Here is a 179,667-nt window from a genome sequence, read left to right as displayed (position 1 = left end):
ATAGTGCGGAATATGCAGTAAGTATAATTCACTTGTATTCCACCTGTATTATAAGGAGATCGGGAGTCTGATCTTACAATTAAACCTTTAGTGTTTAACGTGTAAGTTATTTCTAGATCATCTTCGGAGTATTTAATGGTATTAGCTTCGTAAATAAATCGGCCAAATTCTATCCGATTTTTATATTTGTTCTCGATCTTAGAGAAGCGATTTTGGGAATCATAATAAAACGTTGATACATACTCATCGTAGGAACCCTTATTTGTTTCATCTAATAAATGTGTAAAAGATTGTATTTTACAAGATTTATCTTGTGGTGGTTGCTCATCTATTGAGTCACTTTTAGAACAGCTAGTAAACACACTAACAGCCAATAATATCAAAAATATCTTTTTCATAAAATCTAATATGTCTAAACCGTCATGCCCAGAACGGTAAATGCTAATTAAGCGATGGGCATATATTTTCGCTTAAAATAAATTCATTTGTGAGTTAAGTTTTACGGGAATCCGTACAAGAAAGGTCAATTCATTTAGGATGCTGATTTAATACCGATTCATCCCCTATCGATTGGTTAATAATAAAAAAGCGTGGGACGTAACCTAGAGCTGATTGCTGAGAGAGGTACCTAGGAGAACCCTGCACAAACAAACAGATAGGCACGTCCCACGCTTATATATAGCGTAGAACGTCACCTTATCCGCTCTTGTTGTGCAATTGAAAATTTCCTAGGTTTTCTCTTTCACAAGAACTTTAAGCTAACGCTTTATTTCTTCAATATTTTAATACAGTGCAAAGATAAATAATTATTGATTATCAATCTCAAAATATCCTTCATCTTTTAAACTAAGGTATTTGTCATGCGTTACTATCAGATGGTCGCAGATTTCAATGTCCAAGAACTTACCTGCTTCGATTGCTTTCTTTGTAATTGCTCTATCAGCGGAACTTGGCTGTAATTGCTCCGATGGATGATTGTGTGCCAATATTATTTTAGATGCTGATGCTTTCAGCGCAATGGAAAAGATAACTTTCATGTCCACTGGAACGAAATCCTTTCCTCCTCTTGCTAGATCTATAATTCCCAGTACTTTGTTCGCATTGTTAAGTAAGACAACCTTAAACTCTTCTAAAAAGCCCATAACCGATCTGTCCCAGACTTCCATCAATATTTTATAGGCTTGCTGGGAATTGGTTACTAATGGACACTCTGAAATTTTAAATTCGGGAACGAACTCGACCCGAATTTCTGAAACATTTAGTAGATTTTTCATGGTTTGATTGTGTTTTTAATAAATGATTTCCAAGTAGATTGACGTCGGGGGATGATCATTTACACCTGTAGTGCGTAAAATACATATATTAAATTCAACGGCTGTGCATTAACTTCGGACAATTTGCCAGACAGTGCCTTATTCTATTAGAGAGGGGGCGTTTATAAAAGACAGGTATATAGGTGTTTGCGACTTTGGTAAAAAACAGATTACTATAATTCTTTGATATATAGAGGAATAAGGTAGATGTATTTTTTAGACTAGAAATGCCCTCTAATAGATTAAGCAATATTTTTCGGATGGGATCTGATTATTATATTGCCCGCTTTCAAGACACCTGCAAAGCAAAAAACAGGCTCAAAAATTTCATCCTCCGTATGGATTAGAAATTTTTGAAATCCTGTTTTTATTTTTTTAAAACTGATGGGACAGTAACCACTATTTTATAGGGGTAAGAAATCCACTATCCCAAAAACTCAGATCACTTTACATTTATATTTAATATAGAACGAAAGTGATCTAAAATTAAATAAGGTGTTTCTCAACATAGTAACCTTGTACGTTATTCTTTTTAGTTCGCTTACTTAATGAGACATATTTTTTTAGGCCATGTATTGTTGGGGGTACCTTATCAATTTTATGTTTTTTGAGCAGATCAGAAAACTGTTTCGTTAACTTTTCACCTGATGCAAAGGTATTAATAGAAATAACCTTTTTTAACTCGTGAATAAAAGACAAACCAACTCCCTGTTGTGTTTCTTTAGTCTTCTGAATCAGTCTATTTACCTTAGCTTTAGAATGACACTCTGTTAATAGAACTTGTGCCCCCACTAGCTCGTAGGCTTCTATTAACTCTGGAAAGACTGATTGATACTTAGCCTTTATGTGTGATAGCTTTTTATTAGGGATATCAGTCTGCACCTCGAATTCAGCTTCAATTAACTGGTCTATAATTTCGTCCATGATTTCTGTATACGAACGGGTCTCCCCAAATATGTACAAAGAGTCACTTCCACGGCTATGAGATTCTGTAATAGAATTAACTATGTTAAATCGTTTAATTTCTGAATTTAATAATGCACTTTCTTCATATTGTTTTGCAATAATATATGGGGATGAATAATAAGAAATTACCCTATTGTCGTAATAAAAATTATCGACCATATAATAATTAACAGTTCCATTATGCATCATAAAGCACCGGAAGTTGAGAACCTTTTGTAGTTCATCTAAGATTTTTTTAGAGTCGATGTCAGTAACCGTTTCTAATATTTTAAATATGGTATCATATACGCCCTTAAGGATTAACAAATAAGTTTTTATCTCATCTTTGGTCATGTAAGGAACCTCTTCCTTTGTCGTGGAGATAATATGAGTTTTTTTACCAAAATTGGAATTCCTGAACCTCCCTATAATCTGAATCACATCAGTATGTGGGTCAAGTAACGAGTTTAATGATACATTTACATCAGATACGATATAGATACTTACATCTTCTTCTAAATCAATATCAACGGCTGAGAAAAAACGACCAGTTAGAAAGTTGAATTTTGAAAATTTAGATTCATCAATCGACGTTCCAACATGCGCATATTTGTTAGTTTTTAATGTAACAGCACTGGTTTCCGAGCAGAATATTGAACAAGAACTGTGGTTCTTCATAAACTTAATTATTGTCGTGATCGCATCCACACTTGTAAGAAAGATAAAGTGTCTTTTTTCTGAATCGTCGTTCTTCAATAAATTGATTAATGTCTGAATTGAATTATTGGAATCATATCTTGTTATCGTATGGCTAATATCATAATCGGGAATAACATTGTAAATTTGAAATTTATGAAGCTCAAATCTTGGATCACTTGGAATGATGGGCGTTGCTGAAACGAATGCCTTATTTTCAAATTTGAAAAAGTCCTCCATCGGTAAAATAATCTTAGGTCTAAATTTGATGTCCTTATTTACTTTTTCACATTCATCAAAAAGGAAAAAGAATTCTTTATAAACATCTATCTTTAAGATCTTACATGCTTGCATCACTTTGTGGAAAGATTCGGGCGTAACAACAATCTTCTTAAACTCGATAGTTTCATTTTTTAGATATTTGATAACGTCGGTACGTCCCACATTATATTTTACGCCAAGCATTTTTGGAAATTTCTTTTGTTTGCCAACTATGACCGGTGAATTAGGTTCCACTATTATGGAATTCCTTCTGCATTGTAGTTCAAGAGTAGTAGCACCTATTCCTGTTATATTCTTAAAGAGTATAGAATTGGACGGAATGAACGGATCCATCTTATTTGCTATAAATATCTCTTCAAGATTTTTATGCTCTTTCAGAGCGTTTACTTCAATTGTTTTCATCTTGGTGAAATTTTGTCTCCCCCAAGCAGGAGGAGACTGGTTATTACTTTTAGTTACTGCGATCAATAAATTAAAAGGGTAGATCAGCGTCATTCTCCGAATAGTCTTCCATATCCGAAAAGTCATCATATACTTCTTCTTCATAGTCGGAACCAAACAGCTCATCTTCCATGTCTTTTTCTATTAATTCTTTGATCTCGAGACAAGTTTTTGTGGGAATGATGTCTGCAAAATTGTTTAACTCATCAATTTCAAAGGTTGCCATGAGGATTTGGGCCAGACTAAAATTTATTCTAGAATAACCATTCAATTTCTCAAGACCATTGATGTAAGGCATAGTTAGTGTCTTTGTATCAGCAGAGTTGTTCCCTGCTATTTCAAATACTATTTCTGTGAAATATCCACTAACATCGATTCGTAAGAATTTGATACTCTGACATTCTTTTAATCCTGCGAAACCATCTTCAAGCTTCTGCATCCTATTCTTGTCAAATACCGAGATTGCAGTTTCAAAACCTTTGTTTGTTACAGCTAAATTTGCTTGATCTGAGATGCAAGCATGAGCTGTGTTAATGTTAAAAATCATTGTCTTTTTTTTGTTTTAAACTCAGCTTCATTGCTGAATTGTTGAAACAAATTTGCAAACAACGCAAAAGGGGGCAATCTTTTCGTTTTTTAAAGATCACCCCCCATTGAAAATAAGGTTGAAAAAATATTGACGGAATTTACATTTTCAGCAAATCTTTGATAAAGTCCTCCTTTTCTGAATAATTGCCGGATGGTTGTATCAGTTTGGGTGAATCAAGTGGAATCATACTAAGAAAGCGCATAGCGGAAAAGATATATAGATGCTTTTGTTTCAGCATTGGTGCAAGCTTAGGTTCAGCTTCATCGATTAAAATATCCAAGAATTTCATAAGAGATTTTGCAACAAGACTGCTAAAGATTCTTCGTGCGGATTTATTCTTGCTTATTTTAAAACTGCACATCTGTTCATACAATTTTATAAAATATTCCAATGTGAATTCGAATTCTAGGCCTTCATTAATTGCCACACTCAGAATAGAATTGGAAGTGATGAAATTTGTACTAGATCGCCCCCTTATTCTATCGTCAAATTTTGAATATCTATCATCAATTAGCCTATCCAATATTTGTTTTGCACTCACTGGATCAACAAGAATATTATCCTGTGAGATTAAGTTGCCTTTTTCGTCCCTATGTTTGATGGATATTTCACTCCGATTGATATTTTCTCGGATTCGCAACAGTTTTACAAGTTCTTCAACATCTGCAATCTCCCAGTTGATCAATTCTTGATGGTTCATTCCATCACTCTCTTTATTATCCAGTAGCTTATAATGAAGTTCCCACTCATAATCAAGATAGGTATTAATGAGACACAGGCTTTCACAAATGAGGGCAAAAACCATCTCTTTATGATATTGATCAAGATTTTCGTAATCTTCATTTAAAAGCATGGAAGATAGGTCATAGATCATAGAATAATCGTCATGCCAGAACTTTTTTCCATTTTCGGCGATATGTCCCAAAGGATATACTTTGAACGCAAAATGTTGGTTATCTGTCCAGTCTTTGATGTTATAATCATTTTGGTAACACTGTTTTAAACGAAATGGGTTAAGTTTAATGTCTATGTTGAATGGCATTTCTTCTATCATGCCCCAAAAATATAAAAGCCCGTGGATTTACCATCGGGCTAATATGAAATAATGTTACCTTATTCTATTAGAAAGGGAATAGCAAACCAGTAGATCACCTAATAATTATATATAATATAGAAGCAAAGTGATCTAGATGAGAACTCATTTTTTTGATTTGTACAGTGAAGTTGAATCTTATATACTGGGTATATCCTTATCAGTAATATCAACAAAATCCAAAAGGTCTTTTAAATAGTTTTCTGTTTCTTCAATTGATGCATGACGGTTAGCTTTCATTATTTCTGCTAAACTCCAGCCCGATAGGAACTTTTTTACATTGCTAAAATGCTTGAAACTATACATTGTATACCCCTTTTTATCTAATCCCAGTTTTTTAAGTATTGAAATAAATCTTTTATAAGGCCTATTTGGATGGTATGGTTCGTTTCCATATAAGCAGTCATCATTACAAAAAAAATGACAATCTTCATTTATATTCTCAAATGGAGCTATAAGTTTTTTAAAGGTCGGAGTTATGTTTGAATATCCATCTTTTTTATTTTTACTTATATGAGCGGGAATGAAAATAATATTTCTTTCATAATCGTAATGCTTTCTTTTTAGTTGCATAAGTTCTCTAGGTCGAATACATGTGTAATAAATTGATTTTACAAAAAGGGAGAGCATCTTATCTTTGTCGACTTCGAGCATAATCCTTTTAAAATCTTCCTCATTAAAGACTTTATGCTTTTCTGTTTTCGCAACATATCTGCTCTTTATTTTAGATACTGGATTGGTATCGATATATCCTTCCGAAATGCAATATTCAAAAAAACCATAATAGATTCCTTTACAATTATTAAAGGTCTTAGGCATCCATTTTTTTCCAAGGAGAATCATTAGTTTATTTACATGGCTGAACTGAATAGTATTCACCTTAGTCGTACCATAATGTTCATTCAGAAAATTGAGTTTACTTGAGTAACTTTGAACACTTTTTACTCGGCCCCCTTTATCTTTTTGGAATTGAATAAATGACTTAATCGCATTAGATATTAGTGGAATTTCTATTTCGACAGCTTCAACGCTATTAAACTTCCCTCCTATCAAAAGCTGTTCATAATGGATGCGAAGTTTAGAAAATTCTTTGATTTTGTTTTGATAGTCTTTGATACGGTTTAGCCCATCTGATTTACGGTATCGTTTTCCTTCAAAATGGAATTCGATAAACCATCTTTCTTGCGCTTGCAATGTTTTTGTACTCCTAACCTTACCTTGTAAGATTACTGGAGTTGTGTAATGTTTCGTCACAGTTTTGGCACAGTTTTGCAAAACGTGACTTAATGCGATATTCTTGGGAAGCAGTTAATCCTCCTTCATTAAGTCAAACAGACATCTGTAATCCCCTTATTATAAAGGAGGTGTCAGAGTGGTCGAATCCCTCCCTTTCCGCAAAACAAACCGTTTTTAACGCTGTTAAAAACGGTTTTTCTGTTTTAAGTGTTATACCCGCTCCAAAATTAAACCGAAAGCTTTCATTTTTGCGATACTTTCCTCAGGTCTTTCTCTGTCAATTGGCGCCAAACTCTCACGGAAATATTAGGGGAATGTGCAGCAATAATGAAGTTCTTCGGGCTGAGTTAATGGGTCGAACTTCTGTCTGTCAAGTTCGTTGTCTACTTGCGTTTCATAAAAAGTAATCGTCAATAAATTTCTTTTGTCTTGTGTCATTGTTCAGCAGTATATTTTTATCTTTTATAATTCGGTTCTTCAAGTAGAATTGGTTTCGGGTTAAGGAGTACCCATTTCGTTGCAAGTTGGCATAAATAATTAAGTTCGTCTGTTTCTGCATCTCCATTTTTACGGATGTCTTGTACAAGTGAAGTTAGTTTTTCAAGTTCATCAACTGACAAAGCGTTATTTGAAGCTAAATGCACAAGAAATGCGTCCAACATTTTTTTGAAATAAAGATTCCAGTTCCCGCCACCGTTTCTGTATATTTCATCTCTTACTTTACCTGCAATTCGCACAACTTCCCCTTGCACTGTTTTTGCAGATCCTTTTGATGGAATTAAAAGTTCCCACAATTCTTCAAATTGTTTTTGCCAAGTAGTTCCACTTAAAACAATTGGCGATACACCATCGTGCATAACGCGTTTTTTGACTGGTAAAACATTATAGATTTCGTAAAGTTTGTTTAGCGCTTCGTCAGTTTCTTGCAGATAATCTTTGTTGAAATTTTCACGATGAAACTCAAAATTTTCTCCGATACGGGTAATGTTATCTTGCATTTTTTGAGTTATCGCGGTGTTTTTCAGTAGGATATTCGATATTTCTACTAAATTTACGATTTCGATATTATTGGCATGGTTCAGCGCTCTTTCAAGAGGTGTCTGTCTATTTCCATTTAGAACATTTGTATTAGCTCCGTATTCAATCAATTTTTTTACGGAAGTAACATTAAAACTGCTTCCTGCTGCAAAATGCAAAGGTGTGTCTCCATACTTATCAACAGCATTGATATTTGCTCCAAGTTCTAAAAGTACCGTAATCTTACCACTTCGAGCCATTGTGTGTCGATGCAGTGCCGTACGTTCGTAATCATCTACAGCCTCAATGTCTGCTCCGTTCTCTACCAGCCAACGNNCAACGAACTAGCTCGTCAGGAACATTGAAGAAACTAAGAGCAGTTGCTTTTCCATAACCGCCTCGTGCATCTAACTCACAGGTATCATATACCTTTTTGAGATTGTCTATATTATTTTCGTTAATTAATTCGTCAAAATTTTTCGGAAGTGTTTTTTTCTTTTTAGCCATTTTGTTTGTTTATGCTTATATGAAGATATCTTAAATTTGGCAATTTTGAAAAATACACTAACCGCTCATCGTCAATTTCTCCTAATATTATTGCTTCAATATTTTTATTTCCGTTTAACGAAGAAAGGTTTGTATACGTCAATTTGAACTTTTTCAAAGGCGTTGACATTTCCAAAATCTTTGTGTCAGTAGGAATTGTAGATAAGTCAAAAATTCCATTCACAGCTCCTTTGAAAACGCCAAGATGTGCATAGTTGGCAACTGGGCCTTTCTGTTCTAATAAATAATTATTCCAATTCATTTGTTTTAGCGGTTATTCAAAGTTGCAGGTAACTCGAAGATTGGCGCAACTTTGTTGTTTTTAATTATTTATTGTTGTTTGGTACGTCTTAAAATTAAGATATTTTATATTTCAATGGTAAACCATTTACAATTCACTCGGTTTCGTTTATGATTCGGTAAAAACGTATTTTGCACCTCAGCCCACCTGATGCAGCCCCCCTATTGGCGGTAGTTTTTTATCTTTTATAATTCTGTTTGTCAAATAAATTGGTGTTGGGTTAACACCGGATACAATGCAGATCGCGACTATCGCAAAACAATCCATATCGAGCTATCTACGAATAAAACGCACGCGATCCGTACGCTTTATTCGTAGATAGCTACCAGCGTTTTCTCTTACTCCACCGTCCCAGTAAACGGCTTGTTGCAAAGCTTACCACTGTACCGAGCGCTGCAGTGAGCACTGTTTGCAGTACATCGCCTATTTTGTTAAAGACTTTTTTCATTTTGTTTGCATTCTTTCTCCAGCACTCACCAACAACCAAATCGATTAAAATGAAGGGCAAGGAATAAAAATTATACTTCGCGGTTTAGCACATGAGGAATACCGATCTGCTCGCCATGCCGCTGATAGCGGATCTTTTCCAGCTTGTACTGACCGATCGGGATGCAGCTGATCCGCTGGATATTATTGCGCGTTGTAAGGATTGTTCTTGAGTGGATAGAACTCCCCATTCACCTCCTGATACATCGAGATGCCCACGATGATGTACACGACCTTTGCGGCATCCACCACTAATGGCGCCTGGAGGGTTTGCTCGGCATGTACACCGATGAGCGGAATATACCCCGATTTGATTACGACCGGACGTGGCGGAACCTCTTCGGCACTTAGCTCTGCGGCAGCCAGGGTGAAAAGCATATGCGTAGCCCCCGGCAGCAACATGACATCATTCTGCGGATTGAATTCTGGAATGATCAGTGTCGCTTCACCGGCGGCACGATCATAGGCCGTATCCAGTTTTTCGCCCAACAGCATTTTTAGGCTGCTAGCCTGGTTGAACTCAAAGCCTTTGAGCATGGCGCTATTTTCCTCCAGAAAGATGCGCTCACCACGGGCATTCAACGAATCCGACTTTTGGATCCTGTGGATCAGCGAGGTCAGCCTGTTGCGCATGGTGTTGTCTGCAAATGTGCGCAGCAGATTGTTCAGCTGGATCCGCAACAGTTTGGCCGTGCCTGCAGCAGTACCAAATTCGGCCATGTTCTCCCGAGTACGCTGAAAATTGGGATCCGTCTGGATCCGTGCTTTGTCCACACCACCTTTCATACGGACTTCGTAACCGCGACTGCGGTGTTTGCTAAAGGAAAGGTCCCCGACCTTGCCTCTAAACTTGATTAAACTTTCTTGTTTTGCCATGATATTGAGTTTTTAATGACAACACAAAGATGTCGAGGACCAAACTGATCCCTGTCCAAAATGACCGCATATGGCCAACATGGCTTAAATAGACAGCATAAGGCTCGGAATGGCATAATTGGCACTATCTGTCTGTCGTGAAGCAGCATTTAAGTACGGTTAGTGTACTGGGAGTGTACTGAAAAGGTACCAATACCCTACCAAAAAGGTACTGGAGAGCTACTAAAAAGCTACCAAAGAGTTACAGCAATCAGTAGCGTAGCAGTATATAAAATATGGATGAACCGTATCCACGTGGCAGGGTCGCGTTCCCGGATATCGGAAGAATCTGTATGCCGTTAATGGCGGTTTACCACCCTATGTAATAGATCAGATAACATACTTCAAGCTATTATAATACAATTATTTAAAATAAAACAATTGCACAAACGTTAAATGTAAACATTTGTCTACCATTTCAATGTCTTAATAACTTTATGCCGATTATTTAATCATTGTTTCACAATAAAAATAATTTTATACGTTATCTTTAATAGTATAATAAAGAATCGCATTTATCACATAAAATTTATAATAGAAAAAATGGGAAAATTTGTAGTGAAAACAAGAAAAGATGGTGAGTTTCAGTTTAATTTAAAATCAGGAAATGGACAGGTAATTCTGAGTAGTGAGGGCTATAAAACCAAGGCGAGTTGCTTAAACGGCGTTGAATCGGTAAAAAGAAATGCTCAGGACGATGATAAATTTGACAGAAAGACTTCGACAAATGGTAAACATTACTTCAATCTGAAAGCGACCAATGGTCAAGTTATTGGAACAAGTGAAATGTACGAAAGTGCAAGTGGAATGGAAAACGGAATTGAATCCGTAAAATCAAATGCACCCGATGCTACCATCGAAGATCTTGATTAAGGTGTACAACTTGGTTTGCATAAGCAAATAATAAAAAGCCCGAAATTTACGCTCGGGCTTTTTGGTTATACATATTGATCTCATTCCTCTATTTCTAAATAGTTGATACTGGAATAATGTTTTTTCATCAAGCCATTTTTATCGAATTCCTCAACACATGATTGCCTCCTATTTAGGTATTACCAAAGAAACACTAAGCCGCATTCGGGCACGTTCAGTCAGAAGATAATCTGTCTCATTGATTTATTAATGGTATCACTCGTGTTCCAATGAGTTCAATGGACCTGAATATATCTTCTTTACTCAGCCCGGGATTATCCTCCTCCTGTCTTACCTGCCTGTGCTTCACACATATCACGTGTGGGTGTCGACTATCCTCTCTCCTTACCTATTTTACCCATTATCTAATTTTAGCGTATATTTTTTATTAAATTGGCCTTAGAAAACTGATGAGCACGGACCAAGAAACATATCAAAGCTTTAGGATACCCGTTCCGGAGGAATTTGAAACGGTGTTTTCCCATTTTTACTTTGCAGCGAATACATCAAAAAACAATATCACAAAAACACTGCTACCATCATTTCAGACAATGATGGTGTTTAATTTCGGGACACCGGCCTTATTTATCTCCAAAGAAAAGGCAAAAATCAATATTGGTAACTGCATTGTACTCGGCCCAGTTAAACAAGCCTTTTCTTACACTTTACTCCCCGGGACACAGCTATTGATCGCCAATTTCAAAGCTGATGCTTTTTATCGTTTTTTTGGTAGGCCACACCTTTCCGGGGATCAGACCATGGATCCTGACGAGCTCTTGTTGGACAATTGTTTTCACTATTTATGGCAGCAGCTAAATGAAATCGACGATGTGGCAGAGAAAGTAAAGTTTATCTTAAATTTTTGTAAGCCTTACTTGAGGTCGCAGGATGATGTTGCTGCTCTACTTTTCCATTTTCAATCCGGACCACTAAATCCTGTTAAATCTGTTGCCGAGCAAACCGGACACAGTGAAAGAAATATTCAGCTCATCCATAAAAGACATTTTGGATTCAGCGCTAAAGAATTAAGTCGATATGAGCGTTTTATCAAGGCGATTGGACTCATCCAACAACTAGCCGCTTCAACAGGAAAGGTAAACTGGTTTGAAATAATCGAGGAATGTGGCTATTATGATCAAAGCCAATTGATTCACGACTTCAAACATTTTATCAATACTTCACCTAAAAAATTTTTGAATTTTCAGCGTGATGTCTGCAGGGCATCTGATGGTTAGACCTTTTTTCGTTTTCTTACAATTTTCCCGATTGCATTCCTGATAGATTTGTTCCATTCAATCAATTAAAAATAAAAAAAATGAAACATCTCATCATCTATGCACACCCAATTGACGGCAGTTTAAATAATCACTTTAAGCAAATCGTAAAAGATACCTTGCTACGAAATGGACAGGAAGTCATCGTAAGAGATCTCTATCAATTAAATTTTAATCCGGTATTGTCCCGTGATGATATCAACGGCCAACGCCGGGGGATCATTGATGAGGACGTAAAAAGAGAGCAGGACTATATTATCTGGGCCGATGCCATTACTTTTATATACCCCATCTGGTGGACAGGTATGCCTGCCATTATGAAAGGATATATAGACCGTGTATTCAGTTATGGATTTGCCTACAGATATGATGCCGGTGTTCAAAAAGGCCTGCTGACCGGAAAATCGGCATACATCATCAACTCTCACGGTAAATCAACTATGGAATACCAAAAAACCGGAATGGACAAAGCCTTACAATTGACCTCTGATAACGGTATATATGGTTATTGTGGCCTTAAAATCAAGCGACACTTCTTCTTTGATCAGGCTGACCGTGCAGACGATCATACTGTCGAAGCATGGGGATCACAGCTCAGACAGGTCTATTTAGAAAATGAATTAGCTGTTTAAAATAAAAAACTACTGTGCTGCCTAGCAATCGACAAAAAATCCGGGAAATGAAACTGTTTCCCGGATTTTTTGTCGATGGTTTCGATTTAAGCAGAGTCTTCAGGAAAAGAAGCTAATTTTCCCAATCCTTAAGCTTGCATTGCTATACGTCCTTTCGCTTTTCTGAATTCCGTCAGGCTCATTACGTGTGTCTTTTTAAAGAATTTATTCAGATGGCTCTCATCTGAAAAACCAAATTCGGACACAATTTCATTGATCCGCATATCACTAAAAAGAAGCCTATGCTCGATCAATCTCATTTTATAATTCAATATATAATGCTGGATAGTTTCACCACATTGCTTTTTAAAGTAGCTACCAAGATAACTTTCAGAGAAGCCAAATTTATGAGCGATTGAAGATACTTTTAACAATGCCGGATCATGGATATTTCCCTGAATATAATTAATAATGTCTAACACCCGCTTATCTGTATTGGATGCCACATGGGCTACTCTCATCTTTGAAATGTTCCTCGCAGCAATGACAATCAATGCATTCACATAATGTAGGGTCAGCTCCTCTTGAAAGAGGTCTGGATGATTGATGCCATGGAGAAGCGAGGAAACAATCGAATCAACCAGAATAACATCGGGTTTATTCTGTAAAATGCACCCGGACAAATAGGAAGCCCCATATAATAAACATTCCATCGAATTTATGCTATTCCACTTGTAGTCTTTTACATACCGTTCGCTGAACTTAACGAGCAAAAGTTCGGTATGTTCGATTACTTCCAAATTATGCTGATCATTTGGTGTAAGGAGTATGAGACTACCTTTGCTGTATGAAGCGGTATTGTTGTTAATCTTAAGAAATCCTTCTCCACAAATGACATATATGATTTGAAAAAAGGAAAACTGATTATCTTTTAAAGGACAGTTTACCACCTGATGGTATTCCACTTTGACCAATTGATCTATGTTCTCTCTTCCCATAACGCAAAAATACCTATTTATCATTAAAAAGTACTGATTTTTCACAATATTTCTGTTCAAATTTGCTACATCAAAACTTTAGATAGCAATGAAAAAATCAATCTACATCCTCGCACTCGGTGCATTTGGCATAATTACAACTGAATTTGGAATAGTTGGAATCCTTCCGACAATCAGCCGTGAGTTCGGCGTATCATTAGATACTGCCGGATGGCTACTCAGCGCATTTGCGATAACGGTGGCGGTTTCGTCACCTTTTATCACTTCCTTCACAACCAAAATAAATCGAAAACTTCTTTTATGTCTGGTTATGAGCATATTTGTCCTCTCAAACTTAATTTCCGCATTTTCTTCAAATTTCACTATGCTGATGGTGGCCCGCATCCTACCAGCAATATTACACCCGCTATTTTGGAATATCGCTATCGCTATTGCTTTTAAAAATAGTGGAGCAAAGGGTGTTTCTACGGTCATGTTGGGTCTCAGCTTAGCAACTGTCCTTGGAATCCCATTAACAACCTATGCGGTAGATCTATTTAATAATTGGCAGGCTTCATTTTTCCTAAGCAGCGCCATCAGTCTAATTGCTTTTATAGGTCTGTTGGTTTTTATACCTTCTATTCCCGCGGACAATACAAAATCCACTCAAAATCAGATCGCGGTAATGAAAAGTCCTCTTTTGTGGCTCAACCTGATTTCAACCATTTGTACACTAGCGGCGATGTTCTCCAGTTATACGTATCTTACCGCCTATCTTGAACAAATTACTAAGATGGATGGTGCACAGATCAGCGTTATGTTACTGCTCTTCGGTGGCATGGGAACGCTAGGAAATTGGCTGATGGGCCTGGCCTTAAACAGAAACGTGCTATTAACAACAAGATTCTTTTTGGCTTCTTTAATCGCAGTACAGGTGCTCGCTTACTACTTAGGCGGAATATTTGCACCAATGGTTATTATAGTCTCCATCTGGGGAATGATTCATACGGGTGGATTTCTGGTTTCAAATATTCGGACAACTCAGTCGATTCCCCATCACGCCCTTGAATTTGTGAATAGCTTACTTACTTCATCCTTCAATATCGGAATTTCCCTGGGTGCTTTTCTCGGAGGAATAATAAGCGCGTACTACGGTGTACATTATGTTTTATGGGTAAGTGTCTTGCTATTAGCAGTAACATTTGCAATGAGTTTTGTCACCTTCCCAAAAACGCAAACGGAGGATGAGGAAAGTATAGCGACAAAGCTTGCTCCATCGGTCTGTAAACAAGCTTAAGCAATCAGCTCGCATAATAGCTTAAAAAAGTATCTCTTTTGTTAAAAAGGGATACTTTTATTTGGGTGCATTGGCGTTTTTGGTCTTATTCACTAGCTTCTTGATGTATCACTTCAATTTTCGGTAAAAACACAGAGCAGTGATGAGTAAGACATAAAAACAACGGATTCGTAATGTTTAAGCCGGGAATTACTTAAAATTGCTATTTTTATTCCAATGGAAGCATCGTTGATACAACAGTTTAAAGACAAGGTAAACTCCTACTACCCAGTTACAGAGATTTCATTTCGGGAGCTCTTAGCATTGGTAACTATCAAAAATCTAAAAAAAAATGAGATACTTGTACAACAGGGCTCCACCGCACGTGAGTTCTGCTTTTTATATAGCGGTTATTTAAGGGCATATATTGGTGATGAAAATGGACGAATATACAATAAGAATATTGCTGTTGGAGGTGATTTTATCGCCTCAACGGTTTCCTGCATCTTAAATCAGCCATCAAAATTTACTCTTCAGGCGATAACAGATTGTTCATTGCTACAACTCCCCTACAAGAAATTCAGAGCGCTCCTTTTCAAAACGGAGGACCTAAAATCTTTTTACATTCATTACCTCGAAAAAAATTGGGTCATAGAAAAAGAAGAAAGAGAAATTTCCATTGTTATGGAAGACGCGCTGGTTAGGTACGAAAGATTATTGAAAAGCAGTCAACATATTGAAAAATACGTACCCTTGCAGGACATTGCCTCACATCTAGGCATTACCCCCACCCAGTTAAGCAGAATTCGTAAACAACTGAAATAATATCTTTTCTCAACATATGTAAAAAACTATGTCGTTTTCCCTCCCTAACTTCGCGATATACAAAAGGTTAAACAACATTTCATAAAACTACAGTTGGAGACATATGATACAAAAAAGTCAGCAATCAGATTTTAATACAATCTACGAAATTATTAATGACGCATCTTTGGCTTATAAAGGTAAAATACCACACGACCGTTGGAAAGAGCCTTATATGGATGAAAGTGAACTGCGGGAGCAAATCGCGGATGGAGTTGAATTCTGGTGCTATCACCAAAATGCGGCGATAATTGGTGTCATGGGAATACAGCACAGATCAGATGTGACCTTAATTCGCCACGCATATGTAAGGACAATCGCCAGAAATAAAGGAATTGGAGGAAAATTGCTAAAACACCTGTCAAGTCTTACCGCTAAACCAATCTTGATCGGAACCTGGGCTGACGCCACCTGGGCAATTGGATTTTATGTAAAAAATGGATTTCGACAAGTAACGCACTTAGAAAAGGAATTTCTATTACGAAAATACTGGAATATTCCGCCGCGACAGATCGAAACCTCGGTAGTTCTTGTCAGTTCGGGTTTTGATGTTAGGAAACAAGATATACCGCGTTAAGGCACTATTCTAAAAATCGGATACAGTAGATGTGATTTTTCATAATAGTTCGAATGCTTATATACCCAATCCAATTGGGCTTTTCCGTCAGCTGCAAATTTTGGACTGCTTGCTTTTTCTTTATCAAACGCAGATTTTAAATCCTTATTTTCTTTCAAAAGTTTGGCTGCCGTATCTTCAAAAACATAGGCAGAGTAATATTCTTTTTGTCCAAGGATCGCATCAAAGAAATTCCAGTTGAAATAGGAATCCATCGCTTCGGGTTCCAGTGTCTCCATAAGATATTTTACGCCATCCTGATCCAGCGGAACCAAAAAGTCTCCGGCCCTGAACCTCACGTCCTTCCTTTCCCTGAACACATCGGTATCATAATGGAGATAATGCCCTTCGTAAGGTACTGAAGTTGTTTTAAAATCTTTGATCCTATACTGTTCTACAGTAATGATGGTATCTCGTCGTATGGGATTCATTTTAATCTGATTGAGCTTCAATAAGTCAATAACTTTCCATTCGGATTGGGGGATGACATAATACTTCGGAATTATAACTTCCTTTGTTGGAAAATAAGTGTTGTACAATTTGACTTGCTTTGAAAATTTTGAATTTCGGTCATACCACAATCTATTTTCTGAGGAAACATCGCTGGGCTTATATTTCGCTTCAAAACCTTTAAAATCAATATTTTCATATTTCGTAGAATCAAGTTTCCAAGCTATAGGATAATTGTTCCCTATGCCGTACTGCTTTAGATTATCTGCTCTTTTCTGTCGAATAACCTCATGGTTCTTGTCCATAAAATTGAGTGTATAGAGCATATAATCATACGTTGCTTTTACCCGTTCGCGATACGGCTTCAACATATGTGTTTCGACTACTGTACCGATGACATTGAAAAGACTGGTATAACCAGTTGCATACCTCGGCGAATCCATAAAAACTGGAAAGCCACCATCGGGGATATCATGGTGAATATTGACATAAGGAACAGAAATAAATCCCCCATTCTCTAAATCTATGAGAAGTTTTTTTTGCATATGACCACTAAAATAGTCACCCAATGCCCTTCCCAATCGCTCTTTATTCGTTGAAATATAAGTAAACGTATATTGATAGTCTGCGCCATTGCTGACATGGTTGTCAATAAAAACATCTGGCATTATCCATTGAAAAATCTGCTGAAAACTCCGCGAATTTTTAGTATCTGTTTTGATAAAATCCCTATTGAGATCATAATTTCTTGCGTTTCCACGAAAGCCATACTCTTCGGGTCCATTTTGATTCGCTCTGGAAAACCCGTTGCGATTTAGCATTCCGCTGACGTTATAGCTCGCTATCGCAGCTATAATAACATGCTTAGGTGTTTTTATCCTGCCCGTTGCCAGATCTCTCATAAGCATCATGGTTGCATCAATTCCGTCGGGCTCCCCGGGGTGAATACCATTGTTAATAAACAGTACCGATTTATTTTCTCTTGCCTCTTCCAAGCTTTGTTGCGATGGATTGAATACAACAACATCGATCGGGGCCCGATTATCATCTTCGCCCTTTGTCTCATAACTGATTGCGGGAAATTGATTCGCCAATCCCTGATAGAATTTGCGCATTTCCTCAAACGTAGTCGACTGATTACCACTACCTTTCTCGTACGGTGAAAGGTTTTGAGAATAGCCCACACTTGAAATCAATAAAAAAAATAGAATTGGAAGTTTTTTCATAAGATCAATTTAATGTCCTAAATTAAAAAAAAACTTACTAAAGTCAGTTTCTTTCAAACCTGCCTGTACCAAAACTATAGATGACGCGCTCCCGAATGGGGAAATCCATATTGCTACCCTCGAAAATTGTATTGGAGCTTTCGAGGGTAGATGACAACAGGGCTCATTTTACCAAGAACTGTTCACTTATAGGGTTTTAACAAGAGAAAGATCTATGCCTAAACCCTTGAGCGAAGCAAATGTTAGCTTGTCCATCATTGCCCCGTCGAAGCGAATTGTTTGGAGCGTTTTATAATACCTGTTTGTTAAGGTAAAAGTAGATCGAAATGAGACATTTCTAAATGTCGCTCCCTGAAAAGAAGCACCTGTCAGCGCGACACGATCAAACATTACATCAATAAAGGTCTGTCCATCGAGGTTGATCCCGCTCATGTCACAGGATTTAAATGTTGTACCTTTAAAGGAACAGTTTTCAAACACTGCTTTTCTAAGATCAATAGATGCGATCTTAACATTGATCAATGAAGCCTCCGTAAAATTTGATTTGGTAAGCTCCGACGCATAGAACTCCGTATCTGTAAGAATAGTCTTATCAAAGCTGGCGTTTGTGAGATTGTTTGCAGAAAACTTGCAGTCTCTCAGATCGGTTTCCTTGAAATTGGCTCCGGAAAGATCACTTCCTTTAAAGGTACTACCGTTGAGATCGGCGTTCGAAAAATCGGTATTCCGTAAATCACTTCCCAGGAATTTGCGTTTTGGAGCATGAACACCGACAAAATCAGTTCCTGCTAAAGCACTGCCGCTGAAATCAGTCAGTAGCGATCGTTCCGGCTCGGTCGTTGGCTCCATGTAGCGAGGCATTCCTGCTAAGGTACCGTCACCGTTGTAATCCGTAAGTTTAGGAAGATCCCCGCCCCTCTCTCCTTGAGCGCTGTCAGAAAAATAGTCTAATCCCACAGCAAAAATATCGGCTAGCTGATTGATTGTCATAAAATCAGGGATGGATTCTCCACGCTCCCATTTTCCGACGGCCTGTGGACTAATAAATAAAAGTCCTGCAAGTTGAGCCTGAGACATGTTTTGTGCTTTTCGGGCATTGGCAATTCTACTACCCAATATCTTTACGTCCATAATTGTAATTAAGTTTATGTTTGACTCTGCAAAGATACGCGGAGCCATGGTCGAATAGATAAAATAACGACTACTTCTAGTTGTTATTACACTACTTATAGTTGCAATTATCAACCCATAGTTGCCAAGCAGCATATACTGCATTGGTTAAGGAAAAATCGCGACTACTTTTTGACCTTCTTATCGGCAAAAGCAAATTCTTGCCATAACTTTTCTATTGCAATAGTTGACAACCTTTCCTTGCCTGATGCGATGACGATACGATAGCGAAATGTAACTGAATTGCCTTTTTCAAGTCTTAAATTCAATACTTCATTTCCCTTGCTAAAAACTTTTTGCCCAAGCGGATTTGCAGCAAATAAACCGTATCCCCGCGCGTGCCAATAGGTTGGATAGCCGACATTATCTGGATTGTCCATAATGACAACGCTAATGGTATCATTTCCTTTTTGCCCATAAAGCATACACCATTTTCCACGGGTACCCCAAGCATCATCATCCGTCTTATTTTCACTCGTCAGATAATGACCTGTAACATTGCTTGCAAGATTACTTTTTACTTTAGTTACGGAACCGTGTATATCAGTAAACTTCCGTTCTTCCTTGGACGGTAATTCCAGCTCGTGCGCCACACGAAGACCAAGTAAGCCATCTTTAACATCGACAAAAGAAACAGAGTCCATAGCAGTAAGCGTTGTCGTCCGGTCGATAATTCGAAGGTTCGTAGTTGCCGTAAAAGTGAAAGCCGTATGTTCTTTCAATAAGACGTGTCTTTTCATGTCGCGCCAGTCTGCCGTGTATTTTAGTATACCCGCCGCACCACTTTGGGTTTCGGAGATGGATGTCGTTTTGATCCATCCATAGTTCGGTTTCTTGGCTTCAGGTATAGCAGACGAATTGTTCCAAAAATCAAGACCATTCACACTTTCATAGTTCATCCACAAGCCAATATGATGTGGATGATCTGTTGGTTCATTCGGTCGTGGGTCTAACGGGAAGCCTCTGGTAATGATATCTCCCTTCGCCGAAAAAATTGGGTACAATGTAGGTTTTTCCAAATTATCTGGGTAGATAAAAGCTGTAAAAGGTCGATCATTCGCCGTGATAATAACTTCTTTACGTGCTTTATCTTCTCGAACGGCTATAAATTGTTTTTCCTGAGCGGATACCATTGGCATCATGACAATCAGAAGAAGTGAAAATAGGAATATTTTTTTCATTTGTTGGATTGATCTAAATTTAACTTGACTAATATTTGAATGCCTTACCGCCTGCTATCACTTCTTGTTGTTTATTGTCGAAAGTGACTTTTTCTCCTGTCCTATAGGCTGCATTTGCCATAATAACTGCAATCGAATGGTTGTAACCGACTTCAATTGGCGCATTGGGTTCTTTACGACTGCGCACGCATTCCATCCAATTACGTATATGCGCCAAGGTGACAACATCCCCACCAGTATTAGCGGCTGTACTCACCCGAATATTATTCAAACTAATATCTGGCAATAAATTCGCTTTCATACCCATTGCACTGGCATACTCTTCGGTCAGGCCACCTGTGGCCGATATTTTATTGCTATCTAAGTTGAGTGTTCCACCATTGCTATAATAAATTTCCTTTACCTCCTCCCCTTTCAATACGCCAGAATTTGTCTGCCTGGATTTAAACAATACCTGAAATCCTTGAGTCAAATCTTCTAACGGACCGTAGTCAAATACGGCAGTAAACGTATCCGCATTTTCCCTACCATCTTTCCAAAGATAGTTCCCTCCATTCACGGCAACACTCCGTGGGTGCGGAAGACCTGTAAACCAATGCACTGTATCAATCTGGTGGCATAACCATTGTCCAGGAATACCAGATGAATAGGGCCAGAATAATCGGTACTCAAGATAATGTCTGGCATTGAAAGGTACATCGGGTCGATTGAGCAAAAAGCGTTTCCAGTCGGTGTCTTCTTCTTTTAGTTTGGCAACTAGATCAGGTCTACGCCATCGCCCTGGCTGGTTTACGTTCCACGTAAGTTCCACCATGACGATATCTCCGAATTTCCCACTTTTGATAAAATCATTTGCGGCAAAGTAATTCACGCCACTCCGACGCTGCGAACCAATCTGCACAATCTTTTTGCTATCTTTAACTGCTTTTAATACCGCACGCGCGTCTTCCATTGTCTCGGCGAGTGGTTTCTCCACATAGGCATCCTTACCTGCATTTACAGCCTCTATCGCGTGTAGTGCATGCTGAAAATCTGATGTTGAAACAAAGACTGCATCGATATCTTTGATATCGTACAGGGACTCATTATTCAAGCATGGCTTAATTGAATGTCCTAATTTTTGTTTCCAGAATTCCACACCTTCCTCGCGACGCAACTTCCAAATATCGCTTACAGCGATAATATCGAAATTCAAATCTTTATAAGCCGCAAGAAATGAGGGCGCATGTGCCCCTTTATGCCGATCTGAAAATCCAACCACCCCGATATTGATTCGATCATTAGCTCCCATAATCCGTCGATAACTTGAAACACTAAATGCGTGTGTTCCTGTATACATACTAGCCCCAAGCAGCCCTGCTTTTTTTATAAAATCTCTACGTGAATTACTCATTTTTTTTTAGTTTAGTTATCTACTAAAAGAAAATTTCTGGCATTTTGTTTTATTTTGGATACATCTTATAGATTCATCAAACACTTCACTACCAACGCTCCTCGGCAATAATTAAGTCAAACGAACTTTCATCATGCACTGGATATTAATTTAAAAATTTATTTGCGTTCCAGCTTAAAATTATTATATCTTTGCAATCATCAGATGATATGACTATATGAAAACTGAACACATCGTACGAAGATCTTTAGCTGAGGAGGTTGCTTCTGCAATTGAAGAAAAAATCAAATTGGGTAATTTCCCTATAGATTCCAAACTCCCTGCTGAGCCGGAACTCATGAAGCAGTTTGCTGTAGGAAGATCAACAATTCGCGAGGCCATTAAGTATTTAAGTCAGTCTGGTTATCTGCATGTTCAACAGGGTTTGGGAACATTTGTCAAAAGAGTGACTGGACATCATGCGCTTGACGCGGAAATTGAAAAGGGTAATTTCAACGATATTTTTGAGGTCAGACAGGTTTTGGAACTGAAAATTATTGAAAAGGCTGCAGTGAATCGAACGACAAAAGGTCTGAGAGATATGGCTATTGCCCTTAAAAATAGAGCCAAATATGCCAACAGTGGGAATTTTACCCTTTGTGTAGAAGCAGACATCGCTTTTCATAGCGCTATTGCTGAATCTTGTGGAAATAGTATCTTAAAAGCATTATACAATACCTTATCGGTTCACGTTAATAAATTTTTCACGGAAATTTATAAGGACACCAGTCCTTTTCTGATCTCACAAAAACGACATGAGGATCTGATGGAAGCAATTAAAAATAAAAATATCCAACAGGCTGTTGCACTAGCAAATCAAATTATCCAACATAAATAATTTTCTAACGTCTTGTAGTGTACAATCCAGACAATCAAACATATAAATCACATCAAAAACATCAGATGACCTGATGTATTAATTTATGAAAACAGAATCTTTAAAAGCTGATGGTTCTTGGAACAGTTCCCAGACAGTCTACCCTATCTTATTTGCAATTAGCATTTCTCATTTGTTGAATGATCTCATTCAGTCGGTTATTCCAGCTGTTTATCCCTTATTAAAATCTAATTATGCCCTTAGTTTTACTCAAATCGGTATTATTACCTTAGTATTTCAGCTGACAGCCTCTATCCTGCAACCTTTTGTTGGACTTTATACCGACAAGAATCCCACGCCGAGGTCTTTGGCAATTGGCATGTTGTTTTCGCTCGCCGGTTTACTTTGTATTGCCTTCGCCTCTAGTTTTATTTATATCCTACTTTCAGTGAGCCTGATCGGGATGGGCTCCTCAATTTTTCACCCCGAGGCTTCCCGTGTTGCCCATTTGGCCTCTGGCGGCAAAAAAGGATTGGCGCAATCAATTTTTCAGGTAGGTGGAAATGCAGGTGGCGCGATAGGCCCACTCCTTGCCGCGCTGATCGTTATCCCATTTGGTCAACAATATATCGGTGTTTTTGGTGTATTGGCGATTTTAGCTATCTTAATCCTTACCTATGTTGGAAATTGGTATCAATTGCACCTTAAGCCAAAATCCACCGTCGCAACACTTAGCACCACACAAGCAAAATCAAACTTTTCAAAATCTAAAATTATCTTTGCCTTAGTTATTTTGTTGATTCTCATATTTTCAAAATATTTCTATATGGCATCCATGACCAGCTACTTTACGTTTTACCTAATCGATAAGTTTGGCATTAGCGTACAAGAATCACAAATTTATCTCTTTGTTTTCCTTGCATCAGTAGCGGTAGGAACAATACTTGGTGGCCCATTGGGTGATCGCTACGGACGCAAGCTTATTATTTGGATTTCCATACTTGGCGCAGCGCCTTTTACATTGCTTTTGCCACATGCGGGCTTAATGTTGACTGTGGTATTGTCCATTCTGATCGGATTGATTATATCCTCTGCTTTCTCAGCAATATTGGTTTACGCCACGGAATTGATTCCAGGAAAAGTAGGTTTAATTGCAGGTTTATTTTTTGGTCTTGCCTTTGGAATGGGCGGGATCGGTTCTGCGATTTTGGGATGGCTGGCCGATAAGACCTCCATTGAACATGTGTTCAACATCTGTGCTTATCTACCCTTAATCGGTATTGTGACCGGGTTATTACCCAACATTGAACGTCATAAAAAGGTATAATAAAAATATCTCTCCGAAAATTTTCGGAGAGATGTTTGTTTAGCGTTTTAGTATCCAGGATTCTGGATGAGTTTGGTATTCCGATTCATCTCGTCACGATGTATGGACGTAAAATACATCTTGTCATCCCAATTTCTATTCTCGACTCCGGGATCAATGTTACTTACAACGTATTTGTAGCTGTAGTTACTAGGATCGTATTTATATATGGTTACTTTTTTGCCATCTTTCAATGTCCCTGTGATATTAATTATATTTGCTTTCCGTCCTATCGTTTCGGCGGCGATCATCCAACGTCTTGCATCAAAAAAACGATGTTCTTCATAAGCCAATTCTATTCTACGTTCATTTCTATAGCGGTTTTTGAGTGCCATACCCGTCTCGGTGATTGCTGGCATTCCAACTCGAAACCGAATTTTATTTAACCAAGTTTTTGCTTCTGCTTCCTCACCCAGTTCAATACAGGCTTCCACATAGTTTAATACCGCTTCGGTATAGCGTAACATGGGCCAAGGAACACGCTGTCTCGTATTTTGATCTTCTTGTGCAGGATCAGGATCTACAAATTTACGCATATAATACCCCGTCCTTGAACCATTCCAATCTTCAACAGCACTTTTTCTGGTATCCAATCCGAAATGTGTGGTCTTTTGGCCTCCAGCATTGATAATTTCATATTGACCAGTCTGGATCTGATTGCTAGGATCTCTTTTGGTCACATCTGCTGCCCTAGGCTTCCAGTCTGCACCATCATATAAAATTGTGGCTTTCAGTCTCGGGTCACGATTTTGATAGGGAGCCGAAGCCATGGCAGCGTTTGACCAGTCAAACTTTTGCCCGTCATTCGTCTCATAATCATCTACTAGCAATTGTATTGGGGTATTACCCGCCCAGTTATGATATCCGTTGGGTCCGTTGTCACGTCCTACCCAGCCACCGCGTTCGTCTTTTTCGTCAACAAAATAACGACCTAAGATCATATCCTTCGCTGCTCCTGCATCTGCCATTTTACTTCCACCACCTAGGGACAAAGCCATATAATTTGCGGTTCCTTCTTCTGCAGGCACCGCAGCTGTCAAATCAAGTTTATAGGCAAATTCAGCGCGGTTCAATACAGCTTTTGCTGCTTCCTTTGCCTTAGTCCATCGCTCAGTTTGACTACCACTGGTATACATTATGTATTCTGGTTTTGCGTAAGCTTTCAGGAGCGGAGATTTGGCACCTGCCTTATTGGCGTCGTGGAGATCACTCGCGGCATATAATAGCACGCGCGATTTTAATGCCAATGCAGCTGTTTCACTCGCGCGTCCTTTAGCAGCCTTTGAATCTTTTAAAAGCAGGCTTGCGCTGTCAAGATCATTGACGATTGCATTGACACAATCAGCATAGCTATTTCTCGGCACCATATAATCTTTATCATTCAAGGTATAGATCTTATTATCTATCGGTACAGCACCATAAAAACGCAAAAGCTGTTGATAATAATATCCACGCAAAAAATAAGCCTCACCTAATAATTTATTCGCTTTTGCCTGATCAAACTTGGCCTCCTTCAAATTAGCGATCGCAATATTGGTTGCTCGAATACGCACATACATACGCCCATATTCGTAGGTATCCATGATACGCCCCTGGTCTGCTGGATTGGATCGCGACTCAGTTACGGTATTAATACCACGATTGGGATGCGTGAACAATGCCTCATCTGTCATGGATGCCATTTCTTCTTCATAGAAACCACCAACGCCAAAGCCATTGTATATTTCGACTACGAAAGCTTCAGACAGTCCTGCGTCGGACCATACCAATTCATTGGGAACCTCACTGAGTGGTTTTGTATTAACAAAATCATCATTACAGGACTGGAAACCAGCCGATAATACAAGCAAGAGCAGGGATATATTTGCAATTTTTTTCATTTTCTTATCTGATTTATATTTCTGAGAATAAGTTTTCATAGGCTTTTCATTATTTTGAGAACCTGTATACTCACCGGTACTCCCTTGTAGCCCTTTGTTTATTTTCATAATTCTTTAGCAATTAAAAGGATAACAATACACCCGCATTAATTAATCTCGCCTGCGGATAATATTGTCCTAATGCATTTACTGCTTCTGGGTCATACATCTTGATCTTGCTCCAAGTGATTAAATTCATGCCATTTGCATACACCCGCAACGAGCCGATGCCAATTTTATCGCAGATTGTCGACGGAAGATTGTAACCTAATTCCACATTTTTTAGCCGTAGATAATCGGTGCTTCGCATCCAATAGGTATTATTGTACGAGTAATATTGGTTACTGCGATCCGTTAGTCGGGGGTATTCACTGCTTGGATTGGTTATACTCCATCGTTTATCGTAGAATTCTTCCAAAAAATTACCGATAGAACCCGATTCGTCGGTACCAACACGAATCTCTCCACCTGTGGCGCCTTGGAATAAAACGGACAAATCAAAATCCTTATAGTTCAAACTAAAATTGAATCCACCCTGAAATGTTGGATCACTATTTTTATCTCTTCTTACTTTATCATCTGGCGTAATTTTTCCATCACCATCATAGTCTTGGTATTTCATATCACCTGGACGTAACGTCTTTGTGATAGCACTGTAATCAAGTTTATTGGCGGCGATATCCTCCATATCTCGAAATACACCATCATAGATGTAGTAGATATCTGTTTTGATTGGTTTGCCAGTGCTTTGTTGCCATGCTGGAGCACCAGGTGCCTCATCCCAGAAAATAATTTTATTCTTCGCATAGCCACCATTAACGCTTACGTTGTATCCAAGCTCGCCCGCCTTGCCTTTATACCCCAGATTAAATTCCCAACCTTTATTATCTACTTTACCGATGTTCTCAGCTGGTAGTGTCATACCAGTACTTTGTGGAACAGAAGCATTTTTCCGCCATAGAATAGAGTTTCTACGATTTTTGAAGATATCAAACTCAAAATTCAACTTACCCTGTAGAAATTGGAAGTCGAAACCTAAGTTATAGTTATTGGCGACCTCCCAGGTGACCATTTCGTTTGGCACCCTACTTTCAAACAGTGTTTTGGCCAACTTGTCGTCCACAATATAGGTTCCAAATGAATAGGTTGAAAAGTATTGGTATTCTTGTAATTTATCTTCCCAATAAATATTATCGTTACCCATTTGACCATAGGATGCACGGATTTTGAAGTAGTTGATTACGGGAATATTTTCTTTCCAGAAGTTCTCTTCAGATACAACCCAACCGGCCATTGCTCCCGGGAAAAAGCCAAAACGTTCACTCTCTGGGAACATATAAGAGCCGTCATAACGCCAAAGAAACTCTGCAATATATTTACTTTTGTAATTATAGCCAAAACGACCAAAATAATTCAACCTTGCCCGCTTCCAGGCTGCTCCATCATTATTTTTTTCTTGTTCTCCCCCCGCGAACAGGTAATCGATACTGTTTGACAGAAAATAACGTCGATAGGCACTAAACTTGTCGTTGTCAATGGTTTCTCGGTTTACACCAGCGATGGCATTCACTTGATGATCTCCAAATTTTCGGTCAAAACTTAAAATACCTCCTAACAAAATGTTGAGTTGATCTTCGTTGCTTTGATTGAGATTTGGGTCTGCTGGACCACGCCGACCAGCTTGCAACAGGGGTGTTTTGCCATCAGCTTCATAACCTCCCGGCCAAGAATACAACGTCCAAGGTGTCACCCAAGTTTTTTGGTTTTTCACATATTTGTCTACAGAAGCATTTAATGTTAATTTCAGGCCTTCAATCCATGGATTCGTAATATCTACTTGTCCATTTGTTTGGAAATAATAACGTTTATCCCGGTCATATCCAGTAGAATTTGTCGTAATAACCACTGGATTTTCGCCATTCTCAATATCTGGTCCTGGTTTTCCATTAGGCCAAATGGCGGGCTGCGTCGGATTTCCACGCATCAGCATCCGAAAGATCGTACCTGCACTTTTGGTTGGGAAATTGCGGTTTTCCTGCCTTCCCAATACACCAAATTGTGTTTTAATATACTGACTTATATTCGCATCCAGATTAATTCTTAGATCATACTGCTTGTAACCGGTTGCAGAATTTTTGTAATAAGCATCTTGATTTTGGTACCCTAATGACAAAAGGTATTTTACGTCTTCAGTACCCCCATTAATTTGAAGATTATGACGTTGTTGAGGTGACCAATCTTTCAATGTGGACTTGTACCAGTCAGTATTGGGGTGCCCCCAAGGATCAGAACCATCTTTAAACTTTTGGATATCCTCAGGTTTAAAAGGTGCTCCTAAGACAGTACCATCCTTCTTGGTATAAGATCCCTTCCCGTTTAGGTCTGTCAATGCTGCTGACCATTCATCCACCGGAAGATTGTAAATTTCAAGTTCGTTGCGAATTTCAGCAAACTTTGTCGCATCGGTCAATTTGGGAATTACTGTCGGTTGGGAATATCCTTGATTAAAGGTATAAGAAAACTGTGGCTTGCCTGTCTTTCCACGGCGTGTTGTTACAAGAATAACGCCATTTGCAGCTCTTGCTCCGTAGATTGCGGCCGAAGCATCTTTTAAGACAGAGATGTTCTCAATATCCCGAGGATTAAGTCGCTCAATTCCGCCTTCACGAGCTGGAACACCATCAATAACGACGAGTGGGCTGCTATTTCCCAACGTATTTGTACCCCGGATCTTGATTGTCGATCCGTCATATCCAGGCTCCGCACTACCATTGGTAGCGATTACACCGGGGATTCTTCCAGTCATCGCATTGGAGACATTCAATGCTGGGGACTGCGCAAGATCACTTCCTTTAACTGTAGCCACCGCACCCGTTACGGTTTCTTTCCGCTGTTTCCCGTAACCTACCACAACGACTTCGTCAAGACTGGATTGAGAGTTTAAGATCGTCACATCTATAGCTTTTCGCCCTTTGACTGCTTCATCCACCGTCTGTTTACCGACCATCCTAAAATTGACTGTCCCGTTAGCAGGAACCTTATCCAATTTGTAACGGCCTTCATTGTCTGTTTTGGTGACTAAATTAGTCCCATTGATCGATACAGTAACGCCCGAAATCGGCATTCCCGCCTCATCTCGTACGACACCAGTAACACTTAATTCTTGTTGAAAGAGATTTCCGTAATTCGCGAAGGTCGCGGCATCTACAGACTGAGGACTCAGTGCTACCAAAGAGCACAGCGATCCAGTCCAAAATGCTCTCTTCCATTGATTTGAGAAATAATGGCAATTAATCATAAAAACTGTTTAATGGTTTAAATTGTATGTTTATTAGTTATTATTTGCTTCTGCAAGATACTAGGTTTAGGATCTTATCAAAGGCGGTTTATAATTGAATTTTTGATTATATGAAATTACAAAAATAAACAAATAATGCAAGTGTTATTTTCACACTATTTACACATATATACATAAAGCATTTATTACAAGAAAGTTACAACTAAAAAAACAATCAGTATCACTATTTTGCATACATACACGCTACATTACTGTATTCACATTAATCTAATACATATTGTAAATAGTCACATTTTAAGATCTTAATAAAATATCGTTTTAATACATACATCCTTTCCTTAAGATACAACTGTTATATTTTAGAAAGATTAGATCGTACATATTAATTCCAATGGTATATAATTATATGGGTACATGCACTTTTGTAACAAACAGCTTTATTTCTTAATTTTAATAGCGANNAATATAAAATATAGTGTCAAAAAAAAACATATAATGAATATTTACATCAGACAGGAAAGCGTAGATGATTATCAGGCAGTTTTTGACCTGATTGAGCAAGCATTTAAATATGAGGAACACAGTAATCATCAAGAACAATTTCTTGTTGAAAAATTACGTCAGTCACCCGAATTTATTCCTGAGCTTTCCTTAATAGCAGAAGTTAACAATAAGCCAATTGGCTACATTTTACTTACAAAAATCAAAATTCACAATGAAGAAAAAAAAGAGGACTATCCTTCACTTGCTTTGGCACCAATAGCTGTATTACCTGAGTTTCAAGGAAAGGGAGTTGGAGGTAGATTAATTGAGGAAGCGCATAAAATTGCTGCGCAACTTGACTTTGGATCAATAATTTTATTGGGCCATGCCAGTTACTATCCAAGGTTTGGCTATGTTACAATGGCTGAATATGGTATTAGCATGCCATTTGACGTCCCAGATGAAAACTGTATGTTGATTGAACTCCGCGAAAAAGCATTAGCTGGTCTGCAAGGAACAGTAGTCTATCCGGAAGAATTCGGAATATTTTAAAAAAATGGTAGACTGCTGCTATTTGGGTACAGCCCCCATTTTTTATTAATATTTAATGGGATAATCTTGCATAAATTCAAATTGATACCCATCTCTTTTTAGTGCATCTATCAATGTAGATAACTCTTGTTGTCCCTTTTTTGTCTGGAACATATCATCATGCATTAAAAATACCACATTATTGGGCACCATCGAACTTTTGTTGTTCATAAAGTTATGAATATGGGATAATGTCGCAGCCTGACTTTGCATAGGATTGCCCGTAACACTGTTCAAACGCCATTCTACATCCCAACCATAAATACGGTAACCATTTTTATGAAGCATATCAGCTGTAGTAGAACCATTTTTCAAATCTATTTTCCGAATATCATCATACATCCAGATATTTCTTCCCGGAAGCCTAACTATTTTATGCTTAAGATTAAGATCCTTTTCATTTTTCTCAAAATCAGCAAAAGCCTTTTCGGCATTATTATAGAATCGCGAATACTGATTATTGGCATGGGTATAGCTGTGGTTATAACAGGCAATCAAGGGATTATTTTCATATTTTTGAAGATCCCGCTTTCTACCTTTACTCATATTGGCATGTTTACCAATTAAAAACACACTAACTTTTATATTTTTCTCTCTTGCCAAGGAATCAATTGCGGCACTTCCAATCAAAGGCCCATCATCAAATGTCAGATAGATATGCTTGGGATGTGTATCAAAAGCTCTTCGCAAAGAATCCTTTAGGTTACGTTTTTGTTGCTTGACAGGGATAGGGTGTAAGCTATCAATTGTAAAATGAATTTGATTTCTTTGAAGAGAATCCCATTTATTTAAAAGAACAGGGACATTTTGCTTTTGAATCAACTTTTCATTTAATGTATCCCTGATGCCTTCTTTATCACTACCCAATACCTTATTTGAGAAATCTTTACATGACATGCAACTTAAGATCACACAACCCGTGAACAATGCAATCAACAACCTTCTACACTTCATATCTATCCTAATAACTTAAGCGATTTTTTAACATTCAAAAATACTATAAAAACCAACGCTAAAAGTATAATTTTTCATAAATCCCTATTTTCCGGGATAATCAGCTACATATATGACGAGTTAGATGTCAAGCGGAGTTAATAACGCTACCATCACATAGATAATGATTCGAAAATTTAAAAAAAGTAATACCTTATTTCTTTTTAAAGATCAAAGCACGATTATATTCAAAATTCATCCGAGCAATGTTAAGCACAGATATTCCTTGTGGACATTCAACCTCGCAGGCTTCTGTATTGGAACAATGCCCAAAAGATTCGATATCCATTTGCTTGACCATGTTGAGTACACGTTGGTTTCTTTCTTCCTTTCCCTGTGGTAACAGAGCCATATGCGTAATTTTGGCCGAAGTAAATAACGCTGCGCTCCCATTTTTGCACGTTGCAACACACGCACCACAACCAATACATGCAGCAGAATCAAAGGCTTCCTCAGCTAGCTCATGCGAAATAGGAATAGCAGACGCGTCGGGCGCCTGACCAGTATTGATAGATACGAAACCTCCCAAAGAGATGATTCGGTCAAAAGCAGCCCGATCTACTTTAAGATCTTTTTTCACTGGAAATGCGGATGAACGAAAGGGTTCAATCACTATAGTATCATTATCGCTGAAGGAACGCAGGTGCAATTGACAGGTTGTCGTATGTTTCAGCGGGCCATGTGCTATACCATTAATCATTACACCACATTGGCCGCAAATCCCTTCCCTACAATCATGATCAAACTCGACAGGTTCTTCCCCATTGACAATAAGCTTTTCATTCAAGGTATCTAACATTTCAAGAAAAGACATGTGCGGGTTAAGCCCTTGCAGATCATAGGCGACTAGTTTTCCTGTTGATTGATTATCTTTTTGTCTCCAAATTTTAAGATGTAGATCCATAATTATTCATTTTATTTGTAGCTTCTTACTGTAGGTTGTATTTCTTCAAAAGTCAATTGTTCTTTGATTAATTCTGGTTGCTCCCCATTTTCTTTCCATGCCCAGGCAGAAATAAATTGAAATTCAGCATCATTTCTCAAGGCTTCTCCGTCTGCTGTTTGGTATTCCTCTCTAAAATGGGCGCCACAGGATTCTTTACGCGTCAATGCGTCATAGCACATCAATTCACCTATTTCAAAATAATCTGCAACACGTCCAGCTTTCTCCAATTCCGTATTTAATGAATTTGGTTGCCCGCTAACCATCACATTATTATAAAATTCCTGTTTAAGTTTTCTGATTTCGCTTATGGCATAGTTAAGCCCTTGTTCATTCCTTGCTAGACCGCAATAATCATAAAGCAACTTGCCTAATGTTTTGTGAAAATGATCAACGGTCTTTTTGCCCTTGATTTGCAATAATTCGTCAATCTGTTTTCTAACTGCTGATTCTGCCTTTTCAAATTCTGGGTGATCCGTAGAAATTTTTCCAGTGTGAATTTCATTCGATAAATAATTGGCAATGGTATAAGGCGCTATAAAATAGCCATCCACCGAAGCCTGAAGTAGCGAATTTGCCCCTAAGCGATTCGCACCATGGTCGGCAAAATTAGCTTCACCAAGCGCAAAGAGACCCGGCAAAGTTGTCATTAGTTCATAATCTACCCAAAGCCCTCCCATTGAAAAATGGGCCGAAGGCGAAATCATCATCGGTTCGGAATATGCATCATAGCCCGTAATCTTATGATACATATCGAAGAGATTACCGTATTTCTCCTCAATCTTTTGCTTTCCTTGCTCCTTGATTGCTTTAGCAAAGTCAAGGTAAACCGCATTTTTTAAGGGGCCTATACCAAACCCGGCATCAATCCGTTCCTTGGCCGCCCTTGATGATATATCTCGCGGAGCAAGATTGCCAAATGCTGGATATCGCCGTTCCAAATAGTAATCCCGATCTTCTTCAGGAATATCATTGGGCGCTCTTTGTTCCTCTTGTTTTAACGGAACCCAAATGCGTCCATCGTTACGCAAAGATTCTGACATCAAAGTCAGCTTGGATTGATAATCGCCCGATTGCGGCAGTGATGTTGGGTGAACCTGGATCCAGCTCGGAGATGCCATCAATGCTCCTTTTTTATGTGCTCTCCAAATCGCAGATCCATTACAGCCCATCGCCAGTGTAGATAAATAATAGATTTTACCATATCCACCTGTAGCGAGTATAACCGCATGGGCAGCATGTCGTTCGATTACTCCGGTGTCTAAATTCCGAACAATAATACCGCGCGCTTTTCCATCAATGACAACAACATCCAGCATTTCATGACGGGAAAACAACTGAACAGTCTTTTTGCCAACCTGACGCATTAATGCTTGATAGGCTCCCAATAGCAGTTGCTGTCCTGTCTGGCCCCTAGCGTAGAATGTCCGACTCACTTGAACCCCTCCAAATGAGCGGTTGTTTAGATATCCTCCATATTCACGTCCAAAAGGAACACCCTGCGCGACTGCTTGATCTATGAGATTCAAGGAGCATTCAGCCATCCGATAAACATTAGCTTCGCGAGCACGAAAATCCCCACCCTTTAAGGTATCCACAAACATGCGATATACACTATCACCATCATTCTTGTAATTTTTTGCTGCATTGACTCCTCCTTGGGCTGCCACAGAATGGGCTCTTCGGGGACTGTCCTGAAAGCAGAACGATTTTACCTGATAACCCATTTCGCCAAGCGATGCCGCGATTGAACTTCCCGCTAGCCCCGTTCCGACAACAATGATATCCAATTTTTTCCGATTGGCTGGGTTCACAAGCTTGGCCGTTTTTTTATAACGTTCCCATTTTTGCTCCAAAGGTCCTGCTGGTATTTTTGCGTTTAAAATCATGTCTTCGCCTTTAGTTAACAGTAAAAAATATATAAATTGGCATCAATGCAAAACCAATGCTGATAATAACCGAATAAGTAATACCAATTACCTTAAACCAACGTACAAATTTTGGATGGTACAGTCCAAGTGTCCGTACTGCACTATGAATGCCGTGGATAAGATGATAACATAAAGCCAGCATTGACAAAACATAGATTAACACATACCACCACTGTCGGAATACGGCAATAACCAATACATAGAGGTCCTTGTTTCCTTTGACATCTAGCGGCGGTGCGCCAAACTTATAGACATACCAGAAGTTCTGTAAATGGATCACTAAAAAAATCAGGATAAGCGTACCCAAAATTCCCATATTTCGCGAATACCACTTACTTGCGCGTCCACGATGATCCGATTGATAGTCCCCGCCTGCTTTCTTATTCTTTATCGTGATAACTAAGCCATCTATGGCGTGCAGTATAATGCTCAGATAAAGTACATAAGAGACTATTTTAATCAGGATATTTCCTGATAAGAAATGGGAATAAGCATTAAATTGCGAATGTGCCTGCTCCTCAGGTAAAAATAACTGTAAGTTTCCCAGAAAATGGATAAGCAAAAAGAAAGCGAGAAATAACCCTGTTAAACACATGAGCATCTTCTTTGATAAGGTCGATAGCATAAGCTTTTTTCTTTAATAATAACCAATGACTTTCATCCATAATCCGCCTACACCCATATAGATAATAAGTAGGACGATCCCGATTTCTAAACCACGCAACCACCAGGACTTGAGATCAACATAACCGCTACCAAAAAATACCGGTGCCGGCCCATGACCGTAATGTGTTAATACGCCGTATATGGACCCGAGGAACCCAAGCATCATGGCCAATAACATGGGCGGAATACCTAATGATACCCCAACGCCCAATAATGCTGCATACATTGCAGCAACGTGGGCTGTAGCACTCGCAAAGATGTAATGGCTAAAGAAGTACACCAAAATAATTACCGGGAAAGCAATTTGCCAGCTCAGCCCTCCAATCTGTACCTTGATCAAATCACTGAACCAGCCTATAAATCCGAGTTCATTCAGTGAACTGGCCATCATCACCAAAACGGCAAACCAAACAATTGTATCCCAGGCGCCCTTCTCAGCTTTTACATCTTCCCATGTCAACACCGAAGTGAGCAAGAGCAAGGTAAGCCCAATAAATGCAGTCGTAGTCGCATCAATAGACAATGTACCCCCAAAAATCCAAAGTGCCAAAAGAATAAAAAAGGCCAATAACATCAACCATTCATTTCTGGATATTGGTCCCATCTCCTTTAATTTTTCTGCGGCCATTTTCGGTGCATCCCCTGTCTTCTTTAGCTCAGGTGGATAAAGTTTGTATAATACCAGTGGAACAACAAAAAACGCAACAATCCCCGGAATAAAACCAGCCACTGCCCAAGACATCCAAGTAATATCAATTCCAAGATTGGCGGCAAACTTTTGACACATTGGGTTACTCGCTGTTCCAGTTAAAAACATGGAGGATGCAATCAAATTCATGTAGTAGCTATTCAATGTCAGATAGGAACCCAATTTTCGATGTGTCTCAGGCCTGTCGGGAACAGAATCAAAACTGATGGCCATTGACTTCATAATCGGATAAATAATACCACCGCCTCTGGCGGTATTACTGGGAATTGCAGGTGCTAAACATACATCCGCTAAGCCTAAGCCATACGCTAGCCCTAATGAACTTTTTCCAAATACACGTATAAAAAGAAATGCGATGCGATTACCTAAGCCTGTTTTGATAAAACCTCTTGCAATGAAAAAGGAGATTCCAATCAGCCAGATAACTTTGTCTCCAAAACCAGTTAGTGCTTTGGTAATCGATTTACCGGCATCTCCCGGAGCGAGAACCTGTGTCAGTGCGGTGAACGCGATCGCCATCATACACATGGTTCCCATTGGTGCAGCCTTAAGAATGATACCGAGAATGGTAGCGGCAAATATGGCAAACAAATGCCACGCTTCGGGACTGACACCCTGAGGTACAGGAATAAACCACAAAATGAGCGCAATAATAAAGGTGATGGCAACATTTTTGATGCTAATTTCTTTCATAATAAATGGCGTTTAAAAGATTAAAATCTACTTTGTACTTGAACGATAAATAAATTTTTATTGTATTCATTGGTATTCTGAGTTTGTTTCTTATAACGGTCGAGCTGAAGACCGAGCTGTATACGGGCACCATAATTCTTTAAAAACTCCAGACCAAACATAGGCGTAAAAGTTTGCCTTGCATTTGCATTTAACTTATAATTTGGATCGATATACTCGTAACGACAAGAAAGCTCAAATGCACTGAGGTTGTAATAATTAACTTCATACCTCAAATTTGGAAGGAAATAGATGCCCCGAATGAGGTAATCACTTAGTTTTGATGTCCGCGCACTCTCATCCAATGCATAGTACAAGTTATGATTTATGGCCTGTTTTGCTTCCAGCTGCATATCCAGGTTCCAACGTTTTCCAAAGTCTATGTTTCCACTTAAGTCTACGCCCAGTGCATGTACTTGCTTTTTCACGACCTCACCTATCCCACCATTTAATCCTAGATTGACTCCATATTTCTTTGAAAGCCCAAATACTAAGCGCGTTGAATATTGTTTTCCGTTGTCATTATCCACGACTTGGTTTTTACCATTTCCATTAACCACCGAAAAGGAATAACTGAATGGCATATCTCCTAAATTAACTTCCCCCGTTGCAGCCATTCCTATCTGGAAACTCGCCCAGCCCAACTTACCAAATTCAAGGTATTGATTTGACCAGTCCAACGATTTAATAATATCTATTGGGTAGGTTTCCTCAATGCCAAACCAAGGTCGGAACTGACCAACTGTAATGGCTAATTTAGGGCTAAAAGTATATTTTAAATAAGCATTCTCAAGCACCTTTGTTTTTGGGTCACTTTTAAAATCAGCCAGGTTGGCAAGCACAGCCACTTCGGTCCGTTTGCTGATCTGCGCACGCATCTGCACCCGCATATACTTCACCATAAAGTTATTGTCTGTTCCTTAGCCATCACTGTGATGGAGCCCGTTGACATCCACGTCTTTCGTTGTACTGATGAGGTACCTTGCTTGAAAAAGTCCTTTTATCTGTAATTTAGGGTAGGTTACATCTCCTTTGGTCTGCTGTACCGAATCTCTTTTAACTGACTCAACTGGACCAGGCTCCTGCCCCTTGACAGTTGGGCATAGCAATATGTATAAAACAGAAATTAGAACGTAAAGTTTCCTCATATCTAAAATTATTATCTATCCGCTAGTAGCCTAGCGCGCTTTTCAATGTCAATAATGTTATCATTTATTCTTTCCCTACTAACATATAGACAGATGAATGGTTTTAATTTTTTTTATAAAATTTATAACTCAAGGAAAATATTAACCAAATACACATGAAGTTGAGTAAATTCCTTGTTTTTATGTATTTTCACGGCTGGATGTAAAATGAACGCTAACGCTAAACTGCAGTTATTATAACCTTTAAGATCTTCATAAACTGTTACATCCTGTAGGATACATTATAGATAAATTTTAGAACCAATCAATCGTATGAAAGAACAATTAATCAGAAAATGCTGTCTCTGCCTAGTACTAATTATCTATGGATTTTACATCCCCGTTTCCAAAGCTGCGAAACGAGAGAAACCGGCCATGTTCTGGACATGGCTTGACTATAATCCGGCTACAAATTTTGACTCCATCTGCCGTGAGATGAATTATTTGGGTATAGATGGGGTTATGTTAAATGCGGCAAGTCCTGATGAATATCGTGTTGCGATTCCTATAGCAAAAAAATATGGCATACAGGTAATTGCTTGGTTGTGGACCATGAACCTGGAACATGATCGGGATAAAGTTCTCAGGGAACACCCAGACTGGTTTAGTGTCAATAGAAATGGAAAAAGTTTGGCTGATACCACAGCATATGTTGGGTATTACAAATTCCTATCACCTGTCGTGCCAGAAGTGAAAGATTACCTTAAACAAAAGATCCAATCCTATTGCGAAGTTGATGGGCTCGCCGGAATCTCGATAGACTATAATCGTTATGTTGATGTTGTATTACCGACTACATTGTGGCCAAAGTATAATATCGTCCAAGACCGTGAATACCCTGCATGGGATTATGGATACCATCCAATTGCAATAGCAAAATTCAAAAAACAATACGGTTATGACCCTAGAGCACAAAAAGATCCTTCAAAAGATTTAAAATGGAGACAGTTTCGTTGTGACCAGATCACTGAAATAGCTAATATGATTGCAGATGTTGTACACGCTCATGGAAAGACAATGGCTGCGTCTCCTTTTCCCACGCCTAAAATGGCTTCGAGAATGGTTCGTCAAGACTGGGGTAAATGGAACTTAGATCTTGTATTTCCAATGGTCTATAGCAGCTTTTACACAGAAGACCCGAGCTTTATAAAAGACTGTACCTTGGAAAATGTTAGAGATAAAGCAAGCCATACCACCCTTTATTGTGGTTTAATGGCTAAAAACAATGATGAAATGTTTGTTGATATGGATGAAGCATTGAACAATGGTGCTCAGGGTATTTCAATTTTCACTATACATACCCTCCGGGATCCAAAATTCAAAGAGCGCTTCAGAGCTTATACAGCAGCTGCAAAATCAAAAAAAGAAAAAAACAATGGAACTTTACCTCAAATCTCAGGCAATAAGGTAGAAAATGATCCTTTTAAAAAGGCTGGAATTATGAAATTAATCGCACAAAAAATTCAGGACATGGTAAAGGCTGAAAATCCGGCAGCAAGCCCTGTAGCATTGTCAAAATATAAGCAAATTGACAGTTATGATGTGACCAAAAAATATCTCGTAAAGGATACAGTCAGCCAAAAGAATTTCTATGTTACTTTCTTCTTCTATGGCGACATTCTTTCAGGCTGGAATGTTGATCCTGCACCTGCAAATAGCTAGAATAGATATACTTTGCTATCTTTGGTATTTTATAAAAAATTGAACACATGAATAAAACTTTTGGCTTGATAACAGCGCTGTTTATCCTGAGCTATACAGGTGCGGCAGGCCCGTGCCTTGCGCAACGGACGGCGACTGAATCAACAGTACGGGATACGACAGCCTTAGATCAAGCAACTTTAAATACCATTCTCGAAAAGAGCCGTCAATGTTATAAACAAGGAAAAGTAGCAGATTACATACCCGAACTGGGCAAAGCAAATGCGCAATCCATTGCACTTTCTGTTGTCAATAGCAATGGTACTGTCGTCAGCGCCGGGGATATCCAGCAGAAATTCACCATCCAGAGTATATCGAAGATCATTGCACTGATGATTGCGGTCCAGGAAAATGGAGAAGCAACTATTTTTGAGAAAATGGGGTATTTTGGCACAGATAAGCCTTTCAATCATTTTGGCAATCTGGAGACGATGGGAAAACCGCTTAATCCAATGATGAATGCGGGTGCCATACTGACCACAGCACTTATTAAAGGAAAAGGTGAAGAACCATTTGTTAAAATCCTTAAGATGATCCGTTTCATCACAAACAATGAACATATTGATTATAGCCGTGCAGTGTACAACTCAGAAAGGGAAACAGGGCATCGCAATCGAGGCATGTTCTATATCATGCGAAACAATGGCTTAATTGATGGCGAAGGAGAAGAAAAACTCAATAACTATTTTAAACAATGTTCGATCGAAATCACGGTCGAAGATCTAGCCAAAATAGGTTATTTTTTTGCCCACCATTGCGTCCGTTATGATGGGAACAAACAATATCAGGACCGCAATCTATCGCAGCTGATTCAGTCACAGATGTTAATCGCCGGTATGTACGAATTCAGTGGTGAATATGCACGTACGGTTGGTTTGCCCAGTAAATCCGGTGTCGGTGGCGGAATCACGGTCAGTGTCCCCGGTAAAATGGGGATAGGTGCCTTTAGTCCCGCTTTAGACCAGCATGGCAATTCGCTTGTGGGTTACCGCATGATCCTTGATCTGGTAAAAGCCAGACAACTCAGTATTTTTAATTAACAGATTAACTCCTGTTAATTAACCCTTTATAAAACCGAATTCCTATTTCACTTGTTTATTCCTTGGCCGACATAGCTATATGAAGGCTAAGGAATTATTAAATACCAAAAATTAAACCAATGGTCAGAACAGAAACAATAATCGCTGTAGAAAGCGTTCCAGCAAGTTCATCATTTTATCAGAAACTACTGGGCTGCAACAGCGCGCATGGTGGCGAGACTTTTGAGATACTAACAGTCGATAATCATGTGATTTTATGCCTTCACAAATGGGGTGAACACGCGCACCCTACACTACTCCAACCCAAAAATGCCGGAAATGGTCTCATCTTATTCTTTCGGGTAGGCAATCTCCAGGAGGTATTTGAAAATGCCACAAAACTCGATGCTACTTTCGAAAAGGAAATTCATTACAATGAAAACTCCCTAAAAAATCAGTTTATTCTTCGGGATCCGGACAACTATTACCTGATGATATCTGAATAAGAGGATTCGTCCGTGAATAATTCCCATGGACCAGGGTACTAAATGTTGCTTTGATTAGTTTTCTTAAACCAGTTTAAGTTTATTATTCAATCTTTCCTCCAACTTTGTAGTATAAAAATATAACACAATGACAGCACGATTAAATATTGCAAAAGTAGACGCAACAGCGTACAAAGCAATGATGGGTTTAGAAACCTATCTTGCTGAGACTTTTTTAACTCCTATCCAAAAAGAGCTCATTAAGATAAGGGCATCCCAAATTAATGGATGTGCTTTTTGCCTGGATATGCATACAAAGGACGCGTTAAAGTATGGTGAAACTCCACAAAGGATATTTTTACTGAACGCTTGGCGCGAAACCGAATTGTTTAATGTCGAAGAACAGGTCTTATTGGAGATGACAGAGGAAATTACATTAATTCACCAACAGGGCTTAACGGAGCAAACCTATCAGAAAGCAAAGAATCTCTTTGATGAAAAACAAATTGCACAGATCATCATCGCTATTATTACGATCAATGCTTGGAACAGAATCGGAATAAGCACACATTTAGAATTATTGAAATAGCGAACAAGACGCCCTATCCTGGAATTGAATGAACCTATTTATGAATATGAACAAAGATTTTGATCGAGGACTAAAAAACTTGAAAGATATCTAAAATAGCTTAAGAAAATCTTGATACAAAAAAAAGTATTTAAAGCACAGTTGAATCTGCTCTAAATACTTTTTATTTTTCTTGAAAACAAACCGAATTAACGACGGCTCATTAGGATACGTAAAATATACCAAAACAATAGCATAATAGAAGAAAATAGCTGTAAAGCCGCTCCTACATACTGCTCATTGCCGTATTCATATTTTAGCTTCTGCGTTTGGTACAAAATGCTACCCGAAGCGATCAAAACCATGATTACCGAAAACCAAAGTCCCAATTGAAATCCAAATATTGCTCCAGCGACAATTGCGCCCAATGCTAAGAAACCGCCAATAACCAGGATATTTTTCAGAAAAGAAAAATCCTTATTTGACATAAAGGCAACGGCTGTCAGTGCTGTAAACAGGGCAACAGTCATGATGCTTGCCTGATATAGCATACTTGCCCCATCTGTCATCGCCGCAGCGATGTAAATCATTGGTAAGAAAATAATTGCCTCCAACACGATGTAGAATGCCAGTCCCATATACTGCGTCTGTCGGCTTTGGGCTAAGGTCCATCTCGAAGAAAGTGACGCTCCTAACCAGAAGCAACCAAGAAGAAATAACCAGATAAATTTTCCACTGACCATCCAGACGATAAAATCATAAGGCACTAATTTTATCAACAGGCTTTCTAAAACAATAAATGCCAAAATCGAAAGGGCAACATGAAGATATGTTTTCTTATAGAAAACTCCCCTTTCAGCCTCATCATTAATAAGTAAATATTCTTGTGATTCCATAAAACAGATAATAAGATATATTAATATAAATTAAAAATAAGCATTAATTCTATTTTAGCAAGAAATAATTTCAGTGGTGAGGGCAAAAAAGAACCCCGCCTAGCGGGGTCCATTCAAACAAACAACTTATTTCCAGCCTCCTCCCAAATCTTTGTAGATATTGACAACAGCATTCAGCTGTTGCTTCTTAGTTTCTATTAATTCAAGTTTTGAATCCAATACATCGCGTTGTGTCATTAACACTTCCATATAATCGGCACGTGCCGACTTGAATAAATCACCTGATACGACCACTGAATTATTAAGCACCTCAACTTCTTTGGTTTTAAAATCATAGCTCTTTCCAAGATTTTCGATATTAGAGAGCTGTGTGGATACTTCGAGATAGGCATTTAGGATCGTCTTCTCGTAATTATAGACGGCCTGTATTTGTTTGGAGTTTGCCGTACTGAACTCTGCTTTTAGTCCATTTTTGTTCAACAGAGGCGCTGCCAGCTCACCTATTATATTATACAGCATAGATTCTGGCATTTTAAATAGATAAGACGGCTTAAAAGCTTGCAAACCAAGAGCAGCAGATATCTCTAAAGACGGGTAAAACTCTTTTCTTGCAATCTGTACATCCAATTTGGCGGCTGCCAGTTCATATTCCGCCTCACGAATATCAGGCCTATTACTCAATAGTTGACTAGGGATACCTGTTTGTACTTTCGAAGGTATCATATCCACAAAAATGCTTTTATCGCGTTTTATCTCCTGTGGGAAACGTCCTAAAAGAAAATTGATACGGTTTTCCGTTTCTTTAATCTGTTGTCGCGTTTCGAATTCCATGCCCTTCGTTTTCAATACCTCCGCCTGAAATTTCTGAACAGCAAGTTCCGTCACACGTGCCGCTTGCTTCTGTAGTTTGATTACTTCTAGCGCATTGTCCTGCAACTCGATACTTTGTTTAATGATCGTCAATTGGTTATCTAATGCTAATAGTTCATAATAAGAGCGGGCAACCTCTGCAATAAGACTGCTCAGGACAAAGTTTTTGCCTTCGACTGTAGCGAGATAACGGTTTAATGCCGCCTGTTCGGAATCTTTAAGTTTTTTCCAGACGTCAATTTCCCAGCTTGCATAAGCCCCTATCGTTAAATCACCTAGTGGATCAGGCATCTCCTTACCTGGCGCAATCTCTGTGCTGGCGTCACCTGCTCCTTGGCTGGTATAACGGCCGACTTTTTCCACACCACCACCGGCGCGTAAACTTACACTTGGTTTCAACGCGCCTTTTCGCAATAAGATATCGTTTTTGGCGATTGCCAATTCCTGCAAGGTCACATTTAACTCCTGGTTATTTTTTAATGCGGTGTCTATTAACGCAACTAAATTGGGATCACTAAAAAAATCACGCCACTTCACGCTCGCCGAACTCGTTGTATCTTGTGTTACAGCTTCGGCAAATTGCTGTGGCACCTGCTTATTTTCTTGAATCTGCGTTGCTTTAGGAACTTTGCAGCCGGTCACTGCCGTTGACAACAGAAGTCCTATTATCCAGTGTTTATTTATTTGACTAGCCATTGTTATCGATTTCTTCAGTTAATGGATTCTCATCTTCGTGTTTGATGAGCTTGCGTTTGGAAGCAATTGTTCCAAAAATAAAGTACAGCCCCGGTATGACAAGGATACCAAATACAGTTCCAAATAACATACCTCCTGCTGCTGCTGTACCAATAGTCCGGTTGCCGATCGCTCCCGGTCCGGAGGCCATTACTAATGGAATCAAACCTGCAATAAATGCAAAAGATGTCATTAAGATGGGCCTAAACCGTACTTTAGCACCTTCCAGTGCCGCTTCGATAATACTTAACCCTTGTGCATGTCGTTGTGTGGCAAACTCAACGATTAAAACCGCATTCTTACCCAGTAATCCAATTAGCATCACCAAAGCTACCTGAGCGTAAATATTATTTTCCAACTCAAGGACTTTCAACAAGAAAAATGCACCAAAAATACCGATTGGCAAAGAAAGTAACACTGCAAACGGCATGATAAAACTCTCATACTGTGCCGATAAAATAAGATAGACAAAGCCTAGACAGATCAAAAATATATAGATGGCCTGATTACCACGCCCGACTTGGTCTTTGGAGATACCCGCCCAATCTATACCGTAGCCATGCGGCAAGGTTTTGGCCGCAACTTCATTAATCACCTGAATGGCCTCACCACTACTATACCCAGGGGCGGCGGAGCCGGAAATTTCAGAAGCCATGTACATATTATGCCGAGTGATCTCTGATAGTCCGTAGACCTTTTCCATATGCATAAACGCTGAAAAAGGTACCATCTCATCCTTGTCATTTTTCACGTACAGCTTCAGGATATCCTCCGGAAGAGCTCTATACTGTGGTAATGCTTGTACCATGACCTTATATTGCCGGTCATACTTAATAAAATTGGTCTCATAGTTACTCCCGACCAATGTAGAGAGTGTATTCAAGGCATTATCAATCGTGACACCTTTTAACTGGGCCATATCATTGTCGATATGGAGCATATACTGAGGGAAACTCGCGCTATAAAAGGTGAAAACAGAGGATAGCTCAGACCGTTTATTCAATTCACGAACAAAATCCTTACTCACAGTTTCCATTTTCTTGTAGTCACCTGAGCCCGCTTTGTCCAAAAGTCGCAATTCAAATCCCCCAGCAGCACCATAGCCTGGCACCGCAGGTGGCTGGAAAAATTCGATGGAAGCACCGGGAATATTTTTCGCGGCGTTTTCCAGCTGTTCAATAATTTCCTGCGACGATTCTTTACGCTCCTCCCAACTTTTTAAATTGATCAGACACGTTCCTGTATTGGCCCCTGTTCCTTCAGTCAATATTTCATAACCCGCCAACGAAGAGACCGATTGTACACCATCGATATCCTCCGCTTCCTTCTGCAGGGTTTGAGCAGCCAAATTTGTCCGCTCTAAAGTTGATCCCGGCGGTGTTTGGATAATGGCGTAAATCATCCCCTGATCTTCATTTGGAATAAAACCTGCCGGTACAGAATTATTCAAAAAATAAGCGCCGATACAGAATCCGATCAACACCACAAACGTAAGGAGACGTTTGTCAACAATACCTTTTAGTAGGAAAACATATTTGTTTGACATTTTGTCAAACAAGCGATTGAAGGCATCCAAAAACTTGTCTACAATAGATTTTTTGCGCGGCTTTCCGTGGTTATTCTTTAGCATGATAGCACACAATGCAGGTGTCAATGTCAATGCCACCAGCCCCGATAAAATGATTGACGTCGCCATCGTAATGGAAAACTGGCGGTAAAATATCCCGACAGGTCCGGACATAAAGGCTACAGGTATAAATACCGCTGCCATCAGAAACGTTATCGCGATGATGGCTCCGCTGATTTCATGCATCGCTTTCTTTGTCGCCTTATACGCAGAGATATGCAGCTCTTCCATCTTGGCGTGCACTGCCTCGATGACAACAATGGCATCATCAACCACAACACCAATAGCCAATACAAGAGCAAACAAGGTAATCAGGTTGATCGTGATACCAAAAAATTGCATAAAAAGAAACGATCCTACTAAGGAAACCGGCACCGCAATGGTCGGAATCAATGTCGAGCGCCAATCTCCCAAAAATAGGAAGACAACGATCGCTACCAAAATAAAGGCTTCAACTAAGGTATGGATAACCTTTTCCATGGAGGCGTCCAAAAATTTAGAGACGTCATAACTGATCTCATAATCCAGTCCTTTGGGAAATGAGCTTTTCAGTTCTTTCATTTTATCTTTAACATCCTGGATAACTTGAGAAGCATTACTACCATAGGATTGTTTCAGTACGATTGCAGCAGACGGTTTCCCATTTAAGGTCGAATAGATATCATACATTGCCGAACCGAATTTGATGTCCGCAACGTCCCTCAGACGTAACATTTCACCGTTGGCATTTGTACGCAGCACGATATTGCCATAGCCCTCTGTCGTGGTAAAACGTCCGGGATATTTCAGCACATATTCAAAGGACTGTGAAGTAATACCGGATGACTCTCCGGCCTTACCCGGAGATGCCTCCAAACTTTGTTCTGAAAGGGCTTTCATTACCTCCTCCGCTGAAATTTTATACGCTGTCATGCGATCTGGTTTCAACCAGATCCGCATGGCCAATTCCCGTGTTCCAAGAATATTTGCCACACCAACGCCATCGACACGCCGCAGCTCCGAAACGATGTTCATATCCGCGTAGTTGTACATAAAATTTCCATCAAGGTCTTTGTCCTTACTGTAAAGGTTGATATACATCAACATATTAGATTCTTCCCTTGTAATCTTAACTCCCTCCCGTACGACAATAGGCGGAAGCTTGTTGACGACCGAAGCCACACGGTTCTGCACATTCAAGGAAGCTTGGTTTGGATCCGTGCCCAGATTGAACACCACCTGGATACTAGCTTCCCCGTCGTTACCGGCGTCTGAAGCCATATATTTCATTCCGGGGACACCATTTATGGCGCGTTCAAGTGGAATAATCACTGATTTTATCATCAATTCACCATTTGCACCTGGGTATTCTGCTGTAATATTTACTTTAGGTGGTGATATGGATGGAAACTGAGTTACTGGAAGTTGTACCATGGAAAGAACCCCAAGAAACACAATGATCAGTGATATGACAATCGAAAGTACAGGTCTATTTATAAAACGACTAAACATAATTATTTAAGAGTATGGGGATTTATTCTGTTTTTAACTTCAAATTAGAAATGGCTTCTTTTGGCTGCACAAAACTATAGCTAATTTTTTCATCCTCTTTCACTTTTTGTATACCATCCAAAAGGAATCTATCGTCTTTTTGAAGTCCACTGGCAACCACATAAAGATCTGGAAGGGAATTACCTATGGTAATGTAACGGGCTTTTAATTTGCCATTTTTATCCACCACATAAACATATTTACGGTCCTGCAATTCATAGGTTGCTTTTTGTGGAATAATCAATGCCTGCTTTAATGGAAAATTCATGACAACTTTACCGCTCTCACCATGCTTTAGCAATCGATTGGGATTTGGAAACCTGGCTCTAAACGCAATATTACCTGTTTCACTGTCAAACTCACTTTCTATGGTCTCTACCACACCATGTTCTGGAAATAATTCATTATTGGCTAACAATAATCCTACATGGGTATCTCCCCGTTTATTGATATTAGTTTGATAATTAAGATACTCGGGCTCAGAAACATTGAAATATACGAGCATCTGGCTATTGTCAGAAAGACTCGTTAATAATTCTCCTTCGTCTACCAGACTTCCCAATTTTAGGGGAATTCGGTCTATTGTACCATCAAATGGCGCTCTTATCTCTGTAAAGGAAAGGTGCAGTTTCGCAATAGCGGAAGCTGCTTTGGCCTGTTCCAATTTAGCTTTCGCCATGGCAAGTTCATTCGGGGACACTACATTTTTATCCGCTAAGCTCTTCGTGTTCTGTACTTCGATCTCAGCTACATTAACCTCGGCCATTGACTTTCTAAATTCTGCTTCATACATTTTGGGCATAATACGAAACAGCAATTGCCCTTTGTGTACAAATTGTCCTTCGTCCACAAAAATTTGCTCCAGATATCCTTTCTCCTGCGCACGTAATTCGATATTACGGAATGACTTAATCTGAGATACAAAATCTTTATGGATGGTTGTATCCATTTGTACCGGAGAGGTCACATTGAATTTTTCTTTCTCTTCTTTCTCTTCCTTTTTGGAAGTACACCCAATTTGGCATAATACCATAGCCAAATTAACGAGCATAAGTACTCTTTTCATTTGTAAACGTCTAATTAAAAATAAGTTTGATTGTTTGTTTGATATTCGAATTGAAATAACTTAATCCTTAACTTGTTACAGGACACAAAAACGGTAAATCATTGATAGACAAATGAAAACCCGGTTGATACAGAAATTAAAAAGAATAAGGCTAAGCTATTTTGGGGAATTGGCTACTAAATTCTCCAGTTTTGTTGAAGAATATATCTTTGTGGGTGTAAATAAGCGATAAAATTGCAAAAGGGAATCTTCTTTGCAAATCGGAATACAAAAATGAAAAGTACGACCGCACAGAACAATAAAGCTACAAAATCTGCAGCTGCATGTAGATCCTTGGTTAATTGAAAATTCTCGCTGTTAAATTCTTCAAAGACGGGATTTTCATCGTGAACATTTCCCGCAATGAGGGGGTCGATATGAGAGGTGAGCGAAGCAATCTTTTCCTTTAGATTAGCTTCATTATGCTGGTACATGAAACTGACCACAGGACGATCTGATTCATTGAGCACAGCATGGCTATTACCGCTCCTAATTAATAGGAAGACTATAAAACATAGAATTGTAATAACCGCTTTCATTTGTGGGCAAATATACTGGCGTAGAAATAATTTTAATAAGCTTTAACACAATTTAACAAAATGATTACATTCTGTCGATAGTAATCAAAATAATGAAAGCTGTTTTCCTGTTTTATCATCTTTTGGTGCTTTAGCTCGGCCGAGTACCGTTCGTCCATTATATCTCCAGGAATTCCTACGTTCATCCTCTATTACTTGTTGAATATCAAACTGTGGCATAAAATTATGCTCAGCATCCAAGATAATCTGATGAAGTTTATTTACGGACTTCAACTTATCGCTATTGCCCAGCTTTGATTTTTCAATACCTTTTCGTAGGATCTGAATACTTTGATCATAGATATCCAGAGGAACGGGAAAAGGATGTCCGTCCTTTCCACCATGTGCAAAAGAAAAGCGTGCCGGATCTTTAAATCGTGCAGGAGCACCATGGATCACCTCGCTGACAAGTGCCAACGATTGTAATGTACGGGGTCCCATTCCTTTTAACAGTAGAAGCTCCTCAAAATTCTGCGGTTGATTTTCCCGTGCGACATACAACATCGCCCCTAGCCTTTTCAGATCAACGTCTGTAGATCGGACATCATGATGGGAAGGCATCACTAACCTTTTAAAGTCCAATAATGCTTGAGAAGAATCTTCGTTTACAATAGTCATGATGCCAGCTCTGTTCGGAGCCGCACCAGAAGCCGTCAAATTTAAAATAATTCCCTGAGGACAACCGTTGATACCAGCATGGGGTTCTTCAATGAAAGAACGGACTTTGTCCGAATGCCAATGATAGCGACGAGCAGTTCCATCGTAATCGTGCATACCCTGTTGTACGACAGCCCAATGACCGTTTTTAGCCACAATAAAATTATGAAGATATAACTGATAACCATCTTGTATCGCTGTATTATCTACTTTTGCTACCAACTTGCTTGTTCGAACCAACCTATTACCATCCAAACCAGTTTTATCCGCAAGGTAAAGTAGTTCCTGAGGTGTACCTTTAGAAAATTTCCCCTTGCCACCACATATATAGAGACCGAATGCATCCGCACAGGGGTTAATAGCGCGTTTTAGCGCTCCCATAACAGATGTTGTAATACCCGATGAATGCCAGTCCATACCGAGCACGGCGCCAAAGCTTTGAAACCAAAATGGATCTGCCAAGCGCCTGAGCACCTCATCTTGCCCATAGTCCATCAGGATCACCTCAACAATGGATTTGCCCAATAAACTCATCCGCTCATAAAGCCAAGCCGGTACCTTTCCATAGTGCAATGGCAAATCCGCTATTCCCGAATGCTCCATAAATAAAACTAAATTTATTAGCACAAATGTAATTCTTTTTATTGACCAAACAAGATTTTCTGAAATTTTAAGTAGACGAGCTGATACGAGAGACCTGTGTTATACACTTTATTTATAAAATTGGAAATATACCTAAAGAAGCTCACAACGCACAGAATGAATAATAAAAAAGGCTGGATAATTAGCGAATTAATCCAGCCTTTTTTATTTCAATATTGAGTGTGCTCCCACACAGGGCAGTTACTCAATGTTATCCTTCGTTGGCGATTTACTTTCCAGTTAATGCCGATAGCAATCCCGCGCGGAAGGATGGATCTTTTTCGGAAAATTCAATACCATGCTTATACGTATCTATATTAAAAAACAACTCCGCTGGTTCTGCTTTTTTATTCTCTAAAAAGAGTTTAAAACTATACGCAGTTTTCTTTGATAAATCAACATTCATTTTATTGGATGAGAAGACATTGGGCAATACTACGTCTTTTGTAAAGCCATCGCTGGTTGGCATTTGAAACAATTCACCCAAGGCTTTGACTAGATTATTGGATTGCGTACCTAGGCTAGTAATTTTAATTTTCCCTTTAGTAAATCCGACGTCGTCACTTGGCTGACCATCAATAATACCCGCAGGTATAAAATCAATAATTTCAAATTTCGCGCCGACAGTATCCTGATTGTAAAGTGATTTCGTTGTATAAATACGGCTCGAATCTGTTTTTACTTCATCCGTAATACGCAAAAAGAAATTCTTTTTTTCGGGTCCAGGAGTGCCATTTGTCAATTTTTCGATGCGCACCCGTTCGATTGTATTTGTCGTCGCAGTATCACTTCCATCAGTTTTCTTCTGATTGGAATTTCCACAAGCAGCCAACATCAGCGTAGCTGTGGCAAGAATGGCTATAGATTGAATTTTGTACATGGTGATTTGTTTATTATCAGTAATCATTCAAATATTGTTCTTATAATATTACTATTATTACTGATAACAAACAACCATTGGCAATGTTTTTATTTTATTTCAATAAAGCTTCGTATAAAATTTCAACAGGATGAAAGGATTTTCTTCCAGCACCATCCTTGATCTGATGCCGGCACGAAGTACCTGCTGCAGCGATTAAAGTTGCTGTATCCGTTTCGCGTACAGCTGGCAATAAAACCAGTTCAGCCACTTTCATTGAAACATCATAGTGCTCGGCCTCATACCCAAAGGAACCCGCCATCCCACAGCAACCTGAGGGAATAACTTCAACAGCGTAATTTGACGGAAAGGACAATACCTGCTGGGTCACACCCACCAAATGAAAAGCCTTTTGGTAGCAATGTCCATGCAGCTTGATTTTTCTGTCAACGGCAGTAAACTGTTCCTGACAAATACGGCCAGCCTCAATTTCCGCTAATAGAAACTCGTCAATCATAAGCGCATTTTTAGCAATCCGATGGGCATCAGCACGGAGATTTTCATCGACCAGACTTAAGTATTCATCCCTAAAAGTAATGATCCCAGATGGCTCAATACCTAACAACGGCATATCGTCCGTGATCAGATCTTTTAGAAAATTGATGTTTTGGTTGGCAATTTTCTTGGCTTCTTTGACAAATCCTTTGGAAAGAAAAGTCCGGCCACTTTGCACATGTTTTGGAATAATCACCTCATAGCCCAACGCCGTTAGTAGTTTATAAGCTGTAATACCGATCTCAGCATCATTATATTCCGTAAACTCATCAGAGAATAGGTAGACCCGGCGCTTTTGTGGTACTATCTTTTGTCTCTTGACCCATTGGCTCAATGTTGTTCCATTAACCGTGGGAAGCGACCGCTTCGGCGCAAAACCGACCGTTTTCTTAACCAAACCGGACAGGAAATCGTTCTTCACAACAAAATTGTAAAGTGGAGCGACCAGCGAACCCAGTTTTTGAGAGTCGGTAAAGTTGGCAATCAATTTAGTCCTAAAACCAGCGCCGTGTTCATCGTAATAATGTTGTAAAAATTCTGCTTTCATTTTGGCAACATCCACACTTGAAGGGCATTCTGTTTTACAACCTTTGCAGCTCAAACATAAATCCATGACTTCCTTAATCTCCTCATGATCAAAGCGATTTCTCTTTGTGGAATTGGTCAAAAACTGCCGTAGCATATTTGCTCTTGCACGTGTTGTATCCTTCTCATCTCGAGNNGAAGGACACATGGTACCGCCAGTAATTTCTGTTTTTCGACAATCGCCCGATCCCGAGCATTTTTCCGCTAAACGCAAGATAGATTCATCTTTCGAAAAATCGAAATATGTTTTTATAGTCGTTCTATTCTTGTCGTTATCGTAGCGCAGATGGGCATCCATTGGCGGTGTGTTGACAATTTTATTGGCATTAAAAATCCCCAGTGGATCAAAAATGACCTTGACTTCTTCCAAAAGCTTATAGACCTTTTCGCCAAGTACCTTACCAATAAACTCGCCTCGTAAACGCCCATCACCGTGCTCTCCGCTTAATGATCCATTATACTTTAAAACCAGGTCACTTGTTTTTTCCAGTATGGAGCGGAAAGTGCGTTTACCTTCTTCTGTTTTCAGATTGACAAAAGGTTCAATATGCAGTTCACCGGCTCCAGCATGCGCGTAATAAGAGGCATGTACGCCTTCTTCGATCAATAGCTTCTGAATATCGCTGACATATTCCGGCAGGTCTTCCGGAGAAACCGCACAGTCTTCGATTAAGTTTACAGGCTGACTATCACCCGGGAGATTACGGATAAGGCCAAGTCCCGCTTTTCTAACATCCCAGACTAAATTCGTTTGTTCGGTTCCAGTTATAAATGGATAAGCATAGCCTAATCCTCTTTCGATCAGTTCAGCCTTTAAAGCCATGGCTTTAGCTTCGGTCGCGGCTAAAGTATCACCTCTGAACTCGACGATTAATAATGCCTGCGGATCTCCTTCTATAAAAAAACGATTATATTGATAAGTAGGGTGACCAACCGTAAAATCCATAATATATTTATCCACCAGCTCCGAAGCCTCCGGCTTATGGTTCAATGCGATCACATTACCACGCATACATTCGACCATATCGGAAAAATGAACACATAATAGGCCCAATTCTTTCGGTGGTAAATCCATCAAGCGTAGCTTTGCCTCAGTGACAATCGCCAAAGTACCCTCCGAACCCGCCAAAAGATTACACATATTAAAAGGTTGATGTCGATCACTCAGAATGTCCAGCGCATAACCTGTGTTTCGTCTGGTAATCGAACGCTTGGGATAACCCGCATCAATATCTGCCAGATTTTGAGGATCTGTTAACAAGTCATTCATTTGGCGATAGATATCCCCCTCACGATCTGTCTGTAAAAGTTTTTTGAAATAACTTTTCTCGTCAAGCGAAGTAAAGCTTACTTCGGATTTATCATCTAGAAGTACATTTGCCGCAATGACGTTGTTCCGCGTATCACCCCAAACAATCGAATGAAGACCAGAAGAATTATTGCCGATCATCCCCCCGATCATGGCCCGGCTAGCGGTAGAGGTTTCGGGACCAAACATCAAGCCAAAAGGTTTAAGGTAGCTGTTTAAATCATCACGAATGACACCTGGTTCCACACGAACCCATTTCTCCTGTACATTCAATTCGAGGATACGGTTAAAATGACGGGATATATCCATGATAATACCATTTCCAACAACTTGTCCCGCCAACGATGTACCGGCGGCACGCGGAACTAATGTTGTTTGGTTTGCACGGGCAAAATCAATCAGGTTCTTTATATCATTTATATCAGATGGAATAGCCACGGCCAACGGCTTCTCCTGGTACACCGAGGCATCCGTCGAATAGGCAAGCAACATGGTTTGATGTAATGCTTCATCTGTATAGTACAACTCACCTTTCAGTTGAGCTGCCAATAAGGCTAATTGATTCTGATCTTTCACTGAATTTGCTTTTTAATATAGAAAACAAATTTAATTAAATTTCCCTTCGGAAAAAGCAACAATTGCAAGAAATATACAATTCTTTTCAAGAAAACGCATAAAAACGCAAACACAAAATGCAACAAACCCGAATTTTATTTCGTGTCTTCATCATTTGCTTGTATTTTTGCAATAGCAACACGATTTAATGAATTAACGTCTTCTTTGTTATATGCGTAATCTCATCCTTCGATACACATTACATTCAGATTTTATTATATATACGATTCGGGTAATGCTGGGATTTTTACTCGGCTATATGCTATTTGTATCCTTTCCGGAATATTCTGTGTCCTGGACTCTTATTTCAATTATCTTGGTCATATCTCCTCAAGAAAATGAGTCAAAAAAAATTGCTATTGATCGCGCAAAATCAAATTTTATTGGATCAGCTATTGGACTTAGTTTATACTTCGTCCCGATCCCGCAGCTTTATGCGATGATTATCGGCATGCTTGCTTCGCTCTGCATTTGCAAGATACTGAATATTATGGCTGTGGCGCGCACTTCTATGGTCGCGCTAATTATAGTTTATTTACATGAGCAAGAAAGTCGTTCCTATTTTGCGGCCCTGGACCGTTTTGGCTGTGTTTGCGTAGGGTGTTTGATTGGATTGGGCGTCATCTTATCTACCCGAAATATTATTATTGAATTAAGAAATCGGTATAATTGTTGATTATCATAGGCCAAAACACTTTCACAACTTATTAATACCCAATAAATTAAATCTAATCCCAAGTATAACCACCCATCTTAATCGAATAATATTCATTAATAAAACGTAGTACACAGAATAATATTCATAATCAATACATATATTTTGAATATTATACTTTTTTATTTACCTTTGCAGTCGAAATGACAAAAGTAGAATATAATTTAGATCAGGTGGATTACAAAATCCTCCGTTTGATGCAGGATAACGGGCGTATCAACAATGCTGATATTGCTAGAGAGTTAGGTATGGCTCCTTCAGCAATACTGGAACGCGTTAAAAAGCTTGAACAAAAAGATGTAATCTTAAAATATAGCGCCAAAATCAACCCAGCTGCTGTTGATCAAAAACTTTTATCATTTATTTTCATCAAAGCAAATGATATTATCGGCGAACAACGTGTGGGTCTTGCTCTCGCTGAAATCCCCGAAGTGCAGGAAGTACACGACATTGCCGGAGATGATGGTTATCTTATCAAGGTGAGAACACCTGATTCGACAGGTTTAGTGGATTTAATGCGTAATACATTAAGTAAGGTAGAAGGAATAATTTCCACACGTACCACAATCGTACTTCAGACGGTAAAAGAAGATCAACAGGTTGTTATACCTGAATAATAGAAAGGAGGTTTAATTATGTTGCAAGGACACAAAAAAGCTGCAAGCCCACTGATGGTTGTAGTTGCTTATTTTATAATTTACGTAGTATGGGGGTCAACCTTCTTTTTTATAGAAAAAGCGTTGCATAGTTTTCCACCGTTTATATTGGGATCGTTTCGATTTGTTACCGCAAGTGCGATCCTGATGAGCTATTGTGCAATAAAAGGTTATAAATTATTTAATAAACGTTCCATATTAGAAGCTGCCTTTGTCGGATTTCTCCTTTTGTTTGTCGATATGGCCGGTGTCATCTGGGCGGAGCAATATGTATCCGGTGGAGTGGCTGCAATAATCGCAGCAGCAGCAGCAATCTGGTTTATTTTGCTCGACAAACCCAAATGGAAGGAGAATTTTAGCAGCATTACAACGGTAGCCGGGGTTATGCTTGGATTCGTTGGAGTCGTTATGCTATTTGCCGAACAGATTATGGCATCCAACGACAATGTTAATGGAAATTTGAAGATCATTGCTTTATGTATTTTGGTATTGGGCTCCATTGCATGGACAGTAGGTTCTTTAGCATCTAAATATTTCAAAAAATCAGAAGCACAAGAAAAAGAAGACTTACATGTTATGGTCAAAACAGCTTGGCAGATGGTCACCGCAGGTTTTCTTTTTAATATCACGGCACTTTTCACGGGCGAGTACGCATCATTTGAATTAAGCAGCGTCGCTCCTGTCGACTGGTTCAATTTAGGCTATTTGATCACATTTGGTTCTATCCTCGCATTTAGCTCCTACATTTGGCTTTTACAGGTGCGCCCAGCGATGGAAGTAAGTACTTATGCCTATGTGAATCCGATCATTGCGTTAATATTAAGTCATTTTTTCACTTCACATGCCGTGACGCCCTTGCAGATTGTAGGTTTGGCAGTTATTTTGTTTTCTGTTTTACTGATGAATTGGAAAGCTTACCGCACCAAACTATCAGCAAAAAATAAAAACAAAAAGGTCCTACAAGGAAACACATTGGATACATTGACGAAAAATAATGACCGTCAAACTCCCATAGATGATCTTCCTGAGGCAGAATTGGTTCACTAGGTTGTTATTTTTCTAATTATATGATAAAGCTTAACGTAGATTTATGTTAAGCTTTTATTGTTTTTATGTTTTTGGCAAAATTAGCGCGTAAGGAATAAGATTTCTTCGTATTTAATTGGCTAACTTTGCCCCAATATTTGGTTAAACTAACTATAATGAATATATCAAAGCAAATTGCCTTTATCGGTAGTCTTGGAGTCGCTTCGCTTTTGATGGTCACTGGTTGCTCAAAGCAACTCCACCCTACACAGAAGGATTTTCAGCAATATCATATTAATAAGGATGTACAAGCAGACCCTACTGTCGTTTCCATCTATGAGCCGTTCAAGCAAAAGATGGAAGCTGAAATGAACCGCGTTATCGGACACGCCGACAAGGCCCTCACAAAAGAGAAAACTCCTGAAACATTAATGGGAAACTTCTTTTGTGAAGCCTTATTATGGATGAGTGAGCATTATGCCCATAATCCTGCAGACCTGGCCTTTGCGACCAAAGGAGGAATCCGTAACGATCTCAAGGCTGGAAATATCACTATTGGCCATATCTTTGAAGTAATGCCATTTGAAAATACATTAACGATTCTTGAACTAAAAGGCGGTCAAATACGTCAGCTTGCTGATTATATCGCAGCCACCCATGGCCAACCCATTGCAGGTATGACCTTGACGATAACAGACAATAAAGCGCAGGACGTCAAAATTAAAGGACAGCCCATCGATGACAATAAATTATACAAACTGGTCACCTATGATTACCTTGCCAATGGTGGTGATAACCTCGTGTTATTAACGCAATCGGTCTCCAGAACCAACTACACCCAACGGATGCGCGAAGGTTTGATAGGATATGTAAGTGAATTAACAAAAGCAGGTAAACAAGTAAATGCGAAATTAGATGGAAGAATTAAAATCAATTAATCGGAGAACGTTTATCAAGCAAGCCGGTGGAATTGCTGCAGCACTTGCTTTGGGTTCATTACCTTTTCAGGCGGCGGCAGAACGTAAAAAGATCAAATTGACCATTTTACATACGAACGACGTGCATAGCCGAATTGAACCCTTTCCAATGGACGGTGGTAAGTACCAGGGACTGGGAGGCGTGGCTCGCCGCAGCACATTGATCAATAAAATCCGTAAGGAAGAAAAGAACCTCCTGTTGCTGGATGCCGGCGATATGTTTCAGGGAACACCATATTTTAATCTTTTTGGAGGTAAATTGGAATTGGACCTCATGACGAAATTAGGATATGATGCCGGGACTTTTGGTAATCACGAGTTTGACAATGGTCTGGACGGGCTCGTAAAATATCTGGATCACGCCAAATTCCCTTTTCTGACCGCTAACTACGATTTTAAAGGCACTGTGCTCGAAGGAAGGACACAAGATTATACCATTTTCCATAAAGGCGGTATTAAAATAGGTGTATTTGGGCTAGGTGTTGATATCGAAGGTCTGGTAGATCCCAATAATTATAAGGGTATGAGTTATCTGGATCCAATCGAAATCGCGAACAAAATTGTTAAAATCCTAAAGGAAAAACATAAGTGCGATCTTATAATCTGTCTTTCACACCTTGGATATCAATATGAGAATGATAAGGTTTCAGATCTGGTACTTGCCTCCAAAACATCAGATATTGATTTGATCATCGGTGGTCACACACATACTTTTTTAAATGAACCGACCTTGGTCACAAATTTAAAAGGAGCGCAGACAGTGATCAACCAAGTGGGCTTTGCAGGTATTAACCTCGGCCGAATTGATTTCATTATGGAACCCGGTTCAGGTAAAAAACAGCTGATAGCAAGTACATATCAGGTTAACCCGTCAATCGAAGAGTCACTATTGGCATAAACGTTATCAATTTATAATAGATGCCAAATTGACCAATATCAATTTGGCATTTTTTTATCAAAATGAGTTATAGCTTTTATAAGGCCGAGCTGCCCCTTCTATCGGAATGACAACAAAACGCTTATAAAAATAAACACCGTCTAAAAGCAAATTATTTGCATGAAAAAAATTATATCCATATACCTAGATTCTTTTAAAGGCCTTTCGCAGGCAGCCTGGCTTTTGGCCATTGTTATGTTGATCAATAGAATGGGTAGTATGGTCATCCCCTTCCTGGGACTTTATATGACACAGGTACTTCATTTCGATATTAAGCAAGTCGGAATTGTCCTGATGAGCTACGGTATAGGCTCTGTATGCGGCTCTTATATCGGCGGATGGCTAACAGATCGGATCGGCAGCTTTAAGGTGCAATTCGGGAGCTTGGTATTGGCTTCCCCCTTATTTCTATTAATCCCCTATTTTAAAGAAGTTCAATCCCTGTCCATCATGATCTTTACGCTAAGTCTGATTTTTGACGCATTTAGACCAGCGAATTCTGTTTCAGTGGCCAGCTATGCGAAGCCTGAAAATATAACCCGTGCCTTTTCACTAAACAGACTGGCTATCAACCTGGGCTTTTCAATTGGCCCTGCCGTTGCCGGTTTTCTCGCTACAATTTCGTTTAACTGGATTTTCTATGGAAACTCCTTTGCCGTGCTATGTGCAGCAGTAATTTTCTTTATCTTTTTTAACAAAAGACAAAAAAGAACGGATGTTAAAGCAAAAAAAGACGCTTTGGTGCACAGCGAGGTAGCAAACCAAAGCCGCAACCCCTATACGGATGTTCCCTTTGTGTTATTCAATATCTTCTGCTGTATTTTTTCATTTTGCTTTTTCCAGTTAATTACAACCTTGCCGATATTCTACCGCGAAGTACATCGCTTGGATGACCATCAGATCGGATTCCTATTGGGCTGGAGCGGTTTTGTGATTGTTTTACTGGAGATGTTTGTTGTTCATGTCGCCGAAAAGAGGTTTTCACTGATCAGCACCTTGGTGTTTGGTACATTTCTATGTGCCAGTTCATATGCCATGCTGAATTATATGGGCGGACTTGGCTGGTTATATTTCACCTTCTTTATTTTTGGCCTCGGTGAGATGCTGACATTACCATTTATGGCTACTGTATCCGTTAACCGCTCTACCCCAAAAACACAAGGCGCATATATGGGTTTCAATTCCCTGGCATTCTCCGCAGCAAATATTTTTTCGCCACTGCTTGGGACTTCCATTGTTGACTCCTTTGGTTTCACCACACTTTGGTGGGCAACAGCACTAACATTATCCTTCACGGGACTTGGTTTTTACCTTGTGCTGAAGTGGATGCGATAAACAACAAGGGGGCATTNNAATGCCCCCTTGTTGTTTATCAATAAGATCCGGAGATTTTCCTACCAGATCTTAATACGTTTGTCCATAGGAACAAACATCTTGTCGCCATTTTTCGTTTCCCAGGCATCATGGAACGCATCTAAATTGATAATCGGTGCGAAAGCACGATACTGCGCGGGAGAATGCGGATCTGTTTTTACCTGATTCACAACAAACTCATCCGTTGTTTTCGTTCTCCAAATAGTTGCCCAAGAAAGGAAAAAACGTTGGTTTTGTGTAAATCCATCAATCAAACCAGGATTTCCTTTATCTTTTAAATAAAGCTGCAAAGCATCAAAGGCAACAGAAGAACCACCCAAATCACCAATATTTTCACCTAAAGTGAAACGGCCATTTACAAAAACTCCAGGAACTGGTTCATAAGCTTCAAATTGTTTCACTAGGGCGTCTGCTGCAGCTTCAAATTTAGCCTTATCGCCATCGGTCCACCAGTTATTCAAGTTTCCATTTCCGTCGTACTTGGCTCCTTGGTCGTCGAAGCCATGCGATAGCTCATGCCCTATAACGGCACCAATACCACCAAAATTTACAGCTGCATCCGCTTTGTAATCGTAGAATGGAGGTTGAAGGATAGCCGAAGGAAATACGATTTCATTAAACAAGGGGCTGTAATAGGCATTGACAGTCTGCGGCGTCATTCCCCATTCGGATTTATCGACCGGTTTGCCTTGCTTTGCTAAGTTTTCATAAAAAGACCACTTGCTGGATGATAAGACATTATCGTAAAGCGAAGTGCTAACATCAAGTTTGCTATAATCTTTCCATTTATCCGGATAACCGATCTTCACTTTAAACTTCGACAGTTTTTCAAGCGCCTTCACTTTTGTGTCTGCGGACATCCATGTTAAACCATTGATATGTTGTCCAAATGCTTTTACAAGATAACTGACTAACTCTTCCGCATCAGCTTTCGCTTGCGGTGGAAAATTTTCCTTCACATAGAGCTTTCCTAAGAGTTCTCCTGCAATGGAATTCACAAACTCGACTCCCCGTTTATCCAATGCACGTTGCTCTTTCTGCCCTTTCAGCTTACGGCCCCAAAAATCAAAAGATAAATCATTTAATTCCTGTGTGGTATAAGACGCTGCTGTATTTAACACATGAAATGTCAAAATATCCTTAATAACAGGAAGGTTTTCTGGATTGAAGATCTTATCTAAATTTTCATAATATTTTAGCTCTGGAACAATAACAGTATCCACTTTAAATCCAACATCGCTTAGATATTTAGCAATATCGACGTTTTTTACCATCTTTTTCAGATCGGCAACCGCTACAGGATTGTAACGACCATTAGCATCACGTGACTGCTCAACAGTTTTTAGATTAGCAGCCAGCTCTTTTTCAAAAGCGACAATTTTAGGCCCTTTAAGATCTCTCGTGCGTTGACCTGACTTGGCATAAAGTGCCGAAATATAATTTGAATAGTCTTTTAATGTTTCCTCATTTTTTTGATCCTTTACCTGGTAATAAGAACGGCCTAAACCTAGACTTCCACCACCCAAATAAACGGTATTGACAGTAGAATTTTTGAGGTGAGCATAGACATATCCGCCAAAAAATGGATTACCTCCTATGGGTGCAACCTCTACCAGATATTTATAAAGGTCATCAAAATTCCTTATTGCATTGATTTTAGTCAAATATGGCTGAACAGGTGCCAAACCAAGTTTATCGCGTGTCTTCATGTCTACAAAAGATCTGTACAGATCCCCGATCTTCTGGTTATCTGTGCCTTTTGCAAACTGCCCGGACAATGATTCCTGCAACACTTTCAGCGTGGCAACATCTGTATTCTCACGTAATTCATCAAAAGATCCCCAGCGCGCTTTATCGGATGGTATCTTAACGGTCTTCATCCACTGACCATTTACAAAATTGTAGAAATCATCCTGCGGACGAACGGTTTTATCCATGTAGTCTACATTGATCGCATTATTTTGGGCATAACCGGTCAAAGAACCGCATGCCAGCAAAGCTGCTAACAGTATATTTCTCTTCATATGATATTTTAGTTTGTTATCTATCCACACAAACTTAAGAAAAGTTTTGCTATTGTCCTTAACACAGAACATAGTTTTGCGGACAACTAAAATAATATATATTACATTATGTCTGCGTCTTGTTTCTCGTCGATTTACGGAGAAGAAGAAGGAAGATAATCAGAAACAGCGCCACACCGCCCAGCCAAATCCATGGATTGGCATACCATAAGGTGCCGTTTGCCTCTCTGAGCTTTTGATTTTCCTCAATTGGTACGTTCGCATATAGCGACACAAAGAAAGAGAGCAGACAAAATAGTACAGACATTCTTTTCATACGACCTACTTTACTTTATATAGATAGAATGCTCCGTCGACCTATTTTGTTTGCTTAGGATAAAATTTGTGTTCAGTCCTTCTGCCTGATTTCTCCCAGGTGAACGACGTCTTTTAAATCAAAAGGGGTCTCTTGGTAGACAAAATAGTTAAGCCAATTATTGAATAATAGGTTCGCATGACTCGTCCATCGTACCAAAGGTTGATTGTCAGGATTGTCATCACGATAATAGTTCGCTGGCATACGTATGGTCTGGCCTTTTTCTAAATCTCTTTTATATTCTTCATCCAATGTAAAAGGTGCGTACTCGGAATGACCGGTCAGATAAAACTCACGCCCGCCACGGGAAGATGCGATTGCAATGCCAGCTTCGGGAGATTCAGAAAGAATTTCTACACCGTTTTTAGTAAGCAAATCTTCTTTCTCAATAGTGGTATGCCGGCTATGCGGAATAAAAAACTCATCGTCAAATCCACGGAATAATGGATGTCTTTTGTCGAGCGCCGTATGTTTGAATACACCAAAAAGCTTTTCTTCCAAAGGTTTTTTCTCAACCTCATAGAAATGGTATAACGCAGCCTGTGAAGCCCAACAGATATATAAGCTCGACGTTACGTGTGTTCTTGCCCAGTCAAAGATTGTCTGGATCTCATCCCAATAGGTAACCTCCTCAAATCGAACCATTTCCACAGGCGCTCCCGTGATGATCATACCGTCGTAAAAGTTTTCTTTCACTTCACTTAGGCTTTTATAAAACATCTCTAGGTGTTCCTCAGGGGTGTTTTTAGACACATGGGTTTCCAATCGAAGAAACTCCATCTCAACCTGTAAAGGATTATTGGAAAGTAAACGAATAAAATCGGTCTCCGTTGTGATCTTAAGCGGCATCAGATTAAGGACCAAAACACGTAATGGTCTAATATCCTGCTCATTTGCTCTCAGGTCACTCATAACAAAGATATTCTCCTTTTTTAAAAGTTCTATCGCAGGAAGGTTATTAGGAAGTTTGACTGGCATATATAATTTCTCCTTATACAATTAGCATGCAAAATTAGCAAGAAAATGGCAGAATAATAAATGAATCCGCAAATTTAAGTTTGCACCGAATGAGCAGATTCAATTACCTTCCAACTTATTCTTCACTTAATTGTTTTAAGGCCTTTCTAAACTTCACTGATCCGAAGTTCATCCCGCCAACATGCTTGTTGACCAATTTGCCCGCTTTATCCAGGATAATGGTGGTCGGTATGCTTGTCGTACTCCATTCTTTTGGCAATGCTGAATTCAGTTGATAGACCGGAAGACTATACTTCCGCTTTTTTAGAAACTTCGCTGAAGATTTCAGATTACCGTCAACATCCACGGACAAAAAAACGATTTTGCTATTCCCCCGAAAATCCTTATACAGCTTGTCCAGAGAAGGCATTTCAGCCAGACAGGGTGAGCACCATGTCGCCCAAAGATTGATCAGAACAACCTTGTCTTTGAGCTGATTTAACGAAACAACATTTCCCTTGCTGTCTTTAAAGCTAACCTCCGCATTCTTGTTTAACAGGACTGTTTTTTCCTTTTGTTCTCCGGGATGCGCATAACTGGACGCTGTGTGGACAAATGGTATAGAAAGCAATAAGCTAGCGGCAATCAATCTGAATGTATTTTTTATTTTCATCTTGTTTTCTCCAATAAAAGGACATTAACTTAAACGTCTGATCTGGCAAATGATTGTACCTTTCGTACAAAACAAATTAATATCAGCGTTCTCCAACGCAACGCTGGCTCCGGTTGATCCGCCAATTTTATCGTTCCGCGGATACCAAACGGTTTAAAAACCGTCTGATTAAAAGAATTAAATCTTGAGACTATACAATATAATCAACTAACAAACATTTAATCCGAATAAAATATAGATCCGAGTTTTCCTGATCCGAACGGCTGCTTTTGTGCAGTTCAACAACTGAAAGAAATAATATGTCTAAAAGTTATTACAAACAAATTTACGGATATGGTTATTATATAGTATATAATAAGTAAATCAATATGAGCAAGGAAAAATCAATTCAGGAAATCGAAATCGATGGAAGAGTGTATCAGTATAGCTCCCTAAGGGATCTACCAGAAGGTAATATTGAGCATCTCCCATTCAGTATCCGAATTCTTCTGGAAAATGTATTACGTAATCATGATGGATTTAGTATAACGGATGAACATGTCAGCACATTGATCGGCTGGTCTCCACAACCCGTTGATAAAGATATTCCATTTAAGCCGGCACGCATTCTGATGCAGGATTTTACGGGCGTTCCTGCTGTTGTGGACATGGCTTCCTTAAGGGCTGAATTTATTCGACATGGCAAGGATGGACAGAAGATCAATCCGGCAATTCCAGTTGATCTGGTGATTGACCATTCCGTGCAGGTGGATTATTTTGGAACAGAATACTCCTACGACAAAAATGTCGAATTGGAATATGAGCGCAACCGGGAGCGTTATGAGCTTTTAAAATGGGCGCAAAAAGGTTTAAAAAATTTCACTGTCGTACCGCCGGGAATGGGAATCTGCCATCAGGTAAACTTAGAATATCTTGCCAAGGGAGTTATCGCCCGTGATAATTGGCTTTTTCCGGACACCTTGGTGGGTACCGATTCACATACGCCAATGGTGAATGGTATCGGTGTTCTGGGCTGGGGTGTGGGTGGCATTGAAGCTGAAGCCGCCATGCTGGGACAACCCATCTTCTTCACCTGTCCGGAAGTAATCGGACTCAAACTTACAGGCAAAATTCCGGATATCTGTACCGCAACTGATATGGTTCTTTCGATTACAAAAATCTTACGCGATAAGGGAGTTGTCGGAAAATTTGTCGAGGTCTTTGGAGAAGGATTGGATACACTATCAGTGACAGACCGCGCCACCATATCCAACATGTCGCCCGAATTTGGCTGTACAGTCACCTATTTCCCCATAGATGACCGTACGCTGGAATATATGCACAGTACCAATCGAACTGAACAGGAAATTAAAATTGTCGAAGAATATTGTAAGCGCAATTTGCTCTGGCGCACGGGAAAGGAACAGATCTCCTACTCTTCGGTAGTGGAATTTGACCTAAACACACTAGAACCAACGGTCTCAGGCCCCAAGCGCCCACAAGACAAAATTTTGGTCAAGGATCTAAACCATAAGTTTTCACAGCTGTTAGATAGCGAACACCATAGGCAATATATTCCCATGCCACAGCGTTCGGAATCAGCCTGGCTGGCAGATGGTGGGTCGGGGACCGAATTTACTTTTGGAAAAGTTCCGGTTGAACATGCTTCTCCCCATGAAGTTATTTCAGAGTCCATACATGCCGTACGCATCAAACACAATCACAAGGAATATATTGTCAGCGACGGCAGTATTGCTATTGCCGCCATAACCAGTTGCACCAATACCTCTAATCCGACTGTGATGATTGGTGCGGGTCTATTGGCCAGAAATGCGATCGAACGCGGTTTGCGCACAAAATCCTGGGTGAAGACCTCATTAGCCCCGGGTTCAAAAGTAGTAACCCAATATCTGGAAAGATCAGGCCTGAATGCAGATCTTGATGCGCTAAGATTTCACACCGTAGGTTATGGTTGCACTTCCTGTATTGGAAACTCCGGACCACTCCCACCCCAAATTGCTGAAGCAGTGGAGAAAGGGGAATTGATTGTTGCCTCGGTACTGTCAGGAAATAGAAACTTTGAAGCACGTGTACATCCGCAGGTAAAAATGAACTTTTTGATGTCTCCAATGTTGGTTGTTGCCTATGCCCTTGTAGGTCGAGTGGATATCAATCTAATGGAAGAACCATTGGACTATGATCCAAATGGCCAACCGGTTTATTTAAAAGATATCTGGCCAAGCCGCGAAGAAATCACCAAAACAGTTAACGAATGCGTCAAACAATCTGATTTTCAGGAAGTATATGACGTTATTTTTGACGGATCTACGGACTGGCAAGATCTGGCAGTCAACCTTGACCAGAATTATCAATGGGACAATAACTCAACCTACATCAAAGAATCCCCTTTTTTTGAAAACTTACAGGCAGTTCCACAGCCCATCGAGGACATCCAAAATGCCCGAGTATTGCTTTATTTAGGGGACTCTGTTACAACCGACCATATATCGCCGGCAGGTTCTTTTAAAGAAGATACCGCAGCCGGAAAATACCTAAAAGCCCATCAGGTGAATAGAGAAGATTTCAACTCTTATGGTTCTAGACGTGGTAATCATGAAGTGATGATGCGTGGAACCTTTGCCAACGTGCGCATTAAGAACAAAATTACCGATCAGGAAGGTGGTTTCAGCCGGTATTTCCCAACAAATGAAGTAAAAACAGTCTATGATACAGCAATGGAATATCGAAAAACCAATACGCCGCTGATCGTTTTGGCCGGAAAAGAATACGGTTCAGGATCTTCCCGGGATTGGGCAGCCAAAGGCACATTTCTCCTTGGTGTACGGGCGGTGATTGCCGAAAGCTTTGAACGTATACATCGAAGCAATCTGGTGGGTATGGGAGTAGCACCGCTTGTCTTTATCAATGGAGAGAATGCCGAAAAGCTGGGACTTGACGGTACTGAAACCTATACCATCACCGGCCTGGCGAATGAGCTAACACCGCATAAACTTTTAGATGTAAAAGCTGTTCACGAAAATGGAAAAACAATCACGTTTCAGGTCAGAGCAAGACTGGATTCGGCTATCGAAATCGAATACTTTAAAAATGACGGTATTTTACAGTATGTATTAAGGCAATATTTAAAAAACAATTAATTTGGTGCCTTATTGACCAACACCGAATTTGCAAATAAAACGGGGCACGATATATCGCGCCCCTTTCACAACCTATATAAAAACCTACCAGAGTTCTATTTAGACAACTATTTCTCGCCAACACAAAAGGACGCTTGGCGACTTGCCAAAGTTACATCCCATAATAAGGGATTTTTCTCCCTGAAGTCAGCCATTTTTGGCCTCGGGGCAATGTAAGGGATTAAATCGGTTATACTTCCATTATCAATGATAAAAATGTATTTTCGTCTGCGGTCAATCCCGATATTTACGTAGACAAACAAATCATGGAAGAACTGGTAGAGCAGACTATTTCGAATGTAAACTTCAACAAAGAATTACAGCAAATTACAGAATTTTATAAATGCACATTTGAGTATTGCGATTTCCAAAACGCCGCAATGGTTGATCTGATGTTTACAAATTGTGAATTTAAATCCTGTAATTTATCCAATATAAAATTAAAAGGAACACAATTGGATCATGTCATTTTTCAGGACTGCAAGATGTTAGGTATACAGTTCAACGAATGTAGTTCATTCTCTTTTCATATCGAAATGAAGAATACCACACTGGATTATGCTTCTTTTTTTGAACGTAATATGAAGAAATTCAAATTTGAACAGTGTTCATTGCAACATGTTGATTTTGAAAAAGCCAACCTCCAACAGGCCATCTTTAAAGATTGTAACTTCCTGAACGCGCGGTTTGAGCAATGCAATCTGGAAGGCTGTGACTTTCGGACTTCGGTTCATATCCAAATGGATCCCGAAGCCAATCGGATGAAAAAAAGTAAATTCGAACCGGAGCAACTACCGGGCCTGTTAGCTAAATATCAATTGCTGATCGACTGAGCGGAATTTTTAGCATTGCGTACGGCAAATGTTCTTAATCAACAATCGGCTAAATAACGGATTTCAGGGATAAAAGAGCTTATCTTAAATCATCATATTTGCCTATTAATTTTAGGTAGATGAACCTATCATGCGCTTACAATGGCAATTATACTTTGTGCATACAAGCTCATGACCGTTTCCTCACCGCTAAAAGCAAATTATTCTGATGAAAAAAACATTCTTATCATTCGCAGTTTTGATGGCTGCCAGCACAGTATCTCTCGCACAGATCAATAAAGCGTTTAAAATCGATTATGCCATTGTGGTTACAAACGCTAACAGCGGTACCGAGCAGGAAGCTCCGGTCTCCTTGTATGAGGCTTATGTCAGTAATGACAAGATAAAAGTGGTCTCCTCAGCGGATGGACAGGAATCTATTTTTCTGGCTAAAAAGAATGAAGATAAGTCAACCATACTCTATCCTTCCTTATCGAAATACACGGTACATGAAGATGAAGCAACTTCCTTCTCGATCAAATTGGTTCCGGGCCAAACTAAAAATATTGCCGGTTACCCTTGCAAGTTGGCACAGATCGAACTTCCCAATATGGAAGATATCGAGGGCAATAGCACCTTATCCATCTGGTATAGTGAGAAACTGCCTGTTATCTATTGGGAGGGTTTTGATATTTTCAAAAAGATTCCCGGTGGCGTTTTACAGGTAACCACACCGCTGGGCGTAGATATTGTGGCACAAAGTGTAGCGAACAGCCAACTGAATGACAGCGATTTTATCGTTCCAGAAGATTATGATCAGGTAGATTCCATCTATGGCGATGAACAGGAGGAAGAAAACAATCAGATGGCGGAAAACCTATACTTATTTGAGGATAGTACTTCCGGTCTTATGGGGTTACAGGATGATGCACAACAAATCGTCGTGCCAGCACAGTATCATTACATTACACCATTTGTCGGTGAGGTAAGCGTTGTCCAGTTTAAAAATGAGAAATATGGTGCAATCAATCTTACGGGGAAAACCGTGATCCCTTTTCAATACGATTATTTAAGCTATGACGATCATTCGGAGCAATTTCTTTTTGGAACAAATGAAAAATATGGCATATTGGACAAAACAGGTAAGGTTCTTATCCCGGCCAATTATGATATGATTTCATTTATCAATGGTGGTTACGCCGTTTTTCAGCAAAATGAAAAATACGGAATCCTAAATCAGGTCGGAAAAATCGTTGTACCGGCAAGCTATAGCTTCATCTCCGAGAATAATGGTACACACTTCATTTCTGTCGAAAATGACAAATACAGCCTGGTTGACATAAAAACAAATAAGATCCTAACGCCAGCCTATGATTTTATTTCAATAACCGAAGAGCCGAATCTTTTCCTTTCGAGTAAAGATGGTAAGTACGGTTATTTGAATGGTCAGGGGAAAATTGCCATTCCTTTTATCTACAGCGGCGCAACTTCCTTCAGCGATGGTTTAGCATCGGTCACAAAAGAAGGATCAGATGATGTGATCTTAATCAATACAAAAGGCGAACAGGTCGAATTGGACGCTGCAGCGGAAGCCGTCGCAGAAGAAATCTAATTCGCATACATTTTTGCTAAAAATAAGGGCTAGTATTCAGTTACTAGCCCTTATTTTTATGAATTATTTTTTTGGTAATTATGTCGTGCTTGCAATCTTCTTTTTGCCAAAAATTTTCTTACCAACCGTGAAAAGTAGCACTGCAATAATGCCGCCTCCAAGTCCATACAAAAGTTCTTTGACTATCCCCGGAAAATCAGGCAAGGCATGATGAAGGAAATCGATATAATGGGTAAAAATACCTCCCGAAACCAAAATTAAGGCGATTGTGCCCACGACCGCCAACAATTTGATAATAAAGGGAAGGGCTAGCACCAGTAATTTGCCTAAGCTGGCCAATGGTCCTTTTTCGTTCGCGCTTTTGATCAACTTATATCCCGCATCATCCATTCGAACAATTAATGCAACGATACCATACACACCCACGGTAGCAAGAAGAGCAACTACACAAACGGTAATAATCTGCAAAGTCAGACTTTTATCCAAAACTGTTCCCAAGGCGATGATAACAATCTCCACAGAAAGGATAAAATCTGTTGTGACTGCCGCCTTGATCTTGGATTTTTCAGCTTCCATATCATTCTCTTCGATAACTTCTTCGGTCTTTGTTTCGCCTTCATGATGCTTCCGATGAAATAAGTATTCGATAATCTTTTCAACCCCTTCAAAGGCCAGATAGAATCCGCCCAAAATCAAAATGTATTTGATAGCGATCGGAAAAAAGACATTCAATACCAAAGCTATGGGTACGATAATCAGTTTATTAATGAGTGAACCTTTGGTAATCGCCCATAGGACAGGTAATTCCCTAGATGCCAAAAAACCTGTTGCTTTTTCCGCATTCACGGCCAAATCATCACCCAAAATTCCTGCTGTTTTCTTGGTTGCGATCTTACTAGCAACGGCAACATCATCCATTAAAGCTGCGATATCATCTAAGATTGCAAATATTCCTGAAGCCATATTCTATTTAAAATTTAAACGTAAAAATATAAATTTAATTCAATTCGCAACTAAGTAATTTAACGGGATTGCCATAATCGTCTATAAACAGATCTATTTTAATTGTGTATTTTAGATACAAATTATACCAAATATGAAAAAATCACTTTCAGCGACGGAGCAAACAGCATTATTAAATGTGCTTAAGGCCAGATTTGAGACTAATATGAAAAGGCACCGAGAGCTGGTTTGGGAACCGATACAGCGAAAAATCGAAGAAAACCCGGCCAAGGCCTGGAGTTTACAGCGAATGGAGCAGAGTGCAGGCGAACCCGATGTGATCGGTCTTGATCCAGTCAGCGGAGCCTATTTGTTTGTCGATTGCGCTGCTGAAAGCCCAAAAGGAAGAAGGGCTTTATGCTTTGATCAAGCCGCGCTCGATTCCCGAAAAGAAAATAAACCTGCAGACAGCGCAGTTGAAACAGCCAAACAAATGGGTGTCGAACTACTGACGGAAGAACAATATCGACAGCTGCAAACTTTGGGAGAATTTGATCTGAAAACATCAAGCTGGATACAGACCCCTGCCAACATCCGCCAACTCGGAGGTGCTCTATTTTGTGACCGGCGCTATAATCATGTTTTCACCTACCACAATGGCGCAATCTCCTATTATGCTGCACGTGGATTTAGAGCTATACTACACCTTTAAATAACACGAATGAACAACCCGTTTAACATAATTTAAGCTAAAAATGAAAAAATCAATAATCGTATGGCTTAGTCTTTTCTGTATCGTTTTGTCCAAGTCAGTATCCGCACAAAGCCCTTTTCCGACCTTTCTCCAAGGCACTTGGAAAGTAGTGAATAAAGACAGTTACGAACACTGGGACCGGGTCAGCGACAGTGAATTAAAGGGCATGTCCTATGCGATAAAAAATGGTCAGAAAATAATCAGTGAGTACCTGAAAATTAGAAAACTGGGCAATAAAGTCATCTATTCGGCCCTAGTGATCGGTCAAAACAATGGAAAAGAAATAGATTTCGAATCAAGCTATCAGGACAGCACGTATTCGTTTAGCAATGTCGCCCACGATTTCCCCAAACACATACGCTATACCAGACTTGAAGGCGATCGTCTGCACATCTCAGTTGAGGGAAAATCCGGACAAGGGCACGCTTTTGATGTACATAAAGTAATACATGAGTCACATTGACTTAAAGCTTCGGGAACAATAATTTTTTATTTCAGTGATTCCTCATGACAGACAGTTGTCAGTTGGCAGATCTATTTTTGGAGAAAAGATAAAACGCATGAAAAATAGATCTATTCCTTCTTTTAATATTATTGGAATTGCGATACGCACAAGCAATCAGGACAGTCAGGCTGCCAAAGATATTCCGGAACTATGGGCTCGATTTTTTGAAAATAATATCATGAACCGGATTCCAAACAAAGTCTCCAATGCACTCTATTGTGTTTATACGGAGTATGAAAAGGATCATACACTACCCTACACCACTTTGCTGGGCTGCAAGGTTGCCCACCTCGATGATGTCCCGGATGACATGGACGGTATACGCATTGAGGAAAATGTCTACCACCATGTCGAAGTTGAGGGAAATCTGGAAGCGGGCATTGTTTATGACGCATGGCTTAACATTTGGGAAGCGGATCTTCCGCGCGCATTTTCAGCCGATTTTGAAGTTTACGGAGAAAAAGCGCAAAACCCGGAGCAGGCTAAAGTTGATATTTTCATCGCTCTCCAATAAGCATAGATACGCTAATAATATCCGTCAGGGGAATAACAGCTAAGTCTGCTATACCCCTGGCAACATATACCGGCTCGGCTAGCTAATGTAACAATAGGTATGTCGGATTAGACTTGCTTTTATTTTAGCCAAAATATCTTTTACCTTTGTGCCGATTTAAAACAAAATAATATGCCGGGCACCATGACACATCGAAAGAAAATTGTTCGATATAGCTACCTTAAATTAATTGCAAGCTCAGTTTTTGTCAGCTTCATCTGCTGTCTGTTGGCTTATAGTCTCAAACACATCACGGGATATATCCAGGAAAAAATAGCCGAAAGCGTTTTGGAATGGGATCCGAAATTATTTATCATATTACCAAGCCTTGGCATCACCGCGATATACTTCCTCCGGAAATATGCTTTTCGCAACAGAAAAAACAAAGGGATCAAAGAGATTTACACGACACTCGAGACACGGAAAGATCATTTACCTTTTTTTAAAATACCATCCCATTATATTAATGGCTTTTTGACTGTTATTTTTGGGGGTTCAACCGGGATTGAAGTCTCTACTGTGGTAGCAACAGCTACTGTCGGCAATCAAGCCTATAAACACCTTCACCCTGCTTGGGCCTACAAGACAGAATTGATCTGCGCGGGCGTTATCGCTGGAGTAACCTTATTGTTTGGCAGCGCATTGGGAGGCCTATTATTCGCCTTTGAAGTTATCGCTAGAAAATATAACAAAACATTGGTGATAAGCGGTATCAGTTCGATGCTTGTCGCTTCGTTGTTCGTTCATTATACAGATGCAGCCCCATTGTTTAACTACACAGCAAAGCAATGGCAATGGCAAGCGGTCCCTTTTATTGTCATTCTAGGATTAACAGCCGGTTTGTTGGCGCTTTATTTTACTAAAATTGTGATCTATGCAAAGTCGTTCTTTGCTGGAATAAAGAATAACTTTATTCGAGTCAATTTGGGAGCCATCTCCGTGGGTGCTCTAATTTTTTTCTTACCTGCCCTCTATGGTGACAGTTATCATGGTCTTGGGGAAATCCTGGAAAACAGTTTACATGGATCGGTGAATTTGCTATACTTTCTTCCATTGCTTTTATTAGTGCTGTTAAAACCATTGGCAGCAGCGCTAACCTTGGGGGCAGGCGGCGATGGTGGCGTTTTCGCTCCAAGTATCGTTACAGGAGCACTCCTTGGAGTATTTTTTGCTCAATTTTGCAATCATTATCTCGGTACACATCTTATTGTCATCAACTTCGCCTTATTCGGTGCAGCAGCTATGCTTTCGGCAGCTATCCATGCTCCGTTTACAGCGATTTTTATTGTTGCAAGTATCGTTCCTTCAGGCTATATACTGTTTGCTCCCTTGTTGATGGCCAGCCTTGTCGCTAAACTGCTTGCCAAAAAGATCTACCCTTATAATGTATATACGTATAAAGAGGTTGCCCATAGTTAATAGCTCAATTGCTTATCTAAGGCGCATCAAAACAGGGCGATTCATAAGCTCAATTTAACAGACCAAAATGTATTGGTAAATGCACGGGGTCTCAACATGTAAACAAACCATAAAAAGCAGTTCCATTCATTAATGAAACTGCTTTTTAGTAAATCCATGTCAGTCTTCACGGCTACCATCATCCGCCATACGAACAATCTTAGGCGAGAACTTCGCTACAATATCGACCAATTCCTCTTGGGATGCCATGACAGTATGGATGTCTTTGTATGCCATCGGCGATTCATCCATTCCCGCTCCCAATAAGGTAATCCCCTGATCAGTCAGCATATTTTTCAGGTCAACGGACGAAAGCGTTTTGATCGCCTGCGTACGACTCATCAAACGCCCCGCGCCATGGGAGGCCGATTGGATCGCCGCCATCTCACCCTTTCCGCGAACCAAAAACCCCGGAGTCGCCATGGAACCGGGAATAATCCCCATGACTCCTTTGGCCGCAGGAGTAGCGCCTTTTCGATGTACTACAACCTCTTGGTCATTCCAGCGTTCTTTCCAAGCAAAATTATGATGGTTTTCAATTTTCGCCAGCAGCTCGGCGCCCAAAGCAGTTTTTATCTTTTCATGGATAACTTCGTGACAGGCAGAAGCGTAATCACCCGCCAAATTCATTGCCAACCAATACTCCTGTCCTTCCATTGTATCTAAGTCCAGATAAGCAAGATGCTGCGCTTGATAAGGCAGCTTACATAAAGACTTAGCCAATTTGGTATAGTGAGCAGCCACGGTGGCCCCCAATCCTCGTGATCCGGAATGTGTCAGCAAGCCTAGGTAAACTCCTTTCTCAATATCCAGTACTTCATCCTTTTCATTGAATTCCACCATTCCAAATTCCACAAAGTGGTTACCGCCTCCTGAAGAACCTAACTGCGTCCATGCTTTATCTTTTAACGATGCAAGCAGATTATTCTCCGAAAACAAGGTGTTTTCCAACACTGCATGCTCCACGCGTTCGTGCTTCAGATACCCATTACCGGCGCCAAATCGCGTATGTTTCAGGATAATTTCCTTTAATGTATCGGTATGAGTTTCTAAAAGGGATGCCGGCAAATCAAATATGGACAAAGCCATTCGACAACCAATATCAACACCTACGCCATACGGGATTACCGCATTATTGGTGGCCAGCACACCGCCGATCGGCAGGCCATAACCTTGATGGGCGTCCGGCATTAATGCACCGGCAATGGTAACAGGAAGCTTCATCGCCACTTTCATCTGCTCTTTGGCTCCCGCTTCTATTTCAGACTCTCCATAGATAGTGTATTCCATAGGATTCTCATTTAGGGCAATCAGGGAGGCATCTACTGCATCCTGGCCTAATATGGCATGTGCCAATATATCGAACACTGTATCTTCCACATATGCAGATGGATTTTCCAGCACAGCCTTAAATTTGTCCAACATTTCTGTTTTTGTCAAACCATGTCGCTTGCTGTTGATCTTCAACGCAGCACCCAACGTATGATTTTCTTTATATCCCAATGCAATCAGGTCATTGCCGTTGATTCTTTTATTTTCCATTTTTTATTTTTTTGTTATTGAGGGGAATCAATCGGATTCCAAACAGGTGGCAATAACCTCTTTACAATTGCCACCTGCACCTCTTTTTTCCAATTTTATTTCCTTTCTATGCTCGTTATTTGACAAACAATTGCTTTAACTGATCGACAATCTGTCCATTTCCTGAAACAGATATGCTATTGATCTTTTCGGCTATTTTTTCTACATATTCCATTTCTTTCAATTTAAACAACATGTTGTTCTCCTCCATAAGTTTCGCCGTGTTGAGCAAACTTCTTGTGGAAGCGGTTTCTTCACGCCGCATAATAATATTTGCCTGTGCCCGTTTTTCCGCGATCAGCACTTGATTCATAATATCACGGACATCTCCGGGAAGAATAATGTCTTTAACACCGCAAGTTAATAAGTGTAACCCCAATCCGGCGATATAATGAGTGGTATTTTCCAGAATATAGCTGCTGATCTCGGTCTTCTTCTCCATCAGTTCGTCCAAAGTCATTTGCCCGATATAGGTACGCAGATTTAACTGCATTACCGCATACAATTGCTTCTCGTATTCTTTATGATCCAACAACGCTTTGACGATATCCACGATTTGATATTGCAAAGTGAAATTGACCCGTATCTGTGCTTTGTCCCGCGATAGAATCTCTTGTCCGACCACATCCAAGGTCAATACACGCATATCCGCTTTGGAAACTGCGATTGTTTTCGCATTCTTCCACCAACAATATGTTCCCGGATTCAAAATTTCTGCGAACACGCCATCAACAAAAAGTAAGCCCTTCTCATTTGGTTCCACTTTATATTGACGGATATAGCAAGCCAATGTTTGCTTTTCAAACAATTGACGGTTGACAGAAGCCGGTATTTCGATTTCCGAAATATCCTCCAATTGAAATTTACGCAACTGCAGACCTTTCCAGAATACATGTCTACCCGCCGCCAATGTCTTCTCAAAATTATTGTTTAAGAAAACCAGCGCAATGGCGGTATCCTCCACTTCGACAATGTCAACCAGTTCACGAAAACCCTCCAGTAGCAAGAGCACATCAATGTTGTGGTTGGACGGAAATGAATGTGCCCTATTGTATAGCTCCAGTTTTTCGCCGAAACCCAACCAGTATTTACCGGTTTCCAATACACGGATGACTTGGTTATTCTTAACCACCAATCCAATTTCATTGACATTTACTTGTACTCTTTTCATACTATCTGTTGTTTTATACTATTATCTAATGAAAAAACCTGCTATTATTTGTCCATCGATGCAAGGCGGAATCAAAAAGAGCCCATACAGATCTTTACATTTAGAAACTTCAAGACAGCTAGCACCGCTAGCTACTATCTGACTCTTCCTGTATTGGCTCTGTATGAGATGTTCCCGATCACAGGCCCTTCATCAACTGTCCCGAAGAGAAACAATGCACTCTCCCGGACCAGACAAACTATAGCAAGCTTTAATTAACTGACCTTTTTAAAGAAGGTTAACTTTCAAATCCAGAACCTAAATTCTGTGCAATACCCTTATGCTATTCCATCCGAAAATAGAAGTGGGATTCGAACCCACACGATACAAACAAATGCCATGCTCTACCCTTGAGCTACCCCTTTCGAGGGAAGGATTCGAACCTTCATCCCTGACAACCTTCTCTCATGCTTGTCATCTTATCAGTATATTGAATCCCCGCTGGGAACAACACTATCCTGCTATACAGAAACAAGAAACCGGGATGCAAATCAAAGCCTGAGAGTATTTTCGTACTTCCCTAACAGAGAAGCACATATCTTAAAAGCATTTTGCTATTATTTTCATCAAAGAACGTTTATCATCGCTGACATGACAAAGATCGCAGGACTAAAGCGCAAGCGATCTGCGCAGTAATATTAATTCTACAAAAAACAATAAACAAAAACACAACACACTGATAATAAGTTGTAAAAAATTTAAAAAGAGACTACACACAAGAAAAAATATGTTGTAATGCGCAATTAGAATGCGTAGACAAGAAGAAACCAAAGCGTAATTGGAGCATGACGGTCTTCAATGACGATAAATATCACTGAAATCCATGATAACAACTTCTGATATATACACTAATTTTACATCTGCATAAACAATATCAATTCATCCTAAAATGAGTGTAAAAATATTTTCAGTTATATTGGCTATATCGCTTGTCAACACAGGCTGTCTGAGTTCGGACAAGACAAATAATCCGGCGAGGGAAATCCGTAAAAACGAAACCAAGGTACTGCTACCTGACAGCACAAAAAACAATGATCAGGTCGCGTCAAAAGCAGTTGCAGATCCGGCCAAAGAATGGCTGGAAACCATTTTTCACTGCGAAGGCAGAAAACCCGGGAAGTATTGCTATTATTTAGACAAGGAAGAGACTATCTGTACGGCACGTTTTATGGAATTCCTACACGATACCAATGAAATCTATGGTCCTTCTAACCTGACAGATGCTGAATTACCCATAGCAGAAGCACGATACAAAACCAAATGGGAAAAGATTTATCCCCTTTATACACAAGAAACGTGGTTATTTGGCCGAGGCAATGATGATGCCTTAAGGATCAATAGCGTCCTTATCAAAAAGTTAGGCACAAATAAATACAGTGTATTTATAGATTATAGTGATGATATTAAGACGCAAAACGAAGTACAACTGGTTGTCGAAAAGAATAACTATAAAATTGATTATTGCAAGACAACCTTTGTACAATAATAGCATTATAAAACAGTTGATTTGACTTAAAAAGCCACTTTCTATTTTTGACGATAAAAAGTGGCTACAGTACTATAAAATGGGGTTGTTTAAGCGGGTTGAATGGGTGTCGAATTATGCCATTTTACGATATTGCCCTTATGCAATAGTCCGTCTACCCCGGAGATTCTTGATACTGCTTCAGCGGAGCAGCTTGCATCCACCAGTAGGAAACTTGCCTCATCACCTACATTGGGCCATGTCCTATCGCCTTTATCATCTAAAGGTAATTTCCCATTTGTAGCATAACGCAGACAACGGGATAGGTCAAATTCTGTTTCAAAGCCATATAACTGTGCAGCAAGATTCGCTTTTTGCAGCATATTTCCACTGCCGAAAGTACCCCAATGATCCTGTACATTATCATTTCCCGTAAGCACCTCCACTCCTGCCTTGCGTAATTGCGGTAATGGCATGAGCATATTCCGAAAAGGAACCGAACTGGCGATGCCGATTTTGGCTGCAGCCAAACGTTCGGCGGTATATTGCAGATCCTTCGGTGACATATAGCCTAATGCAAAAGCATGACTGATAAATGTACGCCCCTGTAACTCTGGATTCTCAAGCGCTTTGTCTATTAAATAATGAATGGTTTTAGCACCTGACTCTCCACCCTCATGCAAGTGAATATCAATGCCTTTTTTGTTATCCAAGGCTAACTGAACAGTAAAGTCCATCGGTTTCTCGATACTTCCGTCTATACTATAAGGATCTAAACCGCCTATAAAATCAACCTTGTCCCAAGCGGCAATTTCACGCATCAGTCCAGTTGAATCGGTGTAATACAATCCATGTTGCGGGAAGGCAACTAATTCTGCACCAAAAGACGCTTTCACATGTTCCAGCGCCCTTAGCAGATGTTCCAATGATTTAGTCCCAGAGGTTGGGTCAACATTAAAATGTGTCCTCGCAAAATGAGTTCCATAACCCTGCAACAGCATAATTAATTTCTCCGCTCTTTCCACTGACGTTTTGAGTAGTTCAGGTATGATTTCCTGCTCACGGGCGATCATATCTTTCACCGTCCTGTTTTTAGGAAATACAGCCTTCCAGGGAAGACCATATAGTGTTTTATCCAAATGGATGTGCATATCCTTAAAGCTTGGTAAAGCCAGCTTTCCCTTGGCATTGAATGGACCGGTTCCATCGCCGGTTTGATCCGGCCTAATTTCCTTTATTTTTCCATCGGCTATCGTTATGGAAAAAAGCGCTGTATCCGTTCCAATAACTTGTCCCTCTCTATAAAGGAAACCTGTTTCCAACCGTACATTTTCCAGAGTATATTGCTCGTTGCGCTGAAATAGTTCGTTCATGACATTATCTTTTTTTCAAAGCTAGACTATTTGCAACTTTCTGCTTTGTAGATATTATCACATCATTTGTAAATATTATGGCTGTGACTTAAACTGACTAGGCGTCATATCCGTATGGCTTTTAAAAAACTTGCTAAAACTAGCATTGTCATAAAAACCCAAGTCAAAAACAATATCCTTAACGGATTTATTCGATATTTTAAGCAATCTCTTGGCCTCCAGCAATATCCGCTCCTGAATCAAAGACGAAGCCGATATCTGAAAAATTCTGTTGGTCAGCACATTCAGATAATTGGCAGAAATATTCAATTTATCCGCATAAAAAGCCACAGATCGTTCAGTCTTATACCAACTATCAATCAATTGTACAAATTTCGCAATGATCGGGTTAGCCTGATACTGGTCATAATCGTTAAAATTGTCCGCGACAAATTTGCTGATCAGTAATGCTATTACTTTGACTCTAGCATAAATCAGTTCCCAAAGAATTTCTTTTTCTTTCAAGTCAGCTGATATGGCTCGAAACTCCTGCTCCAATGCCTGATAACTTGGTCTGGATAACGCGATCACCAAATGCCGTAGATAATACGACACGGGAAAGCGTAAAGCAGGTAAAAGACTTTCAAACCATGACCTACTGATCATCAATTGCAATCCTTGTGTAGGGTCTGTCATTGACCACTGGTGTACTTGTCCGGGAAATACCAGATGCAATTGGTGCTCGCCTAAACTAAAAGTTTCAAAGTCAACAGTATGCGTACCTGTCCCTTTTTCGAATAGCAGTAAAATAAAAAAATCGTGCTTGTGAGGCTCTTCAATCTCCCGACTTCCAGTCAATTCATGAAAAAGTAAATCTCGATCGGACATTATTCCATCGTAGAATTTCTGCAGATTTAATATCGGGAAATGGTCAGTGGGATGATGCATAAACAGTTTCAAAGATAAATCATAAATCCTGGAAAACAAAAAAGGGACATTTCATTGTAGCGCTTGAATGAATTTTCTCCTAATTAATGTGTTTAATGCAAAAATATAGTTACTTTGATTTCGGCTTACAGAAAATCAAGGTTATACCAAGCTAAGAAAGACAGCTTAACACAAAATTCAACATATTGATTTTCAAATATTTTTAAAAATTTTTATTTTATATGCAGATCGAAATTGATCATAATTTTTATGAAATCGTCAGTTGGAACAGAGATTATATCCAGATCCAAGGAACAAAATCTCCCTATCGTATCTATGCTCCGCCCTATTACGATATTGCCTCTTTGAAACAATATATCAAGCTCAATCCGCCAGTAAATCAGGAAGAAGATCAGTCATATTCTTATCTTGAAACTCCTTATTACCTGTTCAGAACTCCTTACCTTGTTAAGATTTTTTCGACGGTATCCCCTGCTACCATTGAACTTAAATCAAGTAGCATCTGCATTTATCAACGAAAGAATGTAGACTCATTAAAGTTACTCAAAGAATGGAGTATGGATCTTTTATACAATGAATTGATCAAAATAGTATCCTATTGGGAAGAGCAACTGGATAACTATAGGATCACGGCTATCCGCCTAAGCAAGCGGTTAAGTGCGGATTATAAAATCGAAGGCAATGAGATCAGTTTTTCTTCCCGATTGATTGATCTTGATAAGGGACACTTGAATCTGATTGTTTTAGCGGCATTTTGTAAATTTTCCAAAAAAAACAAGAAAGAATCCGAAGCTATTTATAACTTGTACATTCCTAATTGGAGGGAGCTTAATGTATACTAAAACATGGCAGAAACCGCAATACAATTAACAGTCGCAGTAGACGGCAATTTTGACTCACTGATTGATGATCCTGTTCAGTTTTCGAAACTATTAAGTCCTGAACAATGGCATCGGATCGACGATCATGTCGTTAGTCAGCTTGAAGATAAAGATGGGGCTCCGACCCTGATCGATTTTAGCGTCAGTAACATTATATTTGATCCAACTGTCTCAAAAGGCTCATTTCGTGTTCATTTCAAAATTTCCCGACAATTCTGTTGTAGTGACATTGCTTCCTGTCAGACGGATTACATCGATTTCAGATTCACAAAAGAAGGTAAAACAATCAATATAACAGGATCTTATATTTTATGGATAATCCAATAAGAAACTTATCTCACCATCTTTATAAAATCAGCTGAATTCATTCTTATTCTATCAAAATGATAATCCCTGAGCGCTATAAAATTAACACAACCTCTTTTCACTTTTATTGGACAAAGGGTATTGGTGCTAGCTTATTGGCTAAATTGCCGACCGCTCCAGACTTGACTCATGCAGCGCAATTTATACCGCTGCTCTACCAGTATGATCAGGCCTGTGATCAGTTGGTAGAGCATTTACATCTGAAAATTGGTTTCGCCAAGGGACAACAATTGATCCGGGATTATCTTGGTGGTAAAGCGGTTGAAGCTCCTTACTATGGGCTGATTTCGGAATTTATGGATACACTAATCTTGGAGCCCGAGTGGCTCGATTGGCAAAAAATACAACAGGGAATCGAACTTAGTCAACGTTCTGGACTAACCGGACTTATTGTATTACGGGATTACTGTCTCATGGGCGGCTACGAATCGAGTGCGATCAATAAACCCCTAATTTTTACGGGAGCACTGAAAAAAGGTGCAGTAAAACGTTTAACGGAAACCGTCACATTTTGGGTTGATATTACAGCTCATGATGCATTGAAAAAAGGCGGTATCGGTATGGAGGCCATTCTATTGACCAGATGCATCCATTCATTTGCCCGATCGAATATATTGAAACATGGTGATTGGAATTCTGATAAATGGGGCATTCCTTTAAACACCTGGGATATGCTAGCAACAAATCTAGGTTTTTCATTAGTTTATTTAATTGGTCTCAAACAAATGAAATTCAATTTGTTAAAAACTGAAATTGACGGCATATTTCATCTTTGGAGATATGTGGGAACTTTATTGGGCATTCCATTGGCTCTCCTTCCGAATTCGGAGGAGGAGGCCATAAAATCGCTGTACTATTGGACAATGACCCAAAAAGAAGGCGATAAGGATAGCGTCGCACTCGCTCAGGCTCTAATGGAAGAACCGATAAACGCAGCATATCCAAGAAACAAGTTTGGCAGAAAACTCATGCGGGAAGTTCATCTGTATTATAACAACTATCTTTTAGGAGCATATTCCTGTGCGCTATTGGGGCTGGAAAAAACGACTATCGGCAAAATTGCCTACTTCAACATCCTCAAAAACAAAAAGGTAAACAGCCAAATTCAAAACGATAAAATAAGGCAGCAACAGATACGAAAAGGCCGAAAAGTTCATGAGGGAGTCAAACAGATCTATTTGACGTACAACTAACCTACATTTCGTTCGTAGGGTACTCTCGTGGCAATTGATCTGCCTAATGTGAGCTCATCGACATATTCCAGCTCACCTCCAAATGCAATACCACGTGCGATTGTCGTAATCTTAATATCAAATTCACGCAACTTCCGGTACAGATAAAAGATCGTTGTATCCCCCTCCATCGTTGCTGACAACGCCAGAATAACCTCCTCTACACCACCACGTTGAATACGATTGAGTAAAGATTCAATTTTAAGATCGGCCGGACCGATACCATCCATGGGCGAAATCAGTCCGCCCAGCACATGATAAACGCCCTGATAAGAATTTGTATTTTCAATGGCCATGACATCACGTGTATCCTCCACGACACAAATTAAGCTTTTGTCCCGCTTGAAAGAACTGCATATTTCACAGGTCGTATGGTCCGAAATATTAAAGCACTCCTGGCAATACTGAATATCTTCCTTCAATCGGTCAATAGAGGCAGTAAAACGGGCCACTTCAGGATCGGATTGCTTCAATAAATGCAAGACAAGCCTTAGCGCTGTCTTTTGTCCCACACCCGGTAATTTACCAAATTCCGCAACCGCGTTCTCAAGAAGTTTAGAAGAAAAATTCATAATGCAAATGTAAGAATAATCGCAAAAAGTAGCTAGTATTAAAAAAATAGCTATATTGTATTCCTTTTTGAAAAAAAAATGGGTTTTAGAAATTAAATGTATAACGTTATATATGGACATTACAAAAGAAGATAAAATTATCCGCGCTTTTGAGAACAAAACATGGCAGGAAATTAAGGTTAAAGATTCATGGCAGATTTTTAAAGTTATGTCAGAATTTGTGGATGGATTTGAAAAGTTGGCTAAAATTGGCCCCTGTGTATCCATATTTGGTTCGGCACGTACTCCACGGGAACACAAATATTACCAAATGGCTGTGGATATCGCCGCACTGTTAACTGAACGTGGCTATGGTATCATATCTGGAGGTGGCCCCGGAGTTATGGAAGCAGCAAATAAAGGTGCCTATGAATCCGGCGGAAAATCCGTAGGCTTGAATATTGAATTGCCATTTGAACAATTCCACAACAAATATATAGATCGGGATAAATTGCTTGAGTTCAAATACTTTTTTGTGCGAAAGGTAATGTTCATGAAATATTCACAAGGTTATATCGTTATGCCTGGCGGATTCGGAACAATGGACGAGCTCTTTGAAGCAATTACCTTAATCCAAACAGGCAAAATTGCTCGCTTCCCCATTGTATTAGTCGGGACAGAGTATTGGAAGGGCTTAATGGATTGGATACAAAACACAATGCTGTCTAATAAGTATATCAGTGAAGAAGATCTGAAGCTTTACCGTATCGTCGATACCGCTGAAGAGGCAGCAGACCATATTTTCCGTTTCTATGATAAATATTTGTTGAAACCAAACTTCTAATAATTAGCATACGGCATCCATGCAAAAAGGAGTGTCCCCGAAATTGGGTGCTCCTTTTTTTGTATAGTAAAAATCTCTGTTTGTTCAAATCAGACATTAATCTAGATCCTTGCAACTATACCCACACGCTTTATCTGCTACTTCGCGGCAAATTCAGACCATAGCCGGATCTCGGCGAGACTCCAACTGGAAGAAGACTCAAAGTAAAATCCGATAATTCTATATATCTGATTTTAAAATTAAAATCAGATATACCTGGCTTTAGTAATAGCATTTTGATAAATAAATAGTACAACAGGGAAAGATTTTTGAGAGTCCTTTGGACGAAGATTTAGCGCTAAGGTTTTCAAAACGAATAGTAAACATTTTCTCACCTATCGTTGTAAATACGCTCTAAAAAAAGGGCCTAAGCCCTTTTTAATATATAAAGATATGGATAAGATATACCGTAGCTACTTTTAGAAAACGCCCCATCTTTGTTGACTAATTCCGCTATTACAGTATGCATGATCTAAAATAAGGTAAATTAACCCTATAGAGAAAAAAACCAGGGGGGGACAAAAGGGGGACAAATCATAACAATCTGACATACAAACTATTATTACTATTCAATAAAAATATTATTTTTTAATAGATATTATAGGCTCAGCCTTAACTACGAGCTATCTTTCTACCAAAGCTATAATAGATCAGAGCTCCATCCAAAAAGAAGACCTGAGGTTGGGAGCCCCAGGTCTTAACTAACCAATTATTAACCTAAATTATGAAAAGTCTTTTTATTATTCTACACGAGGAATATTTCAACTATTAGACCAAAAAAAAGCATCTGCTCCTATTTCACATTTTTTTAACAAATAACTGAGATTAATATGACGGAGCCGATCGCTAGAAGCCAGTCTCGTAAATTATTACTACTCTTTACGTTAATAAAAGAGTCTGTCAGAAGTAATTTTGTCATAGTTGCTTTCAGGCTGCTCTGCAGCAATGAGCCCTCTGAAATCATTCATAAAATGCACCTTATTTGGATGTTTTTCGGCCATCTGTCGCACGAGTTCTAACATATAATAATTGCTTGGATATGCTTTAACTTGTGTTCTGATATCGTCAAAACTTGTATATTGACTATATTGATCAATATATCCCATGCCATAAAATCGACCATTTTCAATGACAATACAACTCTTTTCTTCCACACTTCTACCCTTATCTATAAATACATAAGAGGATCTTTGTTTTGACCACTCATCAATACAACGTTCGACCCTAGTATTATGCAGTTCACGATCAGGCAACTCAGCCCAACCTGTGGATTTAATTGCCAAACTGGCAGTGCCAAAATGACAAAACTGGGCGTTAATTTCAGCTTCTTTCATAAAGGATTGCAACAACTGAATAGCATCATATTCCCGCTGAAATAACTGAATACAATCCTGGACGCGGTTCATTTTACCAATTGCCAAATGGAGGTAACCATTTTGGTCCTCATAACAAAATAAGGCAAATTTTGGCTCGTAACGTTTGAGCGCCCGATTGTATTTAGGCCAAAGCCGTTTAATTTCGGCGCATTCCAACAGCAGGGACATCAGCTCGGTTCCACAGCATTCGCAACTAACATGATATATCTCTTTTAAAAAGTTTTGCCGTTGTGCTTGAATATTATTGCCTGTAAAATGCGACGATACCCTTTTCTTGATATTGACTGCTTTTCCAACATAGATTACTTTTCCATTTCTATCGTGAAAATAGTACACTCCAGGAGTGTCCGGGAGCTGCTCAAATTCTTTAAGATTTAAATGCGGCGGAAAGCGCTGTTCAATAGCCTTATGTTTGATCATTTCCTGAAATACCTGCGTTGTATCCAGTGCACGAAGGTACGCAAAAAGGATGGCTGTCGCATCCGCGTCACCGCCTGCACGATGCCGATTTTCAATGGGTATATCCAGATAATCACACAAACGGCCCAAACTATAAGATAATAACCCGGGCTTGATCTTACGGGCATAACGCACCGTACACAATTTAATTGAAGACCATTCTATTCCGACTTCTTGAAGTTGAAAACGAATAAAGGAATAATCAAAATTGACATTGTGTGCAACGAAAACCCGATCTTTCAATAAAGCGTGAATGTCTGAGGCAACATCCTCAAACATTGGCGCATCTTTTACCATGTCATTATCAATACCAGTCAGCGCAAAAATAGAATTTGGAATTTCCATACCTGGATTTACTAAAGTCTCCCAACGATGCAGCACCCGATTGCCGTCATGTATAACAATTGCAATTTCGGTGATGCGACTGGATTTCGCATTCCCGCCCGTGGTCTCAATATCCACAATGGCAAACTCTTGTTTTTTGCTTCGATTCATAATCATTCCTAGTACAAATATACTAACATTTTTAGTATATTTGTACTTTTTGTAATTTTATCCATAAAAGGAAGTAATGTGGAGTCAAAGAGGCCCTGTTTAACCTAGTCCCTTGTTCCGTCAATTTTTAGCAATATTCGACAGGATCAACAGTACAGGAAAGCTATTGACTAGATTTTGTCTATTTTGTATCTACTTTTATATAACACATCAAATTATCATCAATGGAAGTAATACATAAAACCAACGAAAAACATGGCAGTTTTGAAGTAATGGATCAAGAAAAGTCAGTCGCACAAATGACGTATACCTGGGCTGGCCCGACAAAGTTTATCATTGACCATACTGAAGTTAGTGAAAACTATACAGGTAAAGGTTTAGGTAGGCAAATGTTAATGGCTGCAGTTGCTTTTGCCCGAAAAGAACATCTCAAAATTCTTCCCCTATGTCCTTATGCAAAATCTGTCTTTGACAAAGAGGCGGAATTAGCCGATGTGCTTTTTTAGCCCAAAGAGAAAACATAAAAAGCAGGTTAATCTATCATTGAAAGAGCTAACCTGCTTTTATTATTTAGACAAGCTCCATTTCACTGAGACCTATCCGTGGATACAATAGACTAAAACCTCTCTAAAAACTTAAAAATAAGATCTGCTGCGAATTTAGCAGTGCGGGAATCGATATCAAAATAAGGGTTTAACTCAGCAATGTCCATCGACCTCAAATTAGGCAGTTCGATGATAGTACTGTACAAATCGAAAAATAATTCATCAGGAACTATACCATTAAAGGCTAGTGCACTTACACCCGGTGCATAAGGCGCTGCAAATGCATCCAGATCAATGGTCAGGTATACATAGTTCACCTGACTGGCAAAGTCGCGTATCTGTCTGCGAAGCACAGCAAGTCTGTCCGCGACTAAATCCTTCCGTTCAATAATCTGCGTATGCTTGGATTTTGCATAAGCAATAAGACCTTTCGTATTGCTGATTTCCTGTATACCAATGGCCAAATAGTGAAATGATTGACCTAGGTTGCTGAGGTCTTTTTCGATCTGAAAAAATCCAGTTCCTGAATTTCCCTGTCCTGCAGAAATTTCGCGCATATCCAGATGTGCATCGATGTTAATAATCCCGATCTGGTATTTCCTATCGCTCAAAAAACGCTTGACCCCAAGATAATGACCATAGGTTACCTCATGTCCCCCGCCCAAAACAATGGGAAATCCCCCGCCTTTAAGAATGGACGACACCGCATTTCCAAGAGCAGATTGCGAAGACTCCAAATCATTATCTACTAACAGAATATCACCAGCATCCTTAAGTTTAAGTTCAGATGAAAAATGAGCTGGTAAATTTGCAAGTACATTCCTTATTGCGCCTGGTCCATCCTTTGCACCTACCCGTCCCTGATTCCTACCAACACCTTCATCACTACAAAATCCCAAAAAAACCAACGATTGACTCAAATTGGTGTCAGCGGACAAGTCTATACAGTCCATCAACTGATGCCAACGCATCCAGTCTCTTTCTTCGCCATCAACCCGCCCCTTCCATACGGTCTTGTCTCCACGGGCATATAAGTCTTTGTGATTAAGTAAGGGATTCATCAGTCTTCATTAAACAATTCATCGATAATATCATCGTCTACCAGTTGCGCACGGGTAACCAACAGCGTGCTATTGCTCGCCATTGCATTATCCAAGGCTTGATTAGCCTCCTTATTACGAGCCCATGCACGCCTTGCAATACCATTATTTACATCAAAATACAACATTTTCTCCAATTTAACGTCAGCAGCAGCCGAACCGTCAAGCAGCATCCCAAACCCACCGTTAATGACTTCACCCCATCCAACACCGCCGCCATTATGGATAGATACCCAAGTTGCACCTCGAAAACTATCACCTATTACATTATGGATAGCCATATCAGCTGTAAACTGGCTACCGTCGTAGATATTGCTTGTCTCCCGATAAGGCGAATCCGTCCCGCTGACGTCGTGATGGTCGCGCCCCAAAACGACTGGGCCCGCCAAGTGTCCTTTTCGGACAGCTTCGTTAAATGCTTTGGCAATCGCGATGCGTCCGTTGGAATCCGCATACAGAATACGTGCCTGTGACCCGACAACCAAATTATTCTTACCCGCCTCCTTGATCCATTGGATATTATCCAACATTTGTTGCTGGATCTCCTTTGGAGCAATGGCCTGAAGGGAGGTCAATACATCCATCGCAAGCTGATCTGTCTTTTCCAGATCATTGGCCTCACCGGAGACACAGACCCAACGGAATGGTCCAAAACCATAATCAAAGCACATTGGTCCCAAAATATCCTGAACATAAGAAGGATAGCGAAATCCGTCCTCCTCTCTGTTCAGTATTGCCGCTCCGGCGCGTCTACTTTCCAACAAGAATGCATTTCCATAGTCAAAGAAATATGTCCCTTTAGCTACATGTTTATTAATCGCATCTACATGACGAACTAAGGTTGCTTGCACATAATATTTAAATGTATCCGGATCAGCGGCCATCAACGCATTGGATTCGGCAAAGGATAATCCCATCGGATAATATCCGCCGGACCAAGGATTATGGAGCGAAGTCTGATCCGATCCAACTGTTACATAAATATTCTCGCGGTCAAATACTTCCCATACCTCAACGATATTACCAATATAGGCAAATGATACAGCCTGCTTTTGAAGCATTGCTGTCCGAACCTGTTCCACCAATTGGGCAATATCTTCAATCAAGACATCTACCCAACCTTGCTCGTATCGTTTTTTAGCAGCTGCAGGATTAACCTCGGCACATACAGTTATACAGCCCGCAATATTACCTGCTTTAGGTTGCGCGCCACTCATTCCACCCAAGCCCGAGGTTAAAAATACCTTTCCTTGAATTGATTCGCCGGGAGGTAGCTGCCGACGGAAGGCATTCATTACAGTAATAGTGGTCCCGTGAACGATTCCCTGTGGACCAATATACATGTACGAACCAGCTGTCATCTGCCCATACTGCGTGACACCCAGTGCATTATAACGCTCCCAGTCATCCGGCTTGGAGTAATTGGGTATCATCATCCCATTACTAACAACGACACGCGGGGCATGTTCTGACGATGGGAACAGTCCCATGGGATGCCCACTGTACATGTGTAGGGTCTGCTCATCAGTCATTTGGGACAGATAATGCATTGTAAGCCGATATTGTGCCCAGTTCTGAAAAACAGCGCCATTGCCGCCATAGGTAATCAGTTCATGGGGATGTTGAGCAACTGCAGGGTCCAAATTGTTCTGGATCATCAGCATAATGGCCGCCGCCTGTTTACTTTTTGCAGGATACGCATCTATTGGCCGCGCATGCATCGCATAGTCAGGTCTAAAACGATACATATAGATCCTGCCGTACTCCTTTAATTCTGCCAAAAACTCTGGCGCCAGTTCAGCATGCCATGATTTCGGAAAGTAACGAAGGGCATTCCTCAAGGCCAATTTTTCTTCCTTTTTCGAAAGAATGTCCTTGCGTCGCGGTGCATGGCTTACTGTAGCGTCACGTTCTATTTTAGGTGGTAGCTGGGAGGGAATACCCTCTGCAACTACACGACTAAATATATTCTCTATCATCGTTCCTTTGAAAATACTTCTTTGCCATTTTTCCATACAGCCGAAGGCTGCATGCTTCCTTGGTAATAAGTGATATCTTGATAATTATCGGTCTGGAATAAAACAAAATCCGCACGCATTCCCTTACTCAACTTGCCTCGATCTCGCAGATTCAAGGCCTGTGCGGCGCGAAAAGTCAATGCTGCTAAAACTTCCGCATTGCTTAGTTTTTCCATCGTAGCCAATATGCAGGCGCTGGTCAGCAATTGGCCCATTGGTGCAGAGCCCGGGTTCCAGTCGCTCGCAATGGCCAGGCATGCGCCAGCATCCAGCAGTTTTCGTGCTGGAGTGAAAGCACAACCAATGCCAATTGATGCGGCAGGCAATGCTACAGCAACAGTATCAGACTGCGCTAAAAGCTCGATTTCAACCGCTGTGGACGCCTCCATATGATCGGCCGATCGCGCCCCTAATTCCACGGCGATCTGGCTTCCTGAAGTACTGAACTGATCCGCGTGAATCGTCAGATCAAAGCCCATTTCTTTGGCCCGTTGCAAATATGGTCTGATCGTTTCCGCATCGAATGCTGTCTTTTCAATAAAAGCATCCACTCGATTGGACAATTGCTGTGCTTTCAACTCCGGGAAAAGCGCTGTTTCCATCAAATCAAGGTAATCTTTTGCGGCCCCTTTATAGTCCCTTGGCAGCATATGGGCTGCCAGGCAGGTTGGAACCAAGTCCGCCGCAGTAAGTTCATTTGCTTTCTTTATCGCACGTAGAATTTTAAGTTCTTCTTTAACCTCAAGACCATAACCGCTTTTAACTTCGATTGTTGTAACCCCTTGCGCCAATAAAAACAACGCACGATCGACAGTAAGCTGTTTCAGATCCTCCTCCGTGCAAGCCCTTGTATGGGTGACAGTGCTCCAAATTCCACCACCAGCTTCCGCAATTTCAAGATAAGAAGAACCGCCATTTCGAAGTGCGAAATCATTTGCCCGCTGCCCCGCATAACAGATATGGGTATGGCAGTCAACAAAACCAGGTAGTGCAACCTGATCACCTTCAAGACGAACAAGAACTGCTTTATCTTGCCATTTTTGGTATAGAAAATCAAAGTCACCAACCTCTTGAACAAACTCACCCCCGATCAAAATTCCTGCTTGTTCGATAACCTGCAGTTTCGCATCCCTTACGGCACCCTTCAACGGAATATTGTCCATTGTCAACAATTGACTGAACGGGCCTATCAGTTTTAAATCCTTTTCCATTTTCATGTGAGGCTAAAATGTATCAAAACGTTCTACCAGTTCCATTGTTATGGCTTTCTGCGGATTGCTTCGACGACGTAAGCTAATCAGCTCGCCAGATTTGACCAACTCCAATGCATTACTCAGCAAAGTTTCCATAGGCTGATCGGATTCAATATGTGGAATAAATTGTCGTACGCGTTCATGAACCGCCTCTAATGCCGGAGTGGACTGCAGCGGGTGATGATAATCCTTCGCCTGCGCTGCGCACAATAGTTCAATGCTCAGGATTTTATCCACGTTGTCTATGACTTGAAGCAGCTTTCTACCGGAGATAGAGCCCATGCTCACATGATCTTCCTGCCCCAGCGATGTCGGTATACTGTCTGCACTAGCGGGAAAACACAGGCCCTTATTTTCACTTGCAATAGCGGCTGTACTGTACTGAAGAATCATAAAACCAGAATTGAGTCCTGTCGATTTCATTAACAATTTAGGAACCCCATTGGTTTGCCCCTCTAAGGATAAATAAACCCGACGGTCTGATATATTGCCTATTTCAGAAACCGCCAGCGTGGCATAATCCAGAGGTAAGGCAATGGACTGCCCATGGAAACTACCGCCACTTATTGTCAATTCATCGTTTATAATAACGGGGTTATCCGTTACCGAATTGATTTCTAATTCGATCGTCTCCTTAAGATGAAGCCAGGCATTACGTGAAGCACCATGCACCTGTGGGATACAACGTAAAGAATATGGATCCTGAACGCGCGAACAATCTTTATGACTTTCTAAAATAGCAGACCCATAAAGTAAAGAATGGATATTTGAAGCAACATAACGGTTACCTGCATGTGGCCGCAGTTCATGTAGTTCGGAAAAAAAAGGTTTAATGGAGCCATTCAGCCCCTCAATCATCAATGCTGCGATAATATCCGCATTTTGAAGCACCCGGTTAAATTCACTGACAGCTTTTACACCATGAGCGGCCATAAATTGTGTTCCATTAATCAATGCTAGCCCTTCTTTAGCTCCCAAATGAACCGGCTTGAGGCCATGCTTCGCCAAAATTGTCTCCGTTGCATAAATCTCACCATTGACGCTGACTTTCCCTAGACCGATCAATGGCAAAAAAAGATGGGACAAAGGTGCCAGATCACCCGAGGCACCAACTGAACCCTGCTTGGGAACAACAGGAACGACATCCTGTTCAATATGCCAGATAATACGTTCTATGGTACTGTACTGAACCCCCGAAAAGCCCTTCGCCAATGCGTGCACTTTTAATATAAGCATCACTTTAGCCAGATCATTAGCGATAGGTTCACCCATTCCCACAGCATGACTCTTCAGAATATTTTCTTGCAATAGCTGTGTTTGATCCGCGTCGATTAAAGTCGTACAGAGCGGGCCAAAACCGGTATTGATACCATACACAACCTGCCCACGTTCGACAATCTGCCTCACGTAGGCCGCACTCCTATCGATATTTGCTTTTACTTGTGCCGAGATTTCCCCCTTAATATCCCCTTTTGCTATTGCTAAGGCAATGGAGCAAGTCAAATGCCCACTGCCGTATAAGAATTTTTCCATCGTTATAAAGCTTTTATCAAATTTAGCCGCTATATTTAATAATTAGAAATACCATTTTTATCATCAATTGATAACCATGAATTATCAGATAGAACTCAGACACCTTCTTTACTTCAAAGTGTTAGCCGAAGAGCTGCATTTCAGAAAAGCTGCTGAAAGGCTATTTATCGCCCAGCCAGGACTGAGCCGGCAGATCAAGCAGTTGGAGGAAAACTACCGTGTAACGCTATTGGAACGGAACAAACGACATGTATCACTGACCGAGGCAGGCAATTATCTCTTTGATGAGGTGAAAGAATTGTTTAGGCATTTGGATCAGATTGAAGCCCAGCTCCAGAGCTTGGCCAATGGCAGAATCAGCACACTAAAACTGGGGTTTATCGGCTCGGCAGTACAGACAATATTACCACAATTACTAATCGACCTCAAACAAAAACAACCGGATATTGAGCTGTCGCTACATGAACTTGCCAATGAAACACAATTGGATCTGATTCAAAAGAAGGAACTTGATTTTGGCTTCGTCCGTCTTTCCGATACGCCCATAGGACTACATAGCCTTCCTATTTATACGGAACATTTCAGCTTGGTATTGCCAAAAAACCATCCATTATTAATGCAGAAAAAACCAAATCTGTACGAATTAAAGAATGAATCCTTTATCTTATTTTCGAAAAATTACAGTCATTCTTATTACGATCTGGTCATGAGTATTTTCCAAGATCATCAGTTTACGCCGAAAGTTACGTTACGTACCGTAAACGCGTTAACAATATTCAATATGGTGGCTCAGGGACTGGGTGTCGCCATTGTTCCCGCCTCTTTAAAGAATGGTTATCAGGTTGATGTCTGTTTCCTAGAACTGGACAGCTTGCCCCAACGAACGACCCTTTCCTTGGTTTGGAATACCGAAAATCGTAATCCTGGGATACCATTCGTTTTGGATATTATCACTTCCCAAAGCCTGAAAGCCCTTATTGCTGAAGACTAGCCTTTTTTATCGTAGAAATATTTGATATATTTACTCGACTATATATTTAAAAAAACAAATTATGATTTTAGAAGTAGCCGTATTACAAATTATCGAGGGACAACAGTCTAATTTCGAACGTGATTATAAAACTGCCTGCCAGTATATAAGCGCAAGCAAAGGGTATATCACACATTCGCTCCGCAAATGCATTGAAAAGGATAACCAATATATTCTATTGGTCGAATGGGAAACATTAGAAGACCACACTGTTGGCTTCAGAGAGTCTGACTTATTTAAAGAATGGGAAAAACTATTACATCACTATTATGATCCGTTCCCTACCGTAGAACATTATGAAGTGTTAAAATAGCTTTTTTTATCCACCTTTTCCAATAATATCTACTACCTTTGTAGAAATTTTAAATTCAACTTTTAACCACTGTGAAGCCTAAGGCTTTACGGTAATACACAGAATAAGATGTATACAAAAGAAAAAGCAAAAGTAAATAGTTTCACGGTAGACCACACCAAATTGAAACAAGGGATATATGCGAAGGCTTCCAATACCAATAACAGCGCCATTGAAAGCTACACGACATACGATATCCGCATGATCAGACCGAATTCTCCAGAGCGCATGTTATCTCCGGAAGTGATGCACACGTTGGAGCATTGTTTTGCTACGGAAATTAGGACAATCTTGGGTGACGAAGTGATCTATGTTGGACCAATGGGCTGTTGCACGGGATTTTATGTAGTCTTAGCAGGCACAGAGAGAAGCCCTCAAGCTGTTGCCGAATTGATGAAAGAAGTGCTCGAAACGATTTTGACCGAGGGTTATGAGGTACCTTTTCAAAATCCGATCAGTTGCGGAAACTACACGTTTATGGATTTCGATTCCTCAAAACAAGCCTGTGTCAATTTCTTACATTTGATCAATGCTGGAGAACTCGCTTTCGAATACCCTTATATTGAAGAAAACTAAATGATCCTTAACAAAGAGATTGAAACAATCATCCTGGTAGCAAATAAAAATGAATTATCTTTTACTACCGACAATAAATCGACCATCATCTATGAAATAGGTGTTGGGAAAGTGAACGCACTTTTATCTATAGCAACACTATATGAGGAGATCAGGGCGCTGGGCATCACCCCAGTTCTACTCAATGTAGGCACGGTAGGATGTATACGATACCCAATCGGTCATGTATTGTACCCAAATTACTATGCGCAAGGTGACGCTTATACCGATGGATTCTTTTTGGAGAACACGCTTTTCCTAAAGGGGCAAGGTTCAATCGAATCTGTTTCCCAGGCGGAATTTAATTATGAAGACGCCCTATTGACATCAGATCGTTTTATCAATGTAAATACAGCATTCTATCAAGATATCAAGCACCTGAATCCTTTAGCTTTTGATATGGAAGGTTACGCGCTTGCAAATTTTTGCTTTCTCAAAAATCTGTCTTTTCATAGTGTCAAAATTGTTTCTGACAACTGCGATGGCACTGTAAAAGATTGGGAGAGCATCCTTGGTGAAATTTCCGGCCGATTGGGAAAAATATTGGATGAATTTGTGAATAACCGACTCCACAAAGAAACAATAAGCATATCAAGTATTTCTTAAGATTGAATACAGCATAAAAAGACCTAAAGCAAAAACTCTAGGTCTTTTTTTAATTCCCTTCTACTAAAGTATCGAAATAACAGGAACCCCACCCTACCTAGACTTTTTATTCAGGTCAATAAAAATCAAGAATCACGATCATTTAAATTAATCTAAACTATTTCCAGCTGAGAGTTGTTTAATTAGATAGATTATGCACCCATCGTTATATTCAGTATAATTCTTCTACACTGCAATTAAATCGATCTAATATTTATATGAAGAACAAAAAAAAAATAATAATTTCAAATAGGCTGCCGATACAAATAGAACGAAAAAAAGATAAACTTATCATCAAACCAAGTGCAGGCGGTTTAGCCACCGGCTTAAACTCAGCCTTTGATTCCACGGAGATTCTTTGGGTAGGATGGCCAGGAATAGTTCCTAAGGATGATAGTGAAAGAGAGAAAATTACGGAGTTACTCAAGCCGATGAATCTGCTACCAGTCTTCCTGTCAAAAGAAGAAATCCGCAATTTCTATGAAGGTTATTCCAATGAAGTTCTCTGGCCAATCTGTCATTACCAGCCCAGTTATATCCATTTTGACCGGGAATACTGGTCTACCTACGTGACAGTCAATAAAAAATTTTGTGAGGCCGCATTGGCAGTACAGCAATCCACAGATTTCATCTGGGTGCAGGATTACCAGCTCATGTTGCTCCCACAAATGTTACGGCAAGAAAGCAATGAACTCAATATCGGTTACTTTCACCATATCCCATTCCCTTCAGAGGAACTTTTCATGAATATTCCACAACGAAAGGAGCTTATTGAAGGTCTGCTTGGGGCTGATCTTATTGGCTTTCATACATTCGCAGATAGTCAAAACTTTCTTAACGCATGTAAAAAAATACTAAATGTACCCTGTGGTCATAATCAACTTAAATACAAAGATAGACATATATTTATCGAATCATTTCCAATGGGGATTGACTATGACAAGTTTGTTCATACCAGTTCGCTCCCTGAAGTAACTACGATCGCTACTCAATTTCGTAGTCATTTCCCAGATCAAAAAATAATTATATCAGTAGATCGACTGGATTACAGCAAGGGAATTTTGGAAAGACTTAGGGCCTTTCTCACTTTCTTGGAAAAATATCCGGAATGGCATTCAAAAGTAGTGTTATATATGCTTATTGTGCCCTCTAGAGATAAAGTATCTCAGTATAAGAAACTAAAAGATGAAATTAACAGAAAAGTAAGCGAGATCAATTCGATCTATGGCAATCTAAGTTGGACGCCTGTTCTCTACTTTTATAAATCTCTACCATTTGAAGAGTTAATAGGTCTATACGTCGCGTCCGATATCTGTATGATTACTTCAACGCGCGATGGTATGAATCTCGTCAGTAAGGAATACATCGCCAGCAAGACTCACACCGATGGCGTATTGATTCTAAGCGAATTTGCAGGTGCCTCAAAGGAACTTGTTGACGCACTCATTGTCAACCCGTATAATAGAGCTGAGACTGCAGACAGTATTTACCATGCACTTAAAATGGCACCTGAAGAGATTAACGAGCGTACCGAAGCAAATCGTCAAATTATACAGAAGTTTAACGTGCAGCACTGGGTTCGCTTGTTTATAAATCGTTTGGCCGAGACTAAGGCAATACAACGTGACGAATGGGCAAGAAGAATTTCTGATAAGGTATTTAACAGTATCGCCGAACGTTATCGAAAAAGCCACAATAGGCTATTTTTTTTAGATTATGACGGCACACTTGTCAAATTTCAAAATCATGCACAAAAGGCTAGCCCAACGGTTCTTTTGTACAATCTCCTGGATAGCATTATCGCAGATCCGCTTAACACTTTGGTTATCATTAGCGGTCGGGCGCAGGAAAGCCTCTCAACCTGGTTTGACGGACGTTCCTACTATTTGGTTGCCGAGCATGGGATCTGGTCCAATTTCCCAAACTTCAATTGGGCTTATAAAAAGGGATTGGCCTTACATTGGATGCCCGAAGTAAAAAAAATAATGGAAAAGCTTGCTGATCAAACTCCGGGCGCCTACATAGAAGCCAAACCCTACTCCCTGGCTTGGCACTATCGTAAAGTGGAGCTCGGACTGGGAGAGCTCAAAGCAGCCGAATTGAAAGAAATCTTAAATCCAATGTTAAATGACTATGGACTGCAACTTCTTGATGGCAATGCTGTTATTGAAGTTAAAAACACCGAAGTCAACAAAGGAAAATCTGCGTTAGAAATTGCGGGCCATATTAAAGCCGATTTTCTATTAGCCATTGGAGATGACATTACGGATGAAGATCTCTTTAAATATCTGCCACCTTCCACAATCAGTATCAAAGTGGGGAGTAATAAATCAGCTGCAAAATACTATTTGGATCAGCAGGAAGATGTTCTTCAATTTTTAAATCAACTTATTCTAAAATAATGAAGGAAAATACAATATCAAACAGACATATTTATGAAGCCGGTATAATCGGTAACTGTTCTTACATTGCCCATGTAGGCATTGATACCAACATTTCTTGGCTATGTTGGCCATCCTTTGAAGATAGTTTTGTATTTGGCGGCCTAATCGATAAAACTCAGGGTGGATGTTTCGTCGTAAAACCGGAAGAAGAGATTGTTGAGACCAAGCAATATTATATTAAAAACTCCAATATACTTTGTACCGAAGTTCACACTGAATCTTTTGCTTACCGTATTACAGATTTTGCTCCACGATTTGAACAATTTGGCCGGTATTTTAAACCATTGATGTTGATCCGGAAAATAGAACCGCTCCGAGGTGCACCCAGTGTTAATATCCAATGTCAGCCAACGGGAAATTATGGTCGTAGCACTTTAAAGGCTACGCGAGGAAGCAACCATATTCTGTATAGCAGTGCTGAAAATGGTGAACGCATCCGATTGACTACCGATGTGCCAATCTCGCATTTTTTTCAAGATGATAGCTGGACAATTATTAGCGATAACAAATATCTTATACTGACTTATGAAGCCGCATTCGAATCTGCAATCGCTAGCACCTGTGAAGATTTCCTACAAAAAACACTAAGCTACTGGCAACGTTGGATAAAAAGGTGTAGTATCCCAAATATCTATCAAAAAGAAGTCATTCGTTCGGCGTTGGTACTCAAATTACATCAATATGAAGATACCGGGGCTATTATTGCCGCATCAACAACGAGTCTTCCCGAATTTCCTGGTTCCGGACGAAATTGGGATTACCGCTATTGCTGGGTACGCGACAGCTATTATGTATTGACAGCATTGACACATATTGGTCAATTCGAAGAAATGGAGAGCTTTGCTAATTATATTGCCGGCATCACACACCACAATCCTGGAAGACTACAGCCGCTATACGGGATACTTGGAAACGCTGAGCTCACCGAACACATTCTTCCCGATTTAAAAGGATATCAGGATAGCGGTCCAGTTCGCATTGGAAATCAAGCATTTGAACACATCCAAAATGATGTATATGGTCAGGCGATGATTGCTTTGCTCCCATTGTTCACAGACCAGCGTTTCAAAATCCACGAGAACAAAAATGTATTGGGTTGGGTAAATTTTATACTCGAAAAAATTGAGGCAACAATAGATGAGAAAGATGCTGGTATTTGGGAGTTCAGAAATTTTGCCAATCACCATTGTTATTCAAATCTCTTTCAATGGGTCGGTTGCAAAGCCGCTTTACTTATTGCACGCCAAAACGGTTATCAAGATATGGAGCAACGAGCAACCGTTTTACTTGAAAAGGCAGCTGCATATATTGAAGCCTGTTATGACAACGAAAGAAAAGTATATCAAAATGCATTGGAAAGCCAAAATTTAGATGCTAGCACCTTACAATTGATCGTGATGGATTATTTGGACCCCAAATCAGACCGCGCCCGGCAGCACTTGGAAATGTTGGAAAAAGAATTAAAAGGTGAAAATGGGCTTTTTTATCGCTATAAACATCAAGATGACTTCGGAAAACCCAAGGCAACCTTTTTAGTTTGTGCATTCTGGTATGTTGAAGCCTTGGCTTGTGTAGGAAGAATTGAAGAGGCAAAAGAAATACTGGAGAGATTACTTACCTATAGTAACCATCTAGGTTTATTTAGTGAAGATGTCACTGAAGATAACGGAAGCCAATGGGGTAATTTTCCTCAGGCCTATAGCCATGTAGGATTAATGAATGCCGTTTATCGACTTGCTATAAAACTAGATAAACCAATATTCTCCCTATAACATAAAAAATGCTGTCAATAAAATATTGGCAGCATTCCTCCTCATATGTAAGTTTAAAATTTAATTTAACTTCTACATTTTATCTAACCAGTCTTCCACTTCTTCCTTCGTCTTTCCAGTTTTTTGTTGCAATTTACCCAACAACTCGTCTTCCTTCCCCTCAGCATATAACAAATCATCATCAGTTAAGTCAGCATATTGTTGCTTGACTTTACCTTTTAATTCGTTCCAACGTCCTTTCCATGTTAAATTAGCCATAATATTCCTTTTTTTAGTTAAAAATGAATTGATGTATTATATTAAAGTTTCTTTATACTCATCAAAATGATCACAAATTTCTTCCATCCCGATATTCTTACCCATTAAATCAATAAAGCGATTTTTATAGAGGGAAAAAATATATAGGCCCGTAGCAATATTCCCAATGACGAATATGCCTTCGAGCTCGTTGCTCCTAACGATTTTATCTTTTAGGTGACACTCCTTTAGCAACGGAATAGTATAAGAAGACCATCTTCCCATCCGATCTTTAAGGATCAATCCTATGTCTTTTGTTCTCATTGTGTTATAAATCCTTTCCAATTATAAAACAGTAGCTAAAGAATAAATGTTTCGAAAATTTAACGTCTAAGACCAGAATAAGTGTTTAATCTTCAAGCCAGGTATTTATACGTTGTAAAGTGAGAAATTGACTGATAAATTATATTAATTCTATAACAGATGTTTAATTCAACAGTTTGATTTATTATTCAATCGTGCGTTAATAAAGTAATAGATTGCCCGAATCAATATCAATTGCTGGCATATTTCACAAAAAGACAACCATTCTAATTTTGTAAGTGTTCTCTCTAAAAGGAATTATGAGAACAACAATTCAACTTCGTAGCGGGATTCCTATGACATTCGAGGATGCGCTTATTCTTTTAAACGAAATAGATCCAACTAATCCGGGCACAGATGACGGTGCACCTATACGGAGAGCTCCAAGAGTTCCTGACTTAGAAGAAGTGACACCCAACAAATATTATCCTGAAAGTGCAGAAGGCCCCGATCCAACTGAGGAAGAACAACGGGATAGAGATAATATCCCCAATAACGATCCAGGCAACGATAAAAATCCAGAGCGTCCAGATCATGAAGAAGAGGACATTTATAACCCTGCTTCAGACCAGGAGGAGGATGTGGAGGAGAAAGGCTTATAATCATTCGTAAAAAATATACTAAAAAACGATATGACTAAAAATCATGGCAAACAAATCAAAGATGATGCAAAATATGAAGCTTTGCGTCAGGAAGGCTACAGTAAAGAAAAATCAGCCCGTATAGCCAATACACCGAATTCAGGAAAAAAAGGCGGAAAAAGCTCAGATTTAGATGAAAGAAGTAAAACTGAATTACTTGCAGAAGCGAAAAAAATTGGAATAAAAGGTCGCCATAAAATGACTAAAGAGAGATTAATCAAAGCGATTCGGTCCTAATACTTAAAACTCCCTTTATTGTAGGGAGTTTTAAGTAAATATTTCTGGTTTGGAGTATATAGTCAATACACTAACGCTTTAAGGTGTTGAATCCTGTTGCGTTGTGTCGGCTAAGGTTGTATCTTTTTGCATACTCATCTTTTGTTGCTCACTTAAATTATACCTTGTCTCATCTGCATCACTCGGAGCTATATTATCTGATTGTCCGCTTCCTTCTTTACTATTCGAAGAATTTTTACACGAAAATAATGTTGTGCTGCACAGTAACCCAATACTGACTATAGCTATCATTTTTTTTATCTCTTTCATATTTAACTTATTTTATGTTCCAATCTCTACTAAGGAACTTATTTCGCGAAACTTTAGTTCAATAAAAGTGAAAATCTGTTTTAGGTTGCCTTCAAAGCTATACAGTCAATATCGTGTATAAGAAATCATCAATACCGTAATTTAAACATTTCTTTAGGGAATAAATACCCGATCGAAGCAACAAATATAGAGGGTATATCGATGCCATTAAATTTGTTTTTTTTTGATCAACCACCACTGCATGTCGTATTTCAGCTACAATGTATAAAATATCGGCAGCACGTATTTTCCACATTTAGCTGTTTGAACAGCGGTTATTAGGCCAATTTCAGCAAAAATTAGCACTCTAATTGTACTTACTTATTCAGAAATCAATCAATTTAATAAACGAGATATATCATGAACAATTCCAATTTAAACTTACTAGTTGAAGAAAAAAGAAGCTTATTGAAACATTTCGCAGGAAAATTTACCACCGATCCCGACGAAAAGGAGGATTTGATTCAAGAGACACTTATTCGTGCATTGAAGTCGATCGATGATTTTATTAAGCATCCAAAATTAATGTCTTGGTTGTATGTGATTATGAAGAATGTCTATATTAATCAATACCGCAAGGCCAAACGGACCAGCGATATTCATGAAACTTACATCGATCTAGAATCCTACAATACAATAGAAGCAAATAAGAGCGAAAATAAATTCGTATCAGACGATATTGAAAAGGCGATGTGTAGCCTTTCAGAGGAAAATTATCAAATCTTTCGGTTATTCCTAGAAGGTTACAAGTACCATGAAATTGCCTCCTATTTTGGAATGCCTGAAGGAACGGTAAAAACGAGAATACATATGACGCGCAAGAAGTTACAAAAGCAATTAAAAGTATATCGAATTCTATAAACCAAATCTTCTTTCGAATGTTTACCCAAGACAGTTTTCGCAATAATTTAATACACACTAAAAAACAGATATATGAATACTAAAAGTATAAAACTCAATCAACACTATTTGCCAGTGTTGCTGATTATTTGTGGTGGACCCATTCAAAAAGGGAACAACAAAATAATTGTTCAGTCAAACACGGACAACGCAATAAACAAAAAACAGACTAAAAGCAATGTTGAAGAGGAAAAGAAACCTCCTTACTTAAGTAAAACAAAATAACATGCGCTTTTTAAAGAAAAGGAGACCACTTTATTTGAATAAGCGGTCTCTTTTTGTGTGAGCGTGTTATGAAAGGACAACGGTTATGCCGATATACGCACCCAAACTTTATAATCACGTATACTGTTCGGTTTGAAATAGGATGAGTCACTTGCGTCATTTGTAGAAAGAGTAGAAATACGTATCCTGCGATTTGACTAAACGGAACAGCTCTCGAACAAGTTCTACGATTAAAATCGAAGAACTTAAAAACTAAATAAATGGACACAATAAATGATAGCACACTAATTAATGATTTAATACAAATCAACAATGACCGTACTGCTGGATATAAAAAAGCGCTTGAAATCGCAAAACGCCTTCATATTAACACATTAAATAATATTTTTTCCGAATACATGCATCAATCCGAACGATTTATTCAGGAGCTTAAACCCTACTTGCAACCACAAACTAGGCCAGCAAGCGATGGTACAATGATTAGTGGTAAACTCTTTCGATTATGGATGGATTTTAAATCCGCCGTTTCAGGAAACGATGAGAAAAGTCTGCTTGCAAGCTGTGAACAAGGTGAAGACGCTTTTACAAAAACTTATAAAGACGTCGTAGATAATCAAGATTGGGAAATCACACACGACCTTCTCCTACTGATCGAAAAACAGCTCTCCATACAACTCGAAGCGCACGAATACATCAAAACATTACGAGATAATATTAAATAAATCCAAGCTCCCCCTCTACTTGAGCTAAAGCTCTTATTTATAAGTAAAAAAGAGAATTTCAATCACACAACAAAATAAGTCCCGGGAATGTTATGCAATATAAATTACTTATATGAAGATTAAGAATAGAAGAGGATACACAAGACGGAAGATTAAGCAAAATTTTAAATATTTTGATAGCTCGGACAAAGAGGTTACAGAGCCAAAGATATTAGATAGAATAAATGAGTTGGTCATTCCACCAAATTGGAAAGATGTTTGGATTGCAAAAAATGCGCAAAGTGATTTACAAGCGTATGGATTTGACCAGAAAGGACGCAAACAATATATCTATCATTCAAAATTTGTCGTCCGAAGACAAAATGAGAAATTTAGGCATATTCTTTACATGGGACAATATCTTCAAGATCTTCGGAAAATAGCATCCCATCATTTGAAACATCGAGATTGGGACATGGAAAAATTATGTGCAGTCGCCTTTAAAATAATGGACAGCACTCTTATAAGAATTGGAAACAAACGCTATACGCTAGAAAACAAATCTTATGGACTCAGTACTCTTGAAAAACGGCATGTCAGCATAACAAATAATATGATTACATTCGCCTATAAGGGTAAAAAGGGAGTCTTTCAGGAAAAAACTTGGCAAGATAAACAACAGGCAAAATTACTACTAGAACTGCTACAGATGAAGGGAAAAAGTATTTTCCAACTTAACAAAACTATATGTGATGGTGTATTTTGTGGACGTACATTCAACAATTATCTACGCAATCATTGTCCAGGCAAAATCAGCTGCAAGGATATCCGAATTTGGGGAGCAAGCAGGGAAGCATTTCACCTATTAGCTCAAGCAAAACAAGGAGACGATTTAAACACACGAAAAAAACAATTAAATGAAGTTATAAAAGTAGTTGCTAAACAATTGGGCAATACCAAAACTGTTTCACAAAATTATTATATCCATCCTGTGATACAGAAGATATATTTAGAAGGAAAATTTCCGTTTATCAAGGAAAGTTTGACACTTAACAAGTTAGAATATAAATTATTCCGTTTTTTATTAAAATATAGCTAGGCACTATCGTCCGAAATTAAACCATTTGGATAAGGGGTGTGTTTTATTTTTTAGCCAATAGGCCACCATTTCCATAGCCGTTACCGAAAATGTAATACCATTTCCGCCAAAGCCACAAACAAAATAGGTGTTTTTAAACTGTTTATGTTTACCAATATAAGGCAGGCCGTCCTTCGTCACTCCAAAGGTTCCAGCCCACTTGAAGTCCGTAACAAAAGGACTATCGAAAATCTTATGAAAAGACTTTTCTAATTTATCCGATTTTTTAGCAATCATGGCATCGCGCTTTTGCGGATCGTGAAATTCTTCATCCTCCCCTCCGATCAAAAATCGACAATCATCAGTTGTTCGCATATAAAGATAAGGATCAGAAGTATTCCAGATCAATAGGTCTTTATACTGTTGATAAAGAGAATTATTTGGTTCGGAGACAATAGCGAAGGTACTTAACAAGTCTACACACTTCTCCGGAATCAACTCCACAGACTCATAACCAATACAATATATGATTTTCTTTGCATGGATCATGGCACCACTAGATACTGTTATTTTATGGCTCCGCTCACTACTTTTCACAGCAGTAAGTGCCGTTTTATCAAATACCTCCAAACCCTTTTTGACATTATAAGCCAATAGCTCATGAGCAAAGCAAAAAGCATCAATACTTGCGCCCTGCTCAGAGCAGATACCTCCATAAGCCCCCTCTATATTATATTTTTTTTTAATTTCATCCTCAGACAGCCATTTGACTTTAAAACCGGCAGCACCTCGTGTACAAAATTCTTTCTTCAGCCAAGAAACGTCTTTTTTGCGAGAAGCATAATATAATGAATTCTTTGTGCGAAAACCGGCTTTAGAACCGATTTTTTTTGACAGTAACCCGATCTTGTCTATAGCATTACAACAAGCTTTATAGCTAGCTATTGCACCTTCTTCGCCAATTAATTCCTTTAAGCGATAAAGTGGTATATCTATTTCATATTGTAACATTGAAGTTGTTGCCGCGGAGCTTCCATTAACGATCTCTCGCTTGTCGATTAGTATACATCTTTTGCCCATTGATATACATTCATGGGCAATCAATGCACCAGATATTCCGCCACCGACAATTAAAATATCGCAAGATTTGTCCTGGCGCAAAGAGGGATAAGTTGTCAAAAGTCCATTCTTTATTAACCAAAAAGGTTCGTTTGATTTTAGATCCATACTATATGACAAGCTCATGTCCATATAACCAATTCACGAGAGAAAGGTTTGGATTAACACCCAGTTTCTTCGAAAAAATACAATACAATTTTCGGCTACCCCAAACTATTTTACCTTAAAAATGGTTACCTCATATAGACAATGAGGTAACATCTGTCTAATATATACAGTTAAAAAAATAGAACGCTATGCGAGCCATTTGGACAGGAGCAATCGGATTTGGTTTGGTTAACATCCCGATAAAATTATACAGTGCCACAGAAAGCAGTACCCTTGATCTTGATATGCTGGATCGTAAAGATCTAGCCAATATTAAATTCAAACGCGTTAATGAGCAAACAGGTAAAGAAGTGAAATGGGACAACATCGTCAAGGGATATTTTATGAAAGATCATTATGTGGTTTTGGAAGATGCTGATTTTGAAGATGCCAGTCCAGAAAAGTCAAAACTAGTCAATCTACATGCCTTTGTTAAACTTGCTGATATTGACAGCATTTATTTTGACACCCCCTATTATCTGGAACCCCAAAAAGGTGGTGAGAAAGCTTACCAGCTGTTGCTTAAAGCGCTTGATAAAACAAAAACAGCTGGACTTGGGGCTTTCGTCATGCGCAATGTAGAACACCTTGCAATCATAAAACCTTATCAAAATGTTTTGGTGTTAAACAAAATTCGTTATCAACAAGAAATTAGAGATCTCGATGAATTGAAGTTGCCTACAGAGGTTAAAATTCAAAAGGCAGAAATGGATATGGCTACGCAACTAATTAAACAGCATAGTCGGGAATTTGACCTTAGCAGTTATAAAAATGAATATAGTGAGGATCTATTAAAAATCATCAAACAAAAAGACAAAGGTAAGCGCCCAACCATAAGAAAGATAAAAGTAGAAAACACAAAAGCGGATGATTTGCTTGCCAAACTCAGAGCAAGTCTGGGTTAATAGATAAACGCTGTCGGTCGCGTCGAATTTGATATAACAGGAATTCGGAATGGTACCATTAACGGTTTAGTTTGCTTTCTCAGGTTGTCTGCCGTTCGTCGGCTCATCTTCTCTCAAACTAAACTAGATTGAATAATGTTCTTTCTCAAAAAGGCATGAAAAATATTATTCCTGAACAAAAAGAGGGAAAGCAACTTGATTGCTTCGAAACTGTCGATTTTGAGAGTACTGCGCTGGCAGACTCCGCCTTCGACACTGTTTGCTACGATCTTTCGCGAGTCAATCATTGGTATGAACTTGCAGAGATTCCGGCCACTACATTCCAACTTACTGATCACAGCGGTGTTCCAATTGATCGACCTTTAGCGATACATGACTACATTAGACTCAATATTCCCGGTCCCGGACTGCCCAGTAGCGAAGGGTATGATTGGGTAAATGTCGTTAATGTTATTCACGATGTAAGTCCTGATTATAAACTCTATGCATTGACCCTAAAACCTTGCCCAGATCCACAACATCCCGAAAACAAAGATACCGCTCATTTTTTTGAAGGGGTCTCTTCCTCAACCTTTTTAGTGGAACAAAGACGCAATAGTATCTTAATTCAGTATGCTGGACGGAATGAAATTATCAATGTAGAAAATCATAGTTTAGCAGATAATATTAGGAACCTAATCATTGGACTGACTGCAAAAATTGGCGCCTCTTATCCGCAATGGAAATTGCTCGTCAAAGGCCTTGCAGACCGAATACGCGATAAATAAATTACGATCGAACAGTGTAATGAATTGTAAGAGTTAGTAGCCCCAATAGACAAACCAGTTGTGTTAATATTTTTCGTATATTTATGAATAAATCATAAGGAGTTTTTGGGTTACTATGAACACTGATTTTCAATCTAACAATCAAAATACGATCAAACTTCAGCATTTTGGTAGTCTTGTAGTTTTGGATGAACAATATACCATTGTAGCTCTAAGTGAATTTGCAGCAGTTAAAGCCAATCTATCTACCGCTGCACTATTACGCAGCAACTTTTTCGAAAGCTTTGCCAAAGCCTTTGGTGATGTTATTCAAAAGATAGCGAATGTCTTGAATGAGTTACGCGAAAATGGGCAATCACGTCATATCTTGCCCATAAAAGTGTTCCAAGAACGTGTTTATTTCAAATTTAGGTTATATCAAGGTTATTTTTATATCGAATGGGAGCTACAGCATAAAAAATATATCTCCGCAAAAAAAATAAACGAATTCAACTTTTTGCTCGATACGATCCAACCTAATAATTGGGATCGGGTCTGTTTAGCAATCAATAGATTATTAAAGTATGATCGCGTTTTTGTTCTCCAGGTCCAGGAAACCGGATATAGCGAAGTAATTGCTGAACACACCTCCAATGGTAAACCTTATTTTAGAGGAAAGGAATTTTCAAGAGATTTCATGCCCAAAGAGGCATTGGAATATTATAGTAGCTATTCGTATCGTTATATTCCAAATATCAAGAAAGATGATCAGTGTTTTGTTTATGTAAAAGATAGCATCGATACACTTTCGAGCTTATTACGCCCTCTTCCCCACCTTCATCACCTTTTTATGGAAAAGACCAATGTTCGGAGCATATTGTTTTTTCGTATTTGTATAGATGACCAGTTTTGGGGCCTCGTTGTCGCTCAACATGAACAAGAGAAAGAAGTGGATTTGCAACAACGGAAACTTTGTACTTTTGCCATTCAGGCGGCAACCAATAAATACGAAAGCCAAATTAAACAGAACCTACTCGAAAGAACAGAACTCCTGAATACTGCCGAAGAAGAACTTAAAAAAAGTCTTTCTGAAAATAAAATGGTGAATTGTGCGCTCGTGCAGCACATAGAAACTCTTACCCAATTGGTCAATGCAGATGGCTTATCGATCTTTAACCAAGGCGATGTATTCAATCACGGGCATACACCAAATAAATCCCTGTTTTATGAAATCATTCAATTTCTACAACTACATACTGATAAAGAATTATTTAAGGATTACAACTTTAGATTAAATCACCAACAACATTTCAATGAAAAATTAAATTTTGCAGGACTAATGTATCTCAAAGTTGGCCTAGAAAATGACTATTACCTTGTATGGTTTAGAAAAGCAAGCCAAAGTCGTGTGATGCAAATCGGACAGAATCAAAACGAGCTTCGGACAGCTGATGACTTAAGATTCTGGGAGGACGTTCGTTATGACGTAGCCAAACCATGGAATGACGCTGAAGTCAATTTTGTCTTGCGTCTGAATCATATTATCAAAGAATCTATATTTAAAAAGCTCAAAGAAAGACAATTACTCAACGAAGAGCTATTAAGCCTGAACAATGAATTGGAAATGTTTACTTATACCTTATCCCATGATTTGAAAAACCCCTTATCAATTTTGAAAATGGGCATTCAATTTTTGCAACAACACTCCAATGATATAGACCTTTCAAAAACCAATAAATGGTATCAAAATTTTAGTAGAAGTGTTTCGAATATCGAAGATATCATCAATAATATGGTTCAATTAAGCCAACATCGTGCAAGTATTCTGGACAAGGACCCCCTTCCAATGGCATACACATTACAGCGGATCTTTCAGGAAAGTAAAACGTTGTATGGTACACCTAACTGCCAGTCTTATTTTGGGCAATTGCTACCAATCTGGGGTGAAAAGAGTGCTGTTTATCAAATCTTCACTAACCTTATTGTCAACGCCATTAAATATTCTGTTCAATCCGAAAAGCCCATTATCGAGATTGAAAGTACTAATCAAGACGGCATGACTTATTACTGCATAAAAGACAACGGCATAGGAATCCCGGGGAATCACCTACCACATATCTATGAAATGTTTACCCGGGCTGACAATGTAGGTGAAATTCCGGGAACGGGGATTGGATTGTCTCTTGTCAAACGTGTCATGGAACGTCTTGGAGGCAGTATAGAAATCGAATCAAAGCCTGGTGTTGGAACAACCGTACACCTATATTTCCCTATAGTAGGATCTTTCCCAGATCATATGCTTCCTGATTAAGCCAAACAAACATTTAATACATAAACTGTAAAATCTAGGGCAAATTTTTCTTCGTTAATTTTCTATAAATAACAAGCGCTATAACAAAAATAAAGATAAAAATAAAAAGCCAAATCCCGGGTTCTGTATACCATTCATTTGAATTCCCTGTATTTAACGCTTCCATCTGCTTCGATGCTTGCAGTATGATAATTAAGACAGTTAATATATTCATGACAATTTATCGATTGGTTCAATATATATAACCCTCCTCATCCAGAACTAGTTTGAATCGGATTAGTTTAAACGAATTTACTTTTTGATTGTTCTTTAAATAAAGTACGAAGTGTTCACCTATGTTATTCAAAAATTACAACAATGGAAAAGATATTTCAACATTCAATAGTAAAACAAGGTTTAATTATTGCTTATTATTTTAGTAATAGATGGTATCGCAAATGTCTGTTTAATGAGAGCAGTGTCCCGGCCTCAAATAATACTGATTCTGTTAAGCGTTCAGAAACAGATATTAAAGAGCCTCATAAACATAAAAGATCCAGTAATAAGTGGCCGGAACATAAAGAAAAATCCGACTGGGATGAGGATGTAAAGAATCCAGCTATTCCCAAGAAAACAGATTGACCATTAATGTCAATCTGTCTGAATTTGTAGTTGACGATTTTTATCAAAACGGATATCACGAATAAATACCATTCTCTGATCTCCAGTTTTCGTTGTCCGACCGTGATAAACGCAACGCAGTTTTCCATTGCGGTCCTTAAATATGCTGTTGTGTCCCGTACCCGAAATGATTCCACCACTATCGGTGTTTTTTTGTATGATCGGATTGGTGCTAGATTTGCTGTAATTTCCCAAAGGGGATGCAGAAGTCGCATAACCAACGGCATAGTTTGCCCCTCCAAAATAATTAGCGGAATACATCATATAATATTGCCCTTTTGCTTTTAATAAAAACGACCCCTCCGTCCATCTTCTATTGATTTCGCCCGAAAATACCGAACGGCTTTCCCATTCAGACTGTGCATCATTCATAGATTCAGGTGGCCGTATTAGTAATACTGGTTGCCCAATGATTTGTTGCATACTGCTGTCCAATTCGACACCGTAGACCCAACTTTCTTCAACATCTTTATACCCCCATTTGGATTTGGCCCAATAAGCAATTTCAGAAGCAATTGGATGTTCATAACAACAACGGGAATAAAACAAATAATTTTTGTTGTCGGTATCCCGAAAAACATTGGCATCAATAATGGGATAACCAGGGTCAAACAGCGGCTTGCCCGTTAGGTCTATAAAGGGGCCCAATGGATTATCGGCAACAGCAATACCTATGCGATAGTTCTCCAATTCATTATCGGGATTTTCCTTCCAATGTGCGCTGTAATACATATAAAATTTATCATTGACTGCGTATACTTCCGGCGCCCAAAAGTCTTTTGTGCCCCATGCTTTAGGCTGCTTTCCATCATACACCTTTCCTGATTCTTTCCAATGTACGAGATCTTTAGAGCTATATGCTATAAATCCATTTTCTGTACCTCCTGTTCCATACAGGTAATAGTGATCACTGGCTTTATCGTAGAGGATGAAAGGATCGCCAAAAGCGACACCAATGGAACCTGCAGGTTGATCCAAAGTATCTATTAATCTAAATTTAGCACTATCAAATTTGGGAATTACAATACCGTTACTTTTAGTAGAGGAAAAATCTACGGGTACTATAGCCGTACGTCGCGGAGCTACTTGCTGATCGGAAAAATGTTTATGGCAGACATAATACCACTGTTTTCCTTTCTGAAATAAATCGCCATGTCCAGTACCGGCAAATCCGCTATTATTTTGGCTCAATAACGGGCTTGTTCCCATTTTTTCCCAGGGGCCATACACATTGTCGGAAACCGCTACACCTACAGCATAATCCTTATTTCTAAAATCATTGGCAGAATAAAACATATAATAATGACTCCCATGACGCAAAACAGTGGGTCCTTCGCTAACCGGCCATCCTGAACCAGTAGTATTCTCCCAAGGAAGTCCAGCATGTAGACATTCTCTTAATGTCCCTTCCTTAATCCCAGAATAGTCCTTTTTTAATTCAGCGACAAAGATGCGATTCCCTTCCTTGAGCCTGACGTGAAACAAATACTTTTTACCATCCTTATCCCTAAATACATAAGGATCAATCTCCTTTCCTCCTTCTATAAGTGTTCTGGGAATATCCTGTTTAAAAGGACCGATAGGGGAATCACTGACAGCGATCGCAATTTTTTCATCGGCAGTATATGCCATGTAAAATTTCTCCTGCTCAAACCATACTTGCGGAGCCCAAAAACCCTTGCTTCCAAATACATCTTCTTTGACCAATGCAAATCCTGCTTTAGCACCTATCGGTCCCTGCCAGTGCTTCAGATCCTGAGACTTGTACACTTTAAAACCCAATTGCTGATCACCATCACCATTAGTACCATACAAATAGTAATAACCATCGTGATAGAATATCGTTGGATCAGCTTGAAAAATTCCATTTTCGGATACCGACAGCCATTCGTTGGAATCATTTAAAGGTGTGACAATACTAGCCCTGTGCATTGCGTAGCCCAGTGGCAGGATGCCGTAAAAAATAAAAAGGAATGTATAAAATTTCATCTTTTTCACTGAATACAATTTAAGTTCACACTAAAATTGAAGAAATAATTTCAATAGTACATGTGATATTGTATCAATGAAAGATCAATTTGTATCTTTTTTCTTATTTTCACTCTTTGTTGTTTTTTTATTGTGTGTGATATCTTCACCTTTAATTTCATTTTCTGTTGATTCTCTGCTATCGAGATTATTTTTGTTTAAGACCGTATTTCCTTTCACATTCTTGGTCGATTTATTCCTGCTTTGCATATTCATCGTCTTTAATTTTAATGAAACCATCTTTTCTATAGAACCCTTATCACCGACCTTTTGTTGAATTCATATTAACTAAACTATTTATTTTTTACATCTGTTCTATTAATGAATAGCGAACAATTTTACATTAAACACGATGAAAAAAGCTATATCCAAAATTCCCGCACCACAACTGTCAAATAATGAAGCTAAATCATTATATACAAAGCTGGGAAAAGCAGTTGTTGACCATATTAATGTCAAGATTGCAAAAGAAGCAATGGATGAAGAAAATGCCATTAAGGAGATTGAAAAGGAAAGTAAGGGTAAACTTCAGGCAGAAAAAATAACACAAGCAGATTATGATAATATCCTAAAATATTCAGCGGACTGCAATGCTATAGCAAAGGCAGCCAATTGAGCGAAATAAGTATTTAGAAAGGAGTAAACAATAATGGATAAACAGAAATTCCAAAACTGCATCAGCGCCTGTTGGCAGTGTGTTACAGCCTGTCAGTCATGTGCCCTCGCTTGTACCAACGAGAATGATATTGAGATGATGGCTAAATGTATTGCTTTAAATATAGAATGTGCGATATTAGGCTCAGCCACAGCTCAGTTGCTTGCAATAGATAGTTTTTATGCAAAAGAACTTGTTAAGATTTGTGCAGAAATTTGTTCTAACTGTGCAGAGGAATGTTTCAAATATAAATACAAACATTGCCAGTCCTGCGCGAAGGCTTGTGAACATTGCGCTATTGCCTGCAATGCAATATTTGTTTAAAAAGGTCGCGATAGCGTATCTAGTGGAAAAGAAAAAGATAGAATACTAATTTAATATTCCATTCTCGAAGGCAAACTTGACTAAATGTGCGGTATTTTTCACGCCAGCTTTATCTATTAGATTTTGACGGTGTCCCTCTACCGTACGTTTGCTCAAAAAAATCTTATCTGCAATTTCGATATTAGTATATCCCTCAGCTATAAGCTCCAAGACTTCAAGTTCACGTTCAGAAATCTCAAAGTCAGTTCGCGTTCCTATCATATGCTGCGCATATCGTTGACCAGAACGTATCTGGTCTAGTAGTAACATAGAGATTTCCTCGCTTATATATCTGCCTCCATTGGCGATATGATTAATTGCAAAAAGTAATTCGTTATAACCAACATTTTTTAATAAATACCCTTTAAGACCATATTCAAAGGACTCAATAACATAATTAATTTGATTCAGCATCGAGAGTATAACCACTTTTATATTCTTGTCACGTTGATATAAAACCTGTAAAAGTGCTATTCCATCCATTCCCGCCATATTAATATCTGTCAATACAATATCGGGCTTCGAATCCGGATTTGATTCCAGATAATCGAGCGCTTCTCTCCCATTGGACGCTTCCCCAACAACTTCAAAATTATCATGGGATTCCAAAAGCAATTTAATACCATTTCGTACCACCATATGGTCCTCTACCAACAGGATTTTTGTCATATCGTCTTTTTAAATAATTAATTTAAGCACCATACCCGACTCCAGAGTATCGTTAATAATTGTAGCGCTATAAAGCTCTACCACTTTTCTTAATCGCATGGGGTCATCTTTGCAATTCGTTTTTTGCAATACATTATCGTCTTTAAGATAAGGTAGTACTTTGATAAAGACAGCGAAATCAATGAGTTGCACGGATATGGAAACTGCCTGAATGGTTATCTCATCGTTTAAGTATTCAAAGAGTGCGATAAGTAATTTAAACAGGTGCACTTGAATATGATGATGAAGCTCTTTTAAATCCGGGTCAAGTATAATGTCGATATTGAAACCCAGTTTCTGTTTATACGAAGCCACAACATCATCAATGGCATGAAAAATTCCCAAATCATTTAATATCGGATTATAAAGGACTATCGCTTTATTGCGTAATTCTATGATCAAAGAAGTCAATGAATCACTTAAGCAACGTAATTCTTCAGAATTGCCATATCTATTGGTAAAATTCTGTAATGAAATACGCATCCCATATAATTCCTGTGCAAGATCATCTCTAAAATATCGCCCAATACGCGCTATGTCTTCCTGCTGATTCCGGATTATGGATTTGTAAAAGTCTTCCTGACTTCCACCCCAAATTTGTTTAAGAGGTTGTCCTCCGTCATTTTCCTGTGATTGATCTATATATAAGTTTTTGTCATCGTTCCCCATGGTATGGTGCTTTAATACTATGACTAATAACCATTATCACGCTTGAACAGTTTTTAATAATTGACAACTGCGTAAAACGTAGCTGTACAGTTTATAGTACTACGTATAAATACGTAGTCCTTCGGGATAAAGAATGGATTTGACTAAGGAAAATACTTGTTGTTAAAGTAAAAAACACCTTAATATTTTTTTTAACAACGCGCTTAATAGCGTCAATTAAAATATGTAAAAAACTGAAAAATAAATAGTTACAAAGGAAACAAAATTACGTAAACAGAATTTAAATTTAAAAAAGCTGTATTTTATCTATTTTTTCTAGCACCCTAATTGTAGTAGCCTAGGCACTAATAGACACTTAAAATTGGTAATATGGGAAATACAACAATCGATCAACTGTTTAAGGAAAAAAGACCTACATTAAAATATTTGGCTGCGCAATTTACGAGCGATCCAGATGAGAGAGAAGATTTAGTGCAGGAAACTATGGTTAGATCTCTATCTTCCATAGAAAAGTTTTTAAAACATCCAAAGCTCATGTCCTGGTTATATATTATAATGAAGAATACATATATTAATCAATATACTCGGAATAAACGGTTGGAAAACTATCGCAATGAATACATAAGCACCGGTTATGCGAATGAAATCACAACTAATCGCGGCGAGAATAATTTTGTAGCATCGGATATACAGCACGCCCTTAATAATTTACCAAAAGATTATTACAACGCTTTTGCACTATTTTTGGAAGGTTTTAAATACTATGAAATTGCGGAGCACTTGCAGATTCCCGAAGGAACTGTAAAAACACGCATCCATATGGCGCGCAAGTCTTTGCAAAAGCAACTGAAAACATATTCTAAAAGTATTTATTAATAACAGCAATCCTTTATACAAAGCAGGCGCGCGTAAAGTGCCTGCTTTTGGTTTATCTTTTTTACGTTTAATTCGTAAAGGCTACGTGTGCTATCCCGTATATTTAGTATATTAGGTTATTTCTAATAAAATCTAGTTTATTAACGTTACGATATGAGACACAAGTTAAAATTATTTTCACTGGTTGTTACTAGTGGTTTATTATTGATGATATCCTGCCAATCTGTTTCCGATGACAACCAAAACCGGATACGGGTCAGCGGTGAAGGAAAAATAAGAATCATGCCTGACCAGGTCACCCTAACAATAAATACGGCATTCACCAAACCTCGGATGGTAGATGCTGTACGGGAAACACAAAATACTGTCGATAGTGTTATTGCCATTCTTGGAAAATATGGCAATAAAAAGGAGGACATAAAGACAAGTAGTGTCTCTGCAAACAAAGATTATCAATTTATCGGAAATACGAATAAATTTGTCGGTTATCAGGCGCAACAGACCATCGATTTTGTTTTACACGACCTATCCAAATTCACGGAATTGACGGGTAAGTTACTCGAAACTAAAATCAGTGGAATTGGTTCAATCTCATTTGACCATTCAAAAGCCGATAGTATTCTTCGGGAAGCCGACCTCATCGCGTATGACGATGCACTAAAATCAGCTCAAAAGTTGGCTTCACGAGCTGATGTAAAGATTGGAAAACTGCTATTTTTATCAAATGATGGTAGTGCGTCGAATGAATCTACTGGGTATAGAACAGGAATGGCTTTGGAAACATTTAATAAAGCTTATGGTGGCGAAGGTTTTAAGATAGCTCCGGAGGTACTTGAATTTAAAAGGACGATATATACCGAATTTGAAATAAAATAGCATACCTGTACCCGCCGCAAAATACGATCGGACAAAGGGCATGTCTTTTGAAATCAGTGAGCAATGATTGCGTAAAAAGCTCTACTTCCGAATAATTCGAAAGTAGAGCTTTTAGTTCAATTGCAACTAAGGAATAATGGTCAATATAGCATTTGCACTACGTGCATTAATGGCGGGATCGTACATACATCCTATCGTGGTGATTCCCGAATTAAATATGCCCGGATTGTTGGCTTTAACCTCATACTCATAGATTGATTTCCCCTTTAAGAGGCGATCCATAAAGTAATTTGTTGAAGCATCTTTCGAACTAAAGTAATACCCCTTACGCCATTGGTATCCAGAAGGGCTATACACAGGCTCAACACCAGCTGGGCGACTATCTTTCAGATGAACATATTGAATGGGGTCATCATTGATTACTGTAATTCTAACTTTGATCCGTTCGCCCAATTTGGCCTCCTTGGATTCTACCCACTCGCCTTTTCGCTCTACCAGAAATACTTTCTGAACTGAAAGCGCATTTGTACTGGATTTCACCTGATCAAGATCAGCAAAATACTGATGGACAATACTTCCAGAAATAACTCTATCATTGTTGTTTTGTATTTGAATAGTCTTATCGGTTTGCAGTTCTACTTGATCAAATTGCTTACTGACTTCTCCCAGAACATTGTTACTTAGGTCAGCCTCTGCCCTATTGATCAAAACACGTACGGTGTTTCCGGTAACAAAATCCTTCGGATTGTCCGCTAATAACAGCGTATATACGGCATCAACTGTCATCCAGGTGCTATACCAATGAGTGACCTGTTTGTTATAATAGATCCATTGAGTGACTTGATTCAGTTTCGCCGGGTTATTTAGTTTGTAAGCTTCGACGAGATAAGATTGTAAACTAATCTTATTGTATTGATTCAAATTACTTTTCCAGTACATTCCCTTTTGTGCATCGACAATCGCCTCTTGATCAAGTCTATTTTTGATTTCCATACTTTGTTTACCTTGGCCAAAAATCTGGTTAACAATCCATGCTTTAGCCGCCAGTCCCGCATTTCGACCGGCACTGCTTAAAGAGGAATTAAGCAGTTTGCGCTGCACGGATCGGAGCGAATCTTGCGGTAAAGGATTGAACTCCGTCCAATACCGTCGCGCAAATAAATAGTCTATTCCAACATCGACACTGGCCTTGGACGAAAATATGATCGGATCGCGATCAAGGTATTGTGTAAGCTTTAAAGCAAGGTCACGCATATCACTGTTGATTAGGGTTTTGTCCAAATAGAGTACCTTCCCGATAATTTCCAGCATACGGATGCTAATTTCAGTATTTGCTTGCCCCCCGTCAAACCAGGCAAACGAACCATCTTTGGATTGATTATTTTTTATCTTCTGTTCAACGGTACTGATTTCCGATTGTATATCAGTGTTAAAAAATGCTCCAATTGCTGTTAACCGATCCTTATCTCCCTGCATATCCCGTAGCCAGGGCATTTCTTCCATTTTGAATTCATCTAAACTGCTATTCTCTTCTAATCGCCCTTTTTTTGAGCCGGCATCCAATTTTTTGAAATACTCTGTCACTGCAGGATAATGTAGCTTTATGTATTGCGCCATCTTGAGACCAAACCACTTGCTACTCAATTGTTCATTACATTCGTAGGGATAGTTTTTCAAATAGTCCAGTGCAGAGAATATTTCCAGTATAGGATTGCTTTGCACTTGTACCCTTCCCATGAGGTTATCCTTTGTATTTCCTTTTAATGTATATGTTTTGGATTCTCCTGCCTTTAGAATAATTTTTTCCGAATCAGCAATCAGAATTTTATTTGGTAATACCGGAATTTCAATAATTTCACCGTCAGAAAATTCATTACCAGCCGCAAGGATGCGAATCTGTATTGTTGGATATTCAGCGGGGATTTTCAAAGCCCATTCCACGGTTGTATTATTGGATGCAGCCACACTAAAGTTTTTTAGCACGGAATCAACCCGGAAAGCTGCCGAAACGACCTGATTATTTCGTGGATCAATAAGCTCTATTTTGGTATTTCCCTGAATGCGCTCCTTAGTTAAATTTTGAATTTGTGCCTTGATCGTTACCCAGTCATTGGTTCTAAAATAGCGTGGAATATTCGGGCGCACCATCAGCTGTTTTTGTGTTTGCGTAAAATAGGTACCTCCAGCTGATGCCAGTTCCTGAGTATGCGCAAAAAGTAACAATTTCCATTTTGTCAATGCTTCGGGACTGTCAAATTCGAAGCTGATATTGCCCGCTTCATCGGTATATAAATTGGGATAGAAGAAAGCGGTTTCCTGAAGATTGGTCCGGGTCTTAATCTGCTTGAATTGATTGTCTGCAGCGGCATCAAGACCACTGCCATCCATTTCAATAAATTCGGCAAGCTCCTCATTTACTGTATTCCCTACGGCTGCCGGTTCATAGAGCACCGCTGAGGCGTCTAAAGGTCGTGACTGCTTTGTTGCACGGGCAGCACCGCGGATGCGTATTGTGCCAACTTCAGCCCGCAGCGCGGGGTCCCGCAACTCGTCGTACATGCTCACTGTTGACATGTAGGCTTGGTTATCTATCACTTTATATAAGGATTCGTCCCGCTCCAGAACGCTTCCCCTATAGCCCCCGCGGTTTGATAACAAACCATAGTCATAAATCTGATCCCGTTGATTATCGGCATTAGGCCCGTAGTAATAAGAGTTAAACATGTCTCTCGAACTGATCTGCTGTCTAAAAGCATTGTTGATGTAGTAATAATTGGTCCTTGGATAATAAGGATAACGCAACTGAAAAGAACCGAAAGCATTACTGGCAAATGCGTCCAAGGATGCGTCATACATCGTTGCCAACATTTCTGTAGCTATTGTTTTATCCTCCTGTTTTACGATAAAGCTCCATTTTTCTTTTTGACCGGGCATTATTTTATCCCGAAATGTCTTGGTTTGGATCGTTAACTCCTTATTCTGTTGAAAAATAGGAATCATAATTGGTGATAGTATCAATTGATTATTGACCACAAAAAGTGCATTCAGCTGTAATTGACTGGTGACATCTTTTTCATCCAATACAAATTGATAGTCAATACGACCATTTTTCCAATTCAGGACTTTTGTATCTAATTTTTGCGAATTTCTCTCGCGCATTAACAACAGTTTCTTTGCATTTTTCACATCAGTCTGCAGCATGATGGTGACCCGATCACCGATCTTATATTTGTCTTTATCCAACCGGTAAGTGAAAAACTCTTGCTCATTTAATTTCTTATCTTTCGACCGGTATAAATTCGTATAGCCGACCGCGCGTACGGTATCCCCATCCCGTATACTAATGGCTTCGATCTCGTATCTTCCCCAGTTGAATTTTAATGAGTCCAGTATGATCTTACTCGTATCGGCGTTATCAAGATCATAACTGACTATCTTGGTCTTTTTCTCTTCTTTTTGGAGCGAGACCGGATCAAAATAAAGGGGGAAATACTTACTATAAAGCTCTTTCGAAAGCAGGTGATATTCTACCCTTGCAAAACTTTCCCGGTATTCCGCTGTCAAAGGAATGCGGGCATCTTCTAACTTATAAATCGTGACCTTTCCGTCGAATTTCATCGGAAAACCATTTTGATTTTGTTTTAAGATCGTAATATCGCGCCATTTCTTTTCTTCCATAAGAGCAGGAACCTGAATCTGCAGCTGCCATGGACGGGACGAATAAACATAACTGCCAGAAGCCGCTTGCATCTCCCCTGTCTGATTAACCACCTCAGCCTGGTATGTCAATACATAGTCTTTCAGTCCAGCAAACTGGCGATCCATCAAGGGTACCCGAATGGTAAAATTCCCTTTTTCATCAACGGTTGTTGTCGAATCGCTATAAATAATATTCTTCCCTTCCTTCGGATGATAGAATGATACTTTATACTTGACTGTGGCACCGACTAGTGATACGCCAGCCAAACTCTCTGCTTTGCCAACAAATACCGCAGTATCTTTTGCTGTATAAGTCGATTTATTCGGCTCAAAAATTACTTCAAATGTCGGTCGCTTATATTCTTCGACCCGGAAATAGTGTTGATCAAGCTGTTTTGAGTCGTAAAATACCAAGAGATTATAGCTTCCATTCAATGCCTTTGACGGCAGCTGGAAACTCGCGTTGGCAGACCCAAACAGATTCGTTGTCAAGTTGATCGAGTCAATCTTCTGACGATTGGCGTCCTGCAGATAAACTTTCACATTTTGCTTTTCTAAGACCTTGCCCTGCTGTACATGATCATCGTAAAGAATTGTCTTAAAATAAACAATTTGCCCCGGTCGGTAGATTGCTCTATCCAACAAGCTGAGTGCACGCATATTCCGCTTATTATTGCTTACGGCTGATTGGCCTAGGTTGTTTTGGTAATAGACTTGATTTTCGTTATCCAAAGGAATTAATGTTTTTTCCCCAGGTAGCAACAATGCATGATTGCGTAGGTAACCTTCATTTTTGGGTGAGTAGGTCGACTTAAAGCTGAATTCTCCAACAGCATTGGTCTTCAATTGCGCGATCAATTTAGGAAGAGCATTGTTTACAAGCTGGTATAAGGTTGCGCTTTGATTGGCATAGGGTGCTCCGGTCTTTCTGTTCAATAACAAACCCGAATATATAAACTCATCGGTAGATTTTACAGCTATATTTCCCGGTACAAATACATCTGAAATGATAAGCTGGGATACAGCGACATCCTGCTCCTGCCCATTATCCTGAAAAAACTTATTATTCCCGACCAAAATGGTATAAGTACCCGCTTTCAGTGGATTAATTTTATAAATTGTATTGTGCGTCGTATAATCACCAAACGCTTTCAATGGCACTTGTTCCTCATAGACCAGCGCCGCATCTAGGGTCGTCCGATAACTTAGGGAATCATATTTTACCGTATAGTTCTTTGAACGCTTCGGCATCAGGCTTGTATTATACACCCGGATATAAAGGCTGTCTATATTTGTGTGGTAGATTTGGACCGGCACGTATTCGTCAGTCGGTGCCGTTTTCTTGTAATTTAAGGTAATGGAAGCCTTCTTGATTTCCTTCATTAAATTAACTGCATTCGAAATCCATGGCGATTTTGGGTACTCTTTTAAGGCTTTTTCAAGATAGGTAACTGCCGTAGGCTTCTTTCCGATATCATTGAAAGCCGTCGCTATCTGATACAATAAAAAAGCGTTATAGTCACTTTTATTGCTTGCTATATTTTTCAGGTACTCGTCCACTCTTTCTTCGATATGATTCCATTTCCAATCATTGGACATAATATAGCTACGCGCATCCAGATAATTATTTTCGGTACTGATCGTTAGCAATCTCTCTTTAAGTTTATCCTTATTAGCTGTGTTGACATCCTTTAATGTATTCAAAAAATCCAGGTACTGGTAGCTTAGAAAATGGTACAGTGTAGGGTTCAGACTGACGTTCCGGGTTTCGGCAAACAGACCTTTCCAGCGTGTTATGGGGTCGGCACTTAATCCGTTTGCGTCCGAAATTGACAGGCGAAAAATAGAATCAATCATCTGTATTTTTCCTTTTGCGTCTTTTGCCACAAATTTGTTCTGGCTTTTACTTGCATACTGGTTGATATTGGAAAACAGATAGCTTGCATAGAAATTTTGAAGGACCGATTTTTCTACCTTTTCAGCTGTCCGGATATTGTTTTCAAAATGATTCTGAATACGCAGAAAGGAAGAATCCTCAGATTGGTTTACTTCCAACACTTTTGCTTCCGCCAAAAATGCTCGCATCCATTCAGCAGGGTCTTTGGAGCGTCGGGCTTCAGCTTTGATATCGGCTAATAAGGGTAGGGTCTGCTCATAGTTTTTTATGGAAATAAGCCTTTCGACTTCGTTCCACTTTGCCAACTGCTTGTCTGAACCAAGCTGCTGCGAAAATCCCAAGACCGGGATACATATCAACAATAACCAAATGTATTTTTTCATAAAATATGACGCTAAATATTTATTAAATATCCTGTTTTTTTTCGAAAGGATGCGATAAATTAGCATATTCCATAACTGTTTAAAAAAATACTTCACCCGCGAGGACACGCATACTGAGGCATATTTTATTTCTTTTATTTTTTTAGGTTGGTACTGTACAGTTTGATTGCTAGGTATCACTAAATACTTAATCAATATTTTTTTATATATTTAATAAATAATTCATATCCAGTTAATATCAGTTTCGTTCCTTTATAATAGGATAATTAATGGAGTCAACACTTTAATGTATCAGTTATGAAAACGATCAACTATTTTTTCCAAAGGATTATATTTCGAATCTTTTTAGGTCGGTTCAGTTCATTCTATTCACCACTAAGATTCCATAAAAATTAATTCATATTCAGGTCAGTCGATATTACTGGCATCTATATTTCAATAAATGCAGTTAACCAAAGATGCCTTTGGCAAAGATTTTATATGGGGCGTGTCTACCGCTGCCTATCAAATCGAAGGGGCACATGATCATCAGGGCAAAGGTCCCTCCATCTGGGATATCTTTGTAAAAAAGAAAAACCGTATATTTCAGAATCAGCATGGCGATCAGGCCTGTGATTTCTACAATCGCTACATACAGGACCTTGCTTTAATGCAGGAAATGCATATTCCAAACTATCGATTTTCCCTATCCTGGAGCCGCATCTTGCCGGATGGCATCGGACGGTCCAATCCATCAGGCATGGACTTCTATGATCGGCTGATCGATCTTTCATTGGAATTGGGTATCAAGCCTTGGGTTACTTTATATCACTGGGATCTCCCGCATGCCCTTGAAAAAAAAGGAGGTTGGGTAAACCGTGATGTCAAGGAATGGTTCGGTGAATTTGTTGGCACCTGTGTTACACGTTATGGAGATCGCGTCAAAAACTGGATGGTACTCAATGAGCCCACCGTATTTACGGCTGCTGGTTACTTCTTTGGTGTACACGCTCCGGAAAGAAAAGGCTTGGGCAATTTTCTTGCTGCTGCCCATCATGCCGCATTAGCGCAGGCTCATGGTGCCAGGATCATAAAATCATTACAACCGGACAGCCAGGTGGGAACTACCTTTTCCTGCTCCCACGTCGAGCCATTTACTTCTAGAGAAAAAGACATTATTGCTGCCAAAAAAGCCGATGTCTTACTCAATAGACTGTTCATCGAGCCACTGCTGGGCATGGGCTATCCCACAAAGGAAATCAAAATACTCAATCGAATTGAAAAATACATGAAAGAGGGCGATGAGAAAGAATTACAATTTGACATGGACTTTATAGGTATTCAAAATTATACCCGTGAGATGATCCGTTATGCGATGTTTGTCCCCTATCTGCAGGCTAAGATCGTGACGGCCAAAGAGCGTAAAGTTGAAATGACCGAAATGAACTGGGAAGTATATCCTAGCTCCATTTATCATATGCTGAAGAAATTCAGCAACTACCCCAATATACCGCCCCTCATTGTCACCGAAAATGGTGCCGCATTCCAAGATAGAGTTGAGCACGGAAAGGTACATGATCCCAAAAGAATGAATTATCTACAAAAAGCCATACAACATGTCTATCAGGCAAAGAAAGAAGGTGTAAATGTACGCGGCTACTTTGTCTGGACCTTTTTAGACAATTTTGAATGGGCCGAAGGATATCGCCCACGATTCGGATTGGTCTATGTCGATTTTCAAAACCAACAACGTATCATAAAATCATCAGGGCATTGGTATGCTAATTTCTTAAAATAAACATTACTTATTTTTTTGGCTAACATTCCATATATTAATAAGTTTCAATAGCAAAGGTATCAATAAGATGGCCAGCAGAATACTAATTGCGCTGACGATTATATTTCGTCCATTATCGCCCAAGAAATAAATAGAAAGGCCACCTAACGAACATGGAATTCCAAAAACCAAAATCTTACCCCATACTAGCGTCCGTTCTTCACGGTAAATATGCGAGGAAGCAATAGCCGCTATTAATTCGATGTCATTAGTCTTGAAATAGGCTAAAATTTGCGCTATTTCGGATGCCGTTAATTCCCGTGGCCGCAAAATTTCTTCTTTTACACCGATCAACAACCCGTTCTTGTCCTGTTGAATGATCTCAATATCTGCTGTTTTAAAAGACTTTTTATACCTCATGGGGTTGAGTGCATAGTCTTTGTAATCATTACTTCCGGGACAGAGACAGGAAAAGTTGTCCGCATTCAGTGAAAAAATAATATCGCGACGATCATCCCGGATAGTGTTTACAGAACTTATCACACCCAAGATACAGGTTAATGCAAGAAACTGTAAGACGAACATCCAGAAGGACAGCTGTAATAACCATGATAAAAGCAATGCTAAAAAAATCAAGCCAATGAAAAACCATTTTAAGTAGCGCAATATCAATACCTTACGATTCAGAAAATAGGTTAGCACCATACAAATCAACGGAGCTATACTCGATTTCCAATCCAAAAAAATTGAAAAGATTCCCAACAGGGAAATAAGGCCGAACATAATCGCCGTGGCATAATTCCCCTTTTTACCTAAATTTTTCCGTTCAATTTGGATACTATTTTTCAAATTTCGGTGCCTTAACAAAAAAGCGTGCTTTCTTGTCGCTATATATATTATTAATTGGATAAATATAAATATCTTTATCCAATTAATAAATATTGAATAGTAAAGATAGCTTGTCTAAATTCGACTTATGAAGACTTTCCTGTTTAAATCCCACAACATTAAGAAAGGCTTAATCTTCGGATTTGCCTATCTGATCATTGTTTTTATTATTTTCAGTATCATCTATGGTGGATTTAATGGTATTGCCGATGCGGTCAATAACTTCGGGTCCGCCAAAGGACTTGGCTTCTTGGTTGCCGCCATTGTGATAGGACCATTTGTTGTGCTCCTGCAGCTAATCAACCCAAAAATAGAAGTACTTATTGACCACCAACAGCTGGTTATCAAACAGCAGAAAAAAAAAGATCTGAATATCCTTTTAAAGAATATTTATGAAATGAAAATAAATCATTCTTTGGTAAACCAGCTTCAGATTTATGGCCAGCAGGCACAGCTACTTGCAACGATCCACCCGCAACACGATACGCAGGTCATTTACAAGATCGCCGCTGAAATCGCACAACATGAAATCTTCTTACAGCAAAAGGGACAGAAGAAGATTTTTGGCAATTCGGTTGAAACCATATCCTACACAAGGGAATAGCTCCAACTGGCATAGAGTCGATTTCATTTGACACCTATAAGCGCCAGATATTTTAAACAAAAATGCAAGTAGGTCAAAGTATTTTTTTATCGGTTGACTTACTTTAGTTCGAGCAGCTCCTTACCAAACTTTTTCTCAATAAACGGATTCAACTGTGGGATGCCAAATTTAGGGTTGTCCAGCCAAAATTTATTGGCATACCTGCTTTTTAATTCCAGCCAAACACCTGAAGTCAGCTCTTTCTTTACCGCCTTGAATTCCTCTTTGGTGACGAATTTCCGTTCTTGTGTGTAAAATTCACTCAAAAAGTCAAAAGGAACAAAGTCAGATTTACGCCCTCTTTTAATAGCCCCTACGTTCATCATCACCTTACTGACCAATTTACTTGGCTCGGGCTCATCAAGATTGGTCTCTGTATAATTTTCCATCGTCACGCCCGTGTATTGCTGCCCTTTGAGTTTAAAAAAACTAACTTCTTTTTGGCTATTGGGTGGAATGATATCAAAATAAACTTGGACATCGCCACGTGTTGTCCTTTGTATATATCCTGTATTCAGATTACCCGTTCTGATTAATTTCCGTTCTTTGTCCTGAACCAGCACAAATTTTGGCGGAAGATCATTAGCAACAGACTGTGCTTTCATCCGCATCACATGTGGATTCCAGCTCCAAAAATTGCCCATTACTTCTTTAAAATTCTTGGTCGCGATGGAGTCTTCCAAAATTCGATAATCTAAAACCCGATGATAGACCTTTCCTTTTTTTTCTTTCAATGGAATATAATACTCAATAATACCATCGTAAAAATAACGTGTCCGTTTGTTGAAAAAAGTCGTATTTCTAAAATAGCCTTTCAAAACCAGATAATCATATCTGCTTTTGTCTTCGATAGCGATCTCCTCTATTTTTATGCTTCGTGGGACCAATTTAACTAACTTCTCGTTGTGAAACGAAGCAATTGATGTCTGGTAATTATTATAGGATATATGCTGCAATATGAGCATTGAGCTTACATTTTGCTTGAGCGAATCCAAGACAAATTCCCCCGCTGTATTTGCGACGCCCAATAATGTACCATCTTCTGCGTAAATATTCACTAAGGGTACGGGTTCACCACTCAGACTATCAATGATGCGAATTTGAGCAAATAGTACGTTGCAACTAAAAAAAAAGCTTAACAGAAATAATATTTTTGGCATATGTCAAATGATTACCCTAAAATATAAAATAGTCATTACAATAAAATGCCAAAAATCGTTAAAATGTAATCTTGTACAGATCCTTTCGATCAAATCCACACGGTCCGATCTCACCGCATTTTTGAAATACGTTTTTTTATTCCGTACAATAAATTTCTTTTTATATTTAGCCGTTAATCTAGTATAAGATGCACAAAAGTATTTCAATAAGGGAATTCGGAGAAAACGTATTTTTAGACTATTTGCTCAATTATTGATGGCGCGATAGCTAGCTAGAGGACATGATCGCAATAAACAAAGTGTTAACGAAGTTTATTCACAAAGATGAAGTTACAAACAACAGGCTAAAAGCATAAAATTGTGCCGATGAAACTCAAAAGAGCTCACTACCTGATTTTAATGTGCATAACAATAGTCTTAGGATTGTTATCGCGAAAAGTAGCGTTTATCCCCCTTTTTGTTGGCGATAGTCTGTACGCCTTTATGGTCTACTGGTTATGCAGGTTTATTTTTTTTCACCGATCGTTCAACTTTTGTTTTGTAAGTACCCTTGTATTTTGTTTCACAATCGAGTTTTTACAACTGGTTCAACATCCATTATTGATCAGTGTCCGCAGCCATCAACCCCTGCGGTTATTATTTGGCCAGGGTTTTCTCTGGTCTGATCTGATCGCATATATTGCCGGTGCTTTTGTTGCTTTTCTATTGGATCGGTCTATTCATTCATACCCGAAAAATTAAATTGTATTCAAATACTCATTTAACGATAGCTCCGTTTCAACCTGCAATTTCTTCCGTAATCTATACCGATGGATTTCCACACCCCTAACGGTAATATTCTGTAATTGCGCAATCTGTTTAGAGGTAAAATGAAGTTTCAAATACGCACATACTTTTAAGTCATTACGGGATAATCCTGGGTGTCTTTCCTTTAACTTGTTTAAAAAACCATCATTGATCTCGTCAAAATGACTGGCAAACTGATTCCAATTGGCACTGTTCTTTTCAATGTCTTTCAATAATGTGTTGATCCGTTTTAGATTTGAAGTTTCATCTTCCCCGGTGTCGAGCTTGGCCAGCTCATCTCTTACTTTAATTAATGCCCCTGAATTTTCAAGCAGCTGCATACTTGTACTTGCCAATTCTTTTGTCTTGGCCATGACTTCATGAGCCAGTTTTTCATTGTTCAGCTTCACAATTTCTTTCTCATTTTTCTCAATTTCCAACTGATGGATATAACGCAATTGGGCCAATTGCTGCTCATGTTTCAGCTGCTGTTTGCGCCGCTCTATTTTCCGCAAACGAACCAATCCCAACACCCCCAGCATTGCCAATAGGAAATAGGCGATTTTTGCCCATAGCGTCTTATACCAGGGTGGCAAGACAATAAAACTGTATTCCTCCACACTGGATTCTTGGTTGAGATTGTTCCGTACTTTCACCAAGAACGTATATTCGCCATTCTGCAAATTGGTGTATGACTTTTCTGACTGCTGGGTCCAGGAAGACCAATTCTCGTCATATCCCGACAGTTTATAACTGAACTCAAGATGTTGATGTATACCATAACTTGGTGAGGAGAAGCTAAATCGGAAAGAATTGAAAACAGCGGGCAACTGTAGGACACTATCCTTTGCAGACGCTTGTTCCCGTTTTGAAACATTTGAAAAAAAACCGCCAAAAATAAGGCTATCGCCCTTCCCTGTTGCCACGATTCGCGATAGTATAGCGACAGGTTTTACACTTTGTTTCAGGTATTTATCATAATTGATATGAAGCGCTCCTTTTTCTGCTCCTACATAAATATTATTTCGATCAAAACTATAGATATGCTCAAAGCCAGAGGTATTCATGCCTTCTATTTCTGGAAAACTAATCAGATGATAAGTTTCCTGTTTTGGATCAAATTGCCCCAAACCGACCGTTTTCTTTGTGCAAAACCAGACATTGCCATCTTGGTCATCCCTTAGATAGCGTATAGTCAGGTCTTTAAAGACAGTAAGTTGCTTACTTGGCACAAATCGCTTCTTAGTATAGTCATAATTGTAAAGCCCTTTTTCAGTCGCAAAGACAACTTGATTTTTTATTTTAAACACATAATTCTGATAGTCTGCTGGAAGACCATTCTTTTGTGTGTAGAGTTGAGCCTGATATGACTTTTTATCCGGGGAAAGTGTTAGGCGATAGATCCCCCTGTAGGGATGAGAAGCCCATATTGTTCCATGTTCATCCTGTTCAAGAAACCGAAAAGAATCCGACGGCCCATTAAGCGAGCCTCTGGAAGAGAAAATGCCATTATGAAAATGCAGTAGTTCCAATCCCTGATAGGTTCCGACCAAGGTCTCTTCAATCGGATACACCATATTTAGCGGAAGAAATTTCCACGTTCCTATCCCCCGGCTTAATGGTCTGATTGAATGCCCTAGGATCTGAAATAACCCTTTATTGTGTCCAAGCATCAATTGGCCATTGAGCTGTTCAAGCCGCCATGCTTCTCCGCCATCGCTCCCCTGAAGAAGGGAAAATACGGATGGTGAACGGCTCTGATCTATTAGACCGTTTTTTATACCCGCATAATATACACCATTGGAGGATGAGAGATAGAGTGTATGATTAAAGATCAAGGCTGAATATCCGGTCACATCATTCTCCATATTGGGTCTGAGATACCGAATGGCACTTCCATAGCTTATAACAGAAATCACATTATCCGTACCGATCCATATATTCTTTTGTCGATCCACGAAAACGGCAGTGACATTCTTATTTTGCAGACCTTCGCGAACACCGATCCGCTGTATTGTATTTCCAGCTAAGTTGCGTATGTGACAACCTTCTTTTGCATTGCCGACAACAAAGGTTGAATCATCGATTGTCGCTAAGGACGGCGTGTAACTACCATCGCCATCTTGTGCATTCAATCGTGTCAATTTCATGTTTGATAAGGAATATGTTTCGTTATTTAAGGTTGACAACAACATACGATCTTTGCCAAAAGGCATCAATGAAGCGATTTTAACATCCTTAAAAGGCAAGTCTTTTAGATAGGGATTCCATTTATTATCACGAAACTCTAGCAAGCCATTTTTCTTATCCTGAGCATAGAGCCTTCCCCCTGATTGCCCCATATAATACCATTCCACAGCCGCTGGGTGTACTTGTATCTTTTGCCCCTTTAATTCAAATATCACATTGGTACCCCGAAAAAAGACCGATTGTCCTACGCCAACGGTATTCCAGATGTCTGCAAAGTTCCTATATTTTTCGGGAACCAAATCCTGCAATGACCGATAGACTAAGCCCGATTGCGGTGAGCGCTCAAAATACCCAAAGTCACCTTGCCCACCAACATAAATTCGATCGTCGGCATCAATCCAAACCGAACGGATATTGGTGTGATTGGGCAGGGCAAATGTTTTCCAATATCGTCCGTCAAAGGTCAGCAACCCTTCGCTATTACCAAAGTACATGATGCCATGACTGTCCTGTTTGATATCCCAAGTGCGACTTCCACCCTGGTATACGGATTTACTATAATTGTAGACCAAAGGCAAGCCAAGCAAATCCTGTGCAAGCGCATTCGAAAAAGCAGAAAATAGCATAAAAAACAGGATGGCAAAACACTTCATAATAATTCCCTTCAATTGGCTGACGTAAACTTGACGTACCTCAAATATATTGAATTCTAGCCGAAAAACCCAATATGAAGTAGTGTTGTAGTACCTTTAAAATTCGTCAATCACATCTGTAAGGCTAATTTTGATTCTTGATAATTATAAACAATTCCTAAATTTCAATTCATTACACATGAAAAATAATATCAGTATTATTGCCAGTACTGTGCTGTTCTCTTGCCTAACGAATATGGTCAGTGCACAGAGCAGAACAATCAGTGGGCGGATTATAAATGAGCAGGGCAATCCTCTCATCGCCAGCATTATTGTACAGGGAAACTCTAAAATAGGCACAAGTAGCAATGAAAACGGGGACTTTACACTCACCATTCCCTCCAACTTAAATTATGTGATCATCTCATCACTGGGATATGAAACGAAAACAGTACCCTTAAACGGAACTACCTTAACTATTCAACTCAAACAAAAAGGAGATTTCAATCTCGATGAAGTCGTTGTCGTGGGTTATGGTACCCAACGCAAGGGCGACCTAACTGCCCCTATTGGCACAGTAAATGTGGAAGAAATGGTCAAACGTACCGTTTCCAATCCAATGGATGCGCTACAAGGTACTGTTGCAGGTGTGCAAATCGTAAGTTCGGGAGCACCGGGCGCATCACCCTCCGTTCGTGTTCGTGGGGTGGGTTCCTTTAATAATGAAAGTCCGCTGTATGTTGTGGACGGAATGTTCATGGATAATATTGATTTCCTGAATCCAAATGATATCGCTGACATCTCCGTTTTAAAGGACGCTTCTGGTGCCGCAATTTATGGGGTACGTGCCGCAAATGGTGTCATTCTGGTAACCACAAAAAAAGGAAGCCTAAATATGAAATCAAAAATTACATATAATGGTTTTGCTGGTTTCCAAACACCTACGAATGTCCTTAAAATGGCCAATGCACAGCAGTATGCAGCCTATGCGACAGCCATTGGTAATGAAGCATTTGTAAAAAGTTCGGTAGAAAAGTATGGTGGAACCAAAAGCAATCCGGCCATGGACACCGACTGGTTCAACGAGCTCTTACGCTCCAAAGCCCTGATCACCAACCATAACCTCGACATCATGGGTGGATCAGATAAAATCTCCTATTCCATGGGACTTAATTATGTCAAACAGGATGGAATTATGGATGCCAGCAATATGAACCAGAAATACAATATCCGCATGCAGGCGGATGCCAAAGTAACAGACTGGTTAAAGGCGGGTTTTAGTGCGCATTTCAATAACTTCAAAACCTACTCACCGAATAATGCTGCTTTTAGACAAGCTTATTTCGCCACTCCGCTCTATCCGGTCTATGATCCTTCCCTGGAACTTGCCAAGCCAGAGAAATTTGGCTCCAGTACAGCGATCGGCATGCAATCCGGCTTTTGGTACAACAATCCCATTGCAACGGCCTTTTACAATACAAACCAAACAAAGGGCTTCCAAATCCTGCCTACCATCTATCTGGAAGCAACATTGTGGAAGGATAAGATCACTTTTCGTTCGCAGCTCAGCCAACGGTATCAGTCCACACACAATATAAATTATAATCCGGTCTATTATATTGACAATGATCAGCGCAATGACCGCTCCTTTTTACGGTCAGCACAGGCTCGTAATACCAATTATATTTTGGATAACCTCCTAACGTATAAAGATCAGGCAGGTAAGCATCACTGGTCCCTGCTATTAGGCCAGTCTTCACGTGAGGAACGCTGGCGCGAAACCTGGGTCCAAGCCAATGATGTACCTGCATCCGAGGAGTTTTGGTATGTCGGCGTAGATGCCCAAGGTACTGGTTCAGCCACTGGTTATGGCGAAAAAGGATCTCGGAATGCAGGAATATCGTACTTTACCAGAGGTACTTATGACTATGACAACAAGTATTTACTGACTGCAACATTCCGCGCGGACGGAAGTTCAAAATACCAAACGAAATGGGGTTATTTTCCATCAGTTGGTCTGGGCTGGGTATTGACACGCGAAAAGTTTATGGAAAACCAAAAGCTCTTCAATCAGTTAAAGCTCCGTGGAAGTTGGGGTAAATTGGGGAACGATGGTATCCAGCCCAATGCAGGTTATGCAACGATCTATTCCGGCAACAACTACTCGGGTATATTTGGCAGCGAAGGAGCAACAAATGGCATCCGAGTTCCTGGATACCGCGTCGGCCGCTTTTTTACCCAAGTCCGCTGGGAAGTTGTTGAAGAATGGGATGGCGGTCTGGATTTTGCTATGTTGAACAACCGTTTGACAGGGTCGGTAGATTATTACCACCGCACGACAAATGATCTTGCCTTTAGCCGGCCCATCCCCTTTTCCTGGGATCGTGTCTATGGCAACTGGGGCAGTGTGACAAACAGTGGCTGGGAGATTGGTTTGCAATGGAAAGACAAGGTCGGTGACTTCGGGTATGCAATAGGTGGAAACCTGACCACACTAAAAAATCGGGTAAAGAATCTTGGCGGACTGGAAAATATCATGAATGGTTATCCGGAATGGTCAGCGGAATTCCCGGCACGTATAGAGCTTAATCAGCCTATCAACTTCTATTATGGCTATGAAGTCGCAGGGGTCTACCAAAACCAGGCTCAGATTGATACGGATCCTATCGCAAAAAAATACAACCAACAAAATCCAAATACACCGATTTTACCCGGATATCTTCAGTACAAGGATCAGAACAACAATGGTGAACTTGATGAAAAAGACCGCGTCAACCTGGGCAATTACCTTCCGACCATTACCTATGGATTTAACTTAGCATTTGATTATAAAAAATTTGATTTAAGTGTTGCTTTTCAGGGTGTAGCCGGCAACAAAATCCATAATCTTAATCGCGCGATGCGCCGAAAATATAATCAGATGAACGCAGATGCCGCATTCATCGAAAACCTATGGACCGGAGAAGGAAGTAGTAATACACATCCCTCCGCAAAAGGTTCCGTTGCATCCTGGAATCTTCAAGCCAGTTCCTTTTTTGTTGAAAGTGGAGCCTATCTACGGATACAGAACATACAATTGGGCTATAACTTTGATCTGAACAAAATACCGGTACGTGTATTTGCAACAGCCGACCGGCCTTTTATTTTCACCAAATACAATGGATTTACGCCAGAAATATCCGGAATGGGATTCGATGCCAATGTGTATCCGATCGCCTCTACGTATAGTCTAGGTGTCAAAGTATCGTTCTAACTATTAACCCTTTAAAATTTAAACTGCATGAAAACTTTTAAATATATCCTGATTGCAAGCTGTTTAGGCATTTCTTTCGGCCTATCGAGCTGTAGTAAATTTCTGGACAAGCCCTTAGAAAACCAGCAACGTTCTGAGGAGATTGATTACAGCAATACGGCTTTAATGTATAGTCCTGTTTCCGGTGTATATCGTTCGGCTTCAGATGATAATCTGGTGCACTGGATTGACCTTTCCATTCGTTGTATGCGCGATGACGATTACCAACAGGCTGCACCGAATCCGAATGACAACCCCGAATTAATGGGTATCAAAAATTTCCAAAATGACGTCACAATTCAATCGTATTGGGGATTAAATCAATCTTGGATCAGTTATTACAGCCTTGTTATTGCAGCAAACAATGCATTGATCGAACTGGATAACTTCGCCGCAAAAATCCCCGCATCTAATTCAGCTGACATCAAACTCAATAAACAATACAAGGCCGAAGTCAGATTTCTAAGGGCATACGCCCATCTCATGGCATCACGTCTGTTTGGAAATGTACCTATTTTAATTGACAGCGATAATATCGGTCGCCTGGCCACAATCAATAAAAGTACAGCCGCAGAGGTTCGCCAATTTATCCTTGATGAAATGAATGCCTGTTCGGAGGATCTTGAAGATGCGCGTCCCAATCAGTCCAAGCACGTTGGTGCGGTAACACGATATTCCGCGCTTCTTTTAAAAGCGAAAGCCGCAGCAGATTTGGCGGGAAATGATAACGGAAGTACCTATTGGAACGAGGTCCTCGATGCCACAAACAAAATTATCGCGAGTGGCAAATTTTCCTTATACCCCAACTACTATGAGCTTTTTAAAATTCCTGGAAAACTGTCAAACGAATCTATCTTTGAACTGCAATACTCCGATTTTGGATTAGGAACCGGGGATATTGTTCGTCCCGGTGTTGATTGGGGAACGTTTTTCAAATGGCAAGGTCCTTCAGGTGATCAAAAAGGGAGTCCTATTTCTGGTGCCGGCTGGGTGCCACCTTCACAGAATATCGTTGATTTCTTAACCAATAGAGGCGAAACTGAACGTCTAAAAACGACAATTTTATATTGTGGCATCAACGGCAACCCGGCAACTACGGCGACAACACCAAGCGGCGATGTTGTCTATGGGAATCCATTCGGTGTCAAATATTTCAACGGCAAAGCATATCTTCCAAAATCACAGATGACGGCAGGTCGAATGGAATATGGGGCGAACAATAATGTGCGTATATTACGTTATGCAGATGTACTTTTATTAAATGCAGAGGCCAAAGTCAGAAAGGGACAAAATGGTGATGAGCCTTTTCGTCTGATCCGTGAACGTGCCAAACTAACAGCAATTACCAATGTCACATTAAATCAGATTTTGGATGAACGCCGAGCCGAATTTGCCTGTGAATGGTGGGGCGAGCGTTTCAATGACCTGGTCCGTACAGGAAGGGCAAAAGAAGTATTCGGTACAAAATTCACTCCTGGTGTAAGTGAGTTCCTCCCTATACCACAAACTCAAATAGATGCAAATCCTAACTTTCGATAAATGATGACAGCAGGAAGACTACTCACTTTTCTATTACTCAACCTTCTCTTCCTTCCCATCGGATGGGGACAGCAAGGGAAACCCGTTAAAACAACAATTACTAAGGTCGGCCATGGCTTTACGATCATGCGCAACGGGCGGCCTTACTTCATCAAAGGGGCGGGCGGAACAAGCAATATGGAACAATTAAAAGCGTATGGAGGTAACTCCATACGCACATGGAGCCCTTACCAAGCAGATGAAATCCTGAATAAAGCACAACAACTGGGACTTACGGTAACTCTGGGTCTCGACGTGAAAACAGAACGGCATGGTTTCGATTACAATGATCCAGTCGCTGTTGCAAAACAAAAAGAATACCTGCGCACAGTGATTCTGAAATACAAAGATCATCCGGCCCTATTGGCTTGGGGAATCGGCAATGAACTCAACTTGCATTACAGTAATCCCAAGGTCTGGGATGCTGTCAATGGCATTGCCAAAATGATCCATGAATTAGACCCCAATCACCTGGTCACCACAATGCTGGCCGGTGTAAATCAAAAGGAAATTGATTATATCAAAACCAAATGTCCAGCATTGGACCTCATTGCCGTGCAAGTGTACGGCGGACTTGCCTCCGTACCTGAACAATTGAGAAAAACAGGCTGGAACAAACCCTATATCGTGACAGAATGGGGCCCTACGGGTCATTGGGAAGGCCTACAAACACCTTGGGGTGCATCGATTGAAGAAACCAGCCACGAGAAAGCAGCCGTTTACAAAAGCCGATACGAAGCCTCCATCGGTCAGGACAAAAACTGTCTGGGCTCTTATGTCTTTCTGTGGGGACAGAAGCAGGAACGTACACCGACCTGGTATGGACTGTTCACCGAAGCTGGCGAAGAAAATGAGGTTGTCGATGTGATGCATTACCTCTGGTCGGGCAAATGGCCAGACAATCGGGCGCCACAGCTGGACTCCTTTTTATTGGATAACAGGCAGGCAAAAGATTTTATCTATCTTGAATCGGGTAAAACCTATCCCATGGAAGTCTTTGTACAGGATCCCGATGGGGATAAATTAAGGATATGCTGGGAACTTCTCCATGAGAGCACCGACCTTAAAGAAGGTGGTGACCGTGAAGAACGGCCACAGGCGCTAGATGGATTTATCAAAAATAGTACGGACGACAAGGGTACATTAACTGCTCCTTCCAAAGAAGGTGCCTATCGGCTATTTGTATATGCAAGCGATGGAAATAACAATGTTGCGACGGCAAATATCCCCTTTTATGTCAGATCAACTCTAAATAAGACCAGCGGCAGAGCCTATCACTTTTCGCCGGTACCGGTATGGTCCGATGAATTTAATTACTCGGGCTTACCGGATAAAAGCAAATGGTCCTACGATATCGGTTCTCTCTATGACGGCTGGGGAAACAATGAATTACAATATTATATGGAAGCTTCACGATCAAATTCCCTGGTGCAGGATGGTGTCCTGAAAATTACAGCGAAAAAAGAAAATAAAGGCGGTAAATCCTATACCTCCGCACGGCTGACCAGCAAAAACAAGGGGGATTTCACTTACGGTAGATTTGAGGCCCGGGCAAAACTGCCACTAGGTCGCGGTTCCTGGCCAGCGATCTGGATGCTTCCTACCGATCGAAAATATGGAGACTGGCCTAATTCTGGGGAAATAGATATCCTTGAACACGTCGGATACGATCAGGATATCGTTCATATTTCTACCCATACCAAATCGTATAATCATGGTATAAATACACAAAAAACCAGCAAAAAAAAGGTTTCTGGCATTTCTTATGAGTTTCACACCTATCGTATAGACTGGACGCCAAGCTACATCAAAGGTTTTGTTGATGAGTGGGAGATTTTCAATGTTGAAAATGAAAACAAGGGTTTTAACGAATGGCCCTTTGACCAAAAATTCCATTGGTTAATCAATTTGGCTGTTGGTGGCAACTGGGGAGGCAAAGAAGGTGTCGACGATACGATATTCCCGGCAACATTTGAAATTGACTACGTTCGTGTCTATGATTTATTAAAGTAAAATTTCATTTCGTCGTTTTCGTATAAAACCAAACTGCTTGTCAAATCACCTTGACGGGCAGTTTGGTGTGACTAGCGCTCTACCTGAATCGCTGATAGGTAAGGTAATTAATCTGTCCATTATTTTTTTGTTTAAAAACAGCAAAAAGTAAGAACCTATTTATACTTTTGAATGCACAAATGGCCATAGCCTTTTCTGTTCTCTGGTTTCTAATACAAGGATCAGGAAAGACTTCCGTAGCCGTTGGTAAATTAGAAGAATACCTGAGTTAAAACACTTATTATGTACAACTTTAAAAACGACTATTCAGAGGGAGCACACCCCCGTATTTTGGATAAACTTATTGAAACTAATCTGGTACAACAACTTGGATATGGCGAAGACGAATATGCACAGGAGGCAAAAGCAATTTTAAGAGAAAGATTGAATAATCCAGCTGCAGCCATCCATTTTGTGTCAGGAGGTACCCAAACGAATTTACTGGTTATATCATTCCTACTGCGTGTGCATGAGGCTGTGATAAGTGCAAAAACAGGACATATTGCGGCAAATGAAACGGGTGCCATCGAAGCCACAGGGCATAAAGTGATTACGACTGAAACAGTAGATGGAAAATTAAGGTCCGAGGATATCGCTGAAGTTTTAGCTGCATATGCACTCGCTCCGCATGTGGTCAAGCCACGCATCGTCTATATTTCTAATTCAACAGAAATTGGCACATTTTATACCAATGATGAAATCAAAGCGCTGTATCAATTTTGCCAATCCCATGAGCTGTTACTTTATATGGATGGCGCTCGATTAGGGCATGCACTTACGGCGGAAAATAACGACCTGACACTTACGGCAATCAGTCAGTATACCGATGTATTCTATATTGGCGGCACTAAAAATGGTGCGCTTTTAGGTGAAGCCATTATCTTTAATAAACCCAAATTGGCTACGGATTTTGATTATGCGATCAAGCAAAAAGGTGCCATGTTGGCCAAAGGGCGAATTCTTTCCATTCAGTTTTTAGAACTCTTTAAAGATGATCTGTATTTCGATCTGGCACGAAAAGCAAACGTAATAGCCATGCGTATCGCAGCAGCAGTCCGGGGCAAAGGCTATACCTTCCTAACCGAATCCACTACAAATCAACTGTTCCCAATTCTACCCAAAAAAGTTATTGAACGCTTGAGCATCAATTATCAATTCTATATTTGGAAAAATATCGATGCAGATTACGCTGCCATTCGACTCATCACCTCCTGGGCGACCGATGAGGAAAATGTCACGGCCTTTATCAAGGATTTACAGGAGGCATAAAAACACAGGACTAAAATTCGTATTGGGATACGACTTAGTACACACAAAACAGCGCGTAAGGATAGCTTCCTTACGCGCTGTAATTTGTTATTATAACGATTAATCTTTAGGTTCCAAAGCTCTCCACACGCCTGCAGCAACCGCCGCACCGACAAGAGGTGCAACTATAAATAACCACAATTGAGATAACGCGTTACCTCCTGCAAGAATCGCAGGACCGAATGAACGAGCAGGGTTAACCGAAGTACCTGTGACCGGTATGGCTACCAGATGTATTAATAGCAATGTAAATCCAATTGCTAAACCCGCCATTGTTCCGTTTCCAACTTTTGATGTTGTGGCCAAAATGACAAAAAGAAAGAGGAAAGTTAAAACAGCCTCAATAAGAAAAGCCGAAGCTGTACCATATTCATTTTGATAACCTTTTCCCCATCCATTGGATCCGTAAGCCCATTCTCCAGCTGTAAAACCCGCTAATTGACCACTTAGAATTTGCTGTAATACAAATGCACCCAAAAGTGCACCGATAAATTGTGCAATGATATACACAATTGCGTCCTTAGCAGACATTCTTCCAGCCAACAATACCCCCACTGTCACAGCTGGATTAATATGACAGCCCGAAATCCCTCCAATGGCATAGGCAAAAACTACAACGGATAGACCAAATGCCACAGCAATGCCCAAGAGGCCTAGCCCCGAAAGTCCCCCCATGGTATTGGCTCCGGCAATAGCTGCTGCACCACAACCAAATAGTACCAAACCAAATGTTCCAATTAGTTCGGCAACAAACTTTGAAGATGTTTTAATTTCCATATGAATATGTTTATAACTCAGTTAACTCTAATTTAATCATTTTCTATATAAAAGAAGAAAAAAGAATAAATTATTGTAGAACAATATCTACATCCACAGGCAAGCCTACCTTTATTGTATTTTTAGTTATATTGATTAATGGCTTATTTAATATTCGACTGTTGCCAATTCAACTTCCCGAATAAGCCCCTTGAGGATATCACTGGTCGAGCTGTCCTGATACCGATGGATGGATTGTCCGATCCATATACCAACGAAATCAGTGTTTCCCTTCGCCTTTGCTGCCTTTCTCAACGCATCGGTTAATTTATTTTGATAAGGGTATGGTAAAATAAAATCAGTTCCATCCACAGTTTTAATGAAAGTGTTCGTAATTGCCCTAGTAAACCTTCCCGAAAAACTCCGGGTCAATACGATATCTGATTCTTTCACCTGACTTAAATGTTGTTTCTCAAAATCTAGGAGTGCACTTTCCTTAGATTTAAGCAATAGACTACCAACTTGAAAACCTGTAGCACCCAATTGTTTCGCAGCAAGCAAAGTCCGGGCATTATATATCCCACCTGCATAAATCAATGGTTTATCAATATGATCATGGACATGCGACAATAAGGAAAGTCCACCAATCTGAGGGATGACAGTAGCATGGAAACTTCCACGGTGTCCTCCAGCTTCCAGCCCCTGTACACAAATAATATCAATACCTGATGCCTCCAACAGCAGCGCTTCCGCAAGGGATGTGCAGGTACCAATTAAGACAGTTTCATTTTCTTTTAACAAAGCTATGCTCTGGTTGTCTAAATTACCAAAAGTAAAACTGACGATTTTGCACTTGCTGGCAATAATGGCTGCGATTTGATCCTTATAATCCGTCAAATGAATCTCATCGAACCTCGGTAATACGACCTCCAACCCGTGCTGATGAGCCAATGTCGCTATAAATGAACTAACCTTACTATACTGAGATCTTAGATTTTCTGATACCTCAGGTATGCTATTCACAAAGATATTGACTGCAAAAGGCTGTGTTGTTAATCTTCTGGTAGCCTCAATAGCATCCATACATTTTTCGTATGATAAATCTCCCAATGCCAATGTACCCAGCGCGCCGGTTTCAGATGCTCCAGCAACCATCTGCGGTGTAGTAACCCCAAACATGGGTGCCTGTACAATCGGATATTTTATGTCTAATAGCTGTGTAATTTGAGTTGACCAAGTCATGATGAAATGATTTTATGTTCAAAAGTTAAATCGAATAATTTTATTGTACTTTCAAACTAATTTACCGCTTTTATCATGGATTCTGCAAGAATTACCCCCTTTATTCACCTAAATTTAAACCAGGTAAAAAATTAATACTGTATATTTACATAGGATATACAATTTTATGAAAATAGCTTTCTTTTCAACCAAACCTTACGATAAAGTCTTTTTCGAACGGGAAAATGAAACTTACGGTTTCCAATTCAATTTTTATGAAACCCATCTTGGCCCCCATATTGTCAATGCAATTGAAGACGAAGATGTTGTTTGCGTTTTTGTCAATGACAAATTGAACCGGCAGGTGATCGAAATCCTTGCTCACAAAGGTATAAAGTTGATTGCTTTACGATGTGCAGGTTTCAATAATGTCGATTTGGAGGCAGCAAAAGAATTTGGTATCCAGGTCTGCCGTGTCCCCGCTTATTCTCCTGAAGCCGTTGCCGAACATACAATGGCCATGCTACTAACGCTCAACCGAAAAACCCACAAAGCCTATAATCGTGTCCGTGAGCAAAATTTTGCCTTAAACGGTTTATTAGGTTTCAATATCCATCAAAAGAAAATTGGAGTTATTGGAACAGGTAAAATTGGAAAAGCATTTATCCGGATTGCATTGGGATTCGGTGCAAAGGTCATCGCTTATGATTTGTATCCCGATCAGGATCTGATTATAGCGGGTGTTCAATACACAAGTCTTGATCAGTTATTTAAGGACTCCGATATCATCTCATTACATTGTCCACTTACGCCAGACAATCATTACCTCATCAATAAGGAATCACTGGCGAAAATGAAGGACGGGGTAACTATTATCAATACAAGCCGAGGCAATCTTATTCACACGAGCGATGCCATTAGTGCATTGAAAACGCGTAAGATAGGATTATTAGGTATTGATGTTTATGAGCAGGAAGAGAAACTGTTTTTCAAAGATCTCTCCACTGCTATTATCGAAGATGATACCATTCAGTTATTGATGAGTTTTCCAAATGTCTTGGTAACAGCACATCAGGCATTTTTCACAACGGAAGCACTTACCCAAATTTCTCAACGCACATTAAAAAGTATTGCTGACATCTTGGCCACCGGAACGACAGACAATGAGGTTATATTATAGCACTGATATCCCAAAAGATCATTAACTTTTAAGATGAACAATACAGATAACAATAAAGTTTTGAAAGGCTTTTTATTGGCTGTTAGTGCAGCTATACTTTGGGGTGTCTCCGGAACTTTTGGTCAATTTCTTTTTCAACAGCGGGCCGTCAACGTTGAATGGCTGATTACCGTTAGAATGTTGGCAACGGGCTCCCTTCTTTTAATTTTTGTAGGGGCAGGCAACCACAGTGAGCTATGGGCTATCTGGCGCAAGCGCAAAGATGCTATTGATCTGCTCTTATTTAGTATTGTTGGTGTACTCGCCGTTCAATATTCATATTTTGCGGCGATCAACTATTCCAATGCTGCTACTGCAACGGTCATCCAATATACCGGCCCAGTAATGATCGCCATTTATATCGCATTAAAAGAGCGAAAATTTCCAAACGGCAAAACATGCCTGGCAATTATACTGGCCGTGTTAGGTACATTTCTATTGGTCACCCATGGTAAAATGGATACGCTTTCGATATCTGGAATCGCCCTATTCTTTGGATTGGTATCTGCGGTAACACTTGCCTTCTATACCTTACAACCTGTTCATCTCCTAAATAGGTATAAGTCAACCATTGTTATCGGCTGGGGCATGCTTATCGGCGGAGCTGCATTTTGTTTTGTCAGAGCTCCCTGGGACGTAGCCGGTGTCTGGGATATGCAGACCTATGCCTATACATCATTTATCGTTATTTTTGGAACGCTAATCCCCTTTTATGCCTATCTCACAGCAGTGAAATTAATCGGTGGACAAAAGACCAGTCTCCTTGCTTCCGCTGAACCCCTATCTGCGGCATTGCTGGCGGTATTATGGCTTAACACCCCATTTGCCTTTACAGACTGGATGGGTACCGCATGTATAATACTCACAATTGTTTTACTCGGAACCGTAAAGGATACAAAAAAACAATCCAGGCAGGTTATATAAACAATGAATTCCGAAAGCCTATAAATGGATATATAATCCTGATCAGCGTGAAAACAGTCTGGTACAAAAAAGGTGTTAATGTGCCAATTATGCTGTCACCGTACCCGAATATCAAGGGGAGTCCATCGATAATCGATTAATGAATTAGAACTCTGCACTTTTTGGTACCTTTACATATACACAGATCAGATTAAAATCAAGTTATGAAAGTCAACTTATCACGGAGTACTCTTATTTTCTACAGCATCTTAGCTCCCTTCATTATGTATGGATCCTTCTATAATCTTATGGGGGTTATAGCCGGTACAAGTACAATTATTTCATTTGGTGCCTTTGCACTTTTTGGTTTTGTCCTGTTGCCGCTGCTACTTTTCTCTACCTATCGGCAAAATCGTTGTACCATACACAACGATTACATAAGCATTGGAAAAAAAGACTATGCTTTTAGCAGCTACAAGGTAGCTATTATTGATAAACAATTACCATTTGCGCAAAGGCCAATTTTTTCCACATTCAGAAAAAATTATTCAGACTTAACGATTCTGGAAAAATCAACGGGACAAGTTGTTTTCACCCAAGACCTTGATCTTTCAGCTCGGGTCATCGAAAAAATGAAGGAAGCCTTACCGCCGAGTTAACTCTTTTTATAGTGCAGCCACCAGTCATCCAGCTGCTCAATAATCGGTAATAGGGTCTTGCCTACTTCGCTCAGCTTATACTCGACTCGCGGTGGCGATTCTGCATAAATCTGTCGGCACAGGATACCATCACGCTCCAGTTCGCGCAATTGGACGGTTAATGTGGTCTGTGCCATATCATCCATCTCCCTTCGCAATTCCCCGAACCGTTTAGGGCATTCTTTTGCAATGGCTTTGATAAGTAAAACCTTCCATTTTCCGCCAATGATCTTAAAAATACCATTGACATCACAGCAACTTCCAAAAAATTCACTTTTTTTTTCATCCATAATCACCTCATACTGACCATTAGTTCATAAAACCATACTAAGTACATCATTTATAACTACTTGACTATAAAAAATATCCAAACTACTTTTGACTATAAAATTATCAAAAACTTTGGCTATATGCGCTTCCGAATTAAAGATTTGCTTCACATTTGTATTCTATCCATTGGCATCTTTTTGTTTGTCATCGATTTATTCATTATCAATGTTTCCCTACCGACCATACAAAAGGCCCTGGATCTGAGCAATAGTGCAATCCAGTGGATCATTATCTTATATATTATTGGCTACGCCAGCCTACTGATCAATGCGGGCAGTGCCGGAGACTATTTTGGTAAAAAGAAATTATACGTCATAGGTATGGCCGGTTTTACTTTTGCGTCGGTTTTGTGTGGGCTGTCAACCAATATCTACCTTCTGTTACTCGGCAGATTACTGCAGGGGATTAGTTCAGGCATGATGGTACCACAGGGTATCGCCCTAATCACTGTGCTCTTTGAAGACGCCTCTAAGCGCGCTATGGCCCTGGGAGTATATGGTAGCATCGCAGGTATTGCCTCCGTGATCGGACAACTGCTCGGGGGGTTACTTCCTGATCAGTCCTGGATCCATGAAAGCTGGCGCCTTATTTTCTTAATTAATATTCCAATAGGTATCCTCGCCTGTATCGCCGCTTATTGCTATGTCCCCCGGGACCGGCCAAACCCTACAGCCACGATTTCGTTTATACCGATGCTGAGTTTATTTATACTCTTGATGGGCCTAATATCTCCCTTGGTCATGGGCCCTGAGTTGCATTGGCCGATCTGGTCTATGCTATTGCTGGCAACTGCGCTTATCTTTACACTGTTATTCCTAAAAAAGCAGAAGAAACTATACAAAACGGGACAACAGTCGCTTTTTAACTTCGTTCTCTTCCACAACAGGGCTTTCAATTTGGGACTGATTGCGGCATTAGCCTATTACATGGTCCAGGATGCTTATTTCATTATTAACTCCAATTATCTACAGCATGACAAAAGCTATACAGCAACAATGACAGGCATCGCTTTCGTCTATCAGGGTATAGGTTATGTTGTTGCCAGCCTGATGGTCAGCAGGTTTATTCAACGCCATGGCAAAGCCGTTGTACTCACCGGATTAGGAATAATGGTCATGGGCCTATTTCTTCATTTACTTGTCCTCAATAAAGTAAATGTCGCAAGCGATCAGCTTCATCTGCTCTTTTTCTTTTATGGGCTTGGCTGTGGTAGCGTACTACCATCCCTGATGACGTTAGCCTTAAAAGATGTCAGCAAGGAATTGATAGGCGTGGGATCCGCGATCTATCTTACCGTACAGCAACTGTCCATCTGTCTCGGTATTGCTTTTGTTGTTGGCCTGTTCCTACATGAAAATCGGAATCCATTTTTCCGGCTGAACAACATTACTGCAGCGTACGGCTCTGCTACTACAGCATCCATCTTATTATTGCTATTGGTGGCCTGTTGTATTGTCTGCTTACCGGCAATTGGAAAAAAGAAAGGTAACTGTGTTACCGCTCAGCAAAAACATGACTGTGAAGTATAATAATGCCAATAACATATTAGAGTAAAAACGAGAAGACTACAGTAGTCTTCTCAAATCCCCGTCTTGGACATAAGGCTGTTGATCCGCCATCAGCAAAAATTTGGTATATATATTTTCAAAATCTTCAGGGAGATAGGTTAATTCCAATGCATTAAGGCGATCCTTTAACGCAGCGCGCCCGCTTCTGGCGGATAGTATCAGCGCAGGAAGCGTCCCTCCGATAATCTGAGGGTCAATAATTTCGTAATTTCGCCGGTCTTTCAACACGCCATCCTGATGGATACCCGAAGAATGAGCAAAGGCGTTTTTGCCAACAATGGCTTTGTTGGCCTGGATGGGATTGGACATGGCTTTGGCCACCATAGCACTGAGTTCAACAATATATTTTGGATCAACTCCACTTTTTAACCCCAGCCTTTCTTTAATAAGGAGTGTCAATATGATTTCTTCCATAGCGGCATTTCCCGCACGTTCCCCCACGCCGTTAATCGTCCCCTCCACTTGTTCTGCACCAGCCATTAATCCCGCAATACTATTAGCTGTGGCCATACCCAAGTCATTGTGACAATGGACAGATAAGATGGCTTTTTCTTTATATTTCCTGTTCTTGTTGACATAGGATATCTTTTCGAAATACTCAAAAGGGGTACAAAATCCATTCGTATCCGGTAGGTTGACAACTTTTGCGCCTGCCTCAACGACTGTATCTGTCATCTGTACCAAAAAATCGTCTTTCGCTCTCCCCGCATCCTCTGCAAAAAATTGCACCTCATCACATAGGCCAGACGCATAAGCGACCATATCAAATGCCTGCTGTAAAATAGCCTCCCGACTGCTATTGAATTTATGTTTGATATGGATATCGGATGAACCGATACCAAGCTGGATACGTGCGATCTTAGCTCCCCGCAGGGCTTCAGACGCGGCATCAATATCTTTCTTCTGCGCCCGGGCCAAAGCACAGACTGTTGCATTTTTCACGATTCGACATATTTCTGTCACCGCCTTAAAATCACCCGGTGAACTGATCGGAAATCCAGCTTCGATCACATCTACCCCCATCGCATCCAGCTTCTCGGCTATTTCCAGTTTACTTCTTAACGACAGTTGGCAACCCGGCCCCTGTTCACCATCACGTAATGTGGTGTCAAAAATCTTTACTTGCTTCATCAATATACAATTTATGTTGTCTGTAAGGGTGCTTTCGTGAACCACTCATTCCTCTCGGCAGCTGCAAATTCTACCTTTAGGCTGATTTCAGGCTCATGATCATTTCATTTAGACTTGTTTCTACGACCCAAATCTAATGGAAGGATAAGATTTTCTATATTTGAAAATAAAACAAATAGTATTGAATAATGCCAAAATCAGCAATATCAGTTTTTCCCTGTGCCACGACCTTCCTAGACGGAACAATTGAGTTGCGTGAGTATGGTCAATTTAATACTGAAATGCATTTCCACGAACAAGTACAGCTCCTAAGCCCAACAAATGGAACGCTGTTTGTTTATACAGAAGGAAATAGCGTATGTGTGCCAAATAATTTTTATGTGCTTATTCCAGCACAAGTCCCCCATAAACTAGTTTCCCGATCTCCCCGTATGGTATTAAAAACTATTTTTCTGGATATGGGGCATTTTAATGATAGATTGACGATATATCCCCCACAGGAATTATTGGATCATTTTTTACGTTTCGGTGAACAGCATTGGAACCTAAATATAAATGATTCAATGACACGAACAAGCATCGAGGCATTTAAATCTATGCTTCCATTATTATTGGCCAAACCTTTTCAATTACAAATTAGTGCAGCGCAAAGTGATATAATGATGGCTATCTGTACATTTATCCTGGAGAATCTCACAAATAAATTATCCATTACTCAACTTGCCCAAAAGTTTAACATTTCGGAACGATCGCTGTTTAGACAGTTTAAAGAAGAACTGCAAATGACCATATTTCAATTTATAAAACAACATCGGTTACTGAAAGCACTCCATCTCTTGGAAAACAAAGACCTACAGATCGCCCAAATTGTCTACGAGGTTGGCTATGACAGTGTCTCCAATTTCTCAAACTTATTTAAAGAGTATTTTGGGATCTCGCCACAACAGTACCGCAACAAGCTCCTGATATAAATTGTGCTAAACAAACTTAATCTTTTCGTTCGTACTTTTTGAACAACGCATAGTCATAAGGTATGTGCATACTTAAGGCCTTCGCTCCCCATATATCTCCACCTTCAGGAAGATAAAAATCATAGGCATTGTCCAGGAAATTTGCTCCATCAGGAGCCTCTTGCCAATCTTTCTTTTCCCGGTTATAAAGTAATATCATGCAGCTGACACAGCGTTGGTTTCCCTCCCTAAGGGGGTTTTCATAACATTGGCCAATTTTGATATTCAACTTTTGCCGCATGATCACATCTGTCAATTGTCTATTTGTAAGGTAAATTAAAGCCAATTGCGCCTCTTCATCTGTAGGAGATTTCTTTGCGGGTATTAATTTATCAAATTGAGCGTTTTTAATCTTCGCCATTTCTGCGGCTTTGAATTCTGGAGAAAGTAGATTGGTGTCTACAGGCCGGAAGTCCTCTGCATCAGCTACCCTGGTGACACCGGGTTCCAAAGAGACTTTTCGGTCTGCGGTATCAGCGTCCAAAGCCGCTGCTCCCCCATCATTTTTATCAAACACTTGAGCAAGATCCGACAGATGATGTCCGATATGATTAAAGCCAATAACATAACGTAGAAAGACAAAACCTAAAGCAAGTAGAGATAAGCCTATTAGTAAACCCTTTTTACTTCTCCCACGTTTGCTTCTGTCTTTTTCTACTTCCAAAAAAGAAGACGGTTCAGGCTCTCCCCTGTCTGAAACTTCGCTATTGGACACTTCGTCGTAATCAACTAAAAACAGGTCTTTGCCATCGAAAAGATCTATATCGCCTTCGTCAAACAGTTGAACAATATCACGGGCCGTTTTAAATTTTACGTTTGCACGGTTGGCGATCAGGTCAATGGCACCGTCGCGATTATCCTGTTTGATCAAATCGATGATGATTTCTTTTTCGATTTCAATTTTATTAACGAGAATGTTGTTGTTCATCTAATTTTATGTTCTTTTCAGTTGATTCCAGTTATTGTACCTGCTGTACGGTTTCCAAAAATGAGATTAATAAATGAAAGGTCAATGAAAATTTCGTCCTTTATAAAATACATGCGTTACCTGCTCATCCTCTTCTGCCAGATTTTTTAATAAACCTGACATATCAAAGCAACGTTCGGCAATGATATGGATTACTTCTCCTTCGACCTGTACTTTTCCCGCAACCATAAACAATTTCGCCCGAAGGATCTCTTTTCGGTATTTCTCAAATACCTTACTCCAGATGACCACATTTGCAAAACCAGTATCATCCTCAATGGTAACAAATAACACGCCTTTGGAAGTCCCCGGACGCTGTCGCACCGTAACCAATCCACATACTTTAACAGGCATATTATTTTTTACCAAGCCTAATTTTTCGGTTGGGACAACGTGGAGAAGGTCCAATTTGTCACGCAGGAAACTCACTGGATGTGCTTTGATAGACAGCCCTGTCCTTGCATAATCCGCCACCACATGTTGGCTGGGACCTAACAAAGGCAGCTCAATTTGCCCTTCAGCATTTGATGATGCTTTCCCCTCAAATATTCCAATGGGGCGATCCCCTAAAGCTGTAATTTCCCATAGTGCCCGTCTACGGTCAATGCCCAGCGAACGAAAAGCATCCGCCTCGGCTAAACGCTCCAATCCCGGCAGGAATAATCCGGCTTCCATCACCGCTGTGACCGTCGAATACTCATTTATACGCCCTTTGATCAATAACAAAGCCTCTTCTTCCGAAAACCCTTTAATCTGGCGTAGTCCTAAACGTAATGCATGCTGTTTGCCCACCTCACCCTCCAGGGTATTATCCCAAAAGGAGTGGTTGATATCTATGGGTAGCACTTTCACACCATGCCGTTCGGCATCAATAACGATCTGGGCAGGCTGATAGAATCCCATGGGTTGGCTATTGAGCAGAGAAGCTGCAAAAATATCGGGATAATGGTATTTAATCCAAGAAGATACATACACCAGGAGCGCAAAAGAGGCCGCATGGCTTTCCGGAAAGCCATAGCTTCCGAATCCTTCCAACTGCCGAAAGACCCGCACGGCAAACTCTTCTGTATAACCTTTCTTCACCATACCGTCGATCATCTTCTGCCTGAAGACCGACACCTGCCCTTTTGCCTTAAAGGTCGCCATACTACGGCGCAGTTCGTCTGCTTCAGTGGGGGTGAATCCGGCCGCAACAATTGCAATCTCCATGGCCTGTTCCTGAAAAAGTGGGACACCCAAGGTTTTTTTCAGAATCGCCTTAATTTCTTCTTTAGGATAGTCCACGTCCTCTTCTTTGTTACGCCGGCGCAGGTAAGGATGCACCATATTCCCCTGTATCGGTCCCGGACGTACGATGGCCACCTCGATAACCAGATCATAAAACTTCTTTGGCTTTAGCCGCGGCAGCATGGACATCTGTGCCCGGCTCTCAATCTGAAATACCCCCAGCGTATCGGCATGACAGATCATATCATATACTTCCGGGTCATGTTGAGCACCAATTCCTGCCAAAGTCAGATCCAGTCCATAATGTCTTTGGGCAAGATCAAAAGCCTTCCGGATACAGGTCAGCATCCCTAATGCCAATACATCCACTTTCAGGAATCCCAGCGCTTCCAGATCATCTTTGTTCCACTCCAGGTTGGTCCGGTTATCCATGCGTGCATTCACCAATGGACAGAGTTCATGTAGATTACCCTGTGTAATGACAAAACCTCCAGTATGTTGCCCCAGTTGCCTTGGAAACCCGATATACTGGTGCGTCAGTTCGAGCACTTTGCGTAAGTGCGGATCGTCCGGATTAAAACCCTGTTCCATTAAACGTCCCAGGTCAATATCCTCATCCCAATGGCTGCTCACGACACCAGCCAAACGGCCGACGGTATCCATGGATAACCCCATTGCTTTCCCCACATCCCGTACAGCTCCCTTGGCACGGACCTGTGTTACTGTAGCCACAATAGCTGCACGGTTGCGGCCATATTTCTTGTAAATGTACTGGATCACCTCTTCCCGGCGTTCATGTTCAAAATCAACATCTATATCGGGTGGTTCATCCCGGGCATCGGACATAAACCGAGCAAAGAGCAGCCTGAATTCGATGGGGTTGACCGAAGTAATGCCAAGACAATAACAGATGGTAGAATTGGCGGCCGAACCACGACCTTGGCATAAAATGCCCCTTTCCTTGGCAAAACGTACGTAATCGTAAACGGTCAAAAAATAAGATGCATAGTTTTTCCGTCCAATAAAATCAAGTTCCATCTGGATGGTATCACGGATCGTATCGGGAATCTGGTCACCAAATCTATCTTTTGCTCCCTTCAATGTCAAATAAACTAATTCTTCCTGCGCAGTACGCCCATCGGACGACAGTTCATCCGGATAGACATATTTTAAATCATCCAGGGAGAAGTTGCATGCTGCCGCTATTTCCATTGTTTTTGCGATGGCCACTGGATATGGCCTAAACAGACGTTCCATCTCCGCTATAGGTTTCAGATAACGTTCGGCGTTTGGATACAATTTAAATCCAGCCGTCTGGATCGTACATTTCTCCCGAATACAGGTTAAAACATCCTGTAACTCACGCCGTTCAGGTATATGATAATATACATCACCCAAAGCAACAAGAGGAACGCTTAGGCTTTCTCCTAATTGTTGTAGGCGAAACAAAAGCTTTGCATCGTCACCACGATAGAGCCGTTTGACTCCTAAATACAGTGCTGTATCCAAGCGCTGTTTATATTCCGCTACAAATGCAGTAAACTCCGCTTCAAGCTCAAATTTAACCGTTAATCTATTGGGGGGACAAATGATAAATTTGATTCCTTCCTTATACTGATAAACATCGGATCTATAGAGCGTGCATTTTCCCTTCTCGGCACGCAGATTACCTACAGTCAACAGAGAAGACAGCCGTCCATAAGATTCTTTATCAGTTGGATAAGCCAATAAACTTGGTCCATCCTGAAGGTCCAAACGACAAGCTGGAATAAGGGTAATACCCTGTTTTTTGGCGGCAGTATGCGCGCGAACAATACCGGCAAAACTATTCCGGTCTGTCACTGCAATTTTCCGATACCCCAATGCTGCCGCACGTTCCATCAATTCCTCCGGGTGGGATGCTCCTTCCAGAAAGCTAAAATTGCTCGTCACCTGTAATTCACAATATCCCATTATTACGCAAAAAAACCATGTAAAAACCATTGATTCGGCGACCTATCATCGTAATGCCCCGAACGGTAGAGCCAAAATCGTCGGCCCTTCTCATCCTCTACGGCATAATAATCCCGATGCTCGCCTGTATCGATCCACCACTCACGCTCAATTCGCTCCGGGCCATCCGCCTTCTTTACCGTATATACTTGCCCTTTGTACCGAAATAACAATGGCGGATAATCCGGAATAGGTGCGGTGACTATAATAGGTTCGGGGATACTAAGTAAGCGGGTGGGACGAGGTCTGTCCACCTGCCAATCAACAGCGGATGCTTCCTGCACTGAACTGGCTATTTTCATGGACCGTTCAGGCCAATAATGTGCGGCAGGCAAATAGCGTGAAATTTCGCAGCCAGGATCCCTACTTTTCAAACGGTCCAATAATTCGGTCACCATGGGATTATCCAGTCCAATACGATTGCCCCATAAATTCTCCTGAGCAGGGTCTGCCGCTTCAACTTTCGGAATCTCCAAAACAAACAATTCTATACCCAATGCGGGTTCTATCTGTGCGATTTTCAGGGCAAATAACTGAAATAGGTGATGCTCATGTGCTGTCGCGCGATTGGTCCCGATACTGATCTGCTCTATTTTTCCATCCACACGATGGCATTGTAATATCGCTTCCCGTACGCCTTTACCTTCCCCTGCCAGGCGTTTGCAGATATTATTTAAAAGCTGTTGCAGGGCAAGTTCAATTCCATTGGCTGTCCGAATGGGCTCCAGACAGGGCAAACGTTCTTCGTAAGGAACAATAGGTTTTATGGGCGCAATAAATTCATCCTCAAGCCCAGTAGCCTGATCCAGACGGCGTAATAAATCTGTACCAAAACGTCTGCGTAGCGCAGTTCGCGGCATGGTCGCAAAGCTTCCGATTGTTTTTAATCCAAGACTTTGTAGCCGTTGCAGCACAGCTACTTCCAGCCGAAGTGCCTCTGCGGGTAAAGCCCATAAAGCATCAAACTGCATTTGTGGCTCAACAATAGGATTTTCCTTTCCAAAATGGGCAATTGCCCAAGCCGCACCGATCGTGTCCGCAATACTCATGCGTACGTCATAACCATGATGTTTAAACCGCGAGACGATATGCTGTAAATAAAATGCTTCTCCACCCCAAAGATGGGCACAGCCACTGATATCCAAAATAATTCCTTCGGGCAGATCTATCGCGACAAACGGTGTATACCGGATACACCAATGTGCAATATTATGAAGCAACTTTTCGGTTAATCCGGGACGTTCATTGATCACTTTTAAGGAGGGTAAAAATGCTTTTGCATCAGCAATGGCTAAACCAGGGTATACACCTTCCTGTTCAGCCCAAACATTACTGGCATTTACGACCAGCTTTCCATGGGTAGAAATTGCCAGCACAAAGGGAACTTCCTTAAGCAGCGGGTGCCCCACGGCCATCCAATCTGTTTTTAGATGGCGGAACCATAAGGATGCAAATCTTTTTTTCATGCCATTCCCTGATTAGCATAAGATTTACTCCATTCTTCGGCAATCGATCTTACTTTAGCAACAGGTTCAAAGTCACCCGCAGCCCATGTCATCTGCCATCGGCCCGGATTCCCATTCCGTACTTTAAGGAGCTCGACATCCCAGCTTGGATAGCCAATTCCCGGCAACCCATCTTCCAATTGACTGGGCATTGAGCTAATTTTCCATCGTGCAGCACAAGCTGTTGCCCCCAATAATTTCGGATTGTGCTGCAGGATAAATCCTGTCACCCCACTCTTTTCAACAGCCAACTGCAAACGCCGAGACTGTACGAAGTCCAACTGGTGCGTCTCTGCCAATACAGCTGCCACTCCGCCACATTTCAAAGCCTCTTCCATTGCCCATAATACATCCTTTTCTCGTACCATACGGACAAATATGATATTTTCAGGCTCAACACCAAAGGGTTTAATGGCTGCGGGAAACAGGGTGTGAAAACAACTTATCCAAATGCAGATGCCACCATTTCGCATCAGCTTGCCCAATAAGCCAGCTATAAAACCGCAAGAAACGGCTCCTCCTATCCGATCAAAACTAACAAATTCATGAATCGCCCCCTTAGGGAAAATCCCATTTGGGAAAGCCTCTTCCAATGGCCCAAGCCCCATTGGAAGCGTATCAGCTGATTTTGGCCCTACTCCCTGCCATAGCAACAGGTCTTTTTTCAATTGGCCAATTAAACTTTGTTTTTCTGTTATTAGCATAGCCTCCTCCGTCTTAAGTTTAAGCAAATTTAATACTAATAATTTTAGTATTAAAGCGAAGTTACTGTAATTTTTAGTTTTTAATCACTATGAGAAAAATAAAGTTTACTTTCTATTTTAAAAACAATGTCTTTTTTATTAGAAATCATTCAGAAATTGCTGGATAACATCCTTCTTTCTAGTCGCTACAGGAATCATTTTGCCATCTGCCATTTCCAACTGGCCATCTTTAAAATATTTTTTGATATAGTTTACGTTGATCAAATAAGATTGATGACAGCGAATAAAGTCTGTTTCAGGCAACATGGTTTCAAAATGTTTCAGCACTTTAGATACCATCATAGGTTTGTTGTCCTTAATATAAAATGTAGTATACCCTTTGTCGCCATGGCAATATAAAATGTCCTCGATATTCACAATCTGGGTATATTCAAAGGTACGCAAGGCGATTCTTTTGGGCTTATTCGGCGCCTTCAAATAACTATCGGCCATATTCAACTGCATGCTATTGAATTTATATTCCGTATTCTTCCTATAACATTTTTCAATCGCTTCTATAAATTGCTCGGGTACTAAAGGTTTCAATAAATAAGCAATAGCACCGATATTAAGCGCTTCAATGGCATATTGATTGAACGCTGTAATAAAAATCGTGTTGATATCCAATTTTAGCTCGGATAGAAAGGATAAGCTTGAGCCATCTTTTAATTGAATATCTGCTAAAATCAAATCGGGATTAGACGTCAGCAATTCCCGCTCAGCCTGTGCAATGGAAGGACTATAGCCAACGATTTGAACATAAGGAATGCTATCCAAAAGTGACTTTATATACAAGTATATATTATACTCATCTTCAAGAATATAAACTTTCATAATATGAATTATTTAATTAAAATATAAAACAAGTGGAATATAAATTTCGACTTTATAACCATGTTGATCCTCGGTATAATTTGGTGTTATTTCAACCCTAGCTTTTGGTTCAACGTCAGCAAACAACAGCTCCAGACGTTCTTTTGTAATGAGTTGCGATAAAGACGTTTTATGAGCAGCTTGTTCTTTATTTATCTGCATCCCCCAGCCATTATCACAGATGCTGACATGCAATTGATTTTCACCTGCGCGAAAAGAGATCTCCAATTGCCCCATATAGGGTAAGTTTTTAAACGCATGTTCAATGGCATTTTCCACAAATGGTTGAATGATCATGGGTGGAATCATAACATCATCCAAGTCCAGGTCACCTGTATCGATCCCATAATTAAACACATCTTGATAACGCATCTGCTGTAAAAGTATGTAATTGTTCAACGATTTAATTTCTTGATCCAACGAAATATATTCTTCCCTGTTTAATTCAAGGATATCGCGGATCTGACGTGATAGTAAAAGCAGATACTGATTGGCCTTTGCTTTTTGCTCGCTGATGATCAATCCCTGTAGATTGGCAATGGCATTGTATATAAAATGCGGATTAAGCTGGTTCTGTCTGGTTTTTTGCTCTAAAATAAGCTGTCTATTTTCAGCAAGAATACGTTGGTTGATATTTTGCAGTAATTTCTGTTTGTTTCTGAAATAGATAAAAAATGCAATGCTGAATATCAGAGCCAATAGAATAACAAATATCCAGCGTTGCTGTAACAAGATCTTATGGTTAAAGGCATTGGTTGTTCGCAGCAACGTAATCGCCTGATCTTTTTTTTCCGTTTGGTATTTTGTATTGATCTCATTGATTTTCTCGGCTTCGATCCGTTGTGTACTCTGTTTATACTCCTGAAATGTTGAATCCAATGCAAAATACGCCCGTTCATAATCTCCTTTTAATGCATAAGCTATTTGTAGATTTTTATAATAAAACAATTTATTATGCTTCACCTTATGTTTTTTGATAAATTCAAGCCCCGCATTAAAATAAAATATGGCTGAATCCACCTGATTATTGTTCAGAAAATTCTTACCTAAATTTGCATACACATACGAATTGAGTGTATTTGAGGCTTGTAAATAATTGAAATACTTTCTGGATGCTTCTACTGCTTTTGGGTTGTTATTGATACTAAAATAATATTGCGACTGTAAGTCGTACATGCGCATAATGATGGCCGGGTCTTTTGTCGCATTTGCATAATATTTACAACTGTCCAACGTTCCTTTTAGTTTCTCAAAATCATGCAATGCTGTATATTGCATAAATTTCATTTCCTGGTAAGCCTGAGCGACGTGTGGGTTAGTCTTATTGGGATGGTGATGATACCAAGATTCAACGTCTTTTAATGCCTGTCGGTATTTACCTTGTCGATATTCCGCATTGGCCAATAGATTATAGAACAAAAAAGTAAACACACTTTCATGTGCCACAGCATACTCCTTTGCATCAATAATCTGTGCCACCATTGTTCCGCTCGTCACATCATGAAAGCTGAAATTGGCACGGATCCTCAAGTAGTCTTTTAAAACAACTAAGTCTGGTGATAATTTTTGTCCTACCAGATTTTTTAAGGCAATCTCGATTGAATCAATATTATCATCCAACAGATATTCGTAGGCCAGCAGAATTGAACTGTAAGGAGAATGTTTAAAATACTTATCTTTAAGTAATTCATTTCTTTTGTTTTTTACGACAGCAGCGCTTTTGAAATCCTGTGTCGAAAGATACGTCAATAGGACATTTTCATAACGCAGTTCAAGTGAATCGTAGGTTGTTACTGTAGGCTTATCTGAATCCTGGATTTTATTTTGATGACAAGAAAAGAGCTGGACGAGCAGTAAAATTGCCATAAGACAGTAAAATGCTCCAGTTCTATAGTTCTTCATCAACATCTTTATTAATTTTACTTTTGTTCTTTCCAAAAGGCACGCATAGACCCTTCGACTGGTTTTAGATCATAGACAGCATATTCATGAAAACTGCGCTTTAATGTTTAAAATACCGTGCGCATGATAGCTTCGTCAACAAGTAATCGAATATCGGAATATTCCAACAAAACACTATACCTAAATTCAAAAATATTTAACTTTCCTGATATTTAAGTATGGCTCTTAGCTGGTTAAAGATACGTTGGGCAATTGTCAATTCTTCCGTCACAATAGAGGCATTGCCACTTAGCTCTTTATCAAATGGAATATTTTTATTGTAAGAACTTTTTAATCCATGGGGTAGCCTAGCCTCTACATAATATTTATTGTCTTTATCCGGTGTAAGGGAAATTGATTTGACAAGTCCCTTGATAATACCGTATTCCTGATATTTGAAATTATCCAATTTGATCAGCACTTTTTGTCCGGGTTTTAATTTCCCCTGATTCTGTGGGCCGATCAGCATTTGACCGATGATCACCCGTCTGCTGTCCGGCAAAATACTGAACAGATTTGTACCGTTCTTGACAAACTGTTTCTCGCTCAGAAATTTCAGAAAACTCAAGGTGCCATCTGTAGAAGAATACAATAAATACGTCCGTTTCCATTGCCGGATAGACTTTCGTAATTTTTCAAAAAGTTGAACAGCAGCTGTTGAAAATGTTGCCTTATCTTTGACTGTATTGATATTGACCCCGGCCTTAGTTTTTCGGAAGTTAACAATGGATTCATCCAGCTGTGCTATGGTGATTTGCGTGTTTTTCAGACTTCGCTGAGCCTCTAGCAGTTTAAGCTTTTCATTTTCCAATTCCTGTGGCGAAATTACCCCGCGTTGCTGCAGCAGCTCACATCTACTATAGTTCTTTTCGGTCAATTGAACCTTTGCTTTTTCAAGTTCAAATTGCTGTTTAAGATTCACGATACGGGATTCATAATCCCTGATATTCTTATCAGCCATCAATCCTTCGGCAGCGTAAGGTTGTAGAGCGTTAAAAAGCGATTCATCCTGTACAGCTTTTGCAAAGGCATTGAAATCTTCCTGTATTTCTCCTAGTCGGAATTGCGCCGTTTCTTTCAACGGAAAACCATTCAATAGCCCAGAAGTAGAAAATGAATCCGCCAAACGTTCAAGTGCAAGCACATCCTTATAATTGGCCGTTGATTCCAAGATCAAAACAAGATCTCCTTTTCGTACTTGCTGATGATCCTGAAATAGGATTTTTTCGATCCGGGCATCCATGGTCACTTCCATTCTTTCTGGTGGGTTCTCGGATGAAATAATTATGGGTGATTCAATAAAGTCAGGATATTTAATGATACTGGCCAGCAAAAAAAAGAAGGCAATAATAAGTAAAATCAGTAAGCTCCCCCAACGGATCAACCAATGCGGTGGATTTTCCAGGATCTCATTGACCTGTTCGGAACGCAACCGAATATCGTCAAGTATGTATTTCTTAGTTTCCAAGTTCCAATTGATTTTTAACAAGTCTATAATATTCGCCTTTTAAGGCAACTAATTCTTCATGATTCCCTTGCTCGACCACCTTTCCTTTATCCAACACAACAATGTTATCAGCATGTTTGACCGTAGACAGGCGGTGAGCAATAACGACCGCGGTACGCCCCTTTAAAAACTGATCCAGATGGTCAGTGATAATCCGTTCGGTATTGGCATCTAATGCACTTGTTGCTTCATCAAAAAAAAGGTATTGCGGGGCTTTATAAATTGCGCGTGCTATAAGCATACGCTGACGCTGTCCACCACTCATGCCCAATCCTTCATAGCCAATCTTTGTATTGTAACTGGTGGGCAAAGCCTCAATAAAGTCTTTGATATTTGCGATTTGAACCGCATCGCGCAGACGCTCTTTATTAATTTCATCTGATCCTAAAGCGATATTGGCTGCAATACTATCATTAAAAATATAACCGTCTTGCATAACTACACCACAATTGTCCCGCCAGATGCGAGGTGATATATGTTGCATATCCACTTTACCAATTTTAATACTGCCAAAATCGGGTGAATAGGATTTTAGCAACAATTTCATCAAGGTGCTTTTCCCACTGCCACTGGCACCTACTATGGCGGTAGTCTTTTTATAAGGAATAATCAGGTTTAGTTGTTCAAAAATAGCTTTGTCTGTTCCCTTGTAGCTAAATGTGAGATTTTCAATAGAAATATTTTCCTCGGGAATATCTTTTTGATAATGGCCATCTACATTTTCTTCATCATCTTTATCATGGATTTCATTGAGCCGTTCCAGGGCGATCTTGGCGTCTTGAAACTGACGCATAAAATTCATCAGCTGAATCAAGGGGCTGTTTAATTGCCCAATAATATACTGTACTGAGAGCATCATACCCAAGGTCAACTGGCCATCCACTACTAATTTTGCGGCGGCGAAACTAATTAAGATATCCTTTAACTGGTTGATCACATTCCCACCAATGGTCTGTATCTGTTCCAATTTTAGTGCTTTGACCTTAAGGCGGAACACTTTGATTTGCACACCTTCCCATTGCCAGCGTTTGTTGGTTTCAGCATTGTTCATTTTGATCTCTTGCATGCCGTTGATCAATTCCAGAACTTGCCCCTGCTCCTCCGCCAGCTGTGAAAACTGCTTATAGTCTATTTCCCTTCTTTTTTTCAGGAAGAAAGAAATCCAAAATAAGTATAGGGTCGCACCAATGGAAAATAGTAGGAATAGCTTATAATTATAGATTAATAAGACAACACCAAAAATTATAAAATTGATCAGAGAAAATAAGGTCTGTAATGAATTGTTTGTCAACAGCTGTTCGATACGATTATGATCCGAAATACGTTGCATGATATCAGCTGTGACGCGAGAGTCAAAGAAACTCATGGGCAAGCGCATTAACTTGATAAAAAAGTCAGATACAATTGATATATTGATCCTTGATGATAGATGAAGTAATATCCAGCCTCTGATCGCTTCAATACCCATTTGGCCTAAATAAAGCATAATCTGGGCAAATAAAACCAGGTAGATAAAGTTAATATCCTGATTTTGAATTCCAACATCCACGATACTTTGGGTAAGAAATGGAAAAACCAGCGCCAACAGGCTCCCCGCGATCAAACCGAAAGCCAATTGTACCATAAAGGCGCTATATTTACGGAGATAATGTTTTAAAAATTTTGAAATCGAATGTCCCTTTTCTTCCTTTTCTTCATGATCCATAAAGCGGGCTGTCGTCTCTAGTACCAATACAATACCTTCTTCAGTAGGTTCCTCGGCTTTCTCCCCGATCCAGTACTTTAAAAATTCCGATTTTGAATAAGTGATTAACCCGAAAGCAGGATCCGAAGCATAGAGCTTATAATCATTGTGCTTTTTCTCAATTTTATACAGCACCACATAATGCTGTTCCATCCAAAATACCACACAGGGCAACGGCACTTCATTCACGAGCGTTTCAAAATCTATTTTTACAGCAAGGGTCTTAAATCCAATTGTTTCAGCTGCCCGGCTCAACCCCAGCAAACTAGAACCTTCTCTTGTGGTACCGCAAAGATCCCGGAGCATCGGTAGTGGTAATATTTTACCATAATACTTGCTGATTATCCTTAAACAGGTAGGGCCACAATCTTTTGAATCCGGTTGTTTATAAAAAGGGAATTTCGTCATGCTGTCTTATTTACAAACAAACATACTGGATCGCAAAAAGATAAAATAGACGAATTAATAATCGCATCTATCCTATCAATATTCGTCTTGAACGATCTGTTTTCTGAATGAATAATGCTGCGACTGGATTTATTTTAACGATTTTCTGTAACAAATGGCTGCCACCATATACTAATTACAAAAACTCAAAACATTAGCCCTGATGACAAACAGTATCCTATTAACTTTCATCTCTTGGGATGTCAGCAGTGATATCTTCAGTATACCGATCATCAATCATCCCATCCGTTGGTATGGATTATTCTGGTTGCTGGGAATAGTTTTATGCTACAGAATACTATGGTCCAGGTTAAAAAAAGAGGGTCGTCCGGCCGAATTTCTGGATCAGCTGAGTATTTATATTGTAGTGGGCACAATTATTGGGGCACGCCTGGGTCATATTTTGTTTTATGACCCATCGTATTATCTCAGCAATCCCTTAAAGATCTTTGCGATATGGGAAGGAGGCTTGGCTAGTCATGGCGGGGGAATTGGTATCCTAGTTGCTATTTTTCTATTCGCAAGGAAGCAGAAGCTTCCTTTTCTCTGGGTAGCCGATCGAATTGCACTGGTTGTCCCCATCGCTGGCGCCTGTATCCGCCTGGGAAACCTGATGAACTCGGAAATGATAGGCACACCGACAGATCTCCCCTGGGCTTTTGTCTTCACTTCTATTGACCAAATACCCCGTCATCCCGCACAACTGTATGAAGCGATGTTTTGTGTGTTGCTGTTTCTGTTAATGAATCACCTCTGGACAAAACCGATTCTTAAAAATAACATCGGCAACTGTTTTGCAATGCTGTTAATCCTTTTATTTTCCTTCCGCTTTTTGGACGAATTCCTAAAAATCAATCAGGAAGATTTTGAAAACTCCCTGTTCATAAATATGGGCCAGCTGTTAAGTATCCCCTTTATTCTCCTGGGGTCGACCCTCCTTGTCATCAATAGCAAGAAAAAAAACAGATCACCTATTGCAAAATAAAAACTAGCTGTGCAGAAATTGACAGCATTATTTTAAAATACCGGACTGGAATGCAACTTTGACCAGCTCAGCTGTATTTTTCACCTTCATTTTTTCGATCAAACTTTGTCGGTGTCCTTCGATTGTACGCTTGCTCAAAAAGATCTTGTCCGCAATTTCTACATTCGTGAAGCCGTCAGCGATTAATTTCAATACCTCAAGCTCACGCTCACTGATATCAAAGTCTGGTAGCGAACGGTTTGATAAACCCAGATAATTTTCTCCCGATATGACTTGGTCAAGCAGCGCCATACTAATCTCTTCACTTACATATTTCCCCCCATTAGCGACATGATTAAGGCCAAAAAGAAGTTCGTTATAGTCTACATTTTTGAGCAGATATCCAGAAAGACCAAGTGCAAATCCCTCAACAACATAATGGATCTGGTTCAACATAGAAAGAATGACCACCTTAATGGAGGGATACCTCGACTTGATCAGGCGCAACAGCTCCATCCCGTCCATATGATCCATACTGATATCTGTTAAGATAATATCGGGCAACAATTGATTATCTAAAAGTTGCAGAGCTTCATTGCCATTCGAAGCCTCTCCGATGACATCAAAACCTTCCTGAGACTCCAATAACAATTTAATACCATTACGTACGACCATGTGATCCTCAACCAACAGTATCTTAACCTTACTCATCATTTACAATATTTAATAAAAATTTATCTTCTTATTTATCCGAATTGTTTGCCACTATGGAGTTCAGTTGCATTTTTACCTTGGAAAGATCAGGAAACAACTTGTACCTCCAATTCCCCTCTTGCCTTCTTTCCAAACGGGTACAAACCGAATAAAGATACAAAATTCTATCCATTTAAAGGATTTTACACGATATTCTAACGGAGCTCATGACAAAAGAGAAACTACATTCGGATTAAAATTCAACGAAAGCATAAATGAAAGCAATATTAAGCGCACAGCTGTTTCAACGCAACCTACTTTTGATCAGGTGCATTCGAGTGCTGTTCGTTAAGAAAATCACAGTCATGGTGTATTATTCATAAAAAAGTAACAGCGGTACATCAATTATACCACTGTTACTTCATACACCGTCAGTCTTCTTTGATGGTTATTTACTTTTCAGTTGTTGTCCAGCAATATCCTCCCAACGGTAATAATGGAAAGTTTTATCATCGCTCATGGCCACAAATAAGCCATGTGGAAAGGTATCATTCAGACGGGAAGACACGACCTCCGAACCATCACTTTGCGTGGCCATAACAGGCACTGTCTTCAAATGGCTATGTTCAAATGGGTTCGCCTTTGTTCCCTCACGGCTAAAAATCTGAAAGCGGTTGGCCCCTTGATCAGAGACCAATATATAGCCCGTGCTATCCGTCAGCTTATAAATGGAAATACCTTCATGATCTTCTTTAAAACCTTCGGTCGCAAAAAGGGCCAACTGCTGATTTCCCTTCCCCGGATCTGCATAATACTGCTTTACCCCTACCTGCTCGTCTGAATAATAGATATAGCCCAGTTCATTGTCCACAGCGATGGCTTCAATTTCTTTCTTCCCACTAAATGAACCAAACTTACGGACAAAGGTCGCTTTCACGGCGCCAGCACCATTATCTTCCAATAAATACTGACCTAAATACCCTTCTTTAGGACCATTTTTGCGGCCCACAATCGCATAGATTTCACCTTTCGGTGATGTGTAAAGTGCAATCCCCATCAGATCCCTGAATTCCGGTTCGGTCTCGTCTACAAACATATCCAATCCTCCCCCGTCGATTGGTTTCATGTCCGGCAACGAGAACACTCGTAACTTATGGGTCATACGTTCGGTCGTAACAGCGATATCAACAGGTTTGCCGCCCAAAAGCAATCCATAAGCGATATCCACATTATTGGGTCGTTTCAGATTAGAAACGACCTTATCCTTGACAATTTTACCCTGTAAATCGTACACAAATAAAGCACCATCCGCATCTTTGTCCGTAGCAATGACCAGACTCTTGCCGGGATCGGTCTTATTGATCCAGACCGCAGGATCATCGGAATCATAGCGTACTGCTTCTGTAACTATGGCCGGTTTGATCGTATCCGTTGCGGAAGTACCGGGCTGAGGGTTATTACAGGCGACCTGCACGAGTGTTGAGGCTGCCAAACAAAAAAATAGTGTTGTTTTTAAAGTTGTCATGTTATTGTGTTAATTAAAATTTAGTGCCAAAAGCACCGACATAAGCCGCGGGCTTTGGCGAGGAATACGATAAACCATTGGATAGCACCAAGCCATCGCTAAAATGAGGCTTAAAAGCAGATGTACCTGCTTTTAATGCCGGTGAATTGCCTTGTAGATGGAAATCCCAGGCTGCATCAAATACATAATTATTGACCGAAGTCTCTAAGGGGTAGGCTGTAAACTTAGGATTGTTCTCGCCAGCGGTTTTACCTCTGACATCATTGGTGCCGCCTACGATATCATTCTTTCCGACCTGAAATTGGTCCACCGTCAATTGATCATAGCCATAATACCAATTGTTGCTCGAAACCGAACGGCTATCTTCCGGATTTTTGGCATCACGTTTAACGCCAAACCGCGTATTGGCAAAAATATTGTTATGGATCTCTGCTTTTACCGAAGCTTCTAGCCAGATGGATCCTCCTTTGGCTGTTGGCCTACGCCAACCGGTATTAAGCATGCTGTTGTTATAAATGAAGATATGCGCTTGCGGCGTGCGGTCGCCAGAATTGGACAGCTTCAATGCATTGGTATTGACACTGTATATCAAGTTGAAAGCTACGTCTGCCAGAGAGCCCGATTTAAAATTCATCGCTTCACCCCCGGTTACCCCATTCGAAAAGAACCGGTTATTGGCGAAGATAATCTTGCCCCCTTCAATATAAGTACAGTCTTCATAAAAATGACTGATCGTAGTATTTTGAACAATCAATTTACCTTCGACATTGGAAAACCACAAAGCAGGCAGCGCTTCCCCCGCTTTCTGTTTGTACAGCCTCATCTTCACCGAAGTCGATGCATCCGAGGTAACCGCACCACCATATTCTAAATACGTATTATCCAAAACCAGTTCCTTACAGCTTGGCGCCGCTAAAATACCGCCCCAAAGTTTTCCAAATTCATTTTCTTTGGTTTTGTAAGAATCTTCCACCGTAAACTTCACGGGACTCTCGGCTGTACCCAGCACATACAGGTTGCCCAGTACAACTATCTCAGGCTTATTGGCCGGATCCATCAGTACCGTTACACCTTCCTCAATAGTCAGCGACTTTCCCTCGGGAATAATGATATCCCCCGTGATACGCTGCACGGTACCTTTGCTCCATATGCCTGCTACCTCACCGATCGCACTACCATTGGCATCGGAGGTGTCCACATCGCTATTTGCTTTCTCACAAGCCGTCAACCCTACCATCGCAAGGGAAATGAGCAGTATAATAAAGTTATTTTTCATCTGTAAATATTTTTTCTGCCATCGTTCAGATGGCATGTTCTTTGTTTAAAATCAATGGGATTATTTCTCGTAAACAGTCCGCGCAGACGCTTATTTCTTAAAAGAATAACGTAAACCAAGAATATAGTTCTGACCGTATAAATCCTTCCGGATAAGCGTGTTGCCGCCTTCCACTATTTTTTCGGCGATCTTATCATTTTCTGGATTTGTCCCCTTTACGTAAAGTTCCATGGGCGTGTTCAACAGGTTATTCGCTTTGGCAAAAACCGCCCAGCCCGCTTTGAATTTCTTCTCGATGGAAGCATCCAGCTGGATAAACCCTTTCTGCCATAAATCAGCGTTTAAAAATTCCGATACCGAATTGATCCGTGAGCCCGTATAAGATCCGGCCAACTGTCCTTCCCAACCCCTGTTTGCATCCTTATAAAGCAAAGACAGATTGGCAATATGTGCTGCCTGCCCATGAAGAGGCCGTGTCTGATCCACCAGGATTGGATCCAGATCCTGTGTGACCTCATTGATTACCCGCGATTTCTTCGGTGTGGTGATCCGTGAATGGGTATACGTATAATTGGCTTTAACACCGAATTTTTGGATATATTTAATATAATCCAGCTCTACACCAAAATTGTTTGCCGTTCCAAAATTACCCGGCATATAGTACACGTCCTGCCCCCGAATTTCATCGGGCTGAAAGGTATATTCGATCGGGTTTTTAATCCTCTTATAGAATAGTCCGGCAAGAAATTGCGATGAGGGCTCCGGAAATAGCTCATAACGTAAGTCAAAATTATCCGCTAGTGCATGTTTCAAATCCGCATTTCCACGTTCCCAGAATTCTTCATTTAATACCCGCGATGGCACCACCTCATAGAAACCCGGGCGGTTTAATGCACGATAATATGCCCCATGAAGCTGCTGCTTACTATCCAGGTGATATTTCATGGTCAAACTAGGCAACCATTCGGTATAGGTCCGGGAGCCCTCCGGTCTTTCTTCACCATCCGGAAATAACAATTTATACCCCTGATTAGTGTGCTCCATCCGTATACCACCGATCATTTGAATTTTGTCATTCTCGTAGTTGAACATCCCGTAGGCAGCGGTGGTTTTCTCGCTGGCATCATAGGTCAGCGGGTTCCGCACAGCACCCGTCGGATTGCTAACCGTGAGATTCAAACCCGTATAGTCCTGAAAATCCACCCCATATTGGTGCTTCGCTTCACTTGCTATTGGAGACAGATTGTAATTGTTATAGAAACTGCTCCGTTGTTTGTCGCGATACAAGCCACCGGTCGACAGTTCCAGTTTGTTTGCCGCCAACGGCACCTTATACGCAAGATCCCAATATCCGGCACGGTCATCGTCCGTATTCCGCTCCCAGCGATAAGTCACCGGAGACCTATTGACCAACGAAGTCCGTCTGCGTTGAAAATTCTCTTCGATACCATCCAAACTAATTGTCGTATTCTGCGGCACTTCATTACGGGCAGATGACAGCACCCCGGACCAGCGGAAGTTCAGGCGGTTATCCAAAAAATGATGATCTCCCTGTAGATTACCATTGTAAATCTGCTGCTCCGTCTTTCTGGTCCGGGTCACATAAGTCAGTTCAGACTTGCCGATACTTGGATCATACTGTCCATTATAAATTGTATTGACCGCATCGCGCAATTGCAGATTATTCAGGTTCACGTACATCTGGTAAAAACTCAGCCGATGATTGGCATTGAATCGGTAGTCTATCTTGTTGTGCACACCCAGGCGCTGTTGCTGCTCATCGTATTGCCGGTCACTCTTTTCGGTGATGATCGCATTCGGATTGGTATTATTGACCGAAGATTTGTAAAAAATGGAATGACTGCCACGGTAAAGATTTTGGTAGCTCAGCCCCAATATTACTCCCAACCTATCATTTAGGTAACGGTTCCCAACCGTCAAATTACCAACAAGATCCGGTATCGGTTTCTTATACGTATAGCCCAATGTGCCCTTATCAAAATCAGCGGCGGTGGCATTGTAATTTTTTCCATGCAGTTCATAGGGCGACTTTGATGAAACAGCTCCGCTGGAGAAGCTGCCAAAATCGCGGTTAAAATACCGCTGGCTGTAACCTGTGGCCAAATTGGCCTGAAAGAATAGTTTACGCGGTGCGGATTTCATCACCATATTCACGACACCACCGATGGCATCTGCCTCCATATTTGGTGTCAGCGATTTGTAGACTTCCAATCGTTCCAACATATCGGAAGGGAATAGATCCAAAGGTACGTAGCGGTATTTATTGTCCGGACTGGGTACTTTCACGCCATTGACCAAAGTCGTATTATAGCGTTTGTCCATTCCCCTTAAAATTGCATACTGTCCCTCGCCATTTGAATTACGTTCGATTGAGACGCCCGAAACACGTTGAACAACATTTGCCACCGTAATATCCGGCGAGATCTCTATTGCCCTGGCCGATACCACATTCATGATCTGTGAAGCATTCTTTTCCAGTCGGCGGGCGCTTGGATCATCATCACCACCGTTGCGCTGTCCTTTGATCGTTACCTCCATTAAGGTCTGCTCGCTCGAGGTAAGCTGAAACGTAAAATAAGGAGTATTTTCCTTTTTTACCTCAATTTCCTGGACCAGTTCGGCATAAGCCATATGTCTGATATGTACTTTATCCCTACCTGCTGATAGTCCTTTGAATTCAAATGAACCATCCAGTTGCGTCCTAGTTGACAGACCACTTTGTTCGAGGAACACGGTAGCACCGACAATGGCCTCCCCTGTTTGTCCATCCAGGACTTTCCCCTTGATCTTGGTCGCATAAGCGGCGCTGATCGAAATGCTGGAGGCAAGCAATACCGTTAAAACATTTTTCATTTTTAATAGATTATTATGAATCTTTGATTGTTGCCACAAATATGAAAGCCTGCAACAGATTCACAAAATCTTTGGTGTTACAAGAAAGAAGCAAGCCAAAACCTAGACTAGACGAGAGGGAAACAACAGATACTAAAAATCTGAAATAAAGACATTTACATCAAAAATAAACGCCATTAAAATTCAGTTACCCTTATGTTAAGAAATTATGAAATACGGAGCAGGTACCCCGCAAGATCCTCGCTCTGTTCCAATTTTAGTTTTTTCCTTAAGCGGTGTCTGGCCACCCGAAGGCTATCCTGGGAGATCCCCAGAAGGATTGCGATATCGGTATTATTGAGATTGATTTTCAGCAATGCGATCAGGCGCATATCAGCGGCGGTCAGATCGGGAAACAGCTTGATCAATTTTTCAAAGAAACTATGATGCACACGCTCAAATGTACCCATGAATTCTTTCCAATGAATGCCCTGTGTAATGTGCTCATTGATTTGTTGTACCATGCGCTGCATAGGTTTCTTCTGATCCCTTCGATCATCTTTGACCAGGGCTTTTAGCTCGTCCCGTAGCTCCTCCAGAAATTGATTGCTACGGATAAGGTTAAGCGTATGTGAGGTCAGTTCTTTTTCCTTCAGGGTCAGCTCCTGTTTGAGTTGCTTATCTTCCAATAGTTGGTTTTTGAGCGCTATTTCAGCCAATTCGCGCTCGGCTTCCTGCTTCCGTGATTCGGCAATCTGGGTTTTGATCTTAATTTTTTGCCGGCTATAGAGTACGTAGGAAAGTATACTTAATAAAATCAATACGAGTATCGTACCCAATAACAAGATGGAATTCATCCGTTTGCTGGTCTGCAATTTCTCTATTTCCTCCGCCTTTTGGTTCATATCATACAGTGCCTGAAAAAAAGCCGTATGGCGGGCCCCATCCACACTGTATAGTTCCAGTACCAGTTTTCGGCTCCGTTCTGCGTAGAAATAAGCACTATCCACCTGTCCGCTTAAAGCGTATGTTTTACTGAGGTCTTTTGTCGTTGATGCCATCTGATAGACATCGCCAAGGTTTTCAGCTAAGCGAAAAGCAAGTTGGGTCAATTGAATACTTTCAGGATATTTATTTGTTTTTCGAAAGATATCCCCCATGTTATTGATGACCACAATCTTTCCATAATTGTCCTGCGTTTGCTCATACAAATTTCTCGCCTTTTCGAAATGCGCATAAGCACTGTCATATTTGCCCAGATCCTCGTAGATGCTGCCCAGGTTTTCATGAATCTTGGCTTCACCGTTGCGGTTCGTCTGTTCACGATAGATCGCCAAAGCCTGCTTTTGATAGACAAAGGCCGAATCGTAATGTCCCTCTTTTTCAAAAAGATGCCCGATATTCCCCAAGACTGAAGCTTCACCATTTCGGTCTTTTTCACTTTTGAATGCGTGCAGGGCCTTGTTAAAGTATTCTTTCGCGACATGATGCTGTTTATTGAAAATATTGAGTTCGCCAATATCTGTCCAGTTAGATGCCAGTGATTGCTTTGCATTGATCTGCGTGTAGATACGGTCCGCCTGGAAATAATAATCCTGTGCCTGAGCGTAATGCCCCTGATTGACACACAACCAGCCGATCGCCTGTAAACAATTTCCCTGAAGCATTAAATCACGGTCATTAACGGCTTTTGCATATTGTTTTTTCACTAAGGTAATCGCTGAATCTGGATAATTTTGACTCAATATCCGGATTTCCTTAAATGAATCCACTTGCGCCGTAGCCAACTGTGACAAAAGCAGTTGCCCCAGAAAGACAACCGAAAATATAATGTTATTAGAAATCCTCATTTTTGCAGTAAATAATCGCCCTGCAAATTTAAGCGGAAACATGTTAAGAGAATATTAAATCCGATTAAACTTAATATGGTGCAAAGAACAGACTACATCGCAACCTCAGGATAAGACAGAGCACACTTTTTCTTTGGTATTTCTCTGCTTATTCTTTGCCTATTCTTTACCGTTTCTTTGCCTATCCTTTGCCGTTTTTAGGCCATTTCTTCGCACCTCCTTCGGGCTTTCTAGGGACTTGGTTTGCTGTTTCTTTGCTTATTCTTNNAAGAATAAGCAAAGAAACAGCCTTCAATCGCTCATGTTGGACATACCTTGTCAGCAACGAAGCCCCTACCACAAACGAAAAAGGGGCATCGCCCCCCTTTTGATTTGTTAAATATTAAAGCTGGCGCAATACAGAACCTTTTGCTTAATTGCAGTCAACATATAGCTGACGTAGCGACTCGCTTAAGCGATCGATCGCAACAAAGTCGTGCTTCGGATCAATACCCAGATTTAAGCTCAATCAAAGGTGTTATCCGTTCTAAAATATCAAAAGCGACCTCGGCCATCTTATTTCCTTTATTGTCCAGCAAGGGATTTACCTCAACAATCTCCAAACAGGTAACTTTTCCCGAACGGATGATTTCTTCCAATATCAGAACGATTTCCTTCGGCATAAAGCCTTTGGGAACCGGAGTCCCTGTACCGTCTGAAATCAGTTCACTATCCATACTATCCACATCGAAGGAAATATAAATCATATCGCAGTCCCTCAAATTGGTCAATGCCTCAGCGACACAATCATCAATGCCCCGCTGACGAATTTCTTCGACGCGGTAATTTTTTATACCTAAACGCTCAATCAGCAGATCCTCGGGTTCCTCCGTATCCCGAACGCCAAAATAGATTAAATTCGCGGGCTGTATCTTCTCGGCCGGACCAGCAATACGTTTCAGCTTATTCCAGAATTCCTGCGTTGATTGATCAATTTCATTGATTTTACAAGACAAATTATCTTCATTCAACATGGCCGCCAAAGGCATCCCATGCATATTGCCGGAAGGTGTTGTATAGGGTGAATGAATATCTGCATGGGCATCAACCCAGATCACCCCCATTTTCTTATCTGGGTAGGCCGATTTGATTCCACTGATTGTGCCCATTGCCGAAGAATGGTCACCCGAAAATACCAGCGGGAAATTACCCGCTGAAAGACTATCCTCAACGGTTGAGGCCACTTGCTTACATTGCTCGTAAATCTGCTGAATATGTTTACCAAAAGGGTGATTATCATTTTGATAAATGGAGCTATTTCGGGTAGGCACATCCACAAAAGGATAATTGATAAAGTACTGACTCCCTTTGTTGATTGCCGCAATCTCAATGGCATCAATGCCTAAATCAGAACCTCTGGTACCTGCACCGATATCTGACCTGTTTTTGATCAATTCAATCATTTTCTTCATCGTGTGGTCACATTAGTCAACGATCGCTCGATTATCTCCAGACAGCTGTTGATCTGGCTTTCGGTTATAACCAAAGGTGGAGCCAAACGAATTTTGTTGCCGTGGGTAGGTTTTGCCAGCAGACCATTCTCCTTAAATTCCAGGCAAATATTCCAGGCCAGGTCACTTTCTTCACTGGCATTGATCACAATGGCGGTCAATAGTCCTTTACCCCTAACCTCGGTAATGATATCCAATTTAGCGGCAATCTTCTGTAATCCTTCCAGAAATAGATCGCCCATCTGACGTGCATTCCTGATCAGATCTTCATCCAGTACGACCTGCAATGCCTCCATAGCCACTGCACAAGCCAAAGGATTACCGCCATAGGTAGAGCCATGCTCACCGGGTTTGATACATAACATAATCGCATCGTCTGCCAACACCGCAGATACGGGCAATACACCTCCGGATAGGGCCTTACCCAAGATCAATACATCCGGCTTGCTTTCGCTGTCTACATCGTCAATGGCATAAGATGCCAACATGCTTCCGGTTCGCGCGATACCTGTCTGAATTTCATCTGCAATAAAAAGCACATTATAGCTCGTACACAACTGGCGCACACGTTTTAGATAATCCGCATCCGGAACCACAATACCTGCTTCGCCCTGAATGGGCTCCACAATAAATCCGGCAATATTTTTATCCTGTTTGAACAATACTTCCAATGCTTCGATATCATTGTAAGGTACCAATGCAATCCCTTCCACAAAAGGGCCAAAATCACTGGTCGCGGTCGTATCGTTTGAAGCAGATATCACCGAAATGGTACGTCCATGAAAATTATCTTTGGCAAAAACTATTTTAGCTTGGTTCTGTGCAACACCCTTCACTTGATACGCCCACTTACGACAGAGCTTCATCGCCGTTTCAACAGCCTCTACACCAGAATTCATGACCAAAGCTTTATCGAATCCGAACAACTTGCAGATCATTTCTTCAAAATCGCCTAATTTATTGTTGTAGAAAGCACGTGAGGTCAAGGTTAACTTTTGGGCTTGGTCCGTCAATGCAGCAATAATCCGTGGATGGCAATGTCCTTGATTGACCGCTGAATAGGCGGATAGAAAATCAAAATAAGATTTACCGTCAACATCCCAAACCATAACACCAGCTGCTCGTTCCAGTACAACCGGTAAAGGATGATAATTATGTGCTCCATATTTTTCTTCCTTGGCCACGAATGCCGCGCTATTTCCTTGTTTAGATACCATACTCATAATTTGGATTTTATTTTCAAATAATAACAAATATACAATTTTTACTATTTTTAACACAAAACAATGTAATTTAACACTAAATTAGCGTTAAAATATTAAAATTAACTTTTAACCCTACATAACAATGAACGGCATAGATGAATTTGACCTTCAGATTTTAAAATACCTGGATGCAGATGGCCGAATGGCCTATTCCGCAATTGCTACTGCATTGGGTGTATCCAATACCATGATCCATCAACGGATTAATCGCTTAATGGAACAAGGTATATTGACCGGCATAAAACCTGTATTGGATGAAAAAAGATTGGGTTATGACTGGGGGGCTTTTACGGGGTTGAGCCTTGAAAAAGATCATGACTCAGGCCGTATCATTGCAGAATTAAAAAAAATACCTGAAGTAACGGAATGTTATTACATCACGGGAAATTACACCTTATACATTAAGATTATTGCCAAAAACCATGAGCATATGCGCCAGTTGCTTTATGAAAAAATTGACAATATTCCCGGCATCGCTAAAACAGATTCGCTCATCGAATTGGGTTGCGCTTTTAAACGCAATATTATCCTTTAACAACCACTGCTCGTGCAACTGGTCTTGAATCTACAGCAACAACAATGGATTCAGGACCTTATTATTACTTACCGATATTTGCCAGCTCTTCTTCTGTCCAATAAATTAATTCCCGCAATACATACACGTTTTCATAACTTCCCAATCCATCTATATAATCCCACAAATCGCCCTCAACTTTAACCGGCCTACCATGATGCAGTATATCGTATCCATTGTCCAACCAATTTTGTATCTGCTCTTTATCCATCTTTATATAATCTTATTGTTAATATTTACACTAAATAATCATTTCAAATATAAGGCATTTTTGTCAGGGAAATAAAGCTACTCCACAAGAAAATTAAAATCCAGCATTTGATTAAAACATAGACTTCTTTCTTAAGTTTTTATGGCTAAAATAACTGATTTAAGATTAAATAAGGTATATTCGTATGAAACCAAATTGCATAATTATGGCAGATTTTTTCTATGTTGGCTATGAAGGTGAAGACGAATTACTCGAACTCGTAGCGGTATCAACCATCCAATCCCTCCTCTATTTTCAAGACGCCGATCAAGAAGATTTTACAACAATAAAAACATCCATTGATCAAAACTTTATTGTTGAGGAAGACCTGATCACTGTAGCCGATACCCTGCGACTGGATCAATCCATCGTACGCTTCACTCCCGGGAAACCAAACTATAAAGATTAAGTTTCCGGTATAAATCTAGGCTTAGTAACAGTAACAATATCACGATGATGAACAGGATTACCTGTGCATCATTTGGTGTGGAACAAAAAAACGAACAATATGAGAGCAGTCTTAATTGGCGGATCTGGCGCAACCGGAAGAATACTTGTGCAAGATTTATTGAAGTCAGCGGAATTCACCGAAATTATCGTCCTCCTACGTCGCAAGACATTTGACGAACAGCCTAAATTACAACAGATTATTGTGGATTTCAACAAGCTACAGGAATTTGAACAGCATATTCGGGGCGATGTCGCGATCTCCTGCCTTGGCACAACAGCCAAAGATGCGGGCAGCAAAGACGCCCAGTGGAGCGTGGACCATGATCTCAATCTACAATTTGCAGCTTTGGCCAAGAAAAATGAAATCCCTTGTTTTGTATTGCTGTCGGCAGTCAATGCTGACGCTGGATCTAAAATTTTCTATAATCGAATGAAAGGAAGCTTAGAACAACATATTAAGGCACTTGATTTTGGCAAGCTTATTATTGTACAACCCGGCGGTTTAATCCGTCCAAACACAGATCGTGTAGGTGAAAAGATTGGCATAAGTGCATTAAAAGCCTTTAATCGCATTGGCCTTTTCAAGGCTTACGAAGCCCTTCCTGTTGCCCGCGTAGCCTCGGCGATGCTGCAGGCTATTCGCAACTGTAGAGAATCCGTCAACATCATCTCCGTAAAAGACATCAAACAATTAGCAGAAACAGCAAATCAGCAGTAACTGCCACATCTGAGGGGCTGCATAAAGAGCATTCATAATAATGAATTAACAATTAGCTAATGCTGACTTGTTAATTTGCGGTCATTTATTATTATTTATCACGCTAATGAAAAAACACTTTTTATTCCTCCTTCTCTTTGCCTTTATCCAGGTATTTCCGGCTTTCAGCCAAGAGGCAAAATATATCTTTTACCTGATCGGTGATGGAATGGGCCTCAATCAAGTCAACCTGACTGAAATACACCGCGCCGAAACCCAGCAAAAAAATAGTACCGTACCGCTCGTGTTTACTCAATTCCCCCATGTTGGCTTTGCTTCAACACATTCACAATCCAACGGGGTTACCGATTCCGGAGCCGGTGGTACTGCACTTGCTGTAGGTAAAAAAACAAAGAATGGTGTTATCGGGATGGATAGCACAGGAACAGTACCCTATAAAAGTATCGCTTATGCAGCCAAAGAAAAGGGAAAAAAAGTCGGCATCATCACTAGTGTAAGCATTGACCATGCCACGCCAGCATCGTTTTATGCCCATCAGCCTGACCGTGATATGTACTACGAAATCGGAAAAGAAATTATCAGCTCCAATTTTGACTTCTTCGGCGGATCCAATTTCTTAAAACCTGAAACAAGCTTTGACAAAAGGACGGTACCGTCCCTTTTTCCACTATTCGAAAAAGCAGGATACCAGGTTTTGAAGGGAAAAGATGCCTATACGCAATACCCGCGCAAATCTGATAAAATTATCCTCATGAACACCGAGGGAACGGCAACTGATGCGTTAAAATATGCTATAGATCAAAAGCCCACTGACCTAAAGCTCGTCGATATTACTGCAGCAGCTATCCAATCGCTGGAACTGAATAACAAAAATGGTTTCTTTTTAATGGTCGAAGGCGGAAAAATAGACTGGGCCTGCCATGCAAATGATGCTGCTACCACCATCCGGGAAGTGCTGGACTTTAATTCTGCTGCGGAACTGGTCTTTGAATTCTATAAGCAGCATCCCAATGAAACGCTTATTGTCGTGACAGCGGACCACGAGACAGGCGGATTGGGTATCGGCAACGGCAGCTCGACATTAAAAACTAAATTGCTGGCAAATCAAAAATTATCGCATGCCGAACTGTCTAATGAAATCGGTAATCTGCGCAAAAGTAAAGCAAATGCTTCCTGGGATGATCTAAAAAACTTACTTTCGGCACAAACAGGGCTGTATAATCAGATAAAGGTAAATACAGATGACGACAAAATGCTAAAAGAGGCCTTTCAGCGAAGCTTTGTCGATCATCAAAATGAGACAGCAAAAAGTCTATATGCAAGTGATGACAAAATCGCCGCTTTAAGTATCGCCATACTGAACCGCATGGGCTCAGTAGCCTGGGCTTCCAACAACCATTCGGCAGCCTATGCGCCCGTCTACGCCATTGGCGTGGGCGCTGAACTGTTCAATCAGAAAATGGACAATACCGATATACCGAAAAAAATAGCAATAGCTGCCAAGCTAAGTCTGGATTAAAAACAAAAAATCCCCAGGATAATTCCTGGGGATTTTTTGAGCCTCTTATCGGGATCGAACCAATGACCTACTGATTACAAGTCAGTTGCTCTACCAGCTGAGCTAAAGAGGCCTTTTAAATGAATTTTAATGAGTGTCGCTCAAAGAGCCTCTTATCGGGATCGAACCAATGACCTACTGATTACAAGTCAGTTGCTCTACCAGCTGAGCTAAAGAGGCGTTAACTTCTTTTCAATCTTTAAAACGGCTTTCCGTTTTAAGATGCTGCAAATATCGAAAGCCTAAATCAAAAATACAAGTCTGCTGAAATAATTTTTGCCCTTAGCAGCCCAAATAATTAAAAATCAACATCATTATTTTTGCATCCTGAAAATTTGTCATGATTCAATAAATATTAATGTCATTTTTTCCGAAATATCCCGTAAAACCTGAATGGCATTTCAATTGTTATACCTGATGCATATCAACAGAACTTTAATTAGTAGAGCATGAACTTTAACAATTACACAATCAAAGCCCAGGAAGCAATACAAAAAGCTTCGGAGATTGCAGCTGGAAATCAGCAACAGGCAATTGAAACGGCACATATACTAAAAGCATTACTTACTGTAGATGAAAATGTTGTCAGCCATTTATTAAAGAAATTGAACGTCAACATTACTTACCTTGGCACTGAGCTTGACAAGCAAATCGAGAGTTTCCCAAAGGTAAGCGGAAGCAATATCTATCTCAGCAGTGGTGCCAACAACGCGCTACAAAAAGCGCAGGGCTATCTCAAAGAATTCAACGACGAGTTTGTATCCGTTGAGCATTTGCTATTGGGCATACTGGCCACTTTGGACCAGACATCCTCCCTATTGAAATCGCAAGGGGTGACTGAAAAAGATCTAAAGACAGCCATCAAAGAACTGCGTGGCAACAGCCGTGTGACCGACCAAAATGCAGAAGCGACTTATAACGCATTAGGTAAGTATGCCCGTAATCTAAACGAATATGCTGAATCCGGTAAGCTTGATCCGGTCATCGGTCGGGACGAGGAAATCAGACGTGTCATGCAGATTCTTTCACGACGCACAAAAAACAACCCCATACTCGTTGGTGAGCCCGGTGTCGGTAAAACAGCTATCGCTGAAGGAATTGCCTATCGAATCATTAAAGGCGATGCACCGGAAAACCTCAAATCCAAAATTGTTTTTTCCTTGGATATGGGTGCCCTAGTCGCCGGAGCCAAATACAAAGGTGAATTTGAGGAACGTTTAAAGGCTGTTGTCAAAGAAGTAACTGATTCCAATGGCGAGATCATCCTATTCATAGATGAAATCCATACCTTGGTCGGTGCCGGTGGCGGTGAGGGCGCAATGGATGCTGCAAACATTTTGAAACCGGCCTTGGCCAGAGGTGAACTGCGTGCCATTGGAGCCACTACACTCAATGAATATCAAAAATACTTTGAAAAGGATAAAGCTTTGGAACGTAGATTCCAAAAAGTCATGGTGGAAGAGCCGGACACTCAGGATGCCATTTCCATTCTTCGGGGATTAAAAGAACGTTATGAAACACACCATAAAGTGCGGATCCTCGATGAGTCGATCATCGCCGCAGTGGAACTGTCACAACGCTATATTTCAGACCGCTTTTTACCGGACAAAGCAATCGACCTAATCGACGAAGCAGCATCTAAATTGCGCCTGGAGATGGATTCCGTGCCGGAAGCCGTCGATGAATTGGAACGTCGTATCATGCAGCTGGAGATCGAACGGGAGGCATTAAAACGTGAAAATGACGATAAGAAGGTGCAGGAATTGTCAGAAAGCATTGCCAACCTATCTGCCGAACGCGATACACTGCGTGCTTCTTGGCAGGAAGAGAAAAGTTTAGTCGACAATGTAAACCAAGAAATTGAAAACATCGAAAACTATAAGCTTGAAGCTGAACAGGCGGAACGTTCCGGTGATTACGGTAAGGTAGCTGAACTACGCTATGGACGAATCAAAGAAGCGCAGGAAAAAGTGGAGAAACTCAAAGCTGAGCTTGCCGAAAAACAAGAAAGCAAGCGGATGCTCAAAGAAGAGGTGACCTCAGAAGATATCGCCGATGTTGTTGCCAAATGGACAGGTATCCCCGTCAGCAAAATGATTCAGTCTGAACGTGAAAAACTCCTGAATCTGGAAGAAGAGCTCCACAAACGGGTAGCGGGTCAAAACGAGGCCATTGAAGCCATTTCAGACGCGATCCGTCGCTCAAGAGCTGGACTGAACGATGCGAAGCGCCCTATAGGTTCATTCATTTTTCTCGGCACAACAGGGGTCGGGAAAACGGAGCTCGCAAAAGCGCTAGCCGAATTCCTCTTCGATGATGAGCAATCCATGGTGCGTATCGACATGTCGGAATATCAGGAGAGACATGCTGTCTCCCGTTTGATCGGTGCTCCTCCGGGATATGTCGGTTACGATGAAGGCGGTCAGCTCACAGAAGCCGTACGTAGACACCCTTATTCGGTTGTATTACTCGACGAAATAGAAAAAGCACATCCGGATGTATTTAACATCTTGCTACAGGTATTAGATGATGGCCACCTTACGGACAACAAAGGTCGTACGGTTAATTTTAAGAATACAATCATAATCATGACCTCCAATACGGGTTCACATATTATCCAAGAGAATTTTAGTCATTTGGATGATGACAACAAAGAGGAGATCATTGCAAAAACACGCACTGAGGTCTTTGATCTACTTAAACAGTCGATCCGACCAGAATTCTTGAACCGAATCGACGAGGTGATTATGTTTACACCATTGAGCAGAGATGAAATCGCTGATATTGTCAGACTCCAATTTGCGCATGTCCAAAAACAATTGGCTGAACAAAATATTTATATTACAGCCTCAGACGATGCGTTGGACTGGCTGGCACAGCTCGGCTATGATCCGATCTATGGAGCCAGACCATTGAAACGTGTCATTCAGAAACGTATTCTGAATGAACTTTCCAAAGAAATCTTATCCGGCAAAATAAGCCGCGATTCGATTATACAGTTGGATGTCTTCGATGGACAATTCGTCTTTATCAATAAACAGGAACAATAATGCCCGATTGCCCATAAAACAAAAGCCCCGCTTGATTCGCAGGGCTTTTGTTTTATGGATAGGTCTTGTTTAATTTGAAACTCCTACGGCTTTGAGCAATTTTTTCACATCATCTTCACCATCAAGATGTTGCAGCAAGGTTTTGGTTTTTGCATCATAAATATAAAGGGAGGGATAATTACTCGGGTTAAATTTTTCAATAAACTGCGTTCCACCATCATACAAAAATTTCACGTTGGCCGCCCCCTTCAGTGCTTTGGCATGCATATTAATAAATCCATCCACATAAGCCTTATCGTTCATCGAGATAAAATAAAAACTAACGTTTTTGAGCTTCTGTAAATTCTGTGCGATGCCCGCTCCCATCTTTTGGCAATGCCCACAGCCTGGATCATAAAAATCCAGCACGATATAGCCTGTTTTAGGCAATTGGTCCGAACTGAACTTACCTTGCCGATAGACCTCATCAAATGTAAATGCCGGCATTGTTTTTGGCGCCTGAGCGAACAAGGGGTTAAAACCAAAAAACGTGCAGGCAAAAAAAAGAGAGCAGAGTAATTTCATGTTAAAGAATTTTAAACTGACTATGAATATTCAATTAATTCCAATCAATAATACTTAAAAATAGGGTTCTATTCGTCAAAATTTTAGTTTTTTTACAAAAATTGTGTAAGTTTGGACTAATTTTTAAATCGATCAAATCTATTAACACTCATTAATCGTGAAAAAACGAATTGCCATCTTTGCTTCAGGTTCAGGATCCAATGCTCAAAAAATAATGGAACATTTCAAATACTCAGACGAAGCTGAGGTTGCTTTGATCCTGTCCAACAATCCTGATGCTTACGTTATTCAACGCGCTGATAACTTTGAAATTCCA

General features: G+C 40.1%; 150 protein-coding genes and 2 tRNA genes (1 of these 152 cut by a window edge). 71 read left to right on the top strand and 81 right to left on the bottom strand.

Going from position 1 to position 179,667, the window contains the following annotated elements; genetic code table 11:
- The 9 genes from B4A24_RS13685 to B4A24_RS13645 all read right to left on the bottom strand — a co-directional run.
- On the bottom strand, positions 1–398 hold a 398-nt coding region (locus B4A24_RS13685), incomplete at its 3' end, for a hypothetical protein (protein WP_293945651.1).
- Between the two features lie 408 nt (positions 399–806).
- The gene (locus tag B4A24_RS13680) at positions 807–1,274 is read right to left on the bottom strand and encodes a JAB domain-containing protein (RefSeq protein WP_293945649.1); all 468 of its coding nucleotides are present in this window, start codon (positions 1,272–1,274) and stop codon (positions 807–809) included.
- A gap of 525 nt (positions 1,275–1,799) precedes the next feature.
- A complete protein-coding gene (locus tag B4A24_RS13675; protein WP_293945648.1) occupies positions 1,800–3,638 on the bottom strand; it encodes a hypothetical protein in 1,839 nt (612 codons plus the stop codon).
- A gap of 70 nt (positions 3,639–3,708) precedes the next feature.
- Entirely contained in the window at positions 3,709–4,224 is a 516-nt protein-coding gene (locus B4A24_RS13670) for a hypothetical protein (protein WP_293945646.1), read from the bottom strand.
- Between the two features lie 139 nt (positions 4,225–4,363).
- Positions 4,364–5,320, bottom strand: a complete 957-nt coding sequence (locus B4A24_RS13665; protein WP_293945645.1) for a hypothetical protein — start codon at positions 5,318–5,320, stop codon at positions 4,364–4,366.
- Between the two features lie 177 nt (positions 5,321–5,497).
- Entirely contained in the window at positions 5,498–6,613 is a 1,116-nt protein-coding gene (locus tag B4A24_RS13660) for a tyrosine-type recombinase/integrase (RefSeq protein WP_293945644.1), read from the bottom strand.
- Between the two features lie 437 nt (positions 6,614–7,050).
- Complete coding sequence (locus B4A24_RS13655) at positions 7,051–7,872, bottom strand: ankyrin repeat domain-containing protein (RefSeq protein WP_349681733.1); 822 nt, start codon at positions 7,870–7,872, stop codon at positions 7,051–7,053.
- Positions 7,873–8,111: 239 nt separating this feature from the next.
- A complete protein-coding gene (locus tag B4A24_RS13650; protein WP_293945643.1) occupies positions 8,112–8,420 on the bottom strand; it encodes a hypothetical protein in 309 nt (102 codons plus the stop codon).
- A gap of 669 nt (positions 8,421–9,089) precedes the next feature.
- Positions 9,090–9,821, bottom strand: a complete 732-nt coding sequence (locus B4A24_RS13645) for a hypothetical protein (protein WP_293945642.1) — start codon at positions 9,819–9,821, stop codon at positions 9,090–9,092.
- Between the two features lie 582 nt (positions 9,822–10,403).
- On the opposite strand from B4A24_RS13645, the gene B4A24_RS13640 reads away from it, so the two are divergent.
- The 3 genes from B4A24_RS13640 (at position 10,404) to B4A24_RS13630 (ending at position 12,678) form a co-directional block, all read left to right on the top strand.
- Positions 10,404–10,733 (top strand): YegP family protein, encoded by a 330-nt coding sequence (locus tag B4A24_RS13640; protein ID WP_293945641.1) that lies wholly within the window; start codon positions 10,404–10,406, stop codon positions 10,731–10,733.
- 449 nt (positions 10,734–11,182) lie between these two features.
- Complete coding sequence (locus B4A24_RS13635) at positions 11,183–12,007, top strand: DUF6597 domain-containing transcriptional factor (protein WP_293945640.1); 825 nt, start codon at positions 11,183–11,185, stop codon at positions 12,005–12,007.
- 80 nt (positions 12,008–12,087) lie between these two features.
- Positions 12,088–12,678, top strand: coding sequence for an NAD(P)H-dependent oxidoreductase (locus B4A24_RS13630; protein WP_293945639.1), 591 nt, complete (start codon positions 12,088–12,090; stop codon positions 12,676–12,678).
- A 128-nt stretch (positions 12,679–12,806) separates the two neighbouring features.
- On the opposite strand, the gene B4A24_RS13625 is transcribed toward B4A24_RS13630, so the two are convergent.
- Positions 12,807–13,655: an AraC family transcriptional regulator gene (locus B4A24_RS13625; RefSeq protein WP_293945638.1), complete on the bottom strand. Its 849-nt coding sequence runs from the start codon at positions 13,653–13,655 to the stop codon at positions 12,807–12,809.
- A gap of 88 nt (positions 13,656–13,743) precedes the next feature.
- On the opposite strand from B4A24_RS13625, the gene B4A24_RS13620 reads away from it, so the two are divergent.
- From B4A24_RS13620 to B4A24_RS13610, 3 genes are all read left to right on the top strand, one after another.
- A complete protein-coding gene (locus B4A24_RS13620; protein ID WP_293945637.1) occupies positions 13,744–14,931 on the top strand; it encodes an MFS transporter in 1,188 nt (395 codons plus the stop codon).
- A gap of 216 nt (positions 14,932–15,147) precedes the next feature.
- The gene (locus tag B4A24_RS13615) at positions 15,148–15,735 is read left to right on the top strand and encodes a Crp/Fnr family transcriptional regulator (protein WP_293945636.1); all 588 of its coding nucleotides are present in this window, start codon (positions 15,148–15,150) and stop codon (positions 15,733–15,735) included.
- Positions 15,736–15,838: 103 nt separating this feature from the next.
- On the top strand, positions 15,839–16,351 hold the full coding sequence (locus tag B4A24_RS13610; RefSeq protein WP_293945635.1) for a GNAT family N-acetyltransferase: 513 nt from the start codon (positions 15,839–15,841) through the stop codon (positions 16,349–16,351).
- Here the strand turns inward: B4A24_RS13610 and B4A24_RS13605 are convergent.
- The 4 genes from B4A24_RS13605 to B4A24_RS13590 all read right to left on the bottom strand — a co-directional run bounded on the left by B4A24_RS13605 (position 16,348) and on the right by B4A24_RS13590 (position 21,810).
- Entirely contained in the window at positions 16,348–18,066 is a 1,719-nt protein-coding gene (locus tag B4A24_RS13605; RefSeq protein ID WP_293945634.1) for a M14 family zinc carboxypeptidase, read from the bottom strand. The two genes, B4A24_RS13610 and B4A24_RS13605, sit on opposite strands and share 4 nt — an antisense overlap.
- A gap of 186 nt (positions 18,067–18,252) precedes the next feature.
- On the bottom strand, positions 18,253–19,197 hold the full coding sequence (locus B4A24_RS13600) for a pentapeptide repeat-containing protein (RefSeq protein WP_293945633.1): 945 nt from the start codon (positions 19,195–19,197) through the stop codon (positions 18,253–18,255).
- Positions 19,198–19,361: 164 nt separating this feature from the next.
- Positions 19,362–20,417 (bottom strand): PmoA family protein, encoded by a 1,056-nt coding sequence (locus B4A24_RS13595; protein WP_293945632.1) that lies wholly within the window; start codon positions 20,415–20,417, stop codon positions 19,362–19,364.
- Positions 20,418–20,445: 28 nt separating this feature from the next.
- The gene (locus tag B4A24_RS13590) at positions 20,446–21,810 is read right to left on the bottom strand and encodes a Gfo/Idh/MocA family protein (RefSeq protein ID WP_293945631.1); all 1,365 of its coding nucleotides are present in this window, start codon (positions 21,808–21,810) and stop codon (positions 20,446–20,448) included.
- Positions 21,811–22,027: 217 nt separating this feature from the next.
- Here B4A24_RS13590 and B4A24_RS13585 point away from each other — a divergent pair, with 217 nt between their 5' ends.
- A complete protein-coding gene (locus B4A24_RS13585; RefSeq protein WP_293945630.1) occupies positions 22,028–22,687 on the top strand; it encodes a FadR/GntR family transcriptional regulator in 660 nt (219 codons plus the stop codon).
- An 85-nt stretch (positions 22,688–22,772) separates the two neighbouring features.
- The gene (locus tag B4A24_RS13580; RefSeq protein WP_293945629.1) at positions 22,773–23,993 is read left to right on the top strand and encodes an MFS transporter; all 1,221 of its coding nucleotides are present in this window, start codon (positions 22,773–22,775) and stop codon (positions 23,991–23,993) included.
- Positions 23,994–24,040: 47 nt separating this feature from the next.
- Here B4A24_RS13580 and B4A24_RS13575 read toward each other — a convergent pair whose 3' ends face one another.
- Positions 24,041–26,020, bottom strand: a complete 1,980-nt coding sequence (locus B4A24_RS13575) for a RagB/SusD family nutrient uptake outer membrane protein (protein WP_293945628.1) — start codon at positions 26,018–26,020, stop codon at positions 24,041–24,043.
- Positions 26,021–26,033: 13 nt separating this feature from the next.
- Positions 26,034–29,249: a SusC/RagA family TonB-linked outer membrane protein gene (locus B4A24_RS13570; protein ID WP_293945627.1), complete on the bottom strand. Its 3,216-nt coding sequence runs from the start codon at positions 29,247–29,249 to the stop codon at positions 26,034–26,036.
- A 495-nt stretch (positions 29,250–29,744) separates the two neighbouring features.
- Here B4A24_RS13570 and B4A24_RS13565 point away from each other — a divergent pair, with 495 nt between their 5' ends.
- Positions 29,745–30,284, top strand: coding sequence for a GNAT family N-acetyltransferase (locus B4A24_RS13565; protein ID WP_293945626.1), 540 nt, complete (start codon positions 29,745–29,747; stop codon positions 30,282–30,284).
- A gap of 45 nt (positions 30,285–30,329) precedes the next feature.
- Here B4A24_RS13565 and B4A24_RS13560 read toward each other — a convergent pair whose 3' ends face one another.
- From B4A24_RS13560 to B4A24_RS13530, 7 genes are all read right to left on the bottom strand, one after another.
- Positions 30,330–31,277, bottom strand: coding sequence for a polysaccharide deacetylase family protein (locus B4A24_RS13560; protein ID WP_293945625.1), 948 nt, complete (start codon positions 31,275–31,277; stop codon positions 30,330–30,332).
- A gap of 193 nt (positions 31,278–31,470) precedes the next feature.
- Positions 31,471–32,220: a succinate dehydrogenase/fumarate reductase iron-sulfur subunit gene (locus B4A24_RS13555; protein WP_293945624.1), complete on the bottom strand. Its 750-nt coding sequence runs from the start codon at positions 32,218–32,220 to the stop codon at positions 31,471–31,473.
- An 11-nt stretch (positions 32,221–32,231) separates the two neighbouring features.
- Entirely contained in the window at positions 32,232–34,148 is a 1,917-nt protein-coding gene (locus B4A24_RS13550; protein WP_293945623.1) for a fumarate reductase/succinate dehydrogenase flavoprotein subunit, read from the bottom strand.
- A gap of 10 nt (positions 34,149–34,158) precedes the next feature.
- Positions 34,159–34,815 (bottom strand): succinate dehydrogenase cytochrome b subunit, encoded by a 657-nt coding sequence (locus B4A24_RS13545; protein WP_293945622.1) that lies wholly within the window; start codon positions 34,813–34,815, stop codon positions 34,159–34,161.
- Positions 34,816–34,827: 12 nt separating this feature from the next.
- On the bottom strand, positions 34,828–36,258 hold the full coding sequence (locus B4A24_RS13540; RefSeq protein ID WP_293945621.1) for an anion permease: 1,431 nt from the start codon (positions 36,256–36,258) through the stop codon (positions 34,828–34,830).
- A gap of 20 nt (positions 36,259–36,278) precedes the next feature.
- Positions 36,279–37,199 carry a porin gene (locus B4A24_RS13535; RefSeq protein ID WP_293945620.1) on the bottom strand — a complete coding sequence of 307 codons (921 nt, stop codon included), beginning with the start codon at positions 37,197–37,199 and terminating at the stop codon, positions 36,279–36,281.
- Positions 37,200–37,217: 18 nt separating this feature from the next.
- Positions 37,218–37,445: a hypothetical protein gene (locus tag B4A24_RS13530; RefSeq protein ID WP_293945619.1), complete on the bottom strand. Its 228-nt coding sequence runs from the start codon at positions 37,443–37,445 to the stop codon at positions 37,218–37,220.
- Positions 37,446–37,757: 312 nt separating this feature from the next.
- Here B4A24_RS13530 and B4A24_RS13525 point away from each other — a divergent pair, with 312 nt between their 5' ends.
- The 4 genes from B4A24_RS13525 to B4A24_RS13510 all read left to right on the top strand — a co-directional run bounded on the left by B4A24_RS13525 (position 37,758) and on the right by B4A24_RS13510 (position 41,278).
- Positions 37,758–39,146: a hypothetical protein gene (locus B4A24_RS13525; RefSeq protein WP_293945618.1), complete on the top strand. Its 1,389-nt coding sequence runs from the start codon at positions 37,758–37,760 to the stop codon at positions 39,144–39,146.
- 47 nt (positions 39,147–39,193) lie between these two features.
- A complete protein-coding gene (glsA, locus tag B4A24_RS13520) occupies positions 39,194–40,225 on the top strand; it encodes a glutaminase A (protein ID WP_293945617.1) in 1,032 nt (343 codons plus the stop codon).
- Positions 40,226–40,344: 119 nt separating this feature from the next.
- Positions 40,345–40,710, top strand: a complete 366-nt coding sequence (locus tag B4A24_RS13515; RefSeq protein WP_293945616.1) for a VOC family protein — start codon at positions 40,345–40,347, stop codon at positions 40,708–40,710.
- A 127-nt stretch (positions 40,711–40,837) separates the two neighbouring features.
- Positions 40,838–41,278, top strand: coding sequence for a carboxymuconolactone decarboxylase family protein (locus tag B4A24_RS13510; RefSeq protein ID WP_293945615.1), 441 nt, complete (start codon positions 40,838–40,840; stop codon positions 41,276–41,278).
- 188 nt (positions 41,279–41,466) lie between these two features.
- Here the strand turns inward: B4A24_RS13510 and B4A24_RS13505 are convergent, their stop codons facing one another.
- The 8 genes from B4A24_RS13505 to B4A24_RS13470 all read right to left on the bottom strand — a co-directional run bounded on the left by B4A24_RS13505 (position 41,467) and on the right by B4A24_RS13470 (position 53,697).
- Positions 41,467–42,153 (bottom strand): Bax inhibitor-1/YccA family protein, encoded by a 687-nt coding sequence (locus B4A24_RS13505; RefSeq protein WP_293945614.1) that lies wholly within the window; start codon positions 42,151–42,153, stop codon positions 41,467–41,469.
- A 126-nt stretch (positions 42,154–42,279) separates the two neighbouring features.
- Entirely contained in the window at positions 42,280–43,719 is a 1,440-nt protein-coding gene (locus tag B4A24_RS13500; protein ID WP_293945613.1) for a TolC family protein, read from the bottom strand.
- Positions 43,712–46,876, bottom strand: a complete 3,165-nt coding sequence (locus tag B4A24_RS13495) for an efflux RND transporter permease subunit (RefSeq protein WP_293945612.1) — start codon at positions 46,874–46,876, stop codon at positions 43,712–43,714. The genes B4A24_RS13500 and B4A24_RS13495 overlap by 8 nt, the downstream gene beginning before the upstream one ends.
- Before the next feature lie 22 nt (positions 46,877–46,898).
- On the bottom strand, positions 46,899–47,981 hold the full coding sequence (locus B4A24_RS13490) for an efflux RND transporter periplasmic adaptor subunit (protein WP_293945611.1): 1,083 nt from the start codon (positions 47,979–47,981) through the stop codon (positions 46,899–46,901).
- Between the two features lie 176 nt (positions 47,982–48,157).
- Positions 48,158–48,559: a hypothetical protein gene (locus B4A24_RS13485; protein ID WP_293945610.1), complete on the bottom strand. Its 402-nt coding sequence runs from the start codon at positions 48,557–48,559 to the stop codon at positions 48,158–48,160.
- Between the two features lie 84 nt (positions 48,560–48,643).
- Positions 48,644–49,882 carry a DUF763 domain-containing protein gene (locus B4A24_RS13480; protein ID WP_312400013.1) on the bottom strand — a complete coding sequence of 413 codons (1,239 nt, stop codon included), beginning with the start codon at positions 49,880–49,882 and terminating at the stop codon, positions 48,644–48,646.
- 244 nt (positions 49,883–50,126) lie between these two features.
- Positions 50,127–50,777 (bottom strand): hypothetical protein, encoded by a 651-nt coding sequence (locus B4A24_RS13475; RefSeq protein ID WP_293945609.1) that lies wholly within the window; start codon positions 50,775–50,777, stop codon positions 50,127–50,129.
- Positions 50,778–50,871: 94 nt separating this feature from the next.
- Entirely contained in the window at positions 50,872–53,697 is a 2,826-nt protein-coding gene (locus tag B4A24_RS13470; RefSeq protein ID WP_422663678.1) for an FAD-binding and (Fe-S)-binding domain-containing protein, read from the bottom strand.
- 358 nt (positions 53,698–54,055) lie between these two features.
- On the opposite strand from B4A24_RS13470, the gene B4A24_RS13465 reads away from it, so the two are divergent.
- From B4A24_RS13465 to B4A24_RS13440, 6 genes are all read left to right on the top strand, one after another.
- A complete protein-coding gene (locus B4A24_RS13465; RefSeq protein ID WP_293945607.1) occupies positions 54,056–54,496 on the top strand; it encodes an FUSC family protein in 441 nt (146 codons plus the stop codon).
- Between the two features lie 182 nt (positions 54,497–54,678).
- Positions 54,679–55,152, top strand: coding sequence for an Lrp/AsnC family transcriptional regulator (locus B4A24_RS13460; RefSeq protein WP_293945606.1), 474 nt, complete (start codon positions 54,679–54,681; stop codon positions 55,150–55,152).
- Positions 55,153–55,170: 18 nt separating this feature from the next.
- Complete coding sequence (locus B4A24_RS13455; protein WP_293945605.1) at positions 55,171–56,238, top strand: EamA family transporter; 1,068 nt, start codon at positions 55,171–55,173, stop codon at positions 56,236–56,238.
- Between the two features lie 155 nt (positions 56,239–56,393).
- Positions 56,394–57,155 carry a 5'-nucleotidase C-terminal domain-containing protein gene (locus tag B4A24_RS13450; protein WP_293945604.1) on the top strand — a complete coding sequence of 254 codons (762 nt, stop codon included), beginning with the start codon at positions 56,394–56,396 and terminating at the stop codon, positions 57,153–57,155.
- A complete protein-coding gene (locus B4A24_RS13445; protein WP_293945603.1) occupies positions 57,133–58,092 on the top strand; it encodes a bifunctional metallophosphatase/5'-nucleotidase in 960 nt (319 codons plus the stop codon). The genes B4A24_RS13450 and B4A24_RS13445 overlap by 23 nt, the downstream gene beginning before the upstream one ends.
- 159 nt (positions 58,093–58,251) lie before the next feature.
- A complete protein-coding gene (locus B4A24_RS13440) occupies positions 58,252–59,466 on the top strand; it encodes an MFS transporter (protein WP_293945602.1) in 1,215 nt (404 codons plus the stop codon).
- 59 nt (positions 59,467–59,525) lie between these two features.
- On the opposite strand, the gene B4A24_RS13435 is transcribed toward B4A24_RS13440, so the two are convergent.
- The 4 genes from B4A24_RS13435 to B4A24_RS13420 all read right to left on the bottom strand — a co-directional run bounded on the left by B4A24_RS13435 (position 59,526) and on the right by B4A24_RS13420 (position 63,514).
- Positions 59,526–61,529 carry a M13 family metallopeptidase gene (locus B4A24_RS13435; protein WP_293945601.1) on the bottom strand — a complete coding sequence of 668 codons (2,004 nt, stop codon included), beginning with the start codon at positions 61,527–61,529 and terminating at the stop codon, positions 59,526–59,528.
- 106 nt (positions 61,530–61,635) lie between these two features.
- Positions 61,636–61,845, bottom strand: coding sequence for a hypothetical protein (locus B4A24_RS13430; RefSeq protein WP_293945600.1), 210 nt, complete (start codon positions 61,843–61,845; stop codon positions 61,636–61,638).
- Between the two features lie 72 nt (positions 61,846–61,917).
- Positions 61,918–62,862 (bottom strand): homoserine O-acetyltransferase MetA, encoded by a 945-nt coding sequence (gene metA / locus B4A24_RS13425; RefSeq protein ID WP_293945599.1) that lies wholly within the window; start codon positions 62,860–62,862, stop codon positions 61,918–61,920.
- A gap of 115 nt (positions 62,863–62,977) precedes the next feature.
- The gene (locus B4A24_RS13420; protein ID WP_293945598.1) at positions 62,978–63,514 is read right to left on the bottom strand and encodes a TlpA family protein disulfide reductase; all 537 of its coding nucleotides are present in this window, start codon (positions 63,512–63,514) and stop codon (positions 62,978–62,980) included.
- Positions 63,515–63,882: 368 nt separating this feature from the next.
- Between B4A24_RS13420 and acnA the strand changes: the two genes are divergently transcribed.
- The 3 genes from acnA (at position 63,883) to B4A24_RS13405 (ending at position 69,114) form a co-directional block, all read left to right on the top strand.
- Entirely contained in the window at positions 63,883–66,651 is a 2,769-nt protein-coding gene (gene acnA / locus B4A24_RS13415; protein WP_293945597.1) for an aconitate hydratase AcnA, read from the top strand.
- 305 nt (positions 66,652–66,956) lie between these two features.
- Positions 66,957–67,523, top strand: coding sequence for a pentapeptide repeat-containing protein (locus tag B4A24_RS13410; protein WP_293945596.1), 567 nt, complete (start codon positions 66,957–66,959; stop codon positions 67,521–67,523).
- A gap of 208 nt (positions 67,524–67,731) precedes the next feature.
- Positions 67,732–69,114: a WG repeat-containing protein gene (locus B4A24_RS13405; protein ID WP_293945595.1), complete on the top strand. Its 1,383-nt coding sequence runs from the start codon at positions 67,732–67,734 to the stop codon at positions 69,112–69,114.
- Between the two features lie 78 nt (positions 69,115–69,192).
- Here the strand turns inward: B4A24_RS13405 and B4A24_RS13400 are convergent, their stop codons facing one another.
- The gene (locus tag B4A24_RS13400; protein WP_293945594.1) at positions 69,193–70,077 is read right to left on the bottom strand and encodes a DUF808 domain-containing protein; all 885 of its coding nucleotides are present in this window, start codon (positions 70,075–70,077) and stop codon (positions 69,193–69,195) included.
- A gap of 133 nt (positions 70,078–70,210) precedes the next feature.
- Here B4A24_RS13400 and B4A24_RS13395 point away from each other — a divergent pair, with 133 nt between their 5' ends.
- The 4 genes from B4A24_RS13395 to B4A24_RS13380 all read left to right on the top strand — a co-directional run bounded on the left by B4A24_RS13395 (position 70,211) and on the right by B4A24_RS13380 (position 73,287).
- The gene (locus B4A24_RS13395; protein WP_293945593.1) at positions 70,211–70,768 is read left to right on the top strand and encodes a DUF4256 domain-containing protein; all 558 of its coding nucleotides are present in this window, start codon (positions 70,211–70,213) and stop codon (positions 70,766–70,768) included.
- A 43-nt stretch (positions 70,769–70,811) separates the two neighbouring features.
- Complete coding sequence (locus tag B4A24_RS13390) at positions 70,812–71,273, top strand: DUF6265 family protein (RefSeq protein WP_293945592.1); 462 nt, start codon at positions 70,812–70,814, stop codon at positions 71,271–71,273.
- A 97-nt stretch (positions 71,274–71,370) separates the two neighbouring features.
- Positions 71,371–71,829, top strand: a complete 459-nt coding sequence (locus B4A24_RS13385; protein WP_293945591.1) for a GyrI-like domain-containing protein — start codon at positions 71,371–71,373, stop codon at positions 71,827–71,829.
- A gap of 171 nt (positions 71,830–72,000) precedes the next feature.
- Positions 72,001–73,287 (top strand): chloride channel protein, encoded by a 1,287-nt coding sequence (locus B4A24_RS13380; protein ID WP_293945590.1) that lies wholly within the window; start codon positions 72,001–72,003, stop codon positions 73,285–73,287.
- Positions 73,288–73,446: 159 nt separating this feature from the next.
- On the opposite strand, the gene B4A24_RS13375 is transcribed toward B4A24_RS13380, so the two are convergent.
- Complete coding sequence (locus B4A24_RS13375; protein ID WP_293945589.1) at positions 73,447–74,868, bottom strand: RtcB family protein; 1,422 nt, start codon at positions 74,866–74,868, stop codon at positions 73,447–73,449.
- A 115-nt stretch (positions 74,869–74,983) separates the two neighbouring features.
- Complete coding sequence (locus B4A24_RS13370) at positions 74,984–76,078, bottom strand: slipin family protein (RefSeq protein ID WP_293945588.1); 1,095 nt, start codon at positions 76,076–76,078, stop codon at positions 74,984–74,986.
- A 928-nt stretch (positions 76,079–77,006) separates the two neighbouring features.
- Here B4A24_RS13370 and B4A24_RS13365 point away from each other — a divergent pair.
- Positions 77,007–77,603 (top strand): hypothetical protein, encoded by a 597-nt coding sequence (locus tag B4A24_RS13365; RefSeq protein ID WP_293945587.1) that lies wholly within the window; start codon positions 77,007–77,009, stop codon positions 77,601–77,603.
- An 89-nt stretch (positions 77,604–77,692) separates the two neighbouring features.
- Here B4A24_RS13365 and B4A24_RS13360 read toward each other — a convergent pair whose 3' ends face one another.
- Together B4A24_RS13360 and B4A24_RS13355 are read right to left on the bottom strand one after the other, a co-directional pair.
- Entirely contained in the window at positions 77,693–78,955 is a 1,263-nt protein-coding gene (locus B4A24_RS13360) for an amidohydrolase (RefSeq protein ID WP_293945586.1), read from the bottom strand.
- A 75-nt stretch (positions 78,956–79,030) separates the two neighbouring features.
- Positions 79,031–79,882 carry a helix-turn-helix domain-containing protein gene (locus tag B4A24_RS13355; RefSeq protein ID WP_293945585.1) on the bottom strand — a complete coding sequence of 284 codons (852 nt, stop codon included), beginning with the start codon at positions 79,880–79,882 and terminating at the stop codon, positions 79,031–79,033.
- A gap of 221 nt (positions 79,883–80,103) precedes the next feature.
- Between B4A24_RS13355 and B4A24_RS13350 the strand changes: the two genes are divergently transcribed.
- The 3 genes from B4A24_RS13350 to B4A24_RS13340 are packed head-to-tail and all read left to right on the top strand — an operon-like array spanning position 80,104 to position 82,322.
- Positions 80,104–80,724, top strand: a complete 621-nt coding sequence (locus tag B4A24_RS13350) for a hypothetical protein (RefSeq protein ID WP_293945584.1) — start codon at positions 80,104–80,106, stop codon at positions 80,722–80,724.
- Positions 80,725–80,727: 3 nt separating this feature from the next.
- On the top strand, positions 80,728–81,090 hold the full coding sequence (locus B4A24_RS13345; RefSeq protein ID WP_293945583.1) for a hypothetical protein: 363 nt from the start codon (positions 80,728–80,730) through the stop codon (positions 81,088–81,090).
- Positions 81,091–81,146: 56 nt separating this feature from the next.
- Positions 81,147–82,322: an oxygenase MpaB family protein gene (locus tag B4A24_RS13340; RefSeq protein ID WP_293945582.1), complete on the top strand. Its 1,176-nt coding sequence runs from the start codon at positions 81,147–81,149 to the stop codon at positions 82,320–82,322.
- Here B4A24_RS13340 and recR read toward each other — a convergent pair.
- A complete protein-coding gene (gene recR / locus B4A24_RS13335) occupies positions 82,319–82,933 on the bottom strand; it encodes a recombination mediator RecR (RefSeq protein WP_293945581.1) in 615 nt (204 codons plus the stop codon). The genes B4A24_RS13340 and recR overlap by 4 nt on opposite strands.
- 118 nt (positions 82,934–83,051) lie before the next feature.
- On the opposite strand from recR, the gene B4A24_RS13330 reads away from it, so the two are divergent.
- Positions 83,052–83,756 (top strand): TIGR00730 family Rossman fold protein, encoded by a 705-nt coding sequence (locus B4A24_RS13330; RefSeq protein ID WP_172394939.1) that lies wholly within the window; start codon positions 83,052–83,054, stop codon positions 83,754–83,756.
- A 923-nt stretch (positions 83,757–84,679) separates the two neighbouring features.
- Here B4A24_RS13330 and B4A24_RS13325 read toward each other — a convergent pair.
- A complete protein-coding gene (locus B4A24_RS13325; protein WP_293945580.1) occupies positions 84,680–86,125 on the bottom strand; it encodes an exonuclease domain-containing protein in 1,446 nt (481 codons plus the stop codon).
- Between the two features lie 224 nt (positions 86,126–86,349).
- On the opposite strand from B4A24_RS13325, the gene B4A24_RS13320 reads away from it, so the two are divergent.
- Positions 86,350–86,631: a GNAT family N-acetyltransferase gene (locus tag B4A24_RS13320; RefSeq protein WP_293945579.1), complete on the top strand. Its 282-nt coding sequence runs from the start codon at positions 86,350–86,352 to the stop codon at positions 86,629–86,631.
- Between the two features lie 110 nt (positions 86,632–86,741).
- Here B4A24_RS13320 and hutG read toward each other — a convergent pair whose 3' ends face one another.
- The 4 genes from hutG to hutH are packed head-to-tail and all read right to left on the bottom strand — an operon-like array spanning position 86,742 to position 92,574.
- Entirely contained in the window at positions 86,742–87,731 is a 990-nt protein-coding gene (gene hutG, locus B4A24_RS13315; RefSeq protein ID WP_293945578.1) for a formimidoylglutamase, read from the bottom strand.
- Positions 87,731–89,749, bottom strand: coding sequence for a urocanate hydratase (locus B4A24_RS13310; protein WP_293945577.1), 2,019 nt, complete (start codon positions 89,747–89,749; stop codon positions 87,731–87,733). Before B4A24_RS13310 ends, hutG begins: the two co-directional genes overlap by 1 nt.
- On the bottom strand, positions 89,746–90,999 hold the full coding sequence (gene hutI, locus B4A24_RS13305) for an imidazolonepropionase (protein ID WP_293945576.1): 1,254 nt from the start codon (positions 90,997–90,999) through the stop codon (positions 89,746–89,748). The genes B4A24_RS13310 and hutI overlap by 4 nt, the downstream gene beginning before the upstream one ends.
- 12 nt (positions 91,000–91,011) lie before the next feature.
- Entirely contained in the window at positions 91,012–92,574 is a 1,563-nt protein-coding gene (hutH, locus tag B4A24_RS13300; RefSeq protein WP_293945575.1) for a histidine ammonia-lyase, read from the bottom strand.
- A gap of 76 nt (positions 92,575–92,650) precedes the next feature.
- Between hutH and B4A24_RS13295 the strand changes: the two genes are divergently transcribed.
- The 6 genes from B4A24_RS13295 (at position 92,651) to B4A24_RS13270 (ending at position 99,432) form a co-directional block, all read left to right on the top strand.
- Entirely contained in the window at positions 92,651–93,565 is a 915-nt protein-coding gene (locus B4A24_RS13295) for a LysR family transcriptional regulator (RefSeq protein WP_293945574.1), read from the top strand.
- 61 nt (positions 93,566–93,626) lie between these two features.
- Positions 93,627–93,917, top strand: a complete 291-nt coding sequence (locus tag B4A24_RS13290) for an antibiotic biosynthesis monooxygenase family protein (protein ID WP_104382017.1) — start codon at positions 93,627–93,629, stop codon at positions 93,915–93,917.
- A gap of 108 nt (positions 93,918–94,025) precedes the next feature.
- On the top strand, positions 94,026–94,532 hold the full coding sequence (locus B4A24_RS13285) for an S-ribosylhomocysteine lyase (protein WP_293945573.1): 507 nt from the start codon (positions 94,026–94,028) through the stop codon (positions 94,530–94,532).
- Positions 94,533–95,177: a hypothetical protein gene (locus tag B4A24_RS13280; RefSeq protein WP_293945572.1), complete on the top strand. Its 645-nt coding sequence runs from the start codon at positions 94,533–94,535 to the stop codon at positions 95,175–95,177.
- A 257-nt stretch (positions 95,178–95,434) separates the two neighbouring features.
- On the top strand, positions 95,435–97,618 hold the full coding sequence (locus B4A24_RS13275; RefSeq protein ID WP_293945571.1) for a bifunctional alpha,alpha-trehalose-phosphate synthase (UDP-forming)/trehalose-phosphatase: 2,184 nt from the start codon (positions 95,435–95,437) through the stop codon (positions 97,616–97,618).
- Positions 97,618–99,432 carry a glycoside hydrolase family 15 protein gene (locus tag B4A24_RS13270; protein ID WP_293945570.1) on the top strand — a complete coding sequence of 605 codons (1,815 nt, stop codon included), beginning with the start codon at positions 97,618–97,620 and terminating at the stop codon, positions 99,430–99,432. Before B4A24_RS13275 ends, B4A24_RS13270 begins: the two co-directional genes overlap by 1 nt.
- Before the next feature lie 72 nt (positions 99,433–99,504).
- On the opposite strand, the gene B4A24_RS13265 is transcribed toward B4A24_RS13270, so the two are convergent.
- Both B4A24_RS13265 and B4A24_RS13260 read right to left on the bottom strand, forming a co-directional pair.
- The gene (locus B4A24_RS13265) at positions 99,505–99,690 is read right to left on the bottom strand and encodes a CsbD family protein (protein ID WP_172394192.1); all 186 of its coding nucleotides are present in this window, start codon (positions 99,688–99,690) and stop codon (positions 99,505–99,507) included.
- Positions 99,691–99,726: 36 nt separating this feature from the next.
- The gene (locus tag B4A24_RS13260) at positions 99,727–99,993 is read right to left on the bottom strand and encodes a hypothetical protein (protein WP_172394193.1); all 267 of its coding nucleotides are present in this window, start codon (positions 99,991–99,993) and stop codon (positions 99,727–99,729) included.
- 299 nt (positions 99,994–100,292) lie between these two features.
- Between B4A24_RS13260 and B4A24_RS13255 the strand changes: the two genes are divergently transcribed.
- Both B4A24_RS13255 and B4A24_RS13250 read left to right on the top strand, forming a co-directional pair.
- The gene (locus B4A24_RS13255) at positions 100,293–100,634 is read left to right on the top strand and encodes a hypothetical protein (protein ID WP_293945569.1); all 342 of its coding nucleotides are present in this window, start codon (positions 100,293–100,295) and stop codon (positions 100,632–100,634) included.
- 30 nt (positions 100,635–100,664) lie between these two features.
- Positions 100,665–100,910, top strand: coding sequence for a DUF7218 family protein (locus B4A24_RS13250; RefSeq protein ID WP_293945568.1), 246 nt, complete (start codon positions 100,665–100,667; stop codon positions 100,908–100,910).
- A gap of 78 nt (positions 100,911–100,988) precedes the next feature.
- Here the strand turns inward: B4A24_RS13250 and B4A24_RS13245 are convergent, their stop codons facing one another.
- Positions 100,989–101,219, bottom strand: a complete 231-nt coding sequence (locus B4A24_RS13245; protein WP_293945567.1) for a hypothetical protein — start codon at positions 101,217–101,219, stop codon at positions 100,989–100,991.
- A 399-nt stretch (positions 101,220–101,618) separates the two neighbouring features.
- Between B4A24_RS13245 and B4A24_RS13240 the strand changes: the two genes are divergently transcribed.
- The 4 genes from B4A24_RS13240 to B4A24_RS13225 all read left to right on the top strand — a co-directional run bounded on the left by B4A24_RS13240 (position 101,619) and on the right by B4A24_RS13225 (position 104,183).
- Positions 101,619–102,119 carry an RNA polymerase sigma factor gene (locus B4A24_RS13240; protein ID WP_293945566.1) on the top strand — a complete coding sequence of 167 codons (501 nt, stop codon included), beginning with the start codon at positions 101,619–101,621 and terminating at the stop codon, positions 102,117–102,119.
- A gap of 72 nt (positions 102,120–102,191) precedes the next feature.
- A complete protein-coding gene (locus B4A24_RS13235) occupies positions 102,192–102,383 on the top strand; it encodes a hypothetical protein (RefSeq protein WP_293945565.1) in 192 nt (63 codons plus the stop codon).
- Between the two features lie 260 nt (positions 102,384–102,643).
- Entirely contained in the window at positions 102,644–103,105 is a 462-nt protein-coding gene (locus tag B4A24_RS13230) for a ferritin-like domain-containing protein (protein WP_293945564.1), read from the top strand.
- Positions 103,106–103,217: 112 nt separating this feature from the next.
- On the top strand, positions 103,218–104,183 hold the full coding sequence (locus tag B4A24_RS13225) for a DNA topoisomerase IB (RefSeq protein ID WP_293945563.1): 966 nt from the start codon (positions 103,218–103,220) through the stop codon (positions 104,181–104,183).
- Positions 104,184–104,186: 3 nt separating this feature from the next.
- Here B4A24_RS13225 and B4A24_RS13220 read toward each other — a convergent pair whose 3' ends face one another.
- Positions 104,187–105,389, bottom strand: a complete 1,203-nt coding sequence (locus B4A24_RS13220) for an NAD(P)/FAD-dependent oxidoreductase (protein ID WP_293945562.1) — start codon at positions 105,387–105,389, stop codon at positions 104,187–104,189.
- Positions 105,390–105,577: 188 nt separating this feature from the next.
- On the opposite strand from B4A24_RS13220, the gene B4A24_RS13215 reads away from it, so the two are divergent.
- The 4 genes from B4A24_RS13215 to B4A24_RS13200 all read left to right on the top strand — a co-directional run bounded on the left by B4A24_RS13215 (position 105,578) and on the right by B4A24_RS13200 (position 110,011).
- Positions 105,578–106,333, top strand: coding sequence for a Ku protein (locus B4A24_RS13215; RefSeq protein WP_172394203.1), 756 nt, complete (start codon positions 105,578–105,580; stop codon positions 106,331–106,333).
- 155 nt (positions 106,334–106,488) lie between these two features.
- Positions 106,489–107,100, top strand: a complete 612-nt coding sequence (locus B4A24_RS13210; protein ID WP_293945561.1) for a hypothetical protein — start codon at positions 106,489–106,491, stop codon at positions 107,098–107,100.
- Between the two features lie 115 nt (positions 107,101–107,215).
- Positions 107,216–109,390, top strand: a complete 2,175-nt coding sequence (locus B4A24_RS13205) for an ATP-binding protein (protein WP_293945560.1) — start codon at positions 107,216–107,218, stop codon at positions 109,388–109,390.
- Between the two features lie 357 nt (positions 109,391–109,747).
- The gene (locus tag B4A24_RS13200; protein WP_293945559.1) at positions 109,748–110,011 is read left to right on the top strand and encodes a hypothetical protein; all 264 of its coding nucleotides are present in this window, start codon (positions 109,748–109,750) and stop codon (positions 110,009–110,011) included.
- 9 nt (positions 110,012–110,020) lie between these two features.
- Here B4A24_RS13200 and B4A24_RS13195 read toward each other — a convergent pair whose 3' ends face one another.
- The gene (locus B4A24_RS13195) at positions 110,021–112,039 is read right to left on the bottom strand and encodes a glycoside hydrolase family 43 protein (protein WP_293945658.1); all 2,019 of its coding nucleotides are present in this window, start codon (positions 112,037–112,039) and stop codon (positions 110,021–110,023) included.
- An 84-nt stretch (positions 112,040–112,123) separates the two neighbouring features.
- A complete protein-coding gene (locus B4A24_RS13190) occupies positions 112,124–112,294 on the bottom strand; it encodes a hypothetical protein (RefSeq protein ID WP_293945558.1) in 171 nt (56 codons plus the stop codon).
- A gap of 136 nt (positions 112,295–112,430) precedes the next feature.
- On the opposite strand from B4A24_RS13190, the gene B4A24_RS13185 reads away from it, so the two are divergent.
- Together B4A24_RS13185 and B4A24_RS13180 are read left to right on the top strand one after the other, a co-directional pair.
- Positions 112,431–112,694, top strand: coding sequence for a hypothetical protein (locus tag B4A24_RS13185; protein ID WP_293945557.1), 264 nt, complete (start codon positions 112,431–112,433; stop codon positions 112,692–112,694).
- Positions 112,695–112,727: 33 nt separating this feature from the next.
- Positions 112,728–113,057 carry a four-helix bundle copper-binding protein gene (locus tag B4A24_RS13180; RefSeq protein WP_293945555.1) on the top strand — a complete coding sequence of 110 codons (330 nt, stop codon included), beginning with the start codon at positions 112,728–112,730 and terminating at the stop codon, positions 113,055–113,057.
- Positions 113,058–113,102: 45 nt separating this feature from the next.
- On the opposite strand, the gene B4A24_RS13175 is transcribed toward B4A24_RS13180, so the two are convergent.
- Positions 113,103–113,765 (bottom strand): response regulator transcription factor, encoded by a 663-nt coding sequence (locus tag B4A24_RS13175; protein WP_293945553.1) that lies wholly within the window; start codon positions 113,763–113,765, stop codon positions 113,103–113,105.
- A gap of 9 nt (positions 113,766–113,774) precedes the next feature.
- Entirely contained in the window at positions 113,775–114,473 is a 699-nt protein-coding gene (locus B4A24_RS13170; protein WP_293945551.1) for a hypothetical protein, read from the bottom strand.
- 369 nt (positions 114,474–114,842) lie between these two features.
- Here B4A24_RS13170 and B4A24_RS13165 point away from each other — a divergent pair, with 369 nt between their 5' ends.
- Both B4A24_RS13165 and B4A24_RS13160 read left to right on the top strand, forming a co-directional pair.
- Complete coding sequence (locus B4A24_RS13165; RefSeq protein WP_293945549.1) at positions 114,843–115,349, top strand: RNA polymerase sigma factor; 507 nt, start codon at positions 114,843–114,845, stop codon at positions 115,347–115,349.
- 153 nt (positions 115,350–115,502) lie between these two features.
- Complete coding sequence (locus B4A24_RS13160) at positions 115,503–116,225, top strand: SIMPL domain-containing protein (RefSeq protein ID WP_293945547.1); 723 nt, start codon at positions 115,503–115,505, stop codon at positions 116,223–116,225.
- A 126-nt stretch (positions 116,226–116,351) separates the two neighbouring features.
- Here B4A24_RS13160 and B4A24_RS13155 read toward each other — a convergent pair whose 3' ends face one another.
- The gene (locus tag B4A24_RS13155; protein WP_293945546.1) at positions 116,352–122,204 is read right to left on the bottom strand and encodes an MG2 domain-containing protein; all 5,853 of its coding nucleotides are present in this window, start codon (positions 122,202–122,204) and stop codon (positions 116,352–116,354) included.
- Positions 122,205–122,646: 442 nt separating this feature from the next.
- Between B4A24_RS13155 and B4A24_RS13150 the strand changes: the two genes are divergently transcribed.
- On the top strand, positions 122,647–123,981 hold the full coding sequence (locus B4A24_RS13150; RefSeq protein WP_293945544.1) for a GH1 family beta-glucosidase: 1,335 nt from the start codon (positions 122,647–122,649) through the stop codon (positions 123,979–123,981).
- Positions 123,982–123,984: 3 nt separating this feature from the next.
- Here B4A24_RS13150 and B4A24_RS13145 read toward each other — a convergent pair whose 3' ends face one another.
- Positions 123,985–124,809 carry a hypothetical protein gene (locus B4A24_RS13145; RefSeq protein WP_293945542.1) on the bottom strand — a complete coding sequence of 275 codons (825 nt, stop codon included), beginning with the start codon at positions 124,807–124,809 and terminating at the stop codon, positions 123,985–123,987.
- Positions 124,810–124,936: 127 nt separating this feature from the next.
- Between B4A24_RS13145 and B4A24_RS13140 the strand changes: the two genes are divergently transcribed.
- On the top strand, positions 124,937–125,452 hold the full coding sequence (locus B4A24_RS13140; RefSeq protein WP_293945540.1) for a hypothetical protein: 516 nt from the start codon (positions 124,937–124,939) through the stop codon (positions 125,450–125,452).
- A 98-nt stretch (positions 125,453–125,550) separates the two neighbouring features.
- On the opposite strand, the gene B4A24_RS13135 is transcribed toward B4A24_RS13140, so the two are convergent.
- Positions 125,551–126,651: a hypothetical protein gene (locus B4A24_RS13135; RefSeq protein ID WP_293945539.1), complete on the bottom strand. Its 1,101-nt coding sequence runs from the start codon at positions 126,649–126,651 to the stop codon at positions 125,551–125,553.
- Positions 126,652–127,017: 366 nt separating this feature from the next.
- Here B4A24_RS13135 and B4A24_RS23895 point away from each other — a divergent pair, with 366 nt between their 5' ends.
- The gene (locus B4A24_RS23895) at positions 127,018–127,392 is read left to right on the top strand and encodes a DUF2809 domain-containing protein (protein ID WP_409456479.1); all 375 of its coding nucleotides are present in this window, start codon (positions 127,018–127,020) and stop codon (positions 127,390–127,392) included.
- Here B4A24_RS23895 and B4A24_RS13130 read toward each other — a convergent pair.
- A complete protein-coding gene (locus tag B4A24_RS13130) occupies positions 127,389–130,280 on the bottom strand; it encodes a triple tyrosine motif-containing protein (protein ID WP_293945538.1) in 2,892 nt (963 codons plus the stop codon). The two genes, B4A24_RS23895 and B4A24_RS13130, sit on opposite strands and share 4 nt — an antisense overlap.
- Before the next feature lie 178 nt (positions 130,281–130,458).
- Between B4A24_RS13130 and B4A24_RS13125 the strand changes: the two genes are divergently transcribed.
- From B4A24_RS13125 to B4A24_RS13110, 4 genes are all read left to right on the top strand, one after another.
- The gene (locus tag B4A24_RS13125; protein ID WP_293945537.1) at positions 130,459–133,512 is read left to right on the top strand and encodes a SusC/RagA family TonB-linked outer membrane protein; all 3,054 of its coding nucleotides are present in this window, start codon (positions 130,459–130,461) and stop codon (positions 133,510–133,512) included.
- Between the two features lie 27 nt (positions 133,513–133,539).
- Positions 133,540–135,090 carry a RagB/SusD family nutrient uptake outer membrane protein gene (locus B4A24_RS13120; RefSeq protein WP_293945535.1) on the top strand — a complete coding sequence of 517 codons (1,551 nt, stop codon included), beginning with the start codon at positions 133,540–133,542 and terminating at the stop codon, positions 135,088–135,090.
- Positions 135,091–137,142, top strand: a complete 2,052-nt coding sequence (locus B4A24_RS13115; RefSeq protein ID WP_293945534.1) for a family 16 glycosylhydrolase — start codon at positions 135,091–135,093, stop codon at positions 137,140–137,142.
- 282 nt (positions 137,143–137,424) lie between these two features.
- The gene (locus B4A24_RS13110; RefSeq protein WP_293945533.1) at positions 137,425–138,450 is read left to right on the top strand and encodes a threonine aldolase family protein; all 1,026 of its coding nucleotides are present in this window, start codon (positions 137,425–137,427) and stop codon (positions 138,448–138,450) included.
- A 99-nt stretch (positions 138,451–138,549) separates the two neighbouring features.
- Here B4A24_RS13110 and B4A24_RS13105 read toward each other — a convergent pair whose 3' ends face one another.
- A complete protein-coding gene (locus B4A24_RS13105; RefSeq protein WP_293945531.1) occupies positions 138,550–139,266 on the bottom strand; it encodes an MIP family channel protein in 717 nt (238 codons plus the stop codon).
- Positions 139,267–139,413: 147 nt separating this feature from the next.
- Positions 139,414–140,487, bottom strand: a complete 1,074-nt coding sequence (locus tag B4A24_RS13100) for an NAD(P)H-dependent flavin oxidoreductase (RefSeq protein ID WP_293945529.1) — start codon at positions 140,485–140,487, stop codon at positions 139,414–139,416.
- Positions 140,488–140,653: 166 nt separating this feature from the next.
- Between B4A24_RS13100 and B4A24_RS13095 the strand changes: the two genes are divergently transcribed.
- From B4A24_RS13095 to B4A24_RS13085, 3 genes are all read left to right on the top strand, one after another.
- A complete protein-coding gene (locus B4A24_RS13095) occupies positions 140,654–141,646 on the top strand; it encodes a 2-hydroxyacid dehydrogenase (protein WP_293945527.1) in 993 nt (330 codons plus the stop codon).
- A 33-nt stretch (positions 141,647–141,679) separates the two neighbouring features.
- Positions 141,680–142,609, top strand: a complete 930-nt coding sequence (locus B4A24_RS13090; RefSeq protein ID WP_293945526.1) for a DMT family transporter — start codon at positions 141,680–141,682, stop codon at positions 142,607–142,609.
- Positions 142,610–142,812: 203 nt separating this feature from the next.
- The gene (locus B4A24_RS13085; protein ID WP_293945525.1) at positions 142,813–143,247 is read left to right on the top strand and encodes a hypothetical protein; all 435 of its coding nucleotides are present in this window, start codon (positions 142,813–142,815) and stop codon (positions 143,245–143,247) included.
- Here B4A24_RS13085 and B4A24_RS13080 read toward each other — a convergent pair.
- On the bottom strand, positions 143,244–143,576 hold the full coding sequence (locus B4A24_RS13080; RefSeq protein ID WP_293945524.1) for a winged helix-turn-helix transcriptional regulator: 333 nt from the start codon (positions 143,574–143,576) through the stop codon (positions 143,244–143,246). The two genes, B4A24_RS13085 and B4A24_RS13080, sit on opposite strands and share 4 nt — an antisense overlap.
- Positions 143,577–143,696: 120 nt before the next feature.
- Here B4A24_RS13080 and B4A24_RS13075 point away from each other — a divergent pair, with 120 nt between their 5' ends.
- The gene (locus B4A24_RS13075) at positions 143,697–145,145 is read left to right on the top strand and encodes an MFS transporter (RefSeq protein WP_293945522.1); all 1,449 of its coding nucleotides are present in this window, start codon (positions 143,697–143,699) and stop codon (positions 145,143–145,145) included.
- A 36-nt stretch (positions 145,146–145,181) separates the two neighbouring features.
- Here the strand turns inward: B4A24_RS13075 and B4A24_RS13070 are convergent, their stop codons facing one another.
- Positions 145,182–146,315 (bottom strand): 2-isopropylmalate synthase, encoded by a 1,134-nt coding sequence (locus B4A24_RS13070; protein ID WP_293945520.1) that lies wholly within the window; start codon positions 146,313–146,315, stop codon positions 145,182–145,184.
- 188 nt (positions 146,316–146,503) lie between these two features.
- On the opposite strand from B4A24_RS13070, the gene B4A24_RS13065 reads away from it, so the two are divergent.
- On the top strand, positions 146,504–147,286 hold the full coding sequence (locus tag B4A24_RS13065) for an AraC family transcriptional regulator (protein ID WP_293945518.1): 783 nt from the start codon (positions 146,504–146,506) through the stop codon (positions 147,284–147,286).
- 16 nt (positions 147,287–147,302) lie between these two features.
- Here B4A24_RS13065 and B4A24_RS13060 read toward each other — a convergent pair whose 3' ends face one another.
- The 8 genes from B4A24_RS13060 to B4A24_RS13025 all read right to left on the bottom strand — a co-directional run bounded on the left by B4A24_RS13060 (position 147,303) and on the right by B4A24_RS13025 (position 160,232).
- Complete coding sequence (locus B4A24_RS13060; RefSeq protein ID WP_293945516.1) at positions 147,303–148,253, bottom strand: hypothetical protein; 951 nt, start codon at positions 148,251–148,253, stop codon at positions 147,303–147,305.
- Between the two features lie 81 nt (positions 148,254–148,334).
- Positions 148,335–151,472, bottom strand: coding sequence for an error-prone DNA polymerase (locus B4A24_RS13055; RefSeq protein WP_293945514.1), 3,138 nt, complete (start codon positions 151,470–151,472; stop codon positions 148,335–148,337).
- 2 nt (positions 151,473–151,474) lie between these two features.
- A complete protein-coding gene (locus B4A24_RS13050; protein WP_293945512.1) occupies positions 151,475–152,977 on the bottom strand; it encodes a Y-family DNA polymerase in 1,503 nt (500 codons plus the stop codon).
- Positions 152,974–153,720: an ImuA family protein gene (locus B4A24_RS13045; protein WP_293945510.1), complete on the bottom strand. Its 747-nt coding sequence runs from the start codon at positions 153,718–153,720 to the stop codon at positions 152,974–152,976. The genes B4A24_RS13050 and B4A24_RS13045 overlap by 4 nt, the downstream gene beginning before the upstream one ends.
- 138 nt (positions 153,721–153,858) lie before the next feature.
- Positions 153,859–154,593, bottom strand: coding sequence for a LytR/AlgR family response regulator transcription factor (locus B4A24_RS13040; RefSeq protein WP_293945509.1), 735 nt, complete (start codon positions 154,591–154,593; stop codon positions 153,859–153,861).
- 12 nt (positions 154,594–154,605) lie between these two features.
- A complete protein-coding gene (locus tag B4A24_RS13035) occupies positions 154,606–156,534 on the bottom strand; it encodes a histidine kinase (protein ID WP_293945507.1) in 1,929 nt (642 codons plus the stop codon).
- Between the two features lie 196 nt (positions 156,535–156,730).
- Positions 156,731–158,041, bottom strand: a complete 1,311-nt coding sequence (locus B4A24_RS13030) for an HlyD family secretion protein (RefSeq protein WP_293945505.1) — start codon at positions 158,039–158,041, stop codon at positions 156,731–156,733.
- On the bottom strand, positions 158,031–160,232 hold the full coding sequence (locus tag B4A24_RS13025) for a peptidase domain-containing ABC transporter (RefSeq protein ID WP_293945504.1): 2,202 nt from the start codon (positions 160,230–160,232) through the stop codon (positions 158,031–158,033). Before B4A24_RS13025 ends, B4A24_RS13030 begins: the two co-directional genes overlap by 11 nt.
- 202 nt (positions 160,233–160,434) lie before the next feature.
- Between B4A24_RS13025 and lgt the strand changes: the two genes are divergently transcribed.
- Positions 160,435–161,256: a prolipoprotein diacylglyceryl transferase gene (lgt, locus tag B4A24_RS13020; RefSeq protein ID WP_293945503.1), complete on the top strand. Its 822-nt coding sequence runs from the start codon at positions 160,435–160,437 to the stop codon at positions 161,254–161,256.
- A 27-nt stretch (positions 161,257–161,283) separates the two neighbouring features.
- Here lgt and B4A24_RS13015 read toward each other — a convergent pair whose 3' ends face one another.
- From B4A24_RS13015 to rocD, 7 genes are all read right to left on the bottom strand, one after another.
- Complete coding sequence (locus tag B4A24_RS13015) at positions 161,284–161,949, bottom strand: response regulator transcription factor (RefSeq protein WP_293945501.1); 666 nt, start codon at positions 161,947–161,949, stop codon at positions 161,284–161,286.
- A gap of 427 nt (positions 161,950–162,376) precedes the next feature.
- On the bottom strand, positions 162,377–163,453 hold the full coding sequence (locus tag B4A24_RS13010) for a phytase (protein ID WP_293945500.1): 1,077 nt from the start codon (positions 163,451–163,453) through the stop codon (positions 162,377–162,379).
- A gap of 13 nt (positions 163,454–163,466) precedes the next feature.
- Positions 163,467–164,729, bottom strand: a complete 1,263-nt coding sequence (locus B4A24_RS13005; RefSeq protein ID WP_293945498.1) for a right-handed parallel beta-helix repeat-containing protein — start codon at positions 164,727–164,729, stop codon at positions 163,467–163,469.
- A gap of 90 nt (positions 164,730–164,819) precedes the next feature.
- Positions 164,820–167,603: a TonB-dependent receptor gene (locus B4A24_RS13000; protein WP_293945496.1), complete on the bottom strand. Its 2,784-nt coding sequence runs from the start codon at positions 167,601–167,603 to the stop codon at positions 164,820–164,822.
- A 206-nt stretch (positions 167,604–167,809) separates the two neighbouring features.
- Complete coding sequence (locus tag B4A24_RS12995) at positions 167,810–169,474, bottom strand: tetratricopeptide repeat protein (protein WP_293945494.1); 1,665 nt, start codon at positions 169,472–169,474, stop codon at positions 167,810–167,812.
- A 443-nt stretch (positions 169,475–169,917) separates the two neighbouring features.
- Positions 169,918–170,883: an arginase gene (gene rocF, locus B4A24_RS12990; protein ID WP_293945493.1), complete on the bottom strand. Its 966-nt coding sequence runs from the start codon at positions 170,881–170,883 to the stop codon at positions 169,918–169,920.
- On the bottom strand, positions 170,880–172,145 hold the full coding sequence (gene rocD / locus B4A24_RS12985; RefSeq protein ID WP_293945491.1) for an ornithine--oxo-acid transaminase: 1,266 nt from the start codon (positions 172,143–172,145) through the stop codon (positions 170,880–170,882). The genes rocF and rocD overlap by 4 nt, the downstream gene beginning before the upstream one ends.
- 124 nt (positions 172,146–172,269) lie before the next feature.
- Between rocD and B4A24_RS12980 the strand changes: the two genes are divergently transcribed.
- The gene (locus B4A24_RS12980; RefSeq protein WP_293945489.1) at positions 172,270–172,722 is read left to right on the top strand and encodes an Lrp/AsnC family transcriptional regulator; all 453 of its coding nucleotides are present in this window, start codon (positions 172,270–172,272) and stop codon (positions 172,720–172,722) included.
- 64 nt (positions 172,723–172,786) lie between these two features.
- Here B4A24_RS12980 and B4A24_RS12975 read toward each other — a convergent pair whose 3' ends face one another.
- Positions 172,787–172,972 (bottom strand): hypothetical protein, encoded by a 186-nt coding sequence (locus tag B4A24_RS12975; RefSeq protein ID WP_046673540.1) that lies wholly within the window; start codon positions 172,970–172,972, stop codon positions 172,787–172,789.
- 205 nt (positions 172,973–173,177) lie between these two features.
- Between B4A24_RS12975 and B4A24_RS12970 the strand changes: the two genes are divergently transcribed.
- The 3 genes from B4A24_RS12970 to B4A24_RS12960 all read left to right on the top strand — a co-directional run bounded on the left by B4A24_RS12970 (position 173,178) and on the right by B4A24_RS12960 (position 175,698).
- Positions 173,178–173,420, top strand: a complete 243-nt coding sequence (locus B4A24_RS12970; protein WP_104382080.1) for a hypothetical protein — start codon at positions 173,178–173,180, stop codon at positions 173,418–173,420.
- A 99-nt stretch (positions 173,421–173,519) separates the two neighbouring features.
- Positions 173,520–174,179, top strand: coding sequence for an NAD(P)H-binding protein (locus B4A24_RS12965; protein ID WP_293945485.1), 660 nt, complete (start codon positions 173,520–173,522; stop codon positions 174,177–174,179).
- Between the two features lie 106 nt (positions 174,180–174,285).
- Positions 174,286–175,698 carry an alkaline phosphatase gene (locus B4A24_RS12960; RefSeq protein ID WP_293945484.1) on the top strand — a complete coding sequence of 471 codons (1,413 nt, stop codon included), beginning with the start codon at positions 174,286–174,288 and terminating at the stop codon, positions 175,696–175,698.
- A gap of 39 nt (positions 175,699–175,737) precedes the next feature.
- Here B4A24_RS12960 and B4A24_RS12955 read toward each other — a convergent pair.
- Positions 175,738–175,810, bottom strand: a tRNA-Thr gene (locus B4A24_RS12955).
- Positions 175,811–175,844: 34 nt separating this feature from the next.
- Positions 175,845–175,917, bottom strand: a tRNA-Thr gene (locus B4A24_RS12950).
- 269 nt (positions 175,918–176,186) lie between these two features.
- Here B4A24_RS12950 and clpB point away from each other — a divergent pair.
- A complete protein-coding gene (gene clpB, locus B4A24_RS12945) occupies positions 176,187–178,787 on the top strand; it encodes an ATP-dependent chaperone ClpB (protein ID WP_293945483.1) in 2,601 nt (866 codons plus the stop codon).
- A 69-nt stretch (positions 178,788–178,856) separates the two neighbouring features.
- On the opposite strand, the gene B4A24_RS12940 is transcribed toward clpB, so the two are convergent.
- A complete protein-coding gene (locus tag B4A24_RS12940; protein WP_293945481.1) occupies positions 178,857–179,351 on the bottom strand; it encodes a TlpA family protein disulfide reductase in 495 nt (164 codons plus the stop codon).
- 157 nt (positions 179,352–179,508) lie between these two features.
- Between B4A24_RS12940 and purN the strand changes: the two genes are divergently transcribed.
- Positions 179,509–179,667, top strand: the beginning of a protein-coding gene (gene purN / locus B4A24_RS12935) for a phosphoribosylglycinamide formyltransferase (RefSeq protein ID WP_172394248.1). The gene runs 414 nt beyond the window's last position; the window shows 159 of its 573 coding nt (coding positions 1–159); its start codon is at positions 179,509–179,511; its stop codon lies off the right edge, out of view.

The sequence above is a fragment of the Sphingobacterium sp. UBA7249 genome (assembly GCF_002472835.1).
Classification (GTDB): domain Bacteria; phylum Bacteroidota; class Bacteroidia; order Sphingobacteriales; family Sphingobacteriaceae; genus Sphingobacterium; species Sphingobacterium prati.
This window is presented reverse-complemented; position numbering and strand designations above follow the sequence as displayed.

What these genes read in the sequence shown, in the direction of transcription:
- B4A24_RS13680 (WP_293945649.1), bottom strand. Translation starts at nt 1,274, where the DNA reads ATGAAAAATCTACTAAATGTTTCAGAAATTCGGGTCGAGTTCGTTCCC.
- B4A24_RS13675 (WP_293945648.1), bottom strand. Translation starts at nt 3,638, where the DNA reads ATGAAAACAATTGAAGTAAACGCTCTGAAAGAGCATAAAAATCTTGAA.
- B4A24_RS13670 (WP_293945646.1), bottom strand. Translation starts at nt 4,224, where the DNA reads ATGATTTTTAACATTAACACAGCTCATGCTTGCATCTCAGATCAAGCA.
- B4A24_RS13665 (WP_293945645.1), bottom strand. Translation starts at nt 5,320, where the DNA reads ATGATAGAAGAAATGCCATTCAACATAGACATTAAACTTAACCCATTT.
- B4A24_RS13655 (WP_349681733.1), bottom strand. Translation starts at nt 7,872, where the DNA reads ATGGCTCGAAGTGGTAAGATTACGGTACTTTTAGAACTTGGAGCAAAT.
- B4A24_RS13650 (WP_293945643.1), bottom strand. Translation starts at nt 8,420, where the DNA reads ATGAATTGGAATAATTATTTATTAGAACAGAAAGGCCCAGTTGCCAAC.
- B4A24_RS13645 (WP_293945642.1), bottom strand. Translation starts at nt 9,821, where the DNA reads ATGGCAAAACAAGAAAGTTTAATCAAGTTTAGAGGCAAGGTCGGGGAC.
- B4A24_RS13640 (WP_293945641.1), top strand. Translation starts at nt 10,404, where the DNA reads ATGGGAAAATTTGTAGTGAAAACAAGAAAAGATGGTGAGTTTCAGTTT.
- B4A24_RS13635 (WP_293945640.1), top strand. Translation starts at nt 11,183, where the DNA reads ATGAGCACGGACCAAGAAACATATCAAAGCTTTAGGATACCCGTTCCG.
- B4A24_RS13630 (WP_293945639.1), top strand. Translation starts at nt 12,088, where the DNA reads ATGAAACATCTCATCATCTATGCACACCCAATTGACGGCAGTTTAAAT.
- B4A24_RS13625 (WP_293945638.1), bottom strand. Translation starts at nt 13,655, where the DNA reads ATGGGAAGAGAGAACATAGATCAATTGGTCAAAGTGGAATACCATCAG.
- B4A24_RS13620 (WP_293945637.1), top strand. Translation starts at nt 13,744, where the DNA reads ATGAAAAAATCAATCTACATCCTCGCACTCGGTGCATTTGGCATAATT.
- B4A24_RS13615 (WP_293945636.1), top strand. Translation starts at nt 15,148, where the DNA reads ATGGAAGCATCGTTGATACAACAGTTTAAAGACAAGGTAAACTCCTAC.
- B4A24_RS13610 (WP_293945635.1), top strand. Translation starts at nt 15,839, where the DNA reads ATGATACAAAAAAGTCAGCAATCAGATTTTAATACAATCTACGAAATT.
- B4A24_RS13605 (WP_293945634.1), bottom strand. Translation starts at nt 18,066, where the DNA reads ATGAAAAAACTTCCAATTCTATTTTTTTTATTGATTTCAAGTGTGGGC.
- B4A24_RS13600 (WP_293945633.1), bottom strand. Translation starts at nt 19,197, where the DNA reads ATGGACGTAAAGATATTGGGTAGTAGAATTGCCAATGCCCGAAAAGCA.
- B4A24_RS13595 (WP_293945632.1), bottom strand. Translation starts at nt 20,417, where the DNA reads ATGAAAAAAATATTCCTATTTTCACTTCTTCTGATTGTCATGATGCCA.
- B4A24_RS13590 (WP_293945631.1), bottom strand. Translation starts at nt 21,810, where the DNA reads ATGAGTAATTCACGTAGAGATTTTATAAAAAAAGCAGGGCTGCTTGGG.
- B4A24_RS13585 (WP_293945630.1), top strand. Translation starts at nt 22,028, where the DNA reads ATGAAAACTGAACACATCGTACGAAGATCTTTAGCTGAGGAGGTTGCT.
- B4A24_RS13580 (WP_293945629.1), top strand. Translation starts at nt 22,773, where the DNA reads ATGAAAACAGAATCTTTAAAAGCTGATGGTTCTTGGAACAGTTCCCAG.
- B4A24_RS13575 (WP_293945628.1), bottom strand. Translation starts at nt 26,020, where the DNA reads ATGAAAATAAACAAAGGGCTACAAGGGAGTACCGGTGAGTATACAGGT.
- B4A24_RS13570 (WP_293945627.1), bottom strand. Translation starts at nt 29,249, where the DNA reads ATGATTAATTGCCATTATTTCTCAAATCAATGGAAGAGAGCATTTTGG.
- B4A24_RS13565 (WP_293945626.1), top strand. Translation starts at nt 29,745, where the DNA reads ATGAATATTTACATCAGACAGGAAAGCGTAGATGATTATCAGGCAGTT.
- B4A24_RS13560 (WP_293945625.1), bottom strand. Translation starts at nt 31,277, where the DNA reads ATGAAGTGTAGAAGGTTGTTGATTGCATTGTTCACGGGTTGTGTGATC.
- B4A24_RS13555 (WP_293945624.1), bottom strand. Translation starts at nt 32,220, where the DNA reads ATGGATCTACATCTTAAAATTTGGAGACAAAAAGATAATCAATCAACA.
- B4A24_RS13550 (WP_293945623.1), bottom strand. Translation starts at nt 34,148, where the DNA reads ATGATTTTAAACGCAAAAATACCAGCAGGACCTTTGGAGCAAAAATGG.
- B4A24_RS13545 (WP_293945622.1), bottom strand. Translation starts at nt 34,815, where the DNA reads ATGCTATCGACCTTATCAAAGAAGATGCTCATGTGTTTAACAGGGTTA.
- B4A24_RS13540 (WP_293945621.1), bottom strand. Translation starts at nt 36,258, where the DNA reads ATGAAAGAAATTAGCATCAAAAATGTTGCCATCACCTTTATTATTGCG.
- B4A24_RS13535 (WP_293945620.1), bottom strand. Translation starts at nt 37,199, where the DNA reads ATGGTGAAGTATATGCGGGTGCAGATGCGTGCGCAGATCAGCAAACGG.
- B4A24_RS13530 (WP_293945619.1), bottom strand. Translation starts at nt 37,445, where the DNA reads ATGAGGAAACTTTACGTTCTAATTTCTGTTTTATACATATTGCTATGC.
- B4A24_RS13525 (WP_293945618.1), top strand. Translation starts at nt 37,758, where the DNA reads ATGAAAGAACAATTAATCAGAAAATGCTGTCTCTGCCTAGTACTAATT.
- glsA (WP_293945617.1), top strand. Translation starts at nt 39,194, where the DNA reads ATGAATAAAACTTTTGGCTTGATAACAGCGCTGTTTATCCTGAGCTAT.
- B4A24_RS13515 (WP_293945616.1), top strand. Translation starts at nt 40,345, where the DNA reads ATGGTCAGAACAGAAACAATAATCGCTGTAGAAAGCGTTCCAGCAAGT.
- B4A24_RS13510 (WP_293945615.1), top strand. Translation starts at nt 40,838, where the DNA reads ATGACAGCACGATTAAATATTGCAAAAGTAGACGCAACAGCGTACAAA.
- B4A24_RS13505 (WP_293945614.1), bottom strand. Translation starts at nt 42,153, where the DNA reads ATGGAATCACAAGAATATTTACTTATTAATGATGAGGCTGAAAGGGGA.
- B4A24_RS13500 (WP_293945613.1), bottom strand. Translation starts at nt 43,719, where the DNA reads ATGGCTAGTCAAATAAATAAACACTGGATAATAGGACTTCTGTTGTCA.
- B4A24_RS13495 (WP_293945612.1), bottom strand. Translation starts at nt 46,876, where the DNA reads ATGTTTAGTCGTTTTATAAATAGACCTGTACTTTCGATTGTCATATCA.
- B4A24_RS13490 (WP_293945611.1), bottom strand. Translation starts at nt 47,981, where the DNA reads ATGAAAAGAGTACTTATGCTCGTTAATTTGGCTATGGTATTATGCCAA.
- B4A24_RS13485 (WP_293945610.1), bottom strand. Translation starts at nt 48,559, where the DNA reads ATGAAAGCGGTTATTACAATTCTATGTTTTATAGTCTTCCTATTAATT.
- B4A24_RS13475 (WP_293945609.1), bottom strand. Translation starts at nt 50,777, where the DNA reads ATGTACAAAATTCAATCTATAGCCATTCTTGCCACAGCTACGCTGATG.
- B4A24_RS13465 (WP_293945607.1), top strand. Translation starts at nt 54,056, where the DNA reads ATGCTGGGATTTTTACTCGGCTATATGCTATTTGTATCCTTTCCGGAA.
- B4A24_RS13460 (WP_293945606.1), top strand. Translation starts at nt 54,679, where the DNA reads ATGACAAAAGTAGAATATAATTTAGATCAGGTGGATTACAAAATCCTC.
- B4A24_RS13455 (WP_293945605.1), top strand. Translation starts at nt 55,171, where the DNA reads ATGTTGCAAGGACACAAAAAAGCTGCAAGCCCACTGATGGTTGTAGTT.
- B4A24_RS13450 (WP_293945604.1), top strand. Translation starts at nt 56,394, where the DNA reads ATGAATATATCAAAGCAAATTGCCTTTATCGGTAGTCTTGGAGTCGCT.
- B4A24_RS13445 (WP_293945603.1), top strand. Translation starts at nt 57,133, where the DNA reads ATGGAAGAATTAAAATCAATTAATCGGAGAACGTTTATCAAGCAAGCC.
- B4A24_RS13440 (WP_293945602.1), top strand. Translation starts at nt 58,252, where the DNA reads ATGAAAAAAATTATATCCATATACCTAGATTCTTTTAAAGGCCTTTCG.
- B4A24_RS13435 (WP_293945601.1), bottom strand. Translation starts at nt 61,529, where the DNA reads ATGAAGAGAAATATACTGTTAGCAGCTTTGCTGGCATGCGGTTCTTTG.
- B4A24_RS13430 (WP_293945600.1), bottom strand. Translation starts at nt 61,845, where the DNA reads ATGAAAAGAATGTCTGTACTATTTTGTCTGCTCTCTTTCTTTGTGTCG.
- metA (WP_293945599.1), bottom strand. Translation starts at nt 62,862, where the DNA reads ATGCCAGTCAAACTTCCTAATAACCTTCCTGCGATAGAACTTTTAAAA.
- B4A24_RS13420 (WP_293945598.1), bottom strand. Translation starts at nt 63,514, where the DNA reads ATGAAAATAAAAAATACATTCAGATTGATTGCCGCTAGCTTATTGCTT.
- acnA (WP_293945597.1), top strand. Translation starts at nt 63,883, where the DNA reads ATGAGCAAGGAAAAATCAATTCAGGAAATCGAAATCGATGGAAGAGTG.
- B4A24_RS13410 (WP_293945596.1), top strand. Translation starts at nt 66,957, where the DNA reads ATGGAAGAACTGGTAGAGCAGACTATTTCGAATGTAAACTTCAACAAA.
- B4A24_RS13405 (WP_293945595.1), top strand. Translation starts at nt 67,732, where the DNA reads ATGAAAAAAACATTCTTATCATTCGCAGTTTTGATGGCTGCCAGCACA.
- B4A24_RS13400 (WP_293945594.1), bottom strand. Translation starts at nt 70,077, where the DNA reads ATGGCTTCAGGAATATTTGCAATCTTAGATGATATCGCAGCTTTAATG.
- B4A24_RS13395 (WP_293945593.1), top strand. Translation starts at nt 70,211, where the DNA reads ATGAAAAAATCACTTTCAGCGACGGAGCAAACAGCATTATTAAATGTG.
- B4A24_RS13390 (WP_293945592.1), top strand. Translation starts at nt 70,812, where the DNA reads ATGAAAAAATCAATAATCGTATGGCTTAGTCTTTTCTGTATCGTTTTG.
- B4A24_RS13385 (WP_293945591.1), top strand. Translation starts at nt 71,371, where the DNA reads ATGAAAAATAGATCTATTCCTTCTTTTAATATTATTGGAATTGCGATA.
- B4A24_RS13380 (WP_293945590.1), top strand. Translation starts at nt 72,001, where the DNA reads ATGCCGGGCACCATGACACATCGAAAGAAAATTGTTCGATATAGCTAC.
- B4A24_RS13375 (WP_293945589.1), bottom strand. Translation starts at nt 74,868, where the DNA reads ATGGAAAATAAAAGAATCAACGGCAATGACCTGATTGCATTGGGATAT.
- B4A24_RS13370 (WP_293945588.1), bottom strand. Translation starts at nt 76,078, where the DNA reads ATGAAAAGAGTACAAGTAAATGTCAATGAAATTGGATTGGTGGTTAAG.
- B4A24_RS13365 (WP_293945587.1), top strand. Translation starts at nt 77,007, where the DNA reads ATGAGTGTAAAAATATTTTCAGTTATATTGGCTATATCGCTTGTCAAC.
- B4A24_RS13360 (WP_293945586.1), bottom strand. Translation starts at nt 78,955, where the DNA reads ATGAACGAACTATTTCAGCGCAACGAGCAATATACTCTGGAAAATGTA.
- B4A24_RS13355 (WP_293945585.1), bottom strand. Translation starts at nt 79,882, where the DNA reads ATGCATCATCCCACTGACCATTTCCCGATATTAAATCTGCAGAAATTC.
- B4A24_RS13350 (WP_293945584.1), top strand. Translation starts at nt 80,104, where the DNA reads ATGCAGATCGAAATTGATCATAATTTTTATGAAATCGTCAGTTGGAAC.
- B4A24_RS13345 (WP_293945583.1), top strand. Translation starts at nt 80,728, where the DNA reads ATGGCAGAAACCGCAATACAATTAACAGTCGCAGTAGACGGCAATTTT.
- B4A24_RS13340 (WP_293945582.1), top strand. Translation starts at nt 81,147, where the DNA reads ATGATAATCCCTGAGCGCTATAAAATTAACACAACCTCTTTTCACTTT.
- recR (WP_293945581.1), bottom strand. Translation starts at nt 82,933, where the DNA reads ATGAATTTTTCTTCTAAACTTCTTGAGAACGCGGTTGCGGAATTTGGT.
- B4A24_RS13325 (WP_293945580.1), bottom strand. Translation starts at nt 86,125, where the DNA reads ATGAATCGAAGCAAAAAACAAGAGTTTGCCATTGTGGATATTGAGACC.
- B4A24_RS13320 (WP_293945579.1), top strand. Translation starts at nt 86,350, where the DNA reads ATGGAAGTAATACATAAAACCAACGAAAAACATGGCAGTTTTGAAGTA.
- hutG (WP_293945578.1), bottom strand. Translation starts at nt 87,731, where the DNA reads ATGAATCCCTTACTTAATCACAAAGACTTATATGCCCGTGGAGACAAG.
- B4A24_RS13310 (WP_293945577.1), bottom strand. Translation starts at nt 89,749, where the DNA reads ATGATAGAGAATATATTTAGTCGTGTAGTTGCAGAGGGTATTCCCTCC.
- hutI (WP_293945576.1), bottom strand. Translation starts at nt 90,999, where the DNA reads ATGGAAAAGGATTTAAAACTGATAGGCCCGTTCAGTCAATTGTTGACA.
- hutH (WP_293945575.1), bottom strand. Translation starts at nt 92,574, where the DNA reads ATGGAAAAATTCTTATACGGCAGTGGGCATTTGACTTGCTCCATTGCC.
- B4A24_RS13295 (WP_293945574.1), top strand. Translation starts at nt 92,651, where the DNA reads ATGAATTATCAGATAGAACTCAGACACCTTCTTTACTTCAAAGTGTTA.
- B4A24_RS13290 (WP_104382017.1), top strand. Translation starts at nt 93,627, where the DNA reads ATGATTTTAGAAGTAGCCGTATTACAAATTATCGAGGGACAACAGTCT.
- B4A24_RS13285 (WP_293945573.1), top strand. Translation starts at nt 94,026, where the DNA reads ATGTATACAAAAGAAAAAGCAAAAGTAAATAGTTTCACGGTAGACCAC.
- B4A24_RS13280 (WP_293945572.1), top strand. Translation starts at nt 94,533, where the DNA reads ATGATCCTTAACAAAGAGATTGAAACAATCATCCTGGTAGCAAATAAA.
- B4A24_RS13275 (WP_293945571.1), top strand. Translation starts at nt 95,435, where the DNA reads ATGAAGAACAAAAAAAAAATAATAATTTCAAATAGGCTGCCGATACAA.
- B4A24_RS13270 (WP_293945570.1), top strand. Translation starts at nt 97,618, where the DNA reads ATGAAGGAAAATACAATATCAAACAGACATATTTATGAAGCCGGTATA.
- B4A24_RS13265 (WP_172394192.1), bottom strand. Translation starts at nt 99,690, where the DNA reads ATGGCTAATTTAACATGGAAAGGACGTTGGAACGAATTAAAAGGTAAA.
- B4A24_RS13260 (WP_172394193.1), bottom strand. Translation starts at nt 99,993, where the DNA reads ATGAGAACAAAAGACATAGGATTGATCCTTAAAGATCGGATGGGAAGA.
- B4A24_RS13255 (WP_293945569.1), top strand. Translation starts at nt 100,293, where the DNA reads ATGAGAACAACAATTCAACTTCGTAGCGGGATTCCTATGACATTCGAG.
- B4A24_RS13250 (WP_293945568.1), top strand. Translation starts at nt 100,665, where the DNA reads ATGACTAAAAATCATGGCAAACAAATCAAAGATGATGCAAAATATGAA.
- B4A24_RS13245 (WP_293945567.1), bottom strand. Translation starts at nt 101,219, where the DNA reads ATGAAAGAGATAAAAAAAATGATAGCTATAGTCAGTATTGGGTTACTG.
- B4A24_RS13240 (WP_293945566.1), top strand. Translation starts at nt 101,619, where the DNA reads ATGAACAATTCCAATTTAAACTTACTAGTTGAAGAAAAAAGAAGCTTA.
- B4A24_RS13235 (WP_293945565.1), top strand. Translation starts at nt 102,192, where the DNA reads ATGAATACTAAAAGTATAAAACTCAATCAACACTATTTGCCAGTGTTG.
- B4A24_RS13230 (WP_293945564.1), top strand. Translation starts at nt 102,644, where the DNA reads ATGGACACAATAAATGATAGCACACTAATTAATGATTTAATACAAATC.
- B4A24_RS13225 (WP_293945563.1), top strand. Translation starts at nt 103,218, where the DNA reads ATGAAGATTAAGAATAGAAGAGGATACACAAGACGGAAGATTAAGCAA.
- B4A24_RS13220 (WP_293945562.1), bottom strand. Translation starts at nt 105,389, where the DNA reads ATGGATCTAAAATCAAACGAACCTTTTTGGTTAATAAAGAATGGACTT.
- B4A24_RS13215 (WP_172394203.1), top strand. Translation starts at nt 105,578, where the DNA reads ATGCGAGCCATTTGGACAGGAGCAATCGGATTTGGTTTGGTTAACATC.
- B4A24_RS13210 (WP_293945561.1), top strand. Translation starts at nt 106,489, where the DNA reads ATGAAAAATATTATTCCTGAACAAAAAGAGGGAAAGCAACTTGATTGC.
- B4A24_RS13205 (WP_293945560.1), top strand. Translation starts at nt 107,216, where the DNA reads ATGAACACTGATTTTCAATCTAACAATCAAAATACGATCAAACTTCAG.
- B4A24_RS13200 (WP_293945559.1), top strand. Translation starts at nt 109,748, where the DNA reads ATGGAAAAGATATTTCAACATTCAATAGTAAAACAAGGTTTAATTATT.
- B4A24_RS13195 (WP_293945658.1), bottom strand. Translation starts at nt 112,039, where the DNA reads ATGAAATTTTATACATTCCTTTTTATTTTTTACGGCATCCTGCCACTG.
- B4A24_RS13190 (WP_293945558.1), bottom strand. Translation starts at nt 112,294, where the DNA reads ATGAATATGCAAAGCAGGAATAAATCGACCAAGAATGTGAAAGGAAAT.
- B4A24_RS13185 (WP_293945557.1), top strand. Translation starts at nt 112,431, where the DNA reads ATGAAAAAAGCTATATCCAAAATTCCCGCACCACAACTGTCAAATAAT.
- B4A24_RS13180 (WP_293945555.1), top strand. Translation starts at nt 112,728, where the DNA reads ATGGATAAACAGAAATTCCAAAACTGCATCAGCGCCTGTTGGCAGTGT.
- B4A24_RS13175 (WP_293945553.1), bottom strand. Translation starts at nt 113,765, where the DNA reads ATGACAAAAATCCTGTTGGTAGAGGACCATATGGTGGTACGAAATGGT.
- B4A24_RS13170 (WP_293945551.1), bottom strand. Translation starts at nt 114,473, where the DNA reads ATGGGGAACGATGACAAAAACTTATATATAGATCAATCACAGGAAAAT.
- B4A24_RS13165 (WP_293945549.1), top strand. Translation starts at nt 114,843, where the DNA reads ATGGGAAATACAACAATCGATCAACTGTTTAAGGAAAAAAGACCTACA.
- B4A24_RS13160 (WP_293945547.1), top strand. Translation starts at nt 115,503, where the DNA reads ATGAGACACAAGTTAAAATTATTTTCACTGGTTGTTACTAGTGGTTTA.
- B4A24_RS13155 (WP_293945546.1), bottom strand. Translation starts at nt 122,204, where the DNA reads ATGAAAAAATACATTTGGTTATTGTTGATATGTATCCCGGTCTTGGGA.
- B4A24_RS13150 (WP_293945544.1), top strand. Translation starts at nt 122,647, where the DNA reads ATGCAGTTAACCAAAGATGCCTTTGGCAAAGATTTTATATGGGGCGTG.
- B4A24_RS13140 (WP_293945540.1), top strand. Translation starts at nt 124,937, where the DNA reads ATGAAGACTTTCCTGTTTAAATCCCACAACATTAAGAAAGGCTTAATC.
- B4A24_RS13135 (WP_293945539.1), bottom strand. Translation starts at nt 126,651, where the DNA reads ATGCCAAAAATATTATTTCTGTTAAGCTTTTTTTTTAGTTGCAACGTA.
- B4A24_RS23895 (WP_409456479.1), top strand. Translation starts at nt 127,018, where the DNA reads ATGAAACTCAAAAGAGCTCACTACCTGATTTTAATGTGCATAACAATA.
- B4A24_RS13130 (WP_293945538.1), bottom strand. Translation starts at nt 130,280, where the DNA reads ATGAAGTGTTTTGCCATCCTGTTTTTTATGCTATTTTCTGCTTTTTCG.
- B4A24_RS13125 (WP_293945537.1), top strand. Translation starts at nt 130,459, where the DNA reads ATGAAAAATAATATCAGTATTATTGCCAGTACTGTGCTGTTCTCTTGC.
- B4A24_RS13120 (WP_293945535.1), top strand. Translation starts at nt 133,540, where the DNA reads ATGAAAACTTTTAAATATATCCTGATTGCAAGCTGTTTAGGCATTTCT.
- B4A24_RS13115 (WP_293945534.1), top strand. Translation starts at nt 135,091, where the DNA reads ATGATGACAGCAGGAAGACTACTCACTTTTCTATTACTCAACCTTCTC.
- B4A24_RS13110 (WP_293945533.1), top strand. Translation starts at nt 137,425, where the DNA reads ATGTACAACTTTAAAAACGACTATTCAGAGGGAGCACACCCCCGTATT.
- B4A24_RS13105 (WP_293945531.1), bottom strand. Translation starts at nt 139,266, where the DNA reads ATGGAAATTAAAACATCTTCAAAGTTTGTTGCCGAACTAATTGGAACA.
- B4A24_RS13100 (WP_293945529.1), bottom strand. Translation starts at nt 140,487, where the DNA reads ATGACTTGGTCAACTCAAATTACACAGCTATTAGACATAAAATATCCG.
- B4A24_RS13095 (WP_293945527.1), top strand. Translation starts at nt 140,654, where the DNA reads ATGAAAATAGCTTTCTTTTCAACCAAACCTTACGATAAAGTCTTTTTC.
- B4A24_RS13090 (WP_293945526.1), top strand. Translation starts at nt 141,680, where the DNA reads ATGAACAATACAGATAACAATAAAGTTTTGAAAGGCTTTTTATTGGCT.
- B4A24_RS13085 (WP_293945525.1), top strand. Translation starts at nt 142,813, where the DNA reads ATGAAAGTCAACTTATCACGGAGTACTCTTATTTTCTACAGCATCTTA.
- B4A24_RS13080 (WP_293945524.1), bottom strand. Translation starts at nt 143,576, where the DNA reads ATGGATGAAAAAAAAAGTGAATTTTTTGGAAGTTGCTGTGATGTCAAT.
- B4A24_RS13075 (WP_293945522.1), top strand. Translation starts at nt 143,697, where the DNA reads ATGCGCTTCCGAATTAAAGATTTGCTTCACATTTGTATTCTATCCATT.
- B4A24_RS13070 (WP_293945520.1), bottom strand. Translation starts at nt 146,315, where the DNA reads ATGAAGCAAGTAAAGATTTTTGACACCACATTACGTGATGGTGAACAG.
- B4A24_RS13065 (WP_293945518.1), top strand. Translation starts at nt 146,504, where the DNA reads ATGCCAAAATCAGCAATATCAGTTTTTCCCTGTGCCACGACCTTCCTA.
- B4A24_RS13060 (WP_293945516.1), bottom strand. Translation starts at nt 148,253, where the DNA reads ATGAACAACAACATTCTCGTTAATAAAATTGAAATCGAAAAAGAAATC.
- B4A24_RS13055 (WP_293945514.1), bottom strand. Translation starts at nt 151,472, where the DNA reads ATGGGATATTGTGAATTACAGGTGACGAGCAATTTTAGCTTTCTGGAA.
- B4A24_RS13050 (WP_293945512.1), bottom strand. Translation starts at nt 152,977, where the DNA reads ATGAAAAAAAGATTTGCATCCTTATGGTTCCGCCATCTAAAAACAGAT.
- B4A24_RS13045 (WP_293945510.1), bottom strand. Translation starts at nt 153,720, where the DNA reads ATGCTAATAACAGAAAAACAAAGTTTAATTGGCCAATTGAAAAAAGAC.
- B4A24_RS13040 (WP_293945509.1), bottom strand. Translation starts at nt 154,593, where the DNA reads ATGAAAGTTTATATTCTTGAAGATGAGTATAATATATACTTGTATATA.
- B4A24_RS13035 (WP_293945507.1), bottom strand. Translation starts at nt 156,534, where the DNA reads ATGAAGAACTATAGAACTGGAGCATTTTACTGTCTTATGGCAATTTTA.
- B4A24_RS13025 (WP_293945504.1), bottom strand. Translation starts at nt 160,232, where the DNA reads ATGACGAAATTCCCTTTTTATAAACAACCGGATTCAAAAGATTGTGGC.
- lgt (WP_293945503.1), top strand. Translation starts at nt 160,435, where the DNA reads ATGACAAACAGTATCCTATTAACTTTCATCTCTTGGGATGTCAGCAGT.
- B4A24_RS13015 (WP_293945501.1), bottom strand. Translation starts at nt 161,949, where the DNA reads ATGATGAGTAAGGTTAAGATACTGTTGGTTGAGGATCACATGGTCGTA.
- B4A24_RS13010 (WP_293945500.1), bottom strand. Translation starts at nt 163,453, where the DNA reads ATGACAACTTTAAAAACAACACTATTTTTTTGTTTGGCAGCCTCAACA.
- B4A24_RS13005 (WP_293945498.1), bottom strand. Translation starts at nt 164,729, where the DNA reads ATGAAAAATAACTTTATTATACTGCTCATTTCCCTTGCGATGGTAGGG.
- B4A24_RS13000 (WP_293945496.1), bottom strand. Translation starts at nt 167,603, where the DNA reads ATGAAAAATGTTTTAACGGTATTGCTTGCCTCCAGCATTTCGATCAGC.
- B4A24_RS12995 (WP_293945494.1), bottom strand. Translation starts at nt 169,474, where the DNA reads ATGTTTCCGCTTAAATTTGCAGGGCGATTATTTACTGCAAAAATGAGG.
- rocF (WP_293945493.1), bottom strand. Translation starts at nt 170,883, where the DNA reads ATGAAGAAAATGATTGAATTGATCAAAAACAGGTCAGATATCGGTGCA.
- rocD (WP_293945491.1), bottom strand. Translation starts at nt 172,145, where the DNA reads ATGAGTATGGTATCTAAACAAGGAAATAGCGCGGCATTCGTGGCCAAG.
- B4A24_RS12980 (WP_293945489.1), top strand. Translation starts at nt 172,270, where the DNA reads ATGAACGGCATAGATGAATTTGACCTTCAGATTTTAAAATACCTGGAT.
- B4A24_RS12975 (WP_046673540.1), bottom strand. Translation starts at nt 172,972, where the DNA reads ATGGATAAAGAGCAGATACAAAATTGGTTGGACAATGGATACGATATA.
- B4A24_RS12970 (WP_104382080.1), top strand. Translation starts at nt 173,178, where the DNA reads ATGGCAGATTTTTTCTATGTTGGCTATGAAGGTGAAGACGAATTACTC.
- B4A24_RS12965 (WP_293945485.1), top strand. Translation starts at nt 173,520, where the DNA reads ATGAGAGCAGTCTTAATTGGCGGATCTGGCGCAACCGGAAGAATACTT.
- B4A24_RS12960 (WP_293945484.1), top strand. Translation starts at nt 174,286, where the DNA reads ATGAAAAAACACTTTTTATTCCTCCTTCTCTTTGCCTTTATCCAGGTA.
- clpB (WP_293945483.1), top strand. Translation starts at nt 176,187, where the DNA reads ATGAACTTTAACAATTACACAATCAAAGCCCAGGAAGCAATACAAAAA.
- B4A24_RS12940 (WP_293945481.1), bottom strand. Translation starts at nt 179,351, where the DNA reads ATGAAATTACTCTGCTCTCTTTTTTTTGCCTGCACGTTTTTTGGTTTT.